This is a genomic window from Microbacterium testaceum (assembly GCF_006539145.1).
Classification (GTDB): Bacteria; Actinomycetota; Actinomycetes; order Actinomycetales; family Microbacteriaceae; genus Microbacterium; species Microbacterium testaceum.
The window spans coordinates 1-222,475 of the sequence record NZ_BJML01000001.1 but is presented as its reverse complement, the minus strand read 5'-3'; the positions used below and the strand labels follow the sequence as shown (position 1 = coordinate 222,475).

The 222,475-nt window shown below is 69.0% G+C and carries 238 protein-coding genes, 1 tRNA gene and 2 pseudogenes (1 of these 241 cut by a window edge); 81 read left to right on the top strand and 160 right to left on the bottom strand.

What is annotated here, in order from left to right; translation table 11 throughout:
* Positions 1–211: the 3' end of a L,D-transpeptidase family protein gene (locus MTE01_RS01185; protein ID WP_141375251.1), read on the top strand. It extends 1,190 nt beyond the left edge of the window; 211 of the gene's 1,401 nt are visible here — the last part of the coding sequence; its start codon lies off the left edge, out of view; it ends in the stop codon at positions 209–211.
* A 223-nt stretch (positions 212–434) separates the two neighbouring features.
* On the opposite strand, the gene MTE01_RS01180 is transcribed toward MTE01_RS01185, so the two are convergent.
* A complete protein-coding gene (locus tag MTE01_RS01180; protein ID WP_141375249.1) occupies positions 435–2,654 on the bottom strand; it encodes an NADP-dependent isocitrate dehydrogenase in 2,220 nt (739 codons plus the stop codon).
* Positions 2,655–2,768: 114 nt separating this feature from the next.
* Positions 2,769–3,302: a hypothetical protein gene (locus MTE01_RS01175; RefSeq protein WP_141375247.1), complete on the bottom strand. Its 534-nt coding sequence runs from the start codon at positions 3,300–3,302 to the stop codon at positions 2,769–2,771.
* Positions 3,303–3,389: 87 nt separating this feature from the next.
* On the opposite strand from MTE01_RS01175, the gene MTE01_RS01170 reads away from it, so the two are divergent.
* Together MTE01_RS01170 and MTE01_RS01165 are read left to right on the top strand one after the other, a co-directional pair.
* On the top strand, positions 3,390–3,842 hold the full coding sequence (locus MTE01_RS01170; RefSeq protein ID WP_141375245.1) for a GNAT family N-acetyltransferase: 453 nt from the start codon (positions 3,390–3,392) through the stop codon (positions 3,840–3,842).
* A 237-nt stretch (positions 3,843–4,079) separates the two neighbouring features.
* Positions 4,080–4,916: a PDDEXK-like endonuclease domain-containing protein gene (locus MTE01_RS01165; protein ID WP_141375243.1), complete on the top strand. Its 837-nt coding sequence runs from the start codon at positions 4,080–4,082 to the stop codon at positions 4,914–4,916.
* 368 nt (positions 4,917–5,284) lie between these two features.
* On the opposite strand, the gene MTE01_RS01160 is transcribed toward MTE01_RS01165, so the two are convergent.
* From MTE01_RS01160 to MTE01_RS01145, 4 genes are all read right to left on the bottom strand, one after another.
* The gene (locus tag MTE01_RS01160) at positions 5,285–7,102 is read right to left on the bottom strand and encodes an ABC transporter ATP-binding protein (RefSeq protein WP_141375241.1); all 1,818 of its coding nucleotides are present in this window, start codon (positions 7,100–7,102) and stop codon (positions 5,285–5,287) included.
* Complete coding sequence (locus MTE01_RS01155) at positions 7,099–8,964, bottom strand: ABC transporter ATP-binding protein (protein WP_103206603.1); 1,866 nt, start codon at positions 8,962–8,964, stop codon at positions 7,099–7,101. Before MTE01_RS01155 ends, MTE01_RS01160 begins: the two co-directional genes overlap by 4 nt.
* A gap of 299 nt (positions 8,965–9,263) precedes the next feature.
* Positions 9,264–9,761 (bottom strand): methylated-DNA--[protein]-cysteine S-methyltransferase, encoded by a 498-nt coding sequence (locus MTE01_RS01150; RefSeq protein WP_116238574.1) that lies wholly within the window; start codon positions 9,759–9,761, stop codon positions 9,264–9,266.
* Complete coding sequence (locus MTE01_RS01145; RefSeq protein ID WP_141375239.1) at positions 9,758–11,365, bottom strand: AlkA N-terminal domain-containing protein; 1,608 nt, start codon at positions 11,363–11,365, stop codon at positions 9,758–9,760. The genes MTE01_RS01150 and MTE01_RS01145 overlap by 4 nt, the downstream gene beginning before the upstream one ends.
* A 143-nt stretch (positions 11,366–11,508) precedes the next feature.
* Here MTE01_RS01145 and MTE01_RS01140 point away from each other — a divergent pair, with 143 nt between their 5' ends.
* On the top strand, positions 11,509–12,936 hold the full coding sequence (locus MTE01_RS01140) for a dihydrolipoyl dehydrogenase family protein (RefSeq protein WP_116238895.1): 1,428 nt from the start codon (positions 11,509–11,511) through the stop codon (positions 12,934–12,936).
* A 53-nt stretch (positions 12,937–12,989) separates the two neighbouring features.
* The gene (locus tag MTE01_RS01135; protein ID WP_103206605.1) at positions 12,990–13,511 is read left to right on the top strand and encodes a DUF1697 domain-containing protein; all 522 of its coding nucleotides are present in this window, start codon (positions 12,990–12,992) and stop codon (positions 13,509–13,511) included.
* A 438-nt stretch (positions 13,512–13,949) separates the two neighbouring features.
* On the opposite strand, the gene purH is transcribed toward MTE01_RS01135, so the two are convergent.
* The 9 genes from purH to MTE01_RS01090 all read right to left on the bottom strand — a co-directional run bounded on the left by purH (position 13,950) and on the right by MTE01_RS01090 (position 25,112).
* Entirely contained in the window at positions 13,950–15,560 is a 1,611-nt protein-coding gene (purH, locus tag MTE01_RS01130) for a bifunctional phosphoribosylaminoimidazolecarboxamide formyltransferase/IMP cyclohydrolase (RefSeq protein ID WP_116238575.1), read from the bottom strand.
* Positions 15,561–15,625: 65 nt separating this feature from the next.
* Positions 15,626–16,225 (bottom strand): phosphoribosylglycinamide formyltransferase, encoded by a 600-nt coding sequence (gene purN, locus MTE01_RS01125; RefSeq protein ID WP_103206607.1) that lies wholly within the window; start codon positions 16,223–16,225, stop codon positions 15,626–15,628.
* A gap of 110 nt (positions 16,226–16,335) precedes the next feature.
* On the bottom strand, positions 16,336–17,970 hold the full coding sequence (locus MTE01_RS01120; protein ID WP_174799617.1) for a cell division protein PerM: 1,635 nt from the start codon (positions 17,968–17,970) through the stop codon (positions 16,336–16,338).
* Positions 17,971–18,009: 39 nt separating this feature from the next.
* Positions 18,010–18,780: a sirohydrochlorin chelatase gene (locus MTE01_RS01115; RefSeq protein ID WP_141375237.1), complete on the bottom strand. Its 771-nt coding sequence runs from the start codon at positions 18,778–18,780 to the stop codon at positions 18,010–18,012.
* Positions 18,777–19,916: a uroporphyrinogen-III synthase gene (locus MTE01_RS01110; RefSeq protein WP_103206609.1), complete on the bottom strand. Its 1,140-nt coding sequence runs from the start codon at positions 19,914–19,916 to the stop codon at positions 18,777–18,779. Before MTE01_RS01110 ends, MTE01_RS01115 begins: the two co-directional genes overlap by 4 nt.
* Positions 19,913–21,148, bottom strand: coding sequence for a uroporphyrinogen-III C-methyltransferase (gene cobA / locus MTE01_RS01105; RefSeq protein WP_141375235.1), 1,236 nt, complete (start codon positions 21,146–21,148; stop codon positions 19,913–19,915). The genes MTE01_RS01110 and cobA overlap by 4 nt, the downstream gene beginning before the upstream one ends.
* Positions 21,145–21,594: a nitrite reductase small subunit NirD gene (gene nirD, locus MTE01_RS01100; RefSeq protein WP_246077933.1), complete on the bottom strand. Its 450-nt coding sequence runs from the start codon at positions 21,592–21,594 to the stop codon at positions 21,145–21,147. Before nirD ends, cobA begins: the two co-directional genes overlap by 4 nt.
* Positions 21,591–24,170 carry a nitrite reductase large subunit NirB gene (nirB, locus tag MTE01_RS01095; RefSeq protein ID WP_141375825.1) on the bottom strand — a complete coding sequence of 860 codons (2,580 nt, stop codon included), beginning with the start codon at positions 24,168–24,170 and terminating at the stop codon, positions 21,591–21,593. The genes nirD and nirB overlap by 4 nt, the downstream gene beginning before the upstream one ends.
* A gap of 504 nt (positions 24,171–24,674) precedes the next feature.
* Positions 24,675–25,112 (bottom strand): nitroreductase family deazaflavin-dependent oxidoreductase, encoded by a 438-nt coding sequence (locus tag MTE01_RS01090; protein ID WP_103206611.1) that lies wholly within the window; start codon positions 25,110–25,112, stop codon positions 24,675–24,677.
* 66 nt (positions 25,113–25,178) lie between these two features.
* On the opposite strand from MTE01_RS01090, the gene MTE01_RS01085 reads away from it, so the two are divergent.
* Positions 25,179–26,630 carry an NCS2 family permease gene (locus tag MTE01_RS01085; RefSeq protein WP_103206612.1) on the top strand — a complete coding sequence of 484 codons (1,452 nt, stop codon included), beginning with the start codon at positions 25,179–25,181 and terminating at the stop codon, positions 26,628–26,630.
* A gap of 332 nt (positions 26,631–26,962) precedes the next feature.
* Here MTE01_RS01085 and sucD read toward each other — a convergent pair whose 3' ends face one another.
* The 3 genes from sucD to MTE01_RS01070 form a co-directional block, all read right to left on the bottom strand.
* Positions 26,963–27,865, bottom strand: a complete 903-nt coding sequence (gene sucD / locus MTE01_RS01080; RefSeq protein WP_056226628.1) for a succinate--CoA ligase subunit alpha — start codon at positions 27,863–27,865, stop codon at positions 26,963–26,965.
* Between the two features lie 18 nt (positions 27,866–27,883).
* On the bottom strand, positions 27,884–29,047 hold the full coding sequence (gene sucC / locus MTE01_RS01075; protein ID WP_103206613.1) for an ADP-forming succinate--CoA ligase subunit beta: 1,164 nt from the start codon (positions 29,045–29,047) through the stop codon (positions 27,884–27,886).
* Positions 29,048–29,191: 144 nt separating this feature from the next.
* A complete protein-coding gene (locus MTE01_RS01070; protein ID WP_141375233.1) occupies positions 29,192–29,584 on the bottom strand; it encodes a VOC family protein in 393 nt (130 codons plus the stop codon).
* A gap of 51 nt (positions 29,585–29,635) precedes the next feature.
* Here MTE01_RS01070 and MTE01_RS01065 point away from each other — a divergent pair, with 51 nt between their 5' ends.
* Positions 29,636–30,043 carry a RidA family protein gene (locus MTE01_RS01065; protein ID WP_141375231.1) on the top strand — a complete coding sequence of 136 codons (408 nt, stop codon included), beginning with the start codon at positions 29,636–29,638 and terminating at the stop codon, positions 30,041–30,043.
* A 9-nt stretch (positions 30,044–30,052) separates the two neighbouring features.
* Here the strand turns inward: MTE01_RS01065 and MTE01_RS01060 are convergent, their stop codons facing one another.
* The 21 genes from MTE01_RS01060 to MTE01_RS16900 all read right to left on the bottom strand — a co-directional run bounded on the left by MTE01_RS01060 (position 30,053) and on the right by MTE01_RS16900 (position 48,693).
* The gene (locus MTE01_RS01060; RefSeq protein ID WP_141375229.1) at positions 30,053–30,460 is read right to left on the bottom strand and encodes an ASCH domain-containing protein; all 408 of its coding nucleotides are present in this window, start codon (positions 30,458–30,460) and stop codon (positions 30,053–30,055) included.
* Positions 30,457–30,675, bottom strand: coding sequence for a hypothetical protein (locus MTE01_RS17195; protein ID WP_218026310.1), 219 nt, complete (start codon positions 30,673–30,675; stop codon positions 30,457–30,459). The genes MTE01_RS01060 and MTE01_RS17195 overlap by 4 nt, the downstream gene beginning before the upstream one ends.
* A 142-nt stretch (positions 30,676–30,817) precedes the next feature.
* Entirely contained in the window at positions 30,818–32,929 is a 2,112-nt protein-coding gene (locus tag MTE01_RS01050) for a GNAT family N-acetyltransferase (protein ID WP_141375227.1), read from the bottom strand.
* Positions 32,902–33,765: an ABC transporter permease gene (locus MTE01_RS01045; protein ID WP_246077932.1), complete on the bottom strand. Its 864-nt coding sequence runs from the start codon at positions 33,763–33,765 to the stop codon at positions 32,902–32,904. Before MTE01_RS01045 ends, MTE01_RS01050 begins: the two co-directional genes overlap by 28 nt.
* Before the next feature lie 11 nt (positions 33,766–33,776).
* Complete coding sequence (locus tag MTE01_RS01040; RefSeq protein WP_141375225.1) at positions 33,777–34,676, bottom strand: ABC transporter ATP-binding protein; 900 nt, start codon at positions 34,674–34,676, stop codon at positions 33,777–33,779.
* 49 nt (positions 34,677–34,725) lie between these two features.
* A complete protein-coding gene (locus MTE01_RS01035) occupies positions 34,726–36,198 on the bottom strand; it encodes a carotenoid oxygenase family protein (protein ID WP_141375223.1) in 1,473 nt (490 codons plus the stop codon).
* 34 nt (positions 36,199–36,232) lie between these two features.
* Positions 36,233–37,507 carry an ABC transporter permease gene (locus MTE01_RS01030; protein ID WP_170210578.1) on the bottom strand — a complete coding sequence of 425 codons (1,275 nt, stop codon included), beginning with the start codon at positions 37,505–37,507 and terminating at the stop codon, positions 36,233–36,235.
* Positions 37,491–38,201, bottom strand: coding sequence for a flavodoxin family protein (locus MTE01_RS01025; RefSeq protein WP_141375218.1), 711 nt, complete (start codon positions 38,199–38,201; stop codon positions 37,491–37,493). The genes MTE01_RS01030 and MTE01_RS01025 overlap by 17 nt, the downstream gene beginning before the upstream one ends.
* Positions 38,198–38,893, bottom strand: a complete 696-nt coding sequence (locus MTE01_RS01020) for an ABC transporter ATP-binding protein (RefSeq protein ID WP_141375216.1) — start codon at positions 38,891–38,893, stop codon at positions 38,198–38,200. The genes MTE01_RS01025 and MTE01_RS01020 overlap by 4 nt, the downstream gene beginning before the upstream one ends.
* Complete coding sequence (fabZ, locus tag MTE01_RS01015; protein ID WP_246077931.1) at positions 38,890–39,348, bottom strand: 3-hydroxyacyl-ACP dehydratase FabZ; 459 nt, start codon at positions 39,346–39,348, stop codon at positions 38,890–38,892. The genes MTE01_RS01020 and fabZ overlap by 4 nt, the downstream gene beginning before the upstream one ends.
* On the bottom strand, positions 39,345–40,085 hold the full coding sequence (fabG, locus tag MTE01_RS01010; protein WP_258873309.1) for a 3-oxoacyl-ACP reductase FabG: 741 nt from the start codon (positions 40,083–40,085) through the stop codon (positions 39,345–39,347). Before fabG ends, fabZ begins: the two co-directional genes overlap by 4 nt.
* A gap of 5 nt (positions 40,086–40,090) precedes the next feature.
* The gene (locus MTE01_RS16905; protein ID WP_170210576.1) at positions 40,091–41,179 is read right to left on the bottom strand and encodes a beta-ketoacyl-[acyl-carrier-protein] synthase family protein; all 1,089 of its coding nucleotides are present in this window, start codon (positions 41,177–41,179) and stop codon (positions 40,091–40,093) included.
* The gene (locus tag MTE01_RS01005) at positions 41,176–42,618 is read right to left on the bottom strand and encodes a phytoene desaturase family protein (protein ID WP_141375212.1); all 1,443 of its coding nucleotides are present in this window, start codon (positions 42,616–42,618) and stop codon (positions 41,176–41,178) included. Before MTE01_RS01005 ends, MTE01_RS16905 begins: the two co-directional genes overlap by 4 nt.
* The gene (locus tag MTE01_RS01000) at positions 42,605–43,021 is read right to left on the bottom strand and encodes an acyl-CoA thioesterase (protein ID WP_147301820.1); all 417 of its coding nucleotides are present in this window, start codon (positions 43,019–43,021) and stop codon (positions 42,605–42,607) included. Before MTE01_RS01000 ends, MTE01_RS01005 begins: the two co-directional genes overlap by 14 nt.
* Positions 43,022–43,083: 62 nt before the next feature.
* Positions 43,084–44,271: an ABC transporter permease gene (locus MTE01_RS00995; RefSeq protein ID WP_141375210.1), complete on the bottom strand. Its 1,188-nt coding sequence runs from the start codon at positions 44,269–44,271 to the stop codon at positions 43,084–43,086.
* Positions 44,268–44,870, bottom strand: a complete 603-nt coding sequence (locus MTE01_RS00990; protein WP_170210575.1) for a 4'-phosphopantetheinyl transferase family protein — start codon at positions 44,868–44,870, stop codon at positions 44,268–44,270. Before MTE01_RS00990 ends, MTE01_RS00995 begins: the two co-directional genes overlap by 4 nt.
* A complete protein-coding gene (locus MTE01_RS00985; protein WP_170210574.1) occupies positions 44,867–45,859 on the bottom strand; it encodes a DUF4872 domain-containing protein in 993 nt (330 codons plus the stop codon). Before MTE01_RS00985 ends, MTE01_RS00990 begins: the two co-directional genes overlap by 4 nt.
* A 62-nt stretch (positions 45,860–45,921) precedes the next feature.
* On the bottom strand, positions 45,922–46,812 hold the full coding sequence (locus MTE01_RS00980) for a hypothetical protein (RefSeq protein WP_141375206.1): 891 nt from the start codon (positions 46,810–46,812) through the stop codon (positions 45,922–45,924).
* Entirely contained in the window at positions 46,809–48,029 is a 1,221-nt protein-coding gene (locus MTE01_RS00975; protein ID WP_141375204.1) for a beta-ketoacyl-[acyl-carrier-protein] synthase family protein, read from the bottom strand. Before MTE01_RS00975 ends, MTE01_RS00980 begins: the two co-directional genes overlap by 4 nt.
* Positions 48,030–48,068: 39 nt before the next feature.
* Positions 48,069–48,359 (bottom strand): phosphopantetheine-binding protein, encoded by a 291-nt coding sequence (locus MTE01_RS00970; protein ID WP_103206630.1) that lies wholly within the window; start codon positions 48,357–48,359, stop codon positions 48,069–48,071.
* 172 nt (positions 48,360–48,531) lie between these two features.
* Positions 48,532–48,693: a hypothetical protein gene (locus MTE01_RS16900; protein WP_170210573.1), complete on the bottom strand. Its 162-nt coding sequence runs from the start codon at positions 48,691–48,693 to the stop codon at positions 48,532–48,534.
* An 85-nt stretch (positions 48,694–48,778) separates the two neighbouring features.
* On the opposite strand from MTE01_RS16900, the gene MTE01_RS00965 reads away from it, so the two are divergent.
* Together MTE01_RS00965 and MTE01_RS00960 are read left to right on the top strand one after the other, a co-directional pair.
* Positions 48,779–49,201 carry a helix-turn-helix domain-containing protein gene (locus MTE01_RS00965; protein WP_103206631.1) on the top strand — a complete coding sequence of 141 codons (423 nt, stop codon included), beginning with the start codon at positions 48,779–48,781 and terminating at the stop codon, positions 49,199–49,201.
* 17 nt (positions 49,202–49,218) lie between these two features.
* Positions 49,219–49,656 carry an ImmA/IrrE family metallo-endopeptidase gene (locus tag MTE01_RS00960; RefSeq protein ID WP_103206632.1) on the top strand — a complete coding sequence of 146 codons (438 nt, stop codon included), beginning with the start codon at positions 49,219–49,221 and terminating at the stop codon, positions 49,654–49,656.
* A gap of 100 nt (positions 49,657–49,756) precedes the next feature.
* On the opposite strand, the gene MTE01_RS00955 is transcribed toward MTE01_RS00960, so the two are convergent.
* The 4 genes from MTE01_RS00955 to MTE01_RS00940 form a co-directional block, all read right to left on the bottom strand.
* A complete protein-coding gene (locus MTE01_RS00955; RefSeq protein ID WP_141375200.1) occupies positions 49,757–50,359 on the bottom strand; it encodes a response regulator transcription factor in 603 nt (200 codons plus the stop codon).
* Entirely contained in the window at positions 50,356–51,543 is a 1,188-nt protein-coding gene (locus MTE01_RS00950; protein ID WP_141375198.1) for a sensor histidine kinase, read from the bottom strand. Before MTE01_RS00950 ends, MTE01_RS00955 begins: the two co-directional genes overlap by 4 nt.
* A gap of 96 nt (positions 51,544–51,639) precedes the next feature.
* The gene (locus MTE01_RS00945) at positions 51,640–52,923 is read right to left on the bottom strand and encodes a calcium:cation antiporter family protein (protein ID WP_141375196.1); all 1,284 of its coding nucleotides are present in this window, start codon (positions 52,921–52,923) and stop codon (positions 51,640–51,642) included.
* A 332-nt stretch (positions 52,924–53,255) separates the two neighbouring features.
* On the bottom strand, positions 53,256–53,543 hold the full coding sequence (locus tag MTE01_RS00940; RefSeq protein WP_103206635.1) for a hypothetical protein: 288 nt from the start codon (positions 53,541–53,543) through the stop codon (positions 53,256–53,258).
* A 204-nt stretch (positions 53,544–53,747) separates the two neighbouring features.
* Between MTE01_RS00940 and MTE01_RS00935 the strand changes: the two genes are divergently transcribed.
* The 5 genes from MTE01_RS00935 to MTE01_RS00915 all read left to right on the top strand — a co-directional run bounded on the left by MTE01_RS00935 (position 53,748) and on the right by MTE01_RS00915 (position 56,281).
* On the top strand, positions 53,748–54,248 hold the full coding sequence (locus MTE01_RS00935; RefSeq protein ID WP_103206636.1) for a small multidrug efflux protein: 501 nt from the start codon (positions 53,748–53,750) through the stop codon (positions 54,246–54,248).
* Between the two features lie 162 nt (positions 54,249–54,410).
* On the top strand, positions 54,411–54,881 hold the full coding sequence (locus MTE01_RS00930) for a hypothetical protein (protein ID WP_141375194.1): 471 nt from the start codon (positions 54,411–54,413) through the stop codon (positions 54,879–54,881).
* A gap of 144 nt (positions 54,882–55,025) precedes the next feature.
* Positions 55,026–55,382, top strand: a complete 357-nt coding sequence (locus tag MTE01_RS00925; RefSeq protein ID WP_103206638.1) for a hypothetical protein — start codon at positions 55,026–55,028, stop codon at positions 55,380–55,382.
* Positions 55,379–55,621, top strand: coding sequence for a DUF1653 domain-containing protein (locus MTE01_RS00920; protein WP_141375192.1), 243 nt, complete (start codon positions 55,379–55,381; stop codon positions 55,619–55,621). Before MTE01_RS00925 ends, MTE01_RS00920 begins: the two co-directional genes overlap by 4 nt.
* A 57-nt stretch (positions 55,622–55,678) precedes the next feature.
* Positions 55,679–56,281, top strand: coding sequence for a hypothetical protein (locus tag MTE01_RS00915; RefSeq protein WP_141375190.1), 603 nt, complete (start codon positions 55,679–55,681; stop codon positions 56,279–56,281).
* A 42-nt stretch (positions 56,282–56,323) separates the two neighbouring features.
* Here MTE01_RS00915 and MTE01_RS00910 read toward each other — a convergent pair whose 3' ends face one another.
* Positions 56,324–56,686, bottom strand: a complete 363-nt coding sequence (locus MTE01_RS00910) for a VOC family protein (protein ID WP_141375188.1) — start codon at positions 56,684–56,686, stop codon at positions 56,324–56,326.
* Between the two features lie 90 nt (positions 56,687–56,776).
* Positions 56,777–57,241, bottom strand: coding sequence for a MarR family winged helix-turn-helix transcriptional regulator (locus MTE01_RS00905; RefSeq protein WP_246077930.1), 465 nt, complete (start codon positions 57,239–57,241; stop codon positions 56,777–56,779).
* A gap of 45 nt (positions 57,242–57,286) precedes the next feature.
* Between MTE01_RS00905 and MTE01_RS00900 the strand changes: the two genes are divergently transcribed.
* Both MTE01_RS00900 and MTE01_RS00895 read left to right on the top strand, forming a co-directional pair.
* Entirely contained in the window at positions 57,287–58,537 is a 1,251-nt protein-coding gene (locus MTE01_RS00900) for a multidrug effflux MFS transporter (RefSeq protein ID WP_141375186.1), read from the top strand.
* Between the two features lie 239 nt (positions 58,538–58,776).
* On the top strand, positions 58,777–59,178 hold the full coding sequence (locus tag MTE01_RS00895) for a four-helix bundle copper-binding protein (protein ID WP_246077929.1): 402 nt from the start codon (positions 58,777–58,779) through the stop codon (positions 59,176–59,178).
* A gap of 85 nt (positions 59,179–59,263) precedes the next feature.
* Here MTE01_RS00895 and MTE01_RS00890 read toward each other — a convergent pair whose 3' ends face one another.
* The 7 genes from MTE01_RS00890 to MTE01_RS00860 all read right to left on the bottom strand — a co-directional run bounded on the left by MTE01_RS00890 (position 59,264) and on the right by MTE01_RS00860 (position 66,867).
* On the bottom strand, positions 59,264–59,650 hold the full coding sequence (locus tag MTE01_RS00890; protein ID WP_103207080.1) for a DUF3021 domain-containing protein: 387 nt from the start codon (positions 59,648–59,650) through the stop codon (positions 59,264–59,266).
* A gap of 145 nt (positions 59,651–59,795) precedes the next feature.
* Positions 59,796–60,008: a nuclease gene (locus MTE01_RS00885; RefSeq protein WP_246077928.1), complete on the bottom strand. Its 213-nt coding sequence runs from the start codon at positions 60,006–60,008 to the stop codon at positions 59,796–59,798.
* Positions 60,009–60,179: 171 nt separating this feature from the next.
* Entirely contained in the window at positions 60,180–60,539 is a 360-nt protein-coding gene (locus MTE01_RS00880; protein WP_141375184.1) for a hypothetical protein, read from the bottom strand.
* A 230-nt stretch (positions 60,540–60,769) separates the two neighbouring features.
* Entirely contained in the window at positions 60,770–62,059 is a 1,290-nt protein-coding gene (locus MTE01_RS00875; protein ID WP_141375182.1) for a PucR family transcriptional regulator, read from the bottom strand.
* Complete coding sequence (locus tag MTE01_RS00870; protein WP_141375180.1) at positions 62,056–63,495, bottom strand: phytoene desaturase family protein; 1,440 nt, start codon at positions 63,493–63,495, stop codon at positions 62,056–62,058. Before MTE01_RS00870 ends, MTE01_RS00875 begins: the two co-directional genes overlap by 4 nt.
* A complete protein-coding gene (locus MTE01_RS00865) occupies positions 63,492–65,321 on the bottom strand; it encodes a DUF3556 domain-containing protein (protein WP_141375178.1) in 1,830 nt (609 codons plus the stop codon). Before MTE01_RS00865 ends, MTE01_RS00870 begins: the two co-directional genes overlap by 4 nt.
* 40 nt (positions 65,322–65,361) lie before the next feature.
* Positions 65,362–66,867 (bottom strand): class I adenylate-forming enzyme family protein, encoded by a 1,506-nt coding sequence (locus MTE01_RS00860; RefSeq protein WP_141375176.1) that lies wholly within the window; start codon positions 66,865–66,867, stop codon positions 65,362–65,364.
* A 304-nt stretch (positions 66,868–67,171) separates the two neighbouring features.
* Between MTE01_RS00860 and MTE01_RS00855 the strand changes: the two genes are divergently transcribed.
* From MTE01_RS00855 to MTE01_RS00840, 5 genes and pseudogenes are all read left to right on the top strand, one after another.
* A complete protein-coding gene (locus MTE01_RS00855; protein WP_141375174.1) occupies positions 67,172–67,552 on the top strand; it encodes a nuclear transport factor 2 family protein in 381 nt (126 codons plus the stop codon).
* A gap of 59 nt (positions 67,553–67,611) precedes the next feature.
* The gene (locus MTE01_RS00850; RefSeq protein WP_141375172.1) at positions 67,612–68,040 is read left to right on the top strand and encodes a hypothetical protein; all 429 of its coding nucleotides are present in this window, start codon (positions 67,612–67,614) and stop codon (positions 68,038–68,040) included.
* A gap of 145 nt (positions 68,041–68,185) precedes the next feature.
* Complete coding sequence (locus tag MTE01_RS00845) at positions 68,186–68,464, top strand: CDP-diglyceride synthetase (RefSeq protein WP_141375170.1); 279 nt, start codon at positions 68,186–68,188, stop codon at positions 68,462–68,464.
* 42 nt (positions 68,465–68,506) lie between these two features.
* Positions 68,507–69,012 (top strand): annotated as a pseudogene (locus MTE01_RS17475) (GNAT family N-acetyltransferase).
* 23 nt (positions 69,013–69,035) lie between these two features.
* Positions 69,036–69,446: a RidA family protein gene (locus tag MTE01_RS00840; protein WP_141375168.1), complete on the top strand. Its 411-nt coding sequence runs from the start codon at positions 69,036–69,038 to the stop codon at positions 69,444–69,446.
* Positions 69,447–69,581: 135 nt separating this feature from the next.
* Here MTE01_RS00840 and MTE01_RS00835 read toward each other — a convergent pair whose 3' ends face one another.
* From MTE01_RS00835 to MTE01_RS00825, 3 genes are all read right to left on the bottom strand, one after another.
* On the bottom strand, positions 69,582–70,421 hold the full coding sequence (locus MTE01_RS00835) for a nucleotidyl transferase AbiEii/AbiGii toxin family protein (protein WP_141375167.1): 840 nt from the start codon (positions 70,419–70,421) through the stop codon (positions 69,582–69,584).
* Entirely contained in the window at positions 70,418–70,948 is a 531-nt protein-coding gene (locus tag MTE01_RS00830) for a type IV toxin-antitoxin system AbiEi family antitoxin domain-containing protein (protein ID WP_246077927.1), read from the bottom strand. Before MTE01_RS00830 ends, MTE01_RS00835 begins: the two co-directional genes overlap by 4 nt.
* A gap of 648 nt (positions 70,949–71,596) precedes the next feature.
* The gene (locus MTE01_RS00825; RefSeq protein ID WP_246077926.1) at positions 71,597–72,775 is read right to left on the bottom strand and encodes an epoxide hydrolase family protein; all 1,179 of its coding nucleotides are present in this window, start codon (positions 72,773–72,775) and stop codon (positions 71,597–71,599) included.
* An 87-nt stretch (positions 72,776–72,862) separates the two neighbouring features.
* On the opposite strand from MTE01_RS00825, the gene MTE01_RS00820 reads away from it, so the two are divergent.
* The 6 genes from MTE01_RS00820 to MTE01_RS00795 all read left to right on the top strand — a co-directional run bounded on the left by MTE01_RS00820 (position 72,863) and on the right by MTE01_RS00795 (position 80,818).
* Positions 72,863–73,420, top strand: coding sequence for a CGNR zinc finger domain-containing protein (locus tag MTE01_RS00820; RefSeq protein WP_141375163.1), 558 nt, complete (start codon positions 72,863–72,865; stop codon positions 73,418–73,420).
* A gap of 204 nt (positions 73,421–73,624) precedes the next feature.
* Positions 73,625–74,587, top strand: a complete 963-nt coding sequence (locus MTE01_RS00815; RefSeq protein ID WP_141375161.1) for a DUF4393 domain-containing protein — start codon at positions 73,625–73,627, stop codon at positions 74,585–74,587.
* 181 nt (positions 74,588–74,768) lie between these two features.
* On the top strand, positions 74,769–76,175 hold the full coding sequence (locus MTE01_RS00810; RefSeq protein WP_141375159.1) for an MFS transporter: 1,407 nt from the start codon (positions 74,769–74,771) through the stop codon (positions 76,173–76,175).
* Positions 76,176–76,179: 4 nt separating this feature from the next.
* Positions 76,180–78,438 (top strand): molybdopterin oxidoreductase family protein, encoded by a 2,259-nt coding sequence (locus tag MTE01_RS00805; protein WP_246077925.1) that lies wholly within the window; start codon positions 76,180–76,182, stop codon positions 78,436–78,438.
* Positions 78,431–79,996: an FAD-dependent oxidoreductase gene (locus MTE01_RS00800; RefSeq protein ID WP_141375157.1), complete on the top strand. Its 1,566-nt coding sequence runs from the start codon at positions 78,431–78,433 to the stop codon at positions 79,994–79,996. Before MTE01_RS00805 ends, MTE01_RS00800 begins: the two co-directional genes overlap by 8 nt.
* Before the next feature lie 189 nt (positions 79,997–80,185).
* Positions 80,186–80,818, top strand: a complete 633-nt coding sequence (locus tag MTE01_RS00795; protein WP_141375155.1) for a LysE family translocator — start codon at positions 80,186–80,188, stop codon at positions 80,816–80,818.
* A gap of 139 nt (positions 80,819–80,957) precedes the next feature.
* Here the strand turns inward: MTE01_RS00795 and MTE01_RS00790 are convergent, their stop codons facing one another.
* The gene (locus MTE01_RS00790; RefSeq protein ID WP_246077924.1) at positions 80,958–82,433 is read right to left on the bottom strand and encodes an FAD-dependent oxidoreductase; all 1,476 of its coding nucleotides are present in this window, start codon (positions 82,431–82,433) and stop codon (positions 80,958–80,960) included.
* Positions 82,434–82,556: 123 nt separating this feature from the next.
* Between MTE01_RS00790 and MTE01_RS00785 the strand changes: the two genes are divergently transcribed.
* From MTE01_RS00785 to MTE01_RS00770, 4 genes are all read left to right on the top strand, one after another.
* A complete protein-coding gene (locus MTE01_RS00785; protein ID WP_103206670.1) occupies positions 82,557–83,225 on the top strand; it encodes a TetR/AcrR family transcriptional regulator in 669 nt (222 codons plus the stop codon).
* Between the two features lie 502 nt (positions 83,226–83,727).
* The gene (locus MTE01_RS00780; protein WP_141375153.1) at positions 83,728–84,969 is read left to right on the top strand and encodes an acyl-CoA dehydrogenase family protein; all 1,242 of its coding nucleotides are present in this window, start codon (positions 83,728–83,730) and stop codon (positions 84,967–84,969) included.
* A gap of 318 nt (positions 84,970–85,287) precedes the next feature.
* Complete coding sequence (locus MTE01_RS00775; protein ID WP_141375151.1) at positions 85,288–86,466, top strand: AI-2E family transporter; 1,179 nt, start codon at positions 85,288–85,290, stop codon at positions 86,464–86,466.
* 3 nt (positions 86,467–86,469) lie between these two features.
* Positions 86,470–87,513, top strand: coding sequence for an ATP-dependent DNA ligase (locus MTE01_RS00770; RefSeq protein ID WP_141375149.1), 1,044 nt, complete (start codon positions 86,470–86,472; stop codon positions 87,511–87,513).
* A gap of 24 nt (positions 87,514–87,537) precedes the next feature.
* On the opposite strand, the gene MTE01_RS00765 is transcribed toward MTE01_RS00770, so the two are convergent.
* The gene (locus tag MTE01_RS00765) at positions 87,538–88,815 is read right to left on the bottom strand and encodes an MFS transporter (protein ID WP_170210572.1); all 1,278 of its coding nucleotides are present in this window, start codon (positions 88,813–88,815) and stop codon (positions 87,538–87,540) included.
* A gap of 55 nt (positions 88,816–88,870) precedes the next feature.
* Between MTE01_RS00765 and MTE01_RS00760 the strand changes: the two genes are divergently transcribed.
* Positions 88,871–89,821 carry an ArsR/SmtB family transcription factor gene (locus MTE01_RS00760; RefSeq protein ID WP_141375145.1) on the top strand — a complete coding sequence of 317 codons (951 nt, stop codon included), beginning with the start codon at positions 88,871–88,873 and terminating at the stop codon, positions 89,819–89,821.
* On the opposite strand, the gene ligD (MTE01_RS00755) is transcribed toward MTE01_RS00760, so the two are convergent.
* Positions 89,818–90,843, bottom strand: a complete 1,026-nt coding sequence (gene ligD, locus MTE01_RS00755; protein ID WP_141375143.1) for a non-homologous end-joining DNA ligase — start codon at positions 90,841–90,843, stop codon at positions 89,818–89,820. The genes MTE01_RS00760 and ligD (MTE01_RS00755) overlap by 4 nt on opposite strands.
* Positions 90,844–90,993: 150 nt before the next feature.
* Between ligD (MTE01_RS00755) and MTE01_RS17470 the strand changes: the two are divergent.
* Both MTE01_RS17470 and MTE01_RS00745 read left to right on the top strand, forming a co-directional pair.
* Positions 90,994–91,664, top strand: a pseudogene (locus MTE01_RS17470) (LysE family translocator).
* A gap of 372 nt (positions 91,665–92,036) precedes the next feature.
* A complete protein-coding gene (locus tag MTE01_RS00745; protein ID WP_103206678.1) occupies positions 92,037–92,663 on the top strand; it encodes a DUF1684 domain-containing protein in 627 nt (208 codons plus the stop codon).
* A gap of 56 nt (positions 92,664–92,719) precedes the next feature.
* Here the strand turns inward: MTE01_RS00745 and MTE01_RS00740 are convergent, their stop codons facing one another.
* From MTE01_RS00740 to MTE01_RS00730, 3 genes are all read right to left on the bottom strand, one after another.
* Positions 92,720–93,814 (bottom strand): SseB family protein, encoded by a 1,095-nt coding sequence (locus tag MTE01_RS00740; protein WP_141375141.1) that lies wholly within the window; start codon positions 93,812–93,814, stop codon positions 92,720–92,722.
* Between the two features lie 845 nt (positions 93,815–94,659).
* The gene (locus MTE01_RS00735) at positions 94,660–97,095 is read right to left on the bottom strand and encodes an ATP-dependent helicase (protein WP_141375139.1); all 2,436 of its coding nucleotides are present in this window, start codon (positions 97,093–97,095) and stop codon (positions 94,660–94,662) included.
* Positions 97,096–97,272: 177 nt separating this feature from the next.
* Complete coding sequence (locus MTE01_RS00730; protein ID WP_116238632.1) at positions 97,273–97,749, bottom strand: YflT domain-containing protein; 477 nt, start codon at positions 97,747–97,749, stop codon at positions 97,273–97,275.
* Positions 97,750–97,887: 138 nt separating this feature from the next.
* On the opposite strand from MTE01_RS00730, the gene MTE01_RS00725 reads away from it, so the two are divergent.
* Positions 97,888–98,295, top strand: a complete 408-nt coding sequence (locus MTE01_RS00725; protein ID WP_141375137.1) for a YccF domain-containing protein — start codon at positions 97,888–97,890, stop codon at positions 98,293–98,295.
* A gap of 3 nt (positions 98,296–98,298) precedes the next feature.
* Here MTE01_RS00725 and MTE01_RS00720 read toward each other — a convergent pair whose 3' ends face one another.
* Together MTE01_RS00720 and MTE01_RS00715 are read right to left on the bottom strand one after the other, a co-directional pair.
* Positions 98,299–99,237, bottom strand: a complete 939-nt coding sequence (locus MTE01_RS00720) for a hypothetical protein (protein ID WP_141375135.1) — start codon at positions 99,235–99,237, stop codon at positions 98,299–98,301.
* Positions 99,238–99,470: 233 nt separating this feature from the next.
* Positions 99,471–99,839: a VOC family protein gene (locus tag MTE01_RS00715; protein ID WP_141375132.1), complete on the bottom strand. Its 369-nt coding sequence runs from the start codon at positions 99,837–99,839 to the stop codon at positions 99,471–99,473.
* Between the two features lie 55 nt (positions 99,840–99,894).
* On the opposite strand from MTE01_RS00715, the gene MTE01_RS00710 reads away from it, so the two are divergent.
* From MTE01_RS00710 to MTE01_RS00690, 6 genes are all read left to right on the top strand, one after another.
* Entirely contained in the window at positions 99,895–100,332 is a 438-nt protein-coding gene (locus tag MTE01_RS00710) for a MarR family winged helix-turn-helix transcriptional regulator (protein ID WP_141375130.1), read from the top strand.
* A gap of 38 nt (positions 100,333–100,370) precedes the next feature.
* The gene (locus MTE01_RS00705) at positions 100,371–101,276 is read left to right on the top strand and encodes a DMT family transporter (RefSeq protein WP_141375128.1); all 906 of its coding nucleotides are present in this window, start codon (positions 100,371–100,373) and stop codon (positions 101,274–101,276) included.
* Positions 101,257–101,958 carry a GntR family transcriptional regulator gene (locus MTE01_RS00700; RefSeq protein WP_141375126.1) on the top strand — a complete coding sequence of 234 codons (702 nt, stop codon included), beginning with the start codon at positions 101,257–101,259 and terminating at the stop codon, positions 101,956–101,958. Before MTE01_RS00705 ends, MTE01_RS00700 begins: the two co-directional genes overlap by 20 nt.
* A 93-nt stretch (positions 101,959–102,051) precedes the next feature.
* Positions 102,052–102,124 (top strand) — tRNA-Met (locus tag MTE01_RS16895).
* A gap of 55 nt (positions 102,125–102,179) precedes the next feature.
* Positions 102,180–102,650 (top strand): helix-turn-helix domain-containing protein, encoded by a 471-nt coding sequence (locus MTE01_RS00695; RefSeq protein WP_218026306.1) that lies wholly within the window; start codon positions 102,180–102,182, stop codon positions 102,648–102,650.
* Positions 102,651–102,835: 185 nt separating this feature from the next.
* On the top strand, positions 102,836–103,063 hold the full coding sequence (locus tag MTE01_RS00690) for a ribonuclease HepT family protein (protein WP_141375124.1): 228 nt from the start codon (positions 102,836–102,838) through the stop codon (positions 103,061–103,063).
* A 10-nt stretch (positions 103,064–103,073) separates the two neighbouring features.
* Here MTE01_RS00690 and MTE01_RS00685 read toward each other — a convergent pair whose 3' ends face one another.
* A complete protein-coding gene (locus MTE01_RS00685; RefSeq protein WP_141375122.1) occupies positions 103,074–103,412 on the bottom strand; it encodes a metalloregulator ArsR/SmtB family transcription factor in 339 nt (112 codons plus the stop codon).
* A 66-nt stretch (positions 103,413–103,478) separates the two neighbouring features.
* Here MTE01_RS00685 and MTE01_RS00680 point away from each other — a divergent pair, with 66 nt between their 5' ends.
* Both MTE01_RS00680 and MTE01_RS00675 read left to right on the top strand, forming a co-directional pair.
* A complete protein-coding gene (locus MTE01_RS00680) occupies positions 103,479–104,225 on the top strand; it encodes a DUF2071 domain-containing protein (RefSeq protein ID WP_218026305.1) in 747 nt (248 codons plus the stop codon).
* A 19-nt stretch (positions 104,226–104,244) separates the two neighbouring features.
* On the top strand, positions 104,245–104,469 hold the full coding sequence (locus MTE01_RS00675) for an RNA-binding S4 domain-containing protein (RefSeq protein WP_103206691.1): 225 nt from the start codon (positions 104,245–104,247) through the stop codon (positions 104,467–104,469).
* Between the two features lie 89 nt (positions 104,470–104,558).
* On the opposite strand, the gene MTE01_RS00670 is transcribed toward MTE01_RS00675, so the two are convergent.
* The 3 genes from MTE01_RS00670 to ykgO form a co-directional block, all read right to left on the bottom strand.
* Entirely contained in the window at positions 104,559–104,855 is a 297-nt protein-coding gene (locus MTE01_RS00670; protein WP_103206692.1) for a hypothetical protein, read from the bottom strand.
* On the bottom strand, positions 104,852–105,160 hold the full coding sequence (locus MTE01_RS00665; RefSeq protein ID WP_103206693.1) for an ArsR/SmtB family transcription factor: 309 nt from the start codon (positions 105,158–105,160) through the stop codon (positions 104,852–104,854). Before MTE01_RS00665 ends, MTE01_RS00670 begins: the two co-directional genes overlap by 4 nt.
* Before the next feature lie 91 nt (positions 105,161–105,251).
* Positions 105,252–105,374 (bottom strand): type B 50S ribosomal protein L36, encoded by a 123-nt coding sequence (gene ykgO / locus MTE01_RS00660; protein ID WP_056226526.1) that lies wholly within the window; start codon positions 105,372–105,374, stop codon positions 105,252–105,254.
* A 79-nt stretch (positions 105,375–105,453) separates the two neighbouring features.
* Here ykgO and MTE01_RS00655 point away from each other — a divergent pair, with 79 nt between their 5' ends.
* Entirely contained in the window at positions 105,454–106,449 is a 996-nt protein-coding gene (locus MTE01_RS00655) for a GTP-binding protein (RefSeq protein ID WP_141375120.1), read from the top strand.
* Between the two features lie 49 nt (positions 106,450–106,498).
* Positions 106,499–106,708, top strand: a complete 210-nt coding sequence (locus MTE01_RS00650) for a hypothetical protein (RefSeq protein ID WP_103206695.1) — start codon at positions 106,499–106,501, stop codon at positions 106,706–106,708.
* Between the two features lie 129 nt (positions 106,709–106,837).
* Here the strand turns inward: MTE01_RS00650 and MTE01_RS00645 are convergent, their stop codons facing one another.
* The 4 genes from MTE01_RS00645 to MTE01_RS00630 form a co-directional block, all read right to left on the bottom strand.
* Positions 106,838–107,926: an ABC transporter permease gene (locus tag MTE01_RS00645; protein WP_141375118.1), complete on the bottom strand. Its 1,089-nt coding sequence runs from the start codon at positions 107,924–107,926 to the stop codon at positions 106,838–106,840.
* On the bottom strand, positions 107,923–108,990 hold the full coding sequence (locus MTE01_RS00640; RefSeq protein ID WP_141375116.1) for an ABC transporter ATP-binding protein: 1,068 nt from the start codon (positions 108,988–108,990) through the stop codon (positions 107,923–107,925). Before MTE01_RS00640 ends, MTE01_RS00645 begins: the two co-directional genes overlap by 4 nt.
* A 131-nt stretch (positions 108,991–109,121) precedes the next feature.
* Positions 109,122–110,051, bottom strand: coding sequence for an NAD(P)/FAD-dependent oxidoreductase (locus MTE01_RS00635; protein ID WP_141375114.1), 930 nt, complete (start codon positions 110,049–110,051; stop codon positions 109,122–109,124).
* Positions 110,052–110,191: 140 nt separating this feature from the next.
* Complete coding sequence (locus MTE01_RS00630) at positions 110,192–111,184, bottom strand: glycerophosphodiester phosphodiesterase family protein (protein WP_141375112.1); 993 nt, start codon at positions 111,182–111,184, stop codon at positions 110,192–110,194.
* A gap of 142 nt (positions 111,185–111,326) precedes the next feature.
* Between MTE01_RS00630 and MTE01_RS00625 the strand changes: the two genes are divergently transcribed.
* Entirely contained in the window at positions 111,327–112,196 is an 870-nt protein-coding gene (locus MTE01_RS00625; RefSeq protein WP_103206699.1) for a Bax inhibitor-1/YccA family protein, read from the top strand.
* A 334-nt stretch (positions 112,197–112,530) separates the two neighbouring features.
* The gene (ligD, locus tag MTE01_RS00620; RefSeq protein ID WP_141375110.1) at positions 112,531–113,760 is read left to right on the top strand and encodes a non-homologous end-joining DNA ligase; all 1,230 of its coding nucleotides are present in this window, start codon (positions 112,531–112,533) and stop codon (positions 113,758–113,760) included.
* On the opposite strand, the gene MTE01_RS00615 is transcribed toward ligD (MTE01_RS00620), so the two are convergent.
* Positions 113,727–114,284, bottom strand: coding sequence for a TetR/AcrR family transcriptional regulator (locus tag MTE01_RS00615; protein ID WP_141375108.1), 558 nt, complete (start codon positions 114,282–114,284; stop codon positions 113,727–113,729). The two genes, ligD (MTE01_RS00620) and MTE01_RS00615, sit on opposite strands and share 34 nt — an antisense overlap.
* Before the next feature lie 69 nt (positions 114,285–114,353).
* On the opposite strand from MTE01_RS00615, the gene MTE01_RS00610 reads away from it, so the two are divergent.
* Positions 114,354–115,067 (top strand): MBL fold metallo-hydrolase, encoded by a 714-nt coding sequence (locus MTE01_RS00610; protein WP_141375106.1) that lies wholly within the window; start codon positions 114,354–114,356, stop codon positions 115,065–115,067.
* 203 nt (positions 115,068–115,270) lie between these two features.
* Here the strand turns inward: MTE01_RS00610 and MTE01_RS00600 are convergent, their stop codons facing one another.
* The 7 genes from MTE01_RS00600 to guaB form a co-directional block, all read right to left on the bottom strand.
* Entirely contained in the window at positions 115,271–116,638 is a 1,368-nt protein-coding gene (locus MTE01_RS00600) for a glycosyltransferase (protein WP_141375103.1), read from the bottom strand.
* A gap of 298 nt (positions 116,639–116,936) precedes the next feature.
* Positions 116,937–118,517, bottom strand: coding sequence for a glutamine-hydrolyzing GMP synthase (gene guaA / locus MTE01_RS00595; protein ID WP_103206704.1), 1,581 nt, complete (start codon positions 118,515–118,517; stop codon positions 116,937–116,939).
* Positions 118,514–119,035 (bottom strand): DUF3817 domain-containing protein, encoded by a 522-nt coding sequence (locus MTE01_RS00590; protein ID WP_056226492.1) that lies wholly within the window; start codon positions 119,033–119,035, stop codon positions 118,514–118,516. The genes guaA and MTE01_RS00590 overlap by 4 nt, the downstream gene beginning before the upstream one ends.
* Positions 119,036–119,045: 10 nt before the next feature.
* Complete coding sequence (locus tag MTE01_RS00585; RefSeq protein ID WP_141375101.1) at positions 119,046–119,915, bottom strand: SURF1 family protein; 870 nt, start codon at positions 119,913–119,915, stop codon at positions 119,046–119,048.
* Positions 119,916–119,928: 13 nt separating this feature from the next.
* A complete protein-coding gene (locus MTE01_RS00580; RefSeq protein WP_141375816.1) occupies positions 119,929–121,044 on the bottom strand; it encodes a GuaB3 family IMP dehydrogenase-related protein in 1,116 nt (371 codons plus the stop codon).
* Between the two features lie 113 nt (positions 121,045–121,157).
* Positions 121,158–122,846: an ABC-F family ATP-binding cassette domain-containing protein gene (locus tag MTE01_RS00575; RefSeq protein ID WP_141375100.1), complete on the bottom strand. Its 1,689-nt coding sequence runs from the start codon at positions 122,844–122,846 to the stop codon at positions 121,158–121,160.
* 214 nt (positions 122,847–123,060) lie between these two features.
* Positions 123,061–124,563 carry an IMP dehydrogenase gene (guaB, locus tag MTE01_RS00570; protein WP_141375097.1) on the bottom strand — a complete coding sequence of 501 codons (1,503 nt, stop codon included), beginning with the start codon at positions 124,561–124,563 and terminating at the stop codon, positions 123,061–123,063.
* A 346-nt stretch (positions 124,564–124,909) separates the two neighbouring features.
* Here guaB and MTE01_RS00565 point away from each other — a divergent pair, with 346 nt between their 5' ends.
* Genes MTE01_RS00565 through MTE01_RS00550 form a run of 4 tightly spaced genes read left to right on the top strand, consistent with a single transcriptional unit; the run spans position 124,910 to position 128,897 of the window.
* Positions 124,910–126,199: an ABC transporter permease subunit gene (locus MTE01_RS00565; protein WP_103206709.1), complete on the top strand. Its 1,290-nt coding sequence runs from the start codon at positions 124,910–124,912 to the stop codon at positions 126,197–126,199.
* A 7-nt stretch (positions 126,200–126,206) separates the two neighbouring features.
* The gene (locus MTE01_RS00560; RefSeq protein ID WP_103206710.1) at positions 126,207–127,190 is read left to right on the top strand and encodes a branched-chain amino acid ABC transporter permease; all 984 of its coding nucleotides are present in this window, start codon (positions 126,207–126,209) and stop codon (positions 127,188–127,190) included.
* A gap of 37 nt (positions 127,191–127,227) precedes the next feature.
* Entirely contained in the window at positions 127,228–128,178 is a 951-nt protein-coding gene (locus MTE01_RS00555) for an ABC transporter ATP-binding protein (protein WP_174799635.1), read from the top strand.
* Complete coding sequence (locus MTE01_RS00550) at positions 128,175–128,897, top strand: ABC transporter ATP-binding protein (protein WP_141375095.1); 723 nt, start codon at positions 128,175–128,177, stop codon at positions 128,895–128,897. Before MTE01_RS00555 ends, MTE01_RS00550 begins: the two co-directional genes overlap by 4 nt.
* A gap of 543 nt (positions 128,898–129,440) precedes the next feature.
* Here the strand turns inward: MTE01_RS00550 and MTE01_RS00545 are convergent.
* The 3 genes from MTE01_RS00545 to groES form a co-directional block, all read right to left on the bottom strand.
* Positions 129,441–130,790, bottom strand: a complete 1,350-nt coding sequence (locus tag MTE01_RS00545; RefSeq protein WP_103206712.1) for an ABC transporter substrate-binding protein — start codon at positions 130,788–130,790, stop codon at positions 129,441–129,443.
* Positions 130,791–130,956: 166 nt separating this feature from the next.
* Entirely contained in the window at positions 130,957–131,898 is a 942-nt protein-coding gene (rarD, locus tag MTE01_RS00540) for an EamA family transporter RarD (RefSeq protein ID WP_174799616.1), read from the bottom strand.
* A gap of 138 nt (positions 131,899–132,036) precedes the next feature.
* On the bottom strand, positions 132,037–132,333 hold the full coding sequence (gene groES / locus MTE01_RS00535; RefSeq protein WP_039394204.1) for a co-chaperone GroES: 297 nt from the start codon (positions 132,331–132,333) through the stop codon (positions 132,037–132,039).
* Positions 132,334–132,465: 132 nt separating this feature from the next.
* Between groES and MTE01_RS00530 the strand changes: the two genes are divergently transcribed.
* A complete protein-coding gene (locus MTE01_RS00530) occupies positions 132,466–133,653 on the top strand; it encodes a class I SAM-dependent methyltransferase (protein ID WP_103206713.1) in 1,188 nt (395 codons plus the stop codon).
* A 9-nt stretch (positions 133,654–133,662) separates the two neighbouring features.
* Here MTE01_RS00530 and MTE01_RS00525 read toward each other — a convergent pair whose 3' ends face one another.
* From MTE01_RS00525 to tsaB, 4 genes are read right to left on the bottom strand one after another with little or no spacing between them, the layout of a single operon-like run.
* Entirely contained in the window at positions 133,663–134,127 is a 465-nt protein-coding gene (locus MTE01_RS00525; protein ID WP_103206714.1) for a hypothetical protein, read from the bottom strand.
* Complete coding sequence (gene tsaD, locus MTE01_RS00520) at positions 134,124–135,224, bottom strand: tRNA (adenosine(37)-N6)-threonylcarbamoyltransferase complex transferase subunit TsaD (protein ID WP_116238652.1); 1,101 nt, start codon at positions 135,222–135,224, stop codon at positions 134,124–134,126. The genes MTE01_RS00525 and tsaD overlap by 4 nt, the downstream gene beginning before the upstream one ends.
* Positions 135,224–135,829, bottom strand: a complete 606-nt coding sequence (gene rimI, locus MTE01_RS00515) for a ribosomal protein S18-alanine N-acetyltransferase (RefSeq protein ID WP_141375093.1) — start codon at positions 135,827–135,829, stop codon at positions 135,224–135,226. Before rimI ends, tsaD begins: the two co-directional genes overlap by 1 nt.
* Positions 135,829–136,461, bottom strand: coding sequence for a tRNA (adenosine(37)-N6)-threonylcarbamoyltransferase complex dimerization subunit type 1 TsaB (tsaB, locus tag MTE01_RS00510; RefSeq protein ID WP_141375091.1), 633 nt, complete (start codon positions 136,459–136,461; stop codon positions 135,829–135,831). The genes rimI and tsaB overlap by 1 nt, the downstream gene beginning before the upstream one ends.
* 65 nt (positions 136,462–136,526) lie before the next feature.
* Here tsaB and MTE01_RS00505 point away from each other — a divergent pair, with 65 nt between their 5' ends.
* Positions 136,527–137,495, top strand: coding sequence for an alpha/beta fold hydrolase (locus tag MTE01_RS00505; RefSeq protein ID WP_103206718.1), 969 nt, complete (start codon positions 136,527–136,529; stop codon positions 137,493–137,495).
* Here MTE01_RS00505 and tsaE read toward each other — a convergent pair.
* The 8 genes from tsaE to coaA all read right to left on the bottom strand — a co-directional run bounded on the left by tsaE (position 137,473) and on the right by coaA (position 148,414).
* Positions 137,473–137,976, bottom strand: coding sequence for a tRNA (adenosine(37)-N6)-threonylcarbamoyltransferase complex ATPase subunit type 1 TsaE (tsaE, locus tag MTE01_RS00500; protein ID WP_371861576.1), 504 nt, complete (start codon positions 137,974–137,976; stop codon positions 137,473–137,475). The two genes, MTE01_RS00505 and tsaE, sit on opposite strands and share 23 nt — an antisense overlap.
* Positions 137,973–139,094 carry an alanine racemase gene (gene alr, locus MTE01_RS00495; protein ID WP_174799615.1) on the bottom strand — a complete coding sequence of 374 codons (1,122 nt, stop codon included), beginning with the start codon at positions 139,092–139,094 and terminating at the stop codon, positions 137,973–137,975. The genes tsaE and alr overlap by 4 nt, the downstream gene beginning before the upstream one ends.
* The gene (locus MTE01_RS00490; protein ID WP_141375089.1) at positions 139,091–139,498 is read right to left on the bottom strand and encodes a holo-ACP synthase; all 408 of its coding nucleotides are present in this window, start codon (positions 139,496–139,498) and stop codon (positions 139,091–139,093) included. Before MTE01_RS00490 ends, alr begins: the two co-directional genes overlap by 4 nt.
* A gap of 103 nt (positions 139,499–139,601) precedes the next feature.
* Complete coding sequence (gene glmS / locus MTE01_RS00485) at positions 139,602–141,452, bottom strand: glutamine--fructose-6-phosphate transaminase (isomerizing) (protein ID WP_103206720.1); 1,851 nt, start codon at positions 141,450–141,452, stop codon at positions 139,602–139,604.
* Positions 141,453–141,462: 10 nt separating this feature from the next.
* Positions 141,463–142,500 carry an HTTM domain-containing protein gene (locus MTE01_RS00480; RefSeq protein ID WP_141375087.1) on the bottom strand — a complete coding sequence of 346 codons (1,038 nt, stop codon included), beginning with the start codon at positions 142,498–142,500 and terminating at the stop codon, positions 141,463–141,465.
* The gene (locus MTE01_RS00475; protein WP_141375085.1) at positions 142,497–143,306 is read right to left on the bottom strand and encodes a DUF5819 family protein; all 810 of its coding nucleotides are present in this window, start codon (positions 143,304–143,306) and stop codon (positions 142,497–142,499) included. The genes MTE01_RS00480 and MTE01_RS00475 overlap by 4 nt, the downstream gene beginning before the upstream one ends.
* A gap of 2 nt (positions 143,307–143,308) precedes the next feature.
* Entirely contained in the window at positions 143,309–147,097 is a 3,789-nt protein-coding gene (locus MTE01_RS00470) for a choice-of-anchor G family protein (protein WP_170210571.1), read from the bottom strand.
* Between the two features lie 363 nt (positions 147,098–147,460).
* A complete protein-coding gene (coaA, locus tag MTE01_RS00465) occupies positions 147,461–148,414 on the bottom strand; it encodes a type I pantothenate kinase (RefSeq protein WP_103206723.1) in 954 nt (317 codons plus the stop codon).
* 69 nt (positions 148,415–148,483) lie between these two features.
* On the opposite strand from coaA, the gene MTE01_RS00460 reads away from it, so the two are divergent.
* Positions 148,484–149,413 carry a Ppx/GppA phosphatase family protein gene (locus tag MTE01_RS00460; RefSeq protein WP_141375081.1) on the top strand — a complete coding sequence of 310 codons (930 nt, stop codon included), beginning with the start codon at positions 148,484–148,486 and terminating at the stop codon, positions 149,411–149,413.
* 105 nt (positions 149,414–149,518) lie between these two features.
* Here the strand turns inward: MTE01_RS00460 and glmM are convergent, their stop codons facing one another.
* The 4 genes from glmM to MTE01_RS00440 all read right to left on the bottom strand — a co-directional run bounded on the left by glmM (position 149,519) and on the right by MTE01_RS00440 (position 153,001).
* Positions 149,519–150,874, bottom strand: a complete 1,356-nt coding sequence (glmM, locus tag MTE01_RS00455; protein ID WP_116238656.1) for a phosphoglucosamine mutase — start codon at positions 150,872–150,874, stop codon at positions 149,519–149,521.
* Between the two features lie 14 nt (positions 150,875–150,888).
* On the bottom strand, positions 150,889–151,350 hold the full coding sequence (gene rpsI, locus MTE01_RS00450) for a 30S ribosomal protein S9 (protein ID WP_503826086.1): 462 nt from the start codon (positions 151,348–151,350) through the stop codon (positions 150,889–150,891).
* Between the two features lie 33 nt (positions 151,351–151,383).
* Entirely contained in the window at positions 151,384–151,830 is a 447-nt protein-coding gene (gene rplM, locus MTE01_RS00445; protein WP_094734663.1) for a 50S ribosomal protein L13, read from the bottom strand.
* Between the two features lie 334 nt (positions 151,831–152,164).
* Positions 152,165–153,001 (bottom strand): alpha/beta fold hydrolase, encoded by an 837-nt coding sequence (locus MTE01_RS00440; RefSeq protein WP_103206726.1) that lies wholly within the window; start codon positions 152,999–153,001, stop codon positions 152,165–152,167.
* Between the two features lie 141 nt (positions 153,002–153,142).
* Between MTE01_RS00440 and MTE01_RS00435 the strand changes: the two genes are divergently transcribed.
* Positions 153,143–153,625 (top strand): PepSY domain-containing protein, encoded by a 483-nt coding sequence (locus tag MTE01_RS00435; protein ID WP_141375079.1) that lies wholly within the window; start codon positions 153,143–153,145, stop codon positions 153,623–153,625.
* Positions 153,626–153,684: 59 nt separating this feature from the next.
* On the opposite strand, the gene MTE01_RS16890 is transcribed toward MTE01_RS00435, so the two are convergent.
* Complete coding sequence (locus MTE01_RS16890) at positions 153,685–153,822, bottom strand: hypothetical protein (protein ID WP_170210570.1); 138 nt, start codon at positions 153,820–153,822, stop codon at positions 153,685–153,687.
* Positions 153,823–153,939: 117 nt separating this feature from the next.
* Between MTE01_RS16890 and MTE01_RS00430 the strand changes: the two genes are divergently transcribed.
* The 3 genes from MTE01_RS00430 to MTE01_RS00420 all read left to right on the top strand — a co-directional run bounded on the left by MTE01_RS00430 (position 153,940) and on the right by MTE01_RS00420 (position 155,630).
* Positions 153,940–154,416: a MarR family winged helix-turn-helix transcriptional regulator gene (locus MTE01_RS00430; RefSeq protein ID WP_103206728.1), complete on the top strand. Its 477-nt coding sequence runs from the start codon at positions 153,940–153,942 to the stop codon at positions 154,414–154,416.
* Between the two features lie 35 nt (positions 154,417–154,451).
* Positions 154,452–154,871, top strand: a complete 420-nt coding sequence (locus MTE01_RS00425; RefSeq protein WP_103206729.1) for an organic hydroperoxide resistance protein — start codon at positions 154,452–154,454, stop codon at positions 154,869–154,871.
* Between the two features lie 111 nt (positions 154,872–154,982).
* Positions 154,983–155,630, top strand: coding sequence for a response regulator (locus MTE01_RS00420; RefSeq protein WP_103206730.1), 648 nt, complete (start codon positions 154,983–154,985; stop codon positions 155,628–155,630).
* 16 nt (positions 155,631–155,646) lie between these two features.
* On the opposite strand, the gene MTE01_RS00415 is transcribed toward MTE01_RS00420, so the two are convergent.
* On the bottom strand, positions 155,647–156,717 hold the full coding sequence (locus tag MTE01_RS00415) for a PIG-L family deacetylase (protein WP_170210569.1): 1,071 nt from the start codon (positions 156,715–156,717) through the stop codon (positions 155,647–155,649).
* 252 nt (positions 156,718–156,969) lie between these two features.
* Between MTE01_RS00415 and MTE01_RS00410 the strand changes: the two genes are divergently transcribed.
* Together MTE01_RS00410 and MTE01_RS00405 are read left to right on the top strand one after the other, a co-directional pair.
* Entirely contained in the window at positions 156,970–157,251 is a 282-nt protein-coding gene (locus MTE01_RS00410) for a hypothetical protein (protein ID WP_103206732.1), read from the top strand.
* A 70-nt stretch (positions 157,252–157,321) separates the two neighbouring features.
* Complete coding sequence (locus MTE01_RS00405) at positions 157,322–157,846, top strand: YbhB/YbcL family Raf kinase inhibitor-like protein (RefSeq protein WP_103206733.1); 525 nt, start codon at positions 157,322–157,324, stop codon at positions 157,844–157,846.
* A 55-nt stretch (positions 157,847–157,901) separates the two neighbouring features.
* On the opposite strand, the gene MTE01_RS00400 is transcribed toward MTE01_RS00405, so the two are convergent.
* Positions 157,902–158,975: a PIG-L family deacetylase gene (locus MTE01_RS00400; RefSeq protein ID WP_141375077.1), complete on the bottom strand. Its 1,074-nt coding sequence runs from the start codon at positions 158,973–158,975 to the stop codon at positions 157,902–157,904.
* A 449-nt stretch (positions 158,976–159,424) separates the two neighbouring features.
* Here MTE01_RS00400 and MTE01_RS00395 point away from each other — a divergent pair, with 449 nt between their 5' ends.
* The 5 genes from MTE01_RS00395 (at position 159,425) to MTE01_RS00375 (ending at position 165,427) form a co-directional block, all read left to right on the top strand.
* Positions 159,425–160,828: a sugar transferase gene (locus tag MTE01_RS00395; protein ID WP_503826085.1), complete on the top strand. Its 1,404-nt coding sequence runs from the start codon at positions 159,425–159,427 to the stop codon at positions 160,826–160,828.
* 76 nt (positions 160,829–160,904) lie between these two features.
* On the top strand, positions 160,905–162,230 hold the full coding sequence (locus MTE01_RS00390) for a UDP-glucose dehydrogenase family protein (protein ID WP_141375075.1): 1,326 nt from the start codon (positions 160,905–160,907) through the stop codon (positions 162,228–162,230).
* A 192-nt stretch (positions 162,231–162,422) separates the two neighbouring features.
* Positions 162,423–162,647, top strand: coding sequence for a hypothetical protein (locus tag MTE01_RS00385; protein WP_141375073.1), 225 nt, complete (start codon positions 162,423–162,425; stop codon positions 162,645–162,647).
* 278 nt (positions 162,648–162,925) lie between these two features.
* The gene (locus tag MTE01_RS00380; RefSeq protein WP_141375071.1) at positions 162,926–164,932 is read left to right on the top strand and encodes an ABC1 kinase family protein; all 2,007 of its coding nucleotides are present in this window, start codon (positions 162,926–162,928) and stop codon (positions 164,930–164,932) included.
* A gap of 60 nt (positions 164,933–164,992) precedes the next feature.
* Positions 164,993–165,427 carry a VanZ family protein gene (locus MTE01_RS00375; protein WP_141375070.1) on the top strand — a complete coding sequence of 145 codons (435 nt, stop codon included), beginning with the start codon at positions 164,993–164,995 and terminating at the stop codon, positions 165,425–165,427.
* A gap of 234 nt (positions 165,428–165,661) precedes the next feature.
* On the opposite strand, the gene MTE01_RS00370 is transcribed toward MTE01_RS00375, so the two are convergent.
* Together MTE01_RS00370 and MTE01_RS00365 are read right to left on the bottom strand one after the other, a co-directional pair.
* Entirely contained in the window at positions 165,662–166,015 is a 354-nt protein-coding gene (locus MTE01_RS00370; protein WP_141375068.1) for a hypothetical protein, read from the bottom strand.
* A 91-nt stretch (positions 166,016–166,106) separates the two neighbouring features.
* Positions 166,107–166,382: a helix-turn-helix domain-containing protein gene (locus MTE01_RS00365; RefSeq protein ID WP_103206740.1), complete on the bottom strand. Its 276-nt coding sequence runs from the start codon at positions 166,380–166,382 to the stop codon at positions 166,107–166,109.
* Positions 166,383–167,006: 624 nt separating this feature from the next.
* Here MTE01_RS00365 and MTE01_RS17265 point away from each other — a divergent pair.
* The gene (locus tag MTE01_RS17265; protein ID WP_246077963.1) at positions 167,007–169,478 is read left to right on the top strand and encodes a LuxR C-terminal-related transcriptional regulator; all 2,472 of its coding nucleotides are present in this window, start codon (positions 167,007–167,009) and stop codon (positions 169,476–169,478) included.
* Here MTE01_RS17265 and MTE01_RS00355 read toward each other — a convergent pair.
* Complete coding sequence (locus tag MTE01_RS00355; RefSeq protein ID WP_103206742.1) at positions 169,453–169,668, bottom strand: hypothetical protein; 216 nt, start codon at positions 169,666–169,668, stop codon at positions 169,453–169,455. The genes MTE01_RS17265 and MTE01_RS00355 overlap by 26 nt on opposite strands.
* Before the next feature lie 10 nt (positions 169,669–169,678).
* Positions 169,679–170,359 (bottom strand): DUF998 domain-containing protein, encoded by a 681-nt coding sequence (locus MTE01_RS00350; RefSeq protein ID WP_170210567.1) that lies wholly within the window; start codon positions 170,357–170,359, stop codon positions 169,679–169,681.
* Positions 170,360–170,771: 412 nt separating this feature from the next.
* On the opposite strand from MTE01_RS00350, the gene MTE01_RS00345 reads away from it, so the two are divergent.
* Positions 170,772–170,999 (top strand): hypothetical protein, encoded by a 228-nt coding sequence (locus MTE01_RS00345; RefSeq protein WP_116238664.1) that lies wholly within the window; start codon positions 170,772–170,774, stop codon positions 170,997–170,999.
* Between the two features lie 69 nt (positions 171,000–171,068).
* Here MTE01_RS00345 and MTE01_RS00340 read toward each other — a convergent pair whose 3' ends face one another.
* Entirely contained in the window at positions 171,069–171,374 is a 306-nt protein-coding gene (locus MTE01_RS00340) for a hypothetical protein (RefSeq protein ID WP_103206745.1), read from the bottom strand.
* On the bottom strand, positions 171,371–171,748 hold the full coding sequence (locus MTE01_RS00335; protein WP_103206746.1) for a DUF7882 family protein: 378 nt from the start codon (positions 171,746–171,748) through the stop codon (positions 171,371–171,373). The genes MTE01_RS00340 and MTE01_RS00335 overlap by 4 nt, the downstream gene beginning before the upstream one ends.
* Before the next feature lie 80 nt (positions 171,749–171,828).
* On the opposite strand from MTE01_RS00335, the gene MTE01_RS00330 reads away from it, so the two are divergent.
* A complete protein-coding gene (locus MTE01_RS00330) occupies positions 171,829–172,419 on the top strand; it encodes a MarR family winged helix-turn-helix transcriptional regulator (protein ID WP_141375062.1) in 591 nt (196 codons plus the stop codon).
* A 79-nt stretch (positions 172,420–172,498) separates the two neighbouring features.
* Positions 172,499–174,355: a DUF2207 family protein gene (locus MTE01_RS00325; RefSeq protein WP_170210566.1), complete on the top strand. Its 1,857-nt coding sequence runs from the start codon at positions 172,499–172,501 to the stop codon at positions 174,353–174,355.
* A 9-nt stretch (positions 174,356–174,364) separates the two neighbouring features.
* Here the strand turns inward: MTE01_RS00325 and MTE01_RS00320 are convergent, their stop codons facing one another.
* Positions 174,365–175,069 (bottom strand): esterase/lipase family protein, encoded by a 705-nt coding sequence (locus MTE01_RS00320; RefSeq protein ID WP_174799614.1) that lies wholly within the window; start codon positions 175,067–175,069, stop codon positions 174,365–174,367.
* Positions 175,070–175,180: 111 nt separating this feature from the next.
* Here MTE01_RS00320 and MTE01_RS00315 point away from each other — a divergent pair, with 111 nt between their 5' ends.
* Positions 175,181–175,423 carry a hypothetical protein gene (locus MTE01_RS00315; RefSeq protein WP_141375058.1) on the top strand — a complete coding sequence of 81 codons (243 nt, stop codon included), beginning with the start codon at positions 175,181–175,183 and terminating at the stop codon, positions 175,421–175,423.
* 212 nt (positions 175,424–175,635) lie between these two features.
* Here MTE01_RS00315 and MTE01_RS00310 read toward each other — a convergent pair whose 3' ends face one another.
* Together MTE01_RS00310 and MTE01_RS00305 are read right to left on the bottom strand one after the other, a co-directional pair.
* The gene (locus tag MTE01_RS00310; RefSeq protein WP_141375056.1) at positions 175,636–175,827 is read right to left on the bottom strand and encodes a hypothetical protein; all 192 of its coding nucleotides are present in this window, start codon (positions 175,825–175,827) and stop codon (positions 175,636–175,638) included.
* Between the two features lie 89 nt (positions 175,828–175,916).
* Positions 175,917–178,526, bottom strand: a complete 2,610-nt coding sequence (locus tag MTE01_RS00305) for an MMPL family transporter (RefSeq protein ID WP_141375054.1) — start codon at positions 178,524–178,526, stop codon at positions 175,917–175,919.
* 120 nt (positions 178,527–178,646) lie between these two features.
* On the opposite strand from MTE01_RS00305, the gene MTE01_RS00300 reads away from it, so the two are divergent.
* The 3 genes from MTE01_RS00300 (at position 178,647) to MTE01_RS00290 (ending at position 181,558) form a co-directional block, all read left to right on the top strand.
* A complete protein-coding gene (locus tag MTE01_RS00300; protein ID WP_141375052.1) occupies positions 178,647–179,216 on the top strand; it encodes a TetR/AcrR family transcriptional regulator in 570 nt (189 codons plus the stop codon).
* Between the two features lie 238 nt (positions 179,217–179,454).
* The gene (locus tag MTE01_RS00295) at positions 179,455–180,477 is read left to right on the top strand and encodes a TerC family protein (RefSeq protein ID WP_141375050.1); all 1,023 of its coding nucleotides are present in this window, start codon (positions 179,455–179,457) and stop codon (positions 180,475–180,477) included.
* Between the two features lie 115 nt (positions 180,478–180,592).
* On the top strand, positions 180,593–181,558 hold the full coding sequence (locus MTE01_RS00290) for an LLM class F420-dependent oxidoreductase (RefSeq protein WP_103206754.1): 966 nt from the start codon (positions 180,593–180,595) through the stop codon (positions 181,556–181,558).
* A gap of 33 nt (positions 181,559–181,591) precedes the next feature.
* Here MTE01_RS00290 and MTE01_RS00285 read toward each other — a convergent pair whose 3' ends face one another.
* The 5 genes from MTE01_RS00285 to MTE01_RS00265 all read right to left on the bottom strand — a co-directional run bounded on the left by MTE01_RS00285 (position 181,592) and on the right by MTE01_RS00265 (position 185,062).
* A complete protein-coding gene (locus tag MTE01_RS00285; protein ID WP_141375048.1) occupies positions 181,592–182,497 on the bottom strand; it encodes a helix-turn-helix domain-containing protein in 906 nt (301 codons plus the stop codon).
* Positions 182,498–183,011: 514 nt separating this feature from the next.
* Positions 183,012–183,503, bottom strand: a complete 492-nt coding sequence (locus tag MTE01_RS00280; RefSeq protein ID WP_103206756.1) for an FBP domain-containing protein — start codon at positions 183,501–183,503, stop codon at positions 183,012–183,014.
* A 260-nt stretch (positions 183,504–183,763) separates the two neighbouring features.
* Positions 183,764–184,141: a PPOX class F420-dependent oxidoreductase gene (locus MTE01_RS00275; protein WP_103206757.1), complete on the bottom strand. Its 378-nt coding sequence runs from the start codon at positions 184,139–184,141 to the stop codon at positions 183,764–183,766.
* On the bottom strand, positions 184,135–184,677 hold the full coding sequence (locus tag MTE01_RS00270) for a 2'-5' RNA ligase family protein (protein ID WP_141375046.1): 543 nt from the start codon (positions 184,675–184,677) through the stop codon (positions 184,135–184,137). Before MTE01_RS00270 ends, MTE01_RS00275 begins: the two co-directional genes overlap by 7 nt.
* A 7-nt stretch (positions 184,678–184,684) precedes the next feature.
* Positions 184,685–185,062, bottom strand: a complete 378-nt coding sequence (locus tag MTE01_RS00265) for a DoxX family protein (protein WP_103206759.1) — start codon at positions 185,060–185,062, stop codon at positions 184,685–184,687.
* Positions 185,063–185,235: 173 nt separating this feature from the next.
* Here MTE01_RS00265 and MTE01_RS00260 point away from each other — a divergent pair, with 173 nt between their 5' ends.
* Positions 185,236–185,523, top strand: coding sequence for a sigma-70 family RNA polymerase sigma factor (locus tag MTE01_RS00260; RefSeq protein ID WP_170210565.1), 288 nt, complete (start codon positions 185,236–185,238; stop codon positions 185,521–185,523).
* An 11-nt stretch (positions 185,524–185,534) separates the two neighbouring features.
* On the opposite strand, the gene MTE01_RS00255 is transcribed toward MTE01_RS00260, so the two are convergent.
* Complete coding sequence (locus MTE01_RS00255) at positions 185,535–185,861, bottom strand: DUF7882 family protein (protein WP_141375044.1); 327 nt, start codon at positions 185,859–185,861, stop codon at positions 185,535–185,537.
* A 189-nt stretch (positions 185,862–186,050) separates the two neighbouring features.
* Between MTE01_RS00255 and MTE01_RS00250 the strand changes: the two genes are divergently transcribed.
* Positions 186,051–186,506: a MarR family transcriptional regulator gene (locus MTE01_RS00250; protein ID WP_103206762.1), complete on the top strand. Its 456-nt coding sequence runs from the start codon at positions 186,051–186,053 to the stop codon at positions 186,504–186,506.
* A 6-nt stretch (positions 186,507–186,512) separates the two neighbouring features.
* On the opposite strand, the gene MTE01_RS00245 is transcribed toward MTE01_RS00250, so the two are convergent.
* A complete protein-coding gene (locus MTE01_RS00245) occupies positions 186,513–186,833 on the bottom strand; it encodes a DUF7882 family protein (RefSeq protein WP_103206763.1) in 321 nt (106 codons plus the stop codon).
* 75 nt (positions 186,834–186,908) lie between these two features.
* On the opposite strand from MTE01_RS00245, the gene MTE01_RS00240 reads away from it, so the two are divergent.
* Together MTE01_RS00240 and MTE01_RS00235 are read left to right on the top strand one after the other, a co-directional pair.
* Positions 186,909–187,934, top strand: coding sequence for a glycoside hydrolase family 6 protein (locus MTE01_RS00240; RefSeq protein ID WP_103206764.1), 1,026 nt, complete (start codon positions 186,909–186,911; stop codon positions 187,932–187,934).
* Between the two features lie 121 nt (positions 187,935–188,055).
* Entirely contained in the window at positions 188,056–188,988 is a 933-nt protein-coding gene (locus MTE01_RS00235; protein WP_174799613.1) for a response regulator transcription factor, read from the top strand.
* Between the two features lie 91 nt (positions 188,989–189,079).
* Here MTE01_RS00235 and MTE01_RS00230 read toward each other — a convergent pair whose 3' ends face one another.
* Positions 189,080–190,549, bottom strand: coding sequence for a glycosyltransferase family 2 protein (locus MTE01_RS00230; protein WP_141375042.1), 1,470 nt, complete (start codon positions 190,547–190,549; stop codon positions 189,080–189,082).
* A 145-nt stretch (positions 190,550–190,694) separates the two neighbouring features.
* On the opposite strand from MTE01_RS00230, the gene MTE01_RS00225 reads away from it, so the two are divergent.
* Positions 190,695–191,774: a hypothetical protein gene (locus MTE01_RS00225; RefSeq protein ID WP_103206766.1), complete on the top strand. Its 1,080-nt coding sequence runs from the start codon at positions 190,695–190,697 to the stop codon at positions 191,772–191,774.
* A gap of 16 nt (positions 191,775–191,790) precedes the next feature.
* Here the strand turns inward: MTE01_RS00225 and MTE01_RS00220 are convergent, their stop codons facing one another.
* On the bottom strand, positions 191,791–192,594 hold the full coding sequence (locus tag MTE01_RS00220) for a fructose 1,6-bisphosphatase (RefSeq protein WP_141375039.1): 804 nt from the start codon (positions 192,592–192,594) through the stop codon (positions 191,791–191,793).
* Between the two features lie 183 nt (positions 192,595–192,777).
* Between MTE01_RS00220 and MTE01_RS00215 the strand changes: the two genes are divergently transcribed.
* Both MTE01_RS00215 and MTE01_RS00210 read left to right on the top strand, forming a co-directional pair.
* Positions 192,778–194,436, top strand: coding sequence for a sensor histidine kinase (locus MTE01_RS00215; protein ID WP_103206768.1), 1,659 nt, complete (start codon positions 192,778–192,780; stop codon positions 194,434–194,436).
* The gene (locus MTE01_RS00210; protein WP_103206769.1) at positions 194,436–195,551 is read left to right on the top strand and encodes a nucleotidyl cyclase domain-containing protein; all 1,116 of its coding nucleotides are present in this window, start codon (positions 194,436–194,438) and stop codon (positions 195,549–195,551) included. Before MTE01_RS00215 ends, MTE01_RS00210 begins: the two co-directional genes overlap by 1 nt.
* Here the strand turns inward: MTE01_RS00210 and MTE01_RS00205 are convergent, their stop codons facing one another.
* The 41 genes from MTE01_RS00205 to MTE01_RS00005 all read right to left on the bottom strand — a co-directional run.
* Positions 195,552–196,181, bottom strand: a complete 630-nt coding sequence (locus MTE01_RS00205; RefSeq protein WP_141375037.1) for a hypothetical protein — start codon at positions 196,179–196,181, stop codon at positions 195,552–195,554. It abuts the gene before it with no gap.
* A 219-nt stretch (positions 196,182–196,400) separates the two neighbouring features.
* Positions 196,401–197,093 (bottom strand): endonuclease/exonuclease/phosphatase family protein, encoded by a 693-nt coding sequence (locus MTE01_RS00200; protein ID WP_103206771.1) that lies wholly within the window; start codon positions 197,091–197,093, stop codon positions 196,401–196,403.
* Positions 197,094–197,160: 67 nt separating this feature from the next.
* Positions 197,161–198,018 (bottom strand): tRNA pseudouridine(38-40) synthase TruA, encoded by an 858-nt coding sequence (gene truA / locus MTE01_RS00195; protein WP_103206772.1) that lies wholly within the window; start codon positions 198,016–198,018, stop codon positions 197,161–197,163.
* An 88-nt stretch (positions 198,019–198,106) separates the two neighbouring features.
* Complete coding sequence (gene rplQ, locus MTE01_RS00190; RefSeq protein WP_116238677.1) at positions 198,107–198,667, bottom strand: 50S ribosomal protein L17; 561 nt, start codon at positions 198,665–198,667, stop codon at positions 198,107–198,109.
* A 41-nt stretch (positions 198,668–198,708) separates the two neighbouring features.
* Entirely contained in the window at positions 198,709–199,698 is a 990-nt protein-coding gene (locus MTE01_RS00185; protein ID WP_056226291.1) for a DNA-directed RNA polymerase subunit alpha, read from the bottom strand.
* 190 nt (positions 199,699–199,888) lie between these two features.
* On the bottom strand, positions 199,889–200,287 hold the full coding sequence (gene rpsK, locus MTE01_RS00180; RefSeq protein ID WP_013583990.1) for a 30S ribosomal protein S11: 399 nt from the start codon (positions 200,285–200,287) through the stop codon (positions 199,889–199,891).
* Between the two features lie 34 nt (positions 200,288–200,321).
* The gene (gene rpsM, locus MTE01_RS00175) at positions 200,322–200,696 is read right to left on the bottom strand and encodes a 30S ribosomal protein S13 (protein ID WP_056226287.1); all 375 of its coding nucleotides are present in this window, start codon (positions 200,694–200,696) and stop codon (positions 200,322–200,324) included.
* 142 nt (positions 200,697–200,838) lie between these two features.
* Entirely contained in the window at positions 200,839–200,955 is a 117-nt protein-coding gene (gene rpmJ / locus MTE01_RS00170; protein WP_005050492.1) for a 50S ribosomal protein L36, read from the bottom strand.
* A 59-nt stretch (positions 200,956–201,014) separates the two neighbouring features.
* Positions 201,015–201,236 carry a translation initiation factor IF-1 gene (gene infA, locus MTE01_RS00165; protein ID WP_013583992.1) on the bottom strand — a complete coding sequence of 74 codons (222 nt, stop codon included), beginning with the start codon at positions 201,234–201,236 and terminating at the stop codon, positions 201,015–201,017.
* A 239-nt stretch (positions 201,237–201,475) separates the two neighbouring features.
* Positions 201,476–201,769 carry a hypothetical protein gene (locus MTE01_RS00160; RefSeq protein ID WP_141375035.1) on the bottom strand — a complete coding sequence of 98 codons (294 nt, stop codon included), beginning with the start codon at positions 201,767–201,769 and terminating at the stop codon, positions 201,476–201,478.
* A gap of 49 nt (positions 201,770–201,818) precedes the next feature.
* The gene (locus MTE01_RS00155) at positions 201,819–202,520 is read right to left on the bottom strand and encodes a DsbA family protein (protein WP_174799612.1); all 702 of its coding nucleotides are present in this window, start codon (positions 202,518–202,520) and stop codon (positions 201,819–201,821) included.
* The gene (gene map, locus MTE01_RS00150; RefSeq protein ID WP_116238679.1) at positions 202,520–203,359 is read right to left on the bottom strand and encodes a type I methionyl aminopeptidase; all 840 of its coding nucleotides are present in this window, start codon (positions 203,357–203,359) and stop codon (positions 202,520–202,522) included. The genes MTE01_RS00155 and map overlap by 1 nt, the downstream gene beginning before the upstream one ends.
* A gap of 1 nt (position 203,360) precedes the next feature.
* Positions 203,361–203,957 (bottom strand): adenylate kinase, encoded by a 597-nt coding sequence (locus MTE01_RS00145; protein ID WP_103206776.1) that lies wholly within the window; start codon positions 203,955–203,957, stop codon positions 203,361–203,363.
* Positions 203,954–205,276, bottom strand: a complete 1,323-nt coding sequence (gene secY / locus MTE01_RS00140; protein ID WP_056226277.1) for a preprotein translocase subunit SecY — start codon at positions 205,274–205,276, stop codon at positions 203,954–203,956. Before secY ends, MTE01_RS00145 begins: the two co-directional genes overlap by 4 nt.
* 109 nt (positions 205,277–205,385) lie before the next feature.
* Positions 205,386–205,919, bottom strand: coding sequence for a 50S ribosomal protein L15 (rplO, locus tag MTE01_RS00135; RefSeq protein ID WP_103206777.1), 534 nt, complete (start codon positions 205,917–205,919; stop codon positions 205,386–205,388).
* Entirely contained in the window at positions 205,919–206,104 is a 186-nt protein-coding gene (gene rpmD, locus MTE01_RS00130) for a 50S ribosomal protein L30 (protein WP_013583998.1), read from the bottom strand. The genes rplO and rpmD overlap by 1 nt, the downstream gene beginning before the upstream one ends.
* Entirely contained in the window at positions 206,104–206,784 is a 681-nt protein-coding gene (rpsE, locus tag MTE01_RS00125; protein WP_056226274.1) for a 30S ribosomal protein S5, read from the bottom strand. The genes rpmD and rpsE overlap by 1 nt, the downstream gene beginning before the upstream one ends.
* Complete coding sequence (gene rplR, locus MTE01_RS00120; protein WP_103206778.1) at positions 206,781–207,140, bottom strand: 50S ribosomal protein L18; 360 nt, start codon at positions 207,138–207,140, stop codon at positions 206,781–206,783. Before rplR ends, rpsE begins: the two co-directional genes overlap by 4 nt.
* A gap of 2 nt (positions 207,141–207,142) precedes the next feature.
* Positions 207,143–207,679 carry a 50S ribosomal protein L6 gene (gene rplF, locus MTE01_RS00115; protein ID WP_103206779.1) on the bottom strand — a complete coding sequence of 179 codons (537 nt, stop codon included), beginning with the start codon at positions 207,677–207,679 and terminating at the stop codon, positions 207,143–207,145.
* Between the two features lie 6 nt (positions 207,680–207,685).
* Positions 207,686–208,084: a 30S ribosomal protein S8 gene (gene rpsH / locus MTE01_RS00110; protein ID WP_094736305.1), complete on the bottom strand. Its 399-nt coding sequence runs from the start codon at positions 208,082–208,084 to the stop codon at positions 207,686–207,688.
* A 93-nt stretch (positions 208,085–208,177) separates the two neighbouring features.
* The gene (gene rplE, locus MTE01_RS00105) at positions 208,178–208,768 is read right to left on the bottom strand and encodes a 50S ribosomal protein L5 (protein ID WP_103206780.1); all 591 of its coding nucleotides are present in this window, start codon (positions 208,766–208,768) and stop codon (positions 208,178–208,180) included.
* Between the two features lie 2 nt (positions 208,769–208,770).
* Complete coding sequence (rplX, locus tag MTE01_RS00100; RefSeq protein ID WP_094736303.1) at positions 208,771–209,130, bottom strand: 50S ribosomal protein L24; 360 nt, start codon at positions 209,128–209,130, stop codon at positions 208,771–208,773.
* A 2-nt stretch (positions 209,131–209,132) separates the two neighbouring features.
* Positions 209,133–209,501: a 50S ribosomal protein L14 gene (gene rplN, locus MTE01_RS00095; protein ID WP_013584005.1), complete on the bottom strand. Its 369-nt coding sequence runs from the start codon at positions 209,499–209,501 to the stop codon at positions 209,133–209,135.
* A 35-nt stretch (positions 209,502–209,536) separates the two neighbouring features.
* A complete protein-coding gene (gene rpsQ, locus MTE01_RS00090) occupies positions 209,537–209,863 on the bottom strand; it encodes a 30S ribosomal protein S17 (RefSeq protein WP_103206781.1) in 327 nt (108 codons plus the stop codon).
* Positions 209,863–210,174 carry a 50S ribosomal protein L29 gene (gene rpmC, locus MTE01_RS00085; RefSeq protein WP_103206782.1) on the bottom strand — a complete coding sequence of 104 codons (312 nt, stop codon included), beginning with the start codon at positions 210,172–210,174 and terminating at the stop codon, positions 209,863–209,865. The genes rpsQ and rpmC overlap by 1 nt, the downstream gene beginning before the upstream one ends.
* Complete coding sequence (rplP, locus tag MTE01_RS00080) at positions 210,174–210,593, bottom strand: 50S ribosomal protein L16 (protein WP_056226254.1); 420 nt, start codon at positions 210,591–210,593, stop codon at positions 210,174–210,176. Before rplP ends, rpmC begins: the two co-directional genes overlap by 1 nt.
* Positions 210,593–211,351 carry a 30S ribosomal protein S3 gene (gene rpsC, locus MTE01_RS00075; RefSeq protein WP_013584009.1) on the bottom strand — a complete coding sequence of 253 codons (759 nt, stop codon included), beginning with the start codon at positions 211,349–211,351 and terminating at the stop codon, positions 210,593–210,595. The genes rplP and rpsC overlap by 1 nt, the downstream gene beginning before the upstream one ends.
* On the bottom strand, positions 211,351–211,749 hold the full coding sequence (gene rplV / locus MTE01_RS00070) for a 50S ribosomal protein L22 (protein WP_013584010.1): 399 nt from the start codon (positions 211,747–211,749) through the stop codon (positions 211,351–211,353). The genes rpsC and rplV overlap by 1 nt, the downstream gene beginning before the upstream one ends.
* Positions 211,750–211,771: 22 nt before the next feature.
* Positions 211,772–212,053, bottom strand: coding sequence for a 30S ribosomal protein S19 (rpsS, locus tag MTE01_RS00065; protein WP_013584011.1), 282 nt, complete (start codon positions 212,051–212,053; stop codon positions 211,772–211,774).
* Between the two features lie 12 nt (positions 212,054–212,065).
* A complete protein-coding gene (gene rplB, locus MTE01_RS00060) occupies positions 212,066–212,905 on the bottom strand; it encodes a 50S ribosomal protein L2 (RefSeq protein ID WP_013584012.1) in 840 nt (279 codons plus the stop codon).
* 24 nt (positions 212,906–212,929) lie between these two features.
* Entirely contained in the window at positions 212,930–213,229 is a 300-nt protein-coding gene (rplW, locus tag MTE01_RS00055) for a 50S ribosomal protein L23 (RefSeq protein ID WP_056226248.1), read from the bottom strand.
* Positions 213,226–213,888, bottom strand: coding sequence for a 50S ribosomal protein L4 (gene rplD, locus MTE01_RS00050; RefSeq protein WP_103206783.1), 663 nt, complete (start codon positions 213,886–213,888; stop codon positions 213,226–213,228). Before rplD ends, rplW begins: the two co-directional genes overlap by 4 nt.
* A gap of 2 nt (positions 213,889–213,890) precedes the next feature.
* Positions 213,891–214,550 (bottom strand): 50S ribosomal protein L3, encoded by a 660-nt coding sequence (gene rplC, locus MTE01_RS00045; RefSeq protein WP_056226244.1) that lies wholly within the window; start codon positions 214,548–214,550, stop codon positions 213,891–213,893.
* An 8-nt stretch (positions 214,551–214,558) separates the two neighbouring features.
* The gene (gene rpsJ, locus MTE01_RS00040; RefSeq protein ID WP_013584016.1) at positions 214,559–214,867 is read right to left on the bottom strand and encodes a 30S ribosomal protein S10; all 309 of its coding nucleotides are present in this window, start codon (positions 214,865–214,867) and stop codon (positions 214,559–214,561) included.
* A gap of 443 nt (positions 214,868–215,310) precedes the next feature.
* Positions 215,311–215,526: a hypothetical protein gene (locus tag MTE01_RS00035; RefSeq protein ID WP_103206784.1), complete on the bottom strand. Its 216-nt coding sequence runs from the start codon at positions 215,524–215,526 to the stop codon at positions 215,311–215,313.
* Between the two features lie 177 nt (positions 215,527–215,703).
* Positions 215,704–216,897, bottom strand: a complete 1,194-nt coding sequence (gene tuf, locus MTE01_RS00030) for an elongation factor Tu (RefSeq protein WP_056226238.1) — start codon at positions 216,895–216,897, stop codon at positions 215,704–215,706.
* Positions 216,898–217,058: 161 nt separating this feature from the next.
* Positions 217,059–219,173 carry an elongation factor G gene (gene fusA / locus MTE01_RS00025; protein WP_056226235.1) on the bottom strand — a complete coding sequence of 705 codons (2,115 nt, stop codon included), beginning with the start codon at positions 219,171–219,173 and terminating at the stop codon, positions 217,059–217,061.
* 86 nt (positions 219,174–219,259) lie between these two features.
* On the bottom strand, positions 219,260–219,730 hold the full coding sequence (gene rpsG, locus MTE01_RS00020) for a 30S ribosomal protein S7 (RefSeq protein ID WP_013584050.1): 471 nt from the start codon (positions 219,728–219,730) through the stop codon (positions 219,260–219,262).
* 5 nt (positions 219,731–219,735) lie between these two features.
* Positions 219,736–220,104, bottom strand: coding sequence for a 30S ribosomal protein S12 (gene rpsL, locus MTE01_RS00015; RefSeq protein WP_013584051.1), 369 nt, complete (start codon positions 220,102–220,104; stop codon positions 219,736–219,738).
* Positions 220,105–220,458: 354 nt separating this feature from the next.
* Positions 220,459–221,406, bottom strand: coding sequence for a hypothetical protein (locus tag MTE01_RS00010; RefSeq protein ID WP_141375032.1), 948 nt, complete (start codon positions 221,404–221,406; stop codon positions 220,459–220,461).
* Positions 221,403–222,475, bottom strand: a 1,073-nt coding sequence (locus tag MTE01_RS00005) for an FHA domain-containing protein (protein WP_218026304.1), incomplete at its 5' end; no start/stop codon positions are given. The genes MTE01_RS00005 and MTE01_RS00010, both read right to left, overlap by 4 nt.

Here is a 222,475-nt window from a genome sequence, read left to right as displayed (position 1 = left end):
GGACATGGGCTGCGTTCCCGGGTACGACTACTGCACCAAGGACGTGCCCTGGGTCGCGTACTTCAACGGCGACGAGGGTTTCCACGGAACCTACTGGCACAACAACTTCGGAACGCCGATGAGCCACGGCTGCATCAACATGACGATCCCGCAGGCCAAAGAGCTGTACGACTGGGCCTACCGCGGCACCGAGGTCTCGGTCCACTACTGAGCCCGGGTCTCCAAGAGGGGCGGATGCCGATCGGCATCCGCCCCTCTTCGTTTCCCCGGTGCGTCTCGTACCTGCGTGAGCGGCCCGACTCCCGGGGTGCCCGTGGCGCGTGAGGGGCCAAGAAGCGTCGCCTGACGCCGGGCCGGGCGACGATTTCTGGCCGCTCACGCGAACGGAAGAGGGGCGGATGCCAACGGCATCCGCCCCTCTTCCGTTCTCAGGCTCAGCGCAGGGCGTCGACCACGGCGTTCAGCGTGGCCGAGGGGCGCATGACCTTCTCGACGAGCTCCGCGTTCGGTCGGTAGTACCCGCCGATCTCGGCGTGGTGCCCCTGGACGGCGTTGAGCTCGGCGACGATCGTCTGCTCCGACGTTTCCAGCTTCTCGGCGACCGGGGCGAACACCCGGGCCAGGTCGGCGTCCGTCGACTGCTGCGCCAGCTCCTGCGCCCAGTACAGGGCGAGGTAGAAGTGGCTGCCGCGGTTGTCGATCGTGCCGAGGGCACGGCCGGGCGACTTGTCGTTCTCGAGGAACGTGCCGGTCGCGGCGTCGAGGGTCTGCGCGAGCACGCGGGCGCGCTCGTTGCCCGTGGTGTCGGCGAGGTGCTCGAGCGAGGCCGCGAGGGCGAAGAACTCACCCAGCGAATCCCAGCGGAGGTAGTCCTCCGCGACGAGCTGCTGCACGTGCTTAGGAGCCGAGCCGCCGGCGCCGGTCTCGAACAGGCCGCCGCCCGCGAGCAGCGGAACGATCGAGAGCATCTTGGCGCTCGTGCCCACCTCGAGGATCGGGAACAGGTCGGTCAGATAGTCGCGCAGCACGTTGCCGGTGACCGAGATGGTGTCCTCTCCGCGGCGGATGCGCTCGAGCGAGTAGGTCGTCGCTGCGGCCGGCGCGAGGATCTCGATCGTGAGGCCGTCGGTGTCGTGGTCGGCGAGGTACTCGTGCACCTTGGCGATGAGGTTGCGGTCGTGCGCGCGGGTCTCATCGAGCCAGAACACGGCGGGAACGCCGGCGGCGCGGGCACGGGTGACGGCGAGCTTCACCCAGTCGCGGACCGCGACATCTTTCGTCTGGGTCGCGCGCCAGACGTCGCCGGCGTCGACCTCGTGCTCGAGCAGCACGTCGCCGTTCGAGGCGACGACCTGCACGCGGCCGGGGGCCGGGATCTCGAACGTCTTGTCGTGGCTGCCGTACTCCTCGGCCGCCTGCGCCATGAGGCCCACGTTGGGGACCGAACCGATGGTGGCCGGGTCGAGCGGGCCGTTCGCGATGACGTCGTCGATGGTCGCCTGATACACACCGGCGTACGACGAGTCGGGGATGACGGCGAGGGTGTCGTCCTCTCCCCCGTCGGCACCCCACAGCTTGCCGCCGTTGCGGATGAGCGCGGGCATCGAGGCATCCACGATGACGTCGGAGGGCACGTGCAGGTTCGTGATGCCCTTGTCGCTGTTGACATACGACAGACGGGGCCCGGATGCCAGGGCCTCACGGATCTCGGAGGCGATGGCGTCGCCGCCCTCGACGTTCGACAGACCGGCGAGGATCGAGCCGAGGCCGTCGTTGGGGGTGAGCCCCGCCGCCGCGAGAGCGTCGCCGTGACGGTCGAAGACGTCGGCGAAGAACGCCTTCACCACGTGACCGAAGATGATCGGGTCGCTGACCTTCATCATCGTGGCCTTCAGGTGCACCGAGTAGAGCACGTCGTCGGCCTTCGCCTGCGCCAGCGTGTCGGCGAGGAACGCGTCGAGGGCCGCAGCCGAAAGGAACGTGGCATCCACGATCTCGCCCTGGAGGACTTTCAGCCCCTCCTTGAGCGTCTTCGTGGTGCCGTCGGCGGCCACGTGCTGGATCGTGAGCACGTCGTCGTCGGCGAGGACGACCGACTTCTCGTTCGAGCGGAAGTCGTCGTGACCGAGCGTGGCGACACGGGTCTTCGAGCCCTCGGCGAACGCCTTGTTGCGGTGCGGGTGCTTTTTGGCGTAGTTCTTCACCGCGAGCGGGGCGCGGCGGTCGCTGTTGCCCTCGCGCAGCACGGGGTTCACGGCGGAGCCCTTGATGCGGTCGTAGCGGGCGCGCACGTCTTTGTCTTCGACGCTCGACGCCTCGTCCGGGTAGTCCGGGATGTCGTAGCCCTGCGACTGGAGCTCGGCGATCGCGGCCTTCAGCTGCGGGATGGATGCCGAGATGTTCGGCAGCTTGATGATGTTCGCTTCGGGGAGCGTGGCGAGCCCGCCGAGCTCGGCGAGAGCGTCGCCGACCTGCTGCTCGGGCGTGAGGCGCTGCGGGAAGGCCGCGAGGATGCGGCCGGCGAGCGAGATGTCGCGGGTTTCGACGTCGACACCCGCCTGCTTGGTGACGGCCTGCACGATGGGCAGGAACGACGCGGTGGCGAGAGCCGGCGCCTCGTCGGTGTACGTGTAAATGATGGTGGAATCGGGCACGTCAGATCTCTCCGTAGAGGCGGCCAGGGTTGCGTTTCAGCCTATCGCACGTGGGCAAAGTCTCTTGATGTCGAGATAGTTCTCGGCATCCCTCCGCCGTCTGGAGAGGACTTCTCAGCCCCGGATGCCGTGCTCTCGCGCGGTCTGCGGGTGCCCCAGGCTCTCGCGGGGGACGTCGACCGCCCGCGCCCAGCCGGGGCCGTCGACGACGACGCCACGAGCGACGAGGTCGTCGATGGCGGCATCCACCTCTCGGGCGATCTCGGGCGCGACCTCTCCCCCGACCACCATCGACACGATGACGCGGCTGAGATCGTTCACCGTGCGCGTCGTGAGGACGACGACCGCCTGCATCGAGAGGGGTCCGACACGGGTGGTGAGCAGGGACAGACCGGTCCCGTTGAAGAGTGTTTCGGCGAGGAAGCTGCCACGTTCGTAGACGGTGAGCGTCTCTCCCGTCGCACCCGGGTTCGCGTGGGCCGCTCGCTCCGGCGCGGCACGCAGGTGCGCGCGCTGCAGAGCCTGCTCGAACGCGAGCAGAGCGGCATCCTGAACGCCTTGCGGAACGTGCACCGTGCAGGACAGGGCGATCCGGTGACGCCCCGCGCTCGTCTCGGGCGCTCGCAGGGGCCGGTCAGCATCGTGCACCCGCCCAGCGTATGCACAGGTGACGAGAACCGCATGCGACGGCATGCGATCTTGGGGGCGGGGTCGGGGTGCCGCTAGCCTGGGCCCATGGCTGACCTGCGTCTCGTCGAACTGTCCGCCGCCACGATCGTGGCCGTGAACACCCTGTCGCTCAAGCCCGGGCAGGAGCAGTTCCTCGCGCCGGTCAGTTACGGCATCGCGGCGACCGTCAGCAACCCGCAGACGTCGTGGCAGCGCGTCGTGCTCGACGGCGACGAGGTCGTCGGCTTCGTCAGCGCGAACTTCGACCCGGACGCGCACGAGGAGCACTTCCGCTCGGTGCTGTGGCGCATCAACGTCGACGCCGACGAGCAGGGCCGCGGTGTCGGCAGCTACGCGATCGCTGCTGTCCTCGAAGAGGCCCGTGGCCGCGGCATGGACCACGTCGATGTCATCTACGAACCCGGCGTCGGCGGTCCCGAGGCGTTCTTCCAGCGCGTGGGGTTCGAGCCCGTCGGCGAGACGGAGTACGGCGAGGTCATCGCCCGCGCACGGGTGTAGAACCCGCCGCGCCCGCGGGCGCGGCGTCGGGTTCGCGCGGCGCTGCGTTGGCGTTGCAACAGATTCGGATTCAGGCAACAGATTCGGATCTGTATAGGCTTCGTCGTCCGTATCTGTTGCAGCGATCCGATTCTGTTTAATCGCCACTCCTCCTCCCCAGGATGCGGATCGACGGTCCCCTGCACATCTGCCCCGGCTCGGCGCATCCTCCTCTGCTCGGTGGAGCAGGGTGGGCCCATGGACATCGCCGAGTGGGTGACAGCGCGCGGCGGCATCGTGCACCGTCAGCAGATCCTGGATGCCGGGATCCCGGCCAGTCGACTGCGCGCAACCATCACGCGGGGCGAGGTCGACCGAGTCAGGCGATACTGGGTTACGACGAAGAACGCCCCCGCCGCTCTCGTCGGCGCCGCCCAGGCTTCCGGCAGGCTCGCATGCGTCAGCGCCGCCTCCGTGCGTGGCTGGTGGATCCCCGAGGGAGTCGATTCGTCGCTTCACGTCGCGGTGAAACCTGACGGCCACGCTCCGCCCGCCGACGTCGTCACGCACTGGTCGGCTCCTCTCGTGCCGTTGCCCGCACATCACCTCATCGAGTCGGTTCCCGACTGTCTCGAGCACGTCGCAAGCTGTCTTCCGTTCGAGCAGGCCCTGATCGTGTGGGAATCGGCGCTGCGGCACGAACGCCTGCACCCCGACGCCGTCGCGAAGATGTCATGGCGGACTCCCGCATCGAGGCGATTGGCCTCGATCGCGACGGGGCGGTCGGACTCCGGGCTCGAGACGATCTTCGTGGTGCGCCTGTCCCCCTGGGGCGTGTCGGTGCGCCAGCAGGTGCTCATCGCTGGCCACCGCGTCGATGTTCTGATCGGTGACCGTCTCGTCGTTCAGCTCGACGGTTTCGCCTATCACTCGACTCCTCAGGACCGGCAGCGCGATCTCGCCCACGATCGCGAGTTGATCTCCCGCGGCTACACCGTGCTGCGCTTCAGCTATCGCGACGTGGTGACGGACTGGGCCAGCGTGGAGCGCACGCTCTCGACGGTGATCGCTCAGGGACTGCATCTCGCGCGATGACCGGGAGGAAGCGGCACCACCCCGTCTCACGGAGACCAACGGATGCGGATGAGTGCAACGGATTCGGACGCTTCGGGTCTGCCGATCCGAATCTGGTGCAAACCTCCGAATTCGTTGCCCGCGCGGCGTGCGGCCGTGCGAAGTGCGAGCAGGCCCCGCGCCGCTCCGCGGCCGGCGGGATCACCCCATGCACGCGAACAGATTCGGCGCCAAGCAACGGATTCGGGTCAGAATCAGCATTGCATCCGAATCCCTTGCACTCGTCCGAATCCGCTGGCGACGTGGACGGCGGGGCGGCCCCCGGTGGGCCCGCAGGAACACGGATGCCACGCCCCCGAGAGGACGTGGCATCCGGTGTGCACTGCCGGTCAGACGAGGGACTCGCGCCAGGCGGCGTGCAGTTGGGCGAACTTGCCCGTCCCCGCGATGAGCGCGGCGGGAGTGTCGTCCTCGATGATGCGGCCGTGCTCCATCACCAGGACGCGGTCGGCGATCGCCACCGTGGACAGGCGGTGGGCGATGATGATGGCCGTGCGGTCGGCGAGGAGCGTCTGCAGCGCGTTCTGGATCTGGCGCTCGCTCGGAATGTCGAGCGAAGCCGTGGCCTCGTCGAGGATCAGAACGGCCGGGTCTGCCAGGAACGCGCGGGCGAACGAGATCAGCTGACGCTGACCCGCCGAGACGCGGCCACCGCGCTTGTTCACATCGGTGTCGTAGCCGTCGGGCAGCTTCGAGATGAACGCGTCGGCCCCCACGGCGCGGGCGGCGGCGCGGATCTCGTCCATCGTGGCATCGGGCTTTCCGAGGGCGATGTTGTCGGCCACGGTTCCGCTGAACAGGTAGGCCTCCTGCGTGACCATGACGATCGCGCGACGCAGATCTTTCGGGTGCAGACGGCGCAGGTCGACGTCGTCGAGGGTCACGGCCCCCTTCGAGGGGTCGTAGAACCGCGAGACCAGCTTCGCCAGCGTCGACTTTCCGGCACCCGTCGTACCGACGAGGGCGACCGTCTGCCCGGCCGGGAGGTCGAGCGAGAAGTGCGGCAGGGTGACGCGGTCGTCGGAGTACCCGAAGGTCACATCGTCGAAGCGCACGTGGCCCTTCGCGGTCCACAGGTCGACGGGGTCGGTCGGGTCGGGAACCGTCGGCTCCTCTTCCAGAACCCCCGAGACCTTCTCGAGTGCCGCTGTCGCCGATTGGTAGGAGTTGAGGAAGAAGGCGACTTCCTGCAGAGGCGAGAAGAAGTTGCGCACGTACAGCACAGCCGCGGTGAGCACGCCGATCTCGAGGGGCCCGGCGATCACACGGCCGCCGCCCCAGAGCAGAACGACGGCGACCGAGACCGCGGCGACCGCCATGATCCCGGGCTCGAAGGTGCCGAAGAGCTTGATCGAGCGCATGTTGACGTCGCGGTAGTCGGCGGCGAGCTTGCCGAACTCCTGGTCGTTGCGGGGTTCTTTGCGGAACGCCTTGACGGCGCGGATGCCGGTCATCGACTCGACGAACTTCACGATCACCTGCGCGCTGATCACGCGCGATTCGCGGTAGATGACCTGCGAGCGCGAGTAGAACCAACGCATGAGCAGGTACATCGGGATCCCCATGACGGTCAGGATCAGACCCGACTGCCAGTCGATGAGGAACAGGGCGCCGAGGGTGAACAGTCCGTAGAGGACACCCGAGACGAGCTCGTTGAGACCGCCGTCGAGCAACTCGCGGATCGTGTCGAGGTCGCTCGTCTGACGCGAGATGATGCGGCCCGAGGTGTAGGACTCGTGGAACTCGAGGCTCAGCTTCTGCGTGTGCAGGAAGATGCGCTTGCGGAGGTCGAGCATGACGGCCTGGGTGAGGCGCGCAGCGACGACCACGTACCACCCGATGAGGACGGCACCGCCGATGCCCGCGAGCAGGTACACGCCGACGACGCCGATGGTCGGCATCCAGTCCGATCGCTCGATGACGGCCGGCAGGGCGTTGTCGATGCCGAAGGCGATCAGCGCGGGCCCGGCGACGCGCAGAGCGGTCGACACGACGAGAACGGCACCGGCCAGGACGAGCTGCCAGCGCAGGGGGGACACGAGCGTGCCGAGGAGGCGCAGCGAACGCTGGCGGATCGACCGGCTCTCATCGCGCGTGTAATCGGAGCGGTCTTCGCCGCTGGTTCCGGAGACGGTGGCGGTGCTCATCGGGTCGCCTCCTTATCGGCGAGGGCATCGTCGGTGATGACGGGGATGGCCCCGGTGCGGGCTTCGCGTTCGGCCTGTTCGGCCTCTTCGAGACTCGAGATCACGTAACGGTAGTGGTCGCTTTCGCGCAGCAGATCGGAGTGCGTGCCGACCGCGGTGATGCGACCCTCTTCCAGAAGGGCGACCCGGTCGGCGAGGGTGACCGTCGACGGGCGGTGCGCGACGACCAGGGCGGTCGTCTCGCTGAGGACCTCTCGCAGGGCGTCCTCGACGAGCGCCTCGGTGTCGACATCGAGAGCCGACAGCGGATCGTCGAGCACGAGCACGGCCGGGCGCGCGGCGACGGCACGCGCGAGGGCGAGACGCTGACGCTGTCCGCCGGAGAGGCTGAGCCCCTCTTCACCGATGACGGTGTCGAGTCCGTCGGGCAGGTCGTAGACGAACTGGGCCTGGGCGACCTGCAGTGCTTCGCGCAGGATCTCGTCGGCTTCGTCCGAACCGGGCGTCAGGTCTTCTCGACCCAGCAGCACGTTGTCGCGCACAGTCTGCGAGAACAGCGTCGCGTCTTCGAACGCCATACCGACGTGACGCCGCAGTTCGGCGAGCGTGAGGTCGCGCACATCGACGCCGTCGATCAGCACGCGTCCGCCGGTGACGTCGTACAGGCGGCCGGGGAGGGTCGTCAGCGTCGTCTTGCCCGAACCTGTCAGGCCCACGAGCGCCATCGTCTCGCCCGGGTGCAGCACCAGGTCGACTCCGTCGAGCAGGTCGCGCTCGGTGTCCGCGGCATCCTGGTACCGGAAATGGGCGTTCTCGAAGGTGAGCTCCCCGCGGGGTTCAGCGATGCTGCGCGGGTTCTCGGGATCGACGATGGTGTTCTGCTCGTCGAACACCTCGAAGATGCGGTCGGTCGCCGTGCGCGCGTCGAGCAGGAACGAGAAGAGGAAGCCGATCGACTCCATCGGCCACCGCAGCACGGTCGCCATCGCGAAGAAAGCGACGAGCTCCGGCACCTGCAGCTGACCCAGCTGCGTCAGGACGATGCCCGCGCCCAGGCAGACCGCGAACGCGATGTCGGGCAGCAGCACCAGCCAGAACCAGATCCATCCGACCGCGCGGGCCTTGTCGATCTCGGTCTCGCGCAGCGACTCCGCCTGGCGGGTGAACTTCTTCAGGGCGTGCGCACCGCGGCCGAAAGCCTTGAGGACGCGAATACCGTGGACGCTCTCTTCTACGGACGTGGCGAGGTCTCCGGCCTGGTCCTGGCTCTGGCGGGTCAGCGCGCCGTAGCGCTTCTCGAAACGGAATCCGACGTAGATCACGGGCGCCGAGGTGACGAGGAACAGCGCGCCGAGCAGCCAGTGCCAGCGGAAGAGCAGCACGGCGCCGATGGCGATCGTCAGCATGTTGACGACGAGGAGGATGACGCCGAAGGCCAGCCAGCGGCGGAGCATGCTGATGTCCTGCATCATGCGCGAGAGCAACTGACCGGATTGCCACCGGTCGTGGAACGCGACCGGCAGGCGTTGCAAGCGCGAGTAGAACGACTGGCGGAGGTCGTATTCGACCTTGGTCGCCGGCGCGAGCACGAACCAGCGCCGCAGCCACACCATCGCGGCCTCGGCGAGACCGAGCGCGAGCACGGCGAGCGACCCCCACACCAGGGCAGCGGGATCGAGCGAGGCGATGGGACCGGCGACGATCTGCTCGAGCACCAGCGGGATCGCGAGCGCCAGGAGGCTCGCAATGAGGGCGGTCACGGCACCCGCGATGAGACGCGGGAGCACCGGCCGGGCGATGGGGAGAAGCCGCGCGAGCGCGCGCGGTGTCGAAAGACGGGGCGGAGGCGAAGAGGGAGTCATGATCCTCGTGGGGTCGAAGCGGGCGCCGGGATCGGGCGCGGAAAGGGATGCCCGGGGGGGGCGCGACGACATTCGTCGATCGGGGCGGAGCGGAGCGCCGGAGCGCGGACGCGGAGCCCTAGGGGCGTCGGCCGAGTCGTGCAGCGGCGGAGGGCGCGGCGGCAACCGGTGCGACGGGGGCGTCGATCTGGTCCATGGCATCCTCCTTGTTCGGTGAAGCTTCCGCGGGGGGACGGCAGCCCTCCAGAATATCCCTGAGAAAACGCTGGAGGCAAGAGCGTCTTGTGACGACGGGCCGATCAGACGGCGGATTCGCGTTCCAGCAAGCTTTCTTTGACATGCGTGCCCCAGGCGAAACCGCCCATCGTCCCGTCGCCACGCAGCACGCGGTGACAGGGCACGAAGAGCGCCACCGCGTTTCGGGCGCAGATGGAAGCCGCTGCCCGCACGGCCGACGGCGAGCCGAGCGCCGCGGCGAAGCCCGTGTAGGTGAGGGGCGTGCCCACCGCGATCGCGCGCAGCGCCTCCCACCCGGCGAGCTGGAGGGGCGTCCCCCACTGCGAGACCACCACGGAGTCGATCGCGGCGACGTCGCCGCCGTAGTACCTGCGCACGGCCTCGGCCGCCGAAGTGTCGCCCGCGCGAATGTCGGTGGGACGCCGTTCGGGGCGAAGTCGCGCAAGGACGGCCTCGGTGTCGTCGGTCCAGCCGGACACGAGCACCCGATCGGCCTCATCGGCGAGGATCGCGAACGGCCCGTCGGGGGTCTCGACGAACTGGAGGGTGGCAGCGGTCATGCGAGGTTCTCGCTCTCTGTCTCGGGGGCGGGTGAGGAGGGCAGGACGATGTCGGCGCGGAGGCGGGGGCCTCGCCGGCGGGCCGGCGCCGCGGAGACCACCGCCGCGGACTCCGCCGGCGCCCGCCAGGCCTGCGTCACCGGTGCGGCGTACCAGTAGTGCGCCATCGCGTAACTGCGCCACGGAGCCAGTCGCTGGGACCAGCTCGTGAAACCTGCCGGATCGGAGGGCAGGCCGAGGGCCGCCGCACCGGCGCGGGCCGCCACGTCTCCGGGGAGGAGGACGTCCGGATCGCCGAGCACGCGCATCCGCACGTAGTCGGCGGTCCACGGACCGATCCCCCGCATCGACAGGAGCCGCTCCCGTTGCTCGGCGCCGTCATCGCCGGCGCCGAGCTCGAGGCTGCCGTCGGCCAGTGCCGCCGCGGTCTCGACGATCGCCCGCATGCGTGCGGCGGGGCCACGCAAGACTTCGAGCCCGCGCTCGGCGATCACGGCAGGCGAGGGGAAGAGCGTGAACGGCCGTGGACCGACGGCGGTCTGCTCGCCGAGTTCGGCGGTCAAACGCCCCTGCATCGTCCGAGCCGAGGCGACGCTGATCTGCTGCCCGATCATGGCGCGGAGCAGCATCTCGCCGGAATCGATCGCCCCGGGCACCCTGACGCCCGGAATCGCGGCGACGGCGGGGGCGAGTTCGGCATGCCGGGCGAGGGCCTCGTCGATCGCGAGCGGATCGGCGTCGAGGTCGAACAGCCGCCGGACGCGGGCGATGAGAGTACCCAGGTCGGCCAGCGCTGAAAGCCGGGCGCGCAGGCGGAGACGTCCGTCGTCGGCGAGGCGCACCTCGAACCACGCCGGCCCCGCCGGAAGACGCGCGACCCGCGCGAACGAACGGTCGTCGCCCTCTTCGACACCGGGGATCGCGTGGGCCCTCATCCATCCGAACAGACCGATCGTGTCGATGGGGCCGCGAACGGGGAGAGCGAGGTCGATCTCGCCCGCCGAGGCTTCGACTCCCGAGTCGGGCGAGCGCCGCGCGCGGAGGTCGCGCGGCGGCATGCCGAACACCTCCCCGATGGTGTCGGTGAACTGTCGGACGCTCGAGAACCCGGCCGAGAAAGCGACGTCAGCCGACGACAGATCGGTGCCGACGAGCAACGCGCGGGCCGTGTGGGCCCGGTGGGCACGGGCGAGGGAGAGAGGACCGGCCCCCAGCTCCGCGGTGAGCAGGCGCGTGAGATGACGCGAGGAATAGCCCAATCGGCGGGCGAGTCCCGGAACCCCTTCGCGATCGACGACGCCGTCGGCGATGAGACGCATGGCGCGCGCCACGACGTCACCGCGGACGTCCCACAGGGGCGAACCGGGGGCAGCCTCGGGCAGACACCTCTTGCAGGCGCGGTAACCCGCTTCGTGCGCGGCCGCCGAGGTGGCGTAGAACGTGACGTTCTCTTCTTTGGGCGTGCGCGCGGGGCAGCTCGGACGACAGTAGATGCGCGTGGACCGGACCGCGGTGACGAACTGCCCGTCGAAGCGGCGGTCGCGCGATTGGATCACGCGATAGCGCTCGGCGAAGCCCGGAAGCTCGGAGACGGTGGTGGTCATGGCATCCACCCTGCCATCGACCTCCGACATCGGCTGGCGGAAATCGGACACGGCCGTGGGTCCCGTTTCGACCATCCGTCCTGCTCGCCCCGTCGAGGCGCAACCCCCGTGCGATGTCGGAGGTCGTCGGTAGCGTGAGCACCATGAGCGAACGCGAATACGACCTCATCGTCATCGGCGCCGGCCCCGTCGGCGAGAACGTGGCCGACCGAGCCGTGCAAGCGGGTCTCACGGCGGCCATCGTCGAGTCCGAACTCGTCGGGGGCGAGTGCTCGTACTGGGCGTGCATGCCCTCGAAGGCTCTGCTGCGCAGCGCCGCCGCCCTCCGCGCCGCTCGCGACGTCGACGGCGCCACGCAGGCCGTCACCGGCGACCTCGACGTCGCCGCGGTGCTGCGTCGACGCGACACCATGACCAGCCACTACGACGACTCCGGTCAGGTCGAGTGGCTGCAGGGCGCGGGCATCGACCTCGTCCGCGGACACGGCAGACTCACCGGAGAGAAGACCGTGCGCGTCACCGCCGACGACGGCTCGACCACCGACCTCGTCGCGCGCCACGCGGTCGCCGTGTGCACCGGGTCGGCGGCGCTCCTGCCCGACATCCCGGGCCTGGCCGACACCTCGCCATGGACCAGCCGCGAAGCCACCGCGGTCGAGCAGATCCCCGCATCTCTCGCGATCATCGGCGGCGGAGTCGTCGGTGCCGAGATGGCGACCGCGTTCCAGAGCCTCGGCTCCGCGGTCACCATCGTCGCGCGCTCGGGCCTTCTCGGCGGCAACGAGCCGTTCGCCGGCGAACTCGTGGCCGACTCCCTCCGCGACCGCGGGGTCACGGTCAAGACGGGCGTCGACACCACCTCCGCGCGCCGCGACGACGATGGCCGCGTCACGCTCGAGCTCTCCGACGGCACGGCGGTCACGGCCGACGAGGTGCTCGTCGCGATCGGTCGCACGCCCCGTACGCAGGACCTGGGGCTGGATGCCGTGGGCCTGACCGCCGGAGACTGGCTCGATGTGGACGACACCCTCCTGGTCCGCGGGTTCGACTGGCTCTATGCGGTCGGCGACGTCAACCACCGCGCGCTGCTGACCCACCAGGGCAAGTACCAGGCCCGCGCTGCGGGAGACGTCATCGCGGCTCGTGCGAAGGGCGACGAGGTCGACGACGCTCCCTGGGGCGCTCACGTCGCCACCGCCGACCACGACGCCGTCCCGCAGGTGACGTTCACCGATCCCGAAGTGGCGTCGGTGGGTCTCACCGCGAAGCAGGCGGAAGAGAAGGGGCTGAACGCCAAGGTGCTCGACTACGACCTCGCGAGCATCGCCGGGTCGAGCGAGCAGTCCGACGCCTACGTCGGCAAGGCCCGCGCGATCGTCGATCTCGACCGGGGCGTGCTGGTCGGCGCCACCTTCGTCGGGCCCGACATCGCCGAACTCCTGCACTCCGCCACGGTGGCGATCGTCGGCGAGGTGCCGGTGAAGCGGCTCTGGCACGCGGTGCCCTCGTATCCGACCGTCAGCGAGGTGTGGCTGCGCCTGCTCGAGACGCTCGGGCGCGATTCCGCGTGAGACGGGGCATTCGCACCCGAGGTGCCCGCGCGGCAACGGCGTAGAGTCACCTCATGTCCCGCACCGTCGCCTTCCTCCGCGGTGTCGGCGGCCCCACGGCACTGAAGATGTCCGCGCTGCGCGAGGTGTTGGCATCCGCGGGTCTGGGTGAGGTCGACACGCTCCAGGTGGCCGGCAATGTCGTGCTCGACGACGGCGGACGCTCCCCCCGCGAGGTCGCGGATCGGGTGCGCGGCGCCGTGCGCGAGGCCTTCGGGTTCGATCTCCCGGTCATCGTGCGCACCCATGCCGAGCTCGCGGACGCGCACGCTCGGAACCCTTTCGCCGATGCCGCCGAAGGACGGTGGGTGCAGACGGTGTTCCTCGCCGACCCCCCGGCCCCGGGAGCGTCGCTCGATGTGCCGGCGGACTTTCCTGAAGAGGCGGTGCTCGACGGCTGCGAGGTGTTCGTGCGGTATCCCGAGGGCATCGGCGGCTCGAAGCTGCAGGCCGGCTGGTTCGAGAAACGCCTCGGCGTGACGGGCACCGCGCGCAACGCGAACACGGTGGCCACGCTCGTCGCGATGAGCGCCTGACGCAGCGAGACGCGGGCGGAGCTCTCCCCGCCCCGGCGGTCTGCCCCGTCATCGCGCTCCTGCCTGGGCCGTCCCTCGCGCCCGCCGCCGCGCTGCCATAAACGCTGCTCGCGCGCATAAACGCGTGGTCATCGCGTTTATGCGAGCGATCAGCGTTTATGCGTGAGTATCCGGACGCCCAGCCTCCTCGACAGCTCGGAGAACCCCGCACACGCGCCCCGCCCCTGCACACGCGCCCCGCCCCTGCACGCGCGCCCCGGCCCCGCACACACGCCCCGGCCCCGCAGACGGGCCCCGCCCCCGCACACACGCCCCGGCCCCGCACACGCGCCCCGCCCCTGCACGCGCGCCCCGGCCCCGCAGACGCGCCCCGCCCCCGCACACGCGCCGACGCCGCCGCAACCGAAGCTGCGACGGCGTCGAACGCACCGAGCGGTCTCAGTGGAAGAAGTGACGCTCTCCCGTGAAGAACATCGTGACGCCGGCGGCGCGCGCGGCGTCGACGACCTCGGCATCCCGAACCGACCCGCCGGGCTGGATGATCGCCGTGATCCCGGCGTCGATCAGCACCTGCGGGCCGTCGGCGAAGGGGAAGAAAGCGTCGGATGCAGCGATGGAGCCGGCAGCGCGGTCACCCGCGCGCTCGACCGCGAGGCGGCAGGAGTCGACGCGGTTGACCTGGCCCATGCCGATGCCGACCGTGGCCGAACCCTTCGCGAGCACGATCGCGTTCGACTTCACCGCGCGGCACGACTTCCACGCGAAGATGAGGCTCTCCATGTCCTCGTCGGCGGGACGCTCACCCGAGACGAGCTCCCAGTTCTTCGCCACCGACTCGATGTCGTCGGGGAACCGGTCGGCGTCCTGCAGCAGCAGGCCACCCGAGACGAGGCGCACGTCCATACGCTCCTGCTGCCAGTCGGCCGGCAGGCGCAGCACGCGCAGGTTCTTCTTGAGCTTGAACACCTCGAGCGCCTCGGGCTCGAAGTCGGGGGCGATGATGACCTCGGTGAAGATGTCACGCAGGTTCTCGGCCATCTTGAGCGTGACCGTGCGGTTCGCGGCGATCACACCGCCGAAGGCCGAGACGGGGTCGCACTCGTGCGCGCGCAGGTGCGCCGAGGCGATCGGGTCGAGGGCGTTCGGGGCCGCGACCGCGATACCGCAGGGGTTCGCGTGCTTGATGATCGCCACGGCCGGCTTGACCATGTCGAAGGCGGCGCGCAGGGCCGCATCGGCGTCGACGTAGTTGTTGTACGACATCTCTTTGCCCTGCAGCTGCGTCGCCTGGGCGATGCCGTGTCCGCCGACGCGCGTGTAGATGGCGGCGCGCTGGTGCGAGTTCTCGCCATAGCGCAGGGTCGACAGGCGCTCGGCCTGGATGGTCAGGTGCGCGGGGAGGTCGATGTCGTCGGCGAGGGTGCCCTCGGCGAACCACGTCGACACGGCGGTGTCGTAGGCGGCCGTGTGCGAGAAGGCGCGCGCCGCGAGCTCGCGACGTTGCACGAGATTCGTCCCACCGTTCGTCTGCAGAGCCTGGATGATGGCGGGATACGACTCGGGCGAGACGACGATGGCCACGTTCGCGTGGTTCTTCGCCGATGCACGCACCATGGCGGGGCCGCCGATGTCGATCTGCTCCACGACGTCGTCGCCCTCGGCTCCGGATGCCACCGTCTCGACGAACGGGTAGAGGTTCACGACCACGAGTTCGAAGGGGCGGATGTCGAGCTGCTCGAGCTGCGCCTCGTGCGAGGCCAGGCGCAGGTCGGCGAGCAGACCCGCGTGCACGCTCGGGTGGAGGGTCTTGACGCGCCCGTCGAGCGACTCGGGGAAGCCCGTGACGGCCGAGACGTCGGTGACGTCGTAGCCGGCATCGCGAAGCAGCGTGGCCGAGCCGCCGGTCGAGACGATCTCGACTCCGGCGGCGGCGAGGGCTGCGCCGAGTTCGAGCAGACCGGTCTTGTCGCTCACCGACACCAGCGCGCGGCGGATCGGGACGACGTCGCGGGGGCGGTAGTCGGCGGGGTCGTGGCGGGGTCCGGCCATGGCGTTCGGCTCCTGTGTCTCGAGTCGGGTTCGGGTGCGTGACGGGCCGACGCCCGTCGAGCGGGTCAGGCGGTTCGGGATGCCGTGGCGGCGAGGTCGAGCTCACCCTCGGCGATCCGACGGACGACGTCGATGAGCAGACGTCGCTCGACGGGCTTGATGCGTTCGTGCAGGGAGTCCTCGTCGTCGCCGGGAAGCACGGGGATGCGTTCCTGCGCGAGGATCGGGCCGGTGTCGACGCCGGAGTCGACGACGATCACGCTCGCTCCGGTCTGATCGACGCCCGCGGCGAGGGCATCGCGCACCCCGTGCGCTCCGGGGAATTCCGGCAGGTACGCGGGGTGGGTGTTGATGATGCGCGGTTCCCACTCGGCGACGAGGTCCGCGGGCAGCAGGCGCATCATGCCGCTGAGCACGACCAGGTCAGGATTCCACACGGCGAGCTGCGCACCGAGCTCGGCGCCCCACTCCTCGCGGGACGCGAACGCCCCGAAGGGAACGAGGAAGGTCGGGATGCCGAAGTGCTCGGCGTGGGCGAAGCCGTCGGCCTCGCGATCGGCGCCGACCGCGATCACGCGCGCCGGGAACCCGGGGGCCGAGGCCGCCTCGAGCAGGGCGCGGAGGTTCGAGCCGGCGCCGGAGATGAGGACGGCGACCGTGAGCACGCGCTCAGTCTACGCAGGTGCGTCCGCGCGCGCGGGCCCCTCGGGACCGACAGCACCACTCGGACACCGCGCCCGGGCGCCACTGTCCGGCCGCCCCGATCGCGCCCGGTTCAGCTCGTGCCGTCGGGCTCGCCGCCGTGCTCCGACCAGGCCGCGCGGATGCGCGCGCGCACCTCGTCGTCGCTGAGCTCACCGCTCGAACCCGCCGCGGGGCTCTCGGAAACCGGCGGCGCGGAAGCGGGCGGCGCGGAAGCGGGCGGCGCGGAAGCGGGCGGCGCGGAAACGGGCGGCGCGGAGACGGCCGGCACGGGCGAAGAGAACGCGCCGAGAGCACTCCCCCGCGCCCCGAGCCCGGTGTCGGTGGCGACGGCATCCGGGTCACGGTACGCGCTCGGCCACACGTCGTGCGGGATCCCCGCCCCGGTGGGCGAACCCGTGGGGGTCGGGCCCGTCCCGTGCTCGTCGCGGTCGAAGGGCACGTGCTCGCGCGCGGCGTACGAGAAGCCGCGCTCATCGGGCTCCTCGTGCCGCTCGTCGCCCTCGTCCCCACCGAGACGCGGGCTGAGCAGCAGGATCGCCAGGCCCACGAGCACCTCGAGCCCGAGGGTCAGGGCGAGCGGCCCCGGCTGCGGGCCCGTGTCGGCGAGGCGTCCTGGGCCGATCGACCCCGACGAGACGACGGCCGCGAGCGCCCCCACTCCCCCGGTGAGCACCGCGACCACGACGGCCAGGACCAGTCGGGGCGCGAGCGGCTCGGGGCCGGCGGTGACCGGCATCCGGGATCGCAGGATCCACCCGGTGAGCGCCCCCACGGCGACCGGCAGCAGCACGAGCAGCAGCAGCCACGACGAGGTCGAATCGGGCACCGCGCCCAGCACCGGGATGCCGGGGAGCGCACCGACCTGCGTCGCCGCGGGGGTCACCGCGGTGTCGGTGCCGAGGGCGAAGCCGGGTCCGGCGGCGAACGACACGGCCCACAGCACGAGTGTGGGCAGGTAGAGGAGCTGACCGAGGGCGATGACGGTCGCACCGACGCCGTCGGCGTTACTCGCCTGGTAGAGCCCGATCACCTGCGAAGCGCGGGCGATCAGCCCCGCCAGCACGACCACGGCGCCCACCGAGACGAGCCCGAGGGTCGCGATGGCGAGTCCGCGCAGGGCGAGTCCCGGAACGGACGCCCAGGTCGACGGCATCCGTTCGATCCATCCGCGCACGGCGTCGACAGGGCCGTCGTCGCCGACGCGCCACGCGCCCGCGATGGCACCGATGAGCGAGGGCACGAGGAAGACCAGTGACGGCAGCAGGATCGCGAGCCAGGTCTCGGATGTCACGAGCGAGGCCTGCGAGGTGAGCGCGATGCCCGCGGAGAGCGCCGCGAAGACGAGCGAGCCCGACAGCCACCCGGTGAGACCGGAGCCCGCCTCGGCGGCGCGGGAACCCGAGCGGGCGGCGAAGAGGCCGGTGAAGGCGGCGAAGGCGAGGGGCGCGAGCGAGAGCGTGAAGGTCGCGAAGCTCGGGTCGATGCCGGTCGCGGCGAGGTACGCGTCGGGCAGGGTGATGGTCACCGGCACGAGGTGGCCGAGGTGCCAGACCGCGGCCGACGCGGGCCAGAGCGCGCCCCAGTCGGGATCGCCGATGCCGAAGACCCAGAGCAGCGCGAGCGGCGCGAGCACCACCGCGATACCGCCCGCGGCAGCCAGGACGGCGTCGAGGGCGGCGAGGAGAGCGATGAGGAGGCGATGCATGGGCAAAGGAACCCTACCCGCGTCGTCCCGGCCCGCCTCTCAGGCGCGGCGGCGAGCGCGTGAGACGAGAGCGCGCAGTGCGTCCAGCACGCCCCGGGCGGCCCCGACCGACGCAGTCGCCTCCGCGCCGGTCCCCACACGCCGCGCGTCGCGCCACCTTTCCCACACCACCGTCGCCACCCGCGGATCCGCTCCGATCGGGGCGGTGGTCAGGTCGGCCGCGGCCTTCTCGATGACACGCGAGAAGTGCCCCGGGGCGAGGACGTAGCTCGCCGCGACCGTTCGCTGACCGGCGGTGCGCGCAGCGTCCACGGCATCCGGGATGCGGGGATCGGATGCCGCGGCGTACGCCGTCACGACGGGGCCTGCGACACCGGCCTCGGCCATGAGCTCCGCCATGCGTTCGACGTCGACGACCGCGCCCGGCCGCGTGGAACCGGCCGCGGCCAGCACGACGGTGTCGCCCGCTCCCGCTCCCGCCTCGCGGACGCGATCGGCGAGGATCTCCGCCAGCACGGGGTGGGGGCCGAGCGCGGGAGCCACGGGAAGACCGCCGGCCGCCTCCACCAGGTCGACCTCGGTGTGGTACCCGGTCGACAGCAGGAGCGGCACGATCACGATGTCTGAGGTGCGCTTGCGCGCGGCCGCGACGACGTCGGTGACGTACGGACCGTGCACGTCGACGTACGCCTCGTGCACCTCGACACCGGCGGGGGCGGTCGCGCGTACGATCTCGAGAAGCTCGCGCACGACCACGCGCCCCTCCTCGAACCGCGTGCCGTGGGCGCAGGCGATGAGTACCGCGGTCATGAGTCCTCCTCATCGATCACGTCGAGCCGGTATCCGCGTTTGTAGACCGTGCGGATGAGATCGGCGCCGCCGAGCGCCTCGCGGGTGCGGGCCACGGCGACCTCGACGGCGTGGCCGCTGGCCTCGGCGTTCGACAGCGCCGCGACCAGGTCGGCGCGCGAGACGACCGCGCCGGGCACGCGCGCGAGAGCTCGCAGGATCTCGACGCCCGTGCGCGGGAGCGGCGTGAACTCCCCGTCGAGCACGATCCCCGACGACCGGATGCCGAGCAGCCCGGCCGTCGTGGCGAGGACGGGCGCATCGGCCCCGCCGTAGTGCGTGACCACCGCGCGCACGAGCGCGCCGAGGCGCCCGCGGTCGGGGACGAGGGGATCGATCCCGGCGTCGCGCAAGGGACCGGCCGTGATCGGGCCGACCGCCGCGATGAGCACCCGTCCGTCTCGCGCACGGGATGCCACCCCCGCGAGCGCCTCGGCGCGCTCGGCAGCCAGGATCCACTCGCGGGCCGCGGGGGCCGAGGTGAACAGCACGGCGTCGATCTCGCCGCGGGCGACCTGCCGGGTCGAGGCGGCCACGGCCTCGGGGTCGGGCGGCGGGCCCCACCGGTAGATCGTGAGACTCGTCACGCGCGCGCCCGCTGCCTCGAAGGCGTCGTCGAGGCCGTCGGCTCCGGAGCCGTGGTGCTGCACCGCGACATGGAGCCCCGCGATGCCCTCGGCGACGAGGAAGTCGCGCAGCTCCGCCGAGGTCTCGCTCTCGGCGACCCAGTCGGCTTCGAACCCCGCCTGTTGGATCGCCCCGCGCGCCTTGGGCCCGCGGGCCACGATCCGTGCGCGCTGCAGCACGGCGCTCAGTTCGTCGTGGAGCCCCGCCTCGTCGGCGGTCTCCATCCACCCGCGGAAACCCACCCCGGTGGTCGCCACCACGACGTCGGGCGGGTCGGCGACGAGCTGGCGCGTGGCGGCGATGAGCTCGTCGTCGTCGACGTGCGGGATGATCGTCAGCGCCGGGGCGACCCGCACGCGAGCACCGTGCCGTTCGAGCGCGGCCGACAGCTCCCCCGACCGCCGGTCGACGGGAAGCAGCACGGTGCATCCGAGGAGCACCGTGCTGATCGTCCGCGCGGGTGTCGTCACCCGATGCCCTCCCCGTGCGCCGCGACCGCGACCGGCATGAGCAGATCTGCCCGGGCGACCTCGCCGAACACGAGCACGGCGGGGTTGGCGAGCCGGTGGGCCTCGGCATCCTGAATCGCTGCTCCGAGCGTCGTGCGGATCGTGCGCTGAGCGGGGGTGTGGCCGTTCTCGACGAAGGCGACGTGGCGGGTCTCGGGAGCACCGGCAGCGCGGGCCGCGGCGACGAAACGGGGCAGGGCGCTCACGCCCATGAGCGCGACGACGGTGGCGCTGTCGTCGCGGAGGGCCGCGAGGGTGGCCTCGCTCGGGGTCTCCTGACCGTTCACGACGTGCAGGGTGCCGGCGACGCCGCGGTGAGTCACGGGGACCCCCGCCGCCGACGGCACGGCGATGGCGCTCGAGATGCCCGGAACGACCTCGACCGGGATGCCGGCGGCCCGGCACGCGAGCACCTCTTCGCCACCACGACCGTAGACGAAGGGGTCACCGCCTTTGAGTCGCACGACACGGAGGCCCTTCGCGGCGCGATCGACGAGGATCGCGTTGATCTCGTCCTGCGGCACGGGGTGGTGCTGGGGGCGCTTGCCCACGTCGACGAGCTCCACGTCGTCGCCGAGCTCACGGAGCACCCCGGTGGGTCCGAGGCGGTCGTGCACGACGACGTCGGCCTCGGCGAGCAGGGCGCGGGCGCGCACGGTCATCAGGTCGATCGGGCCGGGACCGCCGCCGACGAGCGCCACGCTCCCCACGAGCGGACGACGTCGGCGGCGGAGAGGGAGGGCGCCCGCGGCGAGGCGCTGGGCGATCGCGTCGCGCACGGCGACGCTACGGCGAGGATCGGCGCCCGCGGTCGAGACGACCCCGACCATGACGTCGCCGCTCGCGGTCTCGGCGGCGAGGCGCGCGGTGCCCTTGCCTCCGTGTCCGGCGTTGACGCACCACACGCGGCGGGCATCGGCGGCGGCGACGACGGCGGCGTCGACGGATGCCGAACCGGTGGCCGTGTGGCAGAACCAGGCGTCATCGAGGTCTTCAGCGACGAACCCACGCGGCATCCACGCGATATCGCCCGACGCGGCCAGGGCGGCGAGGGCCGGCGTCGCGACGGGGGCGACGAGCCGCACCCGGGCACCGGCCGCGCGCAGCCGGGCGATACGTCTCTGGGCGACGGAACCGCCGCCCACGCAGACGACGAGCTTGTCGGTGAGGTCGAGTCCTGCGAGAGCGATCATCGGGGGTCTCCTTCTCCGTCGTCCGCCACGGGGGCGAGCTTGACGAACACGTCACCGTCGGTCACCGCCACCGGGTGCACGCGCACCGAGAGCGGCTCCTTGCCCTGTGTGTCGAGGCACGCGCCGGTGCGCAGGTCGAACACCTGCTTGTACATGGGCGAGGCGACGGTGGGCACGCCCGCGCGGTCGCCGACGATCCCGCGCGACAGAATGGCGGCCCCACTGAACGGGTCGACCTGGTCGGTGGCGAAGATGCGCCCGTCGAAGGTACGGAAGAGGGCGATCTGCCGGTCGCCGACCAGGGCCGCGGCACCGCGCTCGACGAGCAGGTCGTCGACCCGGCAGATGCGGGTCCACGCGGAGCGCCCTACGCCCGCGAGGGCGTCGACCGATGCGTCGGGCGCCGGGGTCTCGGCATCCATGTTCGTCGCCTCCAGGATCGTCACGAGCGCACCGCCAGGGTCGTGCCGCCGATGAGGACCGCCCCGGAGGAGCGTTCCTCGGCGGTCGCGGGGCGGGGCTGGCCGCGCTCCGCCACGTACGCCAGTGTGGGGTCGGCGGTGTCGGGGGCGTTGACGAAGCTCTGGAAGCGCTTGAGCTTCTCGGGGTCGGCGAGGGTCGCCGCCCACTCGTCCTCGTAGTTGTCGATGTGCGCGGCCATGGCGCGGTCGAGGTCGTCGGCGATGCCGAGCGTGTCGTCGAACACGACGCCCTTCAGCGCCTCGAGGCCGCCCTCGTAGTCCTCCATCCACGGCGCCGTGCGCTGCAGCCGGTCGGCGGTGCGGATGTAGAACATCAGGAAGCGGTCGATGGCCCGCAGCAGTCCGTCGTCGTCGAGACCCTCGGCGAAGAGCACCGCGTGGCGCGGGGTGAAGCCGCCGTTGCCGCCGACGTACATGTTCCAGCCGGCCTCGGTCGCGATGACGCCGACGTCCTTGCCGCGCGCCTCGGCGCACTCGCGCGCGCAGCCCGAGACGCCGAACTTGATCTTGTGCGGCGAGCGGAGGCCCCGGTACCGCAGCTCGAGCTGCACGGCCATGCCGACCGAGTCCTGCACGCCGTAACGGCACCACGTCTGTCCGACGCACGACTTCACGGTGCGCAGGGACTTGCCGTAGGCCTGTCCCGACTCGAAGCCGGCGTCGACGAGGCGCTTCCAGATCGCGGGCAGCTGCTCGAGGCGAGCGCCGAACATGTCGATGCGCTGGCCGCCGGTGATCTTCGTGTACAGCCCGAAGTCGCGCGCGACCTCGCCGATCACGACGAGCCCCTCGGGGGTGATCTCCCCTCCCGCGATGCGCGGCACGACGCTGTAGGTTCCGTCGCGCTGGATGTTGGCCATCACGTGGTCGTTGGTGTCCTGCATCGTCGCGAGCTCGCCCTCGAGCACGTGCCCCGAGTAGAGGCTGGCCAGGATGCTCGCGAGCGCCGGCTTGCAGATGTCGCAGCCGCGGCCGGTGCCGAAGCGCTCGACGATCGCGGTGAAGGTCTTCAGCCCCGAGATGCGGACGGCGTCGAACAGCTGCGCGCGCGTGAACGAGAAGTGCTCGCACAGACCGTTCGAGACTTCCTTCCCGGATGCCGCCAGCTCGGTCGCCACGAGCTTCTTCACGAGCGTGAAGCACGAGCCGCACGCCGCTCCCGCCTTGGTGCACTCCTTGACCTCGGCGGCATCCGCGCAGTCGTGCTCGGTGACGGCGCCGCGCACGGTACCGGCCGTGACGCCGTTGCACGAGCAGACGATGGCGTCGTCGGGCAGGTCGCCCTGCGGGGCGGGCGCGAGGTCGGACGGCATGAGGTACGCGGCGGGGTCGCCGCCCAGCGCACGACCGACGAGGGGGCGCAGCGACGTGTAAGCCGAGGCGTCACCCACGAGGATGCCGCCGAGCAGCGTCTGCGCGTCGTCGCTCAGCACGAGCTTCTTGTAGACACCCGAGATGGGGTCGGCGTACGTGACGTCGAGGGCGTTGGGGGTCTCGGCGAACGCGTCGCCGAAGCTCGCGACCTCGACACCCGAGAGCTTGAGCTTCGCCGAGGTGTCGAAGCCGTCGAACGCGGCCTCGCCCCCGAGCAGGCGGGTCGCGGCGACCTCGGCCATCGCGTAGCCGGGAGCGACGAGGCCGATGCATTGTCCGTCGAAGCTGGCGACCTCGCCGATCGCGAGGATCGCCGGGTCGGAGGTATCGCAGCCCGCGTCGATGACGACCCCGCCGCGCGGATCGACCGCGAGCTCCGCGGTGCGCGCGAGCTCGTCGCGGGGGCGCACCCCGACCGTGAAGACGACGATGTCGACGGCCTCCCACGTGCCGTCGCGCAGCTCGAGGCCGCACACGGCGCCGGTCTTGTCGGCATCCACCCGCGTCGTCACCGAACTCGTGCGCACCTCGATGCCGCGCGCCTCGATGAGCCGCTGCAGCGCCTTCGCGCCGCCGAGGTCGAGCTGGGCCGACATGAGCCGCTCGTTCGACTGCAGGACGAACGGCGAGACGCCCTCGGCCTGCAGCGCTCCCGCCGCCTCGAGTCCGAGCAGACCCCCACCGACGACCGCGCCGCGCAGGGGCCGGCCGAGCTGGGCCGAGCGCTTCGCGACCCAGGCGCGCATGCCGGCGACATCGTCGAGCGTGCGGTAGACGAAGCACCCCTGGTGGTCGAAGCCGTCGAGGGCGAGGCGCGCGGCGTACGACCCGGTGGCGAGCACGAGGCGGTCGTACGAGTGGAGGGAGCCGCCGACCGTGGTGACGGTGCGGGCGGCGGGGTCGATCTTCGTAACCCGGGCGTCGGTGTGCACCCGCACACGGTCATGGTCGAGGACCGCCGCGTCGAGGGCCAGGTCGTCCGGCGTCTTGCCGGTGAAGATCCCGGTCAGGCCGACCCGGTCGTAGGGGCCGCGGGCCTCGTCGCCGAGCACCGTGATCGACCAGCGGCCGTCGGTGTCGCGGCTGGTGAGGCTCTCGACGAAGCGGTGGGCCACCATCCCCGCACCCACGACCACGACGGATCCGGATGACGCGGGGTGGAGCATGCCGTCACCGTACGCGACGGAGTTTGCCGGGGCGTCTGCGGCGTGTTTCGTTCCGGTTGCGGGGTTCGAGCGGGCCATGCCCCGACGCTAGGCAGCCGAGGTTTCCCCCGGCCTCGCCCCGGCGTTACCCCCGGCGAACGTTTCGCTCACGCGGCGGTGACTGTGGTGTGAGGTTTGGGTCCCGGCATCCGCTCTCCGTCCGGGGCCCGTGCGTGCTCGCGGCCGTGACGTCTCGGCATCCGCCGCTGCCGCGTCCTCCCCGGTCCCGCTCGTACCGGTGATTCTCGTTGAGTGTCCAAGACACCCGGACGAATTTCGAGAACGTCCGGGTTTCTTGGACACTCAACTTTTCGGCGGCGACAAGCTCGCGCGCGCGTGGCACCCGAGTCCGCGCGTGGCGCCAAAGCGCGTGCGACCCGCGTTGAGTGTCCAAGACACCCGGATGAAATTTCGACACGACCGGGTGTCTTGGACACTCAGCAGCTCAGGCGCGCGGGTGACGCCTCAGTCCACCGGCTCCAGCACGAACAGCTCGATGCGGCGCTCGGTCTTCTTCTGGTACTCGTCGTAGTCGGGCCAGACCTCGGTCGCGTAGCCCCACCACTCCTCGCGCTCGGCGCCCTCGGCCTGGTGCGCGTCGTACTCCTTCTTCACGTCGCCGTCCTGCAGGGCCACACGAGGGTTCTTCACGAGGTTGTAGAACCACGCGGGATGCTCGGGAGCACCGCCCTTGGATGCCACGACCGCGTACTTTCCGTCGTGCTCGACGCGCATGAGGGCGGTCTTGCGCAGACCACCGGTTTTGGCGCCGACGGTGGTGAGGACGATGATGGGTACGCCCCGCATGTCGGCGGACTCCTTGCCCCCCGTGGCTTCGAAGGTCTCTGCCTGCTGACGGGCCCATTCGCTGGTGCTGGGGAGATACTCTCCTGAGAGTGACATAGCTCACACGATACGTCGGCGTCTTCCCCTCCGGTCTAGCCCCTCCCCCTTTTCCCTGGAGCTTTCATGAGCGCTTCCGCTCCCGAGACCACGGCCGTCCCCGAACCGAAGAACGGCCTCGACCGGTTCTTCGAGATCACCGCCCGCGGCTCGACCGTCGGCGGAGAGATCCGCGGCGGCGTCGTCACCTTCGTCACGATGGCGTACATCGTCATCCTCAACCCGATCATCCTGTCGGGCACTCCTGACGTCGCCGGCAACGCGCTCGGCTTCTCGCAGGTCGCCGCCGTCACCGCGCTCACCGCGGGTGTGATGACGATGCTGTTCGGTCTGGTCACGCGCCTGCCGTTCGCGTTCGCCGCGGGCCTGGGCATCAACTCGTTCCTCGCGGTCGGCATCGTCGGTCAGGTCACCTGGCCCGAGGCGATGGGCCTCGTCGTCATCAACGGCCTCATCATCGTGCTGTTGGCCGTCACGGGCCTGCGCCGCATGATCTTCGAGGCGGTGCCCCTCGCCTTGAAGACGGCGATCACGGTCGGCATCGGACTGTTCATCGCCTTCATCGGCTTCGTCGACAGCGGTCTGGTCACCTCGACCGGTCTCAGCTCTCCGCCGGTCGGACTCGGCGTCGGAGGCTCGATCACCACGATCCCCACGGCCCTGTTCGTGCTGACCCTGGTCATCACCGCCGTGCTGCTGGTACGTAAGGTCAAGGCCGCGCTGCTGATCGGTCTGCTCTCGGGCACCGTGATCGCGGTCATCGTCCAGGCCGTCACGGGCCTCGGCGCGAAGGCCGACGGCAACCCCGGCGGCTGGGGCCTCAGCGTGCCGACGCTCCCCGCGCAGTGGGTCGGCCTTCCCGACCTGTCACTCGTCGGTCAGGTCGACCTGGTCGGCTCGTTCGGTCGCATCGGTGTGCTCGCCGCCCTCATGCTCGTCTTCACGCTCGTGTTCACGAACTTCTTCGACGCGATGGGCACGATGACCGGCCTCTCCCGCGAAGCGGGCCTCGCCGCCCCCGACGGCACCTTCCCGCGTCTGCGCTCGGCGCTCGTGATCGAGGGCATCGGCGCCGTCGCGGGTGGTGCGACCTCGTCGTCGTCGAACACCGTGTTCATCGAGTCGGGCTCCGGCATCGGCGAGGGCGCCCGCACGGGACTCGCCAACGTCGTCACCGGCGCGCTGTTCCTGCTCGCGATGTTCTTCACCCCGCTGACGAGCATCGTCCCCACCGAGATCGCCGCCGCGGCCCTGGTCATCGTCGGCGCGCTGATGATGGCGCAGATCCGCCACGTCGACCTCAGCGACATGTCGGTGCTCATCCCGGTCTTCCTCACGGTGACGGTGATGCCCCTGACGTACTCGATCGCCAACGGCATCGGCGCGGGCTTCGTCAGCTGGGTGCTGATCCAGGCCCTGTCGGGTCGCGCGCGCCGCATCAGCCCGCTGCTGTGGATCGTCGCCGCCGGCTTCGTGGTCTTCTTCGCCCGCGGACCGGTCGAGGCCCTGCTCGGCTGACGCCTGCGCCAGCGAGGGGTCCGGATGCCACGGCATCCGGGCCCCTTCTCTGTCGCGGTGCTCCGCACGGCGCGCAATGCGGCCCCGGCGGCGGCGCCCGGCTGCCAGATCACGTGACCTCGCACGGGAAGCCCAGGCCCGGCCGCCGACATCACGTGATCGGGGCGAGCGCACACGCCGGGGCAGGTGTTCTCGGCGGAGTCACGTGATCTCGCGCCCCGTCGTCGCACGCACGCAACCCTGTCGCGCGCGAGACCACCCGCACCCCGCCCCCGCCGGACATGCGAAAGGGCCCGGATGCCGTGGCATCCGGGCCCCGCAGAGAGTGCTGCTTACAGGCTCTCGATGATCTCGCGCATCAGGGCGGCGGCCTCGGACGGCGTCTTGCCGACCTTGACACCGGCGGCCTCGAGGGCCTCCTTCTTCGCCTGAGCGGTACCGGCCGAGCCCGAGACGATGGCACCGGCGTGGCCCATGGTCTTGCCCTCGGGGGCCGTGAAGCCCGCGACGTAACCGACGACCGGCTTGGTGACGTTCGCCTTGATGAAGTCGGCGGCGCGCTCCTCGGCGTCGCCGCCGATCTCGCCGATCATGACGATCGCCTTGGTCTCGGGGTCGGCCTCGAACGCCGCGAGGGCGTCGATGTGCGTGGTGCCGATGACCGGGTCGCCGCCGATGCCGATGGCGGTCGAGAAGCCGAGGTCGCGCAGCTCGAACATCATCTGGTAGGTCAGGGTGCCCGACTTCGACACGAGGCCGATGGGTCCCTTGCCGGTGATGTTCGCGGGAGTGATGCCCACGAGCGCCTCGCCGGGCGTGATGATGCCGGGGCAGTTCGGGCCGATGATGCGGGTCTTCTCGCCCTTGGCCTTGGAGTACGCCCACGCCTCGGCGGTGTCGCCGACGGGCACGCCCTCGGTGATGACGACGAGGAGGGGGATCTCGGCGTCGATGGCCTCGACCATCGCGTCCTTGGTGAAGGCCGGGGGCACGAACGCGATCGACACGTCGGCGCCGGTCTCGCGGATGGCCTCTTCGACCGACGCGAAGACGGGGAGCTCGACGTCGTTGCCCGATGCGTCCTTGTGCGAGACCGTGGTGCCGGCCTTGCGGGCGTTCACGCCACCGACGACCTGGGTGCCGGCCTTGAGCATGAGGGCGGTGTGCTTGGTGCCCTCACCGCCGGTGATGCCCTGGACGATGACCTTGGAGTCCTTGTTGAGGTAGATCGACATTGTTTCTGTCCCTATCCCTTACGCGTTGGCCAGTTCGGCGGCCTTGTCGGCGCCCTCGTCCATACCGGCGGCGAGGGTGACGAGCGGGTGGTTGGCGGCGGCGAGGATCTGGCGACCCTCTTCGACCTGGTTGCCGTCGAGGCGCACGACGAGCGGCTTCGTGGCGGCGTCACCGAGGATCTCGAGGGCCTTGACGATGCCCTCGGCGACGGCGACGCACGAGGTGATGCCGCCGAAGACGTTGACGAAGACGCTCTTGACCTGCTCGTCGCCGAGGATGACGTCGAGACCGGCGGCCATGACGGTCGCAGAGGCGCCGCCGCCGATGTCGAGGAAGTTGGCGGGCTTGACGCCGTTGTGCTTCTCGCCGGCGTAGGCGACGACGTCGAGGGTCGACATGACCAGGCCCGCGCCGTTGCCGATGATGCCGACCTGACCGTCGAGCTTGACGTAGTTGAGGTCGTGCTGCTTGGCCTTGGCCTCGAGCGGGTCGGCCGCGTCCTTGTCTTCGAGCGCCTCGTGGTCGGGGTGGCGGAAGCCGGCGTTCTCGTCGAGCGAGACCTTGCCGTCGAGGGCGATGATGTCGCCGTCTTCGCTCTGGATGAGGGGGTTCACCTCGACGAGGGTGGCGTCCTCGCCCTTGTAGACGTTGAAGAGCTTGACGAAGACGTCGGCCACCTTGGGGGCCAGCTCGTCGTCGAACTTCGCGGCCTTGGCGATCTCGAGGGCCTTCTCGGGCGTGATGCCCTCGATCGGGTCGACCTCGATGCGCGCGAGCGCCTCGGGACGCTCGACGGCGAGCTCTTCGATCTCCATGCCGCCCTCGACGCTCGAGAGCGAGAGGTAGGAGCGGTTGGCGCGGTCGAGCAGCACCGAGAAGTAGAACTCCTTGGCGATGCGGGCGCCGGCGGCGACCATGACGCGCTTGACGACGTGACCCTTGATGTCGAGGCCGAGAATGGCCTGGGCCGCCTCGAATGCCTCGTCGGGGTTCTTCGCGACCTTCACGCCGCCGGCCTTGCCGCGGCCTCCGGTCTTGACCTGAGCCTTGACGACGACGACACCGCCGAGCTTCTCCGCGGCCGCCTTCGCCTCCTCAGGGGTGTCGGCGATGATGCCGGCGAGTACCGGCACCTCGTACTTTTCGAACAGATCACGTGCCTGGTACTCGTAGAGATCCACGGACAATCCTTCGCTGGGCGATCGGTGGTGGGAGGAGGCGAACTCTCTCGATATCAAGAGATCTTCGCCAGTCGACAACCCTACTAGACGGGGCTGGAGACCCCCGACCCTTGCCCCTTCGACGGGAGGGGATGCGGATGCCGCTCACCCCGGGTTGTGCATGAACTCGATCCGGATGCCGTCCGCGTTCTCGACGAACGACGCGAAGTACGTCGGTGTGAACCGGGGATACTCCTTGGGCTCGCGCACGACGGTCCATCCGGCATCCAGGGCCAGGGCGTGCATACGGACGACCTCCGCGCGTGAGGCCACGGCGAATGCGAGATGCTGCCAGCCGACCCGCCCGTGTTCATGGGGACCGGATGCCACGTCTCGGGCCGGCAGCACGATGAGCTCCGTCTCGCCCTCGGCGTACCACGACGCCCCGTTTTGGCCGTCCGTCCGCTCCAGGCCGAGGGCGGTGAGGATCGGATCGAACTGCGCGATGGCACGTTCGACGTCGGCGACGCTGACACTGAGGTGGTCGAACAGAGGCATGCACCTAGTCTGGCGATGACCCCCGACATTCGCCTCGCCGTCAGGAGCCCCATGCCCTCCGCCGTCACCCTCATCCGCGCCGCCGCCCTATCGGATGCGGCCCAGTACGCCTACGCCGCCACCGCTCCGGCGAACGCCCGGCTGATCTTCCTCGCCGGATCCTGCCCGCTGAACGACGACGGCTCGACGGCCGGGGTGGGCGACTACGCGGCGCAGGCGGCGAAATGCGTCGAGACCATGACGGGGGCTCTGGGCGCGGCCGGCGCGAAGATGACCGATGTCATCAGCACGCGCGTGCTCGTCGCCTCCGCCCGCCGGGCCGACCTCGTCACCGCCTGGGACGTCGTTCGCGACGCCTTCGGCGACCATGACGTGCCCAGCACACTGATGGGTGTCACCGTTCTCGGCTACGACGATCAGCTGGTCGAGATCGAGGCGGTCGCCGCGGTCGTCGACTGACCGCGAGGCTCACCCCACGACCGCGAACCGCTCCAACACCACCGACGTGTCGTCGTCGACGACGAAATCGTCCCCGAGCTCTTCACGCATGGCATCCGAGGTCCAGAACCGCACGTGCCCGCGGCGCCACTCCGCGACGGACGTGTATCCCTCGCCCTCGTCGAGCGCATGGGTGAGCGAGACGTCCCGCAGAGCGACGATCTCCACCCCGGTCGTCTCGATGACGCACACCGGTTCACCGGCCGAGTCGACCACCGCGCCGCGGTCCCCGACGGCAGGCAGCGGGTCTCCCGCGCCCAGATACTCCCGCACGAGCGAGCTGGTCGCCGTCTTCTCTCCCGCACGGATCGCCGCGACGATCCGGTCGCGCCCCGCCCCGGGGAACATGAACTCGATCGCGGGCAGGCCGCCGCTCATGCCGGCATCCGCTTCTCGAACCGGAACATGCGGTCGGGGCCGCGGCGATCGCCCTCGCTCCCGGCCTCGGGGCGATGCCCGGGGTGAAAGAACTCGACGATGTGGAGGCCGCACCGGTTGACGGAGAAGTGGATGTTCCGCTGGTCGACGTACGGCGTCTCGGTCTCCCGCTCCTCGGTCTTGAATGTCACCGAGCTGAAGATCCCGTTCGTCACGCGTCGACGGTACGCGATCCCGGGTGGGGCCGTCGAGGCGCGAGCGCACGTCCCGGCGGTCGTCTGGCTCGGGACGACCGCGATCGACAGCGGGCGGGGTGACGACGCCGCGCGTGCGGCATCCTGTGCCACCCGGAGCGCATCACCCATCGGCCGGCGAGGATGAGGCGGACGCGCGAGCGATGAAACGCACATGCCACGCCGCCTCGACTCCGAGGAGGTCGGTCTGCGAGTGCATCGCCAGGACGACGCCGAATGACCCCCGTCTCACCAGAATCTCGGGGAAGAGACCCACCATCGGTTCGATCTCCATCACTCCGTGAGGGGTGTGCATACGACATCGCGTCGTCCACGCTCGCCAGGTGGATCCGCTTGCGCTCTCCGCATACCACCCCTGTTCGGGGTCCCAGAGTTCTGCTTCCGCATCCGGCACCGCGAGATACACGACGAGCTCGCTCGTTTTCGACCCCGCACGTCGCGCGCGCGCGTGAAGGATGAGATGCGAACCCGAGCATGGTTCGACCCACCATTCGTCGATCCCGGTTCCATAGCTCAGACGCGGGTCGGGCGGAGCCCACACCGCACCCGCATCAGGGTCGTACCGGCTGGGCTGCAGCGCGAACCACATCGACGAGCGGAACCCGCTCAGGGGGCCGAGCCGACGATCCGGCGGTGCCGCCTCCACGATGCTCACACCGCCGAGTCTCCATTCCATAACGCCCTCGTTCACATCAACGGCGACGGCATCGGCGGCGGAACAACGAGCAGCGGCCTCGACACGGACGGGCGAGTCTCGCGCGTGACAACGGGTATCAGGGAGGTCCGTGGACTCGCGCCCACGTCGAGCGTCGTTCCTCGACCGCGCAGCGATGACGGAGACGGACCCGTTTCGGGGAACATACCTGTAGTTCAGCGACGCCTCGGCGCAGACGCGAGCAAGATGAGGACCCTCGATCCGCCACTGTCCGGGGGAATTCACCTCGATCCGCAGCTCGAGCCCCGTGGACGTTTCGATCCACACCGCCTGAGTACCCTGCGCCTCGCAGACATCCTCTGCGGCCGCCTCGAAATCCGTGAGATCGCGGGGCCACACTCCACGGATGTAATGCGCCGAGGCGGGGGAACCAGCCGACGGCGACGTGACCGTCAACGTTGCCGCCCGGAACCCCGACCACGGGAAGATCGCGATGCGCTCCCCGTCGCGATGCGTCACCGCGACGTCGAGCCCTCCCCGTGCGAACTCGACGGTCCTCACGATCTCTCCATCGGTAGAGATCCACCGCTGATCCTCCACGGTGCTCGTGACCATCCGTGCCGCCGGACGACGGACCCCGGCCGGAATCCGCCGATCCACGGGGAACGGATCCAGGGCGAGCGGACCGAGATGACGGGGATGCTCGATGCGAATCGCGCCGTCCGCGGTCTGCAACACCGCGGAGAAGCCGCCGGGCAGGGGATGGACCACCTCTGCGGGGGAGTCACCGGCGAGAGGCTCCGCGCCGGTCCGCCGACCGTCGATCCGGAGTCCCCCGACGGTGGCCGACAGGATCTCTCCGGTGTCGGCGTGGGTCACCGCGGAGACCGGACGATCATCGATCTCGAGGTGGTACGAGATCGTCGGTTCGCCCGTTCGATCTCGTCCGACGCCACTGGTCAGGGTCTGCCTGCGCGCCTCCCTGATCGTCTGGGCACTGTACCGAGAGGGGCCCGACACCGATGATCGTTCGGGCTGGAGCGCGGCCGCCACACCCGGCAGATGGTTGACGAGTTCGAGATAGCCGTCCTCGTCGGGGCGTCCGTCACCGACCAGTCGGAACCCGATACGGACGTAGAGGGGGAAAGCCCGACGATTCGCGGGATCAACTTCGACGCGCAGGGATCGCGCACCGAGGTCGGCGAAGCGCGCGAAGGAATCGTTGAACAACCGACCGACGAGGAAACCGGCGCGCAGGGAGGGGCTGACGAAGAACATCACGGCGAAGAGCTGCCCGTCCGGGGCGACGCGGCGACCGGACATCCTGGCGTACCCGAGGGTCCCGACGATCCTGCCGTGCTGCTCCGCCACGATGAACAGCTTCACGGCGCGTTCGGTGAGGATGTCGAGGAGGATGCCGGCGGTGGCCGCACGGCCCGAAGCGATGGGGCCGTACCCCTCTTCGTTGTAGAACGCCGCTACTCGGTGCGCGTCGCGGACCGGATCGAACACACGGATGTCGACCACGACGATCACCGGATGGTCCGCGACAACCGCCACGCACCGAGACAGGCGAACACGACGGCGACCATCACGAGCGTGCCCACCGCGACGCCGGCACTGACCGCGAACCCGCCGACCGAGGCCGACATCCCGTAGAACTCGCGAAGGGCGCGTGCCGTTTCCTCCTGTCCCCCGACGAGCGCGACGAGCGCCTGCTCGGTATAGGGACGTCTGATGAGCATGGCCGCCTGCGCGAACGGGAGGAGGTTGATGCCATCGACAACGGACGTCGGCAGGGTGCCCGCGGGAACATACGCGCCCGAGAAGAACCCGATCAACGACCCGACGACGGTCGACAGGGCGGTGAATGCTCCCGCGGACCGCAGGAACGTCACCGCGAAAGCGGCGAGCGCCGAGAACGCGGCGCTCGAGAGAAGAACGGCCCCCCAGGTCTCGCCCGCATTGGCGGGGCTCAGCAACTCGTCGCCCTGGGTCAGAAGGTACACCTGGCCGATGGCGATGATGATCGAGGTCATCACGACGGAGACCGTGAAACCCGCGATCATGTACCCGAGGATGAGATGGGTCCGGCGAATAGGCGAAACGATGAAGTCGCGAAAGCGGCCCGAGACGTTGTCGTCGACGAAGACGCCGAGCGCAGCGATCGACGTCGTCAACGTGGTGATCATGGTGATGCCCGCGAACACCCAGGAGTTCACGAACCACCGGACATCGGCATCCGGAGCCGTCGGGAACCGCGCTTCGAGGCTGTCGACTTGGATGCCGCCGAGGAAGAGAGCATAGAGCGCGATGAGGATGAGCGCGGAGAGCAAGGAGAAGAACACTCCGACGCGGTCTCGAAAGAACACGCGGAGGTTGCGAGTCGTCAGCACGGCGATGCTCCTCATGCGTCCGCTCCCCCGACGAGGGTGAGGAACACGTCGTCCATCGTTCCGTGGCGAAATTCGAAGTCGTCGATCGGAAGGACCGCGAGGAGCTCTTTGGCTGTCTGCGACGACGCCATCGGGATCACGAGATCAGCACCCACCGCACGGACATCGATCCCCCGGGTGCGGCACGCGGCGATCACCCCGGCGTGGTCCTCGGACCGCACGGTGAGGATGCTGGAGCTGTATCGAGAACGCAGTTGCGCAGGCGTCCCCCCGGCGATGATCCGCCCCCGATCGATGATGCACACGCGATCGGCGTTCTCTGTCTCCTCCATGTAATGCGTCGTGAGGAAGACCGTCGTCCCGGCGGTCGCGCGCAACTCGTGGATCGTCGCCCAGATCCTCTCCCGGGACTGAGGGTCGAGACCGGCGGTGGGCTCGTCGAGGAAGAGCACACGCGGCTCGTGCACGAGCGCACGGGCGATGTCCGCCCGCCGCTTCTGACCGCCGGACAGCGTCCCGTAGCGCCGTTCGAGGAATGAGCCGAGTCCGACGAGATCGGACAGCGTTCCGATACGGCGACCCGCCTCGCGCGTGTCGAGTCCGTAGAAACCGGCTCGGACCGCGAGATTCTCGCGCACGGAGAGCAGAGGGTCGAGAAGGGAGGACTGGAAGACGGCTCCGATGCTCGCACGAACGTCGTGGGGGTGATGCTCCACGTCGTAGCCGCTGACCGAGATCACGCCCGACGTCGGCGCGAGCGTGGTCGTGATGCAGCCGATCGTCGTCGACTTACCCGCGCCGTTCTCCCCGAGGAACGCGAAGACGGAACCCGACGGCACAGAAAAGGACACGTCGTGCACAGCGCGCCGTCCCCCGTAGTCCTTGCAGAGATTGACGACCTCTATCGACATGAGCGCTCCTTCTTCCCTCTCCCCGTGCATCCGCGGCGCTGTCCCGTCCTCACGGGCCCGTCTCCGGGACGGGCGGAGTGGCCACGTCGTGCGCGTCCACTGCGGTCGCTCCCCCGTCGGAGAGCGCTGCGGCGGCGCGCTCTTCCACCGGGATCCAGTTGCCATGGAGCCCGAGCGGTACGCGCGCGGGCAGATGGACCCGTGCCAGTTCGTCGCCCTCGAAGTCGGCGGCGGACAGGATCACGAGGTCGCTGGCTCCCCTCCCGGGCTCGTGCACGTAACTGAGCACGTAGCCGTCGTCTTCGGCGCCCGTCCCCCCGCGTCGCGCCACGAACACCGCCTCTCCGATCGCCGCGTCCCGGGGGAAGCTCCGCCGCTGGGTACGACCGCCCAGGAGGTCGTGCCGGAACAGGACGTTGTCGAACTCGGCGTCCGCGATCGTGTCGAGCTCTCGCGGCCTCCACGTGTCGACGAACGCGGCGGCGCTCGCGGTGTAGACGAATCGGTGCGGACGCCCGAGAACGCGATCATCGACACGGGGGAACTCCTGCGGGCGATCGTCGAGAATCTCTCGCCTCACTCGACCCGTACGCGTGTCGATCGTGAAGCGTTCGAGCGATGGAGTCCCGTGACCGCTGATCTCCCCCGTGCGTCCGCGGAACATGGATGGGTGCGTCACGACGTCGAGGACGATGCCGCTCGGCGTGTCGTACGCGTTGACGGTGTGGTAGACCCACACGGGCTCGATCTCGAACCACTTCGGCTCCGCCTCGGAGCTCCCGCGCCGCAGGAGGCCCAGCCGCGCCACCGCCCTCGGGTTCCATCGGAAGGGGAACGGGTCGCCCGCGACGGCCGACAGCGCATGGAAGGTCACCGGCAGATCCATGAGGACGAGGTAGCTCGGTGTCAGCGCGAAATCGTGCATCATCGTCGCATGCGGGAGCTCGATGCTCTCGCTATGGACCACCGCCCCCGTTGCTGCGACCACGGTGTAGTCCACCGTGGACGACCCCGCGAAGTAGCCGAGGCTGTGGAGGTCCCCGGTGACCGGGTCGACCTTCGGATGAGCAGACATCGCCCCGTGCAGATCACCCTCGAAGTCGCATGGGCCGGCAGTGTCCAGTTCGTCCGTGAGCTCGAACGGGAGTGTTCCCCCCTCTGTGAGGGAAAGGGTCCTTCCCGCGTGGCCGATCACGTTGATGTTCGATGCGGCATCCATCCCTCCGAAAACTCGGTAGGTGCGCCGCGGCTCCCTCAGCGCGCGAGACACCGGAGCCTGCCGGACCCATCGATTGCGATACCACTCGGCGCGGCCCCCGGAGATGCGGACTCCGTGGATCATCCCGGCGCCGAGGTAGTAGTGGAAACGCGGATGCTCGACACCGAGCGGGTTGGGGCCGTTACGCAGGTAACGCCCGTCGAGGTCTTCGGGAATGATGCCCGTGACCGGCAGATCGAAGGCGGTCACCTCCTCCCGAACGGGCGCGAAGTGGCCACGACGGTAAGGCGACAGACGAGCCATGGGTGCGGTCTTCTCTCGGTTCATGGACGGCGGATCAGACGTCGCGAGCGATCGCGACCGGCGACAGGCGCAACATCCTCCGGGTGGAGAGGACGTTCCCGAGGAGCAGGGCGATCAGCATCACCGCGGCGGTGACGGCTACATCGCCGATGCCGAGCCACGGCCGAAGCGTGCGTTCTCCGAACAGTTGCACGCCACTCCCGATCGGGATGCCGATCACCCCGCATATCACGACGCTCACGATCGACACGATCGTTCCGACCGCGATCATCGAGGCTCCGACGATCAACGTCTGTGCGGCGTACACCGCGCGCACCGCGTTCGCCCCGAAGCCCATCGCCCGCATCGTGGCGATCTCGCCGCGCTGCCGTCGGAGCGCGAAAGCGACGACGTTCGCGACGAGCACCGCGCAGATCAGCGCCATCACGCCGACGAGCGCCCACATGGTCGTGCGTTGGGCCGCCCGGATCCCGAAGATGAGCCCGGCGGTGTCTCGCGCGGTGAAGAAGGCGACCCCCGGAAACCGGGTCGCCAACGCCGTCGTCTCGGCCGCTGCGTCGACCCCCGGCGCCACCGTGAGAAGCACTTGTGTCAGCGCGTGGGGACGTTGGAGGATCTGCTGCACGCCGGCGACGTCCATCACGATGAAGCTGGAGCGGAACAGGCCGAACCGACTGTTGTCGTATACGCACGACACCCGCACCGGCGTCGAGGCGTTGGACTCCGGCGCGCCCGCGACGGACAGCGTCAGAGTGTCGCCGACCGCGAGGCCGAGGTCGTCGCGTTGCCGCTGATTGATGCACACCTCCCCGGCTCCCCTCGGTGCCGAGCCCGCAAGGAGCACATAGCCCTCTGCCGCGGTGTCCGATCCGACCACGACGACGCCGGTATCGGTCCCTCGCGCCGAGAGCTGCGCACCCGCCGTGATCCTCGGCCGGACGTCGGTGACTCCCGTCGATCGCCGCAGATCCGAGACCAACTGCCCACCGGCGTCGTCGAGGTACGAGACCACGTCGGTCGCGGGGTTGAGCATCGAGTACCGGTAGCCCGGGGCGAAGCCGGACACATCACCGCTGATGATGTCCTTCGCGGACTGCGTCATCATCGTGCCCATGCCGTTGATGGCGGCGAAGGAAAGCAGAAGGCCGAGCGTCGCAACGGCCACGCTCGAGAAGGTGCGGACCGTTCGCCGATCGGCGCGGATCATCGCGAACGCCATGAACAGGATGTAGCGCGCCGTCACACCCGCTCCTCGCTCACCGGAACCTGCGTGTCCGCGACGCGAGGGCGAGTCATCGGTCCGAGCCATGAGCGGCTGCCTCCCGACGTTCGGATGCAGCGAAGTAAGCGGCATCGCTGCGGAACAGCCTCCTCGTGAACTCGGGGTTGTCGCGCAGCTGCTGCCGCACATCGACACCGAAGTTCTCATCCGGAACATGTCGCGATGGATCGGAGACCGCGTCGATGAAGTCGTCGACGCGACGGCGCATCATCCGGCCGTGCTCCGAGTCGCCATAGTCGAAGACGATCATCGGGCTTCCGACGTTGTACGCCTCGACGACGCTCGCACCGTAGCTGCCGAGCACTCGTCGGAGATAGTCCGAGGCATGAGTGGAATCGACCGGACTCGCGGACGTCGACAACGCCAACGCTCCCTTTCCCGCGAGCAGTCGGCGGTGGCTCAGGCGCGTCGTTCTCTCGACGAAGGTCATCATGGTCGAGTTCACGTTGGCGCAGTAGTTCGGACTCGCCAGGATCACGCCGTCTGCATCGAGCATCTGCTCGATGATCCGTTCCACGTCGTCGTCGAACACGCAGCCGTCCGTGCGGAAGCATCGGCCATTGCCGTCGCACACCGAGATTCTTCGACCCCACAGGGCGATGTCGTCGAACGACCAGTCGGGTCGACGACCGAGCAGGTAATCCCGCACGGCGGAAAGCAGCACCCGCGTGTGACTCAGGGTGTTCGGCCGCGGGCTCGAGTGGACGGCGACGATCTTCACAACCCACCTCCGCTGGGGGCTCCCGAATCCGAGACGATCGCGCCGTCGGTCAGGTGGATCACGCGTCGCCCCGTCTCGATCACACGGTCGTCGTGAGACGAGACGAGGATCGTCACGCCGTGCTCGTCGTTGAGCCGACGTAAGAGCCGGAGAACCCCGTCGGCGCTCACCGAGTCGAGACTCGCCGTCGGCTCATCCGCCACGACCAGAGCGGTATCGCTCGCGACCGCGCGGATGATGGCCGCGCGCTGCTGCTGCCCGCCCGATAGCTGCGCGGGGAGCGCGTCGAGCTTGTCGCCGAGCCCGACCGCTTCGAGGAGGGCACGGGTACGCTCACGCGCCGCACGGGTCAACCTCTTCTGCAGCCGGAGCTGCAACACCGCGTTGTCGTAGACCGAGAGCGATGAGACGAGGTTCGACCGCTGGAACACATATCCGACGCGGTCACGGCGGAAGTCGGCGAGCGCTCGGGGCGACAGGGCCGTCACCTCCACGTCGTCGACCCGAACCGATCCCGACGATGCGGTATCGAGACCGCCGATGATGTTGAGGAGCGTGGTCTTGCCCGACCCGGACGGTCCCGCGAGCACGACGAACTCACCCGAGGAGACGTGAAGAGAGATGTCGCGATTCGCGTGCAGAAGATCGGGGCCGTCACCATAGGTGCGATGGAGATGGTCGACGACGATCACGAGGACGCCCCCTCGACGAAGCTGTAGCTGATCTCGGCGCTCGCGACGGTGCGCCCATCGACGGTGGCGGCCGCACGCACCTTGCCCATCGATGCACGGCGGGCGAGATTGTCGGCCGTCAGGATGAGCCGGTCACCCGGGCGCACGACCCCCCGGAATCGCGCCGCGTCGATCCGAGCCAGCACGCAGAGACGGCCCGCGATGTCGAAGAGCAGGCCGCCCGTCTGCGCGAGCGCCTCGATGATCATCACGCCGGGCATGATCGGGTTGCCGGGGAAATGTCCGGCGAAGTACGGCTCATTGATCGTCACGTTCTTGATGGCGACGATCCGCACATCAGGAACGAGCTCGTCGACGCGATCGAGGAGGAGAAACGGATGACGATGCGGCAACCGTTCCATGATCTGAGAGGCGGTGACGGGGGCGGAGCGGGGAGCGTTCATCGGCCCGGTCATGCGGTCAAGCCCCCGTCCACGACGAGGCAGTGCCCGTTGATGTACGAAGCCGCAGGGCTCGCGAGAAAGAAGACGGCGTTGGCGATCTCCTCCGCACTCCCGAATCGCCGGTCGGGGATGAGCGCCAGATACTCGTCTTTCATCGCCGACGGCAGCTGATCGAGCATCTCCGTTTCGACGAACCCCGGAGCGATCACATTTACGCGGATGTTCATGCGCGCGAGTTCCTTGGCGAGCGTCCGCGAGAAGGCGACAACCCCGGCCTTGGCTGCCGCGTAGTTCGCCTGACCCGCGGGGCTGGTGATGGCGCTCACGGAGGAGATGTTGACGATCGTTCCCGACCTCTGCGCCGCCATGAGCCACGCGGCCTGCTTGGCGCACGCGAATGTGCCGGAGAGATCCGTGTCGACGACCGATCGCCAGGCGTCCTCGCTCATCATGAGCGCGAAAGAGTCCTGCGCGTGACCGGCGTTGTTCACCTGCACATCGAGGCCTCCCCACGCGGCTCTGATCTGCTGGAACATGCGCTTCACCTCGTCGAACGACGAGATATCGGCTCGGACCGGAAGGACCCGCCCGGGGTGCTCTTTCTCGAGCCGGTCCAGGACGGCGAGGGTCTCCGGACGGTCACTGCGGTAGTTCACGGCGACAGATGCACCGTCCGCGAGGAATCGTTCAGCGATGGCGAGGCCGATCCCGCGCGTCGCCCCTGTCACACACACTCGTGCGTCTTGCATTGAGATCAGGCCTTTCTCACGAGGGCGGAGGTGACGCCGCCGTTCACCGTCGATACCGTCACCAGCAATGTCTGGCCGGGTTCGGCTGCGGACAGAGCGAGCACGTGGGCCAGCGCCTCGTTGCCGCCGAAGCATTCGCCGGCAAGGAGTCGGGGCAGGGCGATAGGACCTCGGTGTCCGATCCCCCGGATCGCAGCGATCTCGTTCCGGGTGATGGCGCCGAGTCCGTTCGCTGTACCGACGACGATGTCCACGTCGCCCACCCCGAGTCCCGCATCGCCGAGGGCTGCCCGCATCGTGTGCGCGATCGTGTCGTCGTTCTCCGGCCAGTCCACGTAACTGACGCCGGCACTCGTCGCCGAGGCGAGGGAGAGCCCGAGGAGGTGCGCGATGGGCTCGGCACCGCGTCGCCCGGCCGATCGCGGGGATTCGAGGACCACGACAGCGGCCGCTTCGCCCGTGCTGAAGGGAAGCTCGCGGTCGAGGTCCGCAGCGGCGGCATCGAAGTGGTCCGTCATGATCTCGTTCGTCTCGTCGAGCGACATCCCGAAGATCGCGTCGGCCTTGCCCGTCTCGATCAGCTGCGCTCCGTAAGCGACCGCGGAACCGCCGACGAGGGTCGAGTTCGCACCCTTCAGACCGAGCGCGAGACTGGCCTGGCCGTTGGCCACGTTGTAGACGGTCTGCGTGAACAGTGCGGGGCTCGCGTTCATGAGCCCGCCCCCGAGCAGGCCGTCGAGATAGTCGCTGACGACCCGCTGCGGTCCGTACTCGGTGTTCGCGACGATCCCGATCCGTTCCGCGTCGGCGGGAAGCTCGGCGAAGTGGGCCCCCGCGAACGCGTCGACGGCCGCTGCCATCGCGAGCTGGCTGAACCTCTGCTTGCGCCGCAGACCCACCGACGTGACGTAGTCCCGGATCCGGAACCCCGCCGGCACCTCACGGACCGAGTGCCCGATCGAACCGGAGGACGTGGCCTCCACCGTGTCGACATCGGCGAAGATCCAGTTCTCGTGGTCTTTCGCGTGCTCTCTCGCCGACAGGCCCAGCGACGAGATCGCGCCGACGCCGGTGATCGCCAGGGGCTCGTTCATGCTCTTTCTCGCTTTCTCAGCTGCTGTTGCGCGAGGGAGACGGACCGGTCGGCAGAGGCGATCAGCTGCGGCAATCCCGAGCCGTGCTCCCCCCATTGGCCCGTGATGAAAAGGTTCTCGAGGCTCGTCCTCTGGCTGATGCGCCGAACCATGTAGTTGTCGACGTCGTGCGCCCACCCCGTCGCCGACCCTCCCGTGTGTCCGAACCACTCGGCGTAGTCGATGGGTGTGACGATGCGTCGATAGACGCTGCTCGTTCGCAGTTCGGGCAGGAGCGTGCCGGCGAGCGTCGCCTCGATGCGGTCTGCGTACTCCGCATAGAAATCCGCATCGTGGAGGTCGGGATCGTGGTACGTGTCGACCTCGATCCGCACGAGGTCTCGACCGGGGGCGGCGACGGTGCGATCGATGTTGGTGACGACGTGCACCTTGATGACCGGGTGCTCGGGCAGGGCACCTGTTTCGAGAACGCGGTAGGTCTCGAAGACGTCGGTCGACGCAGTCACGTAGTGACGCGCGGCACGACCGAAGCGTGTCAGATCGACGCCGGCGAGAGTGTGGAAGAGGCTCAGCGACGAGTGCCCTCGTCTCCGGCCGCCCGCGTCGATGCCGGCGAGACCGTGACGTTCCAGCAGGGCGCCGAGGCTCGGGGCGTCCCCGGTGAAGAACACCACGTCCGCGCGTCGCACCGTGCCGTCGGCGAGAACGACCCCGCTCGCTCGGCTGCCCTCGATGACCAGGTTCGTCATCGAGGAGTCGAAGATGATCTCGCAGCCTGCGCTCCGCAGGCGGTCCACGATCGATTCGACGAGGTTCCGCACACCGCCGCGCGGATACACCATCCCCTTGCCGTAGCACTCGGTGATGAATCCGGCCATGACCAGCAGCGATGAGTCGTCGCACTGGATCCTCATCGCCAGGGCCGTCCGCAGCTCGGGGTCGGTGATCGTCTCCCGGCAGTATTCCTCGAACCCGCGACGGTGATGGCGCATCATGAAGCGTCCGCGTTCGCGAGGATCTGCTGAGTCGTCGCTGAGAAACGACCGCAGGAAGTCGAAGAAGCGGGCCAGGTCGTCGACGGATGCCGGGAACTCTCGCGCGAGCTCCTTCTGGAGTCGGTCCAGTCCGATCGGCATTTCGATACGCCGCTCGCCGATCGTGAGGATGTCAGCGATGTCGAACGGTTCCAACTCCACCGCGGCACTCAGGTCGAGCGACGCGAGCAAGCGAGCGAGGGACTCGCCTTCCCCTCCGCCGAGGAGATGCGAGACGGCCAGATCGAATCGGTCTCCCGCCTCGTTCTCGAAGCCGCCGAAGTAACCGCCCGCCTGACCGGTGCGCTCCACGACGACGACGCGGTGACCGTGGTGGAGCATTCGCGCCGCGGCGACGAGACCGGCCATTCCGGCGCCGACGACCACGACGTCAGAGCTTCGCATCGAAACCCCGCCCGTCGGTCACCACGCCGGGATTCTCGAAGAAGAACGTCTTCATCTTCTCCCCGACCGCCTCCGGCCAGCGGAAGAGGAATCTCCCGCCCTCCACGAGAGTGACGTGTTCGGTCGTCCCGAGGGCGACGGTGGCTCCGTCACCGACTTTCGTCAGTCGGTAGTAGAAGACGAGCTTCGTGGTCTCCTGCGGCTTGATGAAGGTCTCGAGCCGCAGCTCGTCGCCGAACCTGGCGAAGCCCGTGAACGAGACACGAGTCTTCGTGACGGGGGCGAAGATCGGTACCCCGTCGACCTCGATCATCGGCTGTCCGCCGATCATCTTTTCGATGAGCGCGAAGCGGCCGGCCTCGAACCACACGAACGTGTTGCTGTGATGGTAGACGCGGGCCATGTCCGTTTCGGCGAAACGGACCGAGAACCTGATCTCGTTCGGCGGCGCGATCCGTGATGCGGTCATCGAATCTCCAGGAGGTCGAGCACCGGGTACCGGCACAGCGAACGGATGGGGAACCAGAGCACGGCGACGGTCAGGACGAAGCCGATGCCGAGCGGAGCGAGGAACGCCCACCACGTCGGCGCGAAGGACAGAGTCGTCGCCCCGACCACGAAGGTGAACGCCTGGTCGGTCGAGGTGAAACCGACGGCATTCGCGCCGGCGAGCAGGACCGCGGCCAGGATGCCGCCGACGACGTAGCCGATCACGTACTGGGCGACGACCTCGGTCAGGTACATCCGCCCCAGCGCACTCGATCGGGCTCCTGCTGTCTTCAGCACGGCGATGTCTGCGACGCGGGCGAGCAAGGCGGAGTAGACGAGCGAGGTCAAGCCGATGCAGATGATCAAGAAGGCGAAGGTCGACGCCGCGACGAGCACGACACCCCAGATCGCCGGTCCGAGCATGAGGGACGACCACATCGTGTCCGACCAGAGGGAGAGTGTGGTCGCGCAGCCGAGGCCGGCGGTTGCGGCGTCGATCTCGGAGCGGACGGTGCTGGTCTGCGGTGCATCGATCAGCAATTCGTTGGCTCGGTCGGCGTCGCCGAAGAGTTTCCGGGCGAGCGACTCTCGATCGACGAGCACCCAGCTCTCGAGGGTGAAGCTGGGTGTGGATGCCGTGACCACCGCGTCGACGGTGTACGTGAGCCGCGCGGCGCCGATCGAGATGACGAGCACGTCACCAGAGGCGACTCCGAGTTGCCGGGCGACGGTGTCGGTGAGCACGATGCGATCGGCGCCGAGCGGCTCTGGAGGGAGTCCGAAGTTCTCGGCCAGCGTGCGTTCGGCTGCCAGGTCCGCGCCGACGAGAGTCACGGATGCGCTCGCCGGCCGATCCGGGGAGGCCGAGGGGCTCTCGAGGTTGGCACTCAGATCCAAGCGCGAATGGACGGACGTCGCCCCCACGGCAGCGGCGATGTCCGACATCTCGTGTGCGTCGACCGAGAGGACGTCATCGCGCGTTGCCGGCTGCACGAGCCAGGGCGCCCCGACGGTGCCGAAGAGCAGTCGATCCGCGTTCTGCCCGATCGCTGCGACGAACGACAGCGCGATGACGAAGAGCGCGATACCCACGGCCACCTGCGCGACGACGCCGACCGTCTCACGCCGGTAGTGGACCACGTCTCGTACGGCGATTCCGATCATCGCGCCCGCTCCGCTCGATCGATGTCGGCCCCCGCCGCGAGCTGTTCCGGGCGCAGCGATCGCCGGCGGATGACGAGGCCCTCTCCCGCCCTGTGGACCGCGGTGCCTACCGTGCCGTCGATGAAAACCCGCGTGAACTCGACACCCGGGTCGCGAGCGATAACGCTGGCCTCATCGAAGCTGCCGAACCCGAGGGCGAGGCCGAGGCCGAGATACTTCGCCCACGCCTCCTTGGCCGTGAAGACGGGAAGCAGGCGAGAGGGGTCGCGTGCGATGAGCTCCCGCTCCGCTGCGGTGAAGAAGCGGACCGGTGGACCGCTCACCATGCGACGCTCCCGTCGCGCATTCTGCTGCTCGATATCGATGGCCACGTTGCTCGTCGCCACGGCGCACACCGTCAGGTCGCCCGTGTGCGACATCGAGAACCAGACGCCGGGAGTCTCGGCCTCGGGTCGTTGGCCGGGACGACGGCGTACCCGCAGGCCGCCGAGCCCCAGAAATCGTGCCGTGTCCGAGAGCAGCGCCCGACCGGCCGCACGGCGCAACGGCCGTCCACCCGCGCCGTACTCGGAGCGATCGATCCACTGTGCGACGATCACGCGGCCTCCCCCAGGAGAGCGGAGCTGACGCGCAGCAGTTCGGTGACGGCGATGACCTCGCGCCGCCGGATCTCGCGCACCGCGGTGATCACGCTCGCCCATCCGACGCGCGGATCCTGCTGTGCGGCGTGGGCGCGCATGCCCCGAGCGAGTGCACGCCACCTCCCGCCGAGGGCGGCGTACTCCGTAGCGATCGCCGCGAGACGGCCGTTGTCCAGGTGCGTCGAGGCGGCCCGGAGACCCCGTGCGAACAGGTGCCGCCCGGCACCGCCCCCGGAACCGATCTTCTCCAGCGTCGTCGCCATCGACACCAGCTCGACCTGCATGACGAGGGGAGTCACCGTGTCGGGCATCGATGCCAGTTCTCGCTCGAAGGCCTTGAGAGCCCGCTCCCCCTGGCTGTTGTTCGCGGGGTTGAGGAAGAGCTCCGCGCTCTCGACGAGGGACAGGGCGAGTACCTCGCGTACGTCGGGCACGTGCTCGGGCGGGATGAGCCGGCCGACCGCGAATCGGCGGGCAGGGCAGGCCATCGAGATCGCACCGTCACTTGGCATCGCCGCCGCCGTCGCGACCTCCTCCGCGTCCATCTCTATCGGATGCGCCCACAGGTAGTCGTTCACGAGCAACGAGCCGGCCGCCGAGACCGACCGCACCGGCAACGCGTGCTCGCCGAAGGCGTGGACCTCCTCCCAGGGAAGCACGCCGCGGAAAGTCGACAGTTCTCGCGCTTCGCAGTACAGGTACGGGAGCGTGCCCGCGTCTGCCCATTCACGGGTGCGGGCCAGCATCGCGTCCGCCGTGGCGTGGGAGACGAATTCGATGCGCGAGCCCGTTCGTCGCGCGAAGAAGTGCTCGAGGTCGTGAATGCGACTGTTGATGTAGTAGGCGTCGCCGTCGCGGTGGAACAGCAGCCCGAGTCCGCCGCCGATGACGTACGCGAGCTCTTCATCGAAGACGAACTCCGTCCCGAGGAACGCGTTTCTGATCATGGTCGAGAAGCAATGGGACCCTCTGAGGTAGGGGTCGGGCCATTGCGTGCGTGGCGTGAGTTTCATGAGCAGACCCGTCCCGCGACACCGCGTGCATGGGCGTCGAGCGCGGCGCGCTCGACACGGGCGATCTCGGCGAGCGCCGCATCGGCGCCGTCCAGGAACTCGAGGTGCAGCGCGGCCGAGCGGGCGAAGCCCGCGTGTGTCTCATCGGGAACCGTTGCCGTGCCGTACGACTCGATCGCCGCCACGAGCACGGAGCGGTGGAACGAGTCGTCGCCGGCACCTATCGCCGCCAGGCCGCGCCGGTACGCCTGGGTCTTCTCGCGCAGAGGGCGGCTCGAGACGAACGACTCGAGTCGGGACAGGCCGTCCCGGGCCGTCGCCATTCGCAGGAAGAGGAGTCGGAGGGACCGTCGGGCCCGCGCGGCGAGGTCGTAGCGTGCGGGTGCCAGGATCGCCCGCAGCGAGGGCACGGGCGCCGCGTATCCCCACAGGGACGATTCGCCGCGCAGCAGATCCTCGTAGGACGCCGTCCGGTCGGCGAACGTCGAGGTGATCCGCACGGTCGTGTCGCCGAATTCGCTCAGAGCGACAGGACGCACGGTCGTCGCCCCGCTCACCGGGTCGCACTCGGGATGGAGGGAGTAGAACGGCGTCGCTCTCCAGCGCCGCTCGGCGAGAGCGTGTTCCCGACGAGCGGCATCGAGGAACGGCCCGGCGTCCACGCTCCGGAACTGCTCGCAGTTGAACCCCGCGGCCTCGAAGAGGTCGAATGCCGCATCGAGTCCGCCGAAGTCATCGAGGCCGTCCGGATCGGCGTACCGGATTCCGGATGCCATGACCACGACCGCGCTCGGCTCGACGGAGATGTCCAACGCGTCGAAGATCATTCCCGCGGGCGCGAGAGCAGGATGAGAATGTCGCGCGAGCGACGTCGGTGCGTCGATCACTCTCCCCGCCTCACCCTCCGGAGGGCGACGCAGGTGTTGTTCCCCCCGAACCCGAACGAGGTGGAGATCGCGACGCTCATCCCATCGACGTCACGGGAGGCGTGTGGGATGTCGAGTCCGGCGAATTCGTGCATCGGCTCCGTGGTGCCGATGTTGCCGGGAACGAAACCATCCTCGAGCGCGGCGAGACACACGAGCATCTCCAGACTGCCTGCGCAGCTGAGAGTGTGTCCGTGCAGCGGCTTCGTCGAGCTGATGGGGATACGTGCCAGGCTGTCTCCGAACACGCGGGTCAGCGCGGCGAGTTCCATGGCGTCGTTGTAACGCGTTCCGGTTCCGTGAGCGTTGATGTAGTCCACGTCCTCCGGCCGTATCCGGGCGTCGGCGAGACACTGCGTGATCGCCAGAACGGCACCGGTTCCGCTCGGATCGGGGGCAGTCGCGTGAAAGGCGTCGTCGGAGAGGCCGTAGCCGCAGACTTCGCCGTAGATCGTCGCGCCGCGCGCGATCGCGGACTCCGCGCTCTCCAGGACGAACACGCATGCCGCTTCTCCCAGACCCGTACCGTCTCGCCCTTCGTCGAACGGCCGGACGGCGTCGTGCGTCAGCGACTTGAGCAGGGTGAAGCCGGAGAAGGAAAGCATCGAGAACGGTTCCGCACCGCCCGCGATGGCCACGTCCGCCTGCCCGGTCGTGATGAAGTCGTAGGCGCGGCCGACGGCGTTGCTTCCGGCCGCGCAGGCGGTGGAGACCGCGGCTTGGGGCCCGCGCAATCCGAACGCACGGCGGATCGTCGCGGTGACCGTCGCGGGCGTTCGCACGACGGTCGCCCCCGGGATCACTTCGTCGCGGAGCTTCTGCTGCGCGTATGTGTGATTCGTCTCGACGCCCGCGTTCGACGACGCGACGACCACGGCCGTGCGGAACGGGTCGAGCGCTTCGACGGCGAACCCGGCGTCGGCAAGGGCGACGGCCGCACAGTGCACGCCGTAGTGCTCCGCGGTTTCCCACTCGGGATGCTCCGCCACGAGGGTCGTGAGTTCCGCCGGGAACTCGGTGATGACCGCTCCACGGTCGAACGGGAAGGCTGCGGTGTCGAAGTACGGGATCGCCCGAAATCCGCTCGATCCCGCGCGGAGCGATTCGGTGAAGTCGCTCATCGTGTTCCCGATCGGACTCAGCAACCCGACGCCGGTGACGTATACGCGTGTGCTCATCCTCGGTGGAGCCTCTCGACGGTGGTCAGCGGGCGCCGATCAGGCGGCGTCGACGCGGTGCGCGCGCACGTAATCCGCGATCGTACGAACGGACGTGAAGACCTCGGGTTGATCGTCGGGGAGTTCGACATCGAAGGTCGCGTTGAGGGCGAGGACGACCTCGAGGATGTCGATGGAGTCGAGGTTGAGCGAGGACTCCTCGTGTTCCGTTCCCTCCGCCAGGGAAGAGAAGATCGGCGCGTCGAGGTCGACGTCGACAGGATCGATCTCGAGCCCCAGTCGTTCGACGATGGCCGAGACGATCTCTCGCTCGATGGTCTGTTCGGTCATGTCATTTCCTTCGTCTCTTGCAGTGGGTCGAAACATCGGCGAGGCGGCTGGGCGGATGGTCGGGGCCCGATGCGGGCGGTGAACCGGCTTTCGGTTACCCGAGCGGGCCGCTCGGGCGTGTGCCGCGGCGACGACGTACCCGACGCCGGGGGGAGCGGATGCCGCAAATGCCTCACTCCGGGAACATCTGTTCCGTCGTGACGCCGCGCCGCGCGCCTTCCGCGAGGAATTCACGCACCGACATATCTCGCTTCGAGCACGCGTCGCGATCGCCGCCGGGAAGCGCGCCCTGTTCGTCCGTTGTCGGGTGCTCCCCGCGCGCCTCAGTGGTCATGTTTGAATGCTAGAGGGTCATGTTTGACTCCCTCAAACGATTTCACCCGCCCGGTGAAACGGGAGGACTCTCCTACGCTGGGGGCATGGCCCGTAAGAAGAAGACGCCCCACCCGTTCGACCGGCATCTGGGTTCGGCGATCCGGGCGGCGCGTCGGCGCAGAGATGTCACGCGCGAGGCTCTCGCGCGGCAAACCGGCATCCCCCTGTCGAACTTGAAGCGACGCGAAGACGGGGTGAACGAGACCACGGTCTCCGAGCTCGAGCGCATCGCGGCGGTCCTGCGCGTGCCGACGCGCGAGATCGTCGACATGGCCCTCGTCGACTACAGCGACGACGGCTCCACGTCGAGCGGCTCGCCGCACGACGGCCTCGTCAAGCTGCTCGCCTCCATGTCGGAAGCCCCTCGTACCCTCGACGAAACAGACAACGTGACCTACCTCGGTCACGTCTCTCCCGGTCTCCTCGACGCCGCCAACACCGACGAGAGGACGAGGTCGACCGACTGATCATCGACGGAGGAGCCTTGCGAGAACTACTCGCCCTCGCGGCACGCCTCGGGGTCACCGTTCACGTCGCTCATCTCCCCGAACCCTATCGGGGCTTCTACGATCACGAGCGGCGCATGATCGTGTATGACTTCACCCTCACCCCCGTCGAGCGCGCCTGCGTCGTCGCACACGAACTCGGACACGCCTTTCACGGACACCGGGGCCCGGGTGATCCCCGTGCGGAGGCCGCCGCCGACGCGTACGCCGCTCGGCTCCTCGTCGATCCGGAGCGATTCGCCCGGCTCGAAGCGATGGGTTTGCCCGAGAACGACATCGCCGAAGAACTGGGCGTGACGCCCAAGCTCTTGCGCGTTTTCCTCGAGAACGACCTCACGCGTCTGCGCGGCGTCACCTATACGCGCGCCCGGCTGGGGCGCGGCCAGTTCCACTCGGCCGAGCGTTGGGCATCGTGACGCCGCGTGCGTCGGCTCCTCCGCGCGTCCCCTCCGTTCGCTCGCGACGGCCGCGTCACGGTCGCCACCGACTCGTCCCCTCGCCCGTCGGATGCACCGACTAAATCCACCCCCGCTCGCGCGCGTGGATCGTCGCCTGCTGCCGACTCGCGAGTCCGAGCTTGCCGAGCACCGACGACACGTGGTTGCGCACCGTCCCCGCCGACAGATGGAGGGATGCCGCGATCTCGGCAACCGTCTGCCCTCGTGCGCCGGCTCGCAGCACGTCGAGCTCCCGGTCGGTGAGCGGGCTGCGCTCGTCGCTCAGCGCGTCGGCCGCGACCTCGGGGTCGACGTACCGGCGCCCGACCGCGACCTCGCGGATGACGGCCGCCACGTCGTCCGCCGGTCGCGACTTCGACAGGAATCCGCTCACTCCCGCACCGAGCGCCCGCCGCAGCACCCCCGGCCGCGCGTGCCGCGTGACGATCACGCAGCGAGAGGGCACGCTCCGCAGGATCTTCGCCGCGGTGTCGACGCCGTCGAGCCCGGGCATCTCGAGGTCGAGCAGGCACACGTCCGGCCTCAGCCGCTGCGCCTCGGTCACGGCGCTCTCGCCGTCGCGGCATTCGGCGACGACCTCGAGGTCGTCCTCCAGTCGAAACAGCGCGGCGAGCGCGGTGCGGATCATGTCCTCGTCGTCGGCGATGAGCACGCGGATCATGCGGAAACCTCCTCGGGCACGCGAACCGTCACGCGGAAGCGGTCGCCGAGGCGGGTGGCATCCACCGTTCCTCCCACCGAACCCACGCGCTCGGCGATGCCCGACAGTCCCGCCCCGTCGCCGACGACGGACGCAGCCCCCCGCGAGTCGTTCTCGACGATCAGCACCCAGGCTCCGTGGTGGCGGGCGAGGGAGAGGGATGCCGACACCCCACCCCCGTGTTTCAGCACATTCGTCGTGGACTCGCGGACGACGGGTCCGAGCACGTCGGCGGGCGCGCGGTCGGCCTCCGTGTCCACGAGCAGGTCGACGGTCAGGCCCGCCGCGCGCAGCAGATCTGCGGCGTTCGCGAGTTCGTCGGGCAGGGGCACCCCGCGGAACCGTGCGGCCAGATCCCGCGTGCCGCGTCGCGCCTCATCGACGCTCGCGCGAGCCGCGCGCACCTGTTCGACCGCGGCATCCGGATCCCTCCCCATCATCTTCTCGGCGAGCTCGAGCTGCAGCGCGATCACCTGCAGGTGGTGGCCCTGCAGGTCGTGCAGGTCGCCGGCGAGGCGCAGTCGCTCTTGCGCGGCGGCGAGGCGACCCTCGGCGCGGCGGGCGCGGTCGAGTTCGCGCACGATGTCCCACCACCAGAGCGAGGTGGCGGTCAGCGGCGCGAGCATCGACGCGAACAACGGCAGGGCGAAGGTCAGGGTGAGGTAGCCGTCGGGATTCAGGCGCGTGGCCTCGACGACCCACGCCGCCACGATCACGACCAGCAGCAGCACGACGAGCCGCAGCCGGATGCCGCCCCGCCACCGCACCGTGCACAGCGCCTGCGCCGCGAGGGCCACCGCGACGAGCACGGATCCCGCCCCCAGGCCGAACACCGCCGCCGAGGCGATCCCCACCAGCACGAGGGGCCAGACCCGGCGCCGCGCCGAGTCGTCGCCGTCGTCGAGGGGCTCGCGGCGGTAGTGCACGAGCAGAAGGACTTCGGATGCCACCGACGCAGCCGCCCCGACCAGGACCAGCGCGATGTCGAGCGGCGTCCCCCGCATGACGACGACGAACGTCCAAAGGAAGAGGGCGAACACGTGCAGGAACATCACCGAGGCGGCGGTGTACCACCAGGTGACGCGGACGTCACGGGCGTAGGTCGCCGCGGGAGTGCGGAGGGGTGCGGGTGCGGGGGCGCTCACACCCGCCACAGTACGGGCATGACATTCGTCACGGGTGGGGCAGGACGGCCCCGCGAGAGGGGGCGGGCACGGGTGGGTTCCGTGCCCGCCGTCCGCTCAGGCGCCCTCTCGTCGCGGTCCCGACGCCGCCGGCTCCGCACCCGCGAGAAGCGCATCGTCGCTCCCGTCGCCGCGGACCCGACGGCGGAACGGCGCCGCCAGCGTCGGCAGGATGCTGCGTCGGTGGATGATGAGCGCGACGATCGCGATCGCGATCTGCACCCCCGACAGGATGTACCGACCTCCGGTGTCGGTGACGAAGAACTGCACCGCGAAGATCGCCGCGAGAGACGCCGCCGACCACCAGTGGAACCGCAGCGCCATGATGATGGCCACGCCCATCACGGTCTGCGAACCGGTGAGCACGAACTCCTCGATCTGGCGCGCGTCGAGGGGAAGGTCTCCCCCACCGCCGCCGAAGAAGTGCGCGAGGGGCAGCGAGCCGACCAGCAGGCTCCACTGATTGATCTTCGACGCGATGAGGGTGCCGATGGCGGCAGCCCCCATCCCGCGCAGCGCGAACATCACGGCGATGATGAATTCGGGAGCCTCGGATGCCAGCGGCGCCAGCCACTGCACGAGGAAATAGCTGTCGATTCCCAGCGCAGAACCCGACTCCACGAGCGCCTCGGCGAACGGTTCGGCGCACGCGAGGATGATGGCCGCGGCCACGACGAACAGAGCGATGACGGTGAGGCGGCGCGGACGCTGCGGCAGGTCGGCGATGAGCGCGGCGGGGCCGACGAAGTGCTCCTCGCCGTCGCTCTCGGCCTGGCTCGCGCGCCACAGGTAGAAGGCGAACGCGGCGATGAGGACGAGTCCGAACCAGATCGGGATGTGGCCGAGCAGCGGGATCGCGAAGGCGACGACCGCGAGCACCGCGAGGAAGCCCACGTCGAGGCGGGATTCGCGCGGCAGCTGCAGGAACGTCACCCGTGCGGCCTTCTTGCTCTTCGCGACGCGGTTCGCGACCATCAACGCCACGATCACGACGAGCGGCCACCCGAAGCCGAGAAGGAGCCGGTTCGAGCCGGTCATGTTCGCCGCCGCGAACTGCTCGTACGACGGGTCGTACCCCGACCGGAACGCGTAGTAGAGGTCGACCGCGTACTCCGGGAGCACGGCGATCAGGGCGAGGATGGCGATGGCCAGCGGGCCCGAGATGTCTTTCTGCGCGGCCTCGGCGGCCCACGCCAGAAGGAAGCTCGCGGCGACGACGGCCGCACCGAAGACGATGAGATCGAGCACGGCGTTCGGGTGGAACCCGAGCACCCGGAAGACGATCGCGGGGGCCGCGATCAGCAGGCACAGGCCGATACGGCGGATGAGAGCGCGTGGCATGGAAGAACTCCGGTCGGACGCGACCGAAGACGGGACAGCGACGCTTCGGCCTGGGCGGGCCGAAGGTCTCGCTCGCCTCACCGCTGAGCGGTCGAGGTGGGATGCCGGGCGATCATCGTGAACGCCAGTATGTCGACACCGCCGCGGGCCGGAGGCGGCCCGGAGCTACTCCCCTTCGTTGCCTCCAGCCTCGGCCAGCGATATTTCTGAACGCAAGCTGAGAGCGCGATTGACAGGATTTCGGGTTGCCTCACCCCGTGATGACGCGGGTCGCCGAGCGGCATTCCCAGTGTTCAGGCTGTCCGAAATCCGGCGCGGATGCCGCGGGAGCGTCACCTCAGCGGTCGGTCGTCGGGGAGCTCGGGCGGAACGCGGTCGCGGTCCTGCGCCGTCTCGATCGAGGTGGGCTCCTGCCGAAGCTGCCCCGAGGTCGATGGCGTCCATCCGTAGAACGCGGACTCGACCGCACCCGCATCGATCACGGGGCGGATCGCCTGTCGCACGGCGTCTTTGCGCCGGCCCGAGCGACGACGTCCGAGCGCGACGCCGAGACGAACGAGCACCCCGACCGCGATGACCGCCCAGAAGAGGTACTCGATCCACACGAGGAAGCTCGGCACGGTTCCTCCTTCGGATCGGCCACGGGGCTTGCGACGATACGCGATCCGGAAGACGCCGTGAAGGCCACCCCTGACATTCGTCAGGGGTGGGGCGCCGCATTTTCCCGCCCGGTCGTGACACCGCGACACTGCCGCGACGAGCCGCCCGCCGATGGGATGGAATCACCGCGGAACACGCCGCGTCCTCATTCCCCCGGAGTCCCCATGTCGAATCCCGTGTCGGACCTCATCCTCGGCTTCCAGGGCCTCGTCGCCGACGTGCCCGACCTCGTCCAACCGCTCATCCTCGCCCTCGCGGGTGCCGTGCCGTTCATCGAGGGCGAAGGTGCCGCGGCGATCGGCATCATCGGCGGCATCCCTCCGATCGTCGCCGCCATCGCCGGCGCGGTCGGCAACATCATCTGCGTCGCCGTGGTCGTGCTCGCGACCTCTCGCGTGCGCACCGCCGTCACCACCCGCCGCGGCGCCATCGAGAAGCCCCCGACCGCCCGCCGCGAGAAGTTCGAAAAGGCCTACCACCGCTACGGAACCCCGGGCGTGAGCCTGCTCGGCCCCCTGCTGCTGCCGACGCAGTTCACCGCCGCGGCCCTCACCTCCACCGGCGTGCCGCCGATGCGCGTGCTCGCCTGGCAGGCCGCCGCGATCGTGCTGTGGACGACGGTGATCACGCTGATCATCACGGGGGTGGTCCGGGCGGTGGCGTGAGATTTCCCTTCGGACGAGGGATGCCGCGTCTCGACGTCTGCGCTGAGTTCCGCGCGCGGTCAGCAACGTCATAGCGAAGACCTCGCTCCGCGCAACCTCGGCCCGCGGCCCGCATGGCTGGATAGAGGAGACCCCGCCCGCATTCGAGAGGACACCCACCCGATGCCGCAGCAGACTGTCACCCTGACCCTCGGACAGCCGATCTACGCGCAAGCCCTCTATTACACGGCCATGTTCTCGCAAAAGCCGTTCCGCGAAGCGCTGCTGATCTACCGCGAGGGCGGGACGTACACGATCCTCTCCCCCGGCGAAGATCACCACGGCTGCTGGGTGTCCGTCACGGCCCCGCTCGATCCCCCGCGCCACGTCGCCTTCATGTCGTGGCCGTCGGCCGACTGGGACCACGACATCGCCGCGCACACCCTGACGTTCGCGCCCGATACCGGCGCATTCACGCAGGAGTTGCGGCTGCCCGGCGAGGCGGTTCCGCGCGCCCAGCACGGGTTCGCGGTAGCGATTCCCTCTCCCGAGTCGATGGACCCGAGTGCCGGGTGGGAGGCCCTCCGGGAGCAGCACGAGGCGAGCTTCCGCGCCCTGCACGATCTCGCTGGCGTGCAGCGGTCCGGCAGCTGACACGACCGAACCTGACGCGGAGCTGGGCGGCCGGCGCCCGTCTCGTCGTGCTCCACCTCACGCGCTGACCGCGCCGTTCTGATCGCCGCGAGAGGGTGCATGAGAGCAGCCGTCGCGCGAGGCCCGGACGGCTAGTCTCGATACATGACCTGCGCCGCTCGTCCCACCTACACCGAGATCCACGAGTGGGTCACCGAGTACGAGAAGCACGACCGTGTGGCGCACGCCACCGTGCACGTCCTGCGTCAGGACGACCCCGAGCACCTCGAATCCGGCATGGTCGCGATCCACCTCAACCACGGACCCGCGTCGATCTCGCTGAACGTCGATTGCGAGCGGAAGTGGACGGCATCGCTCTCCGAACGCTCCGGCGAGTTCCCACTCTCGGGCGGGCACCTCATCGCTCTCGGTGAAGAACTCTTCACGACCGGCAAGCTCTGCGAGTACCTGCAGTCGCGCACCGACGGCACGGTCAACACGGCTCCTGCCGAATTGTCGTGAAGACCGATGGCCGCGAGCCGGTCGATATCGAACCCGGCATCTACGAGCACTTCAAAGGCCAGCGCTACGAGGTCTTCGGCACCGCGAAGCACTCGGAGACCGAAGAAGTCTTCATCTCCTACCGCACACTCTATGGCGATCACTCGTCCTGGGTGCGCCCGATCGAGATGTTCACCGAGCACGTCGAACGCGACGGCTACTCGGGCCCGCGGTTCCGGCGGGTCGGCCCGTCGAGCTGACGCAGCGCCCGTTCTTCGTTCCCCGCGATCGCACTCCCCGCGCGGGAGAGTGACGGCGTGAAACTGTATTCCGACTTCGCCGTGCAGCGCGCGCGTCAGGTGACCGTCGACCTCATCGCGCTCGTGCTCATTGCGCTGAGCATCACCGCCGGGGTCACCGTCTTCTCCGCCGTCGACCAGCTCGCGCAGTTGGGCCGCCAGATTCAGGCGACCGGCGTGGACTTCCGCACGTCAATGACCGACGCCGGCACCCGCCTCGGAGGAGTCCCGTTCATCGGCGAGGGGATCAGCGGTCCGTTCACCACGGCGAGCTCCGCGGGCGACACCCTCACGGCCGTCGGCCAGACACAGCAAGACCTCGTCCGGCAGGCGGCGATCGCCCTCGGCGTGGGAGTCGCGGGTTTGCCGATCCTCATCGTTCTGCTGGTGTGGCTCGTCCCGCGGCTGCGCTTCATCTCGCGCGCGACGCGCACCCGCAACCTGGTGCGTTCAGGCCTCACCACCGACCTTCTCGCCCTGCGGGCCCTCACGCATCAGAAGGTCGGCGTTCTCGCGAAAGTCGATCCCGACGCTGTGAGCGCCTGGCGCCGAGGCGACCCCGTCGTCATGCAGCGCCTCGCCGGGCTGGAGCTGAAGTCGGTCGGCATCCGGGCACGCTAGGACGAGGGCTTTTACAGACGCAAGGCTTGGTCGACGCCGTCCTCACCGCTCCAACACGAGGAGCACCTGGAACCCGTCGGGGTCGGCGAACGCCAGAGCGTGCGTCCGCCAATAGGGGTTCGAGGGCGAAACCTCTCGCCCGGCAAGGCGAGCCGCGATGCTCTGGCGTTCCTCATCGTCGTCGAAGTACAGAACGAGCACCGACTCGGGATCCGGCATCGGCGCCGAGTGACCGCCGCCCGTGGTGAACTCCAGATGCGCGCCACTTCCGGGGAGATCGAGGAACACCCCGTCGTATCCCGCATGATCCTCGAAGCCGCCCATCACGGGGAGCCCGACCCCGTCGCGGTAGAACCGAACGATGTCGTCGAGATGGTCGGTGTGACGCGCGAAACGGACCTTCATTCCAACGATGTTCGCAGCAGAACGACTTCTTCGCGCTCCGCACGCTGCATCACGTGATCAACTCCCCCGGAGCTCTGTCGCAGCGCGACCTCAGCTTGACATCGGAGGAGGGTCGCCACCGTGGCGCAGTTCCTCTTCTATGCGGGCGAGCAGGGCCGCCGCCGCCTGCACTCCGGCTTCATCGCCGTCGAGCGCCCTCCGCAGGCGGCCCGCCCAGTACGCGTGAAGCTTCTGCACGCTCTCATCCGCAAGAGCGGTCGGATGCAGACGCGTCACGCGGGCGTCATCCGGGGCGGTCTGACGCTCGATCAAGCCCTTCGCGACCAGCGAGCGCAGCGCGACGCTGCAGTTGCTGCGCTGCAACGCCGTCGCTCTGGCGACGGCGCTCGGTGAGGCGCCGGGATTGTGGTGCACCCATCTCATGACGAGGGCTTCCGTGCCGGTGAGCGGCACGATGTCGGGCGCCTGTGGCCCCTTCGGATCGATCTCGCGCGCGACGCGCATCACGACGTCGGCGAGCTCGGCGAGAGCACCGTCAGAGACCGAGGGGGGCACGGCTCGACTGTAACAGCCGCACCGTTCGGTTATGCTTTCATAACTATGACGATCGACACCGGCTCCTCCCGCACGCAGGCGGCACCCCTTTCCCTTCAGCCGAAGGGGATCACGACGCCGCTTCTGCTGGTACTCGGGCTCCTGAGCGCCGTCGCCCCTTTCGCCACCGACCTCTACCTGCCGGCATTCCCGCAGATGACCGTCGAGCTGGCGACTTCGGCCACGACCGTGCAACTCACACTGACGGCGTTCCTCATCGGCGTGACCGCCGGGCAGCTCGTCTTCGGCCCGCTCTCCGACCGCTTCGGCCGCGTCCCGCCCCTCGTCGTCGGCGCCGCCCTCTGCGTGCTCGCGAGCGCCGTCGCGGTATTCGCGCCCAACGTCGCCGTCCTCGTCGCCGCGCGTCTGTTCCAAGGCCTCGGTGGGGCAGCGGGAATGGTCATCGGTCGCGCGGTCATCTCCGACCTGTCGACCGGCAAGGCCGCCGCGCGTGCCTTCTCGCTCATGATGATCGTTGGCGGTGTCGCCCCGGTCGTGGCACCGCTCCTCGGGGGCCTGCTCGTCGGACCGATCGGGTGGCGCGGCCTGCTGACGATCGTTCTGGGACTATCGGTCGCCATGCTCGTCGCCGTGCTCGCCGTAGTGCGCGAGACGCATCTGCGCGCCCGCCGCGACATGCTGCGCGCCGAGCGGGTGGCATCCGGGTCTCCCCTTCGCGCACTGCGGTCGCGCACCTTCATCGGCTACACGGCCGTGTTCGCCTTCGGCTTCGCGGTGATGATGGCGTACATCTCGGCGTCGCCGTTTTTGTACCAGAACATGCTCGGACTCGACACGGTTGCCTACGGCCTGCTCTTCGGCCTGAACGCCCTGGCGCTGGTGGTCGTGAGCGCCCTGTCGCCCAAGCTCACCGCCACCCGTTCGGTCGAGAGCGTCTTGACGCTCGGGATCGCGCTGGTAACCGCCTCTGCCGTCGCCTTCGCGCTGCTCGTCTTCTTCGGCGCGCCGGCTTTCTGGCTCACGGTGCCGCTGTTCACCGCCGTCGGGTCGCTGGGTCTGGTTTTCGGTAATGCCACCGCCCTGGCGCTCAGCGCCGTCCCCCAGATCGCCGGGAGCGCCTCGGCCGTGCTCGGAGCACTGCAGTTCGGCCTCGCCGCGCTGGTCTCGCCGCTGGTGAGCCTAGGCGGAGAGGGCACCGCCGCACCGCTGGCCGTCGTCATGGTCGTCGCCGCCGCGATTGCGGCCGTAGCCCTCGCTGTCACGCGGCGCTCGAGCGCGGGCACCTCGGCGTCTTGACGGATGCGGTGACGACAGCAGCAGAGCCCCGGGTAGCGCTTCGAGCTCCGGCCACGAAGTAGCCGACGGTCAGCCTCCGGAGGGCCAGCGGCGGTGATCCCGATACAACGAGACGACGACCTGATCAACCTGCTCCGAGGCCTGTCGATCGCCCGGGCCGCGGGCGTAGCATTCGGTTACGCCGGAGTCCCTCCGCGGCCTCCGGTTCCTCCGAACCGACGAGAGCACGGGAGATCCAGATGGACACGATGGACATGATGAAGTCGATGGACATGGGCGAGATGACCATGGACATGGATGCCATGCAGGAATGCATGCAGTCGCTCAACGCGTGTGCGATGGCCGCGGCGATGTGCGCCGGCAGCGACATGATGCACGGCGCCGAGATGGCCACGTGCTGCGCCATGTGCTCGAACATGGTCGAGATGGCGCAGGCGACGATGCACATGATGATGCGTCCCGCCGGCATGAACATGGACGTGATGAGCGCCATGATGACCGCCTGCATGACCATGGGCAAGGCATGCGCTGCCGAGTGCCGTGCGCACGGCGACATGGACGAGATGTGCCGCTACTGCGCCATGGCCTGCGACGACATGGTCATGAAGTGCGAGGCGATGATGGCCTCGATGACCGCCTGAGTTCTCTTCTTCGCGCGGCCGCTGACGTGTCGTCGGCGGCCGCTCGGCTTTTCAGCCATCAACCAGGGAGCGGGCGAGGTGCTTCTCAGCGCGATGCTCGCGCCGGTCGAGCGTTAATCGCGCGGAAGATCAGGTAGAAGCTCGACCAGAGGACGAATCCCACAAACAGAAACAAGCTGATAACAAGAAGAACGCCAGCGGGAGTATCTATCGCAAACCATCCGCTGAGAAAAAGGGCAGGCAACACGGTCACCGCCATGATCGCGAAGTGAAGAATTGACTGCCGTCGCAGCGACCAGCGGTCGATCTGATAGATGACCGAGGTACCGGCAACCGCAGCGCTTATGACGGCGACCGCGAGCGTCGCGCGTCCGTTCTCCGCTTGCCCTTGAAGAAGGAGCGCACTTCCGATTCCGCCCATGATGACGAGCGGGATGCCACCTCGAAGGGCGGCCTGCGCAATGGGGCTCATAATCACGAGTCAATCACGGGCCTCGGACTCAAACCCGCAACCGCGACAAGCATCAACTCAGTCGCGACCCGACTTCGCCAAGGCGCAATCGCCTGCAGCGGTTCGCGAAGCACCACCCACCGAACTCACGTCGACGGGCGCTCCGTTATGCGGCGCGCGCGGTCGTGATGATCGCGGACGCGCTGAGCAGTTCGGCGACCGGGTGGTACGCCACCGGCTCCCCCGCCTCGATATCGACGGCCGGACCGACGATCCGCAGCTGAACCGTTGTGCCGTTCAGCAGGGCGACCGTTGCGGTCGAGCCGTTGGCCTCGATGACGAGGCCGTCCCACCAGGCTGAGGGGTTCGAGGCTGCCATGCAGCGCTGGATCGGGTGGACTGTCGACGAGATCGTGCGGGACATGGCTTCACCTGCCTTCGGAGGGGTTGGTGAGATGAAGCTACGGGATGCCGCGGGGGCGGGCGATCTGGGGCGTAGCGGGGCGTAACACCGCACGTGACGACGTAGGTCAACGACAGAGTCCGGGCGTCACTCGGCGACGATCCCCCCGTCGTCGTCGAAACGAACACCCTCGGCTTCGAGCCGCTCACGTGCCGCGTGATGCACGACGCCGCGCCGCCGCGGATCGGTCTCCAGGAGACGTAACAGCGTCTCACGCGTGGTCGACGGATGCTCGGCCACGGCGATCCTGACGCTCCAGAAACGGTCGTCGGCGAAACGATCCAGCACGGCAGCACTGGCGATCGGATTCAGGGCGGCGACGTTGCGGATCGCCTGGTTCGGATCGGTGAAGAACGGCTCGAACTCGTCATCGGAACTCGCCGCCGACGCCCGCGCGTACCGGCGCTCCTCGTCGGCTCTTTCCTTCGGAGTCTTGCGCTTTCCCATGTCGATCCTCTCCGTCTGCGTCGTGTTCCCGTGACAAAGCCCGCGGCTCGCGACCGGGGCCGGCGGGCTCACCGTCGTCCTTGCCGCACACCGTTCAGCGACCACGTCGCCCTCGCGATCACGACGATAGCTCCCACCACCGACACCCGGGAGGCTGGGGCAGCACGCCGAGGCGCACGCTGGTGGCGAAAGTCGAAGGCTTATGGACACGCCGAGCGGCGCAACGCCCGTCACGTGTGGCGCGCGTCGGCTCCCTCGAGCAGAAGGTCGTCGTAGATCCGCAGGGCGAGCGCCACCTGCAGGGGATCGACTCCCCGCGCTCCCACCGAGGCCTCGAACCGGTCTACGCGCTGGCGCACCGTATTGCGGTGGACGCCGAGCTGCTCCGCCGTGCGCACCGCGTTCTTGTCGGCGGCGTAGTAGGCCGCGACGGTGTCGCGCATCACGCGCGCCTGCTCGCCGGCACCGGCGTAGTCGCCCAGAACCTCGCGCACCCACGTCGCCGTCGCCGTGGCATCCTTCGTCAGCAGCTGGACCAGCGCGACCTGGGGGTCGGCGTACGACACCACCGCTCGGTCCCGGTAGCGGGGCGACGACAGCGCCACGAGCCGTGCGATCGCGGCCTGCTCGTGCGTTCGGCGAAAACCCTCGACGTCGTGGCCCGGCTCGCCGAGGGCGGTCCGCACGCCGGGCACCGTCGCCACGAGGTCCTCCACCCGCGCCAGCGCTCCGGCGTCGAGCCGAGCCCCGCCGAACCATGCCCAGGCCGTGGATCGATCGACCACGGTAATGAGCGGCGCGGCGGACGAGTGCACCGCCGTGGCCAGTCGGCGCAGCAAATGGTCGATCTCGTGCTGGCGCGCCGCGTCCTCGGCATCCACGTCGGACCAGGCCATCACCCCGAGGTGCGTCTGTGCGAGCGTGTATCCGGTCTCCGAGACGAACCCGCGGATCGGCAGGGAGTCTCCGCGCAGCACCTTGAGAATGATGCTCGCGTTGAGGGTCGCTCGGGTGGTCCACCAGCGCCGACGCTCCTGCTCGTGCACGCCGGTCACGAGCTGGAGGATCCAGTCGATGTAGCGGTGCACGACGTCGGCGATGTCGCGGACGACGTCGATCTTGACGCGATCGCTCACGCCGAGGCGTTCGGCCTCGTCCATGCCGAGCCGCAGGAACATGCTCTGACCCAGGTAGTAGGCGCGCGTCAGTGCCGCCAGGGGCACATCGCGCTGCGCGAGACGCGCCGCGTACTCGACGGCGGCCGTGGTCGGCTGCAGGCTCTCCAGATCGATGCCGTTCGCGAGGATGTGGCAGATCGTCGTGACGTTGCCCTCGATGCTCGCCTGCAGCATCTCGACCAGCTGGGGGTCGCCGCCCAGGTCGTCGATGCGGGATGCCAACAGGTCTCGCATCTCGCGGACGATCTCGGGCATGCGGAGGTCGAGCTGCCGCGCGACGAGCGCGAGGAGCTCGGAAACGTCGCCCGTGTGCTCCTCGGCGGAACCGGATGCCGTCGTCACGCGGGCTGCGCCTCCCTGGTCCGTTTCGCGGGCACAAGGCCCCGCAGCGCGCGCCGGGCGGCGTTCACGCCGCACAGTCCATGGATTCCCGGCCCCGGCGGCGTCGCCGCGGAACAGAGGTAGAAGCCCGGCACCCCCGTATCGTACGGCTGCGCCGAGATTCGCGGGCCGAGCATGAACTGCAGCGGTGTCTTGGCACCGGTGAGGATGTCGCCCCCGACAAAGTTCGGGTTGCGCTGGCTCCACTCCGTCGCGGTGATGACCCGCATCGCCCGGATGCGGTCGCGGAAGCCCGGCGCGAACCGCTCGATCTGCGACACGACGGCGTCGGTGGCATCCCCCGTGTAGCCGGCGGGCACGTGGGCGTACGCGTACAAGGGGTGCACATTGCCCACCGAGCGCTGCGGATCGGCGACGTGCTGCTGACCCACGAGCACGAAGGGACGTTCCGGCATCCGCCCCTCGGCGACGTCGCGTTCGACGGCCGCGATCTCGCGCGCCGACCCCGCCAGGTGCACGGTGCCGGCGCGGCCGGTCTCTTCCGCTCGCCACGGCACGCCGCCCTCGACGGCGAACTCGACCTTGAAGGCCGCGGGTCCGGGGCGGAAGCGGCGGAACGCCTCGGCGGTGCGACGGGGCAGGCTCCCCCCGAGGATCTCGGCCACGGCATGCGGGTGCACATCGAGCATGACGACGTCGTGCGGGGGCAGATCGCGCCGGGAACGAATGCGGCGGCCGGTCTCGAACGTCACGCCTCGCTCGCGGAGCCGGGAGATGACGGCTGCGGTGAGCGTTCCGGTTCCGCCGGCGACGACGGGCCACCCCACGGCGTGTCCGGCGGTGATGATGCCCGCGCCGATCCCGCCGACGAGCGGTTGGTCGAGGCGTTGGAACGCGTGGGCCGCGACGCCCAGGAACAGAGCACGGGTTCGCTCCTCGGCGAAGGCACGCGCGGTCCACACCGGGGGCAGCGCGGCAGCGGCGCCGAACCGCGCGAGAAGCAGGGGGTGACGAGGGATGCCGACGAGGGGGCGGAGGATGTCTTCCGACAGCGCCGCGAACGAGCGCGACGAGGGGCCGAACAGGGTCTGCCACCGCCATCCGTCGGCGCCGAGGCCGGCCGCGGTCTCGACGATCGAGCGACGGAGCAACACCACGTCGCCGTCGTCGAGCGGGTGGGCGCAGTCGATCTCGGGGAGGACCCAGGGCGATTCCGGCAGGTCGAGGTCGGCGAAGTACGGCGAGCCGGCCGCCATCGGGTGGACCGCGGCGCAGTGGTCCTGGATGAGCCCCGCGAGGAGGGGCTCGCTGTTGCGCGCCCCTCCCCCGAGTTCGTCCGCCGCCTCGACGACGTGTACGTCCAGGCCCGCGGCCGACAGGGTCGCGGCAGCGGCCAGCCCGTTGGGACCGCTGCCGACGATCACCGCGCGCGTCACTTCGGGACCCGCTCTCCCCGCCTGCGCGAGACCGTGCGGACGTTGTTCGTCACGTCGGCCACCTGGCCCGGGGCGTCAGCGCGCCAGGACCGCTCGAGCGGGATGGGGCCGTCCGCGAGCCACGGCTGGGCCGCCACGGCATCCGCGACGCGCCATCTTCCCCGCTCGATGACGCCGCGTGCCGCATCGATCACCTTGTACTCCTGGAAGTCCGCGTGGATGGCCTGGGACTCCACCCATACCACCACGAACTCCCCGGGCGCGAAGTGGCAGCGGCTCTGCAGGGCACGGATGAGCGACTCGTCGTGCAGGTGGCCGTCGCCGAAGTTGAAGCCGATCACCGAGTTGCAGGCGAATTCGCCCTCGCGGATCGTGCGGGTCTCGATGTCGGGCAGTGCCCGGTAGAGCACCGAGAAGAGTCCGCGACCCTGGCTGTGCATCGAGCGCCACGCAAGCGTCTGCTGCATCGTGATCTCGGCGATCTCGGGGGCGTAACCCAGCTGAACGAGCTGATCGACCTGGTTCGACGTGGGCCGGATGACGGCATCCAGCTTCTTCTCCGCACCCGGCGTGAAGGTCCACAGCGCCGACGCCCAGTTGCCCGCGTACTGACGCATCGACGGCAGGAACGAGACCTTGTCGGGGCGGAGGTTGCCGAGCGCGGGGAAGAACAGCAGGGCCGCGACGATCCCGGCGAGCAGCCACCCGTTCGAGAAGTCGGTGACCGCGTACCCCGCCTGCGCGGGGAAGCCGAGGAAGAGGAACACCGCGGCGTAGCAGAACAGGGTGTTCCACTCCAACGGGACGGCGAGCGGGAACGTCGAGAAGATGAAGAGGTGGAAGCCCACGATGAGGACGACCGCCGCGAGCGTCACCCAGAAGTTCTGGGAGAACAGCAGCACGAGCGGAACGGCGATCTCGACCGTGGTCCCCATCGCGTGCGCCATGAAGTGCGCGAGCTTCGACGGGCGCACGTCCCGAGGGAAGTCGCGGTACAGGGCGCGCTTGAGCCATCTCGGCGGCCAGAACGGGGTGTTGCTGAGCATCGGCGGGATGACGTTGACGAAGTGCCTGCCGAACTTCGAGATGCCCGCGCACACCCACACGGCCACGATGAGCAGCTTCAGCGCGATGATCATGTCGACGAACGACAGCACCGAGAAGAACACCAGCGCCGGTAGGTACTGCTCGATGCGCGAAGCGACCGCGATCGTCTTGTCGCGCACGCCCACGATCACCAGCAGCGCGATCGCGACGATCACGGGGGTGGTCTGCACCAACCCGCTCGTGTTCTCGGGAAGCGCCGCGGCGAGCGCAGGGGTCACCGTGCCGGGGAGCACGAGCGCCGTGGCGAGCGCCGCGAGGAACCCGAGGTAGACGACGACGTCGAAAACGGTGCGCGTGTCACCGGCCGTTCCCGGCACCCAGGCCCACGGCCGTAGCCGGATCGTGCCCGGTCGCGCCCAGAACTGGATGCCACCGGTCATGGGCTTGAACTTGCCCGCCGTCGGCCCCCACGATCCGGCGAGGCCGATCGCTTCGAGCAGCATGGTCCAGATGATCGCCTTCTGGTAGACGATCGGCTGGTTCCACCACTGGTCGACCTGCCAGAACCATCCCACGCCGCTCGTCGCCGTGATGACGATGCTGCCGATGAGGAGCCACAGCACGGCGATCTTCACGAGGTAGGTCGCGGCGATCATGCGGGGCGATCCGAAGCCGTACTCCACCCAGTGCAGGGTCAGGGCTCTGATCCGCTCGCGCAGTGGCTGGTGCAGGAATGTGCTCGTGTCGACGGGCGGAAACTCCGGGGTTTTGAATCCCATGATCAACTCCTTCGGTGACGGGATGGGGGAAGCGAAGAGGTCAGGCAGTGGCCGCGGCGAGTGCGCGGCGCATGGCGGGCTTGTCGACCTTGCCGACCGGGTTGCGCGCGAGATCCGTGACGATGCGGATCTCGGCGGGCACCTTGATCTTGGTCAGGCCCTCGGCGCAGTGGGCGCGGAGCTGATCCTCGGTGACGACCTCGCCGGGGTGCAGCACGACATCGGCGATGGGGACCTCGCCGTATACGGGGTCGGGACGCCCGATGACCGCGGCCTCGAGCACCGCGGGGTGGGTGGCGAGGAAGGCCTCGATCTCTTTGGGGTAGAGGTTCTCGCCGCCGCGGATGATCATGTCCTTGGCCCGATCGACGAGCGTCAGATAGGCGTCCTCGTCCAGGATGCCGATGTCCCCCGTGCGCAGCCATCCTCCGCGCATCACCTCTGCCGTGGCATCCGGTCGTCCGAGATACCCGCGCATGACCGTGGGGCTGAGGATCGCGACCTCCCCCCGCACGCCCGGCGGCACGAGACGGCCCTCGTCGTCGAGGATGGCGATCTGCTGGCCGGGGAGGGCGCGACCGACGGTGCCCGGCTTGCGCTCGCCCCACAGGGGGTTGCACGCCGAAGCGCACGTGGCTTCGGTGAGGCCGTAGCCCTCGAGGATCGGGATGCCGAATCGCTTCTCGCTGAGGGCGAGGAGCTCGGGGCTGGCCGGTGCGGCGCCGCAGATCGCCAGGCGCAGCGAGGGCAGGCGCGGAATCTGTTCCCGCGGGACCTCGGCCAGTCTCGCGAAGATCGCCGGCACCGCCGAGAAGTAGGTGGGTCGATAGCGCTGGACCGCGTCGAGGAACGTGCCCGGGGCGAAACGTTCCAGGATCGACACGCTGCCGCCCGCACTGATGGGGGCGAGGAAGCTCACGCAGAGCGAGTTGACGTGGAAGAGCGGCAGGACGAGCAGTGCCTGATCGTCGGGTCCGAGCTCGATGTGGCGGCGGAGGGAAGCGGCCATGGCGTTGAGGTTGGCGTGATCGAGCATGACGCCCTTGGGCTGGCCGGTCGAGCCGCTCGTGTACACGAGCAGGGCCAGCGTGTCGGGGGTGATGGTCGGATCGTCGATGGATCCGTCGGGGATGCGCGCGAGATCCGCCGGCGCCAGCGTCTCGACCTCGACCGCGGGGGCGCCGGACGTCACGAGCAGACGCGCTCCCGAATCGTCGAGCTGATAGCGCAGCTCCCGTTCCGTGAACGTGGGGTTCACCGGCGTGACCGCTGCACCCACGCGCCAGGCGCCCAGCATCGCAGCGAGGAACGCGACAGAGTTCGGCAGCATGATCGCCACCACGTCGCCGCGCCCGATCCCGCGCGCGGCGAACTGCTCCGCGCACGCGGCCGCCCGCCGTTCGAGGCCGCGATAGCTGAGCTCTTCGGTCACGTCGCGCACAGCGGGCCGACCGGTCCCGGCTGAGGGGCTCCGCCACGGCAGGTGCGCGAGGCCGGACACCGAGAGCGGTGTCGTGGTGCGCGTGTCGAGTTCGTCGAGAGACATCGTCGTTCACCTCCCCGCGTCGACGGCTGCGTCGGACGCGATTCGAGCGTTCTGGTGCGCGTCTTCGCGCCCCCCTCACGCTAGAAAGGTCGGCCGGGCAGCGCAGTGGCTCGGGTGGCGAACTTCACACCGCAGAGTGTGCACGGTGCACGGATGCCGCGGTTGGTTGGCGGGGAGGAATCCCGGCCCGTCGGCTTCGCGCTGTCGGGAGGGTGGTCGTCGTTCTTGGGCGGACGAGCACAACCCCGTCGGGCCCGTCGCAAAGCGCGTCCCGAGCCATTTCTTCCCGCGCTAGCCTCGGGGCATGACCACGCGCGATGCGTCGGGGCGCTCCGTCGACGAGGCCCAAGACGCCCTCCACGAAGCCATGCGACGCAGCGACACGGATGCCTTGCGGAACGTGCTCTTCGAGGGTCTGGCATTCGAGCTTCCTGATGGCTCGGTGACCGACCGCGAAGCCGACCTCAACGCCCACTCGACCGGAGCGGTGCGCTTCGAGCAGATACTCGAACTGCACCGATCGACGCGAGAGCACGCGGGGAGGGCTCGGGTCGACTCGTTGGTCGACGCACGGCTGATCGACGACGGTCACCGCGTCGAAGGAAAGATGAGCTACCTGCGCTATTGGTCGATCATCGATGGGCGGTGGCAGGTCATCGCCGGCAGCGTCCAACCGGTGCCGTGAGTCGGGTGTTGTTCACACACTCACGAGTGGCCTTCCGGGTTCCCGACGAGCTTCCCTCGGTGGAGACGCCTCCCCAGTTGCGTACGACGAAGGCGGAGGCGTTCACCATCAACGTGCCGTCCGGCGCACGCATCGAGCACGGCACAGGCGGCGACGATCCCCTGCTGACGGCGCGATGGAGCGAGGCGGTCGTCCGGGTCATCGCCCATCGTGAGATCGGCGTGATGACGGTGCGCGACTATGGCGTGGACATGATGAGTGTCGTCCACGCGAGCGAACCGCACGTGCACATCGACCATGTCGAGTACGGAACGCTGGCGGGGATCGACTGCGCCGTCGCCCGGGGCACGGCCGACGCGTTCGCGGTCGTCGCGATGTGCGCTGCTTTGGGGGTGAATCGGGTGGTTGTTCTCGGCTCCGTTCCGATCGGCGACGACCACCTCGCAGACCAGGTCGATGTCGTGCTGGGCTCGCTCAGAATGGCGTGAGAGCAGAAATCGCGACGACTGCGCGCAACGGGTGAGGCATCGTTCCCCCTCGCCCCACGCTTCCGGATGAGGGCTGCAGGATCGATACGTTGTCCGCAGCGCCTTGCCCAAGGACGCTGTCGGACAAACTCAACGTGAGGTCCTCATGCGTGTGACTCTTGCTCTCGTCGCCTTCGTCGCGTGCACTATCGCCCTGGTCGCCGGAATCTCCCTCTTCGCGGGCACGTTTCCGGGTGGGGCTTGCGAAGGAGTGGTGCACGACACGTGGATCTGCGAAAGTCTGCGCCTTCGGCAGTCGCTCCTCGCCGCGATCTTGGTCGGGTCGGCGTTGATTGCCGCGTCTGTCGTCAGCGGCGCTCTCATCATCTCGGCGGCAACGGTGCGCGGGCGACCCACCGCCGCCAAAGAGCTGCCGGCCGACTGAAGCCCGCTCATCACCTGAGACAGCCGCGTCCGCTCGGAGCGTGTGATTCTTCGATGGCGGCAGCATTCCCTGCGCGGCCCGGTCTACGGTGAGGAGCGTGCACTCGTTCCGCCCCCGGACGAACGCAGACCTGCCTGTCATCGCGAGCTGGGTTCCCGACGCCGAGGCTCTCTACGCCTTCGCCGGCCCGTGGATGACGTGGCCCTTCCTCCCGAGCGACCTCGACGATCTGCACAAACGACCCGGCGCGACCGCCTGGATGCTGACACCGGAGAGGGCGAGCCCGTCGGCCACGTGCAGCTCACCCCGGCCGATGACGCTTTGCGCATCGGCCGACTGATCGTCGATCCGACCGTGCGCGGCCAAGGATGGGGACGCCGGATCCTTCTCCTCGCCCTGAACACGCACGCGCCCGGGGCGTTCCACGTGTGCAGCTGGGGGTGTTGGCATCCAACACCCCGGCCCGCCGACTTTATGAGTCGCTCGGATTCGTCGCCGACACCGAGACCCTCGACGCCCCGATCGTGCTCATGGCCCGCAACGTCTGAGCCCGCCCTCGAAAGGTCAGAACATGCCCGCCGCCGTCACGCTCATCCGTTCGACTGCACTCTCCGACAGCGCGGAGTATGCGTACGCCGCCGCCGCTCCCGCCGAGGCGCGGCTGATCTTCCTCGCCGGTTCCTGCCCACTGAACCTCGACGGCACGACCACGGGCATCGGCGATTACGCAGCCCAGGCGGCGAAGTGCGTCGAGAACATGAGAATCGCGCTGCGCGAGGCCGGCGCCGGTCTCACGGATGTCATCAGTACGCGCGTTCTGGTGGCCTCCACTCGCCAAGCCGACCTGTTGTCGGCATGGGAGGTCGTCCGGGAGGCATTCGGCGAGCACGACGCGCCGAGCACGCTCCTCGGCGTCACCGTGCTCGGGTACGACGACCAGCTCGTGGAGATCGAGGCTGTGGCGGCGGTTGTCGACCGCTAGGGCTCAGCCCGCCCGCCGGACGCGGGACCTCTCGTCGAATGAAGGTCGACAGCGGTCGGGCCGGGAACCCACGCGAGGAAGTCACACCCTGCCGCGAAGCGCATCGTGACGCGGGTCCTTGTGCGAGGCCGCGAGTCACCAGTCCTTGAAAGCGGGATCGAGAATCGCAGCGACACGGACGATCTGGTCGTCGAGGCTTTCCTCGCTCACGGCCTCCAGCCGTTCCTTTCGTCGCCAGGCAGCCCACTTCCGCTGGCTGACGGCGCCGTATCCCTCGAGAACGGGCCCGATCACCTGCAACTCGACGCCTCGGTAGGACGCCACGGCCCGAGCGGCCTCGCGCAGGTCTGCGATGTCGATTCCCGCTTCACCGAGGGTCACGATGTCTACGTAGTCGCGCCAGCGAGTGCTCGTGACCCCCCTCTCCAGGATGGTCACGCCTTTCTCCGCAATCGTCGACTCCGGCGCGTATCCCAGGAGCGTGATGGGCTGCCCGAGAAGACGAGGCAGCGTCACCCTGCGCGGCGCGGGGACGACGGGATCGCCCGTCGACACGTCCCACGCGATGGCACCCTGCCAGCTACCGATGCTCACTTTGAGACGAAGCCGCATGCCCGGGTAGTTGGCATCCTCCCGGATGTCGTTCACTACGAGACTGTCGAGCAAGAACTCAACGCCGTCGTTAGCTTCGATGGCGGCGACGTCGTGAACGACCCGGCGAAGGTGCGCAGGCGTGACATCAGCTGCTATCGCGTTCGAGTCGGCGTCCTTGGTGGAACGGCGCACGCCATATGCGCCGAGCAAGAGGCCGCCTTTCAGGACGAAATCCTCCGCATGCATCGTTTGCGTGAGCCTCGCGAGAAAGGATTCGAGTGCGTGCCGGAGAAGATACTCCTGCGTCGCCACCGGAGCGCCGTTCGTGGCGCCCGAGCGCGCGAGCGCCTGCACCGCTCGGAAAACCTCAACGCCGCTCACGCGAGAATCTCGAGTGCGTCGCGTACAGGCTTGGTGCTCCGAGGAAGGGCTTGAGCCACTTTCATCAAGGTCGCGGGCTTCCCCCCGCGTCGCAACCACTCTTTCAGCGCGTCGCGCGGAATCTCGTAACCCGTGTCGGCTCGTAAGCGGAAGCAGTCCACGATCGTTCGTTCCGGCGTGTAGATGCCGATCCGCTGAGTGCTGCCGGGGATGACGACGTCTTCTCGCTCCAACAAGAAGGTGCCCGCATCGAACCGATGCCAACGGATGGCACCTTCTGACGCGGGAGCGCGGGTACCACGAGGAATAGCCACGTCGAGCGCGTCGGGGATGACATCAGTGAGGTCGTAGTACGCGAGCGACGAGATGAGGCAGATGGTCGCCTCGGGGCGTCGGGCAGATGCTTCGAGCTGGTCCCAGTCCGCTGCGGGCGCGCCTTCGGGGAGGTAGAGGCCCCGAGCGATCCGCTCCCATGCTCCCCTGTTCGCGCTGCGGTAGAAGCCGCTGCGGCTGCCCTTGCCCTGCACAGCTGAGTTCGGCGTGACAGGTCGCACGACTTCCCTCTCTCTGACACAAAACGTTCACAGGTAATGTTACCTGGTAACGATATGTTCCACCGGCGACGCGGATGACGCGGACCACTGCGGGTCGTTAACTTCTGCCCTCAGGCCTACTCGCGGGAATGGGGCTTCGCCGGATCCGGATGCCGCACAGTCGCTGCCTCGATCACGATGCGGTTCCCATCGATGACGCCCGGCCCGCGGTCAGGTGTCGGGGTGGGAACCGGCGTCGACTGCTCGACCTCCCACACCACCCGCGTCTCCGCCGCCGACGGACGCCACACGTCGTCGAAGCCCAGCGTTCCTCCGGCCGGGCGGACGCGTTGGCCGCGTCGGCGTCGCCCCCGAAAGGCAACCCAGAGACCCCAGCGCCCCACACCATGAGCAGCATGAAGACTGGGGGGATGCGCCAGGTGACAGCGGCACCGATCATGTTGTCACGCTTGGCCGCGGCGTCTTCGTCTCACACCGCAAGCTCCGCGACGACTCCTCCTACGGGAAGCGGCCGATCGAGATGCGCCTGGGGAACCGCGACCGACAAGCTATCCGACCAGGCATCGCGATACGCATCGACGACGCGGCTCGAGGGTGGGGCACGATCAGGCTCGCAACGCCTCACCGCGACGCCGCCAGCACCGCCACCAACCCCTCCCGCAGGTCGCGCACGAACTCCCCCGGCATCTCCAACGCGGGAAAGTGGCCACCCGCCTCGGGTGCCCGCCATCGCACGATGTGGCGAAACCGCTCCTCCGCCCAGGACCGCGGGTGCTTCTCGATGTCGTGCGGGTACGTCGTAAGGGCCGCGGGCACCGCCACCCGCAGGTCGGGGTCGAGCGACTGGTGACTCTCGAAGTAGATTCGCGCCGCTGACGCGCCGCTCGCCGTGAGCCAGTACAAGGTCACGTTGTCGAGGAAGCGGTCGCGCGAGATGGTCTCGAACGGCGAGTCGAGCGTGTCGCTCCACTCGAAGAACTTCTCAAGGATCCACGCGAGCAGCCCGACGGGCGAGTCGACTAGGGAATACCCGATCGTCTGCGGCGCGGTTGCCATGACCTTCGCGTAAGCGAGACGGTTCCTCCCGAAGGCGCGGGTGTGCTCGACCCACTGCCGTTCGGTGTCGTCGAGCCCGTCGAGACGGAGGCCGGGCGGCGCGCTCGGCATGGTCGTGTGGATGCCGATGACGTGCTCCAGAAACCGACCACCGAGCACGATGGTGACCGGCCCGCCCCAATCGCCGCCGTGGGCGAGGAACCGGTCGTAGCCGAGCCGGCGCATGAGCTGGACCCACGCGGCCGCGATGCGCTCGGTGCCCCATCCCTCTTCGGCGGGTTTGTCGGAGTAGCCGTACCCCGGCAGCGACGGCACGACGACGTGGAACGCCGGGGCACCGGCATCCTGAGGTTCGGAGAGCTCGTCGATGACGTCGACGAACTCGGCGACGCTCCCCGGCCAGCCGTGGGTCAGGACGAGCGGGGTGGCATCCGGCCGCGGCGAACGGCGGTGGAGGAAATGGATGCCGAGCCCGTCGATGACCGTGCGGAACTGGCCGATCTCGTTGAGCCTGCGCTCGAACGGCAGCCAGTCGTACCCGGTTCGCCAGTACTCGATGAGCTCGACGATGTCGGCGAGGGGCGGGCCTTGCTCCCACCGATCGCGGCCTCGCGCGTCGTGGGGTGTCGTTGCGCGTTCAGGGAGTCGCGTCGAGGTCAGGCGTGCGCGCAGCGCGGCGAGGTCCTCGTCGGTGGTGTGCGCCTCGAAGCGCTCGATCCGGTCCGTCGTCATCTGGTCGCTCATCGATGCTCCTCGTCGACCGGCGGATGGAACCGGCTATGACGGTTCTATCACCTTCGCCGACAAAGCGGAACCGCCTATGCTGGTTCCATGACTGCTCGCGACCCGGAGTTTCGTCTCGGTTCCGTGCTCGCCACCACCTTCACGGGGACGCTCACGGAACGGTTCGGCGCACCCGTGGAACGCATCCCGACCCCCGCACGTCTCGCGGATTGGCTGCGGGAGGTGGACCTCGCGGTCGATGCGTGCTCGCCCGCCGACCTCGCCGCCGCGGTGGAGCTGCGCGAGGCCATTCATATCGCGGCGTCGGCTCAGGCCGTCGGGCAGCCGCGCCCTCGCGACGCCGTCGAGGTCATCAACGGGTTCAGCGCACGCGGCGGCGCCGTGGCGGTGCTCGCCGAGGACGGCCACCGGCGATGGTTCCTCGGGCAGCCCGCGACCGTCGCGGCAGCCCTCGGGGTCGTGGCCGCCGACGCCATCGAGATCCTCGCCGGCGTGCGCCCCGGCACCCTCGCGCTCTGCGCCTCTCCCACCTGCCGCGCGGGGTTCTTCGACACCAGTCGCGGCCGCACGCGCCGGTGGTGCGACATGAACACGTGCGGCAACCACGAGAAGAAGGCGCGGTTGCGGGCGCAGCGGGGTGAGTAGCCACACCAAGGGCTGAACTCCGCGACCTCATTGAGCGCCGAACCAGCCACCGTGCTGTTTCTTGACCACGCACATCTCGCGGCATCGACTTCAGCCGACGACGCCTGAGACGGAGCCTCAAGCCAAGCCAGGCCAGACTCGCGCGCCACACGAACCACCGCAATGAGACGTTTGTGAGTCTCGCAGTTGAGTTAGTCTCGCCCAATGACAGGACTTGAAGCGGCAGCCGGGGCGGCTGCACTGGGAGCCGCCAAGAGCACGACCGAACTCGCAATGCGTTCTGCCCGCGAAATCCGAAAGAGCGAACAGCAAGCACTTTTGGAGGCGGCGAAGCAAACTGAGGAATTCAAAGCCGCAGCACGCCTGAAGGGTCAGAAGATGGCCATTAAGGAGGCAATGAGCCTAATCATCATGCGCCCACTCGCTGGCATAATGGGGATCTCGCGGACGTACTTCGAGACCGAGTTCTCCTCAGATTACGCCGCCAAGATAGAGGATGTACCCGACGAGGACCTACAAACACCAAAGGCGTCAATCGCTGGCCCCGTTTTCGAGGGACTCTCTTACTCTTTGGATGAGCCCGTTCTTAAACAGATGTACCTCGAGCTGCTGGCCACGGCGTCAAACGCGCGCTCTGCAAATTGGGCACACCCCTCTTTCGCCCAAATAGTTCGGGAGCTAACGTCTGACGAAGCGATATACCTTCGAGACCTTCTGGGGCATAACGCTAGAACCACACCGATTGTCCAGTTCAAACGAGTCTTCGACCCTGCCGGCGGATACAATATTATCCGAACCCACGTGCTCAACACCGAGTCGCAAGATGGGCTTCCTGTCGCGGACCCTATGACGCCTACTTATGTCGACAACTGGGTGCGACTGAAGCTCGTTACAGTGGACTACACCAGATCGCTTACGGCTGACGGCGCTTACGACTGGCAGGAAAAGCGGCCAGAACGAGCAGCGGCACAGGCCGCCGTCGAAGCGATGCTAAATGCTCCAAACTTTCAGGAGATCGGGGGAGCCAGAGGCATTACCGGAGCACATCTGGACTATGACAAAGGGATTATCACCGCCACGGATTTTGGTGACAAGTTCGCTGCTGCCGTAGGGATGCAGGACACCAGCCTCACGACGCCCACCGCTAACGGCACCGAGGATGGTTGAAGTGGTGAGTGTTTCGTGTTTGTAACTCGTGTCTCTCGGTGGGAACTCTTTCGGGTGAAAGAACCGTTACCTCCCCGCCCCTCCCGACGCCCTCCCGGGTAACGCCCCCTCCCTACGCTGGCGGCACGCCCCGCCCATGCGAGGCGCTGCACCTCCCCCGCATCGCCCACCGGAGGACCCCGTGACCGTCACCGACCCGCGCCCCGAAACCGCAACGCCGCCCGCGGCCGCAACGCCGGCCCAAACAGCCCAGGCCGACGCAACCCTGACCCACCGCTCCGGCCGCTGGATCGACAACTGGAACCCCGAGAACCCCACCCAGTGGGCCAACGAGGGCAAGGCCATCGCCTCCCGCAACCTGCGGTGGTCGATCTTCGCCGAGTTCCTCGGCTTCGTCGTCTGGCAGCTGTGGTCGGTCGTCGTCGTCTCGCTGCCGGCGGCGGGCTTCCAGCTCTCCACCGGTGAAATCTTCTGGCTCATCTCCATGCCGAGCTTGGTGGGCGCGACGCTGCGCATCCCCTACACCTTCATGGTCCCGCGCTTCGGCGGCCGCAACTGGACGATCGTCTCGGCCGGCCTCCTGCTCATCCCGAGCATCGGCCTCGCCATCGCGGTGTCGAACCCCCAGACGCCCTTCGGCCTCCTGCTCCTGATCGCCGCGTTCGCCGGCTTCGGCGGCGGCAACTTCGCCAGCTCCATGTCGAACATCACGTTCTTCTACCCCGCCGCGCAGAAGGGCTACGCCCTCGGACTCAACGCCGCCGGCGGCAACCTCGGCGCCTCGGTCGCGCAGTTCGTCGTCCCCATCGTCATCACCGTCGGCGCCGCAGCGACCCTCAACCTGCCGCTCGCTGGCCTCATCTGGGTGCCGCTGATCCTCGTCGCGATGGTCGGCGCCTACCTCCGCATGGACAACCTCTCCGCCGCGAAGGCCGACATCACGGCATCCCTCGCCGCTCTCAAAGAGCCACACATGTGGGTGCTCTCGCTCCTCTACATCGGCACCTTCGGCTCGTTCATCGGCTTCGCGGGCGTCTTCCCGAAGCTGCTCGCCGACACGTTCCCCGACTTCAAGGGCTTCACGATCGGCACCGCCACCGTCACCCTCGCGTTCATGGGTGCGCTTGTCGGCTCGCTCGCCCGCCCCTACGGCGGCAAGCTCGCCGACCGCTTCGGCGGCACCGTCATCACGATCGGCGCCTTCACGGTCATGGGGCTCGGCATCCTGAGCGTGATCCTCACCCTGCCGATGCAGAACTTCGCGATCTTCCTGCTCTGCTTCCTCGTGCTGTTCGCGGCGGCGGGCATCGGCAACGGCTCGACCTACCGCATGATCCCGACGATCTTCGCCCTCAAGGCCAACGGCGGAATCGGCGCGCAGCGCAAGGCGGCCGCGGCCCTCGGCCTCATCTCGGCGATCGGCGCGTACGGCGGATTCTTCATCCCGCAGCTGCTCGGCTTCTCGAAGACGACGTTCGGCTCGTACACCCCCGCCCTCGGCTGGTTCGCCCTCGCCTACGTGGCCTTCCTCGCCCTCACCGCGGGCGTGTACCTCCGCCTGTCAAAGAAGACCGGAACGCGGATCTGACCCCATGAGCTCCGCCGACACCCACTGCCCCTACTGCGCATTGCAGTGCGCCATGACCGTCAGCCACGCGGGCTCCACGACGGTCACCGGCCGCGACTTCCCCACCAACCGGGGAGGACTCTGCGCCAAGGGCTGGACGTCGGCGGAGCTCCTGGCATCCCCCCAACGACTCCGGATGCCGTTGACCCGGCAGCCCGACGGAACCCTCGCCGAAACCACCTGGGATGAGGCACTGGATGCCGTCGCCGCGGCGTTCCGCGACACGAAAGCCGCGCACGGAGCCGACGCGAATGCCATCTTCGGCGGCGGCGGATTGACCAACGAGAAGGCGTACCAGCTCGGCAAGTTCGCCCGCGTCGCGCTCGGCACCTCGCGCATCGACTACAACGGCCGGTTCTGCATGTCGTCGGCCGCGGCGGCATCCAACAGGGCCTTCGGGATGGATCGGGGCCTCCCCTTCCCCGTCGCCGACCTCGACGAAGCACAAACGATCCTGCTGCTCGGCTCGAACGTCGCCGCGACCATGCCGCCGTTCCTCGCGCACCTCGCCGGAGCGCGCGCCGCGGGCGGCCTGATCGTCGTCGACCCCCGCCGCTCCGCCACCGCGCGCCTCGCCGAGGACGGCGCCGGAACCCACTTGCAACCCGCTCCCGGCACCGACCTGCCCCTGCTGCTCGGACTCACGCACATCGCCCTCGCCGAGGGCCTCGCCGACCGCGCGTATATAGAGGAGCGCACGACGGGGTTCGATGCCCTCCGCCGCTCGGTCAGCGCGTGGTGGCCGGAGCGCACCTCGTCCACCACCGGCATCCCGGTCGCTCAGCTCCGCGAGACCGCTCGCCGGCTCGCCGCGGGCGGCGCGTACGTCCTCACCGGACGCGGCGTCGAACAGCACGTCGACGGCACCGCCACCGCGACCGCCGCGATCAACCTCGCGCTCGTGCTCGGCCTCGTCGGCCGCGAGGGCTCGGGCTACGGCACCCTCACCGGCCAGGGCAACGGCCAGGGCGGGCGCGAGCACGGCCAGAAGGCCGACCAACTGCCCGGCTACCGCTCCATCCGCGACCCCGAAGCCCGACGGCACGTCGCCGGGGTGTGGGGCGTCGATCCCGACGAGATTCCGGATGCCGGCGTCCCGGCCACCGCCCTCCTCGGCGAGCTGGGCGGGCCGGTGAAGACGCTGCTCGTCGCGGGGTCGAACGTCGTGGTGTCGGCACCCGACGTGGATGCTGTGCGTTCGCGACTGAAAGCCCTGGACACCCTCATCGTGTGCGACTTCTTCCTCTCCGAGACGGCGGAGCTCGCCGACATCGTGCTCCCCGTACTGCAATGGGCTGAGGAGGAGGGCACGATGACCTCGCTCGAGGGTCGCGTGATCCGCCGCCGGCGCGCCCTGCCCGGACCCGAGGGCGCCCGCAGCGAGCTGTGGATCATGGCCGAGATCGCGCGGCGTCTGGGCGCGGCATCCACGTGGTCGATCGATCCGGCCGAGGTCTTCGACGAGCTCGCCCGCGCCTCCGAGGGCGGCATCGCCGACTACTCCGGCCTCTCGCACGCGCTGCTCGACACCGGCGTCGAGGCGTACTGGCCCTACCGCTCGTCGGGCACACCGCGTCCGTTCGCGGAGCATTTCGCCCACGCCGACGGCCGCGCGCGGCTCGTCCCCGTCGAGGCGACTCCCCCGACCCCGACCGACCGCGGCGCCGATCTCACCCTCACCACCGGCCGATACCTGCAGCAGTACCAGTCGGGAACCCAGACCCGCCGCGTGACCGAGCTCCACAAGGCCCGCCCCGAGGCGCGGCTCGAGATCCATCCGGCGACGGCGTCGCGTCTCGGCATCCGCGACGGAGTCCTCGTCGCCGTCTCGAACGAGCGCGGCACCGTGCGCGCGCGGGCGAGCGTGACCACGGATATCCGCCACGACACGGTGTTCTTGCCGTTCCACTACGCGGGCGACGAGTGCGCCAACCGGCTGACCGAGGCGATCGTCGACCCGACGTCGGCCATGCCCGAGTTCAAGCGCACGCGGGTTCAAGTGAAGGCAATCCCGGATGCCACGACCCCGGCACCTCATCACATCGCGGCTTCGCCGGTCGTCGTGGCGGAGCATCAGGGCGTGGCTCCCCCGCTCGTCGGAGTCGCGGGAGGAGCGGCGCCGGGCGTGCTGATAACGAGCGCGACGTCGCCGAGCGCGCCTTTGCCGAGCAGCCTGTCGCCGAGCACCCCGTCGTCGAGCACGGAGGAGGAGACCCATGTCTGAGCGTGTGGTGCTGGTGGGCTACGGTCCCGTGGGGGCGAGGCTGATCGAGGGCCTCCTGCCCGCCGTGCGCGAGGGGCGGATCGACCTCACCGTCATCGGCGCCGAACAGCACGACGTCTACAACCGCGTGCTGCTCGCAGAATATGCCGTCGGGCGCATGAACCGAGAAGGGCTCGACCTGGGCGATCGCCGCGTCGCCGAAGATGCCGGGGTCCGGTTCGTGCTCGGGACGACGGTAGTCGGCGTCGACCGCGACCTCCGGGTGGTGCGCCTGCACGATGGCATCCGGATTCCCTACGACCGACTCGTGCTCGCCACCGGCGCGCGGGCGAACGTGCCGACGCTCGCGGGACTCGAGCGGGCGCAGCGGCATCGGTCCGCGCGGCCGGCGCTGCCGTCTGAACTCGACCACGGTGCGGCGGCATTGCCGCGGGGCGTCGTGGCCCTGCGCGATCTCGCCGACGCCGAGCACGTGCGCGCAGCGGTCTCGGCGGGTCAGCGCATCGTCGTGCTCGGCGCGGGAGTGCTCGGCATGGAACTCGCCCTCGCCGCCGCCGAGGCAGGCGCCGAGGTGGTCGTGGCGTATCACTCCGCCGCGCCGATGAACCGGACGCTCGATGAGAACGGCGGACGCGTGCTCGCCGCCGCGGCGAGCGCCGTGGGCATCGAGATGATGCACCACGCGCGCGCCGAAAGCATCGTGCAGCGCTACGACGACCACGGTCAGGCCTGGTTCGACGGGCTCGTCTGCGCCGACGGCAAAGTGCTCGCCGGTGACCTGCTCGTGCTGTCGTGCGGGGTCGGGGCACGGACGGAAATCGCCTCGCTCGCGGGTCTCGCCACCTCGGCCGGCGTGCTCGTCGACGGATCGTCGCGCTCGTGGACCGACCCGAACGTCTTCGCGATCGGCGACTGCGCGCACGTCGCCGACCCCGCCGACACCGGTCCCGACGGACGCGTGCCCGGCGGACCGAGCGGACTCATCGGCCCCGGTTGGCGGCAGGCCGACCGACTCGCGGCGCTGCTGTCGTCGGGTGTCGAGGCGCCCGCACCGGTCGAGCGCCCCGGTGTCGTGATGCTCAAAGCCGAGGGGATCGACGTGGTCGCCGGGGGCGCGGTCGACGCCGACCCCTTCTCTCACGCACCCGGATGCCACGACCCCCAGGTCACGCTCTGGGCCGACCCCGCGCGGGGCGCGTACGTGAAGCTCGTCACTGTCGAGGGGGTGCTGACCGGCTTCGCCGCGGTCGGGATGCCGCGCACCGGCGCCGAGCTGACCCTGCTGTTCGAGCGCGGGTCGGAGCTGCCCGCCGACCGCTCATCGCTGCTGCGCCTCGACGCCGCGGATGCCGGAATGCCCGCCGCCGGCGACCCCTTCGCCGCGGACGCCACCGTGTGCTGGTGCAACGGCGTCAGCGCCGGGGCGATACGCGAGGCGGCCGCGGCGGGCGAACCCACGGTCGCGTGCGTGAAGGCCGCGACCCGTGCCGGCACCGGCTGCGGCGGCTGCGTCGGCCGGATCACGGAGCTGCTGGCGCGGGAGGGCGTTCCGGTGTGAGGCCGCGGCCGCCAGGTCCGGCGGCCTCGGCGGCGGCGGGTCGCGGCGGCGGCCGGGCCGAACTCGTGAGAAACCGCGTGATCACCCCCACTGAACGCGTCCGCGGCCACCGCCATCCTGAATCTCAGGAGTTCGGCCCGCCCCGACGCGCGATACCGTCCCGAAACGCGACGGCAGTACAGTTCACGCATGCCTCCGATCGAGAACGTGCTGGCGTTCGTCGCCGCGTCGGTCATCATCATCGTCATCCCGGGTCCGAGCGTGCTCTTCGTGATCGGGCGTTCGATCGCGCTCGGCCGCCGCGCGGGCGTGCTGAGCGTCGTCGGCAACGCGCTCGGTACCGTGCCGGCGGTGCTCGCGGTGGCCTTCGGCGTCGGGGCGATCGTCGCGTCGTCGATCGTCGCCTTCACGATCCTGAAGATCGTCGGGGCCATCTATCTCGTGTGGCTCGGCATCCAGGCCATCCGTCACCGCCACGCTCACGTCGCCGGGGCGACGCGCGGGCCCTCGTCGTCGTGGACCCTGCTGCGTCAGGGTTTCGTCGTGGGATTGACCAACCCGAAGACGATCGCGTTCTTCGTCGCGGTGCTGCCGCAGTTCGTCGACCCGCACGCGGGGGCGGTGTGGCTGCAGCTGCTCGTTCTCGGCCTGACGTTCCAGATCATGGCGCTCACCTGCGACAGCGTGTGGGCCCTGGCCGCCGGCACCGCCCGCGAGTGGTTCGCCCGGTCGCCGAACCGAATCTCGACCCTGTCGGGAACCGGCGGGGTCATGATGATCGGTCTCGGCGGCGCGCTCGCGTTGTCGGGTGCGAAGAGCTGACCGGCCGAAGAGCTGACTCTGGCGGTCGTCCAGGTGGCGGCCGTCGGGACGGCAACTGGCTGACGACTCCGCGTCAGCCTGCAACCGGTTTGTCAGCGAGATGCCGTCTCGGCGCGGCCGAGCCGAGCCCCGTGCGACCTCAGCGCACGCCCAGATCTGCGGATGCCGCGCCCTCGAGCCGCGTCCCGTCCGGGGCGTAGCGCGAGCCGTCGACGGGGCTGTCCCACGAGCGTTCCGCGTCGTTCCAGGTCAGCGGAGCCGGGGCGACCACCGCGCGCGTCTCTCCCTCGATCGTCGACACCGCCGCGGTCCGTAGTCCCTGCCGCGACACCAGCCCGGCGCCCTCGGCGGGCCGCTTGACCGGTGCGGGTGCCGCCGCGGCGAACGCCCCCGCCGCCACGCCCGCCCGACGGGCCGCTTCGCCGATGCCGCGGCCGAGATCGGCGGGAACCGTCATGCGCGTGCCGATCGTGCGTATCCACTGCGGCCGGTCGCTGCGCGAGACCCCGCGGATCTCGTCGCTCAACCGCATCGCGGCGGCCGGGGCGTTGGTCAGGCCCCACCCGGCGTAGCCGGTGGCGAAGCGCAGGCGCCCGAGGCCCCTCGGCATCCCTCCGACGAAGGGCACGAGGTTGTGCGACTGGTAGTCCTGTCCCGACCAGCGGGCGATCTCGGCTCCCACGGGGAGCGTACGACGGGCCCACGCGGCGAGGCCTTCGGCGAGCGCGACCTCCGAGGGTGCGGAGCCGACCGGATGCCGTGCCCCGGTCACCAGCAGCACCCCGCGCCCGAACGACGACGGTGCGGCGACGACGCTGCGCCCGTCGGCGCCGACCTCGCTCCACATGCCGCCGGGGGCCTCGGCATCCCCCTCCATCTCGAACGCGATCGCCCACGACCGCAGCGCGCGGGTCTTGAGGTCGTACAGGCCGCGGCGCGTGATGGGCGTGCCGGTGGCGAGCACGACGGTGTCGCCGAAGATCGTGCCGTGGTCGGTGTCGACGCGGCCGGAGGGAAGAGCGCGGACGTCGGTCACGCGGACGCCCGTGTGCAGCGTCGCCCCGGCCGCGAGTGCCGCCTCGGCGAGAGAGCGCGAGAGGGCGACGGGGTCGAGGGCGAGCTGGTCGTCGAGGGCGAGGGCGCGCACGGGGGTGCGTCCGCCGAGGTCGCCGGGGGCGTCTTCACGGATCGGCAGCCCGGCCTCGCGTGCGGCATCGCGGACGGCGTCGAGCGCCGGGTCGGTCGAGAGTCCCCGGCCGAACGTGAAGGCGGTGCGGCGGTCGGCAGCGGCTCCCGCACGCTCGGCGAGCCACTCCTGCCCCGCGCGGTTCGCGTCGACGTACGCCTTCACGAGTCCGGCGGGGTGGTGTGCGCGCAGCGCCGCGAGGGTCGTCCCCTGCAGAAGGGATGCCATCCCCACCGACGCCCCGGTCGCCCCCTGCCCCACGGGGCCCGCGTCGACGATCGCGACATCGACCCCCGCCTCGGCGAGCATCACGGCGATCGACAGGCCGGTGATCCCGGCTCCGACGATGACGACGTCGTGCCGGGCATCGGGTGCGAACGGCGTCCCGTCGACGGACGTCTGGTCTCTGTGCCACAGGGAGGAGATCATGCATTCATCCCATCGCGGGCGTGGGGGTCTCGGCATCCGGTTGCCTCCGCCGCCCCGATCATCTACGGACCGCCCCGCGTAACCCGACCCCGCGCGACGGCGGGCCGCGGATAGGCTCGGGGCGTGACCGACAGCGCCGCCCCCTCGAGCCGGACGGCCGTCGTGTCCGCGGCCATCGACCTCTTCGTCGAGCACGGCTACGACCAGACCTCGGTCGAGCAGATCGCACAGGCGGCCGGGGTATCGCGGTCGACGTTTTTCCGGCAGTTCGGCGGCAAAGAAGACGTGGTCTTCGCCGACCACGAGGTGCTGCTCACCGAGACGCGCGCGTACCTCGACCAACCGCACGACGACCCGTGGGCCGCCGTCTGCGAGGCATCGGTGCGGGTGTTCCGGCACTTCGCCGCCGACCCCGAGGTCGCGCGGCGCCGTTACGCGATCGTGCGGCAGATCCCGGGCCTGCGCGACCGCGAGATCGTGACGGTGTTCCGCTACGAACGCCTCTTCGACGAATACCTGCGCGAGGCGCTCCCCGGCCTCGACCCCCTGGATGCCGTCGGCTTCGCGGCCTCGGTCACGGCGGTGCACAACCACGTGCTGCGCCGGCTGATGCGGGGGGCTCGGGTGCCGGCATCCGTTCTCCGTCGCGCCCTCGACGACGTGCTGCGCCGTTACGGTGTGCACCCCGACGGCGACGACGCTGCCGGCGACGACCTGATCGTCGCGGCCTTCCCCCGCCGCATGCCCGCCGCGGAGGTCACGCGGCGCCTGCGCGGGGCTCTCGGCGACTGACGCGCGGGGCTCGCGGGGCCGCCTTCGCGGGCCCGCTCACCCGCCCGTCGCGTGCCCGCCCGCCCCTGCCCTCGCGTGCCCGCCCGCCGCCCCACCCGTTGAGTGTCCACAACACCCGGACGTTGCGAAAAATCGTCCGGGTGTTGTGGACACTCAACGTCCAATCACGCACCGCCATCGCGGGACGGGGCCCCTGCGTTGAGTGTCCAAAACACCCGGACGTTCTGAAAAACCTTCCGGGTGTTGTGGACACTCAACCTCCCGATCACCCAACACCATCGCGGGGCACGACCCCCGCGTTGAGTGTCCAAGACACCCGGACGTTCCAGAAAAGCATCCGGGTGTCGTGGACACTCGACGTCGAAGCGGGCCCGGTCATCACGGGGCGCGCGACACGGCGCCGCGCGCACCCGGGCGCCCACCCGCGCACCCATCCGAGCGTTCGCCGCGAGTCCACTCCGAAGCGTGACACCCAGTACCAACATGCGCGATACTGGGAACCATGACCATCGACGCCGATGCCCACACGCTCCCCGGAGAGCGCGTCGCCCGCTACGACCTGCTCGGCCGCCGCGACACCGACTACTACGCGGTGTTCGCCGACATCCCCGACGCCGACCGCGCCGTCTGGGACACCGCCAAGGCCTTCGCCGACGAGGTCGGCACGCGCATGCAGGGCGAATGGGATGCCGCGAGCTACCCGATCGACCTCGTGCAGCGCATGGGTGAGCTCGAGCTGTTCACCGACGGCATCGAGCACCCCGAGCTCCCGTACACCTCACCGCTGGCCGCGGGCCTGGTCAACATGGAGATCTCGCGCCACGACGGCTCCCTCGCCACAGCGCTCGCCGTGCAGGGCGGACTCGCGCTGCGGACGCTCGCGTTCTACGGTTCGCCCGAGCAGCAGGAGCGGTGGCTGAAGCCCCTCGCCGACGGCACCGTGCTCGGCGCCTTCGCGCTGACCGAGCCCGACCACGGGTCCGACTCCGTCTCGCTCGAGACCACGGCGACCCGCACCGACGACGGCTGGTCGCTCAGCGGCACGAAGAAGTGGATCGGCAATGGTGCCTCCGGCGGCATCACCTTCGTGTGGGCCCGCGTCGAGAACGAGGGCGGCGACGACCACGGCAACGTTCGCTGCTTCCTCGTCGAGCAGGGCACCCCGGGCTACACGGGCACCGTCATCACCGGAAAGGTGTCGCTCCGCGGCATCCACCAGGCTCACATCGCGATGGACGGCGTGCGTCTTCCCGCGGATGCCGTGCTGCCCGGCGCTCACACCTTCAAGGACGCGTCGGTCGTGCTGTTCGCCACCCGCTCGGGTGTGGCCTGGTCGGCGCTCGGTCACGCGACCGCCTGCTACGAGATCGCGCGGACGTATGCCACCGAGCGCATGCAGTTCGGAAAGCCCCTCGCGAAGTTCCAGATGGTGCAGGAGCGCCTCGCGCAGATGCTCGACGAGCTCACCGCCATGCAGCTGTACTGCCGCCGTCTCGCCGACCTCGAGTCGTCGGGCGGTCTGCGTCCCACCCAGGCGTCGCTCGCGAAGTACCACAACACCCGCGCCGCGCGCCGGGTCGCGGCGATCGCCCGCGACCTGCTCGGCGGCAACGGCATCCTGCTCGAGAACGGCGTCATGCAGCACATGGCCGACATCGAGGCCATCCACACGTACGAGGGCACCGAGAGCGTCCAGGCCCTCTTGCTCGGCCGCGACATCACCGGAATGAGCGCGTTCGTCTGATCCCGGATGCCGCATCCCCGGCACCCTGATCCGATCGAGGTGGCCGAGCTCGTGCGATCCCGGACGCGGGCACCCCGGCACTCTGATCTGATCGACCTCACCAAGCTCGTGCGATCCCGGATGCCGGGACGCGGCGCCCCGATCCCCTCCGAGCGGGCACCGGTCACCGCCTCGGGCGACGTCGCGGCCCGGTCGACCGTGAACGGCGGGGCCGCGGCACGCGGTACGGCGCGGTTCCCGGTATCCGCCGCCCTATCCGGCACCCCGGCACGGCGCAACCTCCGTCGCCATGTCGGAGGCCCCCGCTACCGTGTGCTCATGGGCCTGTTCTCTCGTCACCCCGCACCGCGCGACGCCGTCACCTCCGTCGCCGAGGCGGTCCAACCGCCGCCGAAGAGTCTTTGGGCCGACGGGTTCGGGCGCCTCGCCGTTCGCGCGGTGCAGATCATCGTCGTGGTGATCCTGGTCGCCGGTCTCATCTGGGGTATCCAGCAGGTGACACTCGTCATCATCCCCCTGATCCTGGCGCTCATCTTCGCTTCGGCGTTCGGTCCGGTCACCATGTGGATGCGGCGCAAGGGCGTGCCGGCGGTGCTGGCGACGTTGCTGACGCTGCTGGCTGTCGTCGTGGTGCTGAGCGCCCTGGGCTGGCTCGTGGTCAACGCGGTCATCGACCAGTGGCCGTACCTCAGTTCGCAGGCACAGAAGGGCTTCGAGCAGGCGCAGGACTGGTACCACACGCTCCCCTTCGCCATCTCGCCCGACCAGGTCAACCAGGCCGTGCAAGGCATTCAAGACTTCGTGACGAGCTCGCAGTTCGGCACCGGAGCTCTCGCCGGCGTCAGCGCGATCGCCTCGTTCGTCACGGGTTTCGTCCTGATGGTCGTCATCCTGTTCTTCTTCCTCAAAGACGGACCCCGCATGTGGGAGTTCGTACTCCGCCCCTTCCACGGTCGCGACTACGACCGCGCGCGCCGCATCGGCGACAAGACGGTGACCGTTCTCGGCTCGTACGTCCGCGGTACCGCCTCGGTCGCGGCCGTCGACGCGATCGGCATCGGCATCGGTCTCGCGGTCCTGCAGGTCCCGCTCGCCCTTCCGCTGGCCGTCCTGGTGTTCCTGCTCGCGTTCATCCCGATCGTGGGGGCCGTCACCGCCGGCATCCTGGCCGCGCTCGTCGCCCTCGTCACCAACGGATGGGTCGTCGCGCTGATCGTCGTCGGCATCGTCGTGCTCGTGAACCAGCTCGAGGGCAACTTCCTGCAGCCCGTGCTCATGGGCCGCTCGATGAAGCTGCACTCCTTCGTCGTGCTGGTCGTGCTGGCCGGCGGTACCGCGATCGGCGGCATCCTCGGCACCCTGCTCGCGGTCCCGCTGACCGCCGTCGTGTGGGGCATCATCACCGTCTGGAACGGCGACGACAAACCCGCGGAGTGGGCGCGACGCAAGAAGCGCCGCAACCCCGTGCCGCTGGCCGGGGGCGAGAGCACGGACTGACCCATGGGCTACGACATCCCCGCGCCGATGCTGGCGAAGTCGGTGCCCGAGGTGCCCGAGCACGCCAAGGTCGCGGGCGGCTTCAGCTACGAACCCAAATGGGACGGCTTCCGCGCGCTGGTGTCGTGGGACGGCACCGACGTCGAGATCGGCAGCCGCGGAGCCAAGCCCCTCACTCGGTACTTCCCCGAGCTGGTCGCGGCGTTCGCCGAGATCCTGCCCGAGCCGTGCCTGATCGACGGAGAGGTCGTGGTGGCCCGCGGCGCCGCCGGCCACCAGCGCCTCGATTGGGAAGCCCTGTCGCAACGGATCCACCCCGCGGCGTCGCGCGTGACCATGTTGTCCGAAGAGACGCCGGCGATGTTCATCGCCTTCGACCTGCTCGCGCGCGGCGACCGCGACCTGCAGCACGAGCCGTTCTCGGAACGCCGGGCGCAGCTCGAAGACCTGCTGGGCTCGGTGCCGCACCCGGTCCACGTCACCCGCACGACCGACGACCCCGACCTCGCGCGCCGGTGGCTCGCCGAGTTCGAGGGCGCGGGCCTCGACGGCGTGATCGCCAAGCCGCTCGCCCAGCCGTACGCGCCGAACAAGCGCACGATGTTCAAGATCAAGCACGCCCGCACCGCGGATGTGGTGGCACTCGGCTACCGCATCCACAAATCGGGCGAGGGCGTCGGATCGCTGCTCGTCGGCCTCTACGACGACGAGGGTCACCTGCACGGCGTTGGTGGCGTCTCCGCCTGGACGGACAAACGACGTAGAGAGCTGATCGACGAACTCGCTCCGCTGGTGGAGCGCGACGAAGACGGCGCCGCCGTGGTCGGCGAAACCGACCGCTCGCGCTTCTCGGCGTCGAAAGACGTGTCGTTCGTGCGGCTGCGCCCCGATCTCGTGCTCGAAGTGCGTTACGACCAGCTCGAGGGCATGCGCTTCCGCCACACCGTGCAGTTCGACCGCTGGCGCCCCGACCGCGATGCCCGCTCCTGCACGTTCACACAGCTCGAGACGGTGGCGTCGTACGACCTGGGCGACGTGCTCGACTGAGTCCGGCGGCTCCCGCACTGTCGCTCAGTCGGTGGGAGCGGCACCCCTTTCCCGCTCGGCCCGACGTGCGATCACGACGACCCCGGCAGCCGCCGCGGCGAACATCGCGGCGAGGATCGCCCACCCGCCCGTGCCGAGATCGATCGCCGTGAGCGTCACCACCACGGGGGCGATCATCGCGCCGACCGCGTATCCGGTGCCGTAGACACCCTGGTAGCTGCCCATGCGCTCCTGCGGGGCGAGGTCGAAGCTGAGGCTCCACCCCGCGGCGCTCGAGGTGATCTCGGCGAGGGAGTGCACGACCGCCGCGGCCAGCAGCACCACGATCACCGCGGCCACCGGACCCCCTCCCTCGCCCCCGATCCATCCGGCGCCCGCCCACAGCGCGCACGCCGCGACCATGAGCCACCCGGCCCTGCTCATCGCGCGTCCTGCCCCGGCGAAGGTCCCGGTCCCACGGCTCATCCGCACCTGCAGCAGGACCACGACGACCGTGTTGACCAAGAGCAGCGGGCTCACCACGACGTCGGGCGCGATCGTGTGGGCGACGACCCACAGCGGCACACCGATCTCGAACACACCGAACTGGATGCCGAACACCCCCATGAGAGCCGTCAACCACAAGAAGCGTGGGTCCCGATAGGGGCTACGACCGGCGACGGCGGGGGCATCCGGCGCGGGTTCGACGACGGAGAGGTCGACGCGGGCAGGATCGAGCCCCGCGACGAGCACGGCGGACACGAGGAAGAACGAGCCCGCGATCGTCATGGTCAGGTGGAAAGCGAACGGGGTGCCGAGGGCGAGCGGGATCGCCGCGACCGCGGTGCCGACCCCGATGCCGACGTTGGTCACGGTGCGCATGGCCGCGCGGATGCGTACGCGGTCGTCTCCGCGGAACGCCCGTCCGACGACGGCGGAGCGAACGCTCCCGCCGCCCTGCTGAGCGAGCAGGACGAGAGAGGCGACGATCACGAGCGAGGGCAGGTCGCCGACGAAGAGGTAGCCGATGAGCGCCGCGCCCTGCACGACGTGCAGCACGATCAGCATCATCCGCGCGCTGAAGCGATCCGAGAGGTGGCCGAAAACGAGCGAGCTGGCGACGCCCACCGCCCCGGCGACGGTCAGACCGATGCCGACCGTCACCGGCTCGAGCCCCACGATGAGCGTGAGGTACAGCGTCGTCAGGGTGAAGAAGGCACCGCGTCCGAGGGTGTCGACCAGGGTGATCGTGAGCAGGCGGCCCAGCGTCTTGTCCGTTTGCACGAGGGTTTTCAGGGGGACGGTGGGGATCGTGCTGGTCACGTCTCCATTGATCCAGGCGCCGGGATGCCGTTCAATCGATGTAGCGTGGGGCTTCATGATCCGGTACGAGTTGGAGGCCGCCGACATCTCGGCGATCCGTTTCGGCATCTCGCCGCTGTCGGAGCTGGGCCTCGGACTCCGGGCCCTGTCGCAGCCGGAGGGGTACCCGCTGCAGGCTCCGTGGCTCCGCCAGATCGCAGACGTGCGCCCGCTCCTGGATCTCGACGTGCTGCTCGCACTGATCAACGACCGCAAGTGGACGGCCGACTTCGTCAACCCGCGGCCCGCCTCGCCCCTCACGTCGTTCGACGACGAACTGGCCGAGCTCGGCCGCATCTCGCGGTCGCGCCTGCATATAGATCTCGAGCGGGTGCACGGAGAGGTGCCGGCGGTCTTCCGCGGGCGTCATGATCTGGTCGTCGCGCGCCTGCAGCGGGCGCTCGCCACCACGTGGGACCTCTGCTTCGCCCCGCACTGGGCACGCATGAGCGCGGTGCTGCGCGCCGACATCGCCTACCGAGGACGCATCGCCGCGCAAGCGGGCATGGGCACCGTCTTGAACGGCCTGTCGGATGCCGCGCGCTATGACGGACGCCACCTCGACGTGCGGCTGTGGAACCCCGAGATTCGCCGCCGACCGGTCCTCGGCGAAGGCCTCACCCTTGTCCCGTCGATCTTCACCGTCCGCGTCTCGACGCCGATCGACGACGACCTCCCGCCCACGGTGATGTATCCCGCACGCGGGCAGGGGGCGATGTGGTCCACCAGCGCGCAGCCCGCACCCGACGCCGTCGTCGACCTGCTCGGTCGCACGCGCGCGACACTTCTCGTGGCGCTGGGTGAGCCGGCATCCTCCACCGATCTTGCCCTGCAACTCGGGGTCTCGACCTCGGCGATCAACCAGCACCTGCGCGTGATGGAACGCGCGGGGCTCTTGAACCGCACGCGGTACGGACGCGCGGTGCTCTACTACCGCAGCGCCGCGGGCGACGCGCTGAACCCCTAAGCGCCCGGGGCCTTCGCCCGCGACGGCTGCACGCGCGGCGGCTCCCCCGGCATCTTCGGGAACTCGGGCGGGAACGGCAGCTCCCCCAGCCCGTCGTCGAGGTCGCGCTGCCACCACTGCAGCAGCGTGTCGATGCGTCCGGGTTTCTCGGCGAATCCCGCCCACGGATCGCCGACGGATGCCAATCGCTCGGGAATCGAACGCACGGTAAAGGCGAGCGGGTCGATGTCGTCGAGTTCGTCCCAGGTCACCGGCGTCGACACGGTCGCGGTCGGCAGCGCTCGGGGCGAGTAGGCACCCGCCATCGTGCGGTCGCGGTTGGCCTGGTTGAAGTCGACGAAGATCCGCTCTCCGCGCTCTTCCTTCCACCAGCTGGTGGTCACGGCATCCGGCATCCGTCGCTCCAGCTCGCGCGCCGCGGCGATGACCGCGTGCCGGACGTCGAGGAACTCATGCGTCGGCTCGATCGGGCAGAACACGTGCAGACCGCGGTTGCCACTGGTCTTGATCCAGGCCTCAAGACCCGCTTCGCGCAGGACCGTCCGCAACTCGTGCGCCGCCGCGACCGCCTCGGCGATACCGGTGCCCGGTTGCGGGTCGAGGTCGATGCGCAACTCGACCGGGTGATCCGCGTCGCTCGCGAGCGAGGCCCACGGGTGGAACACGATCGTGTTCATCTGCGCGGCCCACACCGCCGACGCGATCTCGCCGAGGAAGAGCTGCGGATGCCGGCGCCCGCTGTTGTACGTCACGGTCACGGCCTCGACGAAGTCCGGCGCCCCCTTCGGCGGGTTCTTCGAGAAGAACGCCTCGCCGCCCACGCCCTCGGGGAAGCGCTCGAGCGACACCGGCCGGTGCCCGTTCGCGGCGATGAAGGGATCGGCGACGGCGATGAGGTACTCGGCGAGCTCGCGCTTGGTGATGCCCACCTCGGGCCACAGCACGCGATCGGGGTTGGAGATGCCCACCTCGCGATCACCCTCGGGGCCCGGCACGGTCAGCGTGATGCGGGGGGATGCCATGTCCCGACGCTAGCGCCCGGGTGGCGGTGGTGTCTGCCGGGTTGCACTGCGGGACGGGGTTCGGGTCGGGTCGTCGAACCTCATGCGAAGCCGACGTGTGTCGAGCGGCAGGACATCAACCGCGAGATACCCCGACGCTACCCTCGATACATGCTGCCCTCCGTCTCGGTGATCGCGTCATTCGCCCTCGTGGTTGGCCTGCTCACTGTCACCCCCGGCCTGGACACAGCCCTCGTCCTCCGCAGTGCCGCTGTCAGCGGAAAGCGGCGAGCCTTCGGAGTCATTGCCGGTATCCAAACAGGAACCCTCCTGTGGGGCTTCCTGGCGGCGATCGGCGTCAGCGCGATCCTGCTGGCTTCTGCTCAGCTCTATGACGCCATCCGTCTCGTCGGGCCGCATACCTCGCGTGGATCGGTGGGCGGATGATCTGGTCGGCGATCCGCGGGACCGGCACCGCCGGAGCGGGCGACGATGGCCCCGTCAGCGGGGATTCTTTCTTCCGCGGATGGCGCCAAGGCGCTTTGACGAATCTGCTCAACCCGAAGATGGGCGCGTTCTACGTCGCGATCCTCCCCCAATTCATCCCCGAAGAGGCACCTCACATCGTGTGGGGTCTCGCGCTCGCTGGAGTGCACGTGCTGATCGGTAGTGCCTGGTCGACGGCTCTCGCCCTGGTAGCCCAGAAGTCCAGCCGGTGGCTTCGACGCCGAAAAGTGTCTCGCACCATCGATGGCGTTACAGGAACGGTTCTCGTCGGCTTCGGCATAGGGGTCGCCCTGGAAGGCTCAGCTCTCCGAGCTCATATGGGGGCACACGCGTGACCGCGTCGGTCCCGACGATCTCGTCTTCCGAACTCCACGACATCAACAGCATCTGCCGGCGCACCCTCGGGCCAGCCGCCCAGATAGAGCGGGTCGATCGGTTGGGATTTTCGTCCTTCAACAGGGTCTATCGTTTTTGCCGACCAGCTGCAGGGTGTCGCCGACCAACTCACCTGATCGATCGGTGAAACCTGGAGCGCCCCTCCATGCCACGGCGATTTCCGGGGGCGGAGACCTACGGTTTCGCAGCCCAACGTTGTCCGCACGAAGTCCCGGTCGCCGGGGTGCCCGCCCGCCAGCCCCGCCCACAGTCTCACCGCTCCCACTGTCCAGCCCGAGTCCTGGCATCCGGCCGCCCCTTACGCTCGACACATGACCACCGCAGCCGCTCGAACCGCCCTCGACATCGCCGATTGGCGCCGCCGCGTCTTCGCCCTGTACGACGCGGTGCGCGAAGCCGACGACCCCGAAGACGCCCACGAGCTGTGGCGCATCGAGCGAGATGCGCTGTTCGCCGATCACCCGGCCACTCCCCTGCTCCCGGAGCAGCGCGAAGGGTTCGTCGGCCTGCCACTCGCACCGTACGACGCCGCGTGGCGCTTCGAGGTACCCCTGCTCGACGCCGATGAGGCCTCATTCGTCGCGACGACCGGCACCGACGGCGAGGTGGGATTCGAGCGCATCGGTCGCGTCGAGCTGCCCGACACCGGGTCTCTCGACGTCTGGCGGCTGACCTCGTACGGGGGCGGGTTGTTCGTCCCTGTTCGGGATGCCGCGGCCGGCCGCCCCGGCGGTACGTACGGCGGTGGGCGCTACCTGCTCGACACGATCAAGGGGGCCGACCTCGGCCGGGGTGCCGCCCCCGACACCCTGGTCATCGACTTCAACTTCGCGTACAACCCCTCGTGCGCGTACGACCCGATGTGGGCGTGCCCGCTGGCACCGGCGGGCAATGTGCTTCCGGTGGCGGTGCCGGTCGGCGAACTGTACGGGGTCTGACACGAACGACGGCGGGCCGCCCCCGAAAGGGAGCGGCCCGCCGTCGTGTCATCGAATCAGGCGGTGGGCTCGGAGCCCTCTTCCGCCAGAGCGATCACCGGAGCGAGCTCGTCGCGGTCGATGCGGATCCACGGGCCGGCAGGATCGATCAGGATGCCGGTCAGCGCCGCGTCGCCGGCGAGAGCCTTCGCGAGCTGGGTGCGCTGGATGGGCAGCGGCTGGTCGCCACGTCCGAGGGCGAGGAGCTCGAGCGGGTGCGTGAAGACCTCGAGGAAGCGCTCGCCCGTGGCCGACCGCGACTCGGCGACGCCGATCGGGCCCCCCTCTTCGGAGCGGTTCACTCCAATCCAGAGGGGCGCCTCGGCGACGATGGCATCGACGATCGTGGATGCCGTGGAGTCATCGCGAGTCTCACACAGCGCGGTCTTGATGCGCAGTTCGGGGTCGACCTCGGCGACCATGCGCTCGAGGAGGGCCTTGGGAAGCACGGCGCGGTTCGGCTGGGACGCGGGATCGAGGATGAGACCCGCGAAGGGACCCGCGAGCACGTGACGCAGCAGGGCCATGACGGGCTGGCCCATCGCGGAGGTGTCGCGGTCACCGTCCGCCTCGACGCTGGCGCGCAGGGCCTGGCCGCCGCTGTAGGCGAGGACGAGCTGCTCGTCTCCGTTGTTGGCGACGGCGAGCGGGAGGTCCTTGCCCTCGGCGAGGAGCGCGCGGGCGTCGCCCTTCACGCGAAGGAAGACGTGTCCCTGCAGCAGCTGCCGCGCGATGTTGAGCAGTTGGGTCGGTTCGGGCTGCCCCTCGATCTCGGCGAGAGCGTTACCGAGCAGGACGTTGTCGCGAAGACCCGGCACCGTCTCGGGAGCCTCGGGGGCCTCCATCGCGCCGGGCTGCCGCGCCGACGGGCGGGCCGCCACGGGCGGCGTCGACGAGGGGTCCGGCACGTCGGGGCCGGCGCCCACGCCGCGGAACGACGACATCGAGATGCCCACGGTCGGGGCGGCTTCGGCCGGGACCTCTGCAACAGGAGCGGCGTCGCTCGGGCCTGCGGGATCGACGGGCTGTTCGCCCGGCTCGATCGTGGTGTCGGGCCGGTCGACCGATGCGTCGTCGGAGTCGGACTTCTTGCGGCGCGAGAAGAGAGCCATTGCGCAAGCCTATCCGGGCCGTTCACGCGGCCGGGTCCGCGAGGGCGGGTGCGCGGCGCACGTCCGCTCGGCGCGGAGGCGCACAGCGAGCGCACCGGCGCATCGCACAGCCCCGTGCGTGGCCCCGGGTGCAGCCCCGTGTGCAGCCCCGTGCGTGACCCCGTGTGTGGCCCCATGTCCAGCCGGGTGCGTGGCCCCGTGCGTGCGCCTCGGCCGGCGCCCGCGACCCGGGCCCGCCGGCCAGCGGGGCGCGCCCACGGGTCGGGCCGGTCACATCCAGGCGCCGATAAACGCGATACGCGCCCATAAACGCGAGCAGAGCGCGTTTATGCGACGGAATCGCGTTTATGTATGGGGCGGAGCGGGTCGGAGCAGCGCTCACGCCGCGGGCGCCGAGACCGCGCTCACGCCGCGGGATCGCGTTTACGCGCCCGGCCGGCGGGTCAAGACGCGGACAACCTACCGCACTGAGCAGCGATAAACGCGATCTGCTCTCATAAACGCGAGCACAGCGCGTTTATGAGAGCAAAGAGCGTTTATGCGTGTTGCCGCGGGCAGCACACCGCCGCAGGCCCACGTACACCGGGGCAGCACACCGCCGCAGGACCGCCCCCACCGGGGCAGCACACCGCCGACCGCTCGCGCACACCGGGGCCACACACCGCCGCCCGACCGCCCATACCGGGCCGCACACCGCACCCCGCCCGCGGGCGGCGTCTCGCGCCGAGCGGGCACGCCGAGCGCTCACGCCGAGCGGGCCGGACCGAGAGCTCGCGCGCCGCCGCGCGACCCGAACCCGCACGCCACCATGCGGGCCGCGCCCGCGGACCGCCGCGCGACGGGCCCTACAGCTTGGCGATCGGCGCGATCTTGACGAGCAGCTTCTTCGGTCCGACGGTGTCGAAGCGCACGTGCGCCACGCGCTTCGCGCCTTCGCCCGTCACGGCGTCGACCCGGCCCTCGCCGAAGTCGTCGTGGCGGATGCGGTCGCCCGACGCGAGTTCCAGGTCGCCGTTGTCGCGAACCTTCGCCGGGATGCGGTTGGGGAACTTGCTCGGGTCGGCCGGCGCGCGCTTGGGCAGCGGCACGAGGTCGTCACCGTAACGATTACCCCCGCTGCCCGGCTGACCCGGGCGTTGGCCGCGTGCGTTGAGCGCGCGCGACTGCGAACCTCCGCGACCGTTGACGTCGCCGGGCGACTGCCGCCAGTCGATGAGGTCGGCCGGGATCTCTTGCAGGAACCGGCTCGGCATCGCGACCGTGACCTCGCCGAACTGTGCGCGGGTCATCGCAAGCGAGAGGTGGAGGCGCTTGCGGGCGCGGGTGATACCGACATAGAACAGTCGGCGCTCCTCCTGCGGTCCGCCCGGTTCGTTCGCCGAGATGCGGTGCGGCAGCAGGTCTTCCTCGACGCCGGTGAGGAACACCGCGTCGTACTCGAGGCCCTTCGCCGTGTGCAAGGTCATGAGCGACACCGAACCCGACGCGTCGTCGAGGTCGTCGGCATCTGCGACGAGCGTGACCTCGGTGAGGAAATCGATGATCGTGCCCTCGGGGTTGTTGCGCGCGAATTCGCGTGTCACGGCGACGAGCTCGTCGAGGTTCTCGAGGCGCGCCTCGTCTTGCGGGTCTTTGCTCGCGCGCAGGGCGTCGAAGTAGCCGCTCTTGTTCAGCAGCAGCGTCAGACCCTCGGTGACCGAGGTGGAGGGGGCGAGCTCTCCGGATGCCGGGAGCATGACCGCCGTGGCCTCGGTCAGCACCGCGTCGAGCTGGTCGATGGCCTTCTGCAGCTTCGGGCCGACGCCGATCTGGGCCGAGTTGGCCAGGGCGTCACGGAAGGTGATGTCGTGCTCGGCGGCGTAGCGGGCGATGGCGGTCTCTGTGACGTCACCGATGCCGCGGCGCGGACGGTTGAGGATGCGCCGCAGCGCCATCGAGTCCGCGGGGTTGGCGACGGCGACGAGGTAGGCGAGGGCGTCCTTGATCTCGGCGCGCTCGTAGAACTTCGTGCCGCCCATGATCTTGTAGGGCACGGCCGAGCGGATGAAGATCTCTTCGAGCGCGCGAGACTGCGAGTTGGTGCGGTAGAACACCGCGACGCCCGAATAGTCGACGCCCTTCTTGTGCAGCGCTTCGATCTCGTCGGCCACGAACTGGGCCTCGTCGTGCTGCGAGTAGCCGGTGAAGCCGATGATGGGATCGCCCGCACCGACGTTGGTCCAGAGCTTCTTGTCTTTGCGGTCGAAGTTGTTCGAGATGACCGCGTTGGCCGCCGACAGGATGTTCTGCGTGGAGCGGTAGTTCTGCTCGAGCAGCACGACCTTGGCGCCCGGGTAGTCGCGCTCGAACTCGCTGATGTTGCGGATGTCGGCGCCGCGGAAGGCGTAGATCGACTGGTCGGAGTCACCGACGACCGTGAGCGACGCCGCATCTTCGCCGGCGGGCTCGGCGTCGAAGATCATCATGCCGCCCGACGAGAACGGCTCGGCGTCGGACCCCGGAGGCCGGGTGAGCTCGTGGATGAGCGCGTACTGCGCGTGGTTGGTGTCTTGGTACTCGTCGACCAGAATGTGCCGGAACCGCTTGCGGTACCGATCGGCCACCTGCGGGAATGCCCGGAACAGGTACACGGTCTGGGCGATGAGGTCGTCGAAATCGAAGGCGTTGGCACGCTGCAGCTCGCGCTGGTAGGAGCCGAAGATCTCGACGAACACCCGCTCGGCCGGGTCGCTCATGTTGGCGGACCGCGCGTAGGACTCGGCATCGGCCAGCTCGTTCTTGAGCTTCGAGATGCGGCTCTGGGTTCCGGCCGGGGTCAGGCCGAACGAGTCTCCCTCGTGCTCTTTCACCAGGCGCTTGATGAGCGCACGAGAGTCTCCGGAGTCGTAGATGGTGAACGACTTGGTGAAGCCGAACTGCTCGGCCTCGCGGCGGAGGATGCGCACGCACGCGGAGTGGAACGTCGAGATCCACATGCCGTCGGCCTTCTGACCGATGAGCTGGTGCACGCGCTCGCGCATCTCACCCGCGGCCTTGTTCGTGAAGGTGATCGCGAGGATCTGGCTGGGGTACGCCTCGCGGGTGCGCAGCAGTGAGGCGATGCGCCGCGTGAGCACGCTGGTCTTGCCCGAACCGGCGCCCGCGACGATGAGCAGCGCCGGGCCGCGATAGGTCACGGCCTCGCGCTGCGGACCGTTCAGCCCCTCGAGGAGGTCGGCGTCGGGTCGGGCCGACGACGGCACAGGGCCATCGAAGATGAGGGGCGTGGAGGCATCGGTCATGGCGGGGTCAAGTCTAGGCGGGGGCCTCCGACATCGGCCCCGTCGCCGGTCAGACCCGGGGGTCGCGCTTCTCCCGCTCGTGGCCCGGTGCAACCGAACACGCCCCGGGGCCACGCACGACGCCCCAACACGACCGGACCGCCGACCCCGGCACCCACCCGGGCGCCCGCGGATACCTCAGCCGCGCGCTTCGCCCGCCGCTCCCGACGACAGCAGCGACTGCGCGCGGGAGAAGTGCTCTGCATCCACCGTCACATCCCACCGCTCGGCTTCGAACCCCTGCACCGACGAGAAGTCGCGGCGGCCGCCCGTGAAGGCGTGGCCGACGAAGCCGAAGACGGCGCCCCAGACGGCGCCGAGCACGAGACCGAGCAAGACAAAACCGAGGAAGCCCCCGACGCTGAGCAGACCGATCAGCACGCCGATCATCAGCCCGAACCACGCCCCGGAGGCGGCTCCGAGCCCGGCCGCGCGACCGCGCGTGAGGCGGCCGGTCACCTGCTCGACGATGCGCACGCCGGTTCCGACGATCGCGGTGTGCTCGACGGGGAAACCGGCGTCCGACAACCGGTCGACGGCGGCCTGCGCCCCGGTGTAGTCGCTGAAGCTCGACAGGACGCGGCGTTCGGGTGTGGCACGGGTGATGTCGGACATGGCGGATCCCTTTCCTCGGTGCGCCCACGCTAACGGCGACTCCGCGCGGCAGGCAGGCGGTTGCGCGCCGAGACGGCCCGGGTTAGAGCCGGGAGTCACCCTCGGATGCCGTTCAGCCGACGTCGCCATGATGGACGCATGCGCCTGATCCTCAACGTCCTCTGGCTCGCCCTCTCGGGCTTCTGGCTCTTCCTCGGCTACCTCGCCGCGGGGATCGTGCTGTGCATCCTCATCGTCACGATCCCCTGGGGGATCGCCTCGTTCCGTATCGGCCTGTACGCCCTGTGGCCGTTCGGCCGCGAGATCGTCGCGAAGCGCTCCGCCGGTGTCGGATCGTTCCTCGGCAACGTCGTCTGGGTGATCCTCGCCGGATGGTGGCTCGCCCTGGGCCACATCGTCACCGGGCTGCTGCTGTGCGTCACGGTCATCGGCATCCCGCTCGGAATCGCGAACTTCAAACTGGTTCCGGTGTCGCTCATGCCCCTCGGCAAGGAGGTACGCGAGATCGGTCGCGGCGGACCGTTCGACCAGACCCCCGGACGCTGACTCTCAGCGCGCGGAGCGGACGTACACGCGGCGCGGTAAAGCGAGCAGGACGCCGACGATCAGGGCGACCCCGCCGATCACGGCCGTGGTCGTCATGATCTCGAGGGGGAACGCGCCGTCGCGCGCGCCGGTGAAGCGCGCGAGATCCCACGGCAGCACGCCGATCTGCTCGTTCCAGGTGCGGAGGGCATCGCGTGCCCCCATCACCGCGATGGTCGCCGCGGGGAGGGCGTAACCGACGCCCATCCCGGCGAGGGCGACGCCCGCGGCGCGACGGCGACCGAGCTGCGCCGAGAGCGACCAACCGGCCACGACGAACACCCAGGCCACGAGAGCAAAAGCGACCGCGAGGTAGAGGACCCGCACCCAGGGTTGCGCCCAGATCGTCGGCCAGATGCCCTCCGGCCCCGACAACGACACGGCCAGCAGCGCCACCACGCACCGCAGGACGAGGGCCCCGCCCACCGCCGCGATGATCGGCCAGGGCGAGCGGCGTCCGAGCAGCAGACGCACGGCGGCGGCGAACACGAGCCACCCGGCGACGGCGATGAGCATCCCCCACAGCCCGTCGCGGGGCGTCTGCACGACCCGCGTCATGACGAGAAGCGCGCCGGGCACGAGGATCATGAGCAAACGGTCGAGCGGGAGCAGCCCGAGGCTGGACTCTCGAGAGCGCCAGGGGCGGGTGGAGGCGATCCACGATGCGCGGGCGGCGGCCGCTCCGGGTCGGCGGACGAGACGCGTGCGAGCGGCGATCGCGCCGATCAGCAGCCAGACCACGCCGAGGACGAGCAGGACGCGGGCGACCCACTCCGCCGCCGGGTCGACCGTCATCTGCTCGCGCGTGAACGGATCGACCAGCACGGCGAGAACCGTGCCGATGGCGAGGAGGATCGCGACGATGCTGAGGGCCAGGATGCCTCGCCCCGCCGTCGTCGCCATGCACCTACGTTACCCGTCCGTTCCCGGGCTCCCGACCGGCCGGCGGCGGGCATCGGGGCGGGTGGATTCGGGCGCACGCCCCGGGTGCCGGCATCCGGTCCCCTCTCACGGCGGGGCCCCGCCGTCCCGCGGAGTGTGCCGCCGACACGCCGTCTGACGGCCGCGGCGATCGCGATGTTCCCCCCTCGCCTCCGCAAGGACGGTCCCGGATGCCGAGGCCCACCGCCCCGGGCTCAGGCCCTGTCGTGCAGGGTGACGTGGTAGCCGTCGGGGTCGGCGAAGGTGAAGGTGCGGCCGAACGGTCCGTCGATCGGGGCCATGACGATCCGGTGCCCGTCGGCGGCGAGGGCGTCGTGCATCTGCTGCACCTCGGTGGCGTGGAGCCAGACGGCGACGCCGACGCCCGGCTGGTCCACGCCGGTGAGGTCGGTGCCGGGCGCGAGGTCGCGCAGAGCGAAGGCGATCGGTGCGGTGTCGAAGACGACGGCGTGAGGAGGGCCGGTGGGCGAACGGCGCAAGCCGAGGTACTTCTCGTAGAAGGCGTGGGAGGCGGCGAGGTCGCGCACCTGCAGAGAGATGAAGTCGGGTCCGGTGGCGGGCATGGCATGCTCCTTGCGTGTCAGTTATCTGACACAGAGCATATGTCAGAATACTGACATGGCGCAAGAGGCAATCGACCTGGACACCTCGCTCGGCTACCTCCTGAAAGAAGCGGCGAGCGCTCTGCGCGCAGCAATGGAAGACGTGCTGCGCCCGCTCGGAATGACGATCACGCACTACTCCTGCCTCGAGCTGCTCGCCCAGCGGCCCGGCCTGTCGAACTCCGACCTCGCGCGCGGCGCTTTCGTCACACGACAGTCGATGAACGTGCTACTGCAGAGCCTCGAGCGCGACGGCATCGTCGAGCGTCCCACAGCGCCGCCGGTCGGCAAGGCCCTCCCCACGCGGCTCACCGCCAAGGGCCGGCGGTCGCTCGAGGCGGCGAGCGCGGCGGTGCGGTCCGTCGAGAAGCGCATGCTGAGCGGGATGACGGATGCCGAGCAGGCCGCCGCCCTGCACGCGTTGCGATCGATGGTCACGGCGCTCCGCGACTGAGACGCACGACGACGCGCAGATTGTGTAACAATTCATGCATGCTCCCCGCCCTCGCGATCCTCGCCGCGGCGCTGTGTTTCTCCACCACGGGCACGGCGCAGGCCCTCGCGGGCGTCGACGCCTCGCCGCTCGCGGTCGGGGCGGCACGGATCGTGGTGGGTGGTGGCATCCTGGGCCTTCTCGCCCTGGCGCAACGCGCGCCCGTGCGGCCGCACCGCGGCTCTCGAACGTCGACGTCGGCACTCATCGCCATCGGAGCGGCCGGAGTCCTCGCCTACCAACCGTTGTTCTTCCTCGGCACGCGCGAGAACGGTGTCGCGATCGGCACGGTCGTCGCCCTCGGGTCCGCACCGATTGCGACCGGGATCGTGGATGCCATCCGCCTCCGCCGCGCCCCGTCACCGCGGTGGATGGTCGCGACCGCCATCGCCCTTCTCGGGGTCGTTCTCGTCTCGGGCGTGACCGGCGGCGCGACCGCGCTCGCCCCGGCGGGCCTGCTCGCCTCGGCGGGCGCGGGAATGTCGTACGCCCTCTATACGGTGTGCGGCAAGGCGCTGATCGAGAGGGGGTGGACCTCCACGCGCGTCATGGGGGCAGTGTTCGGCGTCGCCGCCGCCGCGAGCCTGCCCGTGCTCCTTCTCGCCGGAACGTCATGGCTGCTCACCCCGAACGGCCTCGCACTCGCCCTGTGGCTCGGGGTCGTGACGACGGCGATCGCGTACCTGCTCTTCGGGTGGGGCCTGGCGCGGCTGAGCGCCGTCACCGTGTCGACGCTGACCCTCGCCGAGCCCCTCGCCGCCACCCTGCTCGGGCTGTTCGTGCTGCGCGAGCAGCTCACGCTCGTCAGCGGAATCGGCCTGGCCCTCATCGCGGTGGGCCTCGCCGTGGTGTCGGCCCCGTCTCGTCGTCGTGAGGAGGTTCCGGATGCCACGGCCCGCGCCTGACGGAAACGAAGGCGCCGCGGCGGACACGGGCGGTGCAGCCCCGCACCGCTCGGCGAACTCCACCCCCGGCCCCCGCACCGCCGACGCGGTCGCCGACAGCGTGCGCGCCGGAATCCTGTCGGGCGAACTCGCGCCCGGCACTGCGTTGCGCGAGGAGGAGCTCAGCGCGGCGCACGGCGTCTCACGGCACACCGCACGCACGGCTCTGGCGACACTCACCGCCGAGCGGCTCGCCACCGCCGAGCCCTACCGCGGGGTCCGCGTCTCGCTGCTCGACGACGACGCCCTGATCGCTCTGCAGCAGTTGCGATGCGCCCTCGAGACCGAGGCCCTGCGGATCGTGCGCGAACGCGGCATCCGTCCCCCCGGTATCGACGCCGCGCTCGGTGACCTGGCCACAGCCGAGGCCGCGGGCGACTGGCTCGCCACGCTCGACGCCCACGCGCGCGTCCACCTCGCGCTCGTGGACGCGTCCGGATCGCCGCGCATCGCCGAGGAGTACCGCCGTCTCGACGGCGAGATGCGCCTGCTCCTCACTCACGTGCGACCGGCATACGCACCCGGGGCACTGACGCAGGAGCACCGCGCGTACGTCGAGCACGCGCTGCAGGATCCGGAGCGGGTCGTGCGCGCGCACCTCGAGCACTCGACGCGGGCGATCATCGACGGGCGCCGTGGCTGACAAGCCGGGCACATGCCACACGGCGACACATCGCGTCACGCCGCGCAACGGCCCTTCGCCCCTGCCGCACGCGGGGTTAGCGTGGGGTCACATCGCGGCGATCCGGGCGGTCCCGGGCCTCGGCTCATAACCGAAGGCGTGGCGGGTTCGACTCCCGCCGTCGCGTCGACGCCTGACCGGTCAGCACCCGAGTCGGTACGATATATCGCGGAGGTATACCCGTGATCCGACACGTCGATCGAAGCCGCGCCCCGCACGTCATTCGGGCCGCGCGACTCGACCGGGGCATGTCGCAGGCCGACCTGGCACGCGCCGCCGGGATGAGCCAGCCGAATGTCGCCGCCATAGAGAACGGCACGAGGAACCCCAGCGAAGACGCCCTCGAGCGGCTCCTTCGAGCCGCCGACTACCGACCCAGCCTGGCCCTCGAAGACAACGCCGAGGCCATCGTCGAGGCAGGACGACGGCACGGACTCCATGACATCCGCGTATTCGGCTCGATCGCGACGGGCGCCGACCATTTCACGTCGGACATCGACCTTCTCGCTCGCATCGACGGCGGCCGTGGGTACTTCGACATCGCCGCCTTCACGAGCGCGGTCGAAGAGCTCACGGGGTTCGCCGTCGATGTGATCGTCGACGATGAGCAGCGTCCCGCTTTCCTCGACTCGACGGCGATGGCGGCCCTGTGAGGGCTTCCGATCCACAACCGGCGAAGCGCTTCACGCGGGCACCACGAACAGAGCCTCCCCTCACAGACCATGCTCGGGCGAACTTCCTCGAGAGCGTCGACGCCATCGAAGCGTTCCTGAGCTATGCCGTGGGGAGCGGGAGGAGCGCTTTCCAGCGCATCTCCCCCTCGTACGCGTCCGGCTCGATGGCGATCATCCGGGCCGCCGCGCTCTTCGAGACCGACGAGTTCGCTCCGTTCGTCACAAACACGCCCGCCGAGGTCGTCGCGGCCCTGCGGACGATGCGCAATATCGCATCCCACGCGGGCTATCGCGCGATGAATGATGAGCGCCTCTGGGTGACCCTGACGACCGAGCTCCCCCCGTACATCGCCGACTGGCGGCGCGCCGGCGAGAAGCCCCCATCCGACTGATCCCACACGACTACACCTCAGCCGATACCGCTCCGCGCACGGCCGGCCGCCGCTTGCGCACCTCGCGCAGCACGATCTGCTCCGGGCACACCGTCGATAGAAAGTCGCCCACCGACAGCGCCAGCCGTTCCCCGACGAGCGAGTACAGGATGCGATTCGCATCGCGCCGCTCCGTGACGAGACCGGCCTGGCGCAGCACGCCGAGGTGCCGCGAGATGGTCGGCCCGCTCGCGTCGAACCGCGCGGCGATCTCGCCCGCGGCCATCTCACCGTTCTTGAGATCCTGCAGGATCTGGCGCCGCGTCGGGTGCGCGAGAGCGGCGAAGATGTCGGATGCGGTGTCGGTCACGGCATTCAATCTAGCACTGTAGCTAAATTGCGTGTAGCTTCTTCGCTAAATAGCGAAGGAGGCGCCATGACCACCCAGACGAGCACCGAAGGCGGCACGACCCCGGTGCCCGCGATGGCCGCGACGATCGCCCATCGCGTCCTCGTCAACTACCGCGTCGACCCCGACGTCACCCGGTCCCTGCTCCCCCGAAGCCTGCGTCCTCAACTCGTCGCCGGCAGCGCCGTCGCGGGCGTCTGCCTGATCCACCTCACCGGCGTCCGCCCCGCGTGGTTCGCACCCGCCGTCGGGCATCGCAGCCGCAACGCCGCGCACCGCATCGCGGTCGAGTGGGATACCGCCGACGGCCCGCGAACCGGCGTCTACATCCCGCGGCGCCACAGTTCCTCCCGCCTCGTGCGACTCGTCGGCGGCCGCGTCTTCCCCGGCACGCACTCCCCCGCCGAGGTCACCTTCGACGCCACGCGCGACGACCTCGCGGTCCGCGTCGACGCGAGCGACCTGCGCGTTCGCGTCGCGGGCCGCCGGGGTCCCGGCATCCCGTTCCACAGCCGCCTCTTCGAGAGCCTCGAGGACTCGTCGGCGTTCTTCCAGAAGGATGCCGTCGGTTGGTCGCCCACGCGCTCGGGAATGCTCGAGGGGCTCCGGCTCGACACCGACGCCTGGCGCGTCGAGCCGCTCGCCGTCATCGACCTCTCCTCGACGTTCTTCGAGGCCCTCCCCGCCGGCGCCGCCGAGTTCGACCACGCCCTCCTCATGCGCGACGTTCCGACGCGGTGGAGCAGCGTTTCCGAACCCGCGCCGGCCGCGTGACTCCTGCGAGACTGGAAGCATGACCTCCCCCGCGCCCCAGGATGTGCCCATCGGCAGTGAGGGCATCCGCCTCGGCCCGTTCATGAAGTTCGCCGGCATCCTCGACTCCGGCGGAGACGTGAAAGAGGCGATCATCGACGGCTACGTCGAGGTCAACGGCGAGGTCGACCGCCGACGCGGGCGCCAGCTGCAGGTGGGCGATGTCGTGACGTTCGAGGGGCGCTCCTTCCGCGTGCACGCCTGACCCCGACGCAATGCGAGAGGCCCGCCACCCCGGAGGGAGAAGCGGGCCTCGGGACATCCTGAGCTCGTGACACAGGATGCCGCTCGAGCTCAGTGCTCGTCGTAGTGATCGGCGTGCAGCGCGTGACGGTGGCCGTCGTGCACGTAGTCGGCGTGGTCGTCGTGCTCGACCTTCTCGTGACCGCAGTCATCGCCGTGGCGGTGCTCGTCGACGCCGTGCTCGGCCTTCGACTCGTGCTCGTCGTAGTGGTCGCCGTGAAGGGCGTGGTGGTGGGTGCCGTGCACGTAGTCGACGTGGTCGCCGTGCTCGATCTTCTGGTGGCCGCAGTCGTCGCCGTGGGCGTGCTCGTCGACGGTGTGCTCGGCGTGGGTCTCAGCGGTGCTCATTGTTCGTTCCCCTGGTCGTTCGGTTCGGTGACGTGGGCGATCGCATCGAGCACGACATGAGCGACGTGCTGGTCGGCGAGGGCGTAGCGGATCTCTTTGCCCTCGCGTTCCGAGCTGACGAGCCCCGACTGCCGCAGGGTCCGCAGGTGCTGCGACACCAGCGGCTGCGAGAGTCCGGCGCGCTCCGCGAGCGCGCCGACCGTGAGCGGTTCGCGGCTCAGCAGCCAGACGAGCGCCAGACGCGACTCGTTGCCGAGAACCTTGAACAGCTCGGCGGCTTCGTCGAGCCCCGCGATCGTGTCCACATCAGTTAGAACACCACACACATGCACGGATTGCAATGTGTTCACCTATTTGGGAACGGTTCTCGTTTCCGTTATCGCCGAGGCTCGGCCGTCACCCCTGGCGCCCCTTGAACCTCGGATTGAGCTTGTTGATGACGAACACCTTGCCGCGCCGACGCACGACCTGCGCGCCGGGCTGCTTCTTGAGGGACTTGATCGACGCTCGGACCTTCATGGCATCCTCCTTGTTGATAAGCATTATCAATAACAAGCTAGAGTGTGTGCACTCCCCTGACAAATGAGAGGTGGATGCCATGCCCCGCACGATCGCCATCATGGGCGTGTGCGCCCCCGAGCGCCGCACCTACGCGGAGCGGACCGCCGTCACCCTGACGCGGCCCCTCCATCTGCTGCGCTACGCCGACCTCCGCGTGTCTCACACCCTCCCCCTTCCCCGGCCGCGGGCGGACGACACCGCGTCCGTCGTCGATCTCGGTACCGACGTCGACCTCATCCACGCGATCGCGGCGCGCGGCGGATCCGAGATCGAAGCGGTGTGCGTCGTCGACGCCCGTCACATGATCGGCGACCTCCTCGACGACGCCGCCCTGTCGGCATCCGCGACTCCGGGCGACACCCGCGGTGACGTCGGCGCACGGGCACGACAAGCCGCGCTCGCGCTGGAGCTCGCGACGCGAATCGTGTGGGTGAACTGGGAGCAGGTTCCTACGGCGGCCCTCGCGGTGCAGATGGCGCTGGCCTCGCACCTGAACCCGGCGGCGATCGTGCGGCTGTCGCGCGATCCGGTCAGCGATCTGCGCTCGGCGGCGACGTACGAGGGCGAGATCCTCGAGCGAGCCGGGTGGGTGCGCGCCCTCAACGGCGAACACGACCCCTACATGCGCGACAACCGCGTGATGACGCTCCGCTACGAGCAGCTGCGGCCCTTCCACCCCGCGCGTCTCTCAGCGGCGCTCGACCGGCTGGACGCGGGCGCCGCCGGACGCCTGGTGCGCTCGGCGGGCTTCTGCCGCCTGGCGTCGCGCCCCGGCATCCTGGCGCGGTGGGAGCACGTCGGGTCGGCGATGTGGATCGAGCCGCTCGGCACCGACGACGGCCGCATGGGCATGGGGCAGGAGATCGTCTTCACGGGCCTCGACCTCTCGGCGCCGAAGCTCGCGCACGTGCTCGACCACGCCGCCCTCACCGACGATGAGCTCGCCGCCGGACCCTCGGCGTGGCTGGCGTTCGACGACCCGCTGCCCGCATGGCCTGCGGTGGGTTCGTCGATTCCGGATGCCACCGACTGACCGTGTCAAGCCGGTCGCCCGCGCCGCACCGGAGGAGGAACGTGAGCGCATGAGCACTCCTGACATCCCCTCCCGCCACTCCGACGATGCCCGCGCCGACTCGGCCGCCCCCACCGACGCCGTCACCGACGAGGTCCGCGAAGACGCCGCCGAGGCCGAGGAGCACGTGGACCTCGACGACCACACCGGTGACACCCTCGAGGGCGACGCAGCCCCCGCCGACGATCCCGGGTTCCCGGCGGCCGAAGGCCACGCCTGAGCCTCGCAGCGAACCGGAGGGGCGCCCATCCTGATCCAGGAGGGCGCCCCTCCCCATGCGCGCAGACACGGCTACCGCGAACCATGACCGGCGGCACGCCCGGCGGGCGACGACGACCCACGGCCCGCGCTAGGCGATGCGCGTCCCCGGGGGCAGCCTCTTCGCGGGCGTGCGCGTGCGCGCGACGCCCCACGCGAGCAGGCCGCCCGCCAGCAGCAACTGGACGAACAGCCCGACGAACCAGCTCGGCGCGGTGCCCGCGACTCGCTGCTCGGTGCTCGGATAGGCATCGACGCTCCACCCGCGCGATTGAGCACATCCGTCGAACGACGTGGTCGCGTCGGGAGTGATCTGCGCCAGACGGACGCCGGAGGCGATCTGCGAGAACAGGTCGGTCGGGTAGCCGTCGACGTACGTCGGCGGAGTCGCGTCGGCGAGGATCACGAAGGGGTTCGCCGCGAGAATCCACCACACGCGATCGAAACGCGGCTGCTCCGAGAGGGTGCGGGACTCGACGCACGGCAACTGGTCGTAACTCGGGCAATCCGTCGAGCGCACCGGGGCGCCGGGGTCGCACCCGGCAGGGATGGCGTTCCAATCGACCTCGCGGCTGATCGTCGTCGTCTGGGTGCGCAGAGCCGCACCCCCGAGCCCGAAGGCGATGAGCGTCCCCACCGTCAACGCCGCCACCAGCAGATACGTCGACGCGACGGAGAAGATGGGCCGGGCGATCACCGCGCTCAGCCCCACCCCGATCGCTGCGACGACGCCGACCTCGATGATCAGGATGCCGAGCGACGTCACGATCGCACCGGGGTTGAGCTCTCCGGCGAGCGTCGCGACGACGAGGAACGGTAGAGCCACGACCAGGAACGCCAGGCCCGAGATCCACGCGGCGAGGAATTTGCCGATCACGATCTCCGTCGTCGTGACGAGAGTGACCTGGACGGGAGCGAGGGTCGCCGCATCACGATCACCGTTCACCGCGCTGCCGCTCAGGGTCGGCGAGACCAGCAGCGTGAGCAGCAGCACGAGCATGATGACGAGCGAGAAGAACCATTCGCTGCCGCCCGTCGTGAGCGAGAACGCGGCGAACGAGAGGCTCAGCAGCGCGATGAGGATGACCGCGAAGATCCCGAGCAGCACGTACCAGCCGACGGAGCGCACGCGCTGACGCAGCTCGATGCCGATGATCGTGCGCAGGCGATGCAGGTTCACGAGGTGCTCCCGTCGTCGGTACGGTCGGCGTCGGCGGCGGCCGGCGGTGCCCACGAGCCGTGCGGCGGGGACACTCCCGCTTCCGCGGCGTCGGCCGTCGAACCATCGGAGACGTCGGTTTTCTTCGGCGCGGGTCCGGTCTTCAGATCGAGGAACGCGTGTTCGAGATCACCCACCGCCGGAGCGAACTCCGCCACCGGGAGCCCCGCACCCACGAGCGACCGCAGGCCCACGACCGCGCCCGCTTCGTCGGAGAACGGCACGAGGATGTCGCGACGATCGACCCGCACCTCCTCGGCCGTCCGGCCCAGGGCGGCCGCGACATCGAGACGCACGGCCTCTGCGGAACGCGCGGCATCGGCGGCGACGCGCACACGCCACACCCGCACGCGGGTCGCCGCCGCGGCGACGCGATCGGTGCCGACGGTCCGCCCGTCGACCAGGAACACGGCGTCGTCGACGACCTCTTCGAGCTCGGACAGCACGTGACTCGAGATGAGGATCGTGCGTCCCTCACCCGCCAGCCGTCGCAGCAGCACGCGCAATGCGATACGCGCCTGAGGGTCGAGGCCCGAGGCGGGCTCGTCGAGCAGCAGCACCCGGGGGTCGTGCACCAGAGCACGAGCCAACGCCAGTCGCTGCTTCTGCCCGCGTGACAGCACGCGAGCGGGAGAGGCGGCGAGCGCGCCGAGGTCGACGAGCTCGAGCAGGTGTTCGGCCCGGGCCCGCGCGTCCTCGCGCGAAAGGTCGTAGAGCTGCGCGGTCGCCACCAGCACCTCGCGCGAGGTGAGACTCGGCCAGGCGCCGAGGGAATCCGGCATCCACCCCAGAAGACGACGCGCGCCGGCGGGGTCGGACACGGGGTCGATGCCACCGATGCGCAGCTCGCCCTCGTCGGGTCTCAGGAGCGACGCGAGCATGAGCATGAGCGTCGTCTTGCCCGAACCGTTGGGCCCGACGAGTCCGGTGACCCGGCCGGGCAGAGCCCTGAACGTCACCTGCTGCACCGCGTGCACCGCCCCGAAGGACCGTTTGACTCCCGCGACGTCGATACCGGCATCCATAGCCTCACCATAGAGGGAGCCTCCGACACCGCCGAGGGCTCTCGTCGTCGAGCGGCCGTCACGCCCCGACGATGGCGAGGTTCACCAGGGTTTGTCGCTCGGTCGCTGCCCGCGCGTGTCCCCGATGCGCTTCAGGATGCCGCGAGCGCCCGCCCCAGCGCGTCGCCCGAGGTCCACGCGGTGCGGACGGCGGCGCTGTCGCCCCACGCGTCCCCGCAGGCGGAGAGCCCCGGCGAGCGGAAGAACGGCTGCCCGGTTGTCTCGGCGGGCCGGGCGAAGGTCCAGCGATGCACGCGCGTCGACACCGGCTCGACGTCGATGCGCAGCAGCCGCCGGGTCGCCGCGAGCACCGGGGCGATGGCCGCCTCGGGGTCGTCGAGGTGCTGTCTGGCGCGGTCGGCCGTGGTGTGGACGACGAGCACGGGAGCATCGTCACCGCGGCGGTCGCCGTCGTCGGCGACAAACGACACGTCGGCGTCACCGTCGGCGAAGGCGCCGTGCAGGTCGGCATCCCATTGCCGCTGATCCCACCGCAGGACGACGGCGATCACCGGGTCCCACTGCTGAGCGCCGCCCGGCGCCTCGCCGGTCAGCCGCGCGGCCTGCGGAGCCGGCATCGCCAGGACGACCTCGCCCGCATCGTCGCCGTCGACCCGGAAAGGCGCCGCGCTCTCGACGACGCGCTCCGACGAGACGTCGAGACCCTCGGCCAGGTCGAGGGCGAGCGAACGCAGCCCGGCAGGAGCGGCCCACCGCATCGGTCCGGGCTTCGGCGTCCACCCGCCGTCGGCGTCGATCACCTGGAACGTGTCGGTCCACGGGCGCGCAAGACCCCGCTCCTCCCAGTCGGCGACGACGTGCGCGAACCCTTCGGCCTCGCCGACCACGAAGTACGAGGCCCCGAGGTCGACGGATCGACCGTCGATCGCGCGGCTCGACAGACGTCCGCCCACCCGGCGCCCGCGATCGAGCACTCGCACCGAGCGACCGGCATCCTGAACCGCCCGCGCGCACGCGAGCCCCGAGATCCCGCCGCCGACCACCGTCACGTCCATCGTCATGCGGCCATCCTGTCGGCTGCGCGCGCGCCGGGCGTCGGGGTTGCGCGGGCCGGGTGGCGGCGTTGCGCGGGCCGAACTCCTGAGAATCGCTGCGTCTCCGCCCGCCCGAGGACCGACCCAACCGCCACGCACGCCGAAACTCAGGAGTTCCGTACCGCCCGGAAGAACTCCACCCCCAGGTCGGGATGATCCACGAACACCCCGTCGAGCTCGGCGTCGCGCAGAACGGCCCACTCGCGTCGCCAGTCGCCGATCGCACCGTCGCCACCGGGTCCGCGGTACGCGGGCAGCAGGAACGCGTTTTCGGGTCGGCAGGTCCACGCGAACACCCGCAGACCCCGCTCCTGGGCCTCGCGCACGACAGGCGCCGGGCCGCGGGCCGCTCCCCGCTCGTCGGGCGCGAGCACGACCCGCTTGTCGGGGCTGATCCCCTGCACCTCCGCCGCGAGGGCATCGAGTCCGGCCGCGGTCAGCATCGACGCGTAGGAGGTGGCCTCGGCCCCGTCGCGCTCCCGCAAGTCCCACGGCGCCCCCTGCGCCTCGATCAGCTGCACGAGCGGGATCCGGATGCCGCGTTCTCGCAGCCGCGCCAGGACCAGGGGCTCGAACGACTCGATGACGAGGGCGTCCTCGGCATCCCGCCATCCCGCCGCGCGCAGCTCGACGTCGACGAGCTCGGCCAGGTCGAACCCGAGCCGGGCGAAGGACGCCGCGTGCTTGATCTCGAGCACCACGCCCACCCCGCTCTGCCGGGCGAGGTCGAGGACGTCGCGAAGGCGCAGCACCGGTTCGGTGTCGTCGTGGGCCGCACTGTCGGGACGGAGCGCGGGGATCCGCTCGCGGCACTGCAGCGTCCGCAGCTCCTCCCACGTGAAGTCCTCGACGAACCAGCCGGTCAGCCGCTCCCCGTCGACGATCTTCGAGGTGCGCCGCTCGGCGAACTCCGGTCGCGTCGACACGTCCGTGGTGCCGGAGATCTCGTTCTCGTGCCGCACGACCAGCACGCCGTCCAACGAGGGGACGACGTCGGGCTCGACGGCATCCACCCCCTCCGCGATCGCCCGCAGATACGAACTGCGCGAGTGCTCTGGCAGGTACCCGGGGGCACCGCGATGACCGATGACGAGGGGCACCTCGACACGCTAACGGCACCGGGTGAACAGCGAGTGCGCTCAGAGCAGAATCCCAGTCAGCACAAGGAATCTGCCGCCCTGCTCGGCTAGTGTTGTCTGACAGCACGGTGCTGTGATCACCATCTTTGGAGTGTGAGTTCCCGTGGCCCTCAACAACCCGGCATTCAACAACCCGGCGTTCCAGGACCCTCGAGCCGGTGGCGCTAACACGCGCTACAGCCCGCCCCCGGCCGTCGATCCCGCCGCCGCCGCCTCGATCGAAGGCGCGTACGCCGCCCCGTCGGCGAGCGCCGTCGAGACCGGTCGCATGACGGTCGAAGACACCGTCATGAAAACCCTCGCCCTGTTCGGCATCCTCGTCGTCACCGCCGTCGTCGGCTGGATCTGGTCGATGGCCGGCGTCAGCGTCGCCAACCCGAACCCCAGCGCCGCCCCGATGATCGTCGGTGGCCTGGTCGGCTTCGTGCTGGCGATGGTCGCGACGTTCAAGAAGAAGCCCTCCGTCCCCGTCTTCATCGCCTACGCGGCGTTCGAGGGTCTGTTCGTGGGTGGCATCTCGGCCTTCTTCGAGTTCATCTTCCCGGGCATCGTCCTGCAGGCGACGCTGGGCACCCTGTCCGTCGTCGGCGTGACCCTCGCCCTGTTCGCGAGCGGCAAGATCCGCGCCTCGGCCCGCGCCACCAAGATCTTCATGATCGCCATGGTCGGCTACATGGTCTTCGCCCTGCTCAACCTGGGCCTGATGCTGTTCAACGTCCCCATCGCGGGCGGTGCCTTCGGCCTGTACAGCATGAAGATCGCGGGTATCCCGCTCGGTCTCGTCATCGGCGTCTTCGTGGTCATCATGGCCGCGTACTCGCTGGTGCTCGACTTCGACCAGATCCAGCGCGGCGTCCGTAACGGTGCCGCCCGGGTCTACGGCTGGGTCGGCGCCTTCGGCATCATGGTCACCGTCGTGTGGCTGTACGTCGAGATCCTGCGCATGATCGCGATCCTGCGCGGCAACAACTGACGCACTCGCTTCACACGAAGGGCCGTCCCGTTTCGGGGCGGCCCTTCGTCGTAGAGTGCCGGCATCCGGGCTCCCCCCTCCTCTCCCTCACTCCCCCACACGCCCACCACCATTGAGTGTCCGAAACACCCGGACCCCTCGAGAAACTGTCCGGGTGTCCTGGACACTCAACGCCCCGCAACGCCCCGGCACCCCGCCCAGCTCCGAGTGTCCACAACACCCGGACCCCTCGAGAAACCGTCCGGGTGTCCTGGACACTCAACGCGCCGCAACGCCCCGGCACCCCGCCCGCAAGGGGTTCGAACCCCGAATGCCGCGGCGCTAGCCTCACGCCATGAGCCCCGCGAAGACCCCGGCCGAGATCCTCGACGTCGACGGCCACGAGGTGCGCGTCACGAGCCCCGACCGCGTCGTCTTCCCCGAGCCCGGCCTCACCAAACTCGACCTCGTGCGGTACTACCTCTCCGTCGCCGAGGGCGCGCTGCGCGGCGCGGGCGGTCGTCCGATGGTGCTCAAGCGCTTCTCGAAGGGTCTCGATCAGGAGCCCTTCTTCCAGAAGCGCGTCCCCGAGAACCACCCCGCCTTCATCGACACCGCCACCCTGCACTACGCCTCGGGCACCTCGGCCGAAGAGACGGTGATCCGGGATGCCGCGGGACTGGCGTGGGTCGTCAACCTCGGCTGCCTCGACCTCAACCCGCATCCCGTGCGCGCCGAAGACCTCGATCATCCCGACGAGCTCCGCGTCGACCTCGATCCGATGCCCGGGGTCGACTGGGCCCAGATCGTGGACGTCGCGTTCATCGCCCGCGAGGTGCTGGAGGATCACGGGCTCGTCGGATGGCCGAAGACCTCTGGGTCCCGGGGGCTGCACATCCTCGTGCGCATCCGTCCGGAGTGGTCCTACGCCGACGTCCGCCTCGCCGCCGAGACCCTCGCCCGCGAGGTCGAGAACCGTGCGCCGGGTCTCGCGACCGCCCGCTGGTGGAAGGAGGAGCGCGGCGAGAGCGTCTTCGTCGACTTCAACCAGAATGCCAAGGACCGCACGGTCGCCTCGGCGTACTCGATCCGCGCACTTCCCGACGCTCGCGTGTCGACGCCGCTCACCTGGGACGAGGTGCGCGACCGCCGCCCCGGGGAATTCACCGTTCTCACCGTGCCCGAGCGCTTCCGCAGCATGGGCGATCCCCATGCCGGCATCGACGACGCGGCGGGCTCGCTCGATGCGCTCCTCGCCCTGGCGGAAGAGCTAGGCCCCGCCGAGAAACCCCCGCGCGGCTCCGACGGTTCGGGTCGCCGAGCCTCGACCATGCCGCTCATCGAGGTCGCGCGGACGAAGACCAAGACCGAGGCGCTCGACGCCCTCGAGACCTGGAAGCAGCGGCATCCCGAAGCGGCATCTGAGCTCCACCCCGCTGACGTGCTCGTCGACGGTATGCGCGGGTCGAGTTCACTCTGGTACCGCGTGCGCGTGAACCTCCAGCACGTGCCGGATGCCGAGCGCCCGGCGCAGGAGAATCTGATCGCCGACTACGACCCCTGGGCCGGCCGCTCAGCTCCCTGATCCCGCGTGAGCGAGGCGACCAGGTGGCGCCGACCGTAGCGGTACGCCTCGTCAAGGTCGCCGCCGAGGCGGAAGGCCCCCGCGAGCTCCATCGTGACGAACCCGGTGGCCCACGCCGTCAACAGCCGAGCGGCGTCGAGCGCGTGCACGTCACCCACCGCCGACGTCGTCGCGCGCAGCACCGGCGCGCTCGTGGCAGCAAGTCGGTCGGCATCCACCACCGTCGTGAACAACAGACGGAACGCCTCCGGCCTGTCGTGCCCGAACACGCGGAAGGCGACCAGCAGATCGTCGAGATTCGCGGATGCCGTCTCGAGCCGCACCGTCAGGTCGTCGGCCGCGGCTGCCCCGACGAGCCCGAGCAGGGCCTCGCGGTCGCGCACCCTCTTGTACAGCGAGGGAGCCTTGACCCCGACCGCCTGGGCGACGGCCTGCATCGTCACGACGCTGGGTCCGCCCTCTTCGAGCAGTCGCGCGGCCGCCTCGACGATCTCGTCGAGCGACGTTCTCTCCGGTGTGGGCACGGACCCTCCTCATGGCTACGCTTATAAGCTATCATGGCTAATGTTCGTAGCCATCCAGAAAGGCACCCCGTGAGACTCGCTCCATCGCTCCACCGCATCGGCAACGACATCGTCGCCTCGTACCTCGTCGTCGCCCCCGACGGCATCACCCTCGTCGACGCCGGACTCCCCGGCATGTACGCCGACCTGCGCCACGAACTGGACGGCATCGGCCGAACCCTCGACGACATCCGCGGCGTCATCCTCACCCACGGCGACAGCGACCACGTGGGCTTCGCCGAGCGCCTCCGCCGCGAGCGCGGCGTGCCCGTCTTCGTGCACGCGGCCGACGCCGATCGCGCCCGGGGCGGCGACAAGCCCAAGAGTGCGATGGGTCCCTTCCGCCTCGGCCCTCTGCTGCGCTTCGCCGCCTTCGGCATCCGCAAGGGCATGCGCCCGCAGTGGCTGACGGAAGTACGCGAGGTCGCCGATGGCGAGACCCTCGACCTGCCCGGCAGCCCCCACATCGTCGGCATGCCCGGTCACTCGCCGGGCAGCGTCGCGGTCTTCTCCCCCGCGGTGCGCGCCGTGTTCGTCGGCGACGCCCTCACGACGCGCCACGTTCTGACCGGTCGCACCGGCCCCGGACCCGCTCCGTTCACCGACGACCCGGCCGAGGCCCTTGCCTCGCTCGATCGCATCGCGGGACTGGATGCCGACTGGGTCCTGCCCGGCCACGGCCCGGCGTTCCGGGGTTCTCCGGCGGAGGCCGCGGACGCGGTGCGGAAGGTCGCGCGCGGCTGACGCCGACGCCGACGCGGCTCGGACGGTGTCGGTCGGAGCGTACGCGCCGCCCTTCACCGACGACCCGGCCGAAGCGCTCGCCTCACTCGTTCGAATCGGGGGCATGAATGCCGACTGGGTGCGGCCCGGCGTACCGCTGCTCTCCGGCCGATGCGGGGAACGCAGTGCGCCAGGTCGCGCGCGCCTGTCGCGGGTGCCCGGCGTCAGCGCCTCCGCGGCCGGCCGAGCGCCTCTCGAACGACAGCGGCGAGCGTGCGCATCGCGCGCGCCGGGCTCACGGCATCCGCCGCCTCCCGCGCCTCGTCCGCGAGACGCTCCCGCAAAGAGTCATCGATGAGCACCCGCCGCAGAGCGTCGACCAAGGCGTCCTCATCACCATCGGGCACCAGGATGCCGCCACCCGACGCGAGCATGTCGCGCGGGCCGTACCGGATGTCCCACGCCACCACCGGCGTCCCGTGCGCGAGCGCTTCGGCGAGAGCGAGCCCCTGCCCCTCGAAGCCGGAGGTCGTCAGGTATACCGCCGCCCGGTCGAGCACGGCACCCGGCTCGGTGGTGAGGCCCGGAAGCGAGACGGCGTGCTCGAGGCCCAGTTCCGCGACGAGCGCCTCGAGCCGACCGCGCTGCGCTCCCTCTCCCCAGAGCTCCAGCCGGGCGTCCGGCACATCGCCGAGAACGCGGGCGAACGCCTCGATCGCGCGATCGAGACGCTTGCCCGGAGCGAGCCGCCCCAGCACCACGACGAGCCCACGCTCCCGCTGCGACGCCGGCACCACGGCATCCGGAGCCTCCACCCCGTGCGGTGCGACCACGTCGTTCGCGGCGGCGCCGAAGCGCGCGCGCACGTCGTCGCGCTGATAGGCAGTTGGCCAGAGCACGGCGTCGAAGCGCGGTGCGATCTCGAACCAGCGCGTCCACAGCGGGTTGAGGTCGGAATCGGCGTGGAACGGCGGTTCGAGGTGGATCGTGTGCACCGCGTGCACGATCCGCACGTCGTCGTCGCCCCACCCCGCGATGAGCTCGCCGAGCTGCCGCGACTCGCAGATGACGACGATCGGCCGCTCGTCCTGGGCGCGGAGGCGATCGGCCAGGTGGGTCAGCCACGCGCGGTACAGCGCCCCGAATCCGTCGATCACGCCGACGGCTCCGCCCGCGGCATCCCGGATCACGACCGGCGCCGTCGCCAGGTGCCAGTCGGGGTCGATCACCACGGGGAGATCGACCGCTCCCCCGGCCACGAGGCGGTACTCCAGCGCCGGGTCGGCGTCGCCCGCGTGCGCCGCGCCGCGCAGCCACGCGGCGGCTCCCCCGTCGGCGTCGACGGCGTCGTCGAAGAGGTTGCGGAAGATCCCGGATGCCGAGGCCACCCCACGATCGACGAAGATCGCGCGCTGCGCGGAGTGGGCGTCGGCGTCACCGGGGTCGACAGTCAGCAGGAGCGGTTTCGCGCCGGCCTGGGCCATCTGTCGCGCCCGCGCAAGAGTGGCGATCGTGTACCCGCCGTCGAGGTCGGGAATCAGCCGGCTCGACAGGATGAGGTACCACGCGTCGGGGAAGTCGCCGGAAGTCACGCCCCCATCCTCCCCCACCCGCCGCGTCCCCCGCGGCACGCCGGAGGCGCGGCAGCCCCGTCGGAAGCGGCGGCGCACGCACGCAGCCGCGAACGCGAGGCCAAGTGACACGCCCTCCCGAGTCGATCGGGGCAGGGGCCCGGGTGTGCATCCCCTCCGCGGACAGACAGCGCGCCGCCGTCGCCGAACGGCGAAGGGGCACCGTCTTCGGGTCGATCGGGGTAAGGGCCCCGCTCTCGACCCGAAGGCAGCGCCCCGGAGCCGGCCGACGACGTCGGCGCGGGAGCGGGCTAGACGCTCACTCCCACTCGATCGTCCCCGGCGGCTTCGACGTCACGTCGAGCACCACGCGGTTCACGTCGCGCACCTCGTTGGTGATGCGGTTCGAGATCTTCGACAGCACGTCGTAGGGCAGCCGCGTCCAGTCGGCGGTCATCGCGTCTTCGCTCGAGACGGGGCGCAGCACGATGGGGTGACCGTAGGTGCGGCCGTCGCCCTGCACGCCGACCGAGCGCACGTCGGCGAGCAGCACGACGGGGCACTGCCAGATCTCGTTGTCGAGGCCCGCCTTGGTCAGCTCGGCGCGCGCGATGGCGTCGGCCTCACGCAGGATCTCGAGACGGTCAGCGGTGACCTCGCCCACGATGCGGATGCCAAGACCGGGCCCCGGAAAGGGCTGGCGGCCGACGATGGCTTCGGGCAGGCCGAGTTCGCGACCGATGGCGCGCACTTCGTCTTTGAAGAGGGTGCGCAACGGCTCGACGAGCTCGAACTGCAGGTCTTCGGGCAGACCGCCGACGTTGTGGTGGCTCTTGATGTTCGCCGTTCCCGCTCCGCCGCCCGACTCGACGACGTCGGGGTAAAGGGTCCCCTGCACGAGGAAGCGCACCTGCTCGCCCTCGGCCGCAGCCTCGGCGACGAGGTCGGCCTGCACCTTCTCGAACGCGCGGATGAACTCGCGGCCGATGATCTTGCGCTTCTGCTCGGGGTCGCTGACACCGGCGAGGGCGTTCAGGAACGTCTCGCGCGCGTCGACGGTGATGAGCTTGACGCCCGTCGAGGCGACGTAGTCGTTCTCGACCTGTTCGCGCTCGCCCTGGCGGAGCAGACCGTGGTCGACGAACACGGCGATCAACTGGTCGCCGACGGCCTCGTGGACGAGAGCGGTCGAGACGGCGGAGTCGACGCCGCCCGACAGCGCCGAGATGACGCGGCCCGAACCCACCTGCTGGCGGATGCGCTCGACCTGCTCGGCGATGACGTTGCCGCTGTTCCAGTCGGCGGGGAGGCCCGCGGCCTTGTGCAGGAAGTTCTCGAGCACGTGCTGGCCGTGGTCGGAGTGCTTGACCTCGGGGTGCCACTGCACGCCGTACATGCGGCGGGCGTCGTTCGCGAAGGCCGCGACCGGGGTGTGGGCGGTGCGGGCGAGGACCTCGAAGCCCTCGGGAGCGCGCGACACCTGGTCGCCGTGGCTCATCCACACGTTCTGCTCGGCGGGCTGGCCCTCGAGCAGCGTGCCCTCGGTGACGACCGTGGCATCCGTCGCCCCGTACTCGCGGAGGCCGGTGTTCGCCACCTCTCCGCCGAGCGCCTTGGCCATGACCTGGAAGCCGTAGCAGATGCCGAGGGTCGGGACGTCGAGGTCGAAGACGCCGGAATCGAGGCTGGGCGCTCCCTCTTCGTACACCGACGAGGGGCCACCCGACAGGATGATGCCGACGGGGTTCTTCGAGGCGATTTCTTGCGCCGACGCGGTGTGCGGAACGATCTCGCTGTACACCCCGGCCTCGCGCACGCGGCGCGCGATCAGTTGGGCGTACTGGGCGCCGAAGTCGACGACGAGGACGGGGCGCTGGGACGTTTCGGTCTGTTCGGTCACCGGTTGCCTTCCGGGGCGGGAACGGGAGCGGAGGCCTTCGCGGCCTCACGCTCGGCGAGGTAGGCGCGCACGCGACGGGCGGTGCGCACCTCGAGGATGAAGGAGAGGAACGGCACCACACCACCGAGGGCGAGGAAGACGAACCGACGGAACGGCCACCGCATGAGGCTCCACACGCGGAAGCACGAGATGAGGTAGACGACGTAGAACCAGCCGTGGACCACCAGGATCGCCAGCGAGATGTTCACGCCGTCGCCGGTCGACAGGATCGAACACCCGTTGCCGCCCGGAACGAAGAGCGAGAACCACTGGCAGTCGGGGCCGGGCACGGCATCCGCGAACCACAGGAAGCCACCGGATCCGCCGAGGAACAGCTCCACGTGAATGGGCGTGTACTTCAGGATCATCTCGGCGACCAGCAGGAGCAGGCCGACACCCGTGATGATCGAGCAGATCTGGTAGAACTTCAGGGCTCCGCGGATCGCCGGGAACGAGGCGAGCTTGGGGGCGCGGGGCATGGAGGCCAGTCTAGTCGCGGGATTCCGCGGCGCCCGCCGCGAGGGCCTCGGACTGTTCGTCCTCGAGATCTTCGACTTCTTTCTCCCACGCGTCGCGCGCGAGGCGGTACCAGAGGTACAGCGCGAAGCCCGCGAAGATGGCCCACTCGGCGGCGTAGAAGATGTTCAGCCAGTTGACCCGCGAGCGTTCGTCAGGTGCCGGGGAGGCGATGGCGTCGAGCGGACCGATCGCCGTCTGCGACGCGATGTACTGCCGATACACGTCGAGGCCCTGCGTGTCGTGCCACCGTCCCAGCAGCATGGCGGGCGACATCTTCACGAGCGTCAGGGGGTCGGCGTTGGCCGGCGGTATCGACGCCCCTTCGTCGGAGATGAGACGTCCCGTCACGTCCACGACCGCCGCCGGGTCCGCTTCGGCCTGGGCGCGCAGCTCGTCGGCGGCGGCGTTGGCCTGATCGAGGCTGCTCGTCCACCCGGTCGCGACGGCGATCGACGTCGGTGTGGTCGTTCCGGAGACACGCAGCTGACCTGTCACCCAGTAGCCCTGCACGTCGTTGTTGAAGCGCGACGACACGACGATGAAGTCGGATGCCACCCAGGTGCCGCTCGTCTCGACCCGCTGACCGACGAGGGGTTCCGGCAGATAGTCGCCGGGCGTGACGACGTCGGCGAGAGGTTGCACGACCTCGGTCAGCCCCGGCTCGGGAGGAGCGGTGTCGACCGCGCGCCCGAGCTGCCACTGCCCGAGCCAGGCGAGGACACCCGCGACGACGAGCGAGAACGCGAGGAGCGCGATCCAGCGCGGCCGCAGCATGACCTCCCGTAGCGTCGGCGGGAAGATCTGCGGCGGTGCCGGCTCGGTCGTGGGGGTGGAGGTCATGGGGCTTTCGTGATCAGTGCCCGTAGGGGGCGACGACGACCTCGACGCGCTGGAACTCCTTGAGGTCGGAGTATCCCGTAGTGGCCATCGACTTCTTGAGCGCACCGATGAGGTTGGCGGTGCCGTCGGCGACGGGGGCGGGGCCGTAGAGGACCTGCTCGAGAGGACCCACGCGGTCGACCTCGACCCGGCGTCCGCGGGGAAGCTCGGGGTGGTGCGCCTCGGGACCCCAGTGATACCCGCGCCCGGGGGCGTCGGTGGCGCGGGCGAGCGCGACACCCAGCATGACGGCGTCGGCGCCCATGGCGAGGGCCTTCACGATGTCACCCGAGGTGCCCACGCCGCCGTCGGCGATGACGTGCACGTAGCGTCCGCCCGACTCGTCGAGGTAGTCGCGTCGGGCCCCGGCAACGTCGGCCACGGCTGTGGCCATGGGCGCGTGCAGCCCGAGCGTTGCGCGCGTCGTCGAAGCGGCGCCGCCGCCGAAGCCGACCAGCACGCCCGCAGCACCGGTGCGCATGAGGTGGAGAGCCGCCGTGTAGGTGGCGGCGCCGCCCACGATGACGGGGACGTCGAGGTCGTAGATGAACTTCTTGAGGTTGAGGGGCTCGGCCACCTTCGACACGTGCTCCGCCGACACGGTGGTCCCGCGGATAACGAAGAGGTCGACGCCCGCGGCGACGACGGTCTCGTACAGGTCGTTCGTGCGCTGCGGGGTGAGGGCACCGGCGACGGTGACGCCCGCGGCGCGCACCTCGGCGAGGCGGTCGCGCACGAGCTCGGGCTTGATCGGCTCGGCGTACAGCTGCTGCATGCGGCGCGTGGCGTCGGCCTCGGGCAGCGTCGCGATCTCGGCCAGCAGCGGCTCGGGGTCGTCGTAGCGCGTCCACAGGCCCTCGAGGTCGAGGACGCCGAGCCCACCCAGACGCCCGAGCTCGATCGCTGTGCGCGGGCTGACCACGGAGTCCATGGGCGCACCGAGCACCGGGATCTCGAACGGGAACGCGTCGATCGTCCACGCGGTCGAGACGTCTTCGGGGTTGCGCGTGCGCCGCGACGGCACGACGGCGATGTCGTCGAAGGTGTACGCGCGGCGGGCGCGCTTGGCGCGGCCGAGATCGATCTCCATGGTCACCCGACCAGACTACCCGCGCCCTCCGACATCGCCGTCGGCCGCGTCGGACCGCCGGGCGACGGCACCGTCGGATCGACCGCGGAGGACAGTCCCGCCCATCCGGCGCGTCACCGCGCCCGCACGACCCGCTTCTCGTCCCACACGGGCTCCGCCGCCTCGTACACCTCTCCGTCCGAGCCGAACACGATGAACCGGTCAAACGACCGCGCGAACCACCTGTCGTGCGTGACGGCGAGCACGGTGCCCTCGAACCGCGACAGCGCGTCCTCCAGCGCCTCGGCCGAGGCGAGGTCGAGGTTGTCCGTCGGCTCGTCGAGCAGAAGAAGCGTCGTACCCGAGAGCTCCAGCAGCAGCACCTGGAACCGCGCCTGCTGACCGCCGCTCAACGTGTCGAACGCCTGCGAGGCCTGCGCGATGAGGCCGTAGCGATCGAGCGCCGAGCTCGCGGCATCCCTCGGCATCCCCGCCCGGTTGTCGTCACCGCGATGAAGCAGGTCCAAGAGGGTCCTCCCGACGAACTCCGGATGCCGATGCGTCTGGGCGAACCACCCGGGGACGACCCGGGCGCCCAGGATGGCGCGACCGCAGTGGGCGACCCGATCGAGCCCGGCGCCCACGGTGGTGACGTGCCCGAGACGCACGTCGGGGTCGGTGCCGCCCCCGGCGAGCAGACGGAGGAAGTGGGATTTACCCGACCCGTTCGAGCCGAGCACGGCGACGCGGTCACCGAACCACACCTCGAGGTCGAACGGCTTCATCAGGCCCGACAGCTCGAGCCGCTCCGCCACCACCGCGCGTTTGCCCGTGCGCGCCCCGCGCAGGCGCAGCTGCAGATCCTGCTCGGGCGGGCGCTCCTCGGGCGGCCCCGCCTGCTCGAACTTCGACAGGCGCGTCACCGCCGCCTGGTAGCGCGAGGCGAAGCCGTCGTTGGCGGCCGCGGCCACCTTCATGCGGGCGACCAGCGCGCGCAGCTTCTCGTGCTCCTCGTCCCAGCGGCGACGCAGCTCCTCGAGGCGGGCCATGCGGTCCTCTCGCGCGGCTCCGTACGTGCCGAATCCCCCGCCGTGCACCCACGCGGTGCTGCCCGCGGCTCCCGTCTCGAGGGTGACGATGCGGTCGGCGGCGCGGGCGAGCAGTTCGCGGTCGTGCGAGACGAGCAGCACGGTCTTGGACGTCGCCCGCAGCTGCTCCTCGAGCCAGCGCTTGCCGGGCACGTCGAGGTAGTTGTCGGGCTCATCGAGCAGGAGCACGTCGTCGGGTCCGCGCAGCAGGGCCTCGAGGGCGAGCCTCTTCTGCTCGCCGCCCGACAGCGTGGACAGGTCGCGGAACCGCGCCCGCTCGTACGGCAGCCCGAGGGCGGCCGTCGTGCAGGTGTCCCAGACCGTCTCGTGCTCGTAGCCGCCCGCGTCGGCGTAGTCGGCGAGCGCCGAGGCGTACCGCAGTTGGGTGTCGAGGTCGTCGCGCTCGATGAGGGCGTTCTCGGACGCCTCGAGCTCGAGCGCCGCACGTCGGATGCGGGTGGGCGACACCGACACCAGGAGGTCGTGGACGCTCTCTCCGTCGCGCCCGTGCCCGACGAACTGGTCCATTACGCCGAGCGAGCCGCCCATCGACACGACACCGCCGTGCGCCTTCTCGTCACCGCGGATGATGCGCAGCAACGTCGTCTTCCCCGCGCCATTCGGCCCGACCAGAGCGGTCGTCACCCCCTCACCGACGCGGAACGTCACCTCGTCGAGCAGGGGCCTGCCGTCGGGCAGCGTGAATGAGAGGGCGGCGAGGTCGAGGTATCCCATGGCGAGTTCCGGGTCGGCCGCTCGTGGCGGCGGAGGCGACGTACGGATGCCCGCGGCAGTCCCCCGTCGGCCCGCAGCTGGCGAGCCGGCCAGCTTATCGGCATCCGGATGCCGTGTGCCAGGCGACCACCCGGGCTCCGGGGGCGCCACGACGTCGCGACGGAACGACGAACGGGCCGGGCAGTCGCCTGCCCGGCGGGTTCGTGCGGATCGCTTACTTCTTGTAGTTCGGCGCCTCGACGACGATCTGCACGTCGTGCGGGTGCGACTCCTTGAGTCCCGCCGAGGTGATGCGGACGAACTTGCCCTTGGACTTGAGTTCCTCGACGGTGCGTGCACCGACGTAGAACATCGACTGGCGAAGGCCCCCGATGAGCTGGTACGCCACTGCGGCGACCGGCCCGCGGTACGGGACCTGACCCTCGATGCCCTCGGGGATGAGCTTGTCGTCACTGGGCACGTCGGCCTGGAAGTAGCGGTCCTTCGAGTAAGACGTCTTCTTGCCGCGCGTCTGCAGCGCACCGAGCGAGCCCATGCCGCGGTACTGCTTGAACTGCTTGCCGCCCTGGAAGACGATCTCGCCCGGCGATTCGTCGGTGCCGGCCAGGAGCGAACCGAGCATGACGGTGTCGGCACCGGCCACGAGAGCCTTCGCGATGTCGCCCGAGTACTGCAGACCGCCGTCGGCGATCACGGGGACACCCGCGGGGATCGCCGCCTGGGCCGCCTCGTAGATCGCGGTGACCTGCGGCACGCCCACACCCGCCACGACGCGCGTGGTGCAGATCGACCCGGGGCCGACGCCGACCTTGACGGCGTCCACTCCCGCGTCGATCAGCGCCTGGGCGCCCTCGCGCGTCGCGACGTTGCCGCCGATGACGTCGATGTGGTCGAAGGACGCATCGGCCTTGAGGCGACGCACGATGTCGATCACACCGGCCGACTGGCCGTTCGCGGTGTCGACGACGAGCACGTCGACACCCGCGTCACGCAGGGCCTCCGCGCGCTGCCACGCGTCACCGAAGAAACCGATGGCCGCGCCGACCCGCAGACGCCCCTGGTCGTCCTTGGTCGCGAGGGGGTACTTCTCGCTCTTGTCGAAGTCCTTGATCGTGATGAGGCCGGCGAGCTTGCCGTCGTCGTCGACGAGGGGGAGCTTCTCGACGCGGTGCTTCGCGAAGGTCGCGATGACGTCGTTGGCGTGGATGCCGACGTGCCCGGTGATCAGGCCGTCCTTCGTCATGACGTCCTTCACTTTGGTCGTCTGTCGCTCGAAACCCGAGACGAAGCGCATGTCGCGGTTCGTGATGATGCCCACGAGCACGCCGTCGGGGTCGACCACGGGCAGACCCGAGATGCGGTACTGCGCGCACATCGCGTCGACCTCGGCCACCGTGGCATCCGGGTTCGTCGTGATGGGGTTCGAGACCATGCCCGACTCGCTGCGCTTGACCTGGTCGACGATGCCGGCCTGGTCGTCGATCGACAGATTGCGGTGCACGATGCCGATGCCGCCCTGACGCGCGATGGCGATCGCCATGCGGGCCTCGGTGACGGTGTCCATCGCGCTCGAGAGCAGGGGCGTGGCCACCGTGATGCGGCGGCTCAGACGCGACGACGTGTCGGCCTCGCTCGGGATGACGTCGGTGTGGCCCGGAAGCAGCAACACGTCGTCGTAAGTCAGTCCGATGAAACCGAACGGGTCGTGCTGCTCCATGAATCCTCCTGCGCGCGCGGCGCCTGCTCGAAAAGGGACGTCGTCGGCCGGAGCGCGTGCGAGGCGCTCCGCCTGAAAGTGTAAGCGCCGGAGAGGCCTCTTTTCTTCCCCGCCCGCGCGATATACCCCACGACGGGCTACCGCGACTACCCCTATTCCGCACTCGCGGATAAGCCGGGAATGCGCAACGCACAGCGAATTGATCGTGTCCGGGTATCGTTCTCGCATCGACTGCTGCAATGGAAACAACGCGGCAATAAACCCGGACTACGGTGTCCGGGCGGCGACGGTCCACGTCGTCGAACGACCAGGAGGTTTCGTGACCACTCGGCAAGCATCCCCACGGATGCCTCGCCGTCGACGCTCGATCCTGACGCTGTTGTCAGGACTCTTCGCTGCCGCCCTGGTGCTCGGGTTCGCCCCGGCATCGACGGCAGCCGTCAACGATGAGGATCTTCCCTACTCGATCACGGTGAACGTGCGCTCCGAAGGCGAGCCCGTCGCGCAAGCGAAGGTGACCGCCACGGACGGGTCCTTCACGGGCGAAGCCACGACAGACGAGCGCGGTCGCGCGACGATCAAGGTCCCCACCAAGGAGGGATCCTGGACGGTGGACCTCGACCGGAACTCGCTGCCCTCGGGCGTGACCGTTCCGGACGGACAGGAGTTCGAGCGGCAGGTGCAGTTCGGCAGCTCCAGCACCGTCTCGAGCAACTTCACCCTCGGCGCCGCGGAACGACAGACGGTCGGCTTCATGGACCAGCTGCTCTCGCGCACCGTGAACGGGCTGAACTTCGGCCTCATGCTGGCCCTCGCCGCCATCGGACTCTCGCTCGTGTTCGGCACGACGGGCCTGTCCAACTTCGCCCACGGTGAAATGGTGACCTTCGGTGCCATTGCAGCGCTGTTCTTGAGCGCGGGCACCGGATGGTCGATCTGGATCGCGATCCCGCTCGCGGTCATCCTCTCGGGAGTCTTCGGACTCGCGATGGATGCCGGCATCTGGAGGCCTCTTCGACGGAAGGGGCTGGGCATCGTCCAGCTCATGATCGTCTCGATCGGTCTGTCGCTGGCGCTGCGCTACATCTTCCAGATCTTCATCGGCGGTGGGACGCAGCAGCTCCCGGGGGCCTCGAGCGACATCATCCCGGGCCTCGGGTCGATCCGCATCAGCGTCACCGACCTCACGAGCATGGGCATCTCGATCGTCGTCATCGCGGCCTTCGCCTGGTTCCTGACCCGCACGCGACTCGGCCGGGCCACCCGCGCCGTGTCGGACAACCCCTCGCTCGCCGCCGCCAGCGGCATCGACGTCGACAACGTCGTGCGCATGGTCTGGATCCTGTCGTCGGCGCTGGCCGGCCTCGCGGGTGTCCTGTGGGCCTACTTCCGCCCCGGCATCCGCTGGGACATGGGTTCCGGCATCCTGCTGCTCATGTTCGCCGCCGTTGTGCTCGGCGGGCTCGGTACCGCGTTCGGAGCCCTCATCGGCTCGATCGTGGTCGGGCTCCTCGTCGAGGTATCCACGCTGTGGATCCCCTCCGACATGAAGTATGTGGGCGCCCTCGTCGTGCTCATCGTCATCCTCCTCTTCCGACCGCAGGGCATCCTCGGTCGCCGAGAGCGAATCGGGTAGGTAAACCATGGACTTCCTGCAGATCCTCTCGAACACGGCCTCGCAGATCCTCGCGCCGGCCACGTTCGGATACGCCCTCGCGGCCATCGGCCTGTCGATGCACTTCGGCTTCGCCGGTCTTCTCAACATGGGCGTCGCCGGCTTCATGGCCATCGGCGCCTACGGCTTCGCGATCTCGATCCTGACGTTCGGCCTCGCATGGCCGCTCGCCGCCCTGATCGGTTTCGCCGCGGCCGTCGTGTTCGCGCTCATCATGGGCATCCCGACGCTGCGACTTCGAGGCGACTACCTCGCCATCGTCACGATCGCGGCCGCCGAGATCCTTCGGCTGGTGTTCCTCACCTCGACCTTCCGTGGCGTCACGGGCTCGGCCGACGGTCTGTTCAACTTCCAGTCGGGCTGGCGAGGCGAGAACAACCCGCTCCCCGCGGGCGACTACGGCTTCGGCCCGTGGACGTACAACGCGAACCGCTGGTACGTCATCCTCCTCGGTCTGGTCGCGGTCGCGGTGGCGGTGCTGCTCGTCTGGATGCTCATGCGCAGCCCCTGGGGCCGTGTCATCCGCGGCATCCGCGAGGACGAAGACGCCGTGCGTGCGCTCGGCAAGAACGTCTTCGCCTTCAAGATGCAAGCGCTCGTCATCGGTGGTGTGATCATCGCCGCGGGCGGCATCATCACGGCGATGGACACGAACGTGAACCCGAATGTGTACGTCACCTCGCAGACGTTCTTCGTCTACACGGCACTGCTCCTCGGTGGTGCTGCGACGATCTTCGGCCCGGTGCTCGGCGCTGTTCTGTTCTGGGTCGTACGGGCATTCCTGTCGAACCTCCTGCCGGCGCTGTCCTCCATCGGACTGCTGCCCTTCCTCACCGCCGACCAGTCCCAGATGCTCGTCTTCGTGATCGTCGGCGTCGCGCTCATGCTGCTCGTGATCTTCCGCCCCCAGGGCATCCTGGGCAGCAAGAAGGAGATGACCTTTGTCCGATGAGTCCACGCCGGTCGCACCCAGCGCCTCCGCGCCGCGGGTGAAGGCGACCGGGCTGCACAAGGGCGAGATCGCCCCCGGCGTCGCCAAGGTCGATCCGATCATCATCGCCGACAACGTCCGCCGAGACTTCGGCGGCAACACCGCCGTCGACGTGAAGCACCTCGAGATCCCCCGCAACGCCATCACGGCGTTGATCGGGCCCAACGGTGCCGGCAAGACGACGCTGTTCAACCTCCTCACCGGCTTCGACAAGCCCAACAGCGGCCAGTGGTCGTTCGACGGGCGCAACCTCGCCGGCATCCCCGCGTTCAAGGCGGCCCGCATGGGTCAGGTGCGCACGTTCCAGCTCACCAAGGCGCTGGGTCTTCTCACCGTGCTCGAGAACATGAAGCTCGGTGCGACGAAGCAGAAGGGCGAGAGCCTGCTCTCGAGCATCCTCCCCTTCGTCTGGCGCAAGCAGGAGACCGCCAACGACGAGAAGGCGCGCGATCTGCTCAAGCGGTTCAAGCTCGACTCCAAGGAGACGGACTTCGCCGCCTCGCTCTCGGGCGGTCAGCGCAAGCTCCTCGAGATGGCGCGAGCGCTCATGAGCGACCCGACGCTGGTCATGCTCGACGAGCCGATGGCCGGGGTCAACCCCGCGCTGACGCAGTCGCTGCTCGACCACATCCTCGACCTGAAGGACCTGGGGATGACCGTGCTCTTCGTCGAGCACGACATGCACATGGTCCGCCACATCGCCGACTGGGTCGTGGTCATGGCCGAGGGCAAGATCGTCGCCGAGGGACCGCCCGACACCGTCATGAAAGACCAGGCCGTGATCGACGCCTACCTCGGAGCCCACCAGGACGTCGACCTCGGCGTCGTCACGGGTCGCCACGAGGGGACGGTCGACTCTGCCGCTGCCGCCGAGCTGCTCGAGACCGCTCAGCAGGTCGACGCCGCGATCGACAACGAGTCGTCGCACGAGAAGGAGGACGGTCGATGACCGCCAACGTTGTCGAGCTCCGCGACGTTCACGCCGGCTACCTGCCGGGCGTGAACATCCTCAACGGCGCCAACCTCACCGCCGCCCCCGGCGAGCTGATCGGCATCATCGGCCCCAACGGCGCCGGCAAGTCGACGATGCTCAAGGCGATCTTCGGTCAGGTCAAGGTGCGCTCGGGCTCCGTCCTCCTGCAGGGCGAAGAGATCACGGGACTGCGGGCGAACAAGCTCGTCGCGAAGGGCGTCGGGTTCGTCCCCCAGACGAACAACGTGTTCCCGAGCCTGACGATCGCCGAAAACCTGCAGATGGGTCTCTACCAGCGACCGAAGGGGTTCACCGAGCGCGTCGACTTCGTCACGAGCATCTTCCCCGACCTCGCCAAGCGCCTGAAGCAGCGGGCGGGATCGCTGTCGGGTGGCGAGCGCCAGATGGTCGCCATGGGCCGCGCGCTCATGATGGACCCGAAGGTGCTGCTGCTCGACGAACCGTCGGCAGGGCTCTCGCCGGTGCGTCAGGACGAGGCCTTCATCCGCGTCTCCGAGATCAACAAGGCCGGCGTCACCTGCATCATGGTCGAGCAGAACGCCCGCCGCTGCCTGCAGATCTGCGACCGCGGCTACGTGCTCGATCAGGGTCGCGACGCCTACACCGGTACCGGTCGCGAGCTGATGGACGACCCGGCCGTGATCGGTCTGTACCTGGGAACGCTCGGCACCTGAGCCGCGCTCCCGCCGATAGGCCCGAGTCCCCTCCGGGGCTCGGGCCTTCTGCGTGACGCCCGAGGTGCGCCAGCCCGGCTCCCCATCGCTCCACACCCTCGTCGAGTGTCCGCGACAGGCCGCTCCCGGGCCCGCGTGCGGCGTGTCCTGGACACTCGACCCGCTGTGACGCCCTGCCCGCGCGGGCGTCAGGGGCGGAGGGGATGCCATAGGTCGCGCTCCCCCACGCGCCACGGCCCGCAGCGAGAGCCGCGGCCCGTCGACCGCACGGCCCGGGCACCCGGCATCCGCCCCGCGCCTACGCGCAGACGGAACCGCCCCCGTCTCCCTCTCCGCCGCAGATCGAGAGAGGTGCCCCTGCCGTTCGGGGTGTCAGAGCATCCCGGATGCCGTGGCCACGCCCGGCACATCGTTCGAGGTTCACGGTGATCCACGAGTGGCGAATAGGCCGGGCACGACCTTTGGCCCGTGTCGCGGCCCGGCACCCCGCGCACGAGAAAAGGCCCCGGGACCAAGGTCCCGGGGCCTTTCAGAGAGAACCGATCAACCGGCGCGGAGCCAGCTGTAGTTGTTGTCGTCGCCGTACTCGAAGACACCGATAGTGGCCTGCGTCGGGTCGCCCACGTCGTTGAACGTGATCGGGCCCGAGACGCCGTCGTAGTCCGCTTCGCCGCCGCCGTTGATGATGTCGGCGCACGCGGCGTAGGTGGTGCACTTCGTGCCGCCGCCCTTGCCGCCCGAGACCGCCTGCATGTTGGCGGCCACGTCGGGACCGGCCGCCGAGCCCGCCTTCAGCGCCGCCAGGGCGAGGAGGACGACCGAGTCGTACGACTCGGGGGCGTAGGTGAAGTCCTCGAGCTTGGGGTTGCCCTTGCCGCTCCAGAACGACTCCAGCGTGCTGCGGAAGGTCGCCGTAGAGTCGGGGTCGACGCTCGGATACGTGCCCTTGGCGCCGGTGAGGGTGCCGTTCGGGAACTGCGTGCCGAAGTTCTTCAGGTTGCCGTCGACGAAGAACAGCTTGTCCTTCGCGAAGCTGGCCGTCAGGTCGGGGATGATCGTCGAGACCTCGTCGAACGTGATCAGGGCGATCGCGTCGGGCTTCTGGGCCAGGACGTCTTCGATCTGCGCCGAGAAGTTCGTGTCACCGGTGTTGTAGAGGCTGGTGGCCACGACGGAGCCGCCCGCGCCCTCGAACGCCTTCTTGGTGAAGCACGCGAGGCCGGTGCCGTACGAGTCGTTCAGCACGATCATGCCGAGCGTCTCATTGCCCTCGGAGGCGATCAGGTTGCCGAGAACCTCGCCCTGGAGCACGTCCGAGGGAGCAGTCCGCCAGTACAGGCCCTTGTCGTTGTAGCCGGTGAAGGCGGCCGAGGTGTTGGCCGGCGAGATCTGCACGGCGTTCGCCGCGATGACCTGGTCGATGAACTGCAGCGAGGTGCCCGACGACGCCGCACCGACGATCGCCGTTGCACCGGCTCCCAGCAGGCGCGGGATCTCGGTCTCGTAGGCCTTGTTGTCGGTGTCACCCGAGTCGCCCTGGATGAGGTTGATGTTGACGCCCTTGTTGGCGGCGTTGATGTCGGCCGCCGCGAGCTCGGTGCCGGCGATCTCGGGCGGGCCGAGGAAGGCAAGGTTGCCCGTAACGGGCAGAGCCGTACCGATGTTGTAGGTGAGGTCTTTGGCGGGGCCGGTCGAGGTCGACGAGTACTCGGGCGTGTACGAGGCGGGTTCGGCAGCGTTGCAGTCGATCGGGAAGTCGCCTCCACCGGCGGCGTTGCCGGAGTCGGACGGAGTGCTGGTACCGGTACAACCGGCGAGGACGAGCGCGGAGACGCCGACCACGGCGAAGCCGCCGATGATCTTCGCCGCACGCGAACGGGAGAGGACACTCATATGGGTGCTCCTTGGTGAGGTGGAACCGCGCGGATAACCCGCTCGGATTGTGACAAACCTAATGGCGCACTTGTCGCGGCGATGTTGCAATGTGTTAACGGTCGATTACGCGACCTAATCGTTACTTTCCTACGGCAATTGCGGCCGAGAAACGAAGTGAAAGAACTCAGACGGGCTCGACGACATCCGCGGGAACCCGGCGATGACGCCGGGAAGCGACGACGGAGTCGATGCTGAGAATCGCGAGCGCCACCCACACGAGCGCGAATCCGATCCATCGCTCGAGGGTCATGGGCTCGTGCAGAACCCAGACGCCGATCCCGAACTGGATGATGGGCGCCACGAACTGCAGCAGGCCGATGACGGTCAACGGCACGCGCCGCGCCCCCGAGGCGAACAACAGCAGAGGCACGGCGGTGACGGCTCCCGCGAGCAGCAGCAACACGGTGTGCAGCGTTCCCGCTGTACCGAGGGTGATGCCGCTGAGACTCGCGACGAACACCAGCTGGATCGCCGCGACCGGCAGGAGCCACAGCGATTCGAGGGTGAGTCCGCTCACGGCATCCACCGCCGGTCCGATCTGCTTCTTCACCAGGCCATAGAAACCGAACGAGAAGGCCAGCGTCAGGGCGATCCAGGGAAATGCCCCGTATCCGATGACGATGACGGCGACCGCGACGACGGCGAGGCCGATGGCGATCCACGGTACGACGCGCAGCCGCTCGCGGAGCACGATGACCCCGAGCAGCACCGTCACGATCGGATTGATGAAGTAGCCGAGGCTCGTCTCGATGACGTGGTTCGTCAGGGCCCCGTACAGATAGGTCTGCCAGTTGACGTAGATGAGCACGCCCGCCAGCGCGGTGAGGCCCATCAGCCGTGGCTGCCGCACGATCGCCAGGAACGGCCGCCACATGCGCAGCACCGTCAACAGAAGCAGGCAGAACACGAACGCGAGGATGATGCGCCACGCCACCACCTCGAAGGGGCCGGTGGGCGTGAGTTGCAGGAAGTACAGGGGCAGGACGCCCCAGAGCAGGTACGCACCGAGGGCGTACACCGCTCCGCGGGTGCTCCCGCCGGTCAGAGCGGAAGGAGCACGGGTCACGGACCCAGCCTAGGGCTCCGCCCGGGTCCCGAGACGCCGACCATCGCGCTTTTCGTGCCACATCGGGCGTGCCCGCACCGGGGACGACGAAGGCCCCGGATGCCGTGGCATCCGGGGCCTTCGAACGATCTCACTCGATCAGCGGACGACGACCGCCAGGACGTCGCGAGCCGAGAGCACGAGGTACTCGTCGGCGCCGAACTTGACCTCGGTGCCGCCGTACTTGCTGTAGAGCACGCGGTCGCCGACGGCGACGTCGAGGGGGACACGGTTGCCGTTGTCGTCGATGCGGCCGGGGCCGACAGCGACGACCTCGCCCTCCTGCGGCTTCTCCTTGGCAGTGTCGGGGATGACGAGACCACTCGCGGTGGTCTGCTCAGCCTCGACCTGCTTGATGACGATGCGGTCCTCGAGCGGCTTGATGGAAACCGACACGGTCTACCTCTTCTTTCTCGTTACAGAAGACTTGTCAGCACTCACGCGGGGAGAGTGCTAATTCGAGTGTAGAGAAGCGTTGGCACTCACGCAACGCGAGTGCCAGCAAGAACCCCCGCCTAGGCTGAATCGGTGGATACCAGCGAGCTGACCGCACTGCTCACGCCCGAGGGCCTGCGCCTCCTCGACGAGGTGGGCGCCCTCGACTCGACGGACGAGGTCGCTCGCTCGGTCTCGCGGCTGCGGGCCGCAGGCCACTCCCCCGACCTCGTCGCGGCCGTCGTCGGGCAGGCCCGGTTGCGCGTGCGCGCGATCGCGAAGTTCGGGCCCTTCGCCGAACGCATGCTCTTCACACGCGCGGGGCTCGAGCAGGCGACCCGCCTGTCCATCGCCGCCCGTCACGCCGGCCGCTTCCGCGCCGCGGGGATCGACAGCGTGGCCGACCTCGGGTGCGGAATCGGCGGGGACGCCCTCGGGATGGCGGGTCTCGGCATCCGGGTGCACGCCGTCGACGCCGACGAGGTGACCGCGGCCCTCGCGGCCTACAATCTCGCCCCCTTCGGCGACGCGGCGACGGTGCAGCACGCCCGCGCCGAGGACGTGGACCTGAGCGGGACGGATGCCGTGTGGCTCGACCCCGCGCGACGCACGGCGGGTCACGCCGAGACGCGCCAGGTGTCTTCGGCCGAGTGGTCGCCCTCACTCGAGTGGGTCTTCGAGCTGCTGAGAACAACGCCCGGCGGCGTGAAGCTCGGGCCGGGCTTCGACCGCACGCAGATCCCCGACGATGTCGAGGCGCAGTGGATCAGCGCCGACGGCTCGACCATCGAGCTCGTGCTCTGGGCCGGCTCCCTCGCCCGCGAGGGGATCCGCCGCGCCGCGCTCGTCGTGCGCGGGAACGACGCCTGGGAGCTCACCGCGCCATCCGACAGCCCCGATGTCGACGAACGCGAGCTCGGCGAATTCGTCCACGAGCCCGACGGCGCCGTCATCCGCGCGCGTCTCATCGGCGAGGTCGGACGAGCCCTGGATGCCGGCATGCTCGCACCCGGCATCGCCTACCTCACCTCGGACGCCGCGTTGACGAGCCCGTTCGTCTCGTCGTTCCGCGTGCGCGAGCAACTGCCGGCCGACCCGAAGAAGCTCGCCCAGGCGTTGCGCGCACGAGGGATCGGGACGTTGGAGATCAAGAAGCGCGGGGTCGATGTCGACCCGGCGGTGCTGCGCAAAAAGCTCTCTCTGCGCGGCGATGCCTCGGCCACACTCCTCCTCACGCGCGTGGGGTCGAAGCGTCTCGCGCTGCTGGCCGATCGCGTCTGACGACGCCGGTCACCCGACGGCGAGCTGCGAGAAGCCCCAGATCAACCAGCCGGCACTGAACGAGACCGAGAGCAGAGACAGCGCGAGCGCCCAGACGGCGGCCCGACGGCTGTCATGCGCCCGCCGGAGCGAGACGATGGCGAGGACCGCACCGATCACCCCGATGGGAAGCAGCCAGCCGGTGAACACCGCCGCCGCGAGCGCGATGATCGCCACGCCGAGCGCCCACGGCGCGACGGACGGCGGCGTCGGGGGCACGGGCGGGGCATAGGGGATCAGGTGATCGCCGAACGCCGCCATTTCGAGCTGGGCGGTCGGCAGGCGGCCGTCGACATCCTCGTCGATCTCGCGGGCCGTCATCTCGGAGCCCGCTGTCCGGACGTCGTCGGGCAGGGGCGGCACGGGAGGGAGGTCGACCGCGGGGCCGACGTCCGCCTTGCGCGCGCGCCGGGTGGGTGGCTGCGCGTCGGTCACGGGGTCGTCCCTGCGCGCGGGACCGGGATGTCGGCATCCGGATCCTCCGCCACCTGGATCTCGGTCACGGGGAGCGTCGAATCCGCCCCGAAGGCGAGGGTCGAGGGGCGACGGCCCGACGAGATGAGCTCGGCGGCGAGAGCGGCGATCATGGCGCCGTTGTCGGTGCACAGGCGCAGCGGCGGAATACGCACGGCCACACCCGCAGCCGCGGCGCGCTCGAGGGCGACGTCGCGCAGACGCTTGTTGGCGACGACGCCGCCGCCGAGCAGCAGACGCGGAACGCCGTGACGCGCACACGCGTCGAGGGCCTTGGTCACGAGCACGTCGACGACGGCCTCACGGAACGAGGCGGCGACATCGGCGACCGGGACCGGTTCACCCGCGGCCTCGTGCTGCTCGACCCAACGCGCCACGGCTGTCTTCAGGCCCGAGAACGAGAAGTCGTAGCGGTGGGATGCCATGTCGGACGCCCGTGAGAGCCCGCGCGGGAAGCGGATCGCGGTGGGGTCGCCCTCGGCCGCGGCCCGATCGATCTCAGGACCGCCGGGGTACGGGAGCGCGAGCAGGCGTGCGACCTTGTCGAAGGCCTCGCCCGCGGCGTCATCCATCGTCTCGCCGAGGAGCTCGACGTCGCTCGTCAGGTCGCGCACCAGTAAGAGGGAGGTGTGCCCGCCGCTGACGAGCAGGGCGACGGTGGGGTATTCGATCTCCCCCGCGTCGGCGTCGAGGATGTCGGCGGCGATGTGTCCGACCAAGTGGTTGACCGCGTAGAGGGGCTTGTCGAGGGCGACAGCGAGCCCCTTCGCCGCGCCCACGCCGACCATCAGCGCGCCGGCCAGGCCGGGACCGCTCGTCACCGCCACGGCGTCGAGATCGGCCAGGGTGACGCCGGCTTCGGCGAGAGCCGCGTCGATCGAGGGGTGGAGCGCCTCGAGGTGGGCTCGCGCGGCGACCTCGGGTACGACGCCGCCGTAGCGGGCGTGCTCGTCCATGCTGGAGGCGATCGTGTTGCTGAGCAGCTGTCGGCCGCGGACGATGCCGATGCCGGTCTCGTCGCAGCTGGTCTCGATACCGAGTACGAGGGGCGCGTCCATCAGCACCAACCCTTTCCGGAGGCGGAAGATGTCACGGATTCGGACGAGTGCACCGGACGCGGATCGGTCGACGCCTCTGATCCGATTCCGTGGGATCGGTCCGATTCTGCGGCACGGGGCGCCGCCCCATCCGCGGCCTCGGCACGCCGCGCGGACCAACCGCGCAGGTCGAGCCGCATGACGATCGCGTCGACGTCGTCGGGCTGGTAGTAGCGGGGGCGGCGACCGACCTCGGCGAACCCCTCCGACAGGTACAGCTCCTGTGCCGTCGGATTGTCGGCGCGCACCTCGAGGAACACGTCGTGCACCTCTCGGCGCACCGCCTCCTCCAGCAGCGCCGTCAGCAGGGCGCGCCCCCGCCCCCGGCCGCGCGCGGCCTCGGCGATGGCGATCGTCTGGATGTCGGCATCCCGAGCACCGCGCACCGCGCGCAGACCCGCGTAGCCGACGAGCCGCCCCGTCTCTTCGACGACGACGTACCAGCCGTGCGGCGAGGCGAGCTCTTCGCGCATCATCGCGGGACTCCACGCGTCGGTCGGGAATGACGTGCGCTCGAGGGCCATGATGGCGTCGAGGTCATCGACGGTGGCCGTGCGCGTCACCATTAGCTCACCCTCTTCGGCGCGTGCGCGGCGACCACGTCGGGGCTGCGCAGGTACAGCGGCTCGGAACACGCGAGCGTGCGGTCGGCATCGAGGGCGCGCGCCGCGGCGAGCGCGATCATCGCCGCCGACACCGTGGTGGCGTCGTAGCGGCGGGCGCCCGCGGCGTCGAGGCGAGAGTCGAGGTCGTCACGGGGGCACAGCTGCGCCTCCGATACCCGCAGGGGAAGGCCGTCGTCGTCGATGCCCTCGTAGACGCTGTAGGCGAACTCCTTGCGCCGCGCGTCGGTGACGACGGCGAAGCGGCCCGTGTCCGTTCCCGTCAGGGCATCGGAAAGGAGGAGTCCCAGGGCGATGCCGTCGTGGCTGGGCACGGGGACCACCGGGACGCCTCGTCCGAGTGCGTACACGCGAGCGGTGGCGATGCCCACGCGCAACCCGGTGAAGGGGCCGGGCCCCATGCCGATCGCGACGTGCGTGGGCGCGGGCGTCGCGACCGTGGCCCGGCGCAGCAGGTCGCCGATCACCTCGGCGTGGCCGAGCGGGTTGGAGCTGTGCTCGTCGGCGAGCACCTCCCCGTCGCGGGCGATCGCGGCGACGGCGGTGCCGAGGGACGTGTCGATGCCGAGAATCACGCTTCCAGCGTATCCGGCCGCTCCTCGGCGGCATCCGACTCCGCCCTCCGCTCCGAAGAGGGGGCATGGATGCCAGCACCCTCGGCCTGCGCCGCGTCGTCGTCCCCACCGGGGCGGCGCCGCTCGTCGTCCACGCGGGTCGACGTTCGGGAAGCCCCGTGGCCACCGTCCTGCTGCACGGGGCGGCGGGCTCCTGGCGCACCTGGATTCCGATGATCGCGGCATCCGACGGCCTACGCCTGCCCCTGTCCGACATCGTCGCGATCGATCTGCCGGGCTGGGGCGAGACGCCGGGGCCCGTGCCGGAGCCGGCCGAAATGGCCGTGGCGGTCGCGGCCGTCGCCCGCGCGCTCGGCTATCCGCGGTGGCGCGTCGTCGGGCACTCCCTCGGCGGCGTGATAGCCCTCGACGTCGCCGCGCGCTTCCCCCGCGAGACCGTCGCCGCGGGGGTGGTCTCGCCCAGCGGTGCCGGGGCACGCGCGATCGCCCGGCATCCCGTGCGCAGCGCGCGGCGACTGCCGTGGCTGGCGGGGATGATGCTCGCGATGCGGGTGCTGCGCGGCCTCGGCCCCCTCGCCCGTCCGCTGCTGCAGCTGCTGCGCCGCACAGGAGCCCTGCACCGGCTGGCACGTCCTCTGTTCCGGCATCCGCAGAACATCGACCGGTCCGTGACCGACGATCTCGCCGACGAGATCCGCCCCGCGGCCTTTCTGGCGGCAGCCCGGCTCTCGCGCGCACACGACGACGGCGTGTGGCGCCGCATCGCATGCCCGGTGCGCTGCGTGCGCGGAGCGCACGACGTCTTCGTCGCCGAGCGCGACGCCCGCGAGTGGGAACGCCTGATCCACGACTACGACGACCGCGTCCTCGACGACAGCGGGCACTTCGCCCACGTCGAGCAGCCGGTCGAGACCCTCCGGGCCCTCCGCGCGGTATGGGCGGCGGACCGTGCTCCCGCGATCCGTGCGGGAGCAGAACGCCCCCGCACGCCTCTCGCCCGTCGCGCGGGGTTCAGGGGCGACGCGAGATCGTGACCCTCCGCGGCGCGTCGGCGTCGAGCTCGACGGTGTGCACGGCGATCTCGCCGCAGGCGTTGTCGACCCCGCGTCCCCCGACCTGTCGGTCGATCTCGATCTCCCACCACGCGTCGGCGAGGTACTCGGCGACGCCGCGCCCCCACTCCACGATCACGGCAGAGCCCGCCACGTCGATGTCGAGGTCGTCGAGCTCGACCGCGGCCCCCAGACGATAGGCGTCGACGTGCACGAGCGGCGTTCCCCCGACGAGCGACGGGTGCGTGCGGGCGATCACGAAGGTGGGGCTCTGGACGGGCCCGCGGATGCGGAGCCCCTCGCCGATTCCCCTGGTCAGGGTCGTCTTGCCCGCGCCGAGGGGCCCGGTCAGCACGACCACGTCGCCGGGGGCGAGATCGCGACCGATCCGCCGGCCCAGTTCTTCCATGTCGCTCGGGCCGTCGATGACCCGCTCGCCGAGCAGTGCGTCGGGAACACTCACGCGCGAACCTCCCGTCGGGGCACGCGGGCACCCACGCGCGTGACGATCTCGTAGTCGATGGTGTCGGCGGCGTCCGCCCAGTCGCGCGCCGAGGGCACACCCAGAGTCGGGTCGCCGAAGAGGACGGCCTCATCCCCCACGGCGACCGGGTGGTCGCCCACGTCGACGACGAATTGATCCATGGCGATCCGTCCGGCGACGCGGAACCGACGGCCGTTGATCGAGACGGGCCCCCGGCCCGACGCCTGCCGCGGCACACCGTCGGCGTAACCGAGCGGGATCAGCGCGAGCATCGTCTCACGCTCGGTGCGGTAGTCGTACCCGTACGACACCCCCGTGCCCGCGGGGACCCGCCGGACCGCCGCGACCGCGCCACGCAGGGTCATCGCCGGACGCAGGCCCAGGTCGGCCGACGAGCGGTCGCCGAAGGGGGAGATGCCGTAGAGACCGATACCGATCCGCACGCACCCGAGCCGGGCCTCCGGCAGCGCGATCGCCGCGTTCGTGGCCGCGATGTGCCGCAGCGGCGGAGTGAGGCCGACGGATGCCGCGAGCACCACTCCCTCTTCGAACCGGGCGAGAGCAGCACGGTCGTCGGCCTCGCTCGTGTTCGACAGGTGCGAGAACAGCCCGACCACGCGCAGCCGACCGATGCGTTCGAGACGCGCGGCCTCGGAGAACACCGTGCGCCAGTCGGCGGGGGCGATCCCGTTGCGTGACAGCCCGGTCTCGATCTTCAGGTGCACGGCCGCGGACTGCTCGCCGTGGGCGGCCTCAGCCGCACGCAAGAGCTGGTCGATGTCGGAGATACCGAGCTCGATCTCCTCGCGCACGGCCTCGGCGAACGACGCGCCCGGGGCGTGCAGCCACGCGAAGAGCGGCGCGGTGATGCCGGCACGGCGCAGGGCCAGCGCCTCATCGATGTCGGACACGCCGATGCGTGTCGCACCCCCGCGAAGCGCCGCGACGGCGGCACGATGCGCCCCGTGTCCGTAGCCCGCGGCCTTGACGACCGCGATGATCTCGGACCCTGTCAGCGCGCGCAGGTGGCGCACGTTCTCGGTGATCGCGTCGACGTCGACCGCCGCCTCGCGCAGCACTCCCGGTGCCATCGTCATGCGTCGTCCTCTCGGAGGGGCGGGATCGCGGATGCCGGCACCTCAGTGCCGGGAAGGGACTCGGCGACGACATACGCCGTGGCGAGCCCCGCATCGTGCGACATCGACAGGTGCAGGGCCGTGATCCCCCGCCGAGCGACCGTGGCGGCCGTCTCGCCGCTGAGCGAGAAGACCGGTCGCCCCGACGCCTCCGACGTGACCTCGATGTCGGTCCAGTGCACGCCGTCGGAGCCGCCGAGCGCCTTGATCAGGGCTTCCTTCGCCGCATAGCGCGCCGCGAGGGAGCGGGGCTTCAGCGTGCGCTCGCCTACCGAGAACAGGCGGGGAACCAGCCGAGGGGTGCGCCGCACGTGCTCCTCGAACCGCGGAACGTCGACGAGGTCGACGCCGATACCGACGATCATGCGCGCTCCCCTCCTGGCATCCCTCTTATTCTGCCGGTGCTCGCCGACACCGAGACGACGAAGGGGCCGGATGCCACGGCATCCGGCCCCTTCGATGCGAGACCTACTCGACCGTCACCGACTTGGCGAGGTTGCGCGGCTGGTCCACGTCGAGGCCCTTCGCCTCGGCCAGGCCCATCGCGAAGATGTGCAGCGGCACCACGGCAAGGAGCGGCTCGAACAGGGGCGCGGCCAGTGGGATGCGCAGGACCTCGTCGGCGGCGGGGAGCACCGCGACGTCGCCCTCCTCGGCGATCGCGATGACGCGAGCGCCGCGGGCGCGGATCTCCTCGATGTTCGAGACGACCTTCTTGTGCATCTCGCCCGAGCCGCGCGGGCTGGGAACGACGACGAAGACCGGCTGACCGGGTTCGATCAGCGCGATGGGGCCGTGCTTGAGCTCGCCGGCCGCGAAGCCCTCGGCGTGGATGTAGGCCAGCTCCTTGAGCTTGAGCGCCCCCTCGAGCGCGATCGGGTATCCGACGTTGCGTCCGAGGAACAGCACCGAACGGGTGTCGGCCATCCAGTGCGCGAGCTGCTCGATGCGGGCCTGCTCGGTCTCGAGCACGCGGGCGATCTTGCCGGGCACGGCTTCGAGCTCGGTGACGGCCTCGACGGCGACCATGGGGTCGACCGCGCCGCGCACACGACCCACGTGCAGAGCCAGCAGGTACAGGGCGGTGATCTGGGCGACGAACGCCTTCGTCGAGGCGACGGCGACCTCGGGGCCGGCGTGCGTGTAGACGATCGCATCGGACTCGCGCGGGATCGTCGCACCCTGGGTGTTGCAGATCGACAGGGTCTTCGCGCCGCGCGAACGGGCGTACTTGACAGCCATGAGGGTGTCCATGGTCTCGCCCGACTGGCTGATCGAGACGACCAGCGTGCGAGGGGTGAGCACGGGGTTGCGATAGCGGAACTCGTGCGCCAGTTCGACGTCGACCGGAACGCGTGTCCAGGTCTCGAGGGCGTACTTGCCGACCATGCCGGCATAGGCGGCGGTGCCGCAGGCGATGACGAGGATGCGATCGATGTCGGCGAGGAAGTCGTCCATGCCGTCGAGTTCGGGAATCTCGACGCGGCCCTCGTGGATACGGCCGCGGATGGTGTTCGCGACGGCCTCGGGCTCTTCGGAGACCTCCTTGGCCATGAACGACGACCAGCCGCCCTTCTCGGCGGCCGAGGCGTCCCAGGTGACCTCGAAGGCCTCGACCTCGACGGGGGCGCCCGAGAAGTCGGTGACCTCGACGCCCTCGGGGGTGATGGCCACGATCTCGTCCTGGCCGATCGCCAGCGCGTTGCGCGTGTGCTCCACGAAGGCGGCGACATCGGAGCCGAGGAAGTTCTCGCCCTCGCCGAGACCGATCACGAGCGGGGAGTTGCGACGCGCTCCCACGACCAGGCCCGGGTGGTCCTCGTGCATGGCGAGGAGCGTGTAGGCCCCCTCGAGGCGCGAGACGACCGAGCGGAACGCCTGCACCAGATCCTTGGTTCGCGCGTACTCGCGGCCGATCATGACCGCGGCGACCTCGGTGTCGGTCTCGCTGCGGAACGCGAAACCGTCGCCGACGAGCTCGCTCTTGAGCTCGGCGAAGTTCTCGATGATGCCGTTGTGGATGACGGCGAGCTTGTCGTCGTCGGCCAGGTGCGGGTGGGCGTTGGCGTCGGTGGGGCCGCCGTGCGTCGCCCAGCGGGTGTGGCCGATGCCGGTGGTGCCGTTCGGCATGGGCGTGGACTCGAGGTCGTCACGCAGAACGGCGAGCTTCCCCGCGCGCTTGCGCATGTCGAGCTGTCCGTCGCCGTCGATCACGGCGATGCCGGCGGAGTCGTACCCCCGGTACTCCAGACGCGACAGACCCGCCAGAAGGATGTCCTGGCTCTGCCGAGGACCCACGTAACCGATGATTCCGCACATGGGTTCGAGTCTACGTGGCGGGGCTGAGCAAACCCCTCCGCAGCGCCCCGAGCCGCGCGCCCAGGCGATTCCATGACCCGTCCCGGACCAGCAAGAGGTCGAGCGCGATCATCGCGAGCGAGAAGGGCCAGAGCCCGAGCAGGATTGCGATGCTCAGGTGCATCCCCGTGATCACCAGTACCGCCGCGTAGCGCGTCGGCTTCCACAGGATGAGCACGGGGAACAGCATCTGCACCCACAGCGCCGCCCAGGTCGCCAGCGCCACGACCGGCGCCGACTGCCACGCGAGCTGGCTGAGCGCGGGGAGCACGTGGAACTGTTCGATGCTCAGCGCGTAGTAGATCGCCGTCCCGTTCAGCCATTCCTCGCCCTGGAACTTCAACAAACTCGAGACGAGGTAGGCGAGCAGGATCTGGAACACGCAGAGGATGAGCACCGTGTTATGGGTCCAGATACCCAGCCACGTCGGCACCCAGGTCGGCATCCGTCCGGCACGATGCGAGGGGCGGATGCCGCGGCGCCGTCGGATCCACGCATCGACCGAGAGATGCCGGCTGAGGTCGGCGAAGACAACGAAGAAGAGCACGATCCTCATGAGCGTGTCGCCGCCGTTGCCGAGCAGCGTGCTGTTCGTCGACAGCCCCACCCAGAACACCAGCAGCACCGGGGTCACCCACCGCGTCTGGAAGCCCACCACGAACAGGACCGCGAGCGCGAGCAGCACGTGGAACGAGAGGTCGAAGACGAGCGCGTTGTCTTTGGGGAACAGCAGGCGCAACGGTTCCCACCACCCCCGGCGGTCGGCCTCGGGGTCGACCCACCAGGCTCCCGCACCCCAGAGATAGTGGCGGTCGGCGTAGCTCGGAACGAGCACGATCAGCATCGAGACGCCGAACAGCACACGCAGGACCGAGAACCCGATCGTGGAGTGCTTCCGCGCGGTCAGCCAGTCCTGCAGGCGGGGCCATAGCGTCGCGGGGGCGAATCGCTTCCGCAGGCTCAGGGTCTCGACGGGGCGTTCCTCGTCGACGGATGCCGCTCGGCTCATCGTCCCGTGTACCTCTCGATGACCTCGTCGTAGATGGCCTGCACCTCGTCGGACGGAGCGACCGCCGGCTGTCGCCACCCGAATGTCGTGTACGACGGTTCCGTCTGCCGCTCCGCATCGAAGCGATGCAGGAAGTCGTTCGGCCGATCGTGCTCGATACGCCACCGGACGCGCTCGACATCGCGATCGAAGTACGCGCTGCCGAAGGCGGAGGCGAAACGGACGAGCATGTAGTCGTACCTCAGGTAGCTCACCAACGCCGCACGACTGCCCCCGAGACCGTCGATCTCCTCGAGCAGGGCCGACGGATCCATCGGCGCGAACGCCCCGTCGTTGACGCGACGGATGAAGGTATCGCGCACCCGGTCCCGCTGCTCCGCGCTGAGCGCCTGATACCGCGTCAGGTAGGCCTGGGCGGCGTTGAAGCTGTTCTTCGAAATCCGAGACGGCGTCGGGATGCCGCGCGCCGCGGAGAACTCCGCGTCGGTGACGTCGACCCACTCGCTGCGCTGGAGCTCGCCGTCCTCGCGCCACTGCACCTGGATCTGGAGCGAGCGGTTGACCTTCATGATGTTCGGCGCGAACACGTTCCACCGCTGCGTGAAGTACGGAGAGAAGGCTGCCGACACGGCGGGACGCGTCGGGCTCGAAGGGATGGTGAACGACACCGCCACGAAGGCGTAGCCGAGGACGATGGCCAGGGTCATGGCGGCGGCGACCGCCGCCATGACCCGGCCCGACCGCCGGGCGGAGGAAGGCCCGTCCGACACCCCCGATGCGGGTGCTTCCTCCGCCGTGGTGGTCATCGTCAGCGCTGCTCTCCGCTGGCGCTCCGTCGACGCAGGGTCCACAGAGTCGCACCGGCCACGATCAGTGCTGCCGCGAGGCCGCCGACGAGAGGTCCGTTCAGGTCCACGCCGGTGGCCGGGAGGGACGAGCCCCCGCCGTTCCCCGCGGCGGCGGGCTGCGCCGTCACGGTGAAGGCGGTGTTCTCTCGCTCGGTCGGGAGTTCACCCGTGACCGAACCGCGTACCTCCACCCGGTGGGCGCCGAGTTCGAAGTCGGCACCGACCTCGAAGGTCATGCGCGCCGAGCCTGCTGCATCAGCGGTCACCGGGGCGAGCTCGAACGGCGTGGAGTTCACCGTCGCCGAGACCGTCTCCCCGGGCTGGAAGCCCTGGACGACCACGGTCTGGCTGACGCCGATCCCCCGAACGATCTGCGGAAGGAGGACGTCGGCACGGGCCTGTACGGTGACGTCACCGTCGGTCGCGTCGGCATCGGTCGCGTCCGCATCGGTCGCGTCAGCATCCGTCGCGTCAGCATCCGTCGCGTCAGCATCCGTCGCGTCAGCATCCGTCGCGTCCGCATCGAGAACGTCGGCGTCGGCGTCGGCGTCGGCGTCGATGTCCAGCACGTCGGCATCCGCGTCGAGCACGTCAGCGTCGGCATCGAGAACGTCAGCGTCGATATCCAGCACGTCCGCGTCGATATCCAGCACGTCCGCGTCGATATCCAGCGCGTCGGCGTCGGCGTCGAGCACGTCGGCGTCCGCGTCGACGATGTCGATGTCGGCCACGTCGGCATCGATGTCCAGCACGTCGGCGTCCGCGTCGATGTCGAGCACGTCGGCGTCCGCATCGAGCACATCGGCATCCGCGTCGATATCGAGCACATCGGCGTCCGCATCGAGCACATCGGCATCCGCGTCGACGATGTCGATGTCGGCCACGTCGGCATCGATGTCCAGCACGTCGGCGTCCGCATCGAGCACATCGGCATCCGCGTCGATATCGAGCACATCGGCGTCGGCGTCGAGAACGTCAGCGTCGGCATCGATGTCCAGCACGTCAGCGTCCGCATCGAGCACATCGGCATCCGCGTCGACGATGTCGATGTCGGCCACGTCAGCATCGATGTCCAGCACGTCGGCGTCCGCATCGAGCACATCGGCATCCGCGTCGATATCGAGCACGTCAGCGTCCGCGTCGAGCACGTCAGCATCCGCGTCGATGTCCAGGACATCCGCATCGAGCACGTCAGCGTCGGCATCCGCGGCGACCGCGGTCACCGAGAACGACGTCGTGGCGATCGAGCCGTCGATGTCCTGCACCGCTGTCACCGAGAAGTCGCCCACGGGGACGTCCGTGAAGACGACCGACCAGAGACCTGCGCTGGTGACGGTCGTCGTCTGCGCACCGAGAGTCGGGACCGAGACGGTGACCTCGGCACCGGCCTGGCCGGTACCGGTCACGGTCACCGAGCGCGTCGCGTCCGGCTCGCCGACCTCGTACTCCGTGCCGGCGATCGGCGCCGTGATCTCCACGGCCTCGGCGAGCACGACGCTGAACGAGACGGTGTCCACCGAGTCGTCGGCATCCTGGGTCGCCGTCGCCGTGTAGTCGGCGATGGGCAGGTCGGCAAAATCCACGCTCCACGTGCCGTCGGCAGCCGCGGTGGTGGTCTCCGTGGCGCCGTTGTCGAGCTCGACCGTGACGGTCGCGTCCGGCGAGGCAGTTCCCGAGACGGTCACCGTGGCGACGCCGTCGATCTGGCCGATGGCGATCTCGGTGCCGTCGACCGGCTCCTCGATCACGACGTCGGGCGTCTCGGCGATCGAGAAGTCCACCGTGTCGGTCGATCCATCGAACTCCTGGGTCGCGGTGATGCTGTAGTCGCCGATCGGCAGGTCGGTGAACGTCGCGGTCCAGGTTCCCTCCGGTCCCACCGGGACCGTCTGGATCGTCCCGCCGATTTCAACGTCGACGTTCGAGCCCGGGAAACCGGTTCCGGTGACGGTCACGTCGGTCGTGTCGTCGACCCCGGGGACCACGAAGATCTGGTCGGGTGTCGGAGCGGTGATGACCACATCGGGCGCCTCGACGACCGAGAAGTCGACCGTCGCGGTGGTGCCGTCGGCGTCCTGTGTGGCCGTGGCGGTGTAGTCGCCGACGGGCAGATCCGTGAAGACCGCCGTCCACGTTCCCTGCGGAGTCACCGTGACGACCTGATCCTCCTGACCGGGGATCGAGACGGTGATGACCGCGTCGGGCTCGCCGGTTCCGGTGACCGTCACATCCGACACGTCGTCCGGTCCGGGAACGACGAACTCATCGCCGGTCTCGGGCGTCGTGATCGTCACGTCGGCGTTGTCGTCGAGTGCGTTGGGGCCGACCGTGGCGTTGGCCAGTTCGATGGTCGTCGCGATCGAGCCGGGCAGCACCGTGATGATGGCTCCCGTGATCGAGAAGACACCCTCGGGGCTCGTCGACTGGTTGTTGACCGTGACGCTGGCGACTGCCGGCAGAACGGTCCCCAGCGCGGGCGAGAGGACGGTCGTCACCGGGGTGACCACGACGTCGACCGCGGCACCGACATTGGCGACGATGGCCTGCACGGGTGCGAGGATCGCGCCGGCGACGGCGCCGAGTCCCACGGGGAGCGTGATCCCGCCGAGCACGACGATGCCGGAGGTGTCCCCATCGAGCAGTTGGCCGATCGTGGTGTTCACGCTCAGCACAGGAACCTGCGGGGTGATGAGGATCGGCGGGATGACGACCCCACCGGTGACCGAGATGCCGCGCACGGCGTTGAGGACGGCCGTGTCGATGCGATCGGTGAGGCCCGTGACGGCATCCACGACGGCATCCTGGATGTACGGCAGCGTCTGCGCACCGAGGAGTTCTGCCCCCGCGGGAAGGTTGTTCAGGCGGCCGATCTCGTCAAGGTCGACGATGATCTCGCCCGTGCCCAGGTCGATGACGACGCCCGGGTACTCATCGGAGGTGATCTGCCCGGTCAGCAGGCCGCTGATCGCGCCGGTGAGGCTGGTCGTGCCCACCGACAGGTTGGTCTGAACCCCGAGTGCCCCCAGGACGCTCGCGACGCCGCCGTTGACGAGGCCGTCCACGTTGTCGAGCGAGGCCTGCAGTCCCCCGACCGCGGTGTTCAGCTCTGCGGTCAGCGCAGAGAGGGTGGCGCTGTCGATGACGAGCTGTCCGCCCGCGATGGTGTAGCTGCTGGTCGCGCCGGCGGGCGCGTCCTGCGCTGCCCGTGCCGACACGGCACCCAGCGTGAGGTCGAGTCCGGTGATCTCGTCGACCAGTTCAGCGGCCACGGATCCCGCGAGCGTGTCGACGGCGCCGCCGAGGCTGAGACTCAACGGGCCGGTTGCCGGAGCGCCCGTACCGATGATGCCGCCCGAGCCGACGGCACCCGACGCCCCCACCGAGGAGCCGTCGGGGTCGGCGCTGGCGTACTGGCCGACGACGCCGAGCGAGCCGAGGTCGATCGGCACCTGCACGCCGCCCGGAGCGGTGACGTTCACGACGCCCACCGCGGTCAGGTCGAGCGTGTTGTAGTCGGTCACCGTCTCCTCGGTGCCCCCGTTGGTGGCCGTGGCCCCTTCGAGCAGGACCACGTCGTCAAGGTCGATGAGGCTCAGGATCGACCCGCCGAGGAAGGTCCCCGAGGCGTTGGAGACGTCACCGGGGGCGGCGTTCGCGGCGGTGACACCGCCGAACAAGCTGAGAGAGGCGGCCCCCACCGCCGCGGCCGTCTTGACCGACGCCCGTCCGATCCGCGAGCGCGTCCACACCGCGCTCCTTCTCCGTGACCCGGCCCGCCCGGGCGATGACCCGGACGTCCCCTGATTCGCGCGATCCATAGAAACACTCCTGTACCTGGTGCTCGGGACGCGCGTGTGCAGCGCCCTCTGCGGCCTTCCGACAGCCGTACGGATCATTTAAAAGCGCTATGAGAACGCTGAGAACATGCAGGGCTACGGGGATCGCTACGGGTCCGAACACCCAGTACTGCGGACCTCCGCGCGCTCGTCCTCAGGTACGGGAGCAGTGCGGCTCACCCGCACGGCGGGCTCGAAGAACCGCGAGAACACGCGGATGCCGGTAGCCCCTGGCACTACCGAGCCACTACTGCGGCCGCACCGGCGTCGGAATGCTCAGAGCTTGCGCAGCAGCACCGTCTCGACGGTGTGGTCCGCACCCTTCTGCAGGACGAGCTTGGCGCGGTGGCGCGTGGGCAGCACGTTCTCTTCGAGGTTCGGCAGGTTGATCTCGCGCCAGTAGCCGAGGGCGCGCTCGACGGCCTCTTCGTCGCTGATATCGGCGAACACCTTGAAGAACGAGGTCGGATTGGTGAAGGCGTTGTCGCGCAGGGCGAGGAAGCGATCGACGTACCAGCGCTCGATGTGCGCCGCGTCCGCATCGACGTAGATCGAGAAGTCGAACAGGTCACTCACCGCGACCTCGTTCGGCGAGGGCGGCGGCTGCAGCACGTTCAGCCCCTCGACGATGACGACGTCGGGACGATGCACCGTGACGTGCGCGTCCGGCATGATGTCGTACCGCACGTGCGAGTAGAAGGGAGCCCGCGCTTCTTCTGCTCCCGACTTCACCTCGCTGAGGAACTCCACGAGCGCTCGACGGTCGTATGACTCGGGAAAGCCCTTGCGGTCCATGAGGCCGCGCCGTTCGAGCTCGGCGTTCGAGTAGAGGAAGCCATCGGTGGTCACCAGCTCCACTCGGGGGGTGTCGGGCCAGCGGCTCATCAGCTCGCGCAGCAGCCGCGCGATCGTCGACTTGCCCACCGCCACCGATCCCGCTACTCCGATGACGAACGGAGTCGTCGCGTCCGGCTCGCCCAAGAAGGTGCTCGTGTCGGCGCCGAGTCGACGCGTCGCCCGCGCATACAGACTCAGCAGACGACTCAGCGGCAGGTAGACCTCGGCGACCTCGCGAGGGTCCAGTCGGTCGCCGATGCCGCGCAGCTGCACGATCTCGTTCTCGGTCAGCGGCTGCTCCAGCCCGCCGGCCAGACGAGCCCAATCGTCGCGATCGATCTGACGGTAAGGGCTCAGCGACGGCGCGGGAGCTGCGGTCTCGGCGGCGGACACTCGCTCATGCTACCCGCCCCTCTCCCCCGCGGCCCCCGAGCGTCGCAGCGCGGCCACTACGCTCGGACCGTGCGCCTGGGAGTCCTCGACATCGGTTCGAACACCGTCCACCTGCTCGTCGCGAACGCCCGGGCGGGAGGACGCCCGACCGCCACCACCTCGCACCGCTCCGTACTCCGACTCATGCGCTACCTCCTTCCGGACGGGTCGATCTCCGCAGAGGGGGTGCAGGGATTGGTGGATGCCGTGACCGCCGCGCGCGATCGCGCCCGGGCCGAGAGGGTCGACGAGCTCCTCGCGACGGCGACCTCCGCGGTGCGGGATGCGACCAACGGCGAAGAGGTCATCGCCCTCATCGAAGAAGTTCTCGGACAGCCTCTCCAGGTGCTGGGAGGTGAGACCGAAGCCCGGTTCACCTACCTCGCGGTCCGTCGCTGGTTCGGGTGGTCGGCGGGACAGATCCTGCTCTTCGACATCGGCGGCGGCTCCCTCGAGATCGCGGGGGGCGCCGACGAGCTCCCCGATCTCGCCGAATCCGTGCCGCTCGGCGCGGGACGTTCGACGGTGCGGTTCCTCCCCCACGACCCTCCGAGCGACGACGAGATCGACGCGCTGCGTCAGCACGCGGCGTCCGTCCTCGCCCCGGTCGCCGAACGCTTCGCCGCGCTCCCGCGTCCCGATCACGTGGTGGGGTCGTCCAAGGCGATCCGCTCGCTCGCCAAACTGGCGGGCTACCCCGTGCCGGGGTGGTCGGGCATCGACCGGATGGTCCTCCCGCGTAAGGAGCTCAAGGACTGGATCCCACGACTCGCACGCATCCCCGCCGACGCGCGCGAGGCCCTGCCCGGAATCACCGCCGACCGCACGTTCCAGATCGTGGCCGCCGCGATCGTCGTCGAGCGTGCGATGAAGGCCCTCGACGTCGAAGAGCTCGAGGTCTCACCCTGGGCCCTGCGCGAGGGCGTCCTGCTGCGCTACATCGAGTCGCTCGAGTACTGATCACCGCGGCATCCCGTCAGTGGGAGTGTCGAGCACCGGCGCAGGGCTGCCTGCGAACGAGGACGGGGCGGGCGGGCTCGAGGCCCGTCCCGCCCCGTCGCAATGTCAGAGCGCGAGACGCTCCCGCACGACGTCGGCGAGGCGATCCGCGTGAGCGCGGGCATCCTCTTCGGATGCGGCCTCGACCATCACGCGCACGAGCGGCTCGGTGCCCGACGCGCGCAGCAGCACGCGACCGGAATCGCCGAGTTCGGCCGTCGACGCGGCCACGGCTTCCTGCACGCCCTCATCACTCACGCCGTCGCGATCCACGCCGCGCACGTTCACGAGCACCTGCGGATAGACGGTCATGATCGAGGCGAGCTCGGCCAGCGTCTTGTTCTGGCGGGCCATCTCGGCCACGAGGTGAAGACCGGTCAACAGTCCGTCACCGGTCGTGGCGAACTCACTCATGATGACGTGTCCGGACTGCTCACCGCCGAGGGAGTAGCCCCCCTCATTCATGGCCTCGAGCACGTAACGGTCCCCCACACCGGTCTGGAGCACCCGGATGCCGTGGGCTTCCATCGCCCGGTGGAGTCCGAGGTTGCTCATGACCGTCGCCACGAGCGTGTCATCGGCGAGGGCACCACGATCCTTCATCGCGACCGCGAGGATCGCCATGATCTGGTCGCCGTCGACGATGTTGCCCTGAGCATCCACGGCGAGGCAGCGGTCGGCGTCCCCATCGTGGGCGATGCCGACGTCGGCGCCGAGGCGCACGACGGCCTCAGCGAGCACGTCGAGGTGCGTCGAGCCCACGCCGTCGTTGATGTTCAGGCCGTCGGGCTCGGCTCCGATGACCGTGACCTGGGCGCCCGCGTCTTTGAAGGTCTCGGGCGACACGCCAGCCGCCGCGCCGTGAGCGCAGTCGAGGACGACATGGATCCCGTCGAGGCGGTGCGGCAGCGACCCGAGGAGGTGCAACACGTAGCGATCCTCGGCGTCGGCGAAGCGACGGATGCGGCCGACCCCGGCGCCCGTGGGCTGGAGCCGGTCCCAGTCGAGGGCGCTCTCGATGCGCTGCTCGACGATGTCGGGCAACTTGGTGCCGCCGCGGGCGAAGATCTTGATGCCGTTGTCGGGGGCGGGGTTGTGCGACGCCGACACCATCACGCCGAAGTCGGCATCGCGGTCGGCGATGAGGAACGCGGTGGCGGGAGTGGGGATGACTCCCGCGTCGAGCACATCGACGCCCGAGGAGGCCAGTCCTGCGGCGACCGCGGCCGAGAGGAACTCTCCCGAGACGCGCGGGTCGCGGGCGACGACGGCCGTGAGGCGACGACCCTCGGCCTTTCGCGCCTCCGCAGAACGGCCCTGGCCCAGGACGACAGCGGTCGCCTGGGCCAGGTGCAGCGCGAGTTCGGCGGTGAGGAGGCCGTTGGCCAGCCCCCGCACCCCGTCCGTGCCAAAGAGAGGCATACGGAGGATCGAACTCAGCGCTTGGAGTACTGAGGCGCCTTGCGGGCCTTCTTGAGACCGGCCTTCTTGCGCTCCTTGACGCGAGCGTCGCGCGAGAGGAAGCCGGCCTTCTTCAGGGTCGGGCGGTTGTTCTCGGCGTCGATCTCGTTGAGCGCGCGGGCGATACCCAGACGCAGCGCGCCGGCCTGACCCGAGGGGCCGCCACCGGAGATGCGCGCGATCACGTCGTACGAGCCCGCGAGCTCGAGCACCGTGAACGGGTCGTTGATCAGCTGCTGGTGCAGCTTGTTGGGGAAGTAGTCCTCGATCGTGCGGCCGTTGACCGTGATCGTGCCCGAACCGGGAACGAGGCGCACGCGGGCGATGGCCTGCTTGCGACGGCCCACGGCTGCGCCGGGAACCGAGAGCACGGGGCGCTCGGCGGCGACGACCGACTGCTCGGCCGGCGTCTCGGTGCTGTAGTTGCTGGAGTCGATGTTCGACACTGTTTCGTCCTTATCCGGCGGCGCTTACTGGGCGACCTGGTCGAAGGTGTATGCCGTGGGCTGCTGAGCACCGTGGGGGTGCTCGGCGCCGCGGTACACCTTGAGCTTCTTGAGCTGCGCCGCGCCGAGGCTGTTCTTGGGCAGCATGCCGCGGATGGCCTTCTCGACCGCGCGGACAGGGTTCTTCTCGAGGAGTTCGTCGTAGGTGACGGACTTCAGTCCGCCCGGGAAGCCCGAGTGGCGGTAGGCCTTCTTCTGCGTGAGCTTCTGACCCGTGAGCGCGACCTTTTCGGCGTTGATCACGATGACAAAGTCACCAGAGTCGATGTGGTTGGCGAAGGTCGCCTTGTGCTTGCCGCGGAGGAGAACCGCCGCGTGCGAGGCCAGGCGGCCGAGAACGACGTCGGTGGCGTCGATAACGACCCACTCGCGCGTGACCTCAGCGGCCTTGGGGGTGAAAGTGCGCGTCACAGTAGTGCTGCTTTCTTGATCGAACGGAGGAGTTCGTGAATCCCGCTCCGGTGGTCCGTTGCCCCGCCGATGACGGGAGAACAGGGCCGGTGGAGGGCTCACGTTCGGGTAACCCGCTCGCAGAGAGGCGGGCACCAAAGATTAAGACTACGCCATCCGGATGCCACGGCCAAACGTCGCCCCTCCCCCCAGGCTCGAGCGCGCCCACCGTACACCCCGAACCGTCCACGTCCACGAAAAGACGGATGCCCCGCCACCGGTCGGGTGGCGGGGCATCTCGGCATCCGTCGCGTCCTCCGCGGGTGCGGGCGAGAGAGGGACGCGCGGCGGCGGGTCAGCGCTTCAGGAAGTCGATCAGCACACGGTTGAACTCGTCGGCGTGACTGACATTGACGCCGTGGGGCGCCCCCGCGACGACGTGCAGCTCGCTGCCGGCGATCGCCTCATGGGTGCGCTTGCCCGAACCCTCGAAGGGCACGGTCGTGTCGCTGTCACCGTGGATGACGAGGGTGGGCACCGTGACGTTCGGGAGATCCTCGCGGAAGTCGGTGGTCGCAAAGGCCTCCATCGACTTCAGGGCGGCGTGGTGGTCGGCCTGATTCGCGAGACGCTCGGCCTCGGCCCGGTCGGCCTCCGAGACGGCGAGCGTGCCGTCGACGGAGAAGAAGTCGGTCGTGAACTGGTGGTAGAACGCCTTCTCGTCGTCCTTCAGCCCTTGCTTCATGCCGTTCGCCGTCGCGTCGTCGAGCGGTCCCTCGGGGTTGTCGTCGGTCTGGGCGAGGTACGGCGGCACGGCGGCCGCGAAGACGACGCTGTGCACGCGGTCGGCCCCGTGGCGCGTCAGGTAGCGCGCGACCTCGCCCCCGCCCATCGAGAAGCCGACGAGCGTGACGTCGCGCAGGTCGAGCGCTTCGAGCACGGCCTCCAGGTCGTTGCTGAATGTGTCGTACTCGTAGCCGGTGCGCGGCTTGTCGCTGCGCCCGAAACCGCGACGGTCGTACGTCACGACCCGGTAGCCGGCGGCCTCCAGGGCCGGGACCTGGTGGGCCCAGGACTCGCCCGAGAGGGGCCAGCCGTGGATGAGGACGACGGGGCGACCCGTGCCGCCCGTGTCGTCGACATGAAGGTCGATGTCGGTCAGAAGTCCGTGGTGGGCAATGATCTCGCTCATGCCCGCCATCGTTCGGGCCCAAGCTGAGTGTGCGGGGGCTGTTGACGCGCCGCGGCCCGCTTGGTAAAACGCGTTGCGCACAGGTCGCGGCCGTCGCGCAACACCTCTTGGCGATGCGGAGCGCCTGGTTACCCTTCCCTCATGAGCCCGAGTCGTCCGTCCGCCGCCGTCATGCTGCTCGCCGCGAGTGTCTTCACCCTGGCCGCTTGCGCCCCCCTGACCCCGGCGAGCGATACCCCGACCAATGATCGGGAAGCCGTTCGGGCGATCACCACGGCTGAATCCGCCGCCGGCGGGCGCGCATTCCAGCTCGAGGCGGACGACGGGGCGTGGGAGGTGCATGTCGGTTCGGGCGGCCGAGAGGTCGAGGTTCGCGTGAGCTCGGACGGCGGGGAGGTGCGCTCCTCCACCGACGGCGGCACCCTCGACGCCGAAGACCGGTCGGCGCTCGACGCTGCCGGGACCACCCTGGCGGACGCCGTGCGCATCGCCGCAGCCCAGGGCACGGGCGGCGCCGTCGAAGAGGCCGAGCTCCAGCGCGACGGCACCGCGACGACGTGGAGCATCGACCTCACCGGAGGTGTCACGGTACGCGTGTCGGCGACCGACGGCAGTGTCGGCTGAACAGAACGCCGCGGACGACGAACCACCGAGCGGCTCCCCCGGGCGCGACGTCGCCGCGTTCAGGCGAGATCGCCGAAGAGGGGCGCGGCCGACGCACCGAGTTCGAAGTGGTGCCCATTGATGGCGAGCAGGTCCCGCTCGCCCTCGGGGAGGAACCCCGAGGCTGAGGAGGCGCTCACGTCGCTTCGGCCGATCATGCGCCCATGCTCCGATGTCACGTGGGGGGATGGCAGGGCTTGACATCGTCGCCCCGGTGCACGGAAGCTGCACGCGAATCAGTTGTGCACAATTAAATTGTGTGCAACAGTTTATTCATGCCCGCCGTCGACCAGCTCGTGTGCTTCGCGCTCTACGCCGCCAATCGCACGACCACGCAGGCGTATCGCGCACTCCTGGAACCGTGGAACCTCACGTATCCGCAGTACATCGCGCTCGTCACCCTGTGGAACGACGGCGAGCAGACCGTCGGCAGCCTCGGAGAAGCCCTTCAGCTCGACTCCGGCACTCTCTCCCCCATGCTCGCCCGCATGGAGAACGCGGGGTACCTCACCCGAACGCGTCGGCCCGACGACGAGCGCGTGGTCACCGTCGCCCTCACCGAGCGCGGCGTGAGGCTGCGCACCGAGTTGGCCCACGTTCCGCAGTGCATCGCCGCGGGCTCCGGCCTCACCGACGCCGCCAGCGCTCGTGAACTGATCGACGCCCTGCGCCATCTCACCGAAGCCATGAAAGACCTGCGCGACCATCCCGACGACGCGCGCGACGCCCACGCGACGCGCCACACGGCCTGACGATCGCCTCCCCACCGTCCCCAGAAAGGAACACCATGGACGTTCTCTACACCGCCGAAGCCGTCTCCACCGGCCAGGGCCGCCTCGGTCACGTCACGGCCGGCACCTACCTCGACCTCGACGTCGCTCCCCCCAAGGAGCTCGGCGGCTCCGGCGCCGGCACCAACCCCGAACAGCTCTTCGCCGCCGGTTACGCCGCCTGCTTCCACAGCGCTCTGCACTCCGTCGCCCGCGCGCGCAAGGTCACGATCGAAGACTCCTCGGTCGGCGGCCGCGTCCACATCGGCCCCAACGGTCAGGGCGGCTACCAGCTCGCCGTGCTTCTCGAGGTCGTCCTGCCCGGCATCGAGCACGATCTCGCCCAGCAGCTCGCCGACGAGGCGCATCAGGTCTGCCCCTACTCCAACGCGACGCGCGGCAACATCGAGGTCACCGTCACCGTTTCGGAGGACTGACCTCCCCTGAACCCCGGGGCGAGGCGCTGAGCCCCACGTATCGCGCCTCGTCCCGGCTTGCCGCCCCGCTCCGCCGGGGCGGTTTCGTCGTCTCGGCGTACAGTGACAGTCGTGATCCGGGTGGTTGTCGTCGACGATGAGGCGCTCGTCCGCTCCGGTTTCTCCTTCATCCTGAACGCGGCCGATGACATCGAGGTGGTCGCCGCCGTGGATGGACCCGATGCGCTCGCCGTCATCCGCGCGCTTCGCCCTGACCTCGTCCTCCTCGACATCCGGATGCCGGGAGTCGGCGGCCTCGACATCCTCGCGGCCCTCCGCGATGACGCGGAACGGCCGGTGGTCGGCATCCTGACGACGTTCGCGGCCGACGAGTCCATCACCCGCGCCCTGCGGGACGGCGCCTCGGGATTCCTCGTCAAGGACACCGATCCCGCGCACCTCGCGGCGATGGTCCGTTCTCTCGTCGCGGGTGGGGTCGTCCTCTCCCCGGAGGTTTCGCGCGCCCTCGTGGAGGGTTACGCCGGGAGACCCGACCTCGACGCCTCGCGTCGCGTCGCTCTTCTCACCGACCGCGAGCGCGACGTGCTCGGATACCTGCCCACGGGCGACTCGAACGCCGAGATCGGACGCCGGCTGCACCTCAGCTCCGCCACCGTCAAAGATCACGTCAGCTCGATCCTCAACAAGCTGTCGGTGTCGTCGCGGGTCGAGGCCGCCCTGATCGCGCAACGCGCCGGCTCGCCGGCCGATCGACGCTGACCGCCGAGCGGGAGGCTCAGGTCAACCGGAGCTCCCCCTCCGCCTTGCCGTAGGAGCGGCGCAGCCACTGCCCGAAGCCGGGCTGCGCGAGGCAGGCCGCCGCGCTATCGCAGGTGACGACGGGATCCTGCGCCGCGTAGGTCGCGTAGACGTCGACCTTCTCATCGAGGGCCTCTCCCTCGACGTTGATGGGCTCGTGCTGCGAGGGATAACCGATGTAGTACGTGACAGCCTCGGGTGCGATCCCCACGACCGGTGCCACCGCTCGGACGAGCGATCCGACGCACGAGTGATCGGGGTGATCCCCCCGCGCGAAGGCGCTCTCGTGCGGGATGTTGGTCGTGATGCGATCGGGACGACCGGCGTGGATCAGCTCGGCGATGGTCTCCGAAAGACGACGCGCGTCGAGCGTCGGGCCGTCATCGATCGGCGCGAGAGCGGGCACCGTGCCGTTGATGAGCTGGGTGAGACCGGCCTCGCCCGTCGTCGGGAACCCCTTCCCGCTGAGGTTCCCGTCCGGCAATCGGAGCACGGTGATCGACAGCCGCGGATCGTCGGCGGGCACGAAGCGTGTGACCCGTGCGCCGCTTCGCAGCGTCAGCTGGGAGGTGTTCCAGGGCTGCGTGCTGCCGCGCATCTCGTCGTACGCGGCCCGGATGCCGGCCTCGCGCTGCTGCGCGTAGCCGAGGCCCCGTCCCGCGTCGCCCGCGGTGACGAAGACCGTGCGCAGGGTCGCCCCGGAGCCGATGATCCCCGCGAGATGGGGATTGGCGAAGATGATGTCGTCGTCGGCATGAGCCCAGACCGCGACGGTCGTGTCTTCCCCCGGCTCCTCGAGAGCGGGGGACGGAGCCCGCGGGGAGGCATCGGGGACGGGAACGATGGGACTGAGCTTGACCCAGGTTCCTTCCGGGGGCGCCGAGCGCCGGATCTGGCGGTAGACGAGGGCGCCACCACCGAGCGCGGCGAGTCCGCCCACGGCGACGCCGCCGAACACCAGCGCTCTCCGGGATATCCCGGACCGGCGCGGCGACGCCGATTCGTCGGGTGCCTGTTCGGCGCCCGAAGGCTCGTCGATGTCCCTCACGGCGACTCCGTCCTGTACTTCGCCCCCCGGCGACGGATTGCGGGTTTCCCCTCGCCCTCGGGCGCCCTTCGACGTTATCGCGATGGTTGCCCTATCCGAGCCCGAAACCCCGCAGCCCCGCCACCCGGCGGGGTGGGGTGAGACCGATCGGCGGATCACGCTCCCACGCCACCGCGGTGCAGATGTGCATCACGCACCGGACGCATCGGCGATGCTCAGCGCGCACCTAACGAAGCTGACCACACTCCCCCTATGCAGACGTCCACACCGCCGCGGTCACTGTCGCCCGTCGCACTGCGCATCCGCGCTGTCCTCAACGAGTGGGATCCGATCGGAGTCCACCACATCGGCCACGGATGGCCCGACGACGAGTACGACGACCTCATTCTGCCCATTCTCGACGCCCTCGACGCGCAGCCCTCCGTCGACGACCTGGCCGCCGAACTGCGCACCGTCGTCGAGAACGACTACGGGCTCCCCGCTCCCGAGGGCTGCTGGGAGACAGCCCTCTCGCTCCTCGACCTCAGCCGCTGACCGATATCCTCCGGCGCGGGTGGATGCAAGACCTGCCGCCGGATGACCGCGCCGTCCTAGCATTCCGTTCATGGCCGATCTCTCCCGTCCGCAGACGCCCGATCCGTACCCGCTCCTTCCGTCCGCACCGTCCTTCGACGTGGTCAGCGACGACGTCACCGACGGACACCCCCTCGCGGACGCCCAGGTCGCCGACAAGGGCAATACGTCCCCGCATCTCTCCTGGTCGAACGTCCCCGAGGGCACCAAGTCGTTCGTGATCACGGGCTTCGACCCCGACGCCCCCACCCCGAGCGGCTTCTGGCACTGGGTGCTCGTCGACGTTCCGGCGGACGTCCGCGAATTGGCATCCGGAGCCGCCTCCGGCGATCTCCCGGGCGACGCCTTCCACGTCCGCAACGACGGCGGCACGGCCGGATTCCTCGGCGCCGCGCCCCCGCAGGGCGATCAACCCCACCGTTACTTCTTCGTCGTGCACGCCGTGAGCGAGCCGTCGCTCGGCGTCGACGCCGACGCCTCCCCCGCTGTGGTGTCGTTCAATCTGGCGTTCACAACGCTCGGACGGGCGATCCTCCACGGCACCTACCAGCACTGACGCCTCGTCTACCGACGGAACGCAGCGGAGGCCCGGGCCGCCGAATGCGCGCGGCTCAGCCCATCTGAAGCTCGACCTCGGTCTTGGCGTAGGACCGTTGGAGCCACTCGCCGAACTTGCGGGTCTTGAGGCACGCGGTGCGATCGGCGCAGCGGATCACCTGGTCCTGCTGCGTGTAGATGCGGTAGGTGTCCACCTTGGAGTCGAGGACCGCCCCCTCGAGGTTGCGCGGCAGGTTCTCGGAGGGGTATCCCACGAAGTACCGGATGCCGGGCCCCACGGCTGCATCCGACGTCAACGCATCACGGACCAGTGTTCCGACGGCCGAGTGGTCGGGGTGGTCCCCCGGAGCGAAGACGCTGCCCCGGGGGATGTGGGTGAGGGTGCTCTCCGGAGTGAAGGCGGAGGCCAGCTCCCGGACCGAGCCCACGAGCTGATCCCGGGTCACGGCCGGCCCCCCATCGACGGGGACGAGCGATCCCTCGGTCCCGTCATAGAGCTTGCTGAGGGTCGCGTGCGCGGTGGCGTCGAAACCGGCGCCGGTGATGTTCCCGTCCGGCAGGCGCAGGTACAGGACCGACAGATGCGGGTCGTCCTTCGGCGTCAGTCGCCGCACGTGCACGCCGGTATCGAGTGCGATGTCCGTGGCATCCCACTCGCCGTCCTTGCCACGCATGGCGTTGTATGCGCGCAGGATGCCGAGCTCCCGCGCCCGCACATAGTCCATCCCCTTGCCGGCATCACCCGCCGTGACGAACACGGTGCGTACGCACCGACCGGCGGCGATCGCATCCGAGATGGTCGGATTGGCGAAGATGATGTCGTCGTCGGGGTGCGCCCAGACGGTCATCAGGGTCGACGATCCGTCGCAGGTCTGCGCGGCCGGCGAGACCGGAGGCGCCGGCGGCGGCGTGGGGGTCTGTGAGGGTGTCGGAGAGGCCGCGGGCATCGTTGTCGTCGTCTCGGGGGACGGCGCGGGCGGCGAGCTCGACGCAGGCTCGGGGCGCAACAGCGCGAACGCGAACACACCGGCGACCGCGGCGACCACCAGCGCAGCGATCGCGATCGCCGCGATCAGACCGGCCTGCCCGCGGCGGGGGCGAAGCGGCGGCGACGAGGCGCGGGACATCGGAACCTTCCGTGCGGCCAGCAATGGCGACCCCGCCGTTCGGCACGATCTCGAGGCAGCCGGGCACGGCTGATCCGCGCCCGAGTGTAAGGGACCGCCTGCCGCACCACCAACCTGTCGCCGGTCGTAGCGCACTCGGACAACGAACGTTCACGTCTCCTGCGTATGACAAGAAAAGCAGGGTGAGTTGACGGGTGAACATTGCCTGTTACTGTTCGCGGGAGGGTTCCCACGCGCGCGTGGGAAAGGCGAGAGGGGCACACATGGCGATGTCCGGCCTGCGCCCCGGCGGGTCTTCATCAGACGCCGACCCGGGCGGAACCGCCGCCGCGCTCGGCCCATCGACGCCCGAGCGGTCCCTCCCCGCTGAACCACCGATGCCGCCGGCCTCCTCCCCGCCCCCTGCGCGCGTTCGCGATCCGTGGCGAGGCCTCTATCGACGCAACCTCGTGCTGACCGACTTCGCCGCCCTCGTCTGGGTCGTCTACGGCACCCAGCTCCTCTGGTTCGGACTGGGAAACGCCCAGCTCGCCGCGGGCCGCGACAGTCGCATCAGCGACCTGTCGTATTGGGCCTTCTCGGCGATCCTCATCGTCACGTGGATGTGGTCGCTCGCTTTCGTCGAGTCACGCAGCGACCGCGTGATCGGCACGGGTTCGGCGGAGTACGTCCGCATCGCCGACGCCAGCTTCCGACTGTTCGGAACCGTGGCCATCATCGCTTTCCTCGCCCAGATCGACCTCGCGCGGGGGTATCTTCTGGTGAGCCTGCCGCTCGGCATCCTGGTCCTCTGCTTCACCCGCTGGATGTGGCGGCAATGGCTCGTGGTCCAGCGTTCCCGCGGACGATACTCCGCCCATGTGCTCCTGGTCGGGTCGCTGCCCTCCGTGACGCAGCTCGCTCGCGAGTTCGCCCGCAACCCCAGTGCGGGATACCGCGTCGTCGGCGCCTGCGTGCCGAACGGGAAGACCGCTGACACCATCCCCGGCACCTCCATCCCCGTGATGGGCCACGTCGGCGACGTGACGCGGGCATTGCAGGCGACCAGCGCCGACACGGTCGCCATCACCAGCGCCGATGAGCTCCCCGCCGAGAAGGTGAAGGAGATCTCATGGAGCCTGGAGGCCGGCCGCCAGCATCTCGTCCTGGCCCCGAGCATCGTCGACATCGCCGGCCCGCGCTTGCACACCAGGCCCGTCGCGGGTCTACCCCTCATCCACGTGGAGACGCCCAAGTTCTCGAGGGGGCAGAGCTTCCTGAAGAGGTCCGTCGACCTTCTCGCGGCGAGCGTCGGTGTCGTGCTCCTCAGCCCGATCCTGCTCTTCCTGGCCATCGCGGTGCGCCTGTCGAGCGAGGGACCTGTCTTGTTCCGACAGATCCGCGTGGGCTTCCGCGGTCGCGAGTTCACCATGTTCAAGTTCCGCTCGATGGTCGTCAACGCCGAGGAGCTGCGCGCCCAGCTAGCCGCGCAGCACCGCGATTCGGGCAACGAGGTGCTGTTCAAGATGAAGAACGATCCGCGGGTCACGCCGATCGGACGCGTCATGCGCAAGTTCAGCCTCGACGAACTCCCCCAGCTCTTCAACGTCATCGGCGGTTCGATGTCCCTCGTCGGGCCGCGGCCCCCGTTGCCTTCCGAGGTGGCTGTCTACGCCGACCACGTCCACCGACGCTTCCTCGCCAAGCCCGGCATCACCGGTCTGTGGCAGGTCAGCGGCCGGTCCTCCCTCTCCTGGGAGGATTCGGTTCGGCTCGATCTGTCCTACGTGGAGAACTGGACCCTGCTGGGCGATTTCGTCATCCTCGGCAAGACGGCCCGTGCAGCGCTCGCCCCCGGCGAGACCGCGGCGTGACGCTGACCCCGCTGCACCGCAGCGTCCACCGCCAGGCCGGTCGGTCTGCCGTCCGGAAAACTGAAAGGCTCTGATCGTGCGTCTGTCTGTCGTGGGTTGCGGATATCTGGGAGCCGTTCATGCGGCGGCGATGGCCTCGATCGGTCACGAAGTGGTCGGGATCGACATCGACGAGCGGAAGATCACGGCCCTCTCGCAGGGCGAAGCGCCCTTCTTCGAGCCCGGCCTGCAGCAGATCCTGGCGGACGGCATCGCCTCTGGTCGGCTGACGTTCACGACCGAGATGTCGGCTGCCCGCGGAGCCGCCGTGCATTTCATCGGCGTCGGCACGCCGCAGCAGGCGGGTGGATACGCCGCCGACCTGACCTTCGTCGACGCGGCCGTCGACGCTCTCCTGCCCTTCCTCGCCCCGGGGGACGTCGTCGCGGGCAAGTCGACCGTCCCGGTCGGTACGGCCGCCCGCCTGGCGCCCCGCGTGGCCGCGCACGGCGCCACCCTCGTGTGGAACCCGGAGTTCCTCCGGGAGGGGTGGGCGGTCAAGGACACCATCGACCCCGATCGCCTGGTCGCCGGCGTCCCGTCCGATGACGGCGCTCCGACGGACGACGGCGAACGCACGGCCGGCATCCTCCGCGAGGTCTACCACCCGTCGATCGCCAAGGGCACACCCTTCATCGTCACCGATTACGCCACGGCCGAACTCGTCAAGGTCGCCGCGAACGCCTTCCTCGCCACGAAGATCAGCTTCATCAACGCCATGGCCGAGATCGCGGAGGTGACCGGCGCCGATGTGACCACTCTGGCCGACGCCATCGGCCACGACGCCCGTATCGGACGACGATTCCTCGGCGCCGGCATCGGCTTCGGCGGCGGGTGCCTCCCCAAGGACATCCGCGCGTTCTCCGCCCGCGCCGAGGAACTCGGACGAGGCGAGTCGGTCGCCTTCCTCCGCGAAGTGGATGCCATCAATCTCCGCCGTCGCGATCGGGCGGTCGAGCTGTCCATCGGCGCCCTGGGAGGCAGTGTCTTCGAGAAGAAGATCGCCGTGCTCGGCGCGGCCTTCAAGCCGCACAGCGACGATGTCCGCGACTCCCCCGCACTCGACGTGGCGGTCCGGCTCCACGGTCTGGGCGCCCTGGTCACCCTCACCGATCCCGCGGCGATCGACAACGCGCGCCGGCTCCACCCCCAGCTCACCTACGACAGCGACCTCGACTCCACGCTCCGCGACGCGGACGCGATCATCGTCGTGACCGAGTGGGACGAATACCGTCGGCACCTCAGCCCCGAGCATGCGGCCTCGTTGGCTCGCGGACGCGTCGTGATCGACGGTCGCAACTGCCTGGATCCGGCAGCGTGGCGCGCCGCCGGGTGGGCTTATCACGGGATGGGACGCCCCTGACGCGACGGCGGACCGCCGCCCCGCACGACACCCTCCGGCACGACCCTCTGCGATCAGCACCGCCTGCGATGTCGATTCATCACGAATCGCCCGTGACGAACGCCCCTCACCGCGCGTCTGAGTAGTGAAGGACCTCACGCCGCGTCCCCTTGGCTGCGGATCTTCGAGGTCCTCGTCGACAAGGAGGATGCCATGCGCAACATGATCATCGTGATCGGCGCCGTCGCTCTGCTCGCCTACGCGCTCGGCACTCGCACCCCGCGCGTCCAGGTCAAGAATCGCGAGTCGGTAGGTCACCAGGTCGTGCGCCTGTGGAACGACCCGCGCGCTCGCAAGCGCCGCCGCAAGGCCGCGAACAAGTCTGCCGCCGCCGCGAAGAAGCGCGCGAAGAAGACGCTGCACGACCTGCGGGCGTAGCTCCGGAGGACCGGCGTACGGAACTGTCTGGGCGCGTTTCTCACTGTGCACACGTCTCACCACCACGCATGCGCATGTGAAAATACCTCATGATCACGCCAGCTCTTCGCGAACACCCGGACCTCCTCGACGAGGATCTCCTCGCAGGGTTCTCCTCGCCCTGCACGGCCTGCGGTGGCGTGGTGGAACCTCGCCCGGGGCGGACAGCGGCGTGGTGGCACTGTCCGCGGTGCACCCTCGCCCGGATCTCGTGAGCCGCACCCGGCTACGCTGACCACGTGGTGGCCAGCATCCTGATCTCGATCTCCGCCGTCGTGTCGGCGGTGCTTGTCGGGTTCGTCGCGCGTCGCGTCCTCGGAACCGCGGTCGGCTGGCCGCGGAGCATCGTCGTGGGGCTCCTGGTCTTCCTTCTGGGGGTGCCGTCGGCCGGGTGGACCCTGCGACAGACGGGTTTCCCCGACGTCTCCACGGCCATTCCCCCCGAAGACGCCTGGATCTGGGCGGGGTTGATCACCCTCTCTCTCGCATGGGTGTTCGCCCTCGGCGTCGCCGCGCTCGTCGCGAGCGAGGCGATTTTCCCGACCCGCCCGCTGCCCAATCCCATCGATGTGGTCCGTGCGGCACTGCGGCAACGCAAACGGACCCGACGGTACCTGGAGATCCTGGCCATCGCCTCGCGTCATGGCGTCGGCTGGCTCTTCCACGGCGGACGCGCCCGCGTCGAAGAACAGCTCAGCACCTCCGAGGAACGCGCCCGGGCCGTCGTCGCGACCCTGAACGACGCCGGGGTCAGCTTCGTCAAGCTGGGCCAAGTGCTCTCCACCCGACGAGACCTCGTACCTGAGCCGTACCTGAGCGCCCTCGCCTCTCTGCAGACCAACGCGACGACCCTCCCCTGGGATACCGTGCGCTCGGTCATCGAGGGCGATCTGGGGCGCCCCATCGACACCGTGTTCGCCGAGGTCGATCCCCATCCCCTCGCCGCCGCCTCGGTCGCGCAAGTGCACCGGGCTCGACTGCTCGACGGTACGGCCGTCGTCATCAAGGTGCAGCGGCCCGCCGCCCGCGCGCAGGTAGAGGCGGATGCCGACATCATCGGACGTCTCGCACATCGAGCCGAGGCGCGCACGCGCGTCGGTCGCGACCTCCGGATCGAATCGGTCGCCCGCGGGTTCACGGCCACCCTTCTCGAGGAGCTCGACTATCGCATCGAGGCGCGGAACACCCACATGATCGCGTCGACACTGGAACTGATCGATCGCGCCGAGCCCGCCCGACGCGGCCTCGTCACCGTTCCCGACGTCTTCCCCGACGCCTCCGGCCAGCGGGTGCTCACGATGGGGCTTGTCGACGGAACGGCTCTGAGCGATTCCGCGACCCGCATCGCCGGACTGGAGCCGGGCCAGCGCGATCGCCTGGCGAACACGCTCATGGCAACGGTCCTCGAGCAGATCCTGGTCTTCGGGGTCTTCCACGCCGACCTTCACCCGGGCAACGTCCTGCTCAAGAAGGACGGCACTCTCGGCCTCATCGATTTCGGCGCAGTCGGAATCATCGAGAGGAGTCGACGCCAGCACATGACGGCCTTCCTCCTCGCCGCTCTCAGCGAGAACGACGTCGCCGCCACGGATGCGCTCCTGCTCATCGTCGACGCACCCGAAGACGTCGATCTCGAGGCTTTCCGACACGACATCGGCGTCGTCCTGACCACGGAGCATCTGCGCACGAGCGGTCACGGCTCGATCTTCACGCGGATGGTCGATGTGATCCGCCAGCACCACATCGCCCTACCGGGGGAGCTCGCTTCCGCCTTCCGCAGTTTCGCCACTCTCGAAGGCTGCCTCCGGGTCATCGTCGACGACTTCGACATGGTCGGGCGAGCGCTTCCCCTCATGCCCAGCCTGCTGCGACGGACCGTGTCGGTGACACGCATGGCCACCGACGCTCAAGCCCAAGCGGTCATCGCCCTCGCTCGCCTCGAGCAGATACCGCGCCGTCTCGACGCCCTGTTCACCGGCGTGGAGAAGGGCTCCATCGGAATCACTCTCCGAAGTGCCGACGGGGAGGACGTCAGCGGGATTCTCAGCCGGGCCACGGGAGAGATCGCCTCCACCCTCGTCTCGATCGCCGCGGTGGTCATCGCCGTCGTCTTGGTGATCGCGGGGGGCGGCCCCGTCCTCGGCGGGTCCATCACGTTGTTCGCTGTCCTCGGCGCGGTGGTCGGACTCTTCGGCTTCCTCGGCCTCCTCCGCATCGTGCGACGAACCTTCGGTCGTCGCGGCTGAAGCCGGACCGCCCGCAAAGATCGTTCTCCGGCACACGGCAACGCGTGTCTACAGTGGTCCGTGCCCGATCCCCGCTCACCGTCCCGCCGTCGGCGCGTCGCGACAGCGGTGGCGGCTGCCTACCTCGCCGCCCTGGGCATCATCGTGCTCTGGCCCGATCATCTCGACCGCAATGCGGGTGCGGCCTACGCGGTGTTGTACGACCTCCTCCCCGCGGTGACCCCCCGGACGATGGATTTCGGCCTCAACATCGTTCTTTTCATCCCGTTCGGCATCGTTCTGGGGGCGCTCCTGCACGGACATCCGTGGCGGGTTGTCGGCATCGCCTGGCTCGTTCCGCTACTCGTCGAGATCGTCCAGGGACTCTTCCTCCCCGGGCGCACGAGCAGCGCTGCCGATGTCGTCGCCAACGCCGTGGGTGGTCTCGTCGGTGCTTTCGCGATGACCGCGACCCGACGCATCCTCCTCCACCGGCGAACCCGAAGGCGTCGCTGAACGCGCTCCTGGCGTCGTCACCGCCATGCGGATGATCGACACCGCGACGACGATGACCTCGTCGGTTCCGATGTCGGTCTCGGCGAGGTCTGCCCTATGACAGCGGAAACCGCTCCCGCTGGACACCCCGTGGGGACGCCTCGTCCTGCCCCGCCGCACGGCGCCGACTGCAGCCCGAGATTCGGGGACACGTTCGCCGGCCCCGGTGGGACGCGAACCGGGGCACAGAGGGCGTCAGTCGATCTCGCGCTCGGGCGCGAGCAGAGCGATGACCTCGGCATCGTTCTGGATGCCGGCCACGAGCGCGCGGGCCGCGTGGATCGGGAGGGAAACGGATGCGCCGATCCCGGTCTCGACGACGACCCAGGTCTCGAGGTCGCTGATTCGCCGCAGCAGGCCGATCTCGACATCGGTGGAGATGCCGCGGCCGTGGTCCGCGGCGTCGCGCACACGCGCGAGAAGTCCGATACCGGCGCTGCGGTGATCTTCGTCATCGTGGTGAACGGTCGACCCGTGCTCGGTGACGCACCAGCGGAAGACACACCTCCGGGCGTCCGTCGTCCGTTCGTGGCGAGTCCCTGACGTCATGCGTGTCACCTCTCTCTCGGGGTCGCAGCTAGCGGCGACCCGAACACCGGTGGGCACGAACGCATTACATCGCGAACCTCCGACACCGCCGTCATCGACCGGGAGGCAGGCCCTTCGGCGGGGTGGGGATCAGATCGCGAAGCGGGATCTCGAGCACCTCGGCGAGCGCGACGAGAGTCCGTAGACGCGGGTTCGCGGCGGTCCCGGGGTTGGACTCGCCCTTCTCGAGCTTCCGGTAGGTGAAGGTCGCGAGGCCCGCCGCGTGAGCGATCTGCTCCTGGGACATCCGCTTCTCGGCGCGGGCGCGGAGCATGCGAACGCCCAACTCGCGAGCGAACTCTGTCCAGGGGTCGGGCGCGTCGTTCATGAGACCAGCTTGATCGGACGTCAACGCTCACATGAACATGCAAACATGCCTACCGCTCGATGGTGATGCGGACGACGGCAGCGATTCGGAGGGGTGAACCGAGCGGACCGTCGGGTGAGATGCCGGACGATCACTTCGTTTTCGCGCCATCGAGGTCTCGGACGGTCGGCGAGAACGACGCCCGACGACAGGGACCGCGCCCGCGATTTTTCGCCCGGTTGCCCCCGCCCCCACGCCCCACCCGGAACGGAGCACCCGTTTGACGTCCGGGAGTCCCGCGCCTCGTTCACCTGAGCGGTGCGTACGAACGTCCTTCCCGAAGGGGCGGACGACAGACTCGTCGCCCCTTCCGCCTCGCGCGCCGAATCACCCCAGCCCCGGCAGCGGTTCACCCCTGACGCTGCTCCGTATCGCACACCGTGCGGCGGACGGACAAGAGACGAGCCACCCCCAGAGGGTGATGCGGAGAGGGTGAGACGGGGGTGAGACGGGGGATGAAAGAGGCCGTCTTCGCCTCGCGGCGCCTCCTCTCACCCGCAAGATCATCTCGATGGGGCGTCACGGCGCCACGTCGACCGTCGCCCCGCCCGAAGGGGCGGCGGTCCTGTCCCTATGGAGGTCTTGATGTTGATCGATGTGGATGCCGTTCCCGCCGGCGTTCGAGCCGCTCGTCGCGCGAGCCGCTTCTGGGCGCCGCGCCCCGAGGCACTGGATCGCCTCGAAGCGGCGTTAGGTGGTGATGTCGTTCTGCTCCGAGGGCCGACCGGCGTCGGCAAGACCTCGCTTCTACGTCAGTTCGCCGCCATGCTCGAGTCGGATCCCGAGCGCGGCGTTCTGTTCATCGACGGCGCTCTCACCTCACCGGACACCCTCCCCCGCATCGCCGAGGCCTTTGCGGACGGCCCCGCCTCGCACGTACTGCTGATCGACAATCACGTCGAGGGACGCGGACTCACGAGCGACCACCTCCTTCGTCTTCTGCGCGACGACGACGGCCTTCGCATCGTGGTCGCCACCCGCCAGCCGACCGGCCTCGAGAGCCCACTCATCGCCTTGGAATTCGATGTACAGGTACTCCCCGCGTGCGACCTGCTCATGACTCGTGAGGAGGTGGCATCCGTTCTGGCCCTGAACGGGGTCGAATCGACCGAGATCGCCGTCGACGAACTCTCCGAGCTCACTCACGGGTGGCCCGCTCTCGTCCAGCTGGCGAGCACCCGACTCCGCCTGGAGGGTCTCCCCCTGCGAACGCGCGACGATGCCGTCGCCGCGGCGTCGTATGCGGGCTCCGCGCTCACGCACGACATGGAGGAGCGTCTGTCCAGGCCCGTGACCGACGACGTTCGCCTCCTCGCCGTCGCCCCGTACGTCACCGAGTCCATCGCGGATGCTCTCGGCGTCGACTCGACGACAGGTGCGACGCGCGACCTCCTCGACCAGCTTCAGAGCGCGGGTTTCGTCTGGCCCAGCGCAACCCGTGTCGTCCTCGCCGAGCCCGTTCGCGAGCGTTGGCTCGCCGAGATCACCGCTCGGCAGCCTGCCCTCGTGTCTGCGGCCCGGTTGCGGCTGCTCGACCGTCTCGTGTCGGGAGGTGAGCCCTTCCTCGCGGCTCAGCTCGCAGCGGACGCGCGGCAGTGGACGACCCTGGCCCGGGTCCTCAGCACGTCGGGGCCGGAGATCTGGGCCCGTCACACCGACGGCTTCTCGTGCTTGGTCGGTCAGCTCCGGTCCAGCGCCGTGGACGCACCGGTGGTCGTCGAGGCGCTGCTCGCCCTCGATCCCGACACCGCGGAGTCGCCGCAGACACCGGCGCTCGTCATCTCCGCCCTCAACCGGCTTCCCGAGGTCAAGAGCGTCACCGCCGGGAACATCCACGCCCTCATCGTGCGCGTGAGCCTTCTCCGCGCCGCGGGGCGGTTCGCCCTCGCCTCCGACGCGTCGGCAACGCTGGCCGACGCCCTGCGTCGCGCAAAAGACCTCGAACCCGGCACGACGGCCGAGGGGTGGTACCAGGTCGCGATGACGTTCCTCGCGATGGGCCGGCTTCGGGACGCGAGCGCGTCCATGTCGCTGTCCGAGCGGACCGCGCCGCCCGCCCGCCAGCTCCGCGCGCGCGGGGCGCTGGCCGTCATCGCCCTGCTCGAGGGCGACGTCCGGACGGCGCGTTCCATCGTGGTCGCGAACTGCTCCGACAGCTGGGTGACGTCCCCCTGGGGAGAAGGCCTCCGACTGGCATCCGCGTGGGCGCTGCTCGAAGCGGGGGAGGCGAGGGAAGCTCGCGCCCTCCTCGACGCTGTGCCCGCCACCGCGGGGGCTCGGGAATTGTGGCCTTTCGCGGCCTCAACCCACGTCCTGTCTCTCCTGCTCTCGGGCGCCGCATCCGATGCGCTGGGGGTTCTGCGCACCTGGATGACACGGAGCCGCAGCACACCACCGTCGCACTATCAGTCGACCCAGCTCCTGATGACGCGTGCCAAGGTGCTGATCGCGTTACGGCAGCCTCGAGAGGCTCTCGCCCTGCTCGAGGGGGCGTCCGCACTGTCCCCCGTCGCCGCTCCCGCTCTCGCCCTCTCCCAGCTGTACGCGGGGCGAGCACACGACGCTTTCGTCCTGAGCGTCAAGTGGGGGCTTCACCACGAGCCCTCCCCTCGCGCTGCGCTCGAGAGCCTGGTCGTGAGCGTCGTGGCGGATGCGCGACTGAACGGCGTGGCCTCGCACCGCCCCGCGGCTCAGCGCGCCGAGGCGCTGAGCCTCCGGCACGATCTGTGGAGCCCGTGGAGCGCCGTGGCGCCGGAAGATCGCGCGCTGGTCACGAGGATCCTCTCTCCTTCGTCGCGCGAGCAGGTCGAGACGAGGGCGTCGTTCTTCGTGGCGTCGATGAGCGTGCCGCACCTCACCAAGCGGGAACGGGTGGTGCTGAGTCAACTCACTCCGACATCGACGATCGCCGACATCGCGCGAGCTCTCGTCGTTTCACCGAACACCGTCAAGACACAACTGCAGAGTCTCTATCGCAAGCTCGAGGTGTCAGATCGGTCGAGTGCGATCCGCGCAGCCCACGCCTGGGGGCTCATCGAGAGCGACCCGGACGCGTGATCGAACGATCGCGCCGGCGACGGCGCGATCGCCCGATCATCAGACGCGCGACACCGAGCAGGACGACGACGATCACAACGCCGGGAAGCGTCAGCGGTACGCCCGCTCCCCGGAGGACCGCGAGGATGACCGCGAGAGCGGCGACGGGCGCCAGCCACCCGAGGATACGAAGCAGTCGCGGGAAGGTCACGGCAGTAACGCTAATGCGCGTTCCGGCGGATTCGCCGCTCGTCCGCGGCGACCTGCAAGCCGAACACCCCGAACCACGCGATAGCGAGGGTGGCCGCAGTGAACTCGAGATTCCCGCCGACCGCGGTGTCCCCACGGAGCAGGGCGATCATCGCGCCGCTGAACGATGTGACACCGACGGCGACGAGCGTGACGACCGAAACCGCGCGCATCCACGGGCGCCGCCGAACGACGGCAACCTGCCCCATCGCGACGATCGCCAAGACGAACCCGAGGACGGCGAAGGAGATGTGGATGAGATCCTGCGGAAGAGCTCCCTCGGTGAAGGGGATGGGGCATCCGGGTGAGCATGTGACGACGGATGCCACGGCGAAGCACAAGCCGCACACGAGAAGTGTCGTGGCGACGGACCACCCGACGACATATTCCCCACCCCGGGACACGAGCGACCGATCGACGAGGACGGCGGCGATCGCGAGCAGAAGCAGAGCCGTATTGAAGACGGGCGCGGTCGGCATCGCCGTCGCGCCGAGCTGACTCACATACTGCACCCCCGGCTCCCACAGGCGGCAGATCCAGATGAGCGTCGCGCTGAGGAACGCCGCGAGGCCGCCGATCGTCGCCGTGTGGACGGCGAGTGCGCGACGTGTCCGGGCTGGCCGCGTGATGGGCCGCTCGACGGTCTCGATCATCGGCTCCTCCTGCTGCGGGCTCGGCCACCCTATCGTCTCGCCCGCGCCCGCTCGACATCCGAGGTGATCTGTGTGCCGACAGAGGGTGATATTCGGGGGCTCAGGTCGACGCCGACCGTCGGGAAGGCGGAGGCTGTTCCTCGCGGGGAGAGAACCGCGTCGACTGCGAGCCGGGGGGCCGCACCGTCGGTCGCTGGTTCTCTGCCCGCACCTCTTCCTCTCACGCTGGCGCATCGGACGGGGTAGCGGGGCCTGCGGAGAGCACACGGAGGCACCCGTCGTCGCAGCCGTCACGCTCATCGGCCGCGACGGGTCTCAGATGGTGGGGGCACACGGGCGCTCGCAACCGGTACGACCGCCGCGGACGCGACTCGCCTAGGCTGTCGACAGGTCTGCGTCGGGGAGGGGTGCGATGAGTTCGCGGTCACCACGCCCGATCGGTCTGGCGCTGTGCGTCATCGCGATGATCCTGCTGGCCGCCCCCACCCTCTTCTTCCCGGCTGATTCGCCGAACGAACCCAAGCTGGTCTTCGCAGCCGTCGGCGCGTTCGTCTTCGCACTCGCCGTCCTGCGAATCCGGCGAGAACCCTCAGCTCAGGCTCCCCCCGATCACGGAGACGAGGACGTCAGCGAGCGCTGAGAGCGGCGATCTCTTCCGGGCTGAGGATCGAGATCGGTTCGGTGGGGACGTCCCACGTCGGAAGCGTCTTCATGTCCGCTTTCTTAAGATGTGGGCGGCGTGAGCCGCGAGCTGGGAGAGAGCCGAAGACGGACTCCGGCGAGGAAGAGGAGTGCGTACGGGCCGCACGGATTCGCCGAGCGCGGCGCGCGCCGCCCCGATCTGGGCGAAGGTGCCGACGTGTCGCGCGTCGCGGTCGAAGACGAAGAAGGCCCCGGTCGAGCGGCGGTCAATATACCCGGCGAAGTCTCCGTCACGCGTGGCGACTGAGAGATCGTCGTCGAGGCGCGACCACACGATCGCGCCGAGGTCGGGGCGGGGAGCAGACCGGATCACGCCGCGCGGACGAAGGAGCGCGTCGACGTGGCCTTCGCCGTCGCGGTCCGCGGCGGAACGGTGTTCGCAGCGGTCTCGTCGAGCGCGATATCGAGGCTGAGACCGCGCGAGGAGTTGGCGTCGTTGGCCAAGCGCTTCAGTAGGTTCTGGTCGAGCGACTCGGGCTGCTCCGAATCGAAGACGAACCGAAGAGGGATCGAGGGCTGCAACCAGATGGTCGAACGACCGGTCGGCTCGTCCTCGCCGTGCACCCACGACATCGTGAAGCTCTCGCCTCGGCGGAGTTTGGTTGCCACAACGACCTTGACGTGCGCCAGCATGCGGTCGTCGATGCGGATCGGCTCGGTTGTCGTGCCGTAGTAGAGCTTCGCCATGATGTACCCCTCTGATCGTTGTTCGTTGATCAACTTACTAGTTAGACTAGCGAATAGGCAAGCGAGATATTAGGAGAACGATGCCGATCGAGAACACGGCACCTCCGTCGTATTGGTACAGCGAGAACGCCGACGACGAACGCGGAGCGCGGGTCATGGAGGCGATGCGCGCATACCGTTCGGCCGAAATGGCGATGCGCCGACGCACGCAGAGTTCCATGGCGATGGGTGAGAACGAGCTGCTCGTCCTGCGGTTCCTCACGAGGGCCAGCGGAACCGGTCGCGACATCACCCCGGTCGACCTCGCGCGCCACCTCGGAGTTTCCACGGCATCCATGACCGCTCTCCTCGACCGACTCGAGCGATCCGGCCATCTCGAGCGCCGTCGCCATCCCTCGGACCGGAGGAAGGTTCTCGTGTCCACCACCCCGCATGCGGACGAAGAGATGCGGGGCACGCTCGCGTCGATGCACGCGCGCATGATGCAGGCCACTCGCGGGATGACCGAGAGCGAAACGGTCGCGGTCACCGCCTTCCTCCAGCGCATGCGCTGTGCCGTCGCCGATGTGTGCGACGCAGCGGGACGCTCGTGCTGCGCGCTGGTCGGCGCGCGGGCGGATGCCGCCGGTGCTCGTCGACCCGAGGCGGCTTCTCCGCCGAACGCTGCCTGAGGGCCGCTCCCGCCTCCGGCGGGACGGAATCCGTCGCAGGGGGGAGTCGCCCCGAGCCCCGGGCGCATACCGTCGGATGATGCACGACCTCGCCTCCTCCTCCCTGCGCATCCGGCGCGCGTGGGCCGCGGCGCTCATCGTTGCGATCACGCTGCTCATCGTGATCGGCGCGCCGCACGCCGCCTCCGCGGACACGAGCGAGTTCACCTTCGACTCCTTCGATGCAGAGATGACGCTGTCTCGCGCGGATGACGGCCACGCCGAGCTCGCGGTGACCGAAACACTGGTGGCGCGGTTCCCCGAGAAGGACCAGAACCGAGGGATCGTCCGTGCGATCCCCGACGATTACGACGGCGTCCCCCTGCAGACGCGGATCATCTCGGTAACCGACGCCTCCGGCACCACCGTTCCGTACGAGGTCGAGCAGGACAGGCGCGAAGTGCGCGTCCTGACCGGAGACGACTCCTACGTGCGCGGCGTCCAGACCTACGTCATCTCCTACATCCAGCGGGACACGATCCGGTCCTTCGCGGACACGGATGCCGACGAGTTCTACCGCGACGTGAACGGGACGCAGTGGGATCAGCCGTTCGGCGCGGTATCGGTGCGATTGACGGTCGATCCGGCGCTCGCCCTCGCCCTGAAGGACGGCGCTGCATCGTGCTACGTCGGCCGACAGGGCTCGGACCAGCGGTGCGACATCACCGAGACCGGGCAGCCCGACGGATCCGCCGTCTTCTCGGCCGGCGAGCGCTCGCTCTCGACGAGGGAGAACGTCACGATCGCCGTCGGCTTCGTCCGCGGCACCTTCGTTCCCGGCGACGTCGTGCGGACCCCTCTCGAGCAGTTCTCCGTCGACGCCGCACCCCTCCTCGCCGGCGCGTCGATCGCCGCAGTCGGGCTCGGCGTCGTCGGCGTCGGAGCCGCGTTCGCCGCCCGGCGGCGCGGTCGCGACGCTCCGGGACGCGGGGTCATCGTCCCCGAGTACGGGCCGCCTGAGGGCCTCGACGTCGTCCAGGGCGCCGAACTGGTGCAGCGCCGGGGTGCCGGCATCCCCGCCGCTCTTCTCGACGCGGCCGTCGCCGGGCACCTCCGTATCGTCGAGAGCCCCGGAGACCGCGGGGCTCTCGAACTCGAGTTCTCCCGGGCAGCCGGGGCACCCGCGCTCCACGCCGCGATCATCCGCGCCGTCTTCGGCGACGCCCCGCATCCCGGGCAGCGCGTCAGACTCGGCCCCGATAGACAGGACGTCGCGAAGGCACTGCAGAAGCTTCCGGCCTCGGCCTCGGCCGAACTGCGCACGCGCGGGTGGACCGAGAAGCAGAAGCCGGGGAGATCGATCCTCGCCGCAACGGTGGTCGTCTTCGCCTTCGTCGTCTCAGTGGTGGCGCTGATCCTCGCCGCGGTCGGCACGGCACCGGTCTGGTGGCAGATCGTCGCGATCCCCGCGACGGTGGTGCTCGGAATCCTGGCTTTCGTCGTTCTGCGGTATCGGGATCGGATCACGGATGCCGGCGCCCCGGCGCGCGATCATCTCCGAGGCTTGCGCGACTACCTGCAGCTCGCCGAGGCCGACCGCATGCGGGTGCTGCAGAGCCCGCGGGGCGCCGAGCGAACCCCCGTGGACCCGGGCGATCCGAGGCAGGTGCTGCATCTGTACGAGCGACTCCTTCCCTGGGCCGTCGTCTGGGGCGTGGAGAAGGAGTGGGCAGAGGCTCTCGACACCCGCGTCCGCGAGACGGGAGCAGATCTGCCCTGGTACGCGGGCGGGGACGGCTTCTCCGCGGTGGCGTTCGCGACCACCCTCGGCTCGCTGCACAGCGCGAGCACGCCGGTCGCCGTCACGACCAGCGGGGCGGGAAGTTTCTCGGGAGGCTCGTTCGGCGGCGGGTTCTCCGGCGGGGGGATGGGCGGCGGGGGCGGCGGGGGCCGCTGAACCCGACGGTCACTCCGCGACGCGGATCACCTCGGCGACGACTCGCGGGTCGTCCAACACGCGGAAGTGCCCCCCGCTGGCGAGGACGACGTTCCGGGCACCGGCGAGCTCGCTGCCCTCGGGAATGTGCGGATCGAACACGCCGAACACCGAGACGATGCGCGTGTTCGCCGCAGCCGACGCGGCGAGCGCCCTGATGGTCGCGTCTGCCGAGGCGAAGGCGCGCAGCGAAGGCGTCGGCATGAGTCGGCTGTAGCGAGACCCTCCGAATGGGGTAGCGACCGCGACCATCGCGCGGACGCGCTCGCCGGCCGGGCTGAACGCCATCACGTGCTTGCCGATGAGGCCGCCCTTGCTGTGGGCGAGGATCACCACGTCGTCCAGGCCTCGCGAGATCAGCAGGGCGGCGACCCGCTCGGCGGATTCGGCGATCGGTCGGCGGTTGCCCCCGAGCTCCGTCACGACGTGCACGGGGTGACCGCGCGCGTGCAGGGCTCGCGCGAGCGGCTCGAGAAAACGCCAGGTCTCATAGATCCCCGGGAGCAGGACGATCGGCGTGCCCTCGCCGTCGGCGAGGACGTCGGGCGCGCCCCGTCCTCGCGCAGACCGCACCTGGGCGCGAGCGGCGTAGAGATAGTCGCGTGCCCACCACGCGGCGTCGCGCAGACCGGTACGGATCCTCTGCCGCACGGTGTTCACGGCATCCTTCGACATCGCTCCATCGTGCCGTGCCGACGGAAGCGAGGAAGGCGGGTTGCCGCGCACATCGACCCGTGCGATGCAACCCCGGGATCGACGGATCGGAGCCGACCGTACCGTGTCGCCATGGACATCTCAGACATCCGCTGGAACGAGCCCGCCCGCCAGAAGATCCTCGACGACGCCGACGCGGTGCTGCGCGAGGTCGTCGTCGCGATCGCCCGTGACAGCGACGGGATCTCGTCGGACGAGGCATTCGCGCAGATCAACGCACGAATCAAAGACCGCTTCATCGACTACGAGCCCGGACCAGACATCCGCACCTACGCGGACGCGATCGCGGCGGGCGAGATCCCCACGGACTCGTGACGCACGCAGGCGGAAGGCGGTCCCGCGAGAATGCGCGGGGCCGCCTTCGCATCGGCTGAGAGCACGCGCCAGCTCGCCGGGAGCGGCGTAACCTTTCGGTACCCGGCCCCGGCATCGCCGGCGCGGACGACGCCGCTCTCGGCGTCCCCGACGACTCCCGCCCGTCGAGCCCGTCCCCCACATGGGGCTCCGGGCGGGAGTGGTCGTGTCGTTCAGCGGTCCTCGCCGTACCCACGAATGCTGCGGATGTCGTCCTCGAGTTCGTACTGCGCGGGGTCGTCGTCCTCGTGGACCGCGGCGTCGGCGGCGCGCTGCTGCTGCGCGCCCTCCTTCTTCTCTGCCGCACCGGCATCGGTGGCGCCGTCCATGACGGGGGCGTCCTGGGTCTCTTCGCGTTCAGTCATCGTCGTCCTCCTCGGAAAGGGTCGTACCCGCATGATGCGGCCTCGACGGCGACGTCGGCCGGGGCTTGCGCTCCCCCGGCCGTGGGTGATCACGCGCCGTGGTGTCCCGGGTGGCGACGCTCGAGGGCCGCCCCTTCGACGTCGACGTTCGGCACGATGCGGTCGAGCCAGCGCGGCAGCCACCACGCGGCGCCGCCGAGAACGTGCATGATCGCCGGCATCAGCAGCATGCGCACGATGAACGCGTCGAAGAGCACGCCGAGACCGAGTCCCAGACCGAACGACTTGATGATGACGGCTTCCGAGGTGATGAAGCCCGAGAACACCGAGATCATGATGATCGCCGCCGCGATCACCACCGTCCGACCCGCGCGGAAACCCTGCGCCACGGCCAGCCGCGGCGCCGCGCCGTGCGCCCACGCCTCGCGCATGCCGGTCGTCAGGAAGAGCTGGTAGTCCATCGCGAGACCGAACAGGATGCCGACGAGGATCACCGGCAGGAAGCTCAGGATCGGTCCCGGGTTGTGCACACCGAACAGCCCTCCCAGCCATCCCCACTGGAAGACCGCGGTGACCGCTCCATAGGTCGCGAACAGAGACAGCACGAAGCCGAGGGTGGCGATCAGGGGCACGAGCAGGGAGCGGAAGACCATGATCATGATCAGGAAAGACAGGCCGACGACGACCACGAGGTAGATCGGCAGAACGTCGGCCAGCCCCTCGGAGATGTCGATGTTGATGGCCGCCGCTCCCGCGACGCCGAGCTCGATGTCGCCGTCGACCGGGGGCAGCGACCGCAGGTCGCGCACCAGCCGGTCGGTCGACACCGCGTTCGGGCCCTCGGCGGGGATGACCTGGAAGGCGGCGAGCGTGCGGTCCTCGGACACCGCGATGGGAGCCACGGCGACCACGTCGTCCTGGGAGAACAGTTCGCGCGCCACGTCGAGCTGAAGTCCCTGGACGTCAGCCTCGGCGGTACCCGTGGGCAACGCCGCCGTCACGAGGAGCGGAGCGTTCGATCCGGCTCCGAAGGCTTCTTCGCTCCAGGTGAAGGCCTTGTAGCCGGTGGAATCCTCCGCCTCGCTGCCACCGTCGGGCAGTCCCAGGCGCATCGACAGGGCGGGGATCGCGATCACCAGCAGCACCACGGTCGCCACGAGCATCGTCACGAAGGCGCGCACGGTCGACATGGGGCGCACGGCTCGGCCGGTGGTCGCGACCGGGCCGGTCTCGACGCGAGCGGCGCGACGCGGATGCTCCTGGGCCTCGACGAGCTCCGTGCGGGCCGCACGGCGCGAGTGCTCGGCGGCGTCCGACGCGGCGGCCGCCCGAGCGCGCGCCTTGCGACTGAGGATGCGCATACCGGCGAGCCCGAGCAGGGCGGGAGTCAGCGACACGGCGATGAGCACCGCCACGAGGACGCTCACCGCGCCCGCGGTTCCCATCAGACCGAGGAACGGGATGCCGGTGATGTTCAGCGCCAGCAACGCGACGATGACCGTGGACCCGGCGAAGACGACGGCGTTGCCCGCCGTTCCGTTCGCGAGGCCGATCGATTCGCGCACATCCGCCCCCGACAGAAGCTGCTTGCGGTGGCGGTAGAGGATGAAGAGCGAGTAGTCGATGCCGACGGCGAGGCCCAGCATCACGCCGAGGAACGGGGTGACGGATGCCATCTGGATCACACCCGAGAACGACAGCGTCGCCATGGCGCCGATGGCGACACCGATGATGGCGGTGGCGATCGGGAACGAGGCCGCGAGCAGCGACCCCAGCACGACGACGAGGACGATGCCGGCGATGGCGACGCCCACGACTTCGCCGACCCCGAAGATCTCGGGTACGCCCTGCGAGATCTCGGTGTTGAACGCCACGCCGACACCGGGGACCGGGTCGGCGGTGAAGTGCTCGACGACCGCTTCCTTCGACGCCTCGGTGAGTTCGAGTCGGGGCTTGTCGAACGAGACGTTGACGATCGCCGTCGATCCGTCCTCCGACACCAGTCGGATGGCATCCGCGAAGCCGAGCAGCTCCGAGCCGTCATCGAGCTGCGCCTGCTGCGCGTCGATCTGGGCGAGTCCCTCGGTCAGCTGCGTCTGCTGCTGTTCGAGAGCCGAGCGTTGCTCGTTGATCTGCTGCTGCTGCGCGTCGAGGGCGGAGAGCTGGGCCTGCTTCTGAGCTGAGGGCAGTGGTGCCGCTTCGATCCGCGCCTTGCCCTGGTCGAGCTGCTGCTGTCCGGCCTCGAGCTGAGCCTTCCCCGCGTTCAGCTGCTGCTGACCCGACTCCGCTTGAGCGCGGGCCTCGTCGAGCTTCTGCCGACCGTCGACGACCTGCTGGCGCTGATCCTCGAGCTGCTGCTGGGCGGTGAACGGATCGGTGACGCGGGCCACGTCGGGCAGGTCGCCCGCCGAGGCCACCAGGGCCGAGATCTCGGTCTTCTGCTCGTCGGTGAGAGCCGAGCCGTCGTCGGTGCGGAACACCACCGCTCCGGATGCTCCGGCGAAATCGGGGAGCTCCCCCTGCAGTTCGGAGATCACGTCCCCGGATGCCGTTCCCGGAATGTCGAAGCTCGAGCTGAGTCCCTTGAAGCCGATGAGGAAGCCGCCCACGACGATGCCGAGGATGACGGCCCACGCGACGATCACCGTCCACGCGCGGCGGGCCGCAAACGTTCCGAGGCGGTGCAGCAGTTCGGCCATGCGGGGTGTTCCTCTCGTGCGGTGCGCGCGAGGGAGCACCGTCGGCTCCGACCAGTCAGCCCAAAGATAACACGCACCGTCTCGTCTCGTTATCGGCCCGGATCGTCCAGAATGTGAGTCATGACCCTTCCGCGCAGTGGACCCGTCCGCAGCGAAGCGGCACGCCTGGCGATCCTCGACGCGGCCGTGACGCTCTTCGCCGAGCGCGGTTACGACCACCTCACCATCGAGGGGATCGCCCGGCGCGCGGGCGTCGGCAAACAGACCATCTATCGCTGGTGGACGAGCAAGGGCGACGTCATCGCCGAGGCGATCCTCGAGGGGCGTCTGCTCGGAGGGCAGCGAGAGCTGCCCGACACGGGCGACCCCCGGACCGACCTCGCCGTGTGGTTGACCGACCTTTTCACCCTGCGGGCGAGTCCCGACGGAGAAGGGCTCCTGCGTTCTCTCGTCGCGGCCGCGGCGGGCAGCGCCGAGACCGGTCGGCGACTCCGGGCCGAGATCCTCGCGGCTCCCCTCGTCGAAAGCCTGTCGCAGGCCATGGGCGGAGTGACGGGCCCGCGGCTCCATGCCGCGGCCGACGCGCTCCTCGGGGCGGTGATCCTGCGGGCGCTGAGTCGCGAGGAGTTCGACGGCGACGACATGCTCACCCTCGTCGACGCGATCGTGGGCGGCGCTCCCCCGCGCTGAGAGGCCGCCCGGGTCACGGCATCCGGGCGCTTTCGACTAGCACGGGGCCGGAGGCGATGTCCAGGCCGAGCGCGCGCGGTCCCATGCCGTAGAATCGCACCCAGCAAGGGGAGTACTCCCGCCGCGACGTTCTCGTCAATACGGATCACGCCATCGTGAGCCCGGGACGTCGGCCCATCTCGTCGGGTGGAGGAGACCTTGGTGTCTCGTCGTACACCTATTTCCCTTGGAGGTCGCCATGGGCGTCACCCCTCTGATCTGGATCATCACGATCGCGATCACCGTCGCGTTCTTCGTGTTCGAATTCTTCGCGCACGTCCGTAAGCCCCACGAGCCCTCGATCGCCGAGTCCGCGCGCTGGTCGGCTTTCTACATCGGCCTGGCGTTGCTGTTCGGCGTCGGGATCGGCGTCTTCTCCGGCTGGACCTACGGCGGTGAGTACTTCGCCGGGTATCTGACCGAGAAGGCCCTGTCGATCGACAACCTCTTCGTGTTCCTGATCATCATGACCGGGTTCGCCGTGCCCAAGATCTACCAGCAGAAGGTGCTGATGATCGGCATCGTCATCGCCTTGATCATGCGCGGCGCGTTCATCGCCGTGGGCGCGGCCCTCATCGAGAACTTCTCGTGGATCTTCTACATCTTCGGCGCTCTCCTGCTCTTCCTCGCCTACCGTCAGGCGTTCTCGCACGGCGAGAGCGACCCCGCAAACGGCAGGTTCATGACGTTCGTGCGCCGCATCCTCCCCGTCACCGAGGAGTACAACGACGACAAGCTCACCGTGCGCAAGAACGGAAAGCGCTTCGTCACCCCGATGCTGCTGGTCATCATCGCGATCGGCTTCATCGACCTCGTCTTCGCCGTCGACTCGATCCCCGCCATCTACGGCCTGACCAACGAGGCCTACATCGTCTTCACCGCCAACGCCTTCGCACTCATGGGCCTGCGTCAGCTGTACTTCCTCATCGGCGGCCTGCTGGAGCGCCTGGTCTATCTCGCGCAGGGCCTGGCCGTGATCCTGGCGTTCATCGGCGTGAAGCTCGTCTTCCACGCCCTCCACGTCAACGAGCTGCCCTTCATCAACGGTGGTGAGCCGCTGCTGTGGGTGCCCGAGATCCCCATCTGGTTCTCGCTGCTGTTCATCGGGGCGACGGTCGCGGTCGCGACGTTCCTCAGCCTCCGCAAGACCCGCAACGACGATAGGAAGAAGGAGCGGGAGACGTTCGACGGAGAGAAGGTCATCCACGCTCCCGAGGACTGACCTCTCCACGAAGGGCCCACGACCTCCGTCGTGGGCCCTTCGTGGTCCCTGCCGCATCCCCGCGGCGAGCGCAACCCCGGCGGACGAGCGCGATCGCCGCCTTACCGTGGCCGACATGACGCGATTCGGCTACACCCTCATGACCGAGCAGAGCGGCCCCAAAGCCCTCGTCGACTACGCCGTCGGCGCTGAGCGCGCCGGCTACGACTTCCTCGTCTCGAGCGACCACTACTCCCCGTGGCTGACCAGTCAGGGGCACGCTCCCTACGCCTGGACCGTGCTCGGGGCGGTTGCGCAGGCCACCACCGAGGTCGAATTGATGACCTACGTCACGTGCCCCACGGTCCGATACCACCCCGCCGTCGTCGCGCAGAAGGCGGCGACTCTGCAGCTCCTGTCCGACGGCCGTTTCACCCTCGGGCTCGGGTCGGGCGAGAACCTGAACGAGCACGTGGTGGGCGAGGGCTGGCCGGCCGTCCATGCACGCCAGGACATGCTCGTCGAAGCGATCGAGATCATCCGCGCTCTGCACACGGGAGATCTCGTCACGTACGACGGAGAATACTTCCGCGTCGACTCGGCCCGCGTATGGGATGCCCCCGAGGGTGGCGTCCCGATCGGGGTCGCCGTCTCCGGCGAGCACTCGATCGAGCGCTTCGCCCCTCTCGGCGACCACCTGATCACCACCGAGCCCGACGGCGGCCTGGTCCAGGGCTGGAACGAGCACCATGAGGGCGAGTCCCGCAAGATCGGTCAGATTCCCATCAGCTGGGACCCTGACAAGGATGCCGCGATCGCGCGCGCCCACGACCAGTTCCGCTGGTTCGCGGGCGGCTGGGCCGTGAACGCGGACCTGCCCACGCCGGCAGGATTCGCCGGCGCATCGCAGTTCGTCCGTCCGGAGGACGTCGCGGAGTCCATCGCGTGCGGCCCCGACCTCGACGAACTCGCCGAGAGCGTGCGCCCGTTCATCGACGCCGGCTTCACCGACATCGCCATCGTCCAGGTGGGAGACGCGCAGCAGCAGCGGTTCGTCGACGAGATCGCCGCTCCCCTGCTCGAGAAGCTCCGCGCTCTCTGAGGTGTCGGGGTGCGCTTTCCGCGCACCCCGACCTCACCGCCGACCCATGTACCCCTTCTCGGCGATCCATCGCTCGAGCTTCCAGACCGGCAGTCGGAAGATCCGCGCGACGGTGAGGGACGAGTACCCTGCCTCCGCGACGGCGGCAATCGCGAACTCCCGGAGAGAACTGAACTCCCGTCCCTCGAGAACTCCTTCGCGCAGATCGGAGAAGGTGCGCGGCTCCCGCGACCGCGTCGGAGCGTCGGAGGTGACGAGCGCGAGACGCGCGGCACCGTCCCGATGTCGCACCGACGCAGATTCGTGACGTCCCGCGACCGCGGACGGTGACGCCGTCCGGTGGCCGGTGGCCGGTGCATTCGAGCCGGTGACGGCCACGGTTGCCGCTTCGACACTCCACGGTGCCGCCGGAAGCGGACCCTCCCAGGTCTTCTCCGTCGACCGGTTCGGCGCCGACGCCGACGCGATCGGCTCCGGAAGACCCGTCGGCTCCGAAGGCTCCGGATCCGCCTTCGGCGTCGCCCAGGGGGCGGCGGGGAGTTCACCTCCCCACACCACCTCACTGGGAACCACGTATCGGCTCGGTGTGGAGGCTGCGGCGGTGTCCGACATCCACGGCGCGGGCGGGAGCTCTCCGCCCCACGTCTCTTCCCTCGGTGCGACGTGACGGCCCGACGCGTCGCGGTTTCCCCCGCCGTGCGTGGTCTCGCCGAAGAGCTCCGCGAGTTCGATTCCGAAGGTCTCCGCGAGTGCGACGAGCGTCGCAAGCGATGCCGTCGTCCGCCCCGATTCGATCGCGCGGACGCGGGACTCCGATATCCCCGCTTCGAACGACAGGGCGACAACGGTGAGGTCACGCTCCCGCCGCAGCTCACGCACACGGTCCGCGAGCGTGTTCAGCACGGCGTCCAGGCGGTCGTCGATCGTCATATGAGTCATGAATCCGCCTGGGCACGAGCTGCCGAGCCGTGACCCCCGTCACCGACGGAGAGCGCGCCCCGGGCGCCCGTCCCCCCGACGGCGGACCGAAGGCGGCCCGAAAGACGTACTCTTGCCGCACCGAGCGATTCTGCCGACACCGTTCTCCCCCTCCGACGCAGATACGTCGACTCTTGTCCGGGGGAGACACTGAACATTATCGCGTCCGACGCCCGCCTCGCGGCGAGACGTGCCGCTACGCGGCAGGCTTCGTCATCGCCGTCGGCGAGAACGCGGCATCTTCGCCGGACGCACGGCCGACACCGAGATGAACGACGATCACGTCATCGACATCGACGACACCGACCCGGCTCCCGCGGAGCCTCGTCGACAGGCGCACGGAGGCCGGGACCCGCCTTCGCGGTATGGCACGGCCGTACGTTCGCAATGCCACCGCCGGGTCCTTGCCGCGCCCGCGCTCCGTGCGCGAACCCACCCCGCGGACCGGCGGCTCATCGACGCCGGCCCGTGTCGATCACGCGCCGTCGCGGATGTCCCGGAAGAAGGTGTCGACGTGGGTGCGGAGCGCCTCCACGCGGCGGTCGCGAGCCGCGGCCGCGTCATGGCCGAGATACGCGGGCGGATCCAGACGACGCGCGTTGCGGGAGCACTCGAACCGCGCGCACACCAGGGTGCCGACGGTGTTCCCCGCCCGTCCCGCTTTGCCCGCGCGGCGTGCGGAGAAGAAGACGACGTCATTGGGCAGGGTCACATCGGAGCACCACGAGCACTGCGGTCGCGTGCGCGTGGGCTGCTCGGTCTGCCGGAGCTGCAGGCCGACGGGACTCCCGTCGATCTCGGCGACGACGAAGCCGAGAAGCGGGGTCTTGGCGTCGCGCCAACCGAAGTAATCGAGACGATCCCACGTGGTGGCGTCGAGGTCGGCGGGAATCACGATCGAGCTGCGTTCGCGAAGCGAGACGTTGACGAAACTGGAGCGGAGGGCGGATGGAGAGAGAGCGTGCATGGGGAAGTCCCGTCGATGAGCCGCATCGTTCGAGCCGGTGCGGCGACCAGCGCGCGATGAGATCGCGCGGCGATACGCCCGTCACGAAAAGGAGGGCGCGGTGAGCGATCCCGCACGAGGCGGAGCGCCCGCGCCGGTCACCCGGCGAGGAAGACGGCGTGCACGGCGCCTGTGCCGTCGGCGCTCCACGCGCCGACGACCCCCTCACGCCCGGAGGGCATCGACGAGGTGACGGGGGACATCCCCTCAGGATACGCCGGTCACCCGCGGAAGGAAGCCGAACCCAGAATTTTCTCGACGGTCATCTCCAGAACGACGCGGTCCGGGTTCGGACGCGGCTGGCGATAGCGCGCCGCGTACAGCTCGACCGCGTGCGCCACGGCCTCCGGATCATCGCTCACTCGCGCCGGGCCTTCGAAGCTGATCCACTGCGCGCCGTCGACCGAGCAGATCGAGGCGCGGCCGCTGCGCTCGGCGTTGACGAACTTCTGCGTTCCGCGCGAGCCGATCACACGGACGACGCCGTCCTCGTAGGTGAACCCGACAGGTACCGCGTGCACGCGACCCGAACGTCCCACGGTCGACAGGGTGGCCAGGTGGTACTCGCGGAGGAAGGAGAGGGCGTCGTCGGTCAGCACTGTTCCAGCGTGCCACGTCCGACGAGGTCGGTCACCGTCTTGGTCGCGGCATCCCAACGACGAATCGCGACGGCTCGCGCCTCGAGGTCTCCCCCGCCGTGGTGTCCGAGAGCGTCCAGCGCCTCACCGATGCGGTCCAGCGGGACCCGGCGAGCCAGAGTGACGTGCGGTGTCCACGCGCCGGGCACCGTGCGGTCGACGTCGGCGCCCGGCCCGGCGAGCTCGTGAAGGCGCGCATGCAGAGCGAGTACCGCTGCCGTGGGAACGACCGAGCGCGCGATGACCCGATGCCGCCCCGCGCCGAAGAGAAGCGGCGCGCCGAGCGTGAGCGAGAGGGGGAGGAAACCGCACAGGTCTGCGACATCGAACGGGGCCAGCGAGGAGCGGACGAGCAGCGTCGCGTGAGGGCGGTTGCTCTCACCCCGGTGACGGGCCTGACTCGGCAGGTCAGCGGCGAGCAGGGCGTCCCACTCCGCACGCACCGCGGCATCCGTCTCGTCGTCGAAGACGAGGTCCAGGCTGACGGCGTCCGTCATCGACGGGTCAACGTGTCGACCACCACGCGGCCGCCACCAGCAGCGGTTGGAAGAAGAGTCGGCCGAGGCGCTTCTGGTCGGTGTCCAATCCGAAGGCCGAGCGCCCCTTTCGCCACTGGTCGATGTTGCCGGGGAAGATGGCGACGAAGAACGCAGCGAGAGCCGCGCCGATGCGACGACGCTCCTTGGGCAGAACGAGGAGCGAAAGCCCGAAGGCGGCCTCGACGACCCCGGATGCCACGACCACGGCGTCGCGATCGAGGGGACCTTTCTCCACCAGGACATCGGGGACCTGTGCCTGAAAGTCGCGCCGCGCGAAGGTCAGGTGGGAGATACCGGCGAACAACATCGCCAGGGCGAGAGCCCCGCGCACGACACTTTTCATGGTTTCACCCTATGACGCCTCCCTGTCGCCGTCGCCGGATGTCGCGATGCCGACCGCGGGTAGCCGTGACCGTGGCGCCTGGTTACGGCATACGTCCTGATTACGCAACCCCAGGTCGCCGACGTCTCCCGACGGTTGACTGTCCACAGATACAGATGAGGTGCACGGTGACCATGACAGACAGCGCCACTCGCGCGAGCGAAGAGCAGGATCTGGATGCCCTGCTCGTGCGCGCTGCGGTGGGCGACTGCGACGCCTTCGGGGAGTTCTACGATGCGACGGCTCCGCAGATCTACGCGGTGCTGCTGTCGATGACGGGGGTCGCGTCGACCGCCGACACACTTCTCGAGAACATCTACGTCGAAGCGTGGGAACGCATGCGCGGACGATCGGCTCCCCCGTGCCCGGGGAGGGAATGGATGTCGTCGATCGCGCATCGGCACGCTACCGCCCACCTCTGACGGGGCGGTGGTCAGTGGGCCTCCGAAACGGAGGGCACGGCATGGTCGTCGAGATCGATCGTCAGGCCGCCCGAGGAGTTGGCCGAAGTCGCGAGCGAATGAAGGAGGGCCGGGTCGAGAGCCTCGGGTTCCGCCGAACCGAACACGAACCGCAGGGGAATAGACGGCTGGATCCATAGCGTGCTGCGGCCCGTCGGTTCGCCGGAGGGGTGCCTCCACGACAACGTGAAGCTCTCACCCCGCCGCAGCTTCGTAGCGATGACCACCTTGACGTGGGCGAGGACGCGCTCGGGAACGCGGATCGGAGTCGGAGAAGACCCGTAGAACAGCGAGCCCATCGGCCTCTCCTTTCCCGGTGCGCCGGTCGGGCCATCATACGAGGTCTCAGTCGTCGCGGCGAGGGGACAAGAGGTGCAAGCCCCTGCTGGGCCCGGAATTGTTGCACCCGAGCCGGAAAAGGACGGTCGACGGGAACCTCAACCGCCTCACTACAATGCCTAGACGGGGGCTCAACCCGAGGAGGCCCTATGACACTCGAGACCGGAATCGACCAGGCGATGACGGCAGCGCGCGCGGTCGAGAGGCTCCGTCTGGCGGAGGCGCGGCTCGCTCGCCGCCGGCAGTCCGACTGCGGCCCCAGCGAGAACGCCCGGGCGGCGATGAGGCTGATCCTCGAGCGGGCGGATGCCGGGGCAACCCTGACTCCGACCGAGATCGCGCAATCACTGGGCATCTCCACGGCGTCGGTGACGGGGATGCTCGATCGCCTTCGCGCGGGCGGCCTCATCGACTTCGTCGCCAACCCGTCGGATCGTCGGAGCAAGTTCGTCGTGCCGTTCGACCGCGACACCGACCCGGATGCCATCGACCCCGTGACCGCCCGCATCCGCGAGTTCGCCCTGGGACTTCCGGGCGACGCGGCAGATCAGATCACCGCGTTCCTCGACCGTGTCCGCGAGGTCGTCGACGCCGAGTGCGCCTGAGCGGACTCAGGCGCTCGCCACGGAGATCGACTCCGGCTCGGGCTCGACCGTGACGCTGAGCCCCTGCGGGGAACTGGCCTCATCCATGAGATCCTCGATCCACCGACGGTTGAGCTGCGGGGCACGACTTCCGTAGAAGTGGAAGACGAGCGGGATCGACGGCGAGATCCAGAGCGTACGCGTGCCGCTGCCATCACCCATCGGGAAGTGGAACATGAACGACTCGCCTCTGCGCAGCTTGTTCATGAAGACCATGCGGAGGTGGGAAAGAGTCCGATCCTCGATGTCGAACGAGTGACCCGCAGTGTTATAAACCAGTTTTCCCACGACAGCAGTCTATATCGCTTCACCCGGTTAACTACCTCGCCCCTCGTGGGTTTCACCTCGACTAGAGTTCCGAACGTGGCGAGATCACCCCGGCCGAGACGGCCTCGACGACGGTTCCCCCGCGGGCTTCTCGTCGTCGGCGCGCTCGTCGTCACCGTCGCGCTCATCGCGGGGATCGGCGTGGTCGGAAGCCTCGTGACCACCCTCTTCCAGACCCTGTCCGCCAAGCCCCCGGCGGTCGACACCCGCATCGTCGCGCCGGACGAGTCGAAAGCCGCACAGGCCGCTCGCTCGGGAGCGGGCGATTCCGACGAGATCGCCGCGGCACAGTGGCTCTCCACGCAGCCCACCACCTACTGGCTCACTCCCGAGATCGATCCCGTCGACGAGGTGTGGGACCGCATCGCACACCTCGCGGCGGAGGCTCGCGACCAGAAAGCATCACTCTCGGTCGCCGTCTACGGACTTCCCGATCGCGACTGTGGGAACCATTCGGCCGGAGGCCTCGACCCTGCGTCCTACGCGCAATGGACGAAGCGCATCGGCGATGCGCTGCGCAACGCGTCGGACGTCCAGAAGATCGTGGTGCTCGAGCCCGACAGCATCGCACTGTCCTCCTCGTGCGGGTCTGTCGGCGATCGCGCCGGATACCTGAAGAACGCCGTCGAGAACATCAGCGGCACCAACACGTGGATCTACATCGACGGGGGCCACTCCGCGTGGCATCCCGCTGGGGAGATGGCGGGGCTCATTCAGGCCATGGGGATCTTGCCCGAGGTGCGCGGCGTTGCCCTGAACGTGTCGAACTATCAGGACACCGCCGCCGAGTTCGCCTACGCGCATGCTCTCTCGGATCTTCTCGGGGGCACTCACGCCGTCATCGACACCTCGCGCAACGGCGCGGGGCCGGCGGGCTCGGAATGGTGCAACCCTTCCGGCCGCCTCGTGGGCAGCCCCGGCGGCTCGTACGGAGATGGCGTCGTCGACACGAACCTGTGGATCAAGCCTGCCGGCGAGAGCGACGGCGAGTGCAACGGCGGCCCCGCTGCGGGCATCTGGTGGCCGGCCGCGGCAGCGGAACTGACACGCGAGCAGCGTTGACCTCCGAGTCGACCGCGACGCGGCCGAGATCTGTGTCAAAATTGCGCTCGTCGAACTGCGACGCCGCGACTCGGGGGAGAACGCGGGCACGGTCCCGTGCGAAGCCGGAAGAGTGGGTGACATGAGCGACAGCACAGAGATGCTGAAAACGGCCGTGATCGTGGAAGACGATCCCGACATCCGCCACCTGCTGGTCGAGGTGCTCGAGTCCGCAGGATTCTCCACCGTCTCCGTCGGAAACGGCATCGACGGAGTTCGAGCGGTGATCGCCTATCAACCGCTGATCACGACGCTCGACGTGAACATGCCGGGCATCGACGGCTTCGAAGCGGCGCGTCGGATTCGTCAGCAGAGCGACACGTACATCATCATGCTGACCGGTCTCGAAGAAGAGGCCGATGTCGTCCTCGGCCTCGGCGCCGGCGCAGATGAATACGTCGTGAAGCCTTTTCGTCCTCGCGAGCTGCGCGCGCGCATCGAAGCGCTGCTTCGCCGCCCCCGTGCCGCGGATTCCGCGGTGTCCTCCGCCCCGCGCCAGGACAGTGTGGGCCCGTCCTTCCCCGCCGGGCGGCCCGAGACACCCGTTACGTCGCCCGCGTCGAACGCGGCAGCGGTCATCGTGCCGTCCTCCCAGGGCCCTGAGCCTCGCGAGTCGGCCCCGGGTGGCGAGATCGTCCCGCGCTCCTCGCCCGGAGAGCTGACGCCCACCGGCGGCACCTGGGTGACCCATCGTGATCTTCTGCTCGATCCCGACAGTCGCCTCGTGCGTGTCGACGGTGAGGAGCTGGAGCTCACGCGGACGGAGTTCGACCTTCTTGCGACCCTGATGGAGTCCAAGCGGCGTGTACGCAGCAAGGCCGATCTCACGCTGGTCCTCCGCGGCGAGTCGTACGTGACGAGCTACTTCGTCGGAGAAGCCGACAAGCGCGCGATCGAAGCGCACATGACGAACCTGCGTCGCAAGCTGGGCGACAACCCCGCCAACCCGCGCTACATCGAAACGGTGCGTGGAGTCGGCTACCGGCTGACCTCGGAGTTGCTCGCGACTCCGTAAGACCGGCAGACATGACGGATGCCTCGACCCTCCCCAGGGCCGAGGCATCCGTATTTTCTGATGCGTTCGGGCGTATCAGAACGGGGGTCCGTCAGACCTTGAAGCCGTGGTGGCGACGGACGAGCTTGGAGAACATGAGGAGCGTCTGGAGGACGGTCACGACACCGACGATGGGCCAGCCGATCCACAGGATCGACGACTGCACCATCGGCCCGACCATGACCCAGATCACCGCGAGGGCGATGGCGACGGCGATCAGGACGACCATCGGCGTCCAGTGTCCGAGACCACCACCGCGCTCGGCCTTGGCCTGCATCGCCCAGTTGTCGACCTTCTTGCGCGAGAGGAAGCGGGTCCACGAGCGGACGAAGTGGCTGATGCGGATCCACATGAAGATCTCCGCGGGGAAGAAGAGCACCGCGAACAGGACGTCCGTGCGGTCGACATTCTTCATCGTGCGGGCGATGCGGAGGTTCAGCAGCATGGCGATCACCGGGGGGATCAGCCACAGCGGCGAGAAGACGAAGGCGTGGATCGTCAGCGAACCGGCGAGAAGGGTCAGGAAGGCCACGCGGACGAAGAGGTTCGTGAGCATGCCGAAGTTCTCGAACCACCGCAGGCGGAGGTTCGGGTGGAACGGCTGCCCCTTGGTGTCGCCGCGCTGCCCGGGCCACATGAGCTCGATGGCCCCGTACGTCCACTTCACCTGCTGAGCGTCGTAGCCCGACAACGTCGTCATGCCACCCACGTCGGCTCGAGCGTACGGGCTGATCTTGGTCAGGTAACCGGCGCTCTTGATCTGGAGCGACAGCAGCGAGTCCTCCACCTCGGAGTCCTTGACCCACGGGGTGCTCTGGTGGTTCTGCTTCATCGCGTCGCGCAGGGCGTTGGTCGAGAAGATCGAGAACTGCCCGCCCAGGACGGCCATGTTGCGGCCCCGCAGCATGTTCTGCAGGTTGAAGGCCGCGAACTGCGTGCGCTGACCCGCCGTGAGGAACCGTGCGACCAGGCCTTTGATGGGCTTGTCGTCGATCGTGTAGATCGCCGAGATCCCCCCGATGCGGGAGTCCGAGATCGCCTCCGTCTCGAGGTACTCGACGGCCTTGCTGTCGGCGATGGTGTCGCCGTCGACGCCGAGGAGGTAGTCGTAACCCTCGACGAGCGAGTAGCCGTAGTTGAGCGCGCCGACCTTCTTGTCGGGGTTCTTGCCGATGTCGTGGACGAAGACCTCGGTGAACTGCTCGCCGAGCTCGGTGTGCAGTTCGTGCGGCCCGCTGTACTCGGAGGCGATCTTCACCGTCGCGTCGGAGGTGTTGTTGACGACGACGTGGATGACGTCCGGCACGCGAGTCTGCGCGAGCAGGGCCTCGATCACGTCAGCGATCGACTCCTCCTCGTTGTACGCCGGAATGACGCAGCCGATGGTGGAGCGGTGCACCGAAGTGTTCTCGAGCACGGCGGCGAAGTCGTCGGCGAACCCCTGCTCGCCTGCTGTCCCGAGTGCGCCCGGGTGCATGTCGAAGTCCCGGGCGTGGGAGGTGAAGCTGCGCGCATCGGTCATGGCGTTGTCTTCCTGTCGGTTCTCGCGGCGTATCGGCCGAGACCTACTCTGGTAGGTTCGCCGCAAGACGACCGCTGTAAAACGACCACCGTCCCCGCAAGATTTCCTCAAGATTGCGGCGGACATTCGAAGGAGACGACCGTCCGTGATCGTCCTCGCCCTGCTGGCATCCATCGCCGCCGCGGGCGTAGCCCTCACCATGCTGTTCTTGGCGCACGGCCGCCCGGAAGACGATCGCGGTGGAGCGCGCGCCGACATGGTCCGCTACTTCGGCTTGTCCGCCATTGCCGCCCTGCTCTGCGGAGCGATGAACGTCATGGAGACCGCCTGGGATTCCGTGGCCGCGGCAGCCGCGGGGAACGCCACCAACATCATGGCCGTCGGCCTTCTCTGGGCGGGGGTGCGGCGGCTCAACGGTCGGCGCGCGATCGGCGCCATCAGCACGGGGGCCGGCGGAATCCTCCTGTTCGGCCTCACCTTCCTCGTGCCCCTCGATGATGCGACCCTGCTGAAGACGGCCGGTCTGGTGATGTTCTCGGCACTGTGCGCGCTGGAGTGCGCACGCCCTCCCGTAGGGCAGCTGGGCGGGGCGCGTCTGCTCTCCTGGACCCTGAGTCTTTACGCCGTCTACAACCTCGCTCGTCTCGCCGTCGTCGCCGCGTTCGGCCTGGCGCCGCTTCTTCGGCAGGGTCCGGTCTCCGCCGAGGCGACGGCCGCGGTCAGCGCTGTGGCGATCACTCTGGTCTCGGTCAGCGCGGTGTGGATCGGACGCCAGCTCGACGACGACCCGGCGCCCGGCACGCGAGCGCACGACCGGGGCGCCCTACGCCGCGAGACGTCCCGCCTGCTCGCCGAGCACTCGATCGTCCGCGCGACGCTCGTGCGGGTGCCCGAGCTCGACCTGATCCGCGCCGCGCACAGCGGCGAGCGCGCCGACACGATGCTGCGCACCGTGGCCGACGCCGCCTCGGATGCCCTCACCGATGTCGTCACGGGGATGCCGGCCCGAGACACGGTCTTCGCCGTCGCTCCCGTGACGACCGACGCGACGGACGTCGAGGAATCGCTCCGACGCGCGTTCGCCCGGCGCATGCCCTCGATCGATTACGACGACGTGCCCGACCTCTCTTTCGAGCACCATCTTCTCCGCGACGTCGACGACCTCTCCTGGCTCATGGAGAGCCGGCGGTCGCGGCACCGTCTGGGCCAGCCGCGGAACGACTGAGTCCGCCGGGAGCGGTTCAGCCCTGGTTCGTTGTCTGACCCCAGCCCGGAGCGCGGCCGGTCGTGCTCGATGTCCCCGTGCTCTGACCGCTCGTGGACTGGCCCTCGTCGGCGAAGATCGCGATGGGGAGGTACTGGTACACCGTCTGCTGGCTGAACGACGTGTCGGTGTTCGCCGTGCCCTCGACGGCGACGTTCAGTGCGAACTCCAGCGTGATGCCGTAGGTGTCCGCCGGCAGCTGCCGGATCGACGTGGTCGGAACGAGGAGTCCGCCCTGGAAGCTGTTCAACAGGAGCCCTCGGTCGGAGCGCAGGGTGTCCGAAGGAACCAGCGTCCGCGGATCGGCGCTGAACTGGAACGGGCTCGACACCTGTCCGCTGGTCTGCGCGGTCTGGGAGGTGATGGAGATCGACGAGACGTAGACGCGACGCTTCTGGGCGAGGACGGCCTTCTCGTCGACACGGTCGTCGACGATGTTGACAGCGAAGCCGAGTTGCTTCTCGTTCGTCGCGGTCCACTCCATCGTGCGCTTCGGATCGACCGCCCAGACGTCGAGCCGCAGCTCGAGCCCGTCGGCGACCTGCGACGTCAGTCGGACCGATCCGTCGTAGGTGAACTGCGAGTCGAAGGGTTTCGTCCCCGCCGAGGCCTGCGGCGCCGGCGTCGCCACGACGACGGACTGATTGCTCCCCGCTTGTCCGGGGAACGCGCCGAGCACATCGGTGATCTGGCTGCATCCCGAGAGCACGGCCGGCGCGACGATGGCGAGGGCGAGGGTCGCGGCTGCGGCGCGCACACGGCGGCGAGAGAGCTTGCTCACAGGTGTCTCCTGAGGAAAGGCGCGGAAGGCGCAAGAGGTCGATGATCGACCATCACGCTGCAGGATGCAGGCCTCAGGGGGAGTCTGACCGGGCGACGCGATCGGAGACCACGCGCGGCGAGCAGAGACAGGATGGCGCGCAGCAGACTACACCACTCTCTATACACTCGGAGAATGGCATCCATGAGGAGCGTCCCTCCGGCGGTTCCTCCGGGGGGCATCCCCGACGACGACGCGACCAATCCGGGCAGTCGCACCCGGTCGGTGTGGCTGCTGCAACTCGTTCTCGGGGCGAGCGTGGTCATCACGGTCCTGCTCGTCCAGGCCCTCGAGCCCGCGCTTTTCTCCCTGTGGCCCTTCTCCTCCGGCGTGGGTGTCATCATCGCGCTGACGGCGCTGGCGATGGTCGTACCCTGGCAGAAGATCCCCCGTTCAGCGGTCGCCGTCATCCCGTTCGGCGACATCGTCGGCATCGGGCTCCTGAGCTACGGCACCGATCTGCGCTTCAGCTTCTTCTGGGTCTTCCCCATCATCTGGATCGCGACGCACTTCACGCTCGTCTACCTCATCTCTGCGCTCAGCACGGTGGGCGTGATCATCGTGGTGGATGCCACGGTGAATGCCTCCGGGCCGGTGACCGCCCTCCGGCTGATCGTCGTTCTGCTCTCTCTGACGTTCATCGCCATCACCTCCTTCCTCTCGGCGCGACAGACACGGGCCTTCAAGCAGCTGCTGCGTCGCCAAGCGAGCCGGCTCCAGGGGACCCTCCAGCGCGTGTCCGGCCAGGAACGCCGCGTATCGCAGATGCTAAATGGGCTCGACACCGGCATCGCGCGTCTCTCCGTGGACGGCGAAGTGCTGGCGCTGAACGACACGTACGTCGCGTTGTACGGGGTCGAACGCGACGAGCCGCAGCGTCCGGGCGCGGCGGTCGAGTACGCGACGTTGCGCGGCGAACCGCTCCCCGAGGCCGAGCGCCCCTTCGCGCGGGCATCGCGGGGGGAGCAATTCGACGACGAGCGCGTCTGGCTCTTCGATCCCCATGGCGAGTGGCACGCCCTTTCCGCGTCGACGCGCCGGCTCATCTCCTCCGACGAGCCCGAGAGCACGCTGCTCATCGTTCACGACATCACGGCGCTGATCGAGTCCGAACGCGCACGCGAGCGCCTCGCGGCGACCGTGTCTCACGAGCTGCGGAACCCGCTGACCGCGATCATCGGCCATGCCGATCTCGCACTCGACGACCCGAACCTGCCGCCGAAGGTACGCGAGCAGCTCGAGGTGATCGCCGGCGCCGGCGAGCGTATGCAGAAGCTCATCTCCGAGATCCTCGCGACCTCGAGGGGGGTGTTCCGCGAGACCTCCTCCCCCGTCGCCGCCGACGCCAGCCGCATCATCGCCTCGTCGCTGGCGTCGTTCCGTCCCGCCGCGGCGGCGCGCAGGGTGAGCGTGGTGGACGACCTGCCCGACACCGCCGAGGTGGTCGGGGACGCATTCCGGCTACGGCAGGCGTTCGACAACATCTTGAGCAACGCGATCAAGTACACACCCGCGGGAGGCACGATCCGCATCTCCGGCGACGTCTCCCCGGACGATGTCATCCTCCACTTCGCCGACACCGGCATCGGCATCCATCCCGACGACCTCGAGCGCGTCTTCGACCCCTACTTCCGCGCACAGTCCGTCCGTGAGAGCCCCACCCCGGGCACCGGCCTCGGTATGGGCATCATCCGCAGCATCATCGAGGATCAGGGGGGTTCTCTCTACCTCGAGAGCGAGTTGGGCACCGGCACTACCGTGACGGTCATCCTTCCCGCCCGCGTCGACGCCGGAGCGTCGTGATGCCGTCCGACGTCCTCTCGAATCTGGGGCTGGCTCAGGCTACGATCGCCACCCTCGGCACGGTCATGATCATCGGACTGGGTTTCCTGCACCGCCCCTCGCGATCGGCCCTCCTGTGGTCCCTCGCGTTCGTGCTGGCAATGACGAGCACCTGGGTATCGGTGACCGGTGCGATGCTGAACGAGGAGTCGGTCCGCCGTGCGGGTCTCGGTCTCATGCTCGGCGCACCCGCTCTGATCTGGTCGGGCTTCCGTGCCCGCCGCGGCGTGCGCGCCCTCCCCTGGGTGAGCGCGATCCAGGCGCTGGCCACCGCCCTGATCTTCGTTCTCGTCACCGATACGAGCGCATACGGGCTCGTCTTCCGCCTGGCTTTCGTCGCCTCCTCCGTGTTCGCCGGGCTCACGGTCTGGGAGCTCCGCCGCGCGGCCGACCGCCTCGAAAGGCTGGCGCTGCCTCTCACGGTCGTCTGTGCCATCTTCGTCGCGCTCGGGGTCGGCACTCTCGTCTCCGGACTCGCCGCCCCGACCGCACTGGGCGACCTCGCGCTTCCCCGTGTGCTCAACGGGCTCGGCATGCTGGTCTTCCTCGTCTGCGCGACCGTGTCCCTGCTGTACTTCACCTCGGTGTCACCCAGCGGACGTCGCGCGGCATCGAGCTGGCCCCACTTCGTCGTCACCGCGACGGACCGCCTGGCTCGAGCCCGACGCGCACAGGAGGAGTCGTGGGCCGTCCTGACGGTCCGGCTCGACGATCCCGCCCAGCTGCGCAGCGCCGCCGGGGAAAGCGGCTGGCTCCGTCTCGTGGGGCAGTTCGAATCGCTCGTCGCCGATACTTTTCCGGCCGAAGCTGACCTGGGTCGCGAGATCCGAGGACGAGTGGTCGTCGTCGTCTCACGCCCCGACTCGGTGCTGCGCGAGCTCGTGCGCACCCTCCTCCGACAGATCACCGAGCTCGATGTGTCGGCCTACATCGATATCCAACTCTCGGCGAGCATCGGATGGGTGCCGGCGAAAGCGGCCGATTACGACTTGAACGCTCTCATCGTCGACGCGGATGCCGCGGCCTGTGAGGCCACCCGACGAGGCGGCGATTGCTGGGAGCGCGTCCGCGCCTGATCAACCGGCCTCTCCCCCGCCCGCGATCGCGACGGTGAGTGTGTCGCTCGCGGTCTGCTTCGCGAACTCGGTGGATGTCGGGGTGGTCTGGACGAGGAACTCGTAGGTGAACTGGAGCGTGACGAAAGTCGCCTCAGCGGGCACCTCACCGACGTTGAAGGTCTGCGAGTAGCTGTACGGCGAGAGCACGAGATAGCCGGGCGCGTCTGTCTGATCGCTCTGCGGAGTGAGCGCGGAGAAAGACTGCGAGGCGTTTCCCGGGACCGCTGTCATCGTGGCCCGCTGCAGGTACACCTTCTGTCCGTCGTTGGGCGTCACCGTCGTCTCCATCGACAGGTTCACGGGCTTGAGGGCCGTGGCCGTCCAGCGATCCATAGCGAGGGTAGACCAGTAGTTCACCGTGGCGGCCACGGAGCCGGCCGTCAGCGAGCGCTGCGTGGAGCCGCTCGACAGATCGTTGCGAACGGGCTGTGGAGCCGCGGTCGCTGTGGCCGACGGCGAGGGCGACTCGGGGGCTTGAGCGCCGCCCTGGGCCCACGGCGGCGCTCCGCAGCCGGTGAGACCGAGAAGGGCCGAAACCGCCACGGCAACGCCGATGACCACCCTGCCGCGATGCTCTGCGAGCGCCATGAATCCTCCCTCGGATCGTTTCACCCAGTGTAGGTGGCGGGAAGACGCGGGCGGCGGGTCTGCACCCCTGAGGTGGCCGCGTGATCTGCCGCCCCCGCCCGGACGACGCGTTCCGCCGCACCCGCTCCGCGCGCGGAAACGTCGTTCAACGGCGTGCTCGGAGCTGCCGCCGCGGTCGGGATCGAGGTTCGCGCCGCGCCACGACGCACCGCTCAGCCTTCAGACGAGGCTGGACCCGTGCCCCTGTGTCACCTCAGCGGTGATGAGGATGGGCAGGTGGTCGCTGAGCCCCTGGGGCAACGTCTTGATGTGCGCGATGTCGAACCCGATCGATGTCGCGAAATCGTAGTGTCCCCGGAAGAACCGATAACGCGTGTACGTGCGGGTATCGCTGAGCGTCAGCTCGTATCCCTGGTCGCGGACCTTCTGGCCGAGATTCTCTTTGAAGACCGGGTAGTTGTAGTCGCCCACCATGAGCGCTGGCAGACCCGGCCCGAGGTTCTGCAGCTCCGACAGCGCCGTACGGATCTGATGGCGACGCAGAGAGTTGAGCGCCGTCAGCGGTGCCGCGTGAAAGGACGCGACGATGACATCGCGCCCGTTGTCGATATCACGCAGTCGTACGCCGAGCATGCGCTCTTCAGCGGGCTTCAGCACGCGGTCGTGCAACGACTTCTTCAGGCCGATCGCTCGGACGTCCTCCGCGCGGAAGGTGTTCTCGCGGTAGTAAAGAGCCAGCCCCAAACGGTTGCGCTGCGTGGCCTCCGCCAGCCGAAGACCGCCGATGCGCTCGGGGATGTCCGTGCTATCGCATTCCTGCAGACAGAGCACGTCAGCCTCGTGCTTCTCGACGAGATCGACGAGCTCGCCAGCCGCCCGGTGTTTGTTGAGGTTGTACGAGATGACCTTCATGGCGTTGACAGCATACGGGCGCTCGCACGAGGCTCACTGAGGGTTGCACGGAGGGCGGGAGAAGAGATCAGGATGCCGGGTCCTCGGCATCCCTGCGGTTGCGCGTCTGCTCCGCACGAGCCGCGAGCAGACCGTCCGCCGGGTAGCCCACCTCCGCGAGGACCAACCCGCGTGCGGCCAGGACCTTCGTCTCGGGGATCCGCATGCGTGCCTCGCGGATCGCGACCACGTCGTCGATCCCGATGCGGCCTTCCCCCACCGCGACGCAGGCCCCGACGAGAGCGCGCACCATGCTGTGGCAGAACGCATCGGCCCGGACGTTCGCGATCAGGACTCCGGTGTCGTCCCGACGCCAGTCGTACTCGAGCAGCGTGCGGATCGTGGTCGCCTCTTCGCGGGCCTTGCAGTAGGCGGCGAAGTCGTGGAGCCCGATGAGGCGGGAGGCCGCGGCATCCATCGCTTCCACGTCGAGGATGCTTCGAACGGACGTCGTCCGCTTCCTGTCGAGGGGGTCGTACGCGGTCGTGGCATCGGCGAGGCGGTAGCTGTACCGCCGCCAGACGGCCGAGAACCTCGCGTCGAAGCCCGCGGGAGCGCGCGAGGTCCGCGAAACCGTCACGTCGGCGTATGCTCCGAGGACCCCGCGGACGCGACCGGCGAGGGCTGCGATGGCGTCGGCTTCATCGTTGTCCCGACGACGCCGCGGCAAACGGGCGACCTGGTCTGGGTCGAGGTCGAGGTGCGCGACCTGACCCGACGCGTGCACTCCCGCATCGGTTCGCCCGGCCACCACGAGTCGTGGATCGCCGCCGATGATGCGTGCGAGAGCGTTCTCCAGCTCACCCTGCACGGTGCGTAGCCCGGGTTGTCGGGCCCATCCGCGGAACTGCGAGCCGTCGTAGGCGATGTCGAGTCGGATGCGCACGAGGTCAAGCCTACGAGCGAGCGTCCCCCGCGGAGGACGACGAAGCCCCCACCCGAACCGGGTGGGGGCTTCGTGCGAGTCAGGAGACTCAGGCCTTGGCGTCGTCCTGGACGGCGTCGTCGGCAGCGGCCTCAGCGGCGGCGCCTTCCTCGGGCGACTCGGCTCCGGCGTCGGCGGCCTCGTCCGTGGAGGTCTCCTCGGCAGCGGGCTCATCCGCGACGGGCTCGTCGGCGGCCGGCGCAGCAGCGGCGGCGGGAGCCGCAGCAGCCTTGTGGGACGCCTTCTTCGTGACGGGCTCGAGAACGAGCTCGATCACGGCCATGGGGGCGTTGTCGCCCTTGCGGTTGCCGACCTTCGTGATGCGGGTGTAGCCGCCGTCACGCTCGGCCACCAGCGGCGCGATCTCGGTGAAGAGGGTGTGAACGACCTCTTTGTCGCCGATGACGCTCAGCACGCGACGACGCGCGTGGAGGTCGCCACGCTTGGCGAAGGTGATGAGACGTTCGGCGAGCGGACGGAGGCGCTTGGCCTTGGTCTCGGTCGTCTTGATGGACTTGTGCGTGTAGAGAGCTGCCGCGAGGTTCGCGAGAAGCAGACGCTCGTGGGCCGGGCCGCCTCCGAGGCGGGGACCCTTCGTGGGCTTGGGCATGTCGTATTACTCCAGGAGAGGTTCGGTCGGGTCCGACAGGGTCAGACGGTTTCTTCGTCGTAGCCGCTGTAGAACTGGGCGCCGTCGAAACCGGGCACCGAGTCCTTGAGCGACAGGCCGAGGGAGGTGAGCTTGTCGCGCACCTCGTCGACCGACTTCTGACCGAAGTTGCGGATGTTCATCAGCTGCGTCTCGGAAAGGGCGACCAGCTCCGAAACGGTGTTGATGCCCTCGCGCTTGAGGCAGTTGTACGAGCGCACCGACAGATCGAGATCCTCGATCGGCATCGACAGCTCGTTGGAGAGGACGGTCTCGACCGGCGCGGGGCCGATCTCGATGCCCTCGGCCTCGACGTTCAGCTCACGGGCCAGGCCGAAGAGCTCGACGAGGGTGCGACCAGCCGAGGCCACGGCGTCGCGCGGGGCGATCGAGGCCTTCGACTCGACGTCGAGGACGAGCTTGTCGAAGTCGGTGCGCTCACCGGCACGGGTGGCGTCGACGCGGTAGCTGACCTTGAGCACGGGCGAGTAGATCGAGTCGATCGGGATCTGACCGGCCTCGGCGTACTCGTTGCGGTTCTGGGTCGCCGAGACGTAGCCGCGGCCACGCTCGATGGTGAGCTCGAGCTCGAACTTCGCCGTGTCGTTCAGCGTGGCGATGACCAGCTCGGGGTTGTGCACTTCGACACCCGCCGGAGCGGAGATGTCGGCGGCGGTGACCTCACCGGCGCCGGTCTTGCGCAGATACGCCGTGATGGGCTCGTCGCGCTCGCTCGAGACGACCAGCTGCTTGATGTTCAAGATGATCTCGGTGACGTCTTCCTTCACGCCCGGGATCGTGCTGAACTCGTGGAGGACGCCGTCGATGCGGATGCTCGTGACGGCCGCGCCGGGGATCGACGACAGGAGGCTGCGACGCAGCGCGTTGCCGATCGTGTAACCGAAACCGGGCTCCAGCGGCTCGATGACGAAACGGCTGCGGAACTCCCCGATCTTCTCCTCGGTCAGAGTGGGACGCTGTGCGATGAGCACTATGTGTTCCTTTCGATCACGTGCCCGCTATATGACACGTGTAATGGGGTGAGGTATTGAGTTGTACTCGCGGGATGCCATGGGACCCGACGATGGCGTCGGGAGGGCGTCACGGCATCCGGAAGTCTGAGGTCGCGCGTGAGCGCGGCGTTCCCGGGGAGTGGCGAGCACTCCCCGGGAACGGAACGCGTCAGACGCGGCGACGCTTGGGCGGACGGCAGCCGTTGTGGGCCTGGGGCGTCACGTCCTGGATGGAGCCGACCTCGAGGCCGGCCGCGGTCAGCGAGCGGATCGCGGTCTCACGACCCGAACCCGGACCCTTCACGAAGACGTCGACCTTCTTGACGCCGTGCTCCTGCGCCTGGCGAGCGGCCGACTCCGCGGCCATGCCTGCGGCGTAAGGCGTCGACTTGCGCGAACCCTTGAATCCGACACCGCCGGACGAGGCCCAGCTGATGACGGCGCCCGAGGGGTCGGTGATCGAAACGATCGTGTTGTTGAACGTCGACTTGATGTGGGCCTGACCCACGGCGATGTTCTTCTTCTCCTTGCGGCGCGGCTTGCGCGCGGCAGACTTGGCCTGTGCCATGTGCGGTTCTCCTGAATCCTGCGCCGGCGGAGGCCTAGCGCGCCTTCTTCTTGCCGGCGACCGTGCGCTTGGGACCCTTGCGGGTACGCGCGTTCGTCTTCGTACGCTGTCCGCGCACGGGGAGGCCGCGGCGGTGGCGCAGGCCCTCGTAGGAACCGATCTCGACCTTGCGGCGGATGTCGGCGGCGACCTCGCGACGGAGGTCACCCTCCACCTTGTAGGTGCCTTCGATGTGGTCGCGCAGAGCAACCAGCTGGTCGTCGGTGAGGTCCTTGACGCGGATGTCCTGGCTGATGTCCGTTGCGTTCAGGATCTCGACGGAGCGGGTGCGACCCACGCCGTAGATGTAAGTAAGTGCGATCACCACGCGCTTATCGCGCGGGATGTCGACGCCGGCAAGACGTGCCATGCGGCTCTCCTCAGAGTGTGCTGGAGGTGTGGAGCAGGATCGGTGCTCGGGCCTCCGACCCGAGGTGTCCCCCGTTCGCGCGAGCGAGTGGGATCTGATCCTGCCGTTGTGTATTCAGTTGGAAAGGTGTCGAGCTCGAAGCTCAGCCCTGGCGCTGCTTGTGGCGCGGGTTGCTCTTGCAGATCACCATCACGCGCCCGTGGCGACGGATCACCTTGCAGTGGTCGCAGATGGGCTTGACGGAGGGATTGACCTTCATGATGTTCCTGATTTCGCTGTCTTCGACTCGCGGTTGCGGTCGTTACTTCTCGGCCGGACTCAGCGGTAGCGGTAGACGATACGACCGCGAGTGAGGTCGTACGGGCTCAGTTCGACGACGACGCGGTCCTCCGGGATGATGCGGATGTAGTTCTGCCGCATCTTGCCCGAGATGGTCGCGAGCACCTTGTGCCCGTTCGTCAGCTCGACACGGAACATCGCGTTGGGCAGTGCTTCGGACACCGTGCCCTCGATCTCGATGACACCGTCTTTCTTCGCCATAAACTCGCTCACGCTCAGTTGCAGACCGGCCGGTCTGCGGTGGATGGGGATTCGATACGTCGACACGCCAATGAAGGCGCAACGCACCAAAGATCAATCATACGTGGTAGCCGAGTGTTCTACAACTCGCACCGCGTCACCTCGGCCGTCCGGGACGACCGCGTCAAACGAGCGCGTGGCCGGCGAAGTTCAGCGGCCGCCCGCATGCGCGGGCGGCCGCTGAAGATGATGGGGGGAGCTCAGAGCGACCTGATACCGATACCTCTGGGCACACCCTGGTTACAGGCCTTGAACGTGAAAGAGAGGCCCGCACCGGTGTTCATGACCTTCTTGTTCAAGGTGTTGAAGAGGTCGCTCGAGCAGGTCCAGGAGATCTCCACCGACCCATGGCACGAACCCGTGATGTTCTGATTGTCACGGGTCAAGGAGGAGCACCCGCCGGCCGCGAACGCGGGGCTCGCTCCGAATCCGACCAGGCCCGCGGCCAGAACCGCTGTCGCAACCGCCACCGCTGAGAGTTTTTTTCGGATCATAATCGGACCCTATTGGCGCGAGGTGGCGAGCACAACGCCACGAACGCACCTATCCCAGACGCTGGACGATGTCCTTCTGGGGGTCGCCGGTGAGATCCTGCTGGTTGTTCAGCGTCTTCCCGTCGACGACGATCGTGGGCGTGGCGGGGCGACTCGACCCGGGCTGCAGCGGGGTCTTCTCGGTCATGGCCGTCACGAACTTCGCATAGGTCCCGTCCGTGATGCAGGAGGCGACGCCACTCGAGGCCCCCGAAGCGGTGGCGATCTTCGCGAGGGTCTCATTGTCGAGGCCCGCGGTGTTCTCGGTCGGCTGCTGGGCGTACAGGGCCTTCACGAATGCCGGGATGTTCGCGGAATTGTCGACCGCGACGCAGTAAGCAGCGTTCGCGGACCGCGTGGAGTACTGCGTTCCCTGGGACCTGGAGTCCAGGATCGCGATGGGGTGCACGTTGAGGGTGATCTCGCCGCTCTCGGCGAGCTGATCGAGAGTGGGGCCGTAACTCTGCTCGAACTGATTGCAGATAGGGCACATGAAGTCGATGTAGGTGTCCACCGTCTTTTGTCCCGTGCCGACGGAGATCGCGCCGGTCTCGGTGTTGACGGCGGAGGCCTGCGGCAGCGTACCCGGCGAGGTGGCCTGGCTGTTGGCGAACCACACCACTCCCCCGACGATGAGGACCACCACCAGGGCGGCGGCGGTCACTCCGATCGCGAACCAGTTGGTGGTCTTCCGCGCAGCGGCCATCATCATCAATCGATCTCCTTCGGCACCACACCGAACGGCGCCAGTTTCTCGGCACCGCCGTCGTGCGCGGTGAGGACCCAGATGCCCCCATCATGCACGGCGACACTATGTTCCCAGTGGGAGCCGGCTGAGCCGTCCACCGTCGAGACGGTCCACCCGTCGTCTTCGGTGAATGTCTCCTGATCGCCGATGACGACCATCGGCTCGATCGCGACGGCCAGGCCGGGGCGCACCTCGGGGCCGCGATCGGCCACGGCGTAATTGAAGATGCTCGGCGACTCGTGCATCTTGCGGCCGATACCGTGGCCCACGTAGTCGCGCAGGATGCCGTAGCCACCCACGGGTGCGTTGTCGTCGATGTACTGCTCGATGGCGGCTCCGACCTCGGAGAGGTGGCTCGCCCGACTGAGCGCCGCGATACCGGCCCAGAGCGAGCCCTCGGTCACCTCCGACAGGCGACGGCGAGGAGCGACGAGCTCCTCGGGAGCATCGCCGGGGACGATCACCGTGAAGGCGGAATCGCCGTTCCATCCGCGGAACTCTGCTCCCGCATCGATCGACAGGATGTCCCCCGCCTGCAGAGGGCGATCATTCGGGATGCCATGAACCACCTGCTCGTTCACCGACGCGCAGACCGTGTGGCGGTACCCGCGGACCATCTGGAAATTCGATACCGCTCCGCGCGCCGTGATGAGCGCCGAAGCCGCCGCATCGAGCTCGAGCGTCGTCACCCCCGGCGCGATCAGCGCGCGCACGGCATCCAAGGCGTCCGCGGTGATCAACCCGGGTTCGATCATCGACCGCAATTGTGCGGGCTTCTTGTAGATCGAGGAACGCAGACCCACGTCAGGAGGCCGGGGTCGCGGTGATACCGCGCGCTTCGAGAGCCGCGAAGATTCGGGCCGTGACCTCGTCGAGGCTGCCGACGCCATCGATCTCGTCGACAATGCCGCGGGTGCCGTACACGTCGAGGATCGGAGCCGTCTCCCGCTCGTAGATGCCCAAGCGCGTGGCGATGGCCTCTTCGGTGTCGTCCGCGCGCCCCTGCTCCGCGGCGCGCGCCGTGAGGCGTGAGAGCGATTCCTCGCGCGGGACGACGAGGGCGATCACCGCGTCGAGCGACTCCTCGCGCCCCTCGAGGAACTCGTCGAGATGCAGCACCTGCGCGAGGTTCCGCGGGTACCCGTCGAGCAGGAAGCCCTCAGCGGCATCCGCCTGCCCGAGACGGTCGCGGACGACCGCACTGGTGAGCTCATCGGGGACGAGGTCTCCTGCGTCGATGATCGACGTCACCTGGAGACCGAGCTCCGTACCGTCTTTCACGTTGGCACGGAACACGTCTCCCGTGGAGACCACCGGGATGCCGAGAGCTTCGCCGACGCGGACGCCCTGCGTTCCCTTGCCGGATCCCTGCGGCCCGACGATCAGAAGCCGAGCGGTCATCGCAGCAGCCCTTCGTAATGGCGCTGCTGAAGCTGCGCGTCGATCTGCTTCACCGTCTCGAGACCGACACCGACGATGATGAGGATCGAGGCTCCGCCGAACGGGAAGTTCTGGTTCGCGCCCACGGTGGCCAGCGCCACCAGCGGAAGAAGCGCGATCAGGCCGAGGTAGATCGAGCCCGGCAATGTGATGCGCGTGAGCACGTAGTCGAGGTACTCGGCGGTGGGACGACCAGCACGGATGCCCGGGATGAACCCGCCGTACTTCTTCATGTTGTCTGCGACGTCGACCGGGTTGAAGGTGATCGCGACGTAGAAGTAGGCGAACCCGATGATGAGCAGGAAGTAGACGAGCATGTACAGCGGGTGGTCGCCGCGCGTCAGGTACTGCGAGATCCACGTGACCCACGGCGCCGGCTCTTGACCGGCCTGCGGCTGGTTGAACTGCGCGATGAGCGCGGGAATGTACAGCAGCGACGAGGCGAAGATGACGGGCACGACGCCGGCCATGTTGACCTTGATCGGGATGTACGTGTTCGTGCCGCCGTAAGTACGACGACCGACCATCCGCTTGGCGTACTGCACGGGGATACGTCGTTGGGACTGCTCGACGAAGACGACGAGGGCGACGATCACGATGCTCACGGCGAGCACCAGGAGGAAGACCTCGACGCCGCGGGCGTTGAGGATCGAGATCATGGCGCCGGGGAAGGTCGCGGCGATCGAGGTGAAGATGAGGATCGACATGCCGTTGCCGACACCGCGCTCGGTGACGAGCTCGGCGAACCACATGACCAGGCCGGTACCGGCGGTCATGGTGATGATCATGAGCAGCTGCGCCCACCAGATGTCGTTCGTGAGGAGCTGCTGGCACTCGGGCACGCCAGCCGAGCCGAAGAGCTGACCCGAGCGAGCGACCGTGACGAGAGTCGTCGACTGGAGGAGCGCGAGCGCGATGGTCAGGTAGCGGGTGTACTGCGTGAGCTTCGCCTGGCCCGCTTGACCCTCTTTGTAAAGGGTCTCGAAGTGCGGGATCACGACGCGCAGCAGCTGCACGATGATGGTCGCCGTGATGTACGGCATGACACCGAGGGCGAAGATCGATAGCTGCAGCAGAGCGCCACCGGAGAACAGGTTGACCAGGGACAGCAGGCCCTCGGTACCGCCCGATTGGTTCAGGCACTGCTGAACGTTCGGGAAGTCGACGAAGGGCGTCGGCACGTGGGCACCCAGCCGGTAGATGGCGATGATGCCCAGCGTGAAGGCGATCTTCCGCCTCAGGTCGGGCGTGCGGAAAACCCGCGCGATGGCGCTGAACAAGGGAGAATCCTCCAGAACGATCTCGGCATGCGACAGGGCGCACACCAAATCAGACTAACCCAGAAGGGGCCGACGGCCGTAAGGCCGCCGGCCCCTTCAGGGTCGGGCGTCAGTTGACGGAGCCGCCGGCGGCGACGATCTTCTGCTCAGCCGAGCCGGAGACCTTGTCGACCGAGACGGTCAGCGCGACCGAGATGTCGCCGGTGCCGAGCACCTTGACCTTCTCGTTCTTGCGGACGGCGCCCTTGGCCACTAGGTCGGCGACGGTCACGTCGCCACCCTGCGGGTAGAGCTCGCCGAGCTTGTCCAGGTTCACGACCTGGTACTCGACGCGGAACGGGTTCTTGAAGCCGCGGAGCTTCGGGGTGCGCATGTGCAGCGGCATCTGCCCACCCTCGAAGCCGACACGGACCTGGTAACGGGCCTTGGTTCCCTTGGTACCGCGACCGGCCGTCTTACCCTTCGAGCCCTCACCGCGACCCACACGGGTCTTCGCGGTGCGAGCGCCCGGGACGGGACGCAGGTGGTGGACCTTGAGCACACCGGGGCGCGCCGCGGGGGCTTCGTTCTTCTCGGCCGTCTTACGGGCCGATGCCTTCTTCGGGGCGTCGACCGTGGCGGTCTCGTCCTTCTTGGCAGCCATTAGTCGATCTCCTCAACCTTGACGAGGTGGGCGACGGTCTTGACGTAACCGCGCGTCTGCGCGTCGTCCGGACGGACGACCGAGTCGCCGATCCGTTTGAGACCGAGCGAGCGCAGCGTGTCACGCTGGTTCTGCTTCTCGCTCACCTTGGACTTGATCTGCGTGACCTTCAGACGCTCGGCCATCAGGCACCTACCTTCTGAGCAGCCGCCTCAGCGCGCACGAGGCGGGCCGGGGCGACCTGGTCGAACTCCAGGCCACGGCGGGCGGCCACGGCGCGGGGCTCCTCGAGCGACTTCAGCGCCTCGACGGTCGCGTGCACGATGTTGATCGTGTTCGACGAACCGAGCGACTTCGAGAGGACATCGTGGATGCCTGCGCACTCGAGGACGGCGCGGACGGGACCACCGGCGATGACACCGGTACCGGCGGCGGCGGGGCGCAGGAGCACCACACCGGCAGCGGCCTCACCCTGGACGGGGTGGGGAATGGTCGAGCCCGAGCGGGGGACGCGGAAGAAGTTGCGCTTGGCCTCTTCGACACCCTTGGAGATCGCGAGGGGGACTTCGCGGGCCTTGCCGTAACCGACGCCCACGACGCCGTTGCCATCGCCCACGACGACGAGCGCCGTGAAGCTGAAGCGACGGCCACCCTTGACCACCTTCGACACGCGGTTGATCGTCACGACGCGCTCGAGGAACTGGCTCTCGTTGCGGTCGCGCGAACCACGGTCGCGCTGGTTGGTGTTGCGCTCGCGACCACCGCGACGCGGCTCACGCTCACGCTCGGCGGGGGCCTGAGCCGCAGCCGCACCCTCAGCCGGTGCAGTCTGCTCGGTCACTTCGGTCTCCTTGTTGTCACTCACAGGTTCAGCCCTCCTTCGCGAGCTCCGTCGGCGATCGCGGCGACGCGACCGGCGTAACGGTTACCGCCGCGGTCGAACACGACGTCGGACACGCCAGCGGCCTTCGCACGCTCGGCGACGATCTCGCCGACCTTGCGGGCCTTGGCGGTCTTGTCACCGTCGAAGCCGCGCAGGTCGGTCTCGAGGGTGGAGGCGGAGGCCACGGTGTGGCCCTTGCTGTCGTCCACGACCTGGACGAACACGTGGCGGGCGGAACGCGTCACCACGAGACGGGGGCGCAGCTCGGTGCCGACGATCTTCTTGCGAAGACGCAGGTGACGACGCGAGCGAGCGACGGACTTTGTCTTGACAGCCATGGCTACTTACCACTCTTTCCGGCCTTGCGGCGCACGACCTCGCCCGCGTACCGCACACCCTTGCCCTTGTAGGGCTCGGGCTTACGGATCTTGCGGATGTTGGCAGCGGCCTCGCCGACGGCCTGCTTGTCGATGCCGCTCACGGTGAGCTTGTTGTTGCCTTCGACCGTGAGGGTGATCCCGGCGGGCGGGTCGATGAGGACGGGGTGCGAGAAGCCGAGGGCGAACTCGACCGAGCTCCCCTTCTGCGCCACGCGGTAACCCGTGCCGACGACCTCGAGGCCCTTGGTGTAGCCCTGGGTGACACCGATGATGTTGTTGTTGATGAGCGTGCGGGTCAGGCCGTGGAGCGACCGCGACTCGCGCTCGTCGTCGGGCCGGGTGACGAGAACCTGGTTCTCTTCGACCGCGACCTCGAGGGGCTGTGCCACGGTGAGCGCGAGCTCGCCCTTGGGGCCCTTGACGGAGACCTCCCGTCCGTTCACCGAAACGGTGACGCCGGCGGGGATGTCGATGGGAAGACGTCCAATACGCGACATGTCAGATCACCACACGTAGGCGAGGACTTCCCCGCCGACGCCCTTCTGCTCGGCCTGACGGTCGGTGAGGAGACCGGAGGAGGTGGACAGGATGGCGACGCCGAGGCCACCGAGGACCGTGGGGACCTCGGTCGACTTCGCGTACACGCGGAGGCCGGGCTTCGACACGCGCTTGATGCCGGCGATCGACCGCTCGCGGTTCGGGCCGTACTTCAGCGTCATGTTGAGGGTCTGGCCGACGCGAGCGTCTTCGACGTTCCAGTCGGCGATGTAACCCTCCTGCTTGAGGATGGCGGCGATGTTCGTCTTGAGCTTCGAGCTCGGCATCGACACGGAGTCGTGGTGCGCCGAGTTCGCGTTGCGCAGACGGGTCAGCATGTCTGCGACCGGGTCTGTCATCGTCATGTGTTGCTTCTTTCGATCATGAGGTTTCGGCTGCCGTTACGCGACAGTCGACCTTCGATGAAGGGCCCCCGGAAACCCCGGGGGCCCTGGGTGTCAGGCTTGCGCGTCGGCCGACTGGAACGGGAACCCGAGCTGACGCAGCAGCGAACGGCCCTCGTCGTCGGTCTTCGCGGTGGTGACGATCGTGATGTCGAAACCACGCACGCGGTCGATGCGGTCCTGGTCGATCTCGTGGAACACGGACTGCTCCTGGAGACCGAAGGTGTAGTTGCCGTTGCCGTCGAACTGCTTGGCCGACAAACCGCGGAAGTCGCGGATGCGGGGCAGGGCGAGGTTGACCAGGCGGTCCACGAACTCCCACGCACGGTCACCGCGGAGGGTGACGTGCGCGCCGATGGCCTGGCCCTCACGCAGCTTGAACTGTGCGATGGACTTGCGGGCCTTCGTGACGATGGGCTTCTGACCGGTGATCTTGGTGAGGTCTTCGACCGCGCCATCGATCACCTTGCTGTCGCGAGCAGCCTCGCCGACACCGGTGTTCACGACCACCTTGACCAGACCGGGGATCTGCATGACGTTCGCGTAGCCGAATTCGTCCTGCAGCGCCTTCTTGATCTCGGCGTTGTACTTCTGCTTGAGGCGGGGCTGGATCTTGCCAGCCACCGCGGCAGTCGAGGTGCTCATGTTCAGAGGTCCTTGCCTGACTTCTTCGCGAAGCGCACGCGGACGGTGCGCTTGACGCCGTCCTTCACCTGCTCCTCGACGCGGTGACCGACGCGGGTCGGCTTCTTGGTCGAGGGGTCGACGAGCGCGACGTTGGAGATGTGGATCGGGGCCTCGAAGGTCTCGATGCCACCGGTCTTGGTGCCGCGCTGAGACTGGCCCACGCGGTTGTGCTTGGTGACGTAGTTCACGCCCTCGACGATGACGCGGTTCTGCTCGGTCAGGACCTCGAGGACCTTACCCTGCTTCCCGCGGTCGCCGCCACGCTCGGGCTTGGCACCCGAGATGACCTGAACCAGGTCGCCCTTTTTGATTTTCGCCATGATCAGATGACCTCCGGGGCGAGCGAGACGATCTTCATGAACTTCTTGTCGCGAAGCTCACGACCGACCGGTCCGAAGATGCGGGTGCCGCGGGGCTCCCCGTCGTTCTTCAGGATCACGGCGGCGTTCTCGTCGAACTTGATGTACGAGCCGTCGGGACGGCGGGTCTGCTTGACGACACGGACGACGACGGCCTTGACCACGTCGCCCTTCTTGACGTTTCCACCCGGGATCGCGTCCTTGACCGTGGCGACGATGACGTCGCCCAGGCCGGCGTAACGGCGGTTGGAGCCACCGAGCACGCGGATGGTGAGCAGCTCCTTGGCGCCGGTGTTGTCGGCGACCTTCAGCCGGGATTCGTTCTGAATCACTGTTTACTCCTTGGGTTCCAAGTAAGCCGCGAGGCTTACTTGGCCTTCTCGAGGATCTCGACCAGGCGCCAGCGCTTGGTGGCGCTGAGCGGACGGGTCTCGTTGATGACGACGAGGTCGCCGATGCCCGCCGAGTTGGACTCGTCGTGAGCCTTGACCTTCGACGTGCGGCGGATGACCTTGCCGTAGAGCGGGTGCTTCACACGGTCCTCGACCTCGACGACGATGGTCTTGTCCATCTTGTCGCTGACGACGTATCCACGACGCGCCTTGCGGTAACCGCGGGCGTTCTCGTCGCGAACGTCGTTCTCGGAGTGCTCGTGACCGACGACCTGCGCCTCGGCCTTCTTCGCGGTAGCCATTACTCCGCCTCTTCCTTCGCGGCGTCGTCAGCGGAGTCCGCCTTCTTCGCCTTGCTCTTCTTCGCCTTGGTCGCCTCGACCGGGGCCGGGGTGGCGCGGATGCCGAGCTCGCGCTCACGGATCACCGTGTACAGACGCGCGATGTCGCGCTTGACTGCACGGATGCGTCCGTGGCTGTCGAGCTGGCCGGTGGCCGACTGGAAGCGCAGGTTGAACAGCTCTTCCTTGGCCTTACGCAGCTCCTCGACGAGGCGCTGGTCTTCGAACGTGTCGAGCTCGCTCGGGGCGAGCTGCTTGGTGCCGATCGCCATTACGCGTCGCCCTCCTCGCGCTTGATGATGCGTGCCTTCAGGGGCAGCTTGTGAATTGCTCGGGTCAGGGCCTCACGAGCGAGCTGCTCGTCGACTCCCGCGACCTCGAAGAGGACGCGGCCCGGCTTGACGTTGGCGACCCACCACTCCGGCGAGCCCTTACCGGAACCCATGCGGGTTTCAGCGGGCTTCTTCGTGAGGGGGCGGTCGGGGTAGATGTTGATCCACACCTTTCCGCCGCGCTTGATGTGACGCGTCATGGCGATACGAGCGGACTCGATCTGACGGTTCGTCACGTACGCGGGGGTCAGCGCCTGGATCCCGAACTCACCGAACGACACCTGGGTGCCACCGGTGGCCTGGCCCGAGCGTCCGGGGTGGTGCTGCTTGCGGTACTTGACCTTGCGGGGGATGAGCATTACGCCGACGCTCCTTCTGCCACGGGGGCCTCGTTGCGAGGGCCACGACGACGGTCGCCACCGCGGTCGTCACGACCGCGCGACTTGGGCGCGTTGGCCTGCTCGCGGGCGAGCTCCTTGTTGGTGAGGTCGCCCTTGTAGATCCAGACCTTCACGCCGATGCGGCCGAAGGTGGTCTTGGCCTCGTAGAAGCCGTAGTCGATGTTCGCGCGCAGGGTGTGCAGGGGCACACGGCCTTCGCGGTAGAACTCGGAGCGGCTCATCTCGGCGCCGCCGAGGCGGCCCGACACCTGGATGCGAACACCCTTTGCGCCGGCACGCTGCGCGCCCTGGAGACCCTTGCGCATGGCGCGGCGGAAAGCCACGCGAGCCGTGAGCTGCTCGGCGACACCCTGAGCCACCAGCTGAGCGTCGGCCTCGGGGTTCTTGACCTCGAGGATGTTCAGCTGGATCTGCTTACCGGTGAGCTTCTCGAGGTCGGCACGGATGCGCTCGGCCTCGGCGCCGCGGCGACCGATCACGATGCCCGGACGGGCGGTGTGAATGTCGACGCGGACGCGGTCACGCGTGCGCTCGATCTCGATGTTGCTGACGCCGGCGCGGTCGAGCGACGTGGTCAGCAGGCGACGGATCTTGATGTCCTCGGCGAGGTAGTCGGCGTAGCGCTGACCGGCCTTCGTCGAGTCCGAGAACCACCGCGACACGTGGTCAGTCGTGATGCCGAGGCGGAAGCCGTACGGGTTGACTTTCTGTCCCATTACTTGCTCGCCTTCTTGTTGGCGCGCGCCGGAGCCGCCTCAGCGGTCTCGGGCGTCGCGAGCACGACCGTGATGTGGCTCGTGCGCTTCTTGATCTGGAAGGCACGACCCTGAGCGCGGGGCTGGAAACGCTTGAGCGTCGTGCCCTCGTCGACGTACGCGTTCTTCACGTACAGGTCTGCGTCGTCCAGGTACTCGTTCGTCTTGTCGGCCGTGACGCGAGCGTTCGCGATGGCCGAGGCGACGAGCTTGTAGATCGGCTCGCTCGCGCCCTGGGGCGCGAACTTCAGGATCGCGAGGGCCTCTTCGGCCTGCTTGCCCTTGATGAGGGCGACGACGCGACGAGCCTTCTGAGGGGTCACGCGGATGTGTCGCACACGTGCGATGGACTCCACCATTTCTCTCTCCTCCTCGGTCGCCTTAGCGGCGACGGCCCTTCTTGTCGTCCTTCACGTGGCCGCGGAAGGTGCGGGTGGGCGAGAACTCGCCCAGCTTGTGGCCGACCATGGTCTCGGTCACGAACACGGGGATGTGCTTGCGTCCGTCGTGCACGGCGATGGTGTGTCCCAGCATGGCGGGGATGATCATCGAACGGCGCGACCAGGTCTTGATGACGTTCTTCGAACCGGCTTCGTTCTGCGAGACGACCTTGCGAAGCAGGTGCTCGTCGACGAAGGGGCCCTTCTTAAGGCTGCGAGGCATCTTCCTCTACTCCTACTTGCGCTTCTTGCCGGCGGTGCGACGGCGGACGATGAGCTTGTCGCTCTCCTTGTTCGCGTGGCGGGTGCGGCCTTCGGCCTTGCCCCACGGCGACACAGGGTGGCGACCACCGGAGGTCTTACCCTCACCACCACCGTGCGGGTGGTCGACCGGGTTCATGGCGACACCACGCACGGTCGGGCGGACGCCCTTCCAGCGCATGCGGCCGGCCTTGCCCCAGTTGATGTTCGACTGCTCGGCGTTGCCGACCTCGCCGATCGTGGCGCGGCAGCGCACGTCGACGTTGCGGATCTCGCCCGAGGGCAGACGCAGCTGTGCGTAAGGGCCGTCTTTCGCGACCAGACGCACGGAGGCGCCGGCCGAACGGGCCATCTTCGCACCTCCTCCGGGACGCAGCTCGATCGCGTGGATCACGGTACCGGTGGGGATGTTGCGCAGCGGCAGGTTGTTGCCGGGCTTGATGTCAGCGCCGGCACCCGACTCGACCACGTCGCCCTGCGACAGCTTCGCGGGAGCGAGGATGTAACGCTTCTCGCCATCTGCGTAGTGCAGCAGCGCGATGCGCGCGGTGCGGTTGGGGTCGTACTCGATGTGGGCGACCTTGGCGTCGATGCCGTCCTTGTCGTTACGACGGAAGTCGATCAGACGGTACTGACGCTTGTGTCCGCCACCGATGTGACGGGTCGTGATGCGGCCCTGGTTGTTGCGGCCACCGGTCTTCGACAGCGGGCGCAGCAGCGACTTCTCGGGCGTCGATCGGGTGATCTCGGCGAAGTCGGCCACCGACGAGCCGCGGCGACCGGGGGTCGTGGGCTTGTACTTGCGAATAGCCATTGTTCTTGTCCTCTATCCCGACCGTCAGCCGACAGACGTGAAGATGTCGATGGTGCCCGACTTCAGCGAGACGATGGCGCGCTTGGTGTCCTTGCGCTTGCCGATGCCGAAACGGGTGCGACGGGCCTTGCCCACGCGGTTGATCGTGTTGACCGAAGCAACCTTGACGCCGAAGATCTTCTCGATCGCGAGCTTGATCTCGGTCTTCGACGAACGGGGGTCCACCAGGAAGGTGTACTTGCCCTCGTCGATGAGCGAGTAGCTCTTCTCGGAGACGACCGGCTTCAGGATGATGTCGCGCGGGTCCTTGTTGACGGTGGTCATGCCGAGACCTCCTCGGTGGCGCCCGACTTCGACGCGACGAAGGCGTCGTAGGCGGCCTTGGTGAAGACGATGTCGTCGGAGACGATCACGTCGTAGGTGTTCAGCTGCCCGACGGTCAGCACGTGGACGTACGCGAGGTTGCGCACGCTCTTGATCGTCAGCTCGTCGTCGCGATCAATGACCACGAGGACGTTCTTGACGGCGCCGAAGGCCTTCAGCGCGGCAGCGGCGGCCTTGGTCGAGGGCGCACCCTCGATGGCGAAGCTGTCGACGATGTGCAGACGCTGCCCACGAGCACGGTCGCTGAGCGCGCCCAGGAGGGCAGCCGCGATCATCTTCTTGGGGGTGCGCTGGCTGTAGTCACGGGGCTTGGGCCCGTGGACGATGCCACCACCGGTCATGTGCGGCGCACGGATCGAGCCCTGGCGGGCGTTACCCGTACCCTTCTGCTTGAAGGGCTTGCGGCCGGCGCCCGAGACCTCGCCACGACGCTTGGTCGAATGCGTTCCCTGGCGAGCCGCGGCGCGCTGCGCCACGACGACCTGGTGGATGAGCGGGATGTTCGTCTTGACGTCGAAGAGCGCGGCGGGCAGCTCGACAGAGCCGGCCTTCTTGCCGTCGGCCTTCACGACGTCGAGCGCGAGAGTCGAGTCAGCCATGATCAGGCACCCTTCACTGCGTTGCGGACGTAGACGATGCGGCCACGAGCACCGGGGACGGCGCCCTTGACGAGCATGAGTCCCTTCTCGGCGTCGACGGCGTGCACCGTGAGGTTGAGGACGGTCACGCGCTCGCCACCCATACGGCCGGCCATGCGCATGCCCTTGAAGACGCGGCTCGGAGTCGACGACGCGCCGATGGAGCCGGGCTTGCGGTGGTTGCGGTGCGCACCGTGGGAAGCGGACACACCCTTGAAGTTGTGGCGCTTCATGACACCGGCGGTGCCCTTGCCCTTGCTGGTACCGACGACGTCGACCAGCTGGCCGGCTTCGAACAGACCGTCGACGGTGAGCTCCTGGCCCAGCGCGTAGTCCGCGGCGTCGGCCGTGCGCACCTCGGTGAGGTGGCGGCGCGGGGTGACACCCGCGGCGTCGAAGTGAGCCGTCAGGGGCTTGTTCACCTTGCGGGGGTCGATCTGGCCGTAGCCGATCTGAACAGCGTTGTAGCCGTCCTTCTCAAGCGAGCGCAGCTGGGTCACGACGTTCGGAGCGACCTCGATGACGGTGACGGGAACGAGCTTGCCGTTCTCGTCCCACACCTGGGTCATGCCGAGCTTGGTGCCGAGGAGGCCCTTGGAGATCTTGGAGTTGATGTCAGCCATGTCGAACCTCAGAGCTTGATCTCGATGTTGACATCGGCAGGAAGGTCGAGGCGCATCAGCGAGTCGACGGCCTTGGGCGTCGGGTCGATGATGTCGATGAGGCGCTTGTGGGTGCGCATCTCGAAGTGCTCGCGGCTGTCCTTGTACTTGTGGGGCGACCGGATGACGCACACGACGTTCTTCTCGGTCGGCAGGGGAACCGGGCCCACCACGGTGGCGCCGGCACGGGTCACGGTGTCGACGATCTTGCGGGCCGACGAGTCGAGCCCAGCGTGGTCGTACGACTTCAGGCGAATGCGGATCTTCTGTCCCGCCATTGTCTGCTCTCTCTCTTTCTCGCGTCTTACCCGACCTGGGGCATTGGACGCACGGTGGCGCTCTCGCGCCCTGGCACTTCCCCTCGCTCTCGCGAGAGATGCTGCACCCTGTTCAGCTGTCAAACCGGAGGACTTGGCATCCGGCCCGCCCCTCGCACGCACGCGCGCGAATCCCACAGAGGGATGAAGGGGTTTCGGTGTGATGTTCTGCTGCCCGCGGCCCAGGACCCTGCGCTCTCGCGCCGCCTGTGCACTGCCCTGACAGTGATCCTGGCGCGCGCCGAGCACGCACCGGAATGTGGAACTGGACTAGTCTACGTACCGCTCGGGCGAGTCGCAAACCCGGGCGTGTCGCGCCCGGCCGATGCACAGCAAACCGCTCGCTCAACGACAGCGGCGCCGCCCCGGATCATCGGGGACGGCGCCACTCCAGCCCGGGTTTGTCAGGCGTTACCGATGTGCTTGTCGACGTTCGCGCGCGTCTCGTCGACCTTCGCGTGATGTTCCTCCGGAACGATCTTCTTGATCGCGTCGGCCGCTCCGTCGAGCACCTTGTCGCTGACCTCTTCGGCCTTCTCGCTCTTGAGCGCCTCTTCGATCTTGTCGCGGTTCTCGTCGAGGAGCTTCTTGCCCTTGGCGATGATGTCGTCCACTCCCATGTGCATCTCCTTCGCAGACTCGGTCGGCTGGCACGCCGACCCCAGTTCGATCTTGACCGTGGGTAGCGACAACCGAAACCCCCGCGGGCATCGAGTGCGAGTGGTGTAGAGCACATCCGGCGACGACAAAGGCCGGGCCCGAAGGCCCGGCCTGTGCCGAGTGAAGTCTGGAAGGACTTACTTGAGGATCTTGGTGACGGTACCGGCACCGACGGTGCGGCCACCCTCACGGATCGCGTAGCCGAGGCCCTCTTCCATGGCGATCGGCTGGATGAGCTCGACCGACATCTCGGTGGTGTCACCGGGCATGACCATCTCGGTGCCCTCGGGCAGCGTGATGACGCCGGTCACGTCGGTGGTGCGGAAGTAGAACTGCGGACGGTAGTTCGTGAAGAACGGGTTGTGGCGGCCGCCCTCTTCCTTGGACAGGATGTACGCCGTGCCCTCGAAGTTGGTGTGCGGGGTGACCGAACCGGGCTTCACGACAACCTGGCCACGCTCGACGTCGTCACGCTTGGTGCCGCGCAGGAGCAGACCACAGTTCTCGCCGGCCCAGGCCTCGTCGAGCTGCTTGTGGAACATCTCGATACCCGTGACCGTGGTCTTCTGCGTCGGGCGGATGCCGACGATCTCGACCTCGGAGTTGATCGCGAGGGTACCGCGCTCGGCGCGGCCGGTGACGACCGTGCCACGACCGGTGATCGTGAAGACGTCCTCGATGGGCATGAGGAAGGGCTTGTCCTTGTCACGCACCGGGTCGGGGATCGACTCGTCGACGGCTTCCATGAGCTCGACGATGGCGTTGACCCACTGCTCGTCGCCCTCGAGAGCCTTGAGGCCCGAGACGCGAACGACGGGGGCGTTGTCGCCGTCGAAGTCCTGCGACGACAGGAGCTCGCGAACCTCGAGCTCGACGAGCTCCAGGATCTCCTCGTCGTCGACCATGTCGCTCTTGTTCAGCGCGACCAGCAGGTAGGGAACGCCGACCTGCTTGGCGAGCAGAACGTGCTCACGGGTCTGAGCCATCGGGCCGTCGGTGGCGGCGACCACGAGGATCGCGCCGTCCATCTGAGCGGCACCGGTGATCATGTTCTTGATGTAGTCGGCGTGACCGGGCGCGTCGACGTGAGCGTAGTGACGCTTCGGGGTCTCGTACTCGACGTGCGAGATGTTGATCGTGATACCGCGCTGACGCTCTTCCGGCGCCGAGTCGATCGACGCGAAGTCACGCTGAACGTTGGTGGCCGACGGGAACTTGTCGGCGAGCACCTTCGAGATGGCAGCGGTGAGCGTGGTCTTGCCGTGGTCGACGTGACCGATCGTTCCGATGTTCACGTGCGGCTTGGTCCGCTCGAACTTGGCCTTAGCCACTGGGTCCTCCTCAGGACGTTGGTTGCGAGGTCTCGGGCACTGGATTGCGACCGGTTCTTCGCGGGGATGGTTCTCAGATTACTAGAGAGTCGGTATTCAGTTTGAGCGGATGCCGGGAACCCGAGCAGAACCCGGGGTTCCCGGCATCCGTGAGAGCGGTGTTACTCGCCCTTGTTCTTCTGGATGATCTCGTCGGCGACGGCCTTCGGGACATCGGCGTAGCTGTCGAACTCCATCGAGTAGACGGCGCGACCCGAGGTCTTCGAGCGCAGGTCGCCGATGTAGCCGAACATCTCGGACAGCGGCACGTTGGCCCGGACGACCTTGACGCCGGCAGCGTCTTCCATCGACTGGATCTGGCCACGACGCGAGTTCAGGTCGCCGATGACGTCGCCCATGTACTCCTCGGGAGTACGCACCTCGACGGCCATGATCGGCTCGAGGATCGTGGGGTTCGCCTTGCGGACGGCCTCCTTGAAGCCCATGGAGCCGGCGATCTTGAACGCCATTTCCGAGGAGTCGACGTCGTGCGAGGCACCGTCGAGGAGGATCGCCTTGACGCCCACCATGGGGTAGCCGGCGAGCACGCCGACGTTCATGGCGTCCTGGAAGCCCTGGTCGGTCGGCGAGATGTACTCGCGCGGGATGCGACCACCGGTGACCTTGTTCTCGAACTCGTAGGTCTTGTCGGCCGTGACCTCGAGGGGCTCGATCGCGAACTGGATCTTCGCGAACTGGCCCGAACCACCGGTCTGCTTCTTGTGGGTGTAGTCGTGACGCTCGACCGACTTGCGGATGGTCTCGCGGTACGCCACCTGGGGCTTTCCGACGTTGGCCTCGACCTTGAACTCGCGCTTCATGCGGTCGACCAGGATGTCGAGGTGGAGCTCCCCCATGCCCTTGATGACGGTCTGACCGGTCTCGGAGTTCTGCTCGACGCGGAACGTCGGGTCCTCTTCGGCGAGCTTCTGGATGGCGACACCCAGCTTCTCCTGGTCGGCCTTGGTCTTGGGCTCGATGGCGACCTCGATGACCGGCTCGGGGAAGGTCATCGACTCGAGGACGACCTGGTTGGCCGGGTCGCACAGGGTGTCACCGGTGGTGGTGTCCTTCAGACCGATGACCGCGTAGATGTGGCCGGCGGTGACGGAGTCGACCGGCATCTCCTTGTTGGCGTGCATCTGGAAGATCTTCCCGATGCGCTCCTTCTTGCCCTTGGTCGCGTTGACGACCTGGGCACCGGAGTCGAGGTGACCCGAGTACACGCGGATGTAGGTGAGGCGCCCGAAGAACGGGTGCGTCACGATCTTGAACGCGAGAGCGGCAAAGGGCTCCTCGCGGTCGGCGTGGCGCTCGATGACGATCTCTTCGTCCTTGGGGTCGTGCGCCTCGATGGCGGGCACGTCCAGGGGCGAGGGGAGGTAGTCCACGACCGCGTCGAGCATGGGCTGCACGCCGCGGTTCTTGAACGCCGAACCGCAGAGCACGGGGTAGAGCTCCGAGTTGATGGTCATCTTGCGGATGGCGCCCTTGATCTCGGCGACCGTGAGCTCCTCACCGCCGAAGAACTTCTCGAGGAGGGCGTCGTCGGACTCGGCGACGGTCTCGAGCAGCTGCTGACGGTACTCGGCAGCCTTGTCGGCGAGGTCGGCCGGGATCTCCTGGATCTCGTACTTCGCGCCCATGGTCACGTCACCCTTGGCATCGCCGGGCCACACCAGGGCGCGCATCTCGACGAGGTCGATGACGCCGACGAAGTCGTTCTCGGCACCGATCGGCAGCTGGATGACCAGCGGCTTCGCCTTCAGGCGGTTGACGATCGTGTCGACCGTGAAGTAGAAGTCGGCGCCCAGCTTGTCCATCTTGTTGACGAAGCAGATGCGGGGGACGTCGTACTTGTCAGCCTGACGCCACACGGTCTCGGACTGGGGCTCGACGCCCTCCTTGCCGTCGAAGACGGCGACAGCGCCATCGAGCACGCGCAGCGAGCGCTCGACCTCGACCGTGAAGTCGACGTGGCCGGGGGTGTCGATGATGTTGATCTGGTTCTTGTCCCAGAAGCAGGTGACGGCAGCGGAGGTGATCGTGATGCCACGCTCCTGCTCCTGCTCCATCCAGTCGGTCGTCGCCGCACCATCGTGCGTCTCGCCGATCTTGTGGTTGACGCCCGTGTAGAACAGGATGCGCTCGGTCGTCGTGGTCTTGCCGGCATCGATGTGAGCCATGATGCCGATGTTGCGGACCTTGTGAAGGTCGGTGAGCACGTCTTGTGCCACGGGTGTCTTCCTTACCTGTTGGGAGGTTGATGCCGGGCCCATCGGAGGGTCCGCGACCGGGGTCGGTCACGAACCCTCCGCGGGTTTTACCAGCGGTAGTGCGCGAAGGCGCGGTTCGACTCGGCCATCTTGTGGGTGTCCTCGCGGCGCTTGACCGCGGCACCGAGGCCGTTCGAGGCGTCGAGGATCTCGTTCTGCAGACGCTCGGTCATCGTCTTCTCACGACGACCCTTGGCATAGCTCACGAGCCAGCGCAGCGCGAGGGTGTTCGCGCGGTGCGGCTTGACCTCGACGGGAACCTGGTAGGTCGAGCCACCGACGCGGCGGCTCTTGACCTCGAGGGTGGGACGGACGTTGTCGAGCGCCTTCTTCAGCGTGGCGACGGCGTCCTGGCTGTTCTTCGCCTCGACACCCTTGAGGGCGTCGTAGACGATCGACTCGGCGATGGACTTCTTGCCGTCGACGAGGATCTTGTTGACCAGCTGGGTGACGACGGGAGCGCCGTAAACCGGGTCGTTGACGACGGGACGCTTCGGGGCAGGACCCTTACGAGGCATGTTTCTCAGCCCTTCTTCGCGCCGTAGCGGCTACGAGCCTGCTTACGGTTCTTGACAGCCTGGGTGTCGAGCGCACCGCGGACGATCTTGTAACGGACGCCGGGGAGGTCCTTGACGCGACCACCGCGGACGAGCACGAGCGAGTGCTCCTGCAGGTTGTGGCCCTCACCGGGGATGTAGGCGGTGACCTCGGTGCCGTTGCGCAGCTTGACACGGGCGACCTTGCGCATCGCCGAGTTCGGCTTCTTGGGGGTCGTGGTGTACACGCGGGTGCACACGCCGGCCTGCTGGGGGTTCGACTTCAGCGCGGGAGCCTTGGTCTTCGAGACCTTCGGCGAGCGGCCCTTGCGAACCAACTGCTGAATGGTTGGCACGTTCTCTCCTTGATTGGCTGGGCGTTCCTCGCGGTGACGCCCAGGGTGCTGCACGGTGACAGCGTCGTGTCTCCCCCGCCATGTCGCTCATCTTGCGATTCGTGACGTGTCGGGCTCACGTGTGATCCACCGCGCGACAGAATGATCTAGCGCGATTCGTGGTGGATATGCCGTGGGGGCGACCTGTTCGCAGGTCGATCCCTGAGATGGTGCGAGCGTTGATCCGAACGACCCACCCGAAGGCATGGCGCACGGCGCGCGTGAACGCACACCCGGCCAATGATACGCGTTCCCTGGGACACGGGCAAACGTGAACGGGTCCGGTCGCTGGGAGTCTTCCGGATGCCGTGAACCTCAGCCGGTCAGCAGCAGCGCAGCCCCGATCACCGAGGCGACGAGCACGACGACGATCACGGATGCGAGAACGACGACGCGGGCCGCACCCCCGCGCGCCCGCGGGCGCACCGCCGCGGCGTCGCCGGACGAGGGGACGCGGACGGCGGGCGCACGCTCGACACGCACGGGTCCTTCCCGGCGCGGGCCGTAGGACTGGCGGGCAAGAGCCGCCGGTACGCGCGCGTCGCGGACGGCCCCCTCGACGAGGGGATCGGATGCGGCCGAGGCGGCCTCGCGGCGACGACGGCGGGATCCCGAGGCGGTGTCGTCGTCGACCTGCGGAACAGCGCGCGCGCGTGTGGCCCCGTCGATGCCGGGTTCCGCGGAAGATCGACGGCGGGTGACGTCGTCGAGATCGGCGGCGCCCGCCCCGCCGTGGGGAGGTCGTCGCGTTGCCTCGTCGAGGCCGGGGGCAGGAGCGGCGGGCGAGGCCACCGGAAGAGAAGCGGCCACGCCGCGAGGAGCGGTCGTGCCCACCTCGTCGTCGACGGAGCCGATCGCCTCGGGAGCGGCGCGGGGGGCCGGTTGGGACACGATGGTCGCGTCATCAGGTGCGCCGTCCGAAGAGATCACGATCGCGTCGTCGGGAGCCGCGACATGCGAACGGATCGTGTCGTCGTCCGGGGCGGAGCGACGGGAGATCACCGTCTCGTCCGCGGGAACATCGGTCCGGGAACGGACCGTGTCGTCGTCCGGAGCGGAACGACGGGAGATCACCGTCTCGTCCGCGGGAACGTCGGCCGCGGCGCGCGCGGTCTCGTCTTCCGGGGCCTCGCGACGCGACAGGATCGTCTCGTCGACGATCTCGTCGTCTCCAGCGGCGGGCGGAGTGGGCCACGCCCGCAGCCGACCCGCCCAGAGGGTGACCTCCTCGGGATCGTCGGCGCGGTCGTACGGACCGCTCACGCGTCGCTCCGTGAGAGGCGCACCTCCGCGTCACCGAGGAAGAAGCGTTCACCGGCTTCGATCTCCTCGCCGGGAGGGGCCTCGACCTCGGTGCCCATGAGGGTGGCGAACAGCACGCCGTTCGTCGAGTGCAGGTCGGTGACATACCAGGTGTCGCCGCGGAGTTCGAGTCGTGCGTGGGTCTTCGAGACCGTCCGCGTCTCGTCCGAGATCGCGACGAGCTGCGCGTCCGGATACGCAGAATCCGGACCGGGCCGACGCCCGAGGATGACGACCGCCGAGGTGAGGTCCACCGGCGTCCCGCTCGGCGGCACGAGCGCCCAGGGGATGCGCTTTCGTCGGGTGACGACGGTCCGGTCGAGAGCGTCGAAGTCCTCATCGGCCGAGACCGAGGGAACCTCGGGTTGCGTGTAGAGCGCGGACACCGAGGTGCGGGCGGAACGCGGGGAGCCGGCATCCGGAGCCTCCGCCACCGCGGAGACCGCCTCGGACAGCTCGGGGAAATCGTCCGTGGCCGCGGCCACCGAAGGGCGGGGAGCGGGAACGGCGTCGGGCGCGGGCCGCGTGAGCGGTACGTCCGCGATGGGAGCGGGATCGGCGTCTGCCGTGGTGCGACGCGGGGGGTTCGCCCAGGGAGCGACGACGTCGGATTCCTCCTCGACCTCCTCGACGGACGCCGGCTGCGCCTCGGGAGCGGCCGGGGGCACGGCGACGGGAGGCGCCCAGGTCGGTGCGGAAGCGTCGGCGGGGGGCGCGTCGAGAACGTGGCGTCGCGAGGACTCCGCCGGAGCCGGCGGGGCAGGCTCAGGACGGTGGTCGTCCTCCGGCGAACCGTCGCGCAGGGCGTCGAGCACGTCGAAGACCGAGGTGGCGGGCGCGACCTCCCGCGGCTCGGAGCGGCGTTCGTCCTCGACCCGAGGACGGTCGCCTTCGGCCATCGGGACGTGTACCGGAGGAGCCCATCCGTTCACCGAGGGAACAGCATCCGCGAGGGGGGTCGACGGAGCGGCGAACGGGACGGCGACCGGCGCGGACACGGGCGCGGGCGGGGCGGGCGGGGCGGGCGGGG

What these genes read in the sequence shown, in the direction of transcription:
- MTE01_RS01170 (WP_141375245.1), top strand. Translation starts at nt 3,390, where the DNA reads ATGGCTGACCTGCGTCTCGTCGAACTGTCCGCCGCCACGATCGTGGCC.
- MTE01_RS01165 (WP_141375243.1), top strand. Translation starts at nt 4,080, where the DNA reads ATGGACATCGCCGAGTGGGTGACAGCGCGCGGCGGCATCGTGCACCGT.
- MTE01_RS01160 (WP_141375241.1), bottom strand. Translation starts at nt 7,102, where the DNA reads ATGAGCACCGCCACCGTCTCCGGAACCAGCGGCGAAGACCGCTCCGAT.
- MTE01_RS01155 (WP_103206603.1), bottom strand. Translation starts at nt 8,964, where the DNA reads ATGACTCCCTCTTCGCCTCCGCCCCGTCTTTCGACACCGCGCGCGCTC.
- MTE01_RS01150 (WP_116238574.1), bottom strand. Translation starts at nt 9,761, where the DNA reads ATGACCGCTGCCACCCTCCAGTTCGTCGAGACCCCCGACGGGCCGTTC.
- MTE01_RS01145 (WP_141375239.1), bottom strand. Translation starts at nt 11,365, where the DNA reads ATGACCACCACCGTCTCCGAGCTTCCGGGCTTCGCCGAGCGCTATCGC.
- MTE01_RS01140 (WP_116238895.1), top strand. Translation starts at nt 11,509, where the DNA reads ATGAGCGAACGCGAATACGACCTCATCGTCATCGGCGCCGGCCCCGTC.
- MTE01_RS01135 (WP_103206605.1), top strand. Translation starts at nt 12,990, where the DNA reads ATGTCCCGCACCGTCGCCTTCCTCCGCGGTGTCGGCGGCCCCACGGCA.
- purH (WP_116238575.1), bottom strand. Translation starts at nt 15,560, where the DNA reads ATGGCCGGACCCCGCCACGACCCCGCCGACTACCGCCCCCGCGACGTC.
- MTE01_RS01120 (WP_174799617.1), bottom strand. Translation starts at nt 17,970, where the DNA reads ATGCATCGCCTCCTCATCGCTCTCCTCGCCGCCCTCGACGCCGTCCTG.
- MTE01_RS01115 (WP_141375237.1), bottom strand. Translation starts at nt 18,780, where the DNA reads ATGACCGCGGTACTCATCGCCTGCGCCCACGGCACGCGGTTCGAGGAG.
- cobA (WP_141375235.1), bottom strand. Translation starts at nt 21,148, where the DNA reads ATGATCGCTCTCGCAGGACTCGACCTCACCGACAAGCTCGTCGTCTGC.
- nirB (WP_141375825.1), bottom strand. Translation starts at nt 24,170, where the DNA reads ATGCTCCACCCCGCGTCATCCGGATCCGTCGTGGTCGTGGGTGCGGGG.
- MTE01_RS01090 (WP_103206611.1), bottom strand. Translation starts at nt 25,112, where the DNA reads ATGTCACTCTCAGGAGAGTATCTCCCCAGCACCAGCGAATGGGCCCGT.
- MTE01_RS01085 (WP_103206612.1), top strand. Translation starts at nt 25,179, where the DNA reads ATGAGCGCTTCCGCTCCCGAGACCACGGCCGTCCCCGAACCGAAGAAC.
- sucD (WP_056226628.1), bottom strand. Translation starts at nt 27,865, where the DNA reads ATGTCGATCTACCTCAACAAGGACTCCAAGGTCATCGTCCAGGGCATC.
- MTE01_RS01070 (WP_141375233.1), bottom strand. Translation starts at nt 29,584, where the DNA reads ATGCCTCTGTTCGACCACCTCAGTGTCAGCGTCGCCGACGTCGAACGT.
- MTE01_RS01065 (WP_141375231.1), top strand. Translation starts at nt 29,636, where the DNA reads ATGCCCTCCGCCGTCACCCTCATCCGCGCCGCCGCCCTATCGGATGCG.
- MTE01_RS01060 (WP_141375229.1), bottom strand. Translation starts at nt 30,460, where the DNA reads ATGAGCGGCGGCCTGCCCGCGATCGAGTTCATGTTCCCCGGGGCGGGG.
- MTE01_RS01040 (WP_141375225.1), bottom strand. Translation starts at nt 34,676, where the DNA reads ATGTCGATAGAGGTCGTCAATCTCTGCAAGGACTACGGGGGACGGCGC.
- MTE01_RS01035 (WP_141375223.1), bottom strand. Translation starts at nt 36,198, where the DNA reads ATGGCTCGTCTGTCGCCTTACCGTCGTGGCCACTTCGCGCCCGTTCGG.
- MTE01_RS01030 (WP_170210578.1), bottom strand. Translation starts at nt 37,507, where the DNA reads ATGGCTCGGACCGATGACTCGCCCTCGCGTCGCGGACACGCAGGTTCC.
- fabZ (WP_246077931.1), bottom strand. Translation starts at nt 39,348, where the DNA reads ATGACCGGGCCGATGAACGCTCCCCGCTCCGCCCCCGTCACCGCCTCT.
- fabG (WP_258873309.1), bottom strand. Translation starts at nt 40,085, where the DNA reads ATGCAAGACGCACGAGTGTGTGTGACAGGGGCGACGCGCGGGATCGGC.
- MTE01_RS16905 (WP_170210576.1), bottom strand. Translation starts at nt 41,179, where the DNA reads ATGAACGAGCCCCTGGCGATCACCGGCGTCGGCGCGATCTCGTCGCTG.
- MTE01_RS01005 (WP_141375212.1), bottom strand. Translation starts at nt 42,618, where the DNA reads ATGCGAAGCTCTGACGTCGTGGTCGTCGGCGCCGGAATGGCCGGTCTC.
- MTE01_RS01000 (WP_147301820.1), bottom strand. Translation starts at nt 43,021, where the DNA reads ATGGCCCGCGTCTACCATCACAGCAACACGTTCGTGTGGTTCGAGGCC.
- MTE01_RS00995 (WP_141375210.1), bottom strand. Translation starts at nt 44,271, where the DNA reads ATGATCGGAATCGCCGTACGAGACGTGGTCCACTACCGGCGTGAGACG.
- MTE01_RS00985 (WP_170210574.1), bottom strand. Translation starts at nt 45,859, where the DNA reads ATGATCAGAAACGCGTTCCTCGGGACGGAGTTCGTCTTCGATGAAGAG.
- MTE01_RS00975 (WP_141375204.1), bottom strand. Translation starts at nt 48,029, where the DNA reads ATGAGCACACGCGTATACGTCACCGGCGTCGGGTTGCTGAGTCCGATC.
- MTE01_RS00970 (WP_103206630.1), bottom strand. Translation starts at nt 48,359, where the DNA reads ATGACCGAACAGACCATCGAGCGAGAGATCGTCTCGGCCATCGTCGAA.
- MTE01_RS16900 (WP_170210573.1), bottom strand. Translation starts at nt 48,693, where the DNA reads ATGACCACTGAGGCGCGCGGGGAGCACCCGACAACGGACGAACAGGGC.
- MTE01_RS00965 (WP_103206631.1), top strand. Translation starts at nt 48,779, where the DNA reads ATGGCCCGTAAGAAGAAGACGCCCCACCCGTTCGACCGGCATCTGGGT.
- MTE01_RS00955 (WP_141375200.1), bottom strand. Translation starts at nt 50,359, where the DNA reads ATGATCCGCGTGCTCATCGCCGACGACGAGGACATGATCCGCACCGCG.
- MTE01_RS00945 (WP_141375196.1), bottom strand. Translation starts at nt 52,923, where the DNA reads ATGCCACGCGCTCTCATCCGCCGTATCGGCCTGTGCCTGCTGATCGCG.
- MTE01_RS00935 (WP_103206636.1), top strand. Translation starts at nt 53,748, where the DNA reads ATGTCGAATCCCGTGTCGGACCTCATCCTCGGCTTCCAGGGCCTCGTC.
- MTE01_RS00930 (WP_141375194.1), top strand. Translation starts at nt 54,411, where the DNA reads ATGCCGCAGCAGACTGTCACCCTGACCCTCGGACAGCCGATCTACGCG.
- MTE01_RS00925 (WP_103206638.1), top strand. Translation starts at nt 55,026, where the DNA reads ATGACCTGCGCCGCTCGTCCCACCTACACCGAGATCCACGAGTGGGTC.
- MTE01_RS00910 (WP_141375188.1), bottom strand. Translation starts at nt 56,686, where the DNA reads ATGAAGGTCCGTTTCGCGCGTCACACCGACCATCTCGACGACATCGTT.
- MTE01_RS00900 (WP_141375186.1), top strand. Translation starts at nt 57,287, where the DNA reads ATGACGATCGACACCGGCTCCTCCCGCACGCAGGCGGCACCCCTTTCC.
- MTE01_RS00895 (WP_246077929.1), top strand. Translation starts at nt 58,777, where the DNA reads ATGGACACGATGGACATGATGAAGTCGATGGACATGGGCGAGATGACC.
- MTE01_RS00890 (WP_103207080.1), bottom strand. Translation starts at nt 59,650, where the DNA reads ATGAGCCCCATTGCGCAGGCCGCCCTTCGAGGTGGCATCCCGCTCGTC.
- MTE01_RS00885 (WP_246077928.1), bottom strand. Translation starts at nt 60,008, where the DNA reads ATGGCAGCCTCGAACCCCTCAGCCTGGTGGGACGGCCTCGTCATCGAG.
- MTE01_RS00880 (WP_141375184.1), bottom strand. Translation starts at nt 60,539, where the DNA reads ATGGGAAAGCGCAAGACTCCGAAGGAAAGAGCCGACGAGGAGCGCCGG.
- MTE01_RS00865 (WP_141375178.1), bottom strand. Translation starts at nt 65,321, where the DNA reads ATGGGATTCAAAACCCCGGAGTTTCCGCCCGTCGACACGAGCACATTC.
- MTE01_RS00860 (WP_141375176.1), bottom strand. Translation starts at nt 66,867, where the DNA reads ATGTCTCTCGACGAACTCGACACGCGCACCACGACACCGCTCTCGGTG.
- MTE01_RS00855 (WP_141375174.1), top strand. Translation starts at nt 67,172, where the DNA reads ATGACCACGCGCGATGCGTCGGGGCGCTCCGTCGACGAGGCCCAAGAC.
- MTE01_RS00845 (WP_141375170.1), top strand. Translation starts at nt 68,186, where the DNA reads ATGCGTGTGACTCTTGCTCTCGTCGCCTTCGTCGCGTGCACTATCGCC.
- MTE01_RS00840 (WP_141375168.1), top strand. Translation starts at nt 69,036, where the DNA reads ATGCCCGCCGCCGTCACGCTCATCCGTTCGACTGCACTCTCCGACAGC.
- MTE01_RS00825 (WP_246077926.1), bottom strand. Translation starts at nt 72,775, where the DNA reads ATGAGCGACCAGATGACGACGGACCGGATCGAGCGCTTCGAGGCGCAC.
- MTE01_RS00820 (WP_141375163.1), top strand. Translation starts at nt 72,863, where the DNA reads ATGACTGCTCGCGACCCGGAGTTTCGTCTCGGTTCCGTGCTCGCCACC.
- MTE01_RS00815 (WP_141375161.1), top strand. Translation starts at nt 73,625, where the DNA reads ATGACAGGACTTGAAGCGGCAGCCGGGGCGGCTGCACTGGGAGCCGCC.
- MTE01_RS00805 (WP_246077925.1), top strand. Translation starts at nt 76,180, where the DNA reads ATGAGCTCCGCCGACACCCACTGCCCCTACTGCGCATTGCAGTGCGCC.
- MTE01_RS00800 (WP_141375157.1), top strand. Translation starts at nt 78,431, where the DNA reads ATGTCTGAGCGTGTGGTGCTGGTGGGCTACGGTCCCGTGGGGGCGAGG.
- MTE01_RS00795 (WP_141375155.1), top strand. Translation starts at nt 80,186, where the DNA reads ATGCCTCCGATCGAGAACGTGCTGGCGTTCGTCGCCGCGTCGGTCATC.
- MTE01_RS00790 (WP_246077924.1), bottom strand. Translation starts at nt 82,433, where the DNA reads ATGATCTCCTCCCTGTGGCACAGAGACCAGACGTCCGTCGACGGGACG.
- MTE01_RS00780 (WP_141375153.1), top strand. Translation starts at nt 83,728, where the DNA reads ATGACCATCGACGCCGATGCCCACACGCTCCCCGGAGAGCGCGTCGCC.
- MTE01_RS00775 (WP_141375151.1), top strand. Translation starts at nt 85,288, where the DNA reads ATGGGCCTGTTCTCTCGTCACCCCGCACCGCGCGACGCCGTCACCTCC.
- MTE01_RS00770 (WP_141375149.1), top strand. Translation starts at nt 86,470, where the DNA reads ATGGGCTACGACATCCCCGCGCCGATGCTGGCGAAGTCGGTGCCCGAG.
- MTE01_RS00760 (WP_141375145.1), top strand. Translation starts at nt 88,871, where the DNA reads ATGATCCGGTACGAGTTGGAGGCCGCCGACATCTCGGCGATCCGTTTC.
- ligD (WP_141375143.1), bottom strand. Translation starts at nt 90,843, where the DNA reads ATGGCATCCCCCCGCATCACGCTGACCGTGCCGGGCCCCGAGGGTGAT.
- MTE01_RS00745 (WP_103206678.1), top strand. Translation starts at nt 92,037, where the DNA reads ATGACCACCGCAGCCGCTCGAACCGCCCTCGACATCGCCGATTGGCGC.
- MTE01_RS00740 (WP_141375141.1), bottom strand. Translation starts at nt 93,814, where the DNA reads ATGGCTCTCTTCTCGCGCCGCAAGAAGTCCGACTCCGACGACGCATCG.
- MTE01_RS00735 (WP_141375139.1), bottom strand. Translation starts at nt 97,095, where the DNA reads ATGACCGATGCCTCCACGCCCCTCATCTTCGATGGCCCTGTGCCGTCG.
- MTE01_RS00730 (WP_116238632.1), bottom strand. Translation starts at nt 97,749, where the DNA reads ATGTCCGACATCACCCGTGCCACACCCGAACGCCGCGTCCTGTCGAGC.
- MTE01_RS00725 (WP_141375137.1), top strand. Translation starts at nt 97,888, where the DNA reads ATGCGCCTGATCCTCAACGTCCTCTGGCTCGCCCTCTCGGGCTTCTGG.
- MTE01_RS00720 (WP_141375135.1), bottom strand. Translation starts at nt 99,237, where the DNA reads ATGGCGACGACGGCGGGGCGAGGCATCCTGGCCCTCAGCATCGTCGCG.
- MTE01_RS00715 (WP_141375132.1), bottom strand. Translation starts at nt 99,839, where the DNA reads ATGCCCGCCACCGGACCCGACTTCATCTCTCTGCAGGTGCGCGACCTC.
- MTE01_RS00710 (WP_141375130.1), top strand. Translation starts at nt 99,895, where the DNA reads ATGGCGCAAGAGGCAATCGACCTGGACACCTCGCTCGGCTACCTCCTG.
- MTE01_RS00705 (WP_141375128.1), top strand. Translation starts at nt 100,371, where the DNA reads ATGCTCCCCGCCCTCGCGATCCTCGCCGCGGCGCTGTGTTTCTCCACC.
- MTE01_RS00700 (WP_141375126.1), top strand. Translation starts at nt 101,257, where the DNA reads ATGCCACGGCCCGCGCCTGACGGAAACGAAGGCGCCGCGGCGGACACG.
- MTE01_RS00690 (WP_141375124.1), top strand. Translation starts at nt 102,836, where the DNA reads ATGGCGATCATCCGGGCCGCCGCGCTCTTCGAGACCGACGAGTTCGCT.
- MTE01_RS00680 (WP_218026305.1), top strand. Translation starts at nt 103,479, where the DNA reads ATGACCACCCAGACGAGCACCGAAGGCGGCACGACCCCGGTGCCCGCG.
- MTE01_RS00675 (WP_103206691.1), top strand. Translation starts at nt 104,245, where the DNA reads ATGACCTCCCCCGCGCCCCAGGATGTGCCCATCGGCAGTGAGGGCATC.
- MTE01_RS00670 (WP_103206692.1), bottom strand. Translation starts at nt 104,855, where the DNA reads ATGAGCACCGCTGAGACCCACGCCGAGCACACCGTCGACGAGCACGCC.
- ykgO (WP_056226526.1), bottom strand. Translation starts at nt 105,374, where the DNA reads ATGAAGGTCCGAGCGTCGATCAAGTCCCTCAAGAAGCAGCCCGGCGCG.
- MTE01_RS00655 (WP_141375120.1), top strand. Translation starts at nt 105,454, where the DNA reads ATGCCCCGCACGATCGCCATCATGGGCGTGTGCGCCCCCGAGCGCCGC.
- MTE01_RS00650 (WP_103206695.1), top strand. Translation starts at nt 106,499, where the DNA reads ATGAGCACTCCTGACATCCCCTCCCGCCACTCCGACGATGCCCGCGCC.
- MTE01_RS00640 (WP_141375116.1), bottom strand. Translation starts at nt 108,990, where the DNA reads ATGGATGCCGGTATCGACGTCGCGGGAGTCAAACGGTCCTTCGGGGCG.
- MTE01_RS00635 (WP_141375114.1), bottom strand. Translation starts at nt 110,051, where the DNA reads ATGACGATGGACGTGACGGTGGTCGGCGGCGGGATCTCGGGGCTCGCG.
- ligD (WP_141375110.1), top strand. Translation starts at nt 112,531, where the DNA reads ATGAGCCCCGCGAAGACCCCGGCCGAGATCCTCGACGTCGACGGCCAC.
- MTE01_RS00590 (WP_056226492.1), bottom strand. Translation starts at nt 119,035, where the DNA reads ATGCCCCGCGCCCCCAAGCTCGCCTCGTTCCCGGCGATCCGCGGAGCC.
- MTE01_RS00585 (WP_141375101.1), bottom strand. Translation starts at nt 119,915, where the DNA reads ATGACCTCCACCCCCACGACCGAGCCGGCACCGCCGCAGATCTTCCCG.
- MTE01_RS00580 (WP_141375816.1), bottom strand. Translation starts at nt 121,044, where the DNA reads ATGGAGATCGATCTCGGCCGCGCCAAGCGCGCCCGCCGCGCGTACACC.
- MTE01_RS00575 (WP_141375100.1), bottom strand. Translation starts at nt 122,846, where the DNA reads ATGGGATACCTCGACCTCGCCGCCCTCTCATTCACGCTGCCCGACGGC.
- guaB (WP_141375097.1), bottom strand. Translation starts at nt 124,563, where the DNA reads ATGGAGCAGCACGACCCGTTCGGTTTCATCGGACTGACTTACGACGAC.
- MTE01_RS00565 (WP_103206709.1), top strand. Translation starts at nt 124,910, where the DNA reads ATGCCTCGCCGTCGACGCTCGATCCTGACGCTGTTGTCAGGACTCTTC.
- MTE01_RS00560 (WP_103206710.1), top strand. Translation starts at nt 126,207, where the DNA reads ATGGACTTCCTGCAGATCCTCTCGAACACGGCCTCGCAGATCCTCGCG.
- MTE01_RS00550 (WP_141375095.1), top strand. Translation starts at nt 128,175, where the DNA reads ATGACCGCCAACGTTGTCGAGCTCCGCGACGTTCACGCCGGCTACCTG.
- MTE01_RS00545 (WP_103206712.1), bottom strand. Translation starts at nt 130,790, where the DNA reads ATGAGTGTCCTCTCCCGTTCGCGTGCGGCGAAGATCATCGGCGGCTTC.
- tsaD (WP_116238652.1), bottom strand. Translation starts at nt 135,224, where the DNA reads ATGGACGCGCCCCTCGTACTCGGTATCGAGACCAGCTGCGACGAGACC.
- rimI (WP_141375093.1), bottom strand. Translation starts at nt 135,829, where the DNA reads ATGGTGACGCGCACGGCCACCGTCGATGACCTCGACGCCATCATGGCC.
- MTE01_RS00505 (WP_103206718.1), top strand. Translation starts at nt 136,527, where the DNA reads ATGGATGCCAGCACCCTCGGCCTGCGCCGCGTCGTCGTCCCCACCGGG.
- alr (WP_174799615.1), bottom strand. Translation starts at nt 139,094, where the DNA reads ATGACGATGGCACCGGGAGTGCTGCGCGAGGCGGCGGTCGACGTCGAC.
- MTE01_RS00490 (WP_141375089.1), bottom strand. Translation starts at nt 139,498, where the DNA reads ATGATCGTCGGTATCGGCGTCGACCTCGTCGACGTTCCGCGGTTCGAG.
- glmS (WP_103206720.1), bottom strand. Translation starts at nt 141,452, where the DNA reads ATGTGCGGAATCATCGGTTACGTGGGTCCTCGGCAGAGCCAGGACATC.
- MTE01_RS00480 (WP_141375087.1), bottom strand. Translation starts at nt 142,500, where the DNA reads ATGAGCCGAGCGGCATCCGTCGACGAGGAACGCCCCGTCGAGACCCTG.
- MTE01_RS00475 (WP_141375085.1), bottom strand. Translation starts at nt 143,306, where the DNA reads ATGACCACCACGGCGGAGGAAGCACCCGCATCGGGGGTGTCGGACGGG.
- glmM (WP_116238656.1), bottom strand. Translation starts at nt 150,874, where the DNA reads ATGCCTCTCTTTGGCACGGACGGGGTGCGGGGGCTGGCCAACGGCCTC.
- MTE01_RS00440 (WP_103206726.1), bottom strand. Translation starts at nt 153,001, where the DNA reads ATGAGCGAGATCATTGCCCACCACGGACTTCTGACCGACATCGACCTT.
- MTE01_RS00435 (WP_141375079.1), top strand. Translation starts at nt 153,143, where the DNA reads ATGAGCCCGAGTCGTCCGTCCGCCGCCGTCATGCTGCTCGCCGCGAGT.
- MTE01_RS16890 (WP_170210570.1), bottom strand. Translation starts at nt 153,822, where the DNA reads ATGATCGGCCGAAGCGACGTGAGCGCCTCCTCAGCCTCGGGGTTCCTC.
- MTE01_RS00430 (WP_103206728.1), top strand. Translation starts at nt 153,940, where the DNA reads ATGCCCGCCGTCGACCAGCTCGTGTGCTTCGCGCTCTACGCCGCCAAT.
- MTE01_RS00425 (WP_103206729.1), top strand. Translation starts at nt 154,452, where the DNA reads ATGGACGTTCTCTACACCGCCGAAGCCGTCTCCACCGGCCAGGGCCGC.
- MTE01_RS00410 (WP_103206732.1), top strand. Translation starts at nt 156,970, where the DNA reads ATGCAGACGTCCACACCGCCGCGGTCACTGTCGCCCGTCGCACTGCGC.
- MTE01_RS00405 (WP_103206733.1), top strand. Translation starts at nt 157,322, where the DNA reads ATGGCCGATCTCTCCCGTCCGCAGACGCCCGATCCGTACCCGCTCCTT.
- MTE01_RS00400 (WP_141375077.1), bottom strand. Translation starts at nt 158,975, where the DNA reads ATGTCCCGCGCCTCGTCGCCGCCGCTTCGCCCCCGCCGCGGGCAGGCC.
- MTE01_RS00385 (WP_141375073.1), top strand. Translation starts at nt 162,423, where the DNA reads ATGCGCAACATGATCATCGTGATCGGCGCCGTCGCTCTGCTCGCCTAC.
- MTE01_RS00370 (WP_141375068.1), bottom strand. Translation starts at nt 166,015, where the DNA reads ATGACGTCAGGGACTCGCCACGAACGGACGACGGACGCCCGGAGGTGT.
- MTE01_RS00365 (WP_103206740.1), bottom strand. Translation starts at nt 166,382, where the DNA reads ATGAACGACGCGCCCGACCCCTGGACAGAGTTCGCTCGCGAGTTGGGC.
- MTE01_RS17265 (WP_246077963.1), top strand. Translation starts at nt 167,007, where the DNA reads ATGTTGATCGATGTGGATGCCGTTCCCGCCGGCGTTCGAGCCGCTCGT.
- MTE01_RS00350 (WP_170210567.1), bottom strand. Translation starts at nt 170,359, where the DNA reads ATGATCGAGACCGTCGAGCGGCCCATCACGCGGCCAGCCCGGACACGT.
- MTE01_RS00345 (WP_116238664.1), top strand. Translation starts at nt 170,772, where the DNA reads ATGAGTTCGCGGTCACCACGCCCGATCGGTCTGGCGCTGTGCGTCATC.
- MTE01_RS00335 (WP_103206746.1), bottom strand. Translation starts at nt 171,748, where the DNA reads ATGGCGAAGCTCTACTACGGCACGACAACCGAGCCGATCCGCATCGAC.
- MTE01_RS00330 (WP_141375062.1), top strand. Translation starts at nt 171,829, where the DNA reads ATGCCGATCGAGAACACGGCACCTCCGTCGTATTGGTACAGCGAGAAC.
- MTE01_RS00325 (WP_170210566.1), top strand. Translation starts at nt 172,499, where the DNA reads ATGCACGACCTCGCCTCCTCCTCCCTGCGCATCCGGCGCGCGTGGGCC.
- MTE01_RS00320 (WP_174799614.1), bottom strand. Translation starts at nt 175,069, where the DNA reads ATGTCGAAGGATGCCGTGAACACCGTGCGGCAGAGGATCCGTACCGGT.
- MTE01_RS00315 (WP_141375058.1), top strand. Translation starts at nt 175,181, where the DNA reads ATGGACATCTCAGACATCCGCTGGAACGAGCCCGCCCGCCAGAAGATC.
- MTE01_RS00310 (WP_141375056.1), bottom strand. Translation starts at nt 175,827, where the DNA reads ATGACTGAACGCGAAGAGACCCAGGACGCCCCCGTCATGGACGGCGCC.
- MTE01_RS00305 (WP_141375054.1), bottom strand. Translation starts at nt 178,526, where the DNA reads ATGGCCGAACTGCTGCACCGCCTCGGAACGTTTGCGGCCCGCCGCGCG.
- MTE01_RS00300 (WP_141375052.1), top strand. Translation starts at nt 178,647, where the DNA reads ATGACCCTTCCGCGCAGTGGACCCGTCCGCAGCGAAGCGGCACGCCTG.
- MTE01_RS00295 (WP_141375050.1), top strand. Translation starts at nt 179,455, where the DNA reads ATGGGCGTCACCCCTCTGATCTGGATCATCACGATCGCGATCACCGTC.
- MTE01_RS00290 (WP_103206754.1), top strand. Translation starts at nt 180,593, where the DNA reads ATGACGCGATTCGGCTACACCCTCATGACCGAGCAGAGCGGCCCCAAA.
- MTE01_RS00285 (WP_141375048.1), bottom strand. Translation starts at nt 182,497, where the DNA reads ATGACTCATATGACGATCGACGACCGCCTGGACGCCGTGCTGAACACG.
- MTE01_RS00280 (WP_103206756.1), bottom strand. Translation starts at nt 183,503, where the DNA reads ATGCACGCTCTCTCTCCATCCGCCCTCCGCTCCAGTTTCGTCAACGTC.
- MTE01_RS00270 (WP_141375046.1), bottom strand. Translation starts at nt 184,677, where the DNA reads ATGACGGACGCCGTCAGCCTGGACCTCGTCTTCGACGACGAGACGGAT.
- MTE01_RS00265 (WP_103206759.1), bottom strand. Translation starts at nt 185,062, where the DNA reads ATGAAAAGTGTCGTGCGCGGGGCTCTCGCCCTGGCGATGTTGTTCGCC.
- MTE01_RS00260 (WP_170210565.1), top strand. Translation starts at nt 185,236, where the DNA reads ATGACAGACAGCGCCACTCGCGCGAGCGAAGAGCAGGATCTGGATGCC.
- MTE01_RS00255 (WP_141375044.1), bottom strand. Translation starts at nt 185,861, where the DNA reads ATGGGCTCGCTGTTCTACGGGTCTTCTCCGACTCCGATCCGCGTTCCC.
- MTE01_RS00250 (WP_103206762.1), top strand. Translation starts at nt 186,051, where the DNA reads ATGACACTCGAGACCGGAATCGACCAGGCGATGACGGCAGCGCGCGCG.
- MTE01_RS00235 (WP_174799613.1), top strand. Translation starts at nt 188,056, where the DNA reads ATGAGCGACAGCACAGAGATGCTGAAAACGGCCGTGATCGTGGAAGAC.
- MTE01_RS00230 (WP_141375042.1), bottom strand. Translation starts at nt 190,549, where the DNA reads ATGACCGATGCGCGCAGCTTCACCTCCCACGCCCGGGACTTCGACATG.
- MTE01_RS00215 (WP_103206768.1), top strand. Translation starts at nt 192,778, where the DNA reads ATGAGGAGCGTCCCTCCGGCGGTTCCTCCGGGGGGCATCCCCGACGAC.
- MTE01_RS00210 (WP_103206769.1), top strand. Translation starts at nt 194,436, where the DNA reads ATGCCGTCCGACGTCCTCTCGAATCTGGGGCTGGCTCAGGCTACGATC.
- MTE01_RS00205 (WP_141375037.1), bottom strand. Translation starts at nt 196,181, where the DNA reads ATGGCGCTCGCAGAGCATCGCGGCAGGGTGGTCATCGGCGTTGCCGTG.
- MTE01_RS00200 (WP_103206771.1), bottom strand. Translation starts at nt 197,093, where the DNA reads ATGAAGGTCATCTCGTACAACCTCAACAAACACCGGGCGGCTGGCGAG.
- rplQ (WP_116238677.1), bottom strand. Translation starts at nt 198,667, where the DNA reads ATGCCCAAGCCCACGAAGGGTCCCCGCCTCGGAGGCGGCCCGGCCCAC.
- rpsK (WP_013583990.1), bottom strand. Translation starts at nt 200,287, where the DNA reads ATGGCACAGGCCAAGTCTGCCGCGCGCAAGCCGCGCCGCAAGGAGAAG.
- rpsM (WP_056226287.1), bottom strand. Translation starts at nt 200,696, where the DNA reads ATGGCACGTCTTGCCGGCGTCGACATCCCGCGCGATAAGCGCGTGGTG.
- rpmJ (WP_005050492.1), bottom strand. Translation starts at nt 200,955, where the DNA reads ATGAAGGTCAATCCCTCCGTCAAGCCCATCTGCGACCACTGCAAGGTG.
- infA (WP_013583992.1), bottom strand. Translation starts at nt 201,236, where the DNA reads ATGGCGAAGAAAGACGGTGTCATCGAGATCGAGGGCACGGTGTCCGAA.
- MTE01_RS00160 (WP_141375035.1), bottom strand. Translation starts at nt 201,769, where the DNA reads ATGATCCGAAAAAAACTCTCAGCGGTGGCGGTTGCGACAGCGGTTCTG.
- MTE01_RS00155 (WP_174799612.1), bottom strand. Translation starts at nt 202,520, where the DNA reads ATGATGATGGCCGCTGCGCGGAAGACCACCAACTGGTTCGCGATCGGA.
- MTE01_RS00145 (WP_103206776.1), bottom strand. Translation starts at nt 203,957, where the DNA reads ATGACCGCTCGGCTTCTGATCGTCGGGCCGCAGGGATCCGGCAAGGGA.
- rplO (WP_103206777.1), bottom strand. Translation starts at nt 205,919, where the DNA reads ATGGCTGCCAAGAAGGACGAGACCGCCACGGTCGACGCCCCGAAGAAG.
- rpmD (WP_013583998.1), bottom strand. Translation starts at nt 206,104, where the DNA reads ATGGCCGAGCGTCTGAAGGTCACGCAGATCAAGTCCAAGGTGAGCGAG.
- rplR (WP_103206778.1), bottom strand. Translation starts at nt 207,140, where the DNA reads ATGGCTGTCAAGACAAAGTCCGTCGCTCGCTCGCGTCGTCACCTGCGT.
- rplF (WP_103206779.1), bottom strand. Translation starts at nt 207,679, where the DNA reads ATGTCGCGTATTGGACGTCTTCCCATCGACATCCCCGCCGGCGTCACC.
- rpsH (WP_094736305.1), bottom strand. Translation starts at nt 208,084, where the DNA reads ATGACGATGACAGACCCGGTCGCAGACATGCTGACCCGTCTGCGCAAC.
- rplE (WP_103206780.1), bottom strand. Translation starts at nt 208,768, where the DNA reads ATGAGCACCTCGACTGCCGCGGTGGCTGGCAAGATCCAGCCCCGCCTC.
- rplX (WP_094736303.1), bottom strand. Translation starts at nt 209,130, where the DNA reads ATGGCGAAAATCAAAAAGGGCGACCTGGTTCAGGTCATCTCGGGTGCC.
- rpsQ (WP_103206781.1), bottom strand. Translation starts at nt 209,863, where the DNA reads ATGGCTACCGCGAAGAAGGCCGAGGCGCAGGTCGTCGGTCACGAGCAC.
- rpmC (WP_103206782.1), bottom strand. Translation starts at nt 210,174, where the DNA reads ATGGCGATCGGCACCAAGCAGCTCGCCCCGAGCGAGCTCGACACGTTC.
- rplP (WP_056226254.1), bottom strand. Translation starts at nt 210,593, where the DNA reads ATGCTCATCCCCCGCAAGGTCAAGTACCGCAAGCAGCACCACCCCGGA.
- rpsC (WP_013584009.1), bottom strand. Translation starts at nt 211,351, where the DNA reads ATGGGACAGAAAGTCAACCCGTACGGCTTCCGCCTCGGCATCACGACT.
- rplV (WP_013584010.1), bottom strand. Translation starts at nt 211,749, where the DNA reads ATGGTGGAGTCCATCGCACGTGTGCGACACATCCGCGTGACCCCTCAG.
- rpsS (WP_013584011.1), bottom strand. Translation starts at nt 212,053, where the DNA reads ATGCCTCGCAGCCTTAAGAAGGGCCCCTTCGTCGACGAGCACCTGCTT.
- rplB (WP_013584012.1), bottom strand. Translation starts at nt 212,905, where the DNA reads ATGGCTATTCGCAAGTACAAGCCCACGACCCCCGGTCGCCGCGGCTCG.
- rplW (WP_056226248.1), bottom strand. Translation starts at nt 213,229, where the DNA reads ATGACCACCGTCAACAAGGACCCGCGCGACATCATCCTGAAGCCGGTC.
- rplD (WP_103206783.1), bottom strand. Translation starts at nt 213,888, where the DNA reads ATGGCTGACTCGACTCTCGCGCTCGACGTCGTGAAGGCCGACGGCAAG.
- rplC (WP_056226244.1), bottom strand. Translation starts at nt 214,550, where the DNA reads ATGGCTGACATCAACTCCAAGATCTCCAAGGGCCTCCTCGGCACCAAG.
- rpsJ (WP_013584016.1), bottom strand. Translation starts at nt 214,867, where the DNA reads ATGGCGGGACAGAAGATCCGCATTCGCCTGAAGTCGTACGACCACGCT.
- MTE01_RS00035 (WP_103206784.1), bottom strand. Translation starts at nt 215,526, where the DNA reads ATGGGAGTGGACGACATCATCGCCAAGGGCAAGAAGCTCCTCGACGAG.
- rpsG (WP_013584050.1), bottom strand. Translation starts at nt 219,730, where the DNA reads ATGCCTCGTAAGGGTCCTGCCCCGAAGCGTCCCGTCGTCAACGACCCG.